Genomic DNA, 230,686 nt, shown 5'->3' on the forward strand with positions numbered 1-230,686 from the left:
TTCGTACGTCTTTCTGAAGCCTGTACGTGACGCCACCCAGCGAGCGGCTCCGTGAATAAAAATAGGCTGCAGCTTCCTTTGCGAACATATTCGTAGTCTTCCCGCAGCACTTGTCCGGCCTTCATGGGTTGTGGAGGACGCGAATGATCGAGCAGTTGGATTGGCTGTTCATCCATACAAATAAGCGGTATTTCAGGGTCATACGGAAGGGCGTAGGTCTCTAGGACATCTTCCATCCGAGCGACGAACTCACTGCTTGACTTGGCAGGAATACACCATTGCTTTTTTAGGTGAGGCTTAAGTTTTGTTTTTTTAAAGTCGTCCGAATTGTTTCTCGTCCGACGGATTCCAAGATATTCAGTTCGATGACTCGACGGGTCAACAAACGAATCGTCCAACGAGCATATCCTTTGGGAGGCTCGGAACAGGCTAACGCAATAATTCGGGCTTCCACTTCACCCGTAATCGGGGAAGGGCGGGCTGGTTCAGCGCGGCGACGATACCTAAGTGTTTCCTGAAGCCCACGTGTACAGTAGTCCCTTACTGTATAAAAAACCGTCGCATTGCTCACTCCTGAACGACTCGCAATTTCAGTCTGCTTCGGGATAGCACCTTGATTTTCATCCGAAAGCAGCAGCACTAGACAGCGTCGCCGAATGCCAGGAGATGTTGAATCCTCATGAAGGAGCTGTTCGATCCATTCGCGTTCTTTCGGCTCAAGTCGAATCTCGTATTTTTTGTTCATTTGCTAGCCCTCCCATATTTTTCTTATAGAATGAGCGTAGAACTAAAATTAAATTAGGTCAAGGTACTAGTTATATCCCTGACTAATCACAGAAACTGTACTTTATTTGAAAACTTTTCTTCTGGTATGGCAGCTTCTTTGGTTAAAACAGCTTTCGCAATACTTTCAGAAGTGCAGGTCCACGATGGTAGCGGCCTGGAACGTCAAAGCTTGTGGATTGTTTGACAATGCTTTTCTGGTGCGTAAAGGTGTCATAGCTTGCGAATCCATGGTATTGCCCATTGCCACTCGGACCAATTCCACCAAAAGGGAGTTCTGGAGTAGACAAGTGCATTATCGTGTCATTAATACACCCTCCACCGAAAGGGATGTCATTTACGAATTGCTGTTCAATCGCTTTAGAGCCACTGAACAAGTAGGCTGCTAATGGCTGAGGGTGGTTGTTCACAAGCTCTTTTGCCTCAGCAAATGATGAGTAAGAGTAAATCGGCAAAACCGGACCGAAAATTTCTTCCTGCATGACTGGGCTCTCCCAGGATACATCTGTTAACAAGGTTGGTGCGAAATAGCGCTTTGTTCGATCATGTTCACCACCGTGCACGATGGTGCCATCATTCAAAAATGAAACCATACGATCAAAATGATGTTCATGAACAAGCATTGGGTATTCGTGGCCTTTTTTATGTGTATCTTTCATTTGCTTGTTCACGGCACTTTTTAGCTTTTGAAGGAATGTATCAAAAATGTCCTCATGGACGAGCGCGTAGTCAGGAGCAACGCAAGTTTGGCCTGCATTGATCAGTTTGCCCCACGCAATCCGCTTTGCTGCCTTGTCAAGGTCCGCATCTTTATGCACAATGGCAGGGCTTTTTCCGCCGAGCTCAAGCGTATGTGGCGTCAGCCGTTTGGCAGCTGCCTCCATCACTTTTTTGCCTATCGATGGACTTCCTGTGAAAAAGATATAATCAAAAGGCTCCGCTAGCAATGCTTCAGCAGTTTCACTTCGACCTTCAATTACAGCAACATGGCTTTCAGGAAACGTTTTTGAGATCAACCATTTCAAAACACTGGACGTCTGTGGTGCGAACTCCGATGGTTTAATGACAGCACAGTTCCCAGAGGCTAATGCCCCAATTAACGGTGCAATGGCCAACTGGAAGGGGTAGTTCCATGGAGCGATAATGAGAACCGTTCCATATGGCTCGCGATAAATGGTCGCTTTGCTTCCTGGAAGCAAGGTTTTTCCTTTGACTTTAACAGGCTTATCCCATTCCTTTAGATGCTCAAGCGTATAATCAATTTCTCTATATAAAATTCCGAGTTCCGTCATAAACGTTTCTGAGGGAGATTTATGAAGATCGGCAAACAGGGCGTTCATAATGGCATCTTCATTTTCAATGATGGCTTTCTTTAAAGCTTTTAGACTGTCTTTTCGTTCATCAAGCGAGCGCGTTCGGCAAGAGCGAAAATACGCTTTTTGCTGTGCTATTAATGAATGCATAACGATAATCACCTCAGCTTTATAGTGGGACACAATTCACGTCCATCTTTGTTCATACTATAGCAAGAGTGACCGTGGAGGAAAGTAATAAGCTAGCGTGCTCTTCACGAAACGCGGGTCAGATGGAAAGATAAATCCAGATCAGCCCAGCCAATACAAGACGATAGACCGCAAAAGGAGCCAGCTTTATGCGATGAATGATGGCCAAGAAAAAGCGAATTGCGACAAGTGAAAAGATAAAAGCAGCAACAAAACCAGTCGTCATAAAAGGCAGCGCTTCTAATGAAAAATAGGACCAGTTGTTTATAAGAGAAAGACCGCTCGCGCCAGCCAGGATGGGTACAGCCAGAATAAATGTGTAATCAGACGCTGCGCGATGGCTTAAGCCTACAAGGACGCCACCAGCAATAGACACTCCTGATCTTGAAAAACCCGGCCATAAAGCAAAGCATTGGAACAAGCCAATAAAAAAGGCTTGTCGATAGGTCATTTGATCAATGGTAACGGCGCCAGGTGAGAGTTTGCTGAAACGATCAGCGATTAAAAGAAGAATGCTTCCGAGCACCAAGCCTACAAGCACTGTGCGCACCTCAAATAGACGTTCATCAATGAGATCAACGAGGAAGTAGCCAAACAAAGCAATTGGGATGATGCCTACAATGACATGTCCAAGACGTAAGCGACCCTGTAATCGATGATCTGATTTAGGTGACAAAAAGAGAAGTTCTTTAAATCGATCTCTAAACACAATAATTACAGCAAGAATGGATCCGAGCTGTATGACAATTTTAAACGTATTAGCAACCTCTTTTGAGTACAATTCTTTTGAATGAAGCCATAGATCATCAACGAGAACCATATGTCCGGTGGAAGAGATGGGAGCAAACTCAGCAATGCCTTCTACGATCCCTAGAACAATGGCTACAAACATTTCCCACAACATTTCTGCTCGTCCCCCTTTTTCGTTAGTCTATGAACAATATGGTTGGGTAAGTCCAATCAAACACTCTAATTTTGAAAATGGGAAAAAGGAACGTCTCAGCTAGATATAAATTGACATAATGAACGCTCACATTGCTTTACCTGTTCACTTTTTTTCAATTCATATCGTCGTAAGTTTTGTCTTAATCCCTTGAGTTTTAGAGTGAATTTCACTATGATAAACAAGAATAGAATAAGATCAGATTTTATAAAATAGTCCAAAAAAAGGTGGAGGAAGCGATGAAAAAACGTGTTGCAATTATTGGGGCAGGGATGATTGCTAACGCACATATTCGTGCGTATGAGCAAGTAGGTGACATGGTAGAGATCGTTGCTATTGTCGATCTATATTTGGACAAAGCGAAAGCGCTTGCAGATTCTGCAAAGGACCAACCTGATGTATTTGCTGATGCTCAAGAAATTTTAGATCGAGAGGATATTGATATCGTTTCTGTCTGTACCCCTCCATACACTCACGCGCCGCTAGCCGTTGCTTTTCTAGACGCAGGCAAGCATGTCATTGTCGAAAAACCAATGGCAGCCTCCCTTGAAGAATGTGATCGCATGATTGAAGCCGCAGAACGTTCAGGAAAAAAGCTGTCAATCATCGCACAAAATCGTTTTCATGATCAGTGGTGGCATATGAAAGATGTGCTACAGGAGCAGTTGATTGGTGAACCGTTACATATTCAAGTGGATTCAGCATGGTGGCGTGGACACTCCTATTATGACCTTTGGTGGCGTGGGACTTGGGAAAAAGAAGGTGGCGGCTGTACGTTAAATCATGCTGTGCACCATATCGACATGCTGCAATGGTATATGGGGCTTCCAGAAGAAGTGACCGCAGTCACAGCAAACGTCGCCCATGACAATGCAGAGGTTGAAGACCTTTCTGTGGCCATTCTCTCATATAAAAAAGCTTTGGCAACGGTGACCAGCTCTGTTGTCCATCATGGTGAGGAGCAAAAAATCATCGTGCAAGGGGAGAAAGCCAAAGTTTCTGTGCCTTGGTCTGTAAAGGCCACTCTCTCTCAAGAAAATGGTTTTCCTAAAGCGAATCCAGAGCTAGAAGAAGAAATTTCATCTTTCTACAACGACCGTCCGTCTCTAGTACATACTGGACATGCTGGGCAAATATACAATGTGTTGCAGTCCATTGATGGAAACGAGTCACTGTTAGTGGATGGAAAGCAAGGTCGAAATACACTAGAATTAATCACAGCAATTTATAAATCTGCAACGACAAAGCAAGCGGTTCGCTTGCCTTTAGACCGAAATGATGACTTTTACACACGCGCTGGCTTATTAGCAGCTGTGCCACATTTTTATGAAAAAACGAATAGTGTTGATAATTTCTCAAAAGATGAACCCTCAACTGTGAGTGGGGAAACGAAGCAAAATCGTTGACGATTTTTTCTTCTCTCCATATATTAAAATAGTACTTATACTTTAATGAGAGAGATGGCAAACGATGAGAAAGATGAGAAGAAGGGTATGGATTCTTTGGGGAATTCTTGTCGTATTGATCGGTATAGCCATTGGTTTATCGATATATTTGAAACCCTATGAAGCAACAGCTGCAGCGTTGCAGGCAATGGAAGGCTCAGAGTCAGTGTCTGTTTTGGAAGAGGATCATTGGTATCATTTTGCACCTCAGTCAAAAAAAGATCTGTCTGTGTTGTTTTATCCAGGTGGTCTTGTTACGCCACAAAGCTATGCCCCACTTGGTTTGCAGCTAGCAGAAGAAGGCTACAGTGTGTTTGTGATGAAAATGCCACTGAATTTAGCGGTCTTGTCACCTAATCGAGCGGAGGACGTGATGAATGTATATCCTGACGAGTCGTTTGTCATTGGTGGCCACTCATTAGGTGGTGCAATGGCGGCTCGCTTTGCCCATGATCACGTCGATCAGCTCGCAGGCGTTATGCTATTAGCCTCCTATGCGGATGAGAGTGGGAGACTAGATACGACAGGATTACCGGTTTTAGCGATCACTGCCACCAATGATCAGGTGATGGATCACGACATGTTTGCCGCCAATCGTAAATTTCTTCCTGAGGATACGTTGTTTTATGAGGTAGAGGGAGGAAATCATAGCCAGTTTGGCAGTTATGGCCATCAGGACGGAGATGGGGAAGCGTCTATCAGTTCAAAAGAACAAACAGCCATTGTTGCTACAACCATTATAAGTTGGCTTGACAATATTTAATTGCATAGACGTTAGGACCATGGTAATCTAGTTATAATTCAAAAAGAAGGCGAGGGATGTATATGCGAAAATTAATCCAGAATGAAGTGAAACAACAGAATGATTTTTGCACAAGCACCCTCGCTCCGGTGTAGTACGATCCATTTTTTATAGCGAGGGAAGCTTGTGCACTTCATGCTTCCGCATCATTGAGAGCCTAAAGGACTCTTATCAGTCTGACAGACAAAGCGACGAGAACGTGTGGCGTTTGTCATCAGCCTGGGAAGCCTTGAGGGCTCTTTTTTGTGCTTCTATCTACTATAAAAAAGGAGTTTTACCATCTATGAAACTTAAAGACTTAGGCTTTCAATACGTAAATTCCGATGAATCTATCCAAGAAGGTCATCTTTTCGGGCGTGTGATTTTACCTCATAAACATATGTATCGTGTGCAAACAGAGCATGGTGTGTACGTGACCGAGCTAACAGGTACATTTCGTTTTGAAGCGACTGAGAATAGAGACTATCCAACCGTTGGGGACTGGGTTGAAGTGAATCCTTGGCCAAACGAGAAAAAGGGATCGATTGTACGGGTATTGCCTCGATGGAGCCAATTTTCACGTAAAGTGGCGGGGGCCGAGACTGAGGAACAGATTGTTGCAGCGAATATCAATACCGTCCTTCTCGTCATGTCGCTTAATCAGGATTTTAATATCAGTCGACTGGAACGTTACTTGTTGCTGGCTTGGGAGAGCGGTGCGACGCCAGTGATCGTCCTGTCAAAAGCAGACTTGTGTGACGATATTGAAACAAAGATACAGGACGTGGAACGTATGGCTTTAGGCGTCCGTATCATCGTAACGAGTCTGCAAAATAATCAAGGCATTGATGCCATTTTAGAACTGACGAAGGATCAGCAAACGTTGGCTTTGCTTGGTTCTTCAGGAGCAGGGAAATCATCACTCATTAATGCGTGCCTTGGCAAAGATGTGCAGGTGACCCAAGACATTAGGCAAGAGGACGCCCGAGGGAGGCACACCACTACTCACCGAGAGCTATTGATGCTTCCAACAGGAGGTATGCTTATTGATACACCAGGTATGCGAGAGTTGCAATTATGGCAGGCAGGGGAAGGGCTGGAGAAATCTTTTGCGGATATCAACGTCTTTGAAGAAAACTGTCAATTTAGAGATTGTACGCATACGAGTGAGCCTGGCTGTGCAGTTTTAAAAGCCATCAACGACGGACTACTTGAAGAAGAGCGTTTACGCCACTATGAAAAATATCAAAAGGAGCTAGCCTTCTTAGAAAGAAAGCAAGACAAACGTTTGCAGCAAAAGCAAACGGCAGAAAATAAAAAACGGGCAAAGTTTTTACGCAATCATAAAAAATAAAAGCCTAGCCGAGCCTCCTTTAAACGTCATAAAGAGAGGCTTTTTGCCTACTTTCTGTGGCATGTGATTACGCTACATTTTTATAGGACTATGTATGTGTTGTGCGGAAAATTTATAAGTCGAAAGAAATGCTTTTTATGTGCTGTTTAACGAGAATCTATGATTATTCCAGACACTTTTCGACGAAGAGTGACTTTTGTACCGACGATGATTTAGTTAAATTATGGCTTTTGTAACTATGAAAGGAACTAGGATAAATGTTACAATGGCGTGTGTATTCTGAAAAATCTAAATCTAGGAGGAAATTGATTGAGACAAAAGCAATGGATTCTGTTACTCGTCATTTTCATGTTAGTTGTTCCTCAAACTGTCTTAGGGAATATGGGGTCTTTGCCCGAAAAGGAATTTCGGGCAAAGCAAACGCCTACAAATCTTGACAGTGCTCAAGACCTAAAGAGCACAGCAGACGAGGACGGTAATGTTCGTATTATCGTAGAACTTGAGCAAGAACCTGCAATTGAAAACGCAACGTCAAAAGGGATTCGTTTCAAAGAAATGGAGCCCTCGACGCGGAGATCTCTTGTGGAAAGTAATTTAGCTGCTCAACAAGAGGTAAAGGAAGCGATTGTTTCTCAAACCGGCACCATCGAGGTGGAACAGCAATTTACAACAGTCGTCAATGGGTTTAGTGCGACGGTAAATGTTGAAGATATTGACGCTATTCAACAAACTACTGGCGTAAAAGAGGTACATAAAGTAAATGAATACAAACGACCTATCGCAACACCAGATATGGAATACAGCAAGGAGCTTGTCCAGGCACAACAAGCTTGGCGGGATTATGGCTACAAGGGTGAGGGCACAGTCATCGGAATTATTGATACAGGTATCGATCCATCCCATCGCGATATGGTTCTAGATGAAGGTGTTGAGCCGGCACTCACTGAGAGTGATCTTTTACTGGCGAAAAAAGAAGGCAATATTAACGGAAGCTTCTTTACTGAAAAAGTACCTTATGGATACAATTATTTTGATCAAAATCAACAAATTTTAGATATTGGCCCTGCTGCAAGCATGCACGGAATGCACGTTGCAGGCACTGCAGCTGCGAATGGAGATGAAGACGCAGGCGGCATTAAAGGAATTGCACCGAACGCACAATTGCTTGCACTGAAAGTTTTCTCCAATGATCCTGAATTTCCATCAACCTATGGGGATATTTACATTAAAGCGATTGATGATGCCATCCTTTTAGGAGCAGATGTCATCAATATGAGCCTAGGTTCAACGGCAGGGTTTGTTTCTGAAGAATCGCCAGAGCAACAGGCTTTAAATCGTGCAACAGAGAACGGTGTTTTCATGTCTGTGTCTGCTGGAAACTCTGCTCATTTTGGCAATGGCTTTTCGAATCCAATCCCATCAAATCCTGACATCGGGGTCGTTGGATCACCATCTGTAGGCTCCGCTGCAGTTTCTATTGCCTCAATTGAAAATACGTTTAATGATTATAAGGCGCTTCAGGTAGAGATTAATGGCGAGGCAAAGCTGTTCCCTTATCTAAATGCAGGAAACATCAAACCCTCTGACTTAACCGATAAAACATTTCAAATTGCCTATGCAGGACTAGGGACTGCTGAAGAAACAAGCAACGTCGATCTTCAAGGAAAGATCGCGCTCATTAAAAGAGGATCAATTTCTTTTGTAGAAAAAGCCTTAAACGCACAAGCTGCCGGAGCAACAGCAGTTGTGATATTCAATAACACCGACGGCTATGTAAGTATGGCGAATGACGCAGCCATTTCAGTGCCATTCGTATTCATGTCACAAAGCGATGGCGAAGAGCTCGTTGCGGCATTGCAAAATGAGGCTGGTTTACAAGGCACTTGGGTAGATGAAGAAGTCAAGGTGGCCAACCCATTTAGTGGGCACATGAGTGATTTTACTTCATGGGGCACACCGCTTACACTTGATTTCAAGCCTGAGATGACCGCACCTGGAGGAAACATTTATTCAACGCTTAACGACGACGAATATGGCATTAAGAGTGGGACATCCATGGCTGCTCCTCATGTCGCTGGTGGAGCGGCTCTTGTGTTTCAAAGATTAGCAGAAAAAGGTCTAGAAGGACAAGCGTTGGTCGATCGTGCCAAGCAATTGCTATTAAATACATCAAAGCCGGTGATAGACCAGGGCGTTGTGAATACAACATTCGACTGGGACATTCCTTATTCACCAAGGCGTCAAGGGGCAGGTCTGATGCAGCTTCATGCCGCGCTTGACACGCCAGTCACGGTTGTTTCTGCCGATACGGGTGAACCAGCAGTGGCGCTCAAGGAAATTAGTGACCAAGTATCGTTTGAACTTATCGCTACCAACCATAGCGATCAAGAGGTTCTGTATAATGCAGGAGCGAACATTCAAACCGATTTTGCTGCTTATGGCGAACTTGGCTATGAGCTGGACATTCTTGAAGCACAAGCATTAAGCAATACAACAATTACGATCAACGGTGGGCAGCAAGACATTTCGGTACCTGCAAATGGAGAGGTTCGCTTTACGGTAGAGATTGATCTATCGAATGCGACCGTTGTTGACCCTTCGCAAACGGGTGATTTTACCACGCCCATTGACCCAGATGACATTTTCACGAATGGCTATTTTGTCGAGGGGTTCGTAACGTTAACAGATACGGCAGATACTGCACCAGAACTTACAGTGCCTTATATGGGCTTCCATGGAGATTGGGATGCCGTTCCTATTTTTGATGGCACTGTGTATGATGAAACAAGCTTTTATGGACAAGCAGGTGCGGTGTATCTTTTAGGAGATGAATACTTGTACCTTGGGTTTGATCCAGCAGATCAAACAGTAAAACGAGAACGAATCGCTATCTCACCGAATGCGGACGGCATTCAAGAGGAATTAATTCCTGTCGTCTCGTTCCTTCGAAATGCGGAAGAGCTCGCTGTTCGTGTGCTTGACAAAAATGGTGAGGAACTACGAACGATACGTACAGAAAATAATATCCGCAAGCACTACTATGATGGGGGGCTTGGTCCGGCTTATCGTCTAGACCCAAACTGGGCATGGGATGGCACAGTAAAAAATGTCGTTGCAAAGGATGGACAATACATTTATGAAATCGCAGCACGTATTGATGAGGATGCAGAATGGCAAACGCTGCAATATCCAGTGTATGTCGATACTGTAGAACCATTGATCGAGGCAACGACTGTCGATGGAAATGTTCAGTACACTGTAACAGACGAGGGTAGCGGAGTTGCCTTGACGACCATCACGTATGAGAATTCTACTGAACCAACGGTGTTAGCTCCAACGGAAACCAGCGTTGCACTTCCAGACACTGTTCAGTCTGGAGAGGTCATTGTCATCACCGCAACGGATTTCGCGGGCAACAAGACAACCGCTGAACTAACAGTAGGCGAGGCAGATGGTACGATTCCATACGTGCATCTGTTAGAGCCACAAGCGTTGCAAGTATACAATGAAAACACGCTTCAAGTGAGTGGATATATTGAAGAAGAAGGCGAAATTGAAACCTTCACAATTGGCGAAGAAGAAATTGAGCTAACGCCAGATGGAGAAGGGCGTTACACCTTTGAAACAGACATTACCATTGAGGATGGGGTGCAATCATTAGTCGTTGCGGCGACAGACACAAGCGGCAACACGATTGATTTCCGCAGAAACTTCTTTGTAGATGCCACGGCGCCAGACATTACAATTAACGGTCTGCCTTCGAAGTATTATGTAGAGCATGGCACAGACGATCCGGTCATTGATGTCACAGTCAAAGACAATTTTGATCAAATCCGTTTTTATATCGATGGCGACGAGCGATTTGCACAGGGAATTAGCGAGCCATATAAAATGGAAGGCTTTGAAAAGACGTTCTCTGATATTGAACTCTCGTTGGTGGAGGGACGCAATGAATTTACGGTTGAAGTTGAGGATTTTGGCGGCAACAAAACCGTAAAAACCATTTCGATTTATTTACTTGCTGAAGGTGAGACACCGCCAGCACAAGGAGACACAACCAATCCTGACGATGGGGAGGAAGTGCCTTTGCCGCCGAAAGAGAAGCCGGAGCTTGGTCCTGTAAAGCCGGAGACTCCTAAGGACAAGCCTTCTCTTCCTGGGCCAGGACCTAAACAGCCGTCTTTAGAGACTGAAAAGCCCGAGCTCCCAGGTGCTGCGGCATAAGAAGAGTAGTGTAAATAACATTAAAGAAGAAACCACGATGGAATAATTCCTACGTGGTTTCTTCTTTCAGTCTGATAAATTAGTTATGACCTTGCCCCAGTTCTGCCGTTATTATTAGACAACGCGACTGAGAAAATGGGCTACAAATCGCTCACTATCTACATGAAGGCAAACATGTACAGAGCTTGCTTCGTCTTCTTCGCCAACCGTTTGGCCATAAGACTCGCCAGCTTCTCCAACGGTTACCTTCATCGGTACAGTTTGCACAAAGCTAGGATCAATGACAGTGCCGATAGCTAACGGATCATGAAGTGAACAGCCAATAATGCCAGGGTTGTTTTCTTTATAGGCATTAATATAGAACGTCACAATATCGGCCATAGAGGTGGCGGATGGTTGGTTACGTGAACGCCATTCATCACATTTGTCTTGAGGAAGCAACGTTTTCATCGTCACATCAAGTCCAACAAGGCGTATGTTTGCGCCTGATTGAAAGACAATGTTTGCGGCTTTCGGATCAGCATGAATGTTCGCTTCTGCAAGTGGTGTGATGTTGCCAGGATGACGAACGGCGCCCCCCATGACGACAATTTCCTTTACGTTCTTCACAAATTCAGGATCCGCTTTAATGGCTCGAGCGACATTACTCAAAGAACCAACAGGAACAAGCGTCAGCTCACCAGGATGTTCCTTTGTAATTCTTGATAAAAAGTCATGAGCAGACTCATTCTCTGCTTTTTTTTGCGACGTAGGTATGGTGACTTCACCGATGCCATTATGACCGTGAATCCAAGGTGCTCCTTCACGAGGCAATTGCCCATCGATTGTTTGATTAAGCCCTTCATAAACAGGGACGTGGCTTGCGTCAAAAAGCGCCAAAAGGTCTAGAGCATTTTTAGTCGTTACGTCCGTATGTGCATTTCCGAAACAAGTCGTTATCGCTGTCAGTTCAACCTCAGGAGAATGCAATGCATACGCAATTGCCATGGCATCATCAATGCCTGGATCACAATCCAAAATGATTTTTTCCATAAAAACACCTCTTTCTTAATTTTATTAACTCAACTTTCATAGAGCAAAATGCACTTTTAATGTTGACTGTGCCTGAGTTGAAGCAAGGTAAGAAAGATTTATTGACATGTTGAACATGTGTAAATAGAGAATCACGATTGCTTCGTCAAAATACTTCGCTTTCCGCGGGCACGGCTTCAGCTTCCTCGGAAAGCAAGCTTTCCTGCGGGATCTTCAGCTCGCGCTGTTACACCCTACGGGTACAAGTGCAACATCGACTCGAGAAGACCTCGTCGTGTTTTCTTTGCCGCAGGAGTCTGCGTAATTTCTTTATTTGTTCGGGTCTCGTATAACGAGTAAGAAAGCGTGTTAAAGCGTGATTGCTTACAAAACAAGATAAGTAAGTACATCTTTTCTGTAAAGTTACATCACCTAGTGCAATGTTGATGCAGCGGTGGACATATGTTTAGATAACTTGCGCAGAGCAAAAATCATCTACAACACTGGCTGAGCTTGAGTGGACGCGAAGTGATGTAGATCAATTGACCGAATGATGCCGGTGCTCGCAATCCTATATTTCTAAAAGGTCGTCTTTCAGTAATGAAACTGACATCTACTCCTTAATCACTAAAAGAGTCTTTTTTGAATTGTAATTAAATCATAAATGCGGACCATTAAAAGCAGCCACTAGCGAGACTCCAGCGAGACCCCACAGAGCGCGCACGCGATCGAGGAGGCGTAGCAGAAGCCAGGCGGCAAAAAAATCACGACGAAGTCTTTTTGAGTCGATGATGCACTTGTACCCTTTAGAGTGAAAGCGAGCGTATGGCAGCTTGTATAAAAAGCAACCACAATTTTGGATTTCAGGTTTACCCAGCTATATCTAAGCGTGTCTGACTAATGTCAGGTGCGAAAGATGAGTTAATAAGGAATGAATAAGCTAATGATAACGGCTGAAAGGAAAGATGCCAAGACGGAACCGTATAAAAGCTTCATACCAAATCCGGCAACGACATCGCCTTTTTCACTGTTCATCGCTTTTACTGCCCCAGTGACAATACCGATGGAGCTGAAGTTGGCAAAGCTAATGAGGTAGACAGTAAGGATTCCAATGGTACGTTCACTGACGACACCGTTATCAATCATGCCAAGCAAGGCTTCCTGAGCGACAAACTCGTTGGAAAGTATTTTGGTGGCCATAATGGTTCCAGCATTGACGAGATCTTGCGTAGGAAAACCGAGCAAGAAAGCAATTGGTGAAAAGACATAACCAAGGAACTCTTGAAAGCTAAGCGTGAAGATACCGGTGAAAATGGCATTGATAAAATTAATTAAGGCGACAAACCCGATGACCATGACACCAACTGTAACAGCAATTTTTCCTCCATCAAGAATACTGTCAGAAATCACTTGAAACAGGTTTTTCTTTTCCCCTTCATCCTCAACAACAATCAACTGGTCATCCTCATCTTCCACTTTATAAGGGTTAATGATGCACGAGATAATTAGCGCAGAGAAGATATTAAGCACCACCGCAATAACAACATACTGTGGAGGCAGCACAGCCATAAACGCAGCGATGATCGGCAAACTTACCGAAGAAACGGCAGAAGCACATAAAGTGTACAATCGTTGCTTTGGTAATGTTGGGAGCAACGGCTTAGCTGTCAAAAACACCTCTGACTGTCCAATAAACGCAGAAGCCACGGCAAAATAATTCTCAAGCTTCCCCATGCCTGTGATTTTACTGAGAACAAGGCCAACATATTTAATAATGAGTGGCAGGATTCGTGTATACGTTAGGATCCCAACTAAAACGGACACAAAAATAATTGGCATTAGGACATTAAACACAAACGCCATAGGATTGTTCACGTAAAGATCTCCGAAAATAAATTCTGTGCCCGTATTTGCAATTGCAATCATTTCAGCAAAACCAGCAGCGATAGCACTAATGATCTGAATACCTATATCTGTTTGCAACAGAATAAACGTGATCGCGAGTTGTAAGCCAAGTAAGATTAACACTGACTTATAACGTACTCCTTTGCGGTTGCTACTCCAAGCCCAAGCAAGTAAAAATACGGTAGCAAGACCGATAAAGAAAAATAAGACTTGCATTGATGAACCCCTCCTTAAAAATGTAAGCGATCTCTTTCTTTATTGAAGAAACAAAATAAAAAACGAAGCCTTATACTGAGTGCTCGTCCGCAGGACATAATATCATATTATCGAGCAATATGAAACCAATCTCGGCAAATGTCGACAAGGTTGTTTTTGTCAGTGTGAAGAGAAACGCAATAAAAAGCTATTTTGAATCGGCTAGATGCAACGATTAATCATAAAAATTGATGAGACATAAATTCCGACTGCTTCGTCAAAATACTTCGCTTTCCGCGGGCTCGGCTTCAGCTTCCTCGGAAAGCAAAAGCTTTCCTGCGGGATCTTCAGCTCGCGCTGTTCCCGCAGGAGTCTACGTATGTTGACTACGCTGATGTTTGTTTCTTCGTTTTTATTCATGTCACATTTTCATTAAAAGATGCCACTAGCGAGACTCCAGCGGCAAAGAAAACACAATGAGACGTACTCACGAATCGATGTTGCCCTTATACCTTTTATGGTGCGAAGAAATCCCGACGAAGCTTTTTGAGTCGATGATGCACTTGTGCCCTTCAGGAGCGTGTCTATCAAATAAAAGTGACGAAAGTTGAGTGAGTAAACATCAATAAACGATTCATTTGAATGGCATGAGGGATCCGCAGATCAAACTTTTTGAGTATAGGATGTACAATTAGCCAGAGCGAAATTCAAGAAAACTGCTTAGGTTTCTCCTTCATTTACAATTCTTTACGATTGTTTACGCAAACCTTACATCATGAAAGCGCATTTTTATGTACACTTTAAGCAAGTAGGCAAGCCGTTACATATAAATAGAACATTTAAGGGGAGATGTAGGTTGAAGGCAAAGCATTGGGTAGTAGCAGGAATTGCAGCCACGTTAACTTGGTTGCCAAGTCAAGGGCAAGCTGCGATAGAAAAAGTCTCGACGTATACAGGCGAATCAACGCCAGCATTTCAAGTTCAGCTTTCTGGGCGCTTTACAAGTGGTGCCGCTATCGATGAAAGCGGAACAGAAATCGTGGCATATGATCAAGCTAATGAACAAGCTTATTCAATCAATGGCGCAGAGAATGCGTTAGATATCATTGATTTGGCTCCTTTAAAGCAGGATGCATCTTTTCAAGAGCTTCCATTAAAAAAGAGGATTCCTATCAGTGACGTTTCTGAAGATCTTGGAGACGTGTCAGGCATTACGAGCGTAGCCCTGCATCCTGATGGAGACTATCTGGCAGTAGCAATCGTTGCTGAACCTAAGACAGATCCAGGGCATGTTGTTTTCCTAACGACGGATGGTGAGTTGCTTGCGACGGTAGGTGTAGGCTCTCTTCCAGATATGCTGACGTTTACTCATGATGGCTCAAAGCTTTTGGTAGCGAATGAAGGCGAACCAAATGATGCCTATGATGTAAATCCTGAGGGCTCCGTTAGCGTTGTCGATCTTAGTGAAGGCATCGATTCTTTGACAAATTCGTCAGTAAACGAAGTAACATTTGATCAAGTCGATATTGATGAGGACGTTCGTCAAGTGAATGCAGATGCCACTCGTGCGGAAGATCTTGAGCCAGAATACATTGTCGTAAGCGAGGACGATACGAAGGCTTATGTTGCGCTTCAGGAAAACAATGCAATTGCGACATTGGATCTTACGACAGCGTCCTTTACGAGCGTCAAGTCGCTAGGGTTTAAAGATCATTCAATTGCAGGCAATGGTATGGATGTAAACGATGAGGATGGAAAAATCAATATTCAGACAGTACCAGTGCTCGGGCAATATATGCCTGATGGGATCTCATTATTGGAGAGAAACGGGAAATCTTATATTCTGACACCGAACGAAGGGGATGCGCAAGATTATGAGGGGTTTTCTGAAGAAGTGCGTGTCGCCGACATTGCTGACCAATACGCATTAAACGCCGAGCATTTCGAAGGCTATACGCAAGAAGAGCTTGATGCACTTGTAGAAGATGGACTTTTCGACGATGACCAGCTCGGTCGACTAAAAACAACTACTTCTGCGCCGAAAAACGAGGATGGAAAATACGAAGCTGTGTATAGTTATGGCGCTCGTTCGTTCACTATTTTTGACGCAGAAACGATGGAACCTGTGTTTGATAGTGGCGATACGTTTGAGCAAGTGATTGCAAAAGACAATCCTGAAATGTTTAACACAACAAATTCAGAAAATGTCTTTGACGATCGTTCTGACGACAAAGGCCCTGAGCCAGAATCAGTAACTACGGGACAAATAGGTGACAAAACTTATGCGTTTGTTGGTTTGGAGCGTGAAGGAAGTATCGCTGTGTATGATGTCACCAACCCTGAAAAAGCAGCTTACGTAACGATGTTTAACAGTCGTGACTTTAGCGGCAGCGAGGTTGCCGGAGATGTTGCTCCTGAAGGCTTAGCCTTTGTGACTGCTGAAGAAAGCATCACTGGAGAACCAATGCTTCTCGTTGGAAACGAAGTATCGGGAACAATGTCAGTGTTTACGTTTGGAACTGGAAACCAAACAGATGCTGAAGGACAAACAACTCTTCAAATCATTCACTTTAACGATGTGCATGCACGTGTGTTTGATGAAGAAAATGGTGGCATGGGGTATGCAAAACTGAAAACCATCATTGATCAAAAAGAAGCGGAAAACGCAAATACGCTTGTACTTGATGCAGGGGATACATTGCATGGGACGACATTCGCAACGTTGATGAAGGGTGAAAGCATTGTTCAAGTGCTGAATGCCATTGGTGTCGATGCTATGGCCCCAGGAAACCATGACTTTAACTATGGAAATGATCATCTTCAAGCCTTACGTGGCATGATGGAGTTCCCTGTCCTCACGGCAAATGTAAAGGCAAGTGACGGCACGGATGTGTTCCAGCCTTATGAAATTCAAGAAATCGACGGGATTAAGGTAGGAATTTTCGGTCTTGCTACACCAGAAACAACATTTAAAACCCATCCAAACAACGTAAAAGGCTTAACGTTTGAAGACCCTGTTGTTGCTTCAAAACGTATGGTGCAAGAGCTTCAGGCGCAGGACGTTGATGTGATTATTGCGCTTGCCCATCTCGGCATGGATGAAGCGAGCAAAGATACGTCTACCAAGGTGGCACAAGAAGTGGCAGGCATTGACTTGATCGTTGATGGTCACAGTCATACAACATTAGAAACAGGCATGGACGCAGCAAATGGCACGTTAATTGTCAGCACTGGCGAGTATTTGAAAAATGTCGGTGTGGTCGAGTTAACCTTTGAAGGGGACGAGCTCGTTCAAAAAGACGCTGAGCTGATTTCAAAAGAAGACGCGGCAAATGTTGTGCCAAGCGAAGACATTGTGAGCGTCACTGATGAGATTACTGCCTCACAAGAAGTTATCCTCCAAGAAGAAGTGGGCACAACCGATGTTCGTCTTGATGGGGAGAGAGAGCAGGTTCGTGTTGGAGAGACGAATTTGGGCAACTTGATTACAGATGCTATGTTAGCAACAACTGGTGCAGAAATTGCATTAACAAATGGTGGCGGTATCCGTGCATCCATTGAAGCAGGCACGGTAACTAAAGGCGATGTCGTGACCGTCCTTCCATTCGGAAATTACATCGTTACAAAAGAAGTCACTGGAGAGCAGCTCGTAGCGGCACTTGAAAACGGCGTATCAGACTACCCAGAGCCAAAAGGGGCATTCCCTCACGTGGCAGGCATGACGTTTGCTATTGATCCAGCACAGCCAGCAGGTGCTCGTGTGCACTCTGTTGAAGTGGCAGGAGAGCCCTTGAAGCTTGATCAAACGTATATGCTTGCAACAAATGATTTTCTTGCGGCAGGTGGCGATGAATATACGAGCCTTAGTACGTCGCCAATTGCGAATGAATACGACGCATTAGATGAAGCACTGATCGCACATATGCAGGGGTTAGGTCAGGTGGCACCTGCGGTTGAAGGACGAATTACAGAAGCGGCAATGGTTCAAGCTCCTTCAGCACCAACGCAACCAACACCTGCGCCTTCGACCGGTGAAACCTATATCGTTCAGGCTGGCGACACTCTGTACGACATTGGTTTGAAACACGGCACGACTTGGCAAGCACTACAGCAGCTTAACCAATTAGCAAATCCTCATTGGATTCAAATTGGTCAAGTGATCGAATTGCCATAATGCTAGATGATAAAAGGCGCCGACGTGGCGCCTTTTTGTGCTTAATAAAAAGGATTTGCTAGCATGACTTCGTCGTTTATGGGGTCCGCAACATTTTAATTTCACACCCGCGTCGACTAAGAATCTCAAAACACCTTTACGCTTTTCTTAGCTCTCGCTTTATTTGCATACAGAATAAAGCAGCAACGATCCCGAGTATTACAATACACCCTCCGACCCAAGGTGTATGGGTGACTGTGCCTGTTGCATTGACAATAAAGCCTCCAAATCCCGCACCAATGGCAAACCCAATTTGCAGCACAGATGTATTTAAACTTAGTGCCAAATCAGGAGATTGAGGCGTTTGTTGTATAAAATAGGTTTGCAATGTTGGTGATGTCATCCATGCCGATCCAATCCAAATTGCTACCATAATGACAGCCGTGACAACTGTCGTGGTTATAACAGGCAATAATAGTAAAGCGAAAGCGTGGATGATCAAACTGGAATAAACGGTTTTCGCTATTCCCCATTGATCCGCTCCATATCCCCCTAAACGAGTACCAATCATGGAAAATAAGCCAAGCACAAACATTGTTATCGTAATTGCGGATGTCTCCATGTGGACGGTCTCCTGTAGAAATGGAACCAAGAACGTGAAAGCTGTGGAGTATCCTGCTCCCCAAAATAGAGTTATAAAATAACCGTTTACTATTTTACCGTTTCTAAAAACTGAAATTTGTTGTTTAAATGGCGTGGCCTCTTCACCTGGTAAAGAAGGAATCACGCGAGCAATGCCAATCATAATGAATAAACTGAGGACAGCTAACAAACCAAATGCCATTTGCCAGCTTAACCATCCGCTGATAACAACACCTAGAGGAACGCCAAGAACAAGTGAGGCGCTGACTCCTAACATGAATGTACCCATCGCATTTCCCAGCTTTTCTGATGGAACCAGCTTGGAAACGGCACTCATAGCAACCACCGTGTACACACCACCACTTATCCCCAAAAATACACGTGAGATCATTAGTACAGTAAAATTAGGGCTCCATAAGGACATCAGATTACCTAAGATAAAGAAGAATAAAGCGCCTAACATCACTTTTTTTCGATCAAACCGTGTGGTTAAAGTAATTACGATAGGTGCACCAATAGCGAAAGCGAGTGCGTATGCCGTCACCAGTTGTCCAGCAATGGCTATGGAAACTTGAAAATCTTGAGCGATCATATCAACCACACCATTAAGTATAAGTTCGGCTGTTACCGCTAAAAAAGCCCCCACTGTCAAAAGGTAAATACTCAAACGACTCATTTATACTTCCCTCCAATTTGTATAACGTTTTCGGTAAAAAAGTGTTTAATGTGCATGATCGCCCAATTCAACAAAACTGAATCAGTTACATTGGATATCAAAAAAAATATGTTGGTCGCACCAACTTTATGATTCCAATAAATTGTAATGTGTGATGGTTTCTGCTAATAAATTTGAAATCGAGTATTGATCTAACTGTTGTTTCATGGCAGTTTCACTCTCGTCATACATTTGCTTCAATGCAGGTTGTATTCCTTTACCAATAACACACTGACTGCTTGGTGTACTATGGTGCTGTTCGAAGAGAGGCTTCTGTATGATTGCATTGTACACATTTAGAAGCGTGATGGTATCTGGATTTTTTGAAAGCTTCCAGCCTGTATCGGTGCCGCCGTGTTTGACATTCACCAGATTTGCTTTCCTAAGTGAACCTAATATTCGCCGGATAAAAACCGGGCTAGTACCCACACTGAATGCAATCTGATCTGAGGTAACATATTCATCATTATTTGCTTTTCTATCTGCGAGAAAAGCTAATGCGTGTAGAGCGACAGTAAATCGACTTGCAACGGCCATGGGTATCCTCCTTTACAATAATACCATTTTAGTTACATTGATGTGTAAAGTCAAGGACTAAGGTATTTATTCGACTTCCAGCAAAGAACGCAATGCTTTGATGCAGCTCATCTTCGTTACAAGCCAATAGGCCCTTTTCGAATGGTTTACAAAGATTTACATAGACGATATACTTTTCTGAAAAAGGGAGCTGTTGCAGGTAATGGGGACTATTTTTAAAGCATTGAACTCAATGACAAGAGAGGAGCTGCTCCACGTATTATCTCTTCCCGAGAATAGGAAAAAGCGCGATATGTTTAATGACGAACATCGTCAAAGGATAGAGTTAGAGCAGCGCATTCGTTCAAGCACTTATATACATATCGCTTTTTCGTCAAGTGAGGCTGGTACTGTACGTGTTCGCTCTTCACAATTTACAGGGGGAAGGGCGGAACACGTTGTCATCAGCATCCCAGATGAGCCGCTTGAATTCGGTCCTCTTACTGAGCTATACACGTCAGAGGGACAAAAGCAGCGGGGACGCTGGTGCAAAACGTGGTTGGAAAACGATCAATACCCTTTTTATGCTTTTGGGCATCCGTCTGCTTGGCGATCTTTTTTTGAAAGCCTTGCTTTAATTACGGCAAAACAGACCGTCATTTTTTGGCTGAATGGCTCCAGTCATTCACAAACGGGTTTTCTTTGTGTCCAAGCGACTTTGGCGGACGATATTCCGGCTGCGACAGTGAAGCTTCATGAGAAGTTGAGCGAGGAAGATTTCAATCATAGACATGTGCTAGGCAGCAAAGAGCGCGCTAAGCTGCAGGAGCAATGGTCTACAATGCTCGCTTCAGAATCGACATTACGTGCGATGGTTCATGGGGAACTTCTGCCTGTGCCAGATACCTATTATGATGACCTACTTTTGCAATACATCAAGGAAGCTCCTCATGATGGTGAATGGGTTCGGATGGGTGATCTTCTAGGTGAGATTTATTCATCCCCAAACAACCCTATTTTGAGTTTTGCCTTTTTGTATCACAGAATCCGAGCGCTGGCGTATGAAGCAAAGCTAACTCTTCGCGGACTACCTTTTCAAGCAAGCTTCGGCCATGGAACCTCTTTAGAAATCGCTCTTCCACGACCCTATCGACGTGTGAATGTCGTATACGGGTTGATCATGAATGAAGTCAACGACATTCTGATGGTGAAAAATCGTGATCGCCAGGATTGGTCAATGCCTGGTGGTATGGTAGAAGACAAAGAGCCATTACAGGAGGCACTCGTCCGTGAGGTCAAAGAAGAAACAGGATTAATAGTGGACGTCGGCGCGTTGTGTTCCGTAAACGAAGCGTACTTAGACGATGGAACAGAACATTGCTTGTTTTTCACTTTCAATGCCAAAGTAAAAACCACAATTTCAAAACTAGCAACCGAACGTCCTCATGAAATTGAAGACGTATGCTGGATGCCCCTCCATGAAGCTGAACGCCATATGCCATATCACCCGTATGGATTGTCGTCCCTTATGGGCTCAGAAGCCACGTATCATCTACAAGCATAAAACTTATTCCTTTCTCGTTTCCTCAAACAACGACAGCAGCTTGTGAGGAATTTGTACGGTGGTCATATCTATGACCTCCGTCGCTCCTTGCTCTACTTCTTCTCGCTGTCTCATGTCCTGATGAATTCTCTCCATTTTGCGATCTAGCGCATTGACCTGATCAGCGGCTGATTTAAGCTCGTCCTTAAACGTGCTTGGAACGGCCTTATTAAATTTGTAGTAAAGCTTATGTTCCAAGCTTGCCCAAAAGTCCATCGCCACCGTACGGATCTGAACCTCGACACAAACATGCTCTGTTCTATCAGACATAAATACAGGAATTTCAAGCAGAAGGTGAAGGCTCTGATAACCGTTAGACTTTGGCTGTGAGATGTAATCCTTTGTCTCTATGAGTTTGACGTCTTTTTGATTTTGCAGCATGTCGCGAACGGCATAAATATCTGAAATGAAGGAGCATGTGATTCTGAGCCCTGCAATGTCATGGATATGTTGCTTTGCGTTCGCTAAGGAAAGATCAAGGTTTTTTCGGTGCATCTTTCTCAATAGACTTTCAGGAGACTTTAAACGCGATTTTGTATGTTCAATTGGATTGTGGTCATGAATGTATTGAAATTCTTCTTGGAGCACTTCAATTTTTGTATTCATTTGGTCAAGCGCAAATTTATACACCATTAGGAAACGTGTGACTTCCTCCTTCATTGCGGAGAATTTCTTGAGTTCTTTTGAGATGGGATTTTCCGTCATTGTTACATCCACTCCTAAGCTGCGATTTGTGCGTTAAATCAATTCTCTTATATTGTACGAAACTTTTAGAGCTGACGTTGCGTTGTTCACAAAATCAACATAGTTTCACATGATTTGAACGATTTACATAAAGACGAATTAATTGCTCATACTAACTAAAAACATCCAGGAAAGGAGGAGAAAAATGAGTGAAGTACATTCAGGAGCCGAAAAGACGATTGCCGCATTGCGAGCGCTTTGCCGCAATTCGTCAGATGTAGTATTTCGGCAGCTCCTCCTACAAAACGGACAGCTTATCCATATGACGTATTTGGCAGACGTCGTTGATACAACTCAGTTGGCGGAAGAAGTTATCCATCCGTTAAGAATGCTGCCTGATCGTACAGAATGGTTGACGATTGATACGATTACATTTGCTGTCGACAGTCCCCATGTAACAGAGCTGAAGAGCTTTAAACAGCTTACTGAGGCCTTGTTCTCAGGGAGTGCCATCCTCGTGTTTGATGGAGCAGTAAACGGTGTATCTGTTGGGATGAATCGTCCGCAGACACGCTCTCCAGAAGAACCGATAGCCGAATCGACGGTCCGCGGCAGCCGTGCTGGTTTTATCGAAAACATTGGAAAAAATGTTGCTTTTGTAAGGAATATTCTCCAAACGTCTGCCTTTAAAACGAAAATGCTAAAGATTGGTAAGCATACACAAACGAAGGTAAGTGTGGGCTATATTGAAGGCGTTGCAGCCGACACTTTAGTACAGGAAGTAGAGAAACGCCTTCGGCTAGTTAAGATTGCTGGGGTCATTGAGACCGGAGATCTTGAGGAGCACATTGAAGATAATCCGTATTCCATTTTCCCGCAAATGATTGCTACAGAGAGAGCAGATGTGGTGGCTTCGTCATTAATGGAAGGGAAAGTAGCCATTTTTGTCGATAACACACCTTTTGTGCTTGTTCTCCCTGGAACATTCATCAGTTTAATCCAATCTCCGGACGATTATTATCAGCGTTTTTATGCAGGATCCTTTATCCGTTTAATACGCTTTATTTTTATTTTTTTAGCTTTAACGCTTCCAGGCATCTACGTAGCGTTTGTGACATTCCACCAGGAGCTTGTACCTAGTCAACTACTGCTAACAATAGCCATTTCAAGAGAAACGATTCCTTTTCCAACGATTATCGAGCTACTCATTATGGATTTGACATTTGAAGGGTTACGAGAAGCTGGTTTGCGGCTGCCAAAGCAGATTGGTGCGGCCGTATCAATTGTTGGGGCACTCGTAATCGGGGAGGCGGCTGTGAATGCGGGTCTTGTCTCTCGTCCGATGGTGGTCGTGGTCGCTTTAACAGGCATTGCGTCTTTTATTATGCCACGATTTAATCTGTCAACGCCATTTCGTCTGTTACGTTTTCCACTTGCCATCTTGGCGGCATGCTTTGGTTTTATCGGTTTGCTTATGGGGCTCCTGCTCATTTTAACCCATATGTGTTCCCTTAGATCTTTTGGTGTTCCGTATATGGAGCCACTCGCTCCTTTTTTTCGCTCGAGACTGAAAGATACCCTCGTGCGTAAAAAAGAAGAAGAGAATCCAACCTGACAACGAGGTCATGCAAATGCAAAAAACCCTTCTTTCAAATGCGCAAGTGTTTTTACTGCTCTCAATGCTGGTGATAGCGACAATGGTGTTGCTTGGACCAACTACGGCAGGTGAACAAGCCAGCGCTGATATGTGGCTATCTCCAGTGTATTGTTTGCCAGTAGGATTTCTTGTCGGGAGCATCGCCTTGGGTCTCCATGGGATGTATCCTAAGCATACACCTGCGCAATATATGAGAAAAATTCTTGGTCCTTATGCAGGGTCATTTCTCATCGTATGTTATCTTCTTTTTTACATTCATTTCTCCGTGTTGGTGCTTCAGGAATTTACGATATTCTCAAGCAATGTCTTTCTAGTGAAGACACCAAATTATGTCATTATGGCTTTGATTTTGTTTACATCTGCTTATGCAGTTGCTAAGGGCATCGAAACCGTTGCACGCGTGACAATGCTTATTATACCGGTGTATTTGATCTTTTTCATACTCGGTAACATCTTTCTAATCCCTGACTTGGATATGGGCAATTTTTTCCCTGTACTTCCTGAGGGTCTAATGCCTTCGTTTAAAGGAAGTATCCCTTTGAGTGCTTGGTTTATGGAAGGTTTTTCAGTCGCATTTCTCCTTCCCTATATAAAGGAGCGCAAGGGGGTTTGGCGTAGCATGCTGGTCTCTTTTTCTGTGATGACTCTTGTTATTCTTTTTGTAAACCTCATTGTCGTCCTTCTCTTTGGATCGGTTTCGGCAAATTTTCCTTTCCCGCTGATGAGTGCATTTCGTTACGTGAGTGTAGGCAATTTCCTTGAGCACATGGAATCCATAGTCGTGGTGCTTTGGACGCTTGGCGTGTTTATTAAGCTGTCTATATTATTGTTTATTACGGTGAACCTGATGGCAGATCTTTTTCAAGTGAAACATGAGCCTGTTATCGTTTGGCCAATCGCTCTTTTCGTATTGAGTGTCGCCAATTGGGCCTTCCCAACTCTACCGATGGTAAGCGATTTTTATCGACTAGCTGTCGTATATTATTTCGGGATTATGCTGGTGCTCGTTCCATTGCTTCTTTATGGAATTGGGCGTGTAAGGAAGGTGCTAAAATGAAACGATCAAGCAACTTGTTGCTCATAGTTGGTTTACTCCTCCTTACAGGGTGTTGGGACAGCAAGGAATTGACACAGCTTGCCATTATTCAGGGGACTGGTATCGATGTGTCAGATGAAGGGGATATGCCCGTTAAAGTAACTCTTGGCGTTTTGAACCCCACTGGTCAAGGAATGAGCTCATCGCAAGCTAGCCCCGGATTTAAAATGAACCTCGTCCAAGGGCGAGGACGATCTATCGCAACGGCCATTGCGCATGCGAGATTAAGTGCGGGGAAAAATTTTTATTGGGGAAACAACGATTCGCTTATTTTTTCAGAGGAAGTAGCGAAAGAGGGCATTCTTGGACATATCGATTATTTCGGCAGGTTCCCTGAGGCAGTACTGCGACAGCATATTTTTACAACCTCTGGAAATGCGGAGGACTTTTTAAAGCTTTCAACGCAGACAGGAAAGCAAATCCCTAAACTGTTGAGAAATTATACGAGCTTAGGATTCAGCATTCGAACCAATTTGCTTGAACTTATAGGAATGGTTAATGATGCAGGGCATATTGCGATTGTTCCAAGAATCGGAATTCGTTCATTGGGTGAAGGCGATCCAGCGTTAGCATTAACAGGAATTTCTGTTTTAAAGAAAGGAAAGCTGCAAGCGACCATACCGCCAAAGCTTAGAGACGAACTTCTTTGGATGAGAGGAGAATTGAAGGAGACGGTCATCACCGTCCCCGTTCTTGATCAAAAAGCAACCTTCTCATTAATCATTACGGAAACACAAACAAAGCTCACACCAATTATAAAAAATGGGCGATTCATCATAAACGTACATGTGACAAATTGGGGAGAATACAACCAGAATGAGACGGATATGAAACCACTGGACATTCAGGACAATGAAAAAATGGAACAGCAAGCAAAATTGTATATCGGAAAACGGCTAAACGACATGATTCAGTATGCCCAGCAAGAGATTGGTCTTGATGTGTTTGGGTATGGTGAAAAATTTAATAATCGCTATCCGAAAGTCATGAAGCAGCTTGATCAAAAAGATGAGTGGGATACGGTGTTTAAGAACATTGAAATTCAAGTGAAGCAGGATTTGATCATTGAGCGGACAGGTCTGATTACAGAAATTTATCATCCGACGGAGGAAAAATAAATGCCATTGGGGTTCATTTTATTCATTTGGTTGATACAAATTGCTGTCGTTTATATTCCTGTTTTTGCAGTGATGAGAAAACAAAAACCGAGGCTAACGAACAGAAGCAGGGGGATGGTGGTAGGCTTATTGCTTATAACGACGCTACTTGGGGCAGTGACAATTGTCTGGCCAGAATTGCCAGGTCCAACGGATTTTATCAGCTGGGCGTTTCGAGGGTGGACATAGGCGGAAGAGGTATGATGAAAAGAAGTGATAGGCAATATATAATCATCGGCATAATCAGTTTTGGGATATTGTTGAATAGCCATTTAAGCGGTCATGCATTCAACTGTAAATTGAGTGCATGATCGCTTTTTTTGCGCCCCTCATTGAGAGTCACTCTTTAAGGCGTTTGTTCTAATTTGATTTAGTTGCTGTACATCAGGCATTGGTAAAGCCTTTTTTGTTACCTGATAGGTTTGTTTAAGTGCCAAAAGCCTGCGAACACTCTCATCAAGTCGTTCTTCTGTGACTTCTCCCTTTTTCACGGCTTGGAGAAGCTGCTTATATGACTCTTCAGCCGTGCTTTCGCCATGACAAATGAGGAGTAGGTCAGAACCTGCTTTAAATGCTAACAGAGCGGCATCTTTTGTAGAATAGTTGTCTTGAATGGCTCCCATGGTAAGGTCGTCAGTGACAATAACTCCTTCATACCCCATCTCATCCCGTAAAAGCTCTTGAATGGTAGCATAGGACAACGAGGACGGATACGTTTCATCAATTGCTGGAACAAGCAAGTGGGCAACCATGAGTGCAGGCAATTTTGCTTGGATCGCTTTCTTGAAAGGTATCAGTTCCAAGTTGGATAGCTGCTCCATCGATTTCTGAACGACAGGCAACTGCAGGTGAGAATCGACGGACGTATCTCCGTGACCAGGAAAATGCTTGCCAACAGAAATGACGTCAGCACTTTCGAGACCTTCAGCGAATGCCAATGCGTGTTCCGCTGCTTTCGTTGGGTTAGATTGAAATGAACGATCCCCGATTACAGGATTAGTAGGGTTGCTGTTCACATCTAAGATTGGAGCGAAATCTAAATCAATGCCCAATTGGAGGAGTGTTTGGCCAGTGGCTTCGCCGATAGCAGTGGTTTTCGATAAAGGGCTATTGCCAAGCTCAGCTGCCGAAGGAAAATCAATAATTTCATCAGGCAATCGACTGACTGGTCCTCCTTCTTCATCAGTGCCAATCACTAGGGGAACAGGGGAGGTACTGTTTTCCTTAAGGGCATTCGTTAATTGCGCAAGTTGGGGAACTGACGTTACGTTTCTTGAGAATAAGATGACGCCTCCAGCAGGAAACGATTTGAGCTGCTTCTCCATGGCGACATTGTAAGCAGTCCCATCGATACCGATCATAAAGACTTGGCCAACTTTTTCTTCGAGAGTCATCTCAGCCAATTGTTTTTCTATTTCAGATTGAAAAAAAGCAGGAGAGGGCATCGCGCGGTTCTCGGACGATGGCGAGGATATCAAAGGAGCGTTTTGCGCAGAACGAGTTGGGTTGTCGTTTCCACAGGCTGCAATCAGCAGGAGAAGTATACAGCAGAGGGAAAAGAGCGCTCCGTTTACGGAGCGCTTCATGTGTATGGTCATTATGCCCAATTTCCATCCTTAAAGATTGGAACGATGGTGCCGTCTTCTTTCTTCCCATCAATTTGAAGTTGAGCGGAGCCCATCATAAAATCGACATGAGTAAGACTAGTGTTTGCTCCGTTGGCTTTTAGCTCATCCTTCGTCATTTTGGTTCCACCCTCGATTGTAAAGGGATATGCTGTGCCTAGAGCAAGATGACAAGATGCATTCTCATCAAACAATGTATTGTAAAAGACAATATTTGATTGTGAAATAGGGGATTGATGAGGCACTAAAGCAACTTCACCGAGGTGACGCGCACCTTCATCTGTCTCTAAAAGCTCTTGTAATGTATCTAATCCATGTTCTGCCTTCACGTCGATCACTTTGCCGTTTTCAAATGTAAAGGAGAAGTTTTCAATAAGAGTGCCACCATAATGTAATGGTTTTGTGCTTGAAACAGTCCCGTTGACACCATCTCGCTTAGGCATTGTAAACACTTCTTCTGTCGGCATGTTTGGCATAAAAGCATGCCCTTTTTCATTCGTCGATGCTGCAGATAACCAACGGTGTCCCTTTGGAAGCTCTAACGTTAAGTCTGTGCCAGGGCCTTTATACAACAGAGCTTCAAACCGATGTTCATTTAAGAAGGCAGCCTTCTCCTGCAATTTCTCATTATGAGTAGCCCAAGCAGCTACAGGGTCGCTTTCATTAAGACGGTTCACTTGAAAAATTTGCTCCCATAGCTTGTCAATCGCTTCTGCTTCACCCATACCAGGGAAAACCTTTTCGGCCCACTCAGGTGTTGGTGCCGCCACAATAGACCAGCTGACAACATCGTTCATGCGGTAGTCAGTATATTTTTGCAGTGCAGTAGAGGATGCTTTGCGTGCACGTGCCACTTTTTTAGAATCGATCCCTTTAAGAAGCTCAGGATTTGGTGCGGCGATATTCATAAATGCTGCACCTTCCTCAGCCAATTGCTCGTAGGAACGCGCCTTCCAAACAGGAAATTCATCAAGTGCTTCATCTGGCGCATATTGAAGCCTCGTTAACACTAAGCCGTCGTCACTCCAGTCAACGTGCACATGCTTCGCCCCTGCAAGATAGGCTTGTTTAACAATTTCCCTCACAAATGGAATGACCTGCGTACTAGCATTCACAACTAACGTTTGCCCTTGTTGTATGTTGATCCCCGTTTTAACTGCTAGCTCCGCGTACTGAGTTAGTTTTTCTTGAGATATTGACATTGTATTTCTCCTTTCAAATCGCCTCTTACTCTTTATGTAAAGGCTCCTTATCCGTATAATATCACACTATCGAAAAAACTTGGCTTTCAATGTCCCTAGTTGAGCCCCCGCTTTCGTTTTACATGTACAACTAACAAAGGAGGTGAATTCGAATGGCACAAGCAGTATTAAAAGAGTCACAGCTGGAGCTGGTCATCGATGACGGCATTGATGAAAAAGGCGAAACGGTTTTTTCATCAAAGCGCTATAACTCAGTAAACCCTGAAGTTAGCGACGATGTCCTCTTTCAGGCAGGGCAATATCTGAGCTCCCTCACGTCTGAAGAGATCGTGTCTATCCAGCGGAACAATGATCTAGATTTGCTTCCAGACGCATAAAAAACACAATCTGGCAGAAAGGAGGGGTATCATGAGCAAGCAGCTCGAACTGAAATTTACGAACACAAGTGGCACGACGAATACGATCAGCATTGAAGAGCCTGTTGAGCCTGTTGATGCAGCAGCCATTCATGAGGCGATGACGTATTTCGTAACAAATGATGTATTTCACACATCAGGTGGTTCGTTTGTGGCGATAAAAGAAGCAAGAATTGTTGAACGAACTGTTGAAGAGATCGAACTTCCTTAAATGAATTTTCTGAGGGCATGCGCCGATTCAATTGGTGCATACCCTCAGACTGATGAGAAACGCTCGCTTTCGTTGTTGCTTTGTCTTGTCCGGTGCTCATTGCCCTTATGGCAACTCCGCGCCTGCCAAGCCTTCGCGCCTCGAAAGACAAACGTTTTCATTCAGCCTGAGGTTGTTTGATGAGAAACGCTCGCTTCCGTCGTTGCTTCGCCTTGTTCGGTGCTCATTGCCGGGTTGCAAATTAGAAACACCATTAATCATTTTCTTGATAAAGATATGTAGTATGCTCCCCGTCGGCAAAATAAATATCGAGAGATACCATGCTTGCTTGCCGAATTAAAAACACATTCATAATTTGATGGAGAGCTTCATCCTTCTCCATGGTATGTGTGATTCCGGTTGTGATAAATAGTGGCAAAAGCTGGTCGACAGCATCCTCGCCTATGAGCTTCGTATCCTTTCGTTGATCGTGAATTATCGCTTCATTTTTGTGCATATGATCATACATCACGCTGTATTTCTTGCCATTTTCAAACACAGCAGTTAGGTAAAAAGCAGTAAACGGTGAAGCACTTTGCTCTGAAAGATTTGGTTCTTTATTTACGGCATCATCGTTTTCAATGGAAGAAAAGGATATCTCTGAAGGAGTGGGTGAATCAATATCCTGTTCTTTAACCCCACAGGAAAGCAACAATAAAAGACAAACGCACCACTGAAAACGGAGAGATTTCATTCAGTGCACACCTACTTTTCTTATTACTCTTTCCAAAGAAACCACATTTTATGAGCAAAGGGACAGCGGGATCTTTTTCAATCCAAGAAACGTTTGCTATTTGTTCAGTTAACTCCCCAAACAGCTAGGGGAAGAGTCACACTAAAAGAGAAAAATCCCTCGCATAGCTCAGATAAGCGAGCATTGACCTATGCGCAACATGAAAGAGGGGTCAGCAAAATGAAATGCGATGACAATTCGCTATGGTGAGATTTTGTTAACAGAACTATTTTTTGCGTTAGAAATTATAGATCGGTATACCATTCTGTATTTTCTTTTGTAAATAAATTAAGAAAGCGCTTTGATATGTAGATATCAATAGAATAATATGTTATTTATTTGTAATTATGTAATTTAATTCACTTGGTTTTTTGTGTTTATATACCATTACGCCTTGTTGCTTCGGGAATCGAAAGTTTTGAAAACGTTTTATAAATTGACAATATAAATGGTTTTAGATAAAATAATAATTAGATATGAAAGCGTTTTCAAAAAATGCGATATACGAGGAGGATTTCATCATGAAGACGTTCCGTGTTGTCATGTGTTTGATTTCTTTAGTACTCCTATTAGCAGGTTGTGGTACTGCTTCCAGCCAGGCAGGTGAAAAGGAGCATATCACACTTTGGTACTGGAACAGGGGGCTAGACGATAGCCTCGTGGAACAGATTGAAACGCAGTTTCCGAATGTCGAGCTGGAAGCACAAAAGATTGGTGGGGATTTTCGAATCAAGCTACAGACAACGCTCGTTGGGAATTCAGGTGGGCCTGATATTGTAATGCTGAACGATTGGATAGCGCAATATTTACCATACAATGAACATTTCGCTAATTTGTATGATTATGGGGCAGAATCCATCCAAGATGACTACTTGGATTGGAAATGGAATCTAGCAGAAGTTAATGATGGCGAAAAGCTTATCGCCTTGCCAGTAGATACAGGACCAACGGCTCTCTTTTATCGAAAGGACTTATTTGAACAGGCGGGGCTGCCGACAGAACCCGAAGAGGTGGCGTCACAGTTACAAACCTGGGATCAGTATATTGAAGCAGGTAAAAAACTTAAGGAATCAACAGGCGTCTATATGGTGGATAGCATTCTATCAATCTACAGAATGGCGATTGCTCAAAGCCCAAAGAAGTTTTTTTCTGAAGACGATGAATATATTGGAGACCAAGACCATATGAAACAAATTTGGGATACGGCTGTTAAGGCAGCGGAGACCGGGATTGCACCAGGAATTCAGGATGGAACAACCGATTGGAATGCGGCTTATAACAATAGTCAAATTGCAACAGTTCCAAATGCAGTATGGGGCAAAAAGATTCTCGAGGATGCTGCTCCTAACACGAGTGGTCAATGGAGAGTTGCAGAAGCGCCCGGCGGAGCCGGAAACAGAGGGGGTTCATTTTTAAGTGTACTGGAGAGTTCAGAGCATAAGCAGACATCCTATGACATTATTGCATGGCTTATGTCACCTGAAAACCAAATAACCGCTTACCAAAACTACAATTTGTTTCCCTCTGCTATAGATGCGTTGGAAAGCAGTGAATTGTCTTCAGAGGAAGAATTTTATGGTGGGCAAAACACTACGAAAACCTTTGTTGATGTAGCTAAGGATGTACCAGAAACGTATTTTGGTGAATTTCACTCAATGGTGAACGGCATTTTTGAGGCTGAGCTTCGCTTGGTGGAAACACGTGGAAAAGACCCAGAACAGGCATGGAACGACATCCAAGTCCAAGTCAAACGCGAATTATCAAGACGTTAGGAGGGAGCAGACATAATGAAAAACGATACGGCAAGTGCGCCAAAGCAACTCGTTACCAATGAGGTATCAAAGTCTTCAAAGCTTTGGAAGGAAATCAGGAAAAACAAGATTCTCTACTTGTTCATTTCCCCTTTTTACATCCTTTTTCTTGCATTTGGGGTATTTCCCATACTGTATTCCATCTTTCTCTCATTTCAGTCGTGGAACGGCCTTGGTGACATTAAGTTCGTAGGGCTCGCTCAATTTCAATACATGCTTACTGAGCCTGTGTTTTGGACAGCTTTAGGGAACACATTCGCCATCTGGTTTATTTCCAGTGTGCCAATGCTGTTGTTCGCCATGATCATTGCTGTGATGCTTAACGTTCCGCTACTGAGATTTCGCGGAGTTTACCGCACGCTGTTTTTTGTGACAAATGTAACGTCAATCGTGGCCGTAGCAATTATCTTCCAGTCCATTTTTAATAATGAATACGGTCTATTGAATTATTTTATTTCATTGTTTGGTGTGGATCCAGTCGCATGGATCAATAACAGTACGCTTGTGAAATTTGTTTTAGGTTCGATGGTAGTTTGGAGGTTTACAGGCTACAATGCGATTATTTATCTCGCTGGACTGCAAAGTGTACCACAAGCCATGTATGAAGCTGCAAAGATTGATGGTGCGTCTCCCATTCAGACATTTTTCAAAATCACCATTCCTATTATGAAACCAGTGATCCTGTTCACGATTATCATGACCACCATTGGTTCAATGCAATTGTTTACAGAACCACAGATACTGTTAGGTGATGATGGAGGTATTGGAAGCAGTGGTCTTACTCTATCCCTTTATATGTACAATGAAGCTTTTTTACAAAGTCAGTTTGGATATGCTGCAGCCGTTTCATGGGCATTGTTTATTCTAATAGGTGGATTTTCATTGATTAACTGGAAATTCGTTAACCGGTTATAGAAAGGGGAAATTACAATGAGCTCTCTGCAATCAAAAATACTGCTTCATACAGGATTACTGATTGGTGTTTTTCTTTCTGTATTTCCGTTCTATTGGTTGGCGGTAATGTCGACCAGTAGTTCGAGTGAGATTCTTGCCTTTCCACCGAATTTATTTTTTGGCGACCAACTCATCATTAATGTGCAAAATGTCTTTGCAAGCATTAATTTCTTCCAAGCAACCGGGAATACGATATTCGTTGCTGTCATTACGACGGTAGGTACGCTGTTCTTTTGCTCTTTGGCTGGCTTTACATTTGCTAAATTTCAGTTTCCCGGAAAAACGTTTTTGTTTGTATCATTGCTTGCCACAATGATGATTCCATCCCAATTGAGTTTTGTTCCACAATTTCTTATCATGGCTTCAATTGGCTGGGTCAATACGTTTCAGGCACTTATCGTTCCTGGACTTGCAGGTGCGTTTGGGATCTTTTGGATCAAGCAGTATTGTGAGGAATCGGTGCCTGATGAACTAATGGATGCGGGGCGTTTAGATGGTTGTGGGCAGTTTCGTTTGTATTACCATGTGGCCTTGCCAATTCTCCGTCCTGCCATGGCTTTCCTTGGTATCTTCACATTTGTTGGCATTTGGAACGACTATCTCTGGCCACTTGTTGTATTAAATGACTCTAGTAAATTTACACTGCAAGTCATGCTCGCACAGTTAAATGGGATCTACAACACAGACTACGGCATGGTAATGGCAGGTACGCTATTAGCCACAATTCCACTCATCGCTCTTTTCGCTATCTTCAGCCGTCAGTTCATCTCAGGAATTGCTGATGGAGCGATTAAAGGATAATAAAACATTAAACAATCCGCAGACGTAATTAAAACGCTTGTATTATCTAGGAGTTAAAGCTTGAAAGGCGCGGAGTTGCCACATGGGCAATGAGCACCGCACAAGGCAAAACAACGAAGAAAGCGAGCGTTTCTCGAAAAACCCAAGGCGCAATGAAAACGTTTGTCTTTCGAGGCGCGAAGGCTTGGGAGGCGCGGAGTTGCCATAAGGGCAATGAGAACTGGACAAGGCAAAGCAACGAAGAAAGCGAGCGTTTCTCATAAGCCGTAGGCGCAATGAAAGCGTTTGTCTGTCGAGGCGCGAAGGCTTGGGAGGCGCGGAGTTGCCATAAGGGCAATGAGCACCGCACAAGGCAAAGCAACGAAGAAAGCGAGCGTTTCTCATAAGCCGTAGGCGCAATGAAAACGTTTGTCTGTCGAGGCGCGAAGGCTTGGGAGGCGCGGAGTTGCCACATGGGCAATGAGCACCGCACAAGGCAAAGCAACGAAGAAAGCGAGCGTTTCTCATAAGCCGAAAAACAGGATGCCGGTCGTGGCATCCTGTTTGTTGTGAAGCCGAGGGTTCGTCGCAGGTAAGGAAAATCAGCACGCTGTCTTTCACAGACACCCCCAGGATCGGCATTGCCGAATGGTCGTTAACACACGATGCGCATTCTCAGTGGGTAACAAACGCTTTTGAATTGTCCTTCACAGACACCCCTTTTCATGAGAGGATAAAGCATACGCTTTGCCTTCAATGTTGGGTCTGCTACGATTCGTTCCTCGCTTCCCCTATACTATGTGCATTTGGTGAAGTTTCTATACGTCAAATGGATGCGTAGTATCTACATTTGGAAGAGAATACCCAAGGGTAGTTAGTCAAATGATGAATAGTTTAGCTTTTCTATGGTAGGATGAGTAAAAGAAATGTAAGCAGAAAGGGACATACGATGGAGCCACTTTTAGCAATTCAATCATTAACCGGCGGGTATACGAACGCAAATGTATTAAAGAACATTTCATTTCAAGTGCAACGAGGTGAGATGGTCGCACTTATTGGATTAAACGGTGCAGGGAAGAGTACAACAATTAAACATATTATCGGGCTTATGGAAGCGAAAAAAGGAAATGTGTTAATTGCAGGAGATTCCTTTGCGCAAGCTCCTGAGGCGTATCGTAGTCATTTTACATACATCCCTGAAACCCCACAGCTTTATGATGAACTTACGTTGCAGGAACATTTAGATTTAACAGCCATGGCCTATAATCTTGAAAAAGCTGATGTTGAAAAAAGGCTCCCTCCGTTACTTGAAGAGTTTCGAATGGAGAAGCGCTTAGGTTGGTTTCCTAATCATTTTTCAAAGGGCATGAAACAAAAAGTAATGATTATGTGTGCGTTGCTTGTAGAACCAAACCTTTACATTGTTGACGAGCCATTTTTAGGCTTAGACCCTATCGGCATTCAATCCTTTCTAACGTTAATGGAAGAACGCAAGAATGCAGGGGCAGGTATCCTTATGTCGACACATATATTATCTACAGCCGAACGTTATTGTGATCGTTTTGTCATCCTTCATGATGGTGAGATTAAAGCTTTCGGTACATTAGATGAGTTGCGAAAGCAGCTGGAGCTGCCTGTGGCCACATTAGATGATATATATTTGCAGCTGACAAAGGATGCTGTTTCATGAATGACATTCAAACTCTTTGGAAAAGAAGGATTCGCGACACAGCAAAAGAACTGGCACGCTATGGAAAATATATCTTTAATGATCATTTTAAATTTGCTTTGTTGTTCGGAATAGGCGCAGCAGCTTATTATTATCAGCAATGGCTACAAACCATCCCAGCTGAATTTCCGGCTGTTTTCCTAATGGCAGTCATCGTGGCGCTTGCGCTTTCTTATAGTCCGGTGTACACATTCTTGAAGCAAGCAGACATTGTTTTTTTACTCCCATTAGAGACAAAGATGGGTCCCTATTTCTTTAAAAGTGGGGTTGTAAGCTTTGGACTTCAACTTTATGTGCTCGTCCTCATTTTTGCTGCGTGTGCCCCATTATATTTAGCAAACGGTGGCACAGGATCTATTCTGCTGGTGGCTATAGGTGCTGCCATTATTACGAAGATATGGAATCTCGCTTCAGAATGGGAGCTTTCTTATTATTTGGATGTGCGTATACGGATTGCTGAAAAGCTTGTGAGGTTCTCCTTAAATGTTGTGTTTATGTTTTTTATCTGTCAAGGGCAATGGCTTTTTGCAAGTATCATTGCTGTATTGATGGGCCTATTATACATGTACATGCGTAGCAGTCGACGCTACCGATCCTTAAAATGGGATTTGCTGATTCACAAAGAGCAGAAACGCATGACAATGTTTTATCGAATTGCCAATATGTTCACGGATGTTCCATCCATTCAAGATACGGCCAAACGACGCAAATATTTGGATTGGCTGATTGCAAAAATTCCTTTTCAACAGCAAGCAAGCTATCGGTTTTTGTTTTGGCGAACATTCCTGAGAACAGGAGATTATTTGGGGATTTATATGCGTTTGGTTTTGTTAGGAGCTGCTCTCGCATGGTGGGTCCCTTATTGGCCAGCTAAGTGCGTGACTGTTGTCCTTTTTATTTACTTTATTGGATTTCAGTTGAGTACACTGACACGCCATCATAGAGATAAAATATGGCTGCATTTATACCCCATCAATGAGCGTCAAAAAAACGTTGCTGTACTGTCACTCATTCGGCAGCTATTGTTCATTGCTGCTGTGTTTCTCCCTATCCCATTGTATTTCCAAGCGCCTTGGTGGCAAGGTGTGTTATCACTGGTTGTTGGTGTGGTATTTACGTCCCTCTACGTCAGCGTTTTTCTGAAAAAACGGATTGCAAAGGCGGCAGAGCTATAATTAGCTTAGCTGTGTCAAAAGGGTGAAGGGAAGGGATAAACGTGTCGATTGATAAAAGCTACGAAAAAGAGGTATACATTGACCTGAAGCAATGGGAGCTTGCCATGTTGCAAAAATCGACACGCTTTCAACGTGTCGCAAAGCTGACACAGACAAGGTTTAATGCGATTGTTCCTGAGAAAGTGCATCAGGCACTAACAGAGGCCGTTAAAGGCATTGTCGAGACATGCCTAGTTGGATCGAAGTGGACAACTAAGCCTAAAGAAACGGACGACTGGTCGTTACAAGAGAAAGATAAAAAGGCAGTCGACATCTTGCAATCCTATAAGCGAACAGCGGCCGTCGAAGGGGCAGGCACTGGTGCTGGAGGAATCTTCCTTGGCATGGCAGATTTCCCATTGTTGTTAGGAATAAAAATGAAATTTTTACATGAGCTTGCCTCTTGGTACGGGTTTGATACGCGACGTTACGATGAACGATTGTACATCTTACATCTTTTTGAGCTTCAGTTCTCAAGTGACACGAGGAGGAAGGAGCTTTATCCAATTGTGAAGAATTGGGATGATCACAAGGAACAGATAGCAGATACGGATTGGCAGGTGTTTCAACAGGAATATCGTGATTACATTGATTTAGTTAAGCTATTGCAATTAATGCCAGGAATTGGTGCCGTTGTTGGAGCTTACGCAAACTACAATCTTCTTGAGGACCTCGGGAAAACAGCGATAAACGGCTATCGTCTCCGAACAATGCATGCCAAAACCCCTTGAACAGTTCAAGGGGTTTTTTAAAAATCTGGACATGGCAAAACATATAAGCGACCAAAGTGTTCAATCGGGCGAATTGAAAGCGTTTGTCTTTCGAGGCGCGGTCAGGTAATAAACACCGGAGAGGGCAAAGCAACGAAGAAAGCGAGCGTTTCTCAAGAGCCTGACCCCTTAAATCGTATTTGGTTTGGGTCTCCCTTTCTCCCGTTGCTCCTGCTCCGGATGAATAAATAATGTGCAGCAGATTCCCACAAATGACATACCAGCAAGCGTAAAAAACAAGCTCTTTTGTGAGATCTCCATGAGAATAGCAGCTAAAGGTGGTGCAGCGGCGACCCCTATAAAACGAATAGACGAATAAACGGCGGTAATAATACCACGCTGTTCCTTCTCAATGCCTTCCGTAATGAGTGCATCTAGGCAAGGAAGTGCAGCGCCAATACCGATACCACTGATAAATAAAGCAGTCAGTAGTATATATAAACCTTGGACAAACGCAAGCACACTGACACCTGCTGTGAGGAGCAGAAGACCTACAAAGGTAACCCATTTCATGAGTGGTTTCGACTCTTTGATGTGTCGTCCTGCAAAATAAGACGCTGCACATAGCGCCATTAATGGAATGGCAAGAACAAAGCCTTTCTGGACACCAGCGATTTGATAGCGTTCTTCAAGAATGGTGGAAAGATAAAAAAGGACGCCAAAAATCACAAAAATACAGAGACCACCGATAAAGAAAACGGCTGTCAGCCATCGTCCTTCTCGTTTGAAAATGGCTTTTATGCTTTTAATATACTCTTTTAAAGGTGGCGGTGATTCGTTTGAAGGGGGGACCTTCACGAAAACCATCATGGCTATAATTGAGATGAGACAAAAAACAGGAAAAGCCCAGAAAGGGAAAAACCAAAAAACGGTAGCCAAAGCTGCGCCAAGTATCGGACTTAGCACTTTGCCAAACGTGTTCGATGTTTCTACAGTACCAAGACCACTTGAAACCTCTTCTTCGCTGTCAAACATATCACCTACGAGTGGTAGCACAATCGGCGCAGCTCCAGCTGCACCCACCCCTTGAAAAAAGCGACCTACTAAAATAATTGGAAAGGCAGCATCATGGAGCTTCCATGCGGCATAGCCAGAAATAATACCGCCAATACCAGCAATAATTAAGCTAGGAATGATGATTTTTTTTCTTCCCCATCGATCTGACATATAGCCTGCAACCGGTATGAGAAGAATCGCAACAATCGAATAGACCGTCAGAATGAGGCTTGATTGGAATGCTGTAATCCCAAGAGCCTTTTCCATAGTAGGAAGCACAGGAATTAACATTGAATTACCTAATGTCATGACAAGTGGAATTGAAGCAACTGCTGCTAAAGCCAACCCTTTTTTTGATTTCAAAGTAACGCCCTCATTCTTGTAAGTTGGCTTTAGTTTAAGCTGTCGCTTTATTTTTATACCAGGGCAGAGATGGCTTATTTTACTGCATGGGTTGAAAGGTAATCTAGAGCGGCACCAGTCAATGTTTTTGCAGCAATTAACAGCGCTTTTTCATTGAAATCAAAGCGAGGATGATGGTGAGGAAAGGGCTCATCAACGTTATCCGGTTGAGCTCCTGTAAAAAAGAATGCGCCTTCAACATGCTCTAAATAATAAGCAAAATCCTCAGCAGGCATCACTGGCACCATTTGTTCGGTGTGTGTCACTTCTGGCACCTTTTCAGCAGCCTTTTTAACGTATGTAGTGGCCACATCGTGGTTCACAACAGCAGGATAACTGCGTAGATAAGTGAGGTCAATATGCACGTTTGCGCTCCTCGCTACACCATCACAAATTCTTTTTGTCGCCTCTTCAACGGCATTACGTACAGTGGGTTGAAAGGTACGCACAGTTCCACTCATCGTTACACGGTCCGCAATGACATTGAAAGGGTTACGTGCCTCAAATGAACCGATTGATAAGACGGCTGCTTCTAGTGGATCGATGTTACGACTAACGACCGTTTGTAGCTGAAGAACAAGCTGAGAAGCTGCGACAATAGCATCTTTTGCATGGTGAGGCTGAGCTCCGTGGCCTCCTTTTCCCTGCACAACGATATCAAGTTTGTCGGCAGCGGCCATCATTGGCCCGGAGACATATTGGACGGTTCCAGTCGGTGTCAATGACCAAAGGTGAGTGCCAAAAATCATATCGACACCTTCGAGGCACCCATCGTCAATCATACTCTGTGCACCACCAGGATGAAGCTCTTCAGCATGTTGATGAATGAGGACAATCGTACCTTGAAGTTGAGCCTTATGAAGCCAAAAGCTTTCTGCGACGTGCAGCAATGTCGACGTATGACCATCGTGTCCACATGCATGGCACACACCATCAGTCACGGATGAATAGGGGGCCTTCTTTTCATCTTGAATAGGCAGGGCATCGAAATCTGCCCGTAAGGCGACTGTTTTCCCAGGAAGCTCACCTTTAATTGTGGCGACAATGCCATTCCCACCGACATTAGCTCGATAAGGGATCCCCAATGTTTCATACCATTGAGCAATGAATGCTGCCGTTTTTGTTTCGTGAAAGGAAAGTTCCGGATGCATGTGAAGATGTCTGCGCACTTTCACCATTGATGGAAGCTTGTTATCCAACGTTTGATATAATGCCGTTTTCATCTGAAAACCTCCTGTAGGATATTGTAGCATATCGTTTTTTGGCAAAGAAATCACGACCGCTTCGTCAAAATACTTCGCTTGCACCCTAAAGGGTATAAGGTCAACATCGATTCGCGAGTACCTCATCGTGTTTTCTTTTCACCCTACGGGTACAAGTGCAACATCGACTCGAGAAGACCTCGTCGTGTTTTCTTTGCCGCCGGGCACGGCTTCAGCTTCCTCGGAGTCTTGCTTTCCTGCGGGATCTTCAGCTCGCGCTGTTCCACCCTACGGGTACAAGTGCAACATCGACTCGAGAAGACCTCGTCGTGTTTTCTTTGCCGCCGGGCACGGCTTCAGCTTCCTCGGAGTCTTGCTTTCCTGCGGGATCTTCAGCTCGCGCTGTTCCACCCTAAAGGGTACAAGTGCAACATCGACTCAAAAAGACTTCGTCGTGTTTTCTTTGCCGCAGGAGTCTACGTATTTTAACTACGCTGATGTATATTTCTGCGTACATTGCTTTTTTTTCTTGGTCTCGAATAATGGAGAAAATGGAAAAGTGAGAGCTGATACCGCTTTTTTTTATAAAGAGATCTACGTTTAAGAACAACAAATTCGGGAATCCCTCTATACGAGTCAAAGCTATAAAAGGAGTGCATATTCATGGCAAAGGTTGCTGTTGTATTGACGAATGAATTTGAGGACAGTGAGTATACTGAACCGAAAAAAAGCTTTCAAGAAGCAGGTCACAAGCTTACCGTGATTAGTTCAGAAGCTGGTGAAACGCTAAAAGGTAAACAAGGGGAGTCCACTGAAACGTCAGGTCTTGGCATTGCAGACGCACGTTCTTCAGATTATGATGCGTTGTTAATCCCAGGTGGATTTTCTCCAGATATCCTGAGGAGCGATGACCGATTTGTCAGTTTCGTCAAGGACTTTATGTTTGCGGACAAGCCAGTGTTTGCGATTTGCCATGGGCCACAGTTGTTAATTACGGCTGAATCTCTTCAAGGCCGACGAGTCACAGGGTTTAAGTCTATTCAAATAGACCTTAAATATGCGGGAGCTACAGTGTATGACAAAGAAGTAGTGGTTTGTGGCGACCTCGTAACAAGCCGCCAGCCTGATGACATCCCTGCATTCAACAAAGCATCACTAGAAAAACTAACCTGAAGATTTGCATATGAATAAGCAGGAGATTGAACGCTTTTCATTGCGACTTTCCTTTTCTCTAGATGTTCATTGTTCGACTTCTTTACTCTTAAGCGACGGGACACTCACCTTTCGCTTTTTTGGTTTGCCATCTGACCTCGTCGTTAGATGGATTGTTTTTCCATGTTATTTTCTACTCTCAGACAAGGATTTTTTATTGAGAAAGAGAAGTAATCTAATGGCGATTATTAAATAAAGAGGTGTAGCAGAAGTTGAACATGCCTATAAAAATACCTAGAGAAGACAAGCGGATATTAATTGAGCAGCTTCGAGAAGAAATGACGAAGGAGGGGCAGGAGGATCCTGGTCCATTCGTTGTCGAACATTTGTTTGATTTTGTTGTGAAACAAACAGCTCCTTATATTTACAATATGGCGGTCCAAGACGCACGCATGGTGACAGAAGAAAAGTGCGATAGCCTCATTGAGGATCTGTACTCGCTTGAAAGACCATTGCTCCGACGTGAAGAGGAATGAAAAAATAAGTGTAGATAGCGATTCACCGCATAACGAGCAAGCAGCTCCCTGCAATACCTATTGGTGTTGAGAAGGGGGCGATTTTTTGTGTAACGCATGAATATAAACGCGACAAACACTGACTAATGAATGAATAAGGCTCCTGAGTTTTGTTTGACAAGGACTCGAAAAATGAAACTTTTTGTCTGTTTTAAACGTATATGATGTTCGAGGTAAGTTTATAAGAAAGACAACTTTCGTAGTGCTGAAATCACCTTTTAGTAGCTAAGCGGATTTTTACGCTCTAAATAACTAGTGCCCCATCAGGTAACGTAGATCTTATTTTATTCAGGATAAGTTATGGTTCTTGTTTTCGCACAAGATGCCTTTACCAAACGACATTCGTGTAAAAGGCACCAGGTGACCTACCTTGAAACATTGCACTTCCTTGCCTGATTTGGTTGCCACACGGCTTTTACCCTCTATACGAGACCGAGCCACAATAAACAATGTGCGCAGAAACAAACATCAGCGTAGTCAACATACGTAGACTCTAGTGGGATCAGCGCGAGCTGAAGATCCCCTCGGAAAGCAAGATTCCCAGGAAGCTGAAGCCGTGCCCCACAGATAGCGAAGTATGTGGACGGAGCGATCCATAACCATAAAGACCTCGTCATGTTTTCTTTACTGCTGGAGTCTCACTAGTGACCGCTTTTGGTGATTGTAAAGAACGAATGAAATGAGATAGACCTAGTTGGTTCAATTTCGACCATAACCAACGAAGGTAAACGAAGGTAGTGGAAAGGGCACTAGTGGTAAACGATAAGGTATTTTCGAATCGATGTTGACCTTTCGCCAATAAATTTCAGGTTTACCCAGTTATATCTAAGCGTGTCTGCCGAATGTAAGGTGCGAAAGATCAATTTATAACAAAAGACTCCGCATCGAATCAATCGAATGGGAGCCTCTTGTTTTATTCTTTTGGAAGATGATAGGTTTTTGTAAATGGCGCTTCAAACAAGCCGCCAGGTCCCTTTGCCATAAGGCTTTCATCTACAAGGGGAACACTATTGTATTGATAGCTTGTTTCTTTGTCCCAGATACTTACGACACAATACATATCTCCAGACTTAGGCTTGAGCAGCCGAATGCCTAGTAAGCCATTTCCTGTTTTTTGACCAAGATTTTTATGTCGTTGTTCAAAAATTGGTTGAGCATCCTCTGAAATTGGCAAATAACGCATTACGGCAAATTCGCCATGTAGTGTTCCTCCAGAGGCAAGTACCTCATATTTGCTCGCTTGAGAAAGTGAGTCTACTGGCGAAGAGCCTTCAACGATGAGCACAGCGGACGATCCAGACAAATATAGCTCTGAGTGATCAACTTCGTGGTGCTCCTGCCATTTTTTTAAAAATCCGTACGTTCCTTTTGAAATGGTCAACATGTGATATTCCTCCGTTTCAATCTAGCGTGACCCTCTTATTACATTACCCTGATTCAAGAAAAATTCTGCGTGTTGAGTCGAAATTCCTTTGTAGACGTTTCATATCAATTGAGAGAGCCTTCAGAAATGTTGCAATCTCTGTTGATTTTTTTGTCATTTCATGGTTTATTCGAGAGTGATCGTTTAAGGAGGTGTATTTTTTGCTGAAAAAACTTAGTACGGTCGTTGTCGCCATGATCTTTTTTATCTTTCTGGCCGTAAGTGGGTATTTATCAATAATATATGCTGGAGATTATGTCCTAGATGAAGAATTACTTGTTTTTGATGCTGCAAGTACGCTCGTGGATGAACGTGGGAATGAGTTAACCTCTCTCTATGTTGAAAATCGTGACCCAGTGACTGAGGATCAAATTCCTGACCATGTAAAGCAAGCTTTTATAGCGGTAGAAGACAGTCGCTTTTTAACACATCATGGCTTGGATATACGTGCAATTGGTCGTGCGTTGTATCGAGACTTGATGGCAGGGGCAATGGTAGAAGGTGGGAGCACAATCACGCAACAATTAGCGAAAAATGTCTTTTTAACGAATGATAAGACATGGCTTCGTAAATCAAAAGAGGCCGTTATTGCCATAAATTTAGAAAATCATTATACAAAGGATCAAATTTTAGAAATGTATTTAAATCGGATTTATTTTGGTCATGGGGCTTATGGTATTGGTGCAGCCGCAAAGACTTATTACAATAAGCCGGTTTCGCAATTAACCCTAGAGGAGGGGGCGATGTTGGCAGCCATACCAAAGGCTCCCTCTCATTATTCACCAATAGATGATAAAGAGGCTGCCTTAAACAGGCGGAATCTAATTCTTTCTCTAATGGCGGATCAAGGATTTATTTCTCATGAGGAGGCTGTTCGAAAAAAAGGTACGACACTTCATGCATCCCTGCACGAAATTGGTGAGCAGCCTGCGTTGTATACGTATATTGATCTTGTCATGAAGGATGCAGAAAAGCGTTATCAGCTAAGTCGAGAAGAAATTCTTACAGGAGGGTATACGATCAAGGTCCCCATCCAAATTGATTTGCAGAAAAAAGTATATCAAGCGTTCGAAGAAGGTGCTTTTTTTCCAGACCTACAAGGTGAAAAGAGTCAAGGTGCGTTCATTTTGCTTGATAATCAAACAGGCAAAGTGATTGCTGCTCAAGGTGGTCGTGGCTACGAGCCTGGTTCCTTTAATCGGCTGTATGCCAAACGTCAGCCCGGCTCAGTGATTAAACCACTTGCTGTGTATGGGCCAGCGCTTGATGCAGGCTACACACCTTATTCCGTGCTACAGGATCAGAAACAATCGTATGGCGCGTATTCACCGTCAAATTATAATGGCACCTACCAAGGGAAGGTATCAATGTACGACGCCTTACAGGAGTCTTTGAATGCGCCGGCCGTGTGGTTATTAGATCAGATTGGTCTTAATACGGGAAAACAACCTCTACTAGAGGCAGGGGCGCAGGTCAAAAATGATGGGCTCGCACTCGGTTTAGGCGGGACAGTAGAAGGAATGTCACCGATGCTTGTAGCGACGATGTTTAGGTCGTTTGCCAACGAAGGGGTGACGGCGACTCCAGTTGCCATTACTTCCATTCATACGCGTGACGGCGAATTGCTCGAACCGCGAAAGCAGAACGAACAAAAGAGACTATTCACACCTCAAACGGCATGGTATATGACACGAATGCTGGAAGGGGTTGTCAATGAAGGAACTGGCTCCGCCGGAGAGTATTCGGGAGCCCTTGCAGGAAAAACAGGGACGACACAATATGAAGCCATAGAAGGCGGAAATCGTGATATTTGGTTTGCAGGTTATACGCCAGAAATGACGGGTGTTGTCTGGATGGGGTATGATCGAACAACGGAAAAGTCTTATATTCAAGGGGGTAGTGATCTCGCGACTAAGTTAATGAAGTCTATCCTGCCTGAGGAGGAAGCTCTTGCCGCATTTACTAAACCACAGCAGGTAAAAGAACTGGCAAAGCCTGTAGACCTTCAACCTATCAATGATTTAACGATGCATAATGATTTTCATATTTTTGATTGGAACCGAAAAAGGCTAAGCTGGACGCCTCAGAGCGATAAACGCGTTGTCTATCGTATCTATGAGAAAACAAATGACTATCTTCAGCTGATAGGGCAAGTGACTGGTCAAGGATCGTATTCTATTTCAAGCGTCTCCGCTTTTTTTGAGGGCAGCTTTTATGTCGTGCCTTACAACCCACTGACTGAATTGGAAGGGACACCTTCGAATATTGTGCACATGTCCTGAGCCCATTATGGCGGTTGCTAAACGTTCTAATGGATGGCAGGAATTGTTCACTACCCCTAGACTGGCGAGCAAGCGAAATTGCAACGCATCTTGACATATTAGGAGGCACGGCCAATGAGTGAAAAGCATCATCCGTCGATCGTGGCAGAAGAACAAGCAAAGCTGGAGGAGATTTTGACTGAAATATCACAGCAGCATAAACGTCTCTATGAAGAGCTTGAGGCGTATCGATCCGACATCCAAATGGATCGTAAGCATTTCTGGGAGGGTCTCTCCATTGACAATACGAGCTGGGAGAGTAAGCTGGAAACATCGGTGGAAATTCGCTCGAAAGCCGTGGAATTAAAAGGGCTCGAGGATGAATACCATAAGCGGAAAAATGAATATCTTACACTTGAAAGACAGAAAAATACCCCCTATTTTTGTCGTGTCGACTTTCAATACGATCAATCACCTTCCATTGAGTCAATTTATATAGGGGCTGCCGCATTACGTGATGAGGAAGGCGATCTTCACATTTTTGATTGGCGTGCACCCATCTCAAACTTGTTCTACAACACCGTTTCTCTAGGAGAAGCTAGCTTTGAAGCTCCATCAGGAACAATTCATGGGAATGTCCATTTAAAGAGGCAGATGGAAATAAAGGATGGACAATTAAAGCGTGTATTTGACACGGATGTAACCGTTGGGGATTCCATGTTGGAACAAATGGCGAGTGATGCTACGGACACTAAGATGAAAACCATTGTTGCGACAATACAAAAGGAACAAAATGATATCATTCGTGACGATCTTAAGAAAACATTGCTCATCAATGGGGTCGCTGGGAGTGGGAAGACATCAATCGCCCTGCAAAGAGTGGCTTACCTTCTTTATACGTATAAAGATAAATTGTCGCATGCCGATTTTTTATTGCTGACACCAAACGGAGTGTTTCGAGATTATTTATCGAATGTATTGCCCCAGTTAGGGGAAGAAAATATTCGCCAACTGATGTTGTATGATGTAATGAGGCAGCTTGCCGGGCCTAAAGTACGTATTCAGCACCCGTATGATTACTTAGAGGACTTGCATTCGAAGAAAACAGCGCCTTCGAGAGTGGCCGACCGTAAAGCAGAGCTTGCCTTTATGAAGCTCATTGATCAATATATCAACAAATTGAATGATGAAGGGTTACGTTTTAAATCACTTTCGATCGAAACGAAGCTACTTTTTTCAGAAGAGCAGTTAAGGACGTTGTACTATGATGGAAAAGGAAAGATGCCGCACCATGAACGCATTCTTTTTCTAAAAAAGCAGCTGCTGAAAAAGCTTTCTGGAATGGAGGAAAGCGTACGTAAAAAACGTTATCAACGGTTAATTTCCAGTAACACGTATATTGGTGAGGAAGAGGAGCTACAGAAAAGAAGTCGACAGTCAGCAAAACGTTTATTTAAGCGCATTAACAAACAAGTAACCAATCTTGAGTTTCTTGATTTTTATCAAACCTATGTAGACCTATTTTCTAATCCAATGGAGGGTAACGACTGGGACGATATTTCCCGGGAAAGTACAGCCGAATTAAAAAATGGCTATATTCCTTTTGAAGACGCTGCTGCGTTTATTTATCTGAAGAATGCCTTACTTGATCGCCAATCTTTTCGTGAGCGACAATTAATGATTGATGAAATGCAGGATTATTCTCCTGCCCAGCTTTACATGCTGATTCATTATTTTCCGAGAGCCCAATTTACACTATTTGGTGATGTTCAGCAGGCAGTGTACAAGTATCCAGAGCAAGCGACGTCCTATGATCAATACAAACGGCTTTTAGGCGAAGATATCAACATTTCTGAGCTTCATAAAAGCTATCGATCAACAAAGCACATTGTTGATTTCGCGGCAAATCTTCTTCCTTCAGCAATCAAGATGGACGCAGTGGATCGCCCGGGAGAAATGCCAGAGATTCAACGATTTTCCTCCCGAGAAGAATGGAGGGATAAGATTGCAAGTACGCTTCAAGCGTGGAGCGATAGTAATGTCAGAAGGGTGGCCATTATTACAAAGCACGAGAAGCAAGCTTTGGAAGTGTATCAAGCGTTGAACACACATATTGACGTTGAATTGGTTTCGCGGCATTCTTCAGCGATGAACAAAAATGTGATTGTTATTCCGTCTTATATGAGCAAAGGTCTCGAGTTTGAAGGTGTGATTGTCGCTGATGCAGGTAAAGACTATTATAAAGGTGATGCCGACCAGCATTTGTTATACACAATGTGCACTCGCCCACTTCATCGATTGCTGCTTTTGCATCAAAGTGATATTGCTTTTCCAGTGTTTAAATAACTAAAAGAAAAAAGGTATTATGCCTGCCTTTTGCAAAGGCGTTCATTTGCTTGTGAACGCTTTTTTTTGATATAGTTATAAGGCTGAAAATTGATACGATCGGAAAGGTGACTATGGAACAAAAAAAGAAACGATTTTTATACAAATTATTAACACGATTAATACTTGTGCCAATTGGAGCTTTGATTGTTGCCATCGGGCTTGAAATTTTCTTAGTCCCGAATGAGATTATTGATGGCGGTATTACGGGTATCTCCATTATGCTTTCAAGTGTCACACCGCTCAGTCTAGGTATTTATTTGTTCCTTTTAAATCTTCCTTTTGTTTTTTTAGGCTACAAGCAAATTGGGAAAACCTTTGCTTTAACGACCTTGCTAGGCGTTACATGTTTAGCGATAAGCACCTTTGCCCTTCATGACGTTCCAGGGCTTATAGAGGATCAGCTCTTGTCATCTGTTTTTGGGGGGTTGCTTGTTGGAGTCGGTGTTGGGCTTGTGATTCGAAATGGTGGTTCAACGGATGGCACAGAAGTGCTTGCCGTCTTATTTACAAAAAAATCGCCGTTCTCAGTTGGAGAAATTGTGCTTTTCCTTAACTTCTTCATAATCGCTACCGCCGGATTTGTGTACAATTGGGAAAGTGCGCTGTACTCAATGATTGCTTACTTTATTGCCTATAAAATGATTGATGTTACAGTTGCCGGGATGGACGGATCAAAATCTGTTTGGATTATTTCTGATAAAGCACACGAGATTGGAAGTGCAATTAATGACCGTCTTGGTCGTGGTGTCACCTATCTACATGGAGAAGGCGCCTTTTCTGGAGACGATAAAAAGGTGATTTTTACCGTCATCACGCGTGTTGAGGAATCCAAGCTACATAGCATCGTCGAGGATATGGATGAGAATGCCTTTCTAGCCGTCGGAAACATTCAAGACGTCAAAGGTGGTCAGTTCAAAAAACGCGATATTCATTAAAAAAGAGCTGTTCTCAAGAGAACAGCTCTCAGCATGTGAAGGTCAAGAGAATGACCGTATAGATTATGCGAATACGATAGTGTCTTGGGGCGCAAAGTTTCCACAAGCGCAGCTGCTCTCTTTGTCTATGCGTTTGTTGCTACGCTTGGCGCCCAATTCGTTTCAATCCATTTAACAACTTCTACGATGGCGTGATCATCGTTCGCACAACAGCCATAAGGTGCGCATTGACGGATGGCGTCACAGGCGTTGGAGACGGCGAATCCCGCGCCAGCGGTTTTCAACATATCTTCGTCATTCATATTGTCACCGACTGCGGCTACTCGGTTCATTGGGATGTCGAGCATGGCCGCCAGCTTTTTTAACGCTCTACCTTTGGAGACGTTTGGAGGCAGGAGCTCGAAAAACATTTCATCCGAACGAACATAATGACCGACATCATCCGCTTCAGGTGCATTTTTTTCCATTTCGTCAATTTGTTTAGAATCATCTACGAAAATGACCTTTTGCCACGGGTGCGGCACGTCAGCAAAGGAATTGACACGTTTGCTAATAAAGGCTTCAACCGTTAGATGCTTCTCTATTAAAGGATGGCTGCGCACAATATGAAGAACACCCTGGCTGTACACCTCAGCGCCACAGGTAGGGTAAGCGTTTATATACGCCGTTGCTGTCGCTTCGGCTTCTGGTGACAATGCTTGTTCAAACACGACGCTTTGTTTGTGGAGATCGTATATCATGCCACCGTTGTAAAAAACACCGGGAGCATTAATGGCAAGGTCGGCTATGTATTGACCCGCTGATCGGGGAATACGTCCAGTTGCTAATGTGAAAGTGCCGCCATTCTCGGTGAAATAACGAATTGCGTCCTTGTTTTCCGTACTAATGGTTTTTGTTGTGCTGAGTAGGGTTCCATCCATATCAGAAACAAGCAAAATGCCTGAAAAACGTCCATTTGCCATACCGCTCACGTCCTTTCGATTCTCTGTGATGATCTCATGTTCCTTTAGTAAGATCAAGACTTTTTGACTCTTACCCTTGAACGGTAGCATGGATGGCTTCTTTCATTATATAATGAGTACGTTTCCATGATTCGCAAAATCGTCTATTCTATGACAATCCTTGCGGAACGATGTTTTTCCATCATTTTTTCGGTAGTATATGAAGTAATCGAATGTAGAAGAAGTCTTGAAAAACGCAGACTGAATGAAATTGTTGCCAACAGTCGTACCCAGGCTGAATGAAAACGTTTGGCTTTCGAGGCGCAAAGCTTTGGGAGGCGCGGAGTTGCCAAAAGGGCAATGAGCACCGGACAAGGCAAAGCAACAAAGAAAGCGAGCGTTTGTCATCAGCCTGATATAGAAGGAAAGGGGTTCATACCATGTCGTTGTCCAACGATACATTTTTGCGTGCCTGTAAGGGAGAAAAGACACCACACGTCCCAGTGTGGTTTATGAGACAAGCAGGGCGTTCACAGCCGGAATACAGAAAAATAAAAGAAACCCATTCGTTGTTTGACATTACAAAGGATCCAGAGTTGTGTGCCTATGTGACTAGGCTTCCGGTCGAGCAATACGGAGTGGATGCGGCGATTCTTTACAAAGACATTATGACTCCCTTTGCGGGCGTTGGTGTCGATGTTGATATAAAAACAGGAGTAGGTCCTGTGATTGATGACCCTATCCGAACGAGGGCGGATATTGAACGAATTGGTCAACTTGATGCTGAAGCGAGCATTCCCTATATTCTTGATACGATCCGATTGCTAAAAACGCAGCTTGACGTGCCATTGATCGGTTTTAGTGGAGCTCCATTTACACTTGCCAGCTATTTGATTGAAGGCCGTCCGTCAAAAAACTATCATCGAACAAAGGCAATGATGTACGCTGAGCCTGAACAGTGGCAACTTTTAATGAATAAGCTCGGTGACATGATTATTGCGTATGTAAAAGCACAAGTAGATGCTGGGGTCGACGCGATTCAGTTGTTTGACTCATGGGTTGGCGCGGTCAGTGTGGAGGATTATCGTATACACATTAAACCTGTAATGACACGGATTGTAACGGCTTGTAAATCGTTTGGTGTGCCTGTAACGATGTTTGGCGTGGGAGCGAGTCATCTTGCAGAGGAATGGCACTCCTTGCCAATTGATGTCGTTGGACTGGACTGGCGCTTAAGCGTGAACGAGGCAAGAGAGCGAGGTCTCCATAAAACCGTTATGGGCAACCTTGATCCATCCTTCCTCCTCGCCCCATGGCCTGTCATAGAAGCTCGTGCTAAAGCGATATTAGATCAAGGGCTACAAAGTGATCGGTTTATCTTTAATTTAGGGCACGGTGTATTTCCAGAAGTTTCGCCGGCGACACTAAAACAGCTGACAACATTTGTTCACACATACTCGAGAGAAGTGAAAGACAGAAGAGGTGAGGCTTAAAATGAGCAAACGTAAAGTCGGACTACTTGTCATGGCCTATGGGACGCCCTATGAAGAAAAAGATATTGAGGATTATTATACCCATATTCGAAGAGGCCGTGTGCCATCACCTGAAATGCTTGCTGATCTCACCGATCGCTATAAAGCGATTGGTGGCGTGTCACCACTCGCCCGAATTACCATCGAGCAAGGCGAAGCGCTTGCGAGGGAGCTGAATGAGCGGGATGACAGCAAGGAGTATATCCTTTACATAGGACTAAAGCATATTACTCCTTTTATAGAAGAAGCTGTTGATCAAATGAAAGCAGATGGGATTTCAGAAGCGGTCAGTATTGTCCTTGCGCCGCACTATTCGACGTTTTCGGTGAAATCCTATAATGGTCGGGCGAAGGAACATGCGGCTAAAATTGGCGGTCCTGTAATCAGTGCAGTGGAAAGTTGGTATGAAGAGCCTGCGTTTATTTCGTATTGGGTTCAAGCCATTAACGACGTCTATGCAACCATGAATGGCGAGGAAAGGGAACGTGCCGTTTTAATCGTATCTGCACACTCCTTACCAGAAAAAATTCTGCAAAACGGCGATCCATATCCTGAGCAATTACGGGCAACGGCAGTAGCCATCAAGGACCAGGCGGACATTGGAGACTACGCAATTGGTTGGCAAAGCGAAGGCAATACGCCAGATCCGTGGTTAGGTCCAGATGTCCAAGATTTAACACGCTCCCTGTATGCATCCGAGGGGTACCAAGCATTTGTTTACGCACCAGTCGGTTTTGTGGCCGACCATTTAGAAGTACTTTACGACAACGATTATGAATGCAAAGTTGTGACCGATGAGCTCGGGGTGTCCTATTATAGACCGCCTATGCCAAACGTCGACCAATTGTTTATCGAGGCCCTTGCCAATGCTTGCGAAAAGAAGATGTCGTAGAAGAAAAACGAGGTGAAACGACTGCAGCCTACACGTAAGAAGTGAAGGCGCAGCTAAAGGTATGTCAAAACACATCGTCGTCATAGGTGGAGGCATTACAGGATTGACAGCTGCTTACCGACTTGAACAAGCGGCACGTGAGTCCAATGGTCAATTAACCTATACCCTACTTGAAGGGTCGCCGCGTCTTGGTGGGAAAATTCGAACATTACGTAAGGATGGCTACATTATTGAGCGAGGTCCAGATTCCTTTCTTGAGCGGAAAACAAGCGCGGTTGAACTGTGTAAAGAACTTGGACTCGAGGATGAACTGGTGCGCAATGCGACGGGTCAATCGTATGTGCTAATTGATCAAACGCTGCATCCCATCCCAGAAGGTGCGGTGATGGGAATCCCGACCTCGTTTCGTCCATTTCTTATGTCAAAAATGTTTACGCCAGGTGCTAAACTCCGTGCTGGAGCGGATTTGTTTTTATCAAAAAGCAAAGGGAGCGAAGATCAGTCGGTCGGCTTTTTCTTCCGCCGCAGGTTCGGTAATCAAGTTGTCGATCATTTAATTGAACCTTTGCTTTCAGGTATTTATGGGGGGGACATTGATCGTTTAAGCCTGTTATCGGTGTTTCCTCAATTTTATAAAATCGAGCAGGAAAAACGCTCATTGATTCTAGGCCTCAAAAGCACGCAACCAACAACACCCAAAAAGAAAATTGGTCAGTTTCTCACCTTGAAAAGCGGTCTTGAAACATTGATCGAGACGCTCGCATCAGAGCTCGTCCACGGTGAAATTAGAACAGGCACTGCCGTGAAACAACTCCAACAAAAGTCATCGGGAGGTTTTACGGTCAATACGGAAAGCGGAACCTTAGACGCAGACGCAGTTCTTTTGGCACTGGATCACAAGCAGATTCCGAAACTATTAAAACATGAGCCTGTTGTCCAGTCGCTTGTCGATATGCCCTCCTCATCCGTAGCTACAGTGGCGATGGCCTTTCCGAAGGAAGCAGTGAGCGGCTTAAAGGATGGTACTGGGTTTGTTGTATCGAAGAAAAGCGATTACGACATCACCGCATGCACATGGACACAGAAAAAATGGCCGCATACGACTCCGGAAGGGCATGTGCTTTTGCGGGCATATGTGGGAAGACCAGGCAATGAAGCCATCATCGAGCAGTCAGATGATGCGATTGTCGGTATTGCGATGCAGGACCTCAAAAAAGTGATCAATATTAATGAGAAGCCAACCTTTTCTGTTGTTACTAGGTGGCACCAAGCCACGCCACAATATACAGTTGGCCATCAAAAACGCATTCATACCATTAAACAAACATTACAGCAAAACTACCCAGGCTTGCTGCTGGCTGGCTCTTCTTTTGAAGGCTTGGGTCTGCCAGATTGTATCAAACAGGCCAATGAGGCAGCACAAGAGCTGCTTAGCTTTATCGATTCGACAGCAACATCGACCATGGTCAAAAAATAGAAGCGAATAGAATTAAATCCCCCGATGGCATTTGCCCGTTGGGGGATTTGTTTTTAAGAATGAGCCAATTGCATGGATAGGAAATAGAGGGCTAAAAGAGCATCTCTCGGAAGAGCCAATCTTCCCAAACGAAGGCTCCACTGAACAGAGAATCACAATGAGGTATACCATTCAGCTTGGGAACGAAATAGTTTTGCATAATGCCCATTCTCCATTTCCGTTAATTCCGATGGCGACCCTTGCTCAACGATCATTCCGTTTTTTAAAACGATGATACGATTGGCTAGTGTAGTGACGCCCATGCGGTGAGAAATGAGAAGGACGGTTTTTTCTTGAGAAATTTTTTGAAAGTGCTTATACACCGCAACTTCTGCTTCAGGGTCTAGAGCAGCAGTAGGTTCATCTAACACGAGGACGTCTGAATTACGTAGATAAGCCCTAGCAATAGCGATTTTTTGCCATTGGCCTTGTGACAATTCGACCCCATCAAAATCCTTTCCGAGTAAGGTGTCATACGTATTTGGAAGGCTTTGAATGAATGAATTAGCCTCTGAAGCATGTGCTGTCTTTGATATTTGTTCCTCGATATCTATCTTTTCCATTTGCCCGACTGCAATGTTTTCTTTCACTGTCAGCGAGTAACGTTGGAAGTCTTGAAATAGAGCCGATATTCTTGCACGCAGATCTTTTGGATTCAGTTTTTCTGCATCCAATCCATTTATCAAAATACGACCATTTGTTGGTTTATAAAAGCCTAACAATAATTTTATAAGCGTTGTTTTTCCGGCCCCATTTTCACCAACGAGTGCGATGCGATCCCCAGCAGTAATGCGTAAGTTTATATGTTGGAGAACCGGTGCTTTTGAATGAGGGTACCAAAAAGAAACGTCTTCAAAAACAATCTCTTTTATGGGGCCCATACCGAGCACTAGCCCCGTGAAGTTTTCTGTTTGGAGGTCCATGAAATCAAAATATTCGTCCATGTATTTTAAGTCATTTACAACGAGAACGCCGCCCCATAAAAAGGACCTTGTTTGGCTTTGAAATTGAATGATGCCTGTGATTAAGGCAGTCAATGCCCCGATTGTTACACCACCGTTTACATGCGAGTCGACGATCATAAAAAGGGCAATGGCAAGCGTACAAACAAGGCCAATTGTACTGATGACATGATAGATAAATTCCTGATACGTATGCGAAAGGCGTTGCTTTCTCAACTTGCTGTTTAAGTAACGCCATCGCTGTAGAAGATACGCTCCTGTGTCAAACAATCGGAGCTCCGCAGCCGCCTCTTTCCCAGTGAGTAGATCGGCAAGGTAATCAAGCTTCCTTTCACCTTCTGTTTGCCGTCGTTGCAATATATATTTTGCATACAGTGGGATGATTCGTATGGAACAAAATAGTAGCGTACCAGCCCCTACGAGTATTGGAATTGTCCATGTCAACGTACTAAAATAAAACAGCAAAGAACCTAATGTTATGGTAGAAGTAAGCACTCTAAAAAGGAATGTCATTGTGGAATAAAAACGCTGGTCAATGCCAGCTTGGATTCTTTTCAGTTGATCATACAAAGCGTTTTCTTCAAATGAAATGAGGGGCAGAGATTGTGCTTTTTGAATAATATTCTGTTGCATGTTTTCTTTAATATGTTCATGGGCATTGTCTTGGAAAACAAGGCTATAACGTAAGACAATAATTTGCATTATTGAGAGGATAAAAAATGCCGATGCCCACACAAGTAAAGAAGCACTGAGATGTTTTGTTTCTAATAAAGTGACAATATCATCAATGAAATTCTGGAGAATCACTAGTTTAAGGAAAGGAAGCACGCCAACAATGAGTGTGAGAAATAGAGAGAAGATAGTTTCTTTTGGAGAAACGGTAAAGATGAATGTAATGAATTTCAAAAAACTTCTACTGCGTTGAAAAGTGCCTTCTTGGTCCTTAATCACTAGAATCCTGCCTCCTTTGTTGTGTACCAACTGGATTGCAGTTTATACAGCCGAGCATAAGCTCCATTCTGATGCATCAGCTTTTCATGACTTCCTTCTTCTAAGATCGTCCCATTGCTCAGAAAAATGATGCGATCCGCAAGTTGTGCAGACCCCAGTCTATGTGTGATAAACAAAACTGTTTTTTCCATGGCCATATCTCTGAGCCGATGATAGAGTTGAAATTCTGTTTTGGGATCAAGGGATGCTGCTGGTTCATCGAAGACGACGAAAGGTGAATCGCGAAAATTCGACCTGACTAAAGCGATCTTTTGCCACTGCCCTCCTGACAAGTCTTTTCCGTCACTAAATAGATGTCCTAACATTGTATTTAATCCTTGTTTAAGAAAGCGAATGTCTTGCAAAAAATCTGTTTCTTTAGCTGCTTGATACATTTTCTCATCATTATGAATGTCGGTGATTGAACCGATTCCAATGTTTTCTCGTACCGTTAAATGGTAACGCATATAGTTTTGAAATACGGCATTTGCATGTGGTTGCCAATCCGTTTCATTGAGCCGTAGACCATTCACGACGATTGTTCCGTACGTTGGCTCATAAAGGTTCAGAAACAACTTAGCAATTGTGCTTTTTCCTGCTCCATTTTCACCGACGACTGCAATGGTTTCACCCGAATGAATTGTCAGGTTAATGTGATGAATGGCTGGTTTCGTTTGTCCGGGATAAGTAAAGCTGACGTCTTTAAATTCAAGGATGGCATCAGCGATCCTAGGAGAAACTTTCTTTCGTGGCTTTTCGATGTCATTATGCTTTAAAAAATCGGGAAGGTACTGAAAATCATTGTAAAACCTTGAGATGTCATCGATATAAAAGGAGGTCATACGGACAATCTCTTCGAAACGGTTAAGGAGGTATAGCGTAGCCACCAATAAACCAATTGAAATGGTTCCGTAGACAGCAGAAAAAACAAGAGCTCCAATCACAACACCAATTAGAATTTCTACACCTAAGAAGGAAAGAAGAGTTTCGTTGGCAACTTTTTTCTTTGCCTTGTACATGTCGTCTATTTTTCGATGACTAATCGTTTTCCAACGATTTAGAAAAAAATTGCTTAGGCCAAACAAGCGTAATTCTGCTGCGGATTCTTTTTTCGTGGAAAGGTCTCGCCAATAGTTTAATTGACGTTGAAGAGGGGATTGCTGGTAATTCACTTGAATAAAAGCGTGATTGGCTTTTTTCAACGAGAGGGCGACAGGTGTCACGCCAATTAACAACAAAATGGCAGCATAGGCATGAATGTGTGCAACGGCAATGATAACAACAATGAATTCAATGAAATGAATGGATAATCGGGCGACCGACTCAATCGTTGAACCAATATCTTTGTTGCTCGCCTGTTTGCTTCGCTCCAGTGAATCGTAATAATCAGCGCTGTCGAAGCCTATTAAATCAAGAGAACTCGCCTTCTCGTAACATCTTGTTTTTAAATATTCCCCAACGTTTTCATTGAGCTGACCTGCAATCAAAGGCTGTGCAGACATGGCAACCTCCTTAAGAAGCATAGAGCCTATCAAACATAGAAACCAAAAGAATAAGTGATGTTCAGTATCATGCAAGCCATTGATAAATTCGGTAATCGCCCATGCTTCTAAAGCAGTACATGAACCTGCCACTATCATGACAATAAAAAAGAAGAGCATAGACCTTTTGGAGGTTTTCCAAACGACTTCGAGAAGAAAGGAGAATACCGGGAGTGTTTTTTGGCATTGAATAGGAATGGAGTACGCTATTTTTCTCGTCATTAAAGTAAAGAATCGCATCGTTCAGCTCCTTTTCTTTAACAGCATTAACAATGAATTTATTTTATTATGAAATTTCGGATTAAAACACCCTTTTTTTTACAATTTTTTCATGGTATAATTAATATAAGGTAATATAGCAAAACGTATCTAATCGGACTTCTACGCTCTAAATCACTAGATGAATCCCCCTTATTAATTCAATTCACTTCATAAAAATGAGGTCATAAAGAAGCCACTAGAGAGACCCCAGCGGCAAGAAAACACGACGAGGTCTTTTCGAGTCGATGTTGCACTTGTACCCGTAGGGTGAAAAAAAAACACGATGAGGTCCTTTCGAGTCGATGATGCACTTGTGCCATTTATGGTGTAAAGAAATCAAGACCGCTGCGTCAAAACACTCCGCTTTCCGCGGGCACGGCTTCAGCTTCCTCGGAAAGCAAGCTTTCCTGCGGGATCTTCAGCTCGCGCTGTTCCCGCAGGAGTCTACGTATTTTGACTACGCTGATGGTTGTTTCTGCGTAAATGGTTTTTATTTTTATTGGTCTCGTATAACTGAGAAAAAAGCGTGTTAAGGCGTGTTGCTTACCAATCAAGACAAGGAAGTGCATCCTTTCATGCAAAATTACATCATCTAGGGCAGTATTGATCCAGTGGTGGACTTTATGTTTAGCTAACTTGCTCATTGTGAAATCAGTGGATGCGAGGTGATATAGATCATTTGACTTCTTCAAAAAAACGCCTGCTGTATTCTGTAAATATAAAAGTGCTAAAGAAGGTCGTCTTTCAGTAACAATGCGGACTTCTAGACTTTAAATCACTAGATGAATCCCTTTTTGATTCGTGTCACATCATAAAATGAGTCCATCATTAAAAGCAACTACTAGAGAGACTCCAACGGCAAAGAAAACACGACGAGGTCTTTTCGAGTCGCTGCTGCGCTTGTGCCCTTTAGAGTGAAAGCGAGCGAATGGCAGCTTGTATAAAAAGCAACACCAACATTGAATTGCAGGCTTACCCGGTTATATCTAAGCGTGTCTGTTGAGCAACGAAAAAAGCATGGTCAACGGGGGACCATGCTTTCAGAATGTAGAATATACCTGGTTGAATGAAAACAGCCCGAAGGCTCGGTCCACTGCGATCGAGCTTTTCTAATGCAAGACACCGTGGACATCGCGGTATCTAGTAAGCAGTCGAATCCAGCTACGTGAAAAGAGGGCTAGAAAAATGACATTTGCACATGCGTGGGCGACGTCGAACCAGATGCTTTGCACATAGGTTAAGATGACCATTTCCCATGAGATGGTTTCTAAAAATGGAAGTAGCGTAACAACATTCATAAACCAGCCAAAGAGTAGACCGGTCACGGCACCATAGAAGCATAAGATCCACGTAGGCATTCGTCGTAGCCAGCCAGCGCCTGCTCCCATCAGCCCCCAAGCGAGCATCTGAAAGGGAGTCCAAAGGCCTTGACCTAAAAAAAGATTGGACGCACAGGCGGCCACAGCGCCGACAAGAAAGCCGGCACCAGATCCAAAAACAACGCCAGTGACGATAACGACAAATGAGGTGGCCTGCACAGAAGGGATCGCTGCAAATGGCAGGCGTGCGATGGCGGCTGTAGCTGAAAGTGTAGCAATGAGAATGAGTTCACGAGCGGTCAACTGCCGCTTTTCTAGACGAACAAGAAAAACCAAAAAGGCTGCGAGTAGGAGTACGACGGTTGCAATGGTGTACGTCTGAATGAGAACTAGGCAGATGCCACTGCCGAGCAGAAGGATAGCGATGCTGCGCAAAACTGTTGTCACTGCCATCGCTCCAACGCCTCCGACAATGTTAAACAGCCTGGCGCCATATCTCTTAAGGCACGGTGTATGGTTGTGCTATAGAGGGCGTTGCCGGTGAGAACTTCTTTAGGTGAACCATCCACTTGTAACGCCCGATCAAATAGCATACCGCAACGATTAGAGGCAACTGCTGCAAATTCAATATCGTGGGTGGTGAACAACAGCGCGGTTTGCGCTGGTAGTTCATTTTCCAAAAGCTCTAGAAGCCTTTGTTTAGCAATTGGATCAAGTCCCTTTGTTGGTTCATCCAGTAACAATATTTCAGGGCTTCGGGCAATAAGACAGGCGAGCGCAGCTTTCTGCATTTCTCCACCACTGACATCAAAGGGATGTCGGTCAAGAAGCTGTATAAGACCAAAACGTTCGGCAAATTCCGTAAGCATCGATGGCTCAGTCAATGCAGCTGTGAGTTCTTCACTAATCGTGTTTTCTGAAAAAAACAAAGCAGGTTGCTGAGGCAAATAGGCGATCTGTTTTGCATGCTCTGTACGGCGTTTTTTATATGGTTTTCCGTGCAAACGGAACCTTCCCGCTTGTGGTGTGTGAATGCCTGCGAGCAATTTTAAAAGCGTGGACTTGCCTGATCCATTGCTGCCGAACAACGCCATCCGGTCCCCAGCATGAAGTTGGAAGGAACAATCCCAAAGAATGGCCTCAGAGCCCGGATAATGAAAATCGATATGTTCAAAAGCCAAGACCGGTGTCTCACGTACAACTGCTGGTTCATTTGCTTCGGATTGAAAGGCTGGGCGCACTGTATGAAGCCACGACATTGTGGAGCGAACGTCCATGGGAGGGCTCGTTAAGTCTATAGCTGGCGCTTTTTCTAAATAGAGTCGGGTCACATCTGGACAAAACGATTTAAAGGGAGAAGAAGAGTCATTCGCTTGATGAACAAATTCAATCGGTTTTCCTTGAAAGACAAGCTGGCCATTATCCATCATCCAAACCGTGTCGACCAAAGGCAACATTTCCTGAAACCGATGCTCAGATAAAACAATAGTGGTCCCTAATTCGCGGTTAATCTGGACCAACACCGACAAAAATTGCTTGGCTGCTACCGGATCCAACTGAGAGGTTGGTTCATCGAGCAGTAATACGCGTGGTTGGAGCATAAGAGCAGAGGCGAGTGCCACCAACTGCTTTTGTCCACCTGACAAGGCGTCTACAGAGACATGGAGAAGGGAGTGAAGGTCAAGATAGTAGACGACCTCCATCATGCGTTTGCGGATAACATCGGACGCAATGCCAACATTTTCAAGCGTAAAAGCGAGCTCTTGTGAAACGGTTTCCATCACAAGCTGCCGATCGGGATCCTGAAACACCATGCCAATACTTTTGGCAATGTCACGTTTGGGAAGTGTCGTAACGTCAACTTCATCGATACATGCTTCTCCATGAACCTCACCAAACGGAACAAGAGAAGGGATCCACTGTCTGAGCAAGGTTGTTTTTCCAGAACCTGTTGGCCCGATGAGCAAAACAAACTCTCCTGAACGAACCTCTGTCGTTACGTCTTCAAGTGTTTTTTTAGCGCTATTGGCAAATTGAAAGCTTCGATTGCGTAATGAAATCAATGACGATGTCTCCTTTCAACAGCGAGTGGCCAGAGCGTATAGGCGATCCAACAAAACAAAGCAATACAATCGATAGGAGTAAGGACAATTGATTCAGCACGAGGGTACACCTGATAGCTGCCCCCACCAAACATGGACGTTACCAGTGAACACAAAAGCAGTACAAGGCTTCCAATGAGCCAGTTGCGATCACGCCATGTCCAACGAATGGGGCGATAGCTCGTCCGTGGTCCAGAGCCATACCCTCGAGCATTCATGGCGTCTGCTGAAAGTACTGATTTTTCCAGCACATATTGAAAAAAGACCGTTAGCAATTTCATATGATACACACGGCCTCTCGATTTAGCTGACGCTGATGGTTTGGTTTTTTGGACCCCATATAACGTAGAAAACTCACGCTGAAAGAGGGGGATCATTCTCAATGTCGTGATCACGAGCATTGCAAACACGGGTGAAAATCGGTGTGTCAGATCAAGCCACTTTCCTGGCGTCATGCTCTTACTGATAATGGCGAGCAGCAAGACGGTTATTAAAAAGGTTAGGCTCATCGACACACCGTACAACACAGCCTCAGCAGTGATCGCACGGTCACCAAGATAGATGAGCACATACGCCCCACGCTGAGACGTCAATGGGTTAAGCACAGCAATAAACAGTGCTGGCACGCTTGTCCAAATGAACAAGCTGAAGCCCTTTCGACCGTGAAAATAGAAAAAGAGCCAGGCGGTGCAAACTGCCCAGAAGAAGAGCAAAAGCGGGTGCCTGAGCACCACGAGGCCAAGCATACAGCCTACCATATGCAAAACAACAGGGATTCCATGAAGCCCGGCGTACCCGTCTGTTCTTATGGCGTAGGCGGAGGAAGTTCTGTTGTATACTCCCAAACAATCACATCCCCCTCAACAACGTCTGTTGCACCAGCACTTTTGTTTCCTGGCACGCCGTTTACTGTAAACATCCATCCACTTGCTGGCCCATGGTCAAATTCATAATACGACTGAATGCCTCGCACATAAACCAGCGCGCCTGCTCCGGAGGAATCGACAGGCAAACGCTCCTTTTTCGCAGATGTGACGAGAACATCAAATACCGAGTCCCCATCTTCAACAGGAATGGACGCGTTATTGAGCAACGGTCCATCTAGACCAATAATCGAAATGGATACCACTGATTTTTTTGGAGCTTCTTCCTTTACTGCTTGTTCTTTAGGCGGAGGAGTTGTACTCGCTGAAGGAGGAGAAGACTCAGCTGTTGGTTGGTCGCTCTCTGTCTTTGGTGCCTCTTTTTCTGAAGCTAATGAAGCCCCCTGAGTAGACGGTTTTTTTTCAGGTGTTTCTGGAGGATCTGTTTCAACTTCCTCATTTTGCGGGAGGTCGATTTCATCACCTGATTGCGATGAAATCTCAGCGTTATCAGCAAAACGTTCCTCAGCAATTCCTTTCCGTTCTTGTGCGAGCTCGTTTTTTTCAGCATGCTCTGACACAGACAAAGGAGATGGACTGCTACACGCGACAAGACCAATGAGAACAATGAGTGCACTTAGAAGTGAACGAGCGTTTGTATTGGATTTCATCCATTGGGCCTCCTTTCTCGATGTAAATGATAACTGATGTGTATAAAAAGGAGGACCGCCTAATGCCTGTCCCCCTGTTTTTTATGAGGCGTTCGCGTGACTGGATTCATTGAAGGTGTGGAGACGATCAAGAATAACAGCCGCCATCTCACGTGTGACGTTCTCTGAAGGTAGGAAAAGAGAGCCCGTGCCTTTGAAAATGCCAGCAGAGTGTAGGGCATACACGGCTGGTCTTGCTTCTGGCCAAATGGTTGTCTCATCGTTAAATGAACCGTCGACTTCTGTAGCAGGAAGCTGTAAAGCACGCGCAAGTATAAGGCTCAATTCCTGGCGTGTCACCTCTTCATTAGGGTGGAAATTCCCGTCCTCTTCACCTTTAATCCATCCAGCTTCATGGGCAGCATGGATGCTATCGGCGAAAGGCGATGAGGTTGTGACATCTGCAAATAAGGGAGTACTGTTGCTGGGTTTATGAGGCAAGTGTTGGATTAAAAGTTGAATCACCTCGGCGCGGGTCAATGACATATCAGGAAGAAATGCTCCAGTGACCTCTTGTGTACGCATCCATTCGTTTTCAATCGCCTTTTTTACAGATGCCTTTGCATAAGCATCTACCCATAGTTCATCAACGACCATCCCATCTAGTTGAATGGGTATCGTAGACGGCACGATGGATGGGAGTGAATCAGCTTGATAATCATCGATCTTTATGACATCGGCGCCATCGGTCACATTGTTCAACACAGCGATGCCATGCGCGTTTGTTGTCGCTGTTGCTCCGCCAAACGAAACAGTAACATCGGAAGCTGGAACGTATGTGATGGATGCGTTGTAGGATGAATCATACGTTGTGACGGCTTTTTCGACTGCAACAGCAATTGTTGATGGTCCAATGATTGTTGCCGATGCATCACTTGCTGGACCCACGCCAAAGCCACCGTAAAAGAAATGAATACCATCTCCCGCTTCAAGAAGCTCAGGTGCATTGGCAGCGGCACCCGGAAGGGAAGTTTTGCCGTCGCGTGTGATGGCAAACTGCCAGCCTGCATTCGCATCAATCGTTCCCGCTTCAAGGCCTGCAATACCTGAAAGATAAGGACCAAATTCAGTATCTTGAATCGTGAAGGGAATGTCATTTTGCTCCAACACTTTTTTTAATCCTTGTAGTGGTGTGCTCGCTTCGACATTTTCTGAAGCTAGTTGCTTTGCATTGGAACTGACTGTGAGCTTAATGTTTACGCTTTTTTCGTCAGGGGCTGTAGTCGTTGGTTCATCAGTGATTTGATTTCCTGACTCTGGTTGGTCCAAATTGTTACGTTTTTGCAGTAAATCATTGTATATTTGCCCTTTGCCTTCTTTTTGGTACGTCACATACGCAAGCAAGGCGTGAAACGCGTCCTTCGTTGCAAACGCATTGCTTTCTGTTTGTTCAGCGTTCCAATAAAAGCTGCCATCCTCTAAGGCATAGGATAGCAACGCATCAACGAGGGAGGTGCTCTTGTCATCTGTAAATGGTGTGGCATTGGCATCCATACCATTGGCACTGAGCGCGATGATGAGCTGCGCGATTGAGTTGCTGTTGTCTGGGATGGTTCCTTCGAAGGCGCTAGCGGCTTTATTGATTGCCATTTGAATGTCAGGGTGATCGGACGTATTGTAAGGAGCCAATGCCGTCATGGCCATTGTTGTCATATCTGGTTGGAACCCTGGCCACGTCCCATCCGTTTGTTGCATTTCCAACAACGTTGAGATGAGCCAATCACGCGTAACGGTGTCATCGGCGGTATACGATCCACTGTCTAGTGCGAGCAACGTCCACGCAGCTTCATTGGTTCCAGCAGAGAGAGAGCTTTTTTCCATAGACAAGAGCTGGTTGACGTAGTTTACATCAACAAACTGCTCAGCATTGACGCCTGCTGCGGAAAGGCCAACGATTGTCAGCGCCACGGATGTTGGTTTTTTCGGAAGCGCTCCTTCAGAAATCTTTGTATTGACGGTTTGTAAATAAGCTTCGTCAACGGGGAGCCCAGCATAGAGACGATGAATGCTACCCCAATCATCTGCAAGAAGTTCTGATTGTTGATAAAACGCTTTTGTTTTTTCCCATTGCTGCGTGATGACAGATGTTTCGGCAGCATAGGTGTTTGCAGGTACTACAGATGCGAAGAAAAGCACAAGCAGACATGCGATGGACCACTGTTTACCAGTTCGTCCTGTTTTTCGTGAGGTGTTCATCCCTCATCCCCCTTTTTTATCAAAAAAACTGACACGCGTAGTGTCAGCCTTGGTTTATCAGCCAGTCCTATCGTAGGATAGGTGCCCGCCAAGGTGATCTAGTACGCGTAGAACAACCGAGTGTCATGTATGTCTTGGGTATTCTGGCTTGGTCGTTCTTAAAGCGACCTTACAGTGGCGCGACCGCGTTGGTTTCTCACCAACTTCCCCCAAAAAAGCATGTTCAGTTTCATTTTTAACACTCTTATCCTACATGAAAAACAGGAGAGCGTCCAATGAAATTGAACCCAGGTGGGGGGTGAAAAAGGGTGTGTTTCGCCACCGCATCTAGTATGATCGAATCAGAGAGTGAGAGAGGTGGAAGCAAAATGAACAAACATCATGTCCATTTACTCGTTACCAGTGACGTGCACGGACAATACAGGGAGAACGGCTTGGCTAATTTGGACGCTGTCATTGCGAAGAAGAGAAAAGAAGACGGCTCAGTGTTCTTGATCGATAATGGGGATGTATTGCAAGGGACACCAGCCTTGGATTTTGCAGCGGATCAATCGGACATGCCTCACCCAGCAATCGCGGCGATGAATGCCATGCGTTATGACATGGCGGTCGTTGGCAATCATGAATTTAACTACGGATTTGCAATGCTAGAGCAGGCTGTGGAGGAATCCTCGTTCCCTTGGTTGTCTGCAAATTTGGTTCGTGAAACTAGTGGAGAGCCTTTGTTTGGTGAACCATATCGTCTTTTGGAAACGGAGCAAGGGATTCGCATTGCTGTGCTCGGGGTAACGACATTCCGAATTCCGTGGTGGGAACAACCAAGCCATATCGAAGGGATTCGGTTTGATGAGCCTGTTTCAACGGCAAAGACATGGGTGAAGCATATTCGTAACAAGCATGCGCCAGATGCAATGGTCATCTCGTATCATGGAGGCTTTGCCCAAGATTTACATAGTGGAGAGTGGCTAGAAGAGCACCGCGGCGAAAATCAGGGGATGGAGCTGCTGCAAATAGAAGGCATAGATGCGCTTATTACCGGTCATCAGCATCGCTCCATAACTGAGAATAACATAAAAGGGGTTACGGTGATTCAACCAGGCTCCCATGCAAAGCAGCTTGGAGAAATCGAGCTTGTGTTTGAGAAAAATAGTGATCGGTGGTCTATTGTCTCGAAGCAGGCAAAACTGCATTCGCCTGAAATGGAAGCTAGTCTAGCGGTTTTAGAAGCTACGCAAGCGCAAACAGATGCGTCAAAGAAATGGTTAGAGGAACGCATTGGAACGGCTGTGTCACATGACTTGGAAATCACAGACCCTTTGCAGTTGAAGCAGTCAGGCCATGCATATGTCGATTTGATCCATACTGTGCAAATGCAAGCGACTGGTGCGGAGATTTCTGTGACGTCTATGCTCAGCGAATCGTCGCCGGGATTTAAAGAAGAAATCACGATTGGTGACGTGTTGACGAATTATATGTTCCCCAACATGCTCGTCGTGGTGGAACTCACAGGTGAGGTCATCAAAGAAGCGATTGAACAATCAGTAAGCTACTTTGCGCTAGAAAAGGATGACATTCGCGTATCAAAACGATTTTTAGAGCCGAAACCCCAGCATTACAATTATGATTTTTGGGGTGGCATTGCCTACACCGTTTGTCTGGATCGGTCAGTTGGGGAGCGAGTTACGCATATCTCGCATCAAGGAAAGCCGCTTGACCCGAAGAGTGTTTACTCTGTGGCGATGAATCATTACCGCGCTGCTGGTGGAGGCATGTATCCTATGCTCACAAAAGGCAAGCTCGTTGATCAAGTACCGACCCGTATTTCACGATTGCTCATCGACTATATTAAAGAGACGGGGACGCTTCATGGAGAACGGACCCATGAGGGCATGATCTTAAAGAAAACATGCAATGAATAATCTTGTGTAGAAATGAATGAAGCACGAATCCTTCCTATTGTACCAAGGGGGTTCGTGCTTTTTGAAATTGAGTTATTAATAGAGACAACTTTCGCAGTGCAAAAATTACCTTAAACGCAGGCAGTGGCTGAGAAGAAGTAAGGTGAGAACGATCGATTGACATCTTGTGTGTATTGTAAACACGATGAGGTACATCTGAGTCCATGTTGCACTTGTGCTCTCTAGCGCTTCGTCAAAATACTTCGCTTGCATCCTAAAGGTATAAGGTCAACATCGATTCGCGAGTACCTCATCGTGTTTACTTTACCGCCTGGCACGGCTTCAGCTTCATCGGAAAGCAAGCTTTCCAATGGGATCTTCAGCTCGCGCTGTTCCCGCTGGAGTCTGCGTATTTTGACTACGCTGATGGTTGTTTCTGCGTAAAGTGTTTTAGTTCTTTCTTGGTCTTCCATTATGGAGAAAATGGAAAAGTGAATTAAGCTGTATTGCTTTAGCAAACAAGACAAGTAAGCGCATTGTCTCTTGCAGAATCATATTATCTGGTTCCCGAAGTTCAACTGTTTCTTAGTATTGAGGCAGCGGTAGAATTTAATGTTATTACAAATTCTGCAAGCGTATGGCAGCTTGTAGAATAAGCAACCTGAAAAATAAATTGCAGGTTTACCCAGCTATATCTAAGCATGTCTGCAGATTGTAAGGTGCGAAAGTTGAGTAATAAGAAAGAGGTAGTACTGTAGAAGCAAAAAGTATGAAGCGCCAGACTCTGCACTTAAATAAGGCAACCGTTATCATCCAGGCTGATTTTTTGAATGAAGTCTGCGCTATATCCTTGTCTACACTCTGAATCTGTGAAACGCAAAGCTTTTCCATCGTTTTATAGAGACCGCAATTCTAGTCAATTTTCTTTAGGAATGTGTCAATAGCGGTCATCCAATAAATCTGTATATTTAGTACAATGACATCATCAGATTAAAGAAGCTATCGTATTTATATTTAGTGAAAGCGTTTGCTTTTTAAGGTGAAATGCGATGTGAGAGAATGGAATAAGTTTCATCCGACGTAAAGCAACGAAGGAAACGAAAGCGATGCAACGACTAAAAGGAGTGTGAGCTTTTGGAAAATGTTAGAGTAGGAATTATCGGACTTGGCAATATGGGAACAAATCATGCTAAATATCTTTATCGCAAGGCAATCGATGGCGCGGTTCTTACGGCGATCTCTGACCACAATGAAGAACGATTGGCGTGGGCCGAAAAACAGTGGGGGGACAGCGTACAACGATTTCAGGATCCGCAACAGCTGATGGCATCAGGAGTGGTTGACGCAGTTCTTATTGCGACACCACATTATAGCCACACTGAATTAGCTATCAAAGCGTTTGAAAATCAACTCCATGTCATGGTCGAAAAACCTGCCGGAGTATACACAAAACAAGTGAAACAAATGAATGCTGCAGCAGCAAAAAGCAACACCGTGTTTGGCATCATGTACAACCAACGTACCAATCCGATATACCAGAAATTGCGCGACCTTGTGCAGTCTGGCGAGCTGGGAGAAATTAAACGTACCAATTGGATTATTACAGATTGGTACAGGCCCCAAAGTTATTATGATTCCGGCGGCTGGCGTGCGACTTGGGAAGGAGAAGGTGGCGGTGTTCTTTTGAACCAGGACCCCCATCAGCTTGACTTGTGGCAGTGGACAACAGGTCTTATGCCAAAAAGAGTGCGCGCCTTTTGTGGCTTTGGCAAATACCATTCGATTGAAGTGGAAGACGATGTAACCGCTTATGTGGAATATGAAAATGGGGCCACTGGCGTATTTGTGACCTCGACAGGTGAGGCACCAGGCACAAATCGCTATGAAATTTCTGCGAACAACGGAAAAGTCGTTATTGAGAATGGCAAACTAACATTTCATAGGCTCCGAACGCCAGAACGCGAATTTAACGCGACCTACAAAGGTGGTTTTGGAGCACCGGAATGCTGGGAAATTAATGTGCCTATTAGAGGAAATCATTCAGAACATCAAGGCATTACCCAGGATTGGATCAATGCCATACGTTCTGGCTCGCCATTGCTCGCGCCTGGAGAAGAAGGTATTCGAGGGCTTGAGATTTCAAATGCAATTCATCTTTCTAGTTGGCTTGACGATTGGGTAGATCTTCCGGTTGATGAAGATCTTTATTACAAAAAGTTGCAGGAAGCGATAGCGGCATCGACTTCAGATAAAGATCGATCTGCGTCTAAAACATTGGATGTTAAAGGTACGTATTAAAGGAGGAAACGACGTTGTCCAAAAATGATGGGATGAACTATGCACCAGAAGGAAAACCCGCTCCAGTTGTGAAGAAAAACGAATTTGTGTTTTCTGTCATTGGTTTGAATCATGGTCACATCTATGGCATGTGCAATGGATTGCTAGAGGCAGGTGCTACATTAAAGTCTGTGTATGATCCTGACGCTTCGTTAGTTGAGGGATTTAAGGAACGCTTCCCGAACGTCGAAGTGGTACAATCAGAAGACGCCATCTTGCAGGACAAGGATGTACAGCTTGTCGCCGGAGCAAAAATCACCTCTGAACGAGCAGCTCTTGGCATGCGTGTGATGGAGCATGGCAAGGACTATTTTACCGACAAGGCACCATTCACGACGCTTGAGCAACTGCAGCAAGCACGGGAGATGGTGAAAAAAACAGGCAAGAAATATGCGGTCTATTACAGTGAGCGTCTTCATGTTGAAAGCGCCATTCATGCAGGGCATCTTATTGACGACGGCGCGATTGGCCGTGTGATTCAGGTCATTGGGACAGGTCCGCACCGTTTAAATGCAGGAGGGCGCCCGGATTGGTTTTTTCAACATGAAAAATACGGTGGCATTCTTTGCGATATTGGCAGCCATCAAGTCGAACAGTTTTTGCATTTCTCTGGTGCAAAAGGTGGGAAGGTGCTTCACAGTAAGGTTGGCAATTACGCCAACCCAGAATACCCAGAGCTTGAGGATTTTGGTGATGCAACGCTTTTAGGAGACAATGGGGCAACGAACTATTTCAGAGTCGATTGGTTTACACCTGATGGGTTGTCCACATGGGGTGACGGTCGAACAATCATTCTTGGTGAAAAAGGAACGATTGAACTGCGAAAATATGTGGATATCGCCAGACAGAAATCAGGGAATCATCTCTACTTGGTCAATCAGGAGGGCGAATTCCATCTTGAGGTTGGGGGTCAGGTCGGCTTTCCATACTTTGGCGCACTCATCCTCGATGTGCTCAATCGAACAGAAAATGCCATGACGCAAGAGCATGCCTTCCTTGCAGCAGAGCTCTGTTTGCAAGCACAATCTCAAGCTATTCACATTCAGCGTGATCAACCTGTCAAGTTAGGCTAGACCTGATTCCGATAACGTATTCCAGATGTAAATACAGGCATTATCTTCGCCCCAGCCATTGCTCTTCGCTGAAGCATCAAAAGAAAAAACACTACTTATGCAAAAAACGATCCAGAGGTCATGTGGAACATAGACTTATGGATCGTTTTTTGTGCTACATACCTTGTCATTAAGGATAACGAACGATATTCTTGAAGAAGTAGATTGATTTACTAGAGTAGAGGGAGGAACAATAAATGATTGAGTTTGCAGAAATTCATCATGTCACTCTTGCAGTGACTGATATAAAAAAGGCAGCACAGTTCTATGAGAATGTTTTAGGAATGACGCCACGTACTGATCGACCAGATTTCGGCTTTCCTGGTGCCTGGTACTCTGTTGGTAACCAGCAGCTCCACTTAATCTCGGTAGACGACGCAAAAACCCTTCGTGGATCTGACGAGATTGACAGTCGGGATGGGCATCTTGCTTTGAAAGTAGTCTCGATTCCATCGTTATTAAAGAAGCTCGATGAAGCCGGTGTTCTATACCAAGATCGTCCGGATAATAAAACGCCTTGGCATCAAGTGTACGTCACTGATCCGAGTGGAAACGTGATTGAGTTTAATGCGCCGAGGTCATAGGCAGTAAAAGGAAGTGCAGATCGTGAAAGCATCTTGGCATGTCTACATCATTGTATTGGCGGCAACGTTATTTTGGGGCTTTAATGTCCCTGTGCTAAAAATCGTTGTCAGCTCGTTCGCCCCTTTGCCCATTAACGCACTCAGAATATTTGTAGCAGGGCTTATGCTCCTTGCGCTCTGTTTTTTTAGTGGGCAGCTGAGGCGCTTAAAGAAAAGTGAAGTGTTGTCTATTGTTGGAGCAGGTGTTGTCGGGATTATGGGTCACCACTTTTTTCTTGCTCTCGGATTGGCAAGCACAACAGGCATGAATAGTGGTCTGATTTTAGGACTTGTCCCTTTAGCAACGGCGTTAAGTGCGGCATTACTCTTGCGACAGACCTTCAATTTCATTCGTATTTTCGGAGTGTTGCTCGGTTTTTTCGGTGTCACAGCTGTGATTTTGTTTGGCAATGGTCATTTTACAGGACTCGTTCAAGGCGATATCTATATCCTGTTTGCGGTATTTGCGCAAGCCGTTGGTTTTATTTTCGTTTTTAAGGCTAGCAAGACGGTAGCGCCGCTCCTGCTTACAGCGTATTCCATTCTCATTGGTTCATTGGCGTTGCTATTGATTGCATTTGTAACCGAGCCGAGTGGATTTGCGACAATGACAACGGGAACGCCTGTCGAATGGGCGTGTTTTTTCTTGTCATCCATCTTTGCAACCGCACTAGGGCAATACATGTACAATCAGGCGATCCCGAAACTTGGCGCAGCGGAGACAGCGATTTTTACAAATTTCACACCATTTTTCGCACTGATCGGCTCCTGGCTGATTTTAGACGAGGCTGTCTCTTGGCGTCATTGGATTGGGTTCGTGGCGATAGTTATAGGCGTGTTTTTAGGTTCAGGCGCGTATGAGCAATGGAGAAAGACGAAGCGAAGCAAAGGAATGGACAAACGTGTAGCTTCATAATAAAAGGAGGGACCGAAGTGAAGGTAACGGTATTAGGAAAATGGGGCGCTTACCCAGAAGCAGATGGGGCAACAGCAGGTTATTTATACGAGCAAGATGGCTTTCATTTACTTGTGGATTGTGGCAGTGGTGTGCTCGCTCAGTTGCAAAAGTACATTAATGTAAACGACCTTGACGCAGTCGTTTTATCCCATACGCATCAGGATCATATGGCGGATATTGGCCCGTTGCATTACGCTAGCTTAATTCAACATAGTTTGGGGCATCGTGATACGGTGCTTCCAGTGTACACAGCACCAGTGGACGTTGAGAAAATTTCCAGCATTGCGGACACACCGTGGATGGATGTCATTGAATACAATCCTCAGAGTGAGCTCAACGTAGGTCCGTTTACAATGCTGTTTTCAGAAACTGAACACCCTGTTCCTTGTCAAGCAATACGACTCTCGGCTGGTGGCACAAACGTCGGTTACACAGCAGATACGTCTTGGCTAGACAAATGGCCGACATTCTTTAAAGGCGTAGATTTGCTCATTGCAGAGTGCAGCTTTTATGACGGACAAGACAGCAAAGTGGCTGGGCATTTAACAAGCACCGAATGTGGACAACTCGCCCGTGAGTGTGAGGCAGGGGAACTTATCCTAACCCACCTGCCTCATTTCGGGGAGCACGATACGTTGCTTGAAGAAGCGAAGGCACAGTTTGATGGACGTGTCCTACTTGCACAAACGGGCCAAGTGTGGGAGAAGTAGCTTAAATAAACACAATCTCGTGAGCGGAGGTTGCTCAAGGAGATTGTGTTTTTCGTTATGAGAAGAGTAGTCATCCATGTTATTTCCACAAGATAGAATCGTTTACACGCAAATGTTTGACCCACGTCTCTTCCTGAAGCTTTAGGAGTTCCTTTGTTGGTCCAGTGAGCACAAGACCATAAATCTGAACGCCGTTTTCATTCACGTAGGCGAGGGCATCCTCTGATGAGACGGCGAAATGATTCGTTAGGTTTTTCACAAGTCGTTGGTTGTTTGCGACAACGCGCAGCATTTCCTTAAAGATGTCAATGCGGACCTCTTCGTCTCCGTAGACTTCAATGCCTCTTGATGAGCTCGAAGAACCAGTACTCGAAAACCACCCTGTTTTTTCTTCTGTCATCGTCTCACTTTCAGGGGCAGGTAAATAATCTAAAATAAATGGGTCATCTGGAAATCCAATGGGTTCACTGCGAGAAAATTCATCGGTCTCACCAACATCGACGGCATACCATTGTGGATAGATGGTCTCCAAGGGCTCTAAGTGTTGAAAGACCTCGTCCAGTGACTTTGGTGCTGCCAACGTCACATAAACCTCAGACAAAGTACCTTCTGGCAAACGCTCAAGTGTACCCCAGTCTGATTCGACATTAGACACTGATGGGTCAAAAAATGTATTAATAGGCGCATGCTCTGTTCCATAAAAATCCAGTGAACCAATGCCCCATAAATCAAGTATGTTTTTAATATGAAAGGTACCGACATCTTCTTCATAGCTGCCAAATGATTTAACGAGCTGGCCGTCTAACGTTGCATTGAAATAAAATCCTGATGAAAAGCCTGAACTATTCATTCGTATGTTCGGGTATTGTGTTGCAAAAACGGATCTTGTTACATCTCTTTGGACTTCCTTGGAAAAGGCACCATAATAGATGGATGTGAGAATCGCAGACACCATAGTGATCAGCATGAACAGAGCAAACGCTGAAAAAGCATTTGAAAGTAAAGCACGCCATTTCCCTTTACGAACCGACTTGCTTAACTTGGCCTCCGATGAGTTTGATCGTGTTTTGCGTTCCTCTGGCGTTTGATTTTCAATGTGAGATTGATACGCCTCTAGCTTTTCTAATTCGTCTTCAAAGGCTTTTTCTTCCTCAGGAGATAACTCGCCCCGTTCATAAGCCTGCATCTTTTTTAACCATTCATCCTTCATGCTTAGCTCTCCATTTCCTTAGTTTTTGCCTGCCCCGAAACAATGCTGTTTTAAATAGAGGTAGGGACATGTCAAGAATTGCTGTGGCTTCCATATAAGAAAGCTCTTGAAAGTCAACAAGCAGCACCGCGTGTCTTTGCTGGTGGGGCAGCTGTTGAATTTCCTGCCTCAGCTCTTGAATCGTTTCGTTGTGCAAGATTTTTTCCTCCACACTTCTTGCACCAGAAGGGAGCATTGTTTCATCATGTAAGTGTTGAACGCGTGATTCTTTTCGTTGCATATCAATAAATGCCCTGTAGGCAACAGTGAGCAACCAAGCTTTAACCCTTTCACCTCGATAAGAAGGAAGATGGAGATATGCACGAAGGAAAGTTTCTTGGAGAATATCCTCTGCTTGGTGATGGTTTCTCGTCAAAACGAGCAAATAGTGATACACATCCTGGGCGTAATATGTAAAAATGTCTTCTGTTGTCTGTTTTTCCATAGCATCCTCCCTCCATCATAATAACGGATGAGAACAAAGAAAGTTTCAATCGATTTATTTTTTTATACGTGCATCTCGTTCGCAATGCAAAGATGATTTCATTCAATGAGAAATTCAATTCACCTGAAATAAAGGCGTTTTTATTGTCGAATTCTGTAGTAAAAAGTCAAGCGGGTATTTTTTTCATAATAAACACCGAAGTTTTTAAAAAAAGTACGCACAAGCCTTGTTTTTTTCCCAAGTATGCGATATGATGAGAGTGCTTATTTTTGTTCGTTGCTCGACCTGGCAGAACACAATGCGTTTTAGTCTTGATCAGTTTAACGGCAAGGATAGGGTATTACACAGGTGCGCAAAATGCGCGCGAGGAGGATTTTAAGATGGTAGAAGGTACAGTAAAATGGTTTAACGCAGAAAAAGGCTTTGGCTTCATCGAAGTTGAAGGTCAAGACGACGTATTTGTTCATTATTCTGCAATCACAGGCGAAGGCTTCAAAACGTTGGAAGAAGGACAATCTGTTGCTTTTGAAATCGTTGAAGGCGAACGCGGCAAACAAGCTGCAAACGTTGAAAAGAACTAAGCTACTTCAAATGTCCAAAGGCAGCCCGCTCATTAGAGCTGGGCTGCCTTTTTTGGTTTGCGTTGAATTTAATTTTCGTATCGTTGATCATCTTAAAAGAGCATTCTATTCTGAATTATAAGAATAAACAATACTCATTAAAGTCATTGTTTTCAAATATTGTTAGTTGGAGGTCTTCAATGAGCCATATTAGAGGCATTATTTTAGAAGGTTATTCACATGCAGGAAAAACATCTGTGTTGAAAGCTCTGAAGCTACTTCAAGCACAGGATGAATCATCCGAAAGAAGTATCGTTGTTCTTAGTGAACATTATTCCCAAGTGTTAAACAATGTTCATGGAGAATTTAACTGTTTAAATCGTGATGAACATCTTCATGTATTGAAGGACCGGGTTACCATGTTAAAACAGTTAAATGAATGGGCAACATATTTAGGCCCAGATGCATCAAAAGCATCTAGAGGAATATTCTTTATATTGGAAAGGTTTCATCTGAATCATAGGGTAGCATACCCATTAGTCGCTTCATCTGAAATTGAAAAAATTGAGAATGAATTGCTCCTTCTAGGGGCTCAATGTGTATTACTAACAGTTTCTTCAGAGAACATAGAACAAAGAATGCAAAGTCGAACACCTCACGAATGGAAGAACAAAACACGAGAAGAAATCAGAAAATCAGTCGATGAATTTACCCGCACTCAATCAGAACTTCATAAGCAATCTTCTTTATCTATCCTACCAACTATTGAAATAAATACTGATAATAAGGATTGGGCTGCATATGCAAACCAATTATTGAATGTATTGAGCTAACATCACTCTATGTAGATATCATGGAGCAATGACTCTTCGCAGATGATTTTTCCTTTTCCTCTCATTGATGAATGAAGTGGTTTCGAAGTGTATAAATGTGGCGTCCATCGGGAGAATATAGCAGATGATACCCTGTTCATTGTTCGCATCAAGTCTCTAAATTGGAGCAGGCAGTTGGTTAGATAATATAATTAAGTATTTGTAAAGACTTCCAATATGTGTTGTCTCATTTGAAAGGTTAAGCTATCTTAAATTAGGTAAGCTATTCTCCTGTCTAAATCTCTACCCTTTGTATTGCGTGGCGGACTTGGTTCGAGTGCATTTCTTCTTTAAACTAAAATTACATAATAAACAAATATGATTACTAAAAGGAGAACTGAAAATGTTTGCTGGACATTTTGGGATCGCTGCTGCTGCTAAAGCAAAAGCGCCGATGCTCCCTCTTTGGGTACTATTGGTTGCTACACAACTTATTGATATTATCTTTTTTCTTTTCTATGCTCTAGGTCTAGAATGGATGGAGACTACTGGATACGGTGGTGCGACCATTCATGCGTTCTATTCTCACTCGTTGATAGTGGCGCTTTTAGTTTCGTGGATTGCCGTGTTGATTGGGTCTAAAAAATGGGGAAGGGGAAATGGCTGGGTGCTAGGGGCGGTTGTATTTAGCCACTGGCTTTTAGATCTGCTAGTTCATCGACCTGATTTACCTCTGTTGCCTGGAAACATTGGGAATATGCCTTTGCTCGGATTTGGCCTCTGGAACATGCCAGTGATTAGCCTATGTGTGGAGGCACTTTTACTTTTAGGCGGTTGGTTCCTATATACACGTTACGTTTGGCGGGATGACAGTCGTTCAACACGTTTAAAGAGAGTGATGAAATCGACATGTATGGGTATATTCTTCGTGTGTATGTTGTTGATGGATACACTGTAGGCAGAATTCATCTCATAATAAGTCTGCGTAAAGAAGATTATCCAATGTTCTACAAAGCCGATAACTCACTTACTTTGAAATTATTTGATTCTATTGTAAAGGATGTATTTAACAATTCCAATCCAAAGTAACGTGAGCGGCTGCTTACTAACAAAATGGCTGGACGGAAACGCTTATGTTTCTCGTCCAACCTTTTTTATTTTTGGACTTATTGGACAGCCCGCATGTACGACTTACTCTGCATTTTTGGAGTCAAACGGACTTAATAGCGTGCGAATCTCTTGCATCTGCCTTTCACTCAAGGGACCAAATTTAATCGCCGATACGGTTTCGTTTAGTTGGGCCACCGATTTCAAGCCCGGGATCGTTGCTGATGAGAAATGAGGCAAAAATAAAAAGAACCTTGCGGAAATAAATACAAGCACGTATAATACATTATAAATCGTAATTATTACGATTTGAAGAAAGGAGTCCAATATGACCATTCCAGTAACTGTATTAAGTGGCTATTTAGGAGCAGGCAAAACGACGGTGTTAAATACTATTTTATCACAGCGCCATGGGAAGAAATTAGCTGTGATCGTGAACGATATGAGTGAAGTAAACGTCGATGCCGGACTTGTTGAAAAAGGTGGCTTCTCACGTACAGAAGAAAAGCTAGTGGAGTTATCCAATGGTTGCATCTGTTGTACGCTAAGGGAAGATTTGTTAATCGAAGTGGAACGGATTGCGAAGGCTGGTGGCATTGAGGGCATTGTCATTGAATCATCGGGGATTTCAGAGCCCATTCCTGTCGCACAAACATTTTCCTATATTGACGAAGAAACGGGAATTGATTTAACGACATTTTGTCATTTGGATACGATGGTCACGGTCGTTGATGCCTTCCGTTTTTGGAACGATTTCCAATCAGGTGAATCCTTGCTTGATCGGAAACAGCAAGTGGGTGAAGGCGACGAGCGTGAAATCAGCGATCTTCTCATTGATCAAATTGAATTTTGCGATGTGATGATTGTCAATAAAGCAGATCTCGTGAGCAAAAAACAACTCGGCTCTTTGATTGGAGTCTTGCAAAGGCTCCAGCCAGAAGCCAAAGTCATTGTCACCTCTCATGGAAAGGTGAATATCGATCACATCATCGGTACAAAACTTTTTGATTTTGAGAAAGCAAGCAGCGCAGCAGGATGGCTTCAGGAGCTCAATGATGGACATGCCAATCATACCCCTGAAACAGAGGAGTATGGGATCTCTTCTTTTGTTTACGAAAGGCGACATCCCTTTCATACAGGACGCTTGCACAATTTTTTAGACAATCATTTCCCTGAGACAATTGTTCGCTCAAAAGGCATTGTTTGGTGTGCCACGCACAACAACATCGCGATGCTTCTTTCACAAGCTGGTCAATCGACCACGATGGAGCCGATATCGTATTGGGTTGGTTCGCTTCCAAAAAAAGAGCAAATGCAACTCTTAGAAGAAAACCCAGAGATGAAAGCAGACTGGGATGAAACGCATGGTGATCGTCACACGAAGCTCGTGCTCATCGGGATCAACTACGACAAAGAAGCGGTAATCAATGCGCTTGATGAATGCTTGCTGACAGTCGAAGAGTATGCTGGTGAATGGTCAGTATTAGAAAATCCATTTCCAATTCTTGAGGAGGTTCATCAACATGGCTAAAAAATCAAAAATCGTTAAGCAACAAAAGCGAGCAGAACTGGTTGCGAAGTATGCAGATATTAGAAAGGAATTGATAGAAAAAGGAGACTATGAAGCTCTTCGAAATTTGCCGCGTGATTCATCACCTACGCGATCAAATAATCGTTGCCCGTTAACAGGCCGCCCCCGTGGATACATGCGAAAGTTTAATATGAGCCGTATCCGCTTTCGTGAGCTAGCTCATAAAGGACAGCTTCCTGGGGTGAAGAAAGCAAGCTGGTAGGATGAATTGGATAGTACCTCTGTAGTTTAGTTTTGTCTGCACTCTGAATCGCGCTCATCGACTTTGTCGGGGGCGTGATTTTTTTGTCATTGATGCGTCTTGCATAATGTTATGAAAATAAAAAGCGCATCTTTTCCGAACAATTACAATATAATATTTGTATTAATGCTATAATTGTTTATAGCATTTTAACTAGAAAGAGGTTTTATCATGAACCAAAAGTCGAGGAAACCGCTGTATCTACAAATTCAACATTATTATAAAAACGAAATTGCATTAGAGAATGTGAAGGAACATGAAATGATTCCACCAGAAAGAGAAATAATGGAGCATTTTAATGTCAGTCGGATAACGGTTGCAAATGCATTGGCTGGTCTTGCGAAAGATGGTTGGATTTATCGTGTGCCTGGAAAGGGGAGTTTTGTGCAAGAAGGGGCAAAGCAGCTTGCGGATTCGGATGATGTTGTTTCTCAGTCAGAACAAAAACAAGCAACGGAGCCAATCCTTTTCTCAGAGCCATCGAAACCTCGCCAATTGGTAGGACTCGTTATCCCTACGATTAGAGATTACTTTGCCCTACGGCTCGTTAATGGCATCTCAGAGATGATTGAAGAAGGCGGGTTTAATCTTGTCATTATGATGACGAATAACTCAAAGGATAAAGAGCGAGAGGCGATACGGGAGTTCGTCCGTTTGCAGGTCGCAGGACTGCTTATTTTTCCGGTTGATGCAGAAACGTATAATGACGACATTTTAGAGTTGAAAATGCAATCATTCCCGTTTGTACTGATTGATCGGTACTTGCCAGGTGTAGAAACAAACTACGTTGTTTCTGACAACATCTATGCTGCTCAAATCGCTGTATCGCATCTTTGGGATTTAAGGCATCAACAGATTGCCATCTGCTCTGATTCGGCGTTGCCGACAATCTCCGTGGAGGAGAGAGTAAAAGGGTATATGGACGCACTCAAAGAGAAAGGCGCTTTAATCAACCCAAGCTTTTTATTAACGGACTTAACTGTGGACTATGCCGCAGACATCAAAGCTTCACCACTGTATTCCATTATAGAACAACGCCAAGCGTCTGCTTATATCACGTTAAACGCTAGACTAGGCGTTCATATTGTTAGAGTGGCAAACGATCTTGGCTTAAGGGTGCCTGAGGATATATCTGTGTTGACCTTTGATGATCCTTCGGCAGGGGGAAGTGAAAACAGCATGTACACTCACATTTCGCAATCAGAAAGGTTGATGGGGAAACAGGCTGCCCAGATCTTACTGGATATTATGACGAAACCGCATAAAGCACACGCTGGCTATCAAATGAAGAGACTGCAACCTGAGCTAGTAGTCAGACAGAGTACTTCAGCATACAACTCATTCTAGTATTGTATGCATTAATTAAATTCAGATAGTTTTAATTATTTCTAATTGTGACATTGACATAACTGAATTATTTGCTATGATTAGATATATCAAAACAAAGAATTGCTGTTAAAAACACATACCATATTCTTCGGGGCATCCACGTACTGACACCGATAGGAATTATATATCCTGAAGGGCGTTGAGGAGGTGCAAATGTCGGTCTAAAAATGCTGTAAAGCTCAATGCTTATTTGCTTGCTTGAAAAAACCAATATCAGATTTACAAGGAGGAAACGATGGGGCGAAAACTTTTAGTCTTGTTAACTACCATTGTGGTTGTACTCTCATGTAGTTCGTTGTCAGTTCAGGCAACGGCGAATGTAAAATGGCCAAAGCATCAAGCATTGCCGACATTGAAGGAAGGCAAGCATCTAGATGTGATTGATCTGACCGCGTCAACAGGGGACGAAAAGTTACTGTTTACCACTCTCCAAGGCAATGTAAATAGAGAAAAAACAAGAATTTATATCATTGAGGAAGAGTATGAGGAGGGCAAAACGACTTGGTTAGACGATCTTGGCACGCCATATACGATGATTGAAGACAAATGGACGCTCTTTAAAAAATACAAGGATGACATTGCAGGACTAATCATTTACGATCCAGCGGTTAGGGATTCAATAAATGTAGCTACAACACTTGCTGGTTTAGAGGATGCAGTTGTCGTTGATCCGGTCCTTGCAGAAAAATTAAGTGAAAGCCCTTACAATTTTAAGGTTATAAAGGATTTAAGAGGACAATTTGAGGATCGACTCGATGCCTATCAATGGCAATACGAACAGCTTTGGCCAAAGGCTTCTCAACGGATGCTTGTTGGCTTAAGTCCAACCTCAAGCATAGACGTTCCTGATGGCAATTGGGATGATTTCGAGATTATTCTACAAGAAGAGGACCCTGTCAGAGACAGCTCTAACCAAGATACATATGAGCTGGATGTGAGTCGTTTTGTAGGAGACGATGGGTTGTTCCTAAGATTTCAGGATGCGTTTCCTTCAGAAGGATGGGGACCTGCCGTTCATCAGGTTGAAGTAAAGGCAGACGGTGAAGTGATCGCTTCTTTCGTGCCTGGGACACCTGAAGAAGAGGCCTTCTTATACGACCGTAATCAATCAAATGCAGATGATCGTTTCGGAGGGCATCGTTGGGCGGACGCTGGCGCTTATTTCGTCTATCAATTTCCTGTTCCTCCAGATGCGGATGAAGTCATCGTATCTGCTGAAATGTGGAACCAATTTAAAGTCTCTGCTTCCAACAGCAAGCCAGTCTCCTCTGAAGGGCAAGAGCCTTACGGTTATTTACGTGATTATGCAGTGGCCAATCGAGCAATGGTGTTTTGGCTTGATTCCAACATAGAAGAGGAAAAAGCATTGTTCGAGGCTATCTTGTCTGATGTTCAACCAAACACTCCTTATTTAGGCTGGTTTGGCAATGATGTCGCAGGTGAGTTTAGTTCAACAGAGCTTGTCTCAAGGTATGGTGTGTATGTCGTACCAGCTGACTGGTTCTCCAATATGACCGTTTTCTCAGCTGCAAAAAGCAAAGTGAAAAAACAAAAGTCACTTAAAGCGCCTGCGCTTGAAAACAAAATCTACTTAACATTTACGCTTGGTGAAGGAGATAATCTGCAATACAACCAACACCGATTGAGAGTGTTATGGGATGATCCAAACCGAGGAAGTGTGCCAATCAATTGGTCGATTTCACCTTTGCTGGTTGATGCGGCCCCATCAATGCTGCGTTTTTATCAAGATACAGCAACGAAAAATGACCTTTTGATTGCCGGGCCATCTGGTGCAGGCTACATCTATCCCACGCCTTGGCCAGATGAAACATTTCCTACTTATGCGAAGCAAACAGCTAAGTATATGAAAAAAACAGGGTTGGATATCATCTATGCACTTAATCGTGTCAATGAGGAAAATGTGCCGCTTTCTGAAGCAGAAGCACAGGATTATATCGATTATATTCAACCAAGGGGATTGTTCCTAAGCTGGGAAGGGCGTGCCGATACATCTGTATTGAATGAGAAACTTCCACAATCGATTTTGTATGGGGCTAGTAGTGTCGATCTTACGCAAGAAGCCATTGAAAAAGCAACGGCAGATTGGGATGAATCATCACCTCTTTTTATCTCAATGGGAATGTTGTCATGGTCCATTACCCCATCAGACATACAAGAGATTGTGGACTCTTTAGGCGCAGAGTATGAGGTGGTTCGTGGCGACCAATATTTCGATTTGATCAGAGAACATGAAGGGTTGCCAAGATATAAGTAATGATGAATTGCAGGTGGTCTGTGTCGAATGGATCACCTGTTTGTTTCAAAAACAAATTATTCAGCCGGAGGCGTTGAATCAATGGGAATGGAATCGAGGGAAAAGGAAAAAACAGGCTTCCAGGAATCTGCTCCCTTTCATGCAAGCTTTGACTTGCAAACCGATTTTGTGATGGTGTACGGCATTGATGATTCGTTGCCCCAACGTATTCAACAATGGAAAGCAAAAGGATACATTGTGCATCTTATGACAGGTGTTGCCTGGGGAGAATACCAGCGATATTTAAATGGTGATATTGATGGAAGGACGCATTGGGATGAAGCTCAGACAAATAGGCATGGTGATCCTATTTCTCATGGCGTAGATGTCCCGTATATGGTCCCAACGATTGCATTCTCCAATTTCCTTACAGAGAGAATTAAGGTAGCAATCGATGCAGGTGTAGAAGCGATCCACCTTGAAGAACCTGAGTTTTGGGTAGATGGAGGATACTCAGAGGCGTTTAAAAGAGAATGGCAAATCCACTATAAGGAGAAATGGCAGCCGCCTCACTCCTCAGTCGATGCTCAGTTTAAAGCTTCTCAATTAAAGGCCTATTTGTATACAAGAACTCTTGATCGATTATGCGATGAATTGAAAGCGTATGCCTTGATAGAATATGATCGTTTTTTGCGCTTTTATGTACCAACCCACAGCTTATTGAACTATACACAATGGAGAATTGTAAGCCCTGAATCCCGCCTTTTGGATGTCCCATCAGTCGATGGCTATATCGCTCAGGTTTGGACGGGAACAGCACGAACGCCAAATCTTTATGAGGGGCTGCGGAAAGAGCGCACCTTTGAAACGGCTTTTCTTGAGTATGGGGCAATGCAAGAACTCGTTCGTGGAACAGACCGTCAGCTGTGGTTTTTACATGATCCAATTGAAGACAATCCGCGTTATACGTGGTCAGATTACGAACAAAATTACAAAAAAACGGTTGTTGCTTCATTGCTACATCCTGCTGTTTCCTCTTATGAGGTGGCCCCTTGGCCGCGGAGAATTTTTCAAGGCACCTATCCGAAAGAAGCATTAGAAGGTAAGGAAAGTATTCCATCTGATTATGCCACAACGTTATTAATCGTGATGAATACCCTTAGAGACATGGATCAAGCTGACGTTACCATTCATGGGGGAATGGATCAGATTGGCGTCATTGTTTCAGATTCCATGATGTATCAAAGGGGTGAAATTGTTGCTGATCATACGAAAGTGTCCTCTAAATATGACGGGACAGGTGGAAATTCGCTTGATCAACGTCAAACAGACCAGTTGAATTTCTCGGAATTTTATGGGCTTGCGCTTCCTTTCTTGAAACGAGGGATGTGGATTCGACCTGTGCAGTTGGACCAAGTGCGTCGTCACCCGCATTATTTTGAAGATTATCGACTGCTCATCTTAAGCTATGAATTTCAGAAACCACAAACGCCTGACATGCACGCTGCTTTGGCCCGCTGGGTTCAAGAGGGAGGCGTCCTCGTTTATGTCGGTGATGACAAGGACCCCTATCATCAGATTAGCGCTTGGTGGAATAATGGCAAGAAAACCCATGCGTCACCGCGAGAGCATTTGTTTGAAGCACTTGGGTTAGCTACAAACAGTGATGAAGAAGGTGTGTTTACTGTTGGACGGGGTGCTGTAGGGTATATAAAGCAATCACCTGTATCCTGTGCCACTAACCAAGTAGATGCAGAACGGTTACGGACTGTAGCCAAAGAAGGATTCACTCGGTGCAACAAGGCGTTGCCTTGGAAGGAACAGCACTATTTTATGCTGCAAAGAGGCCCTTACAAAGTTGTCTCCGTGCTTGAGGAATCGGTTTCGTCAGCACCAGTCTTGATTCATGGGACATACGTTGATTTATTTGATGCAGCCCTTCCCATTATAAACAATCCTGACTATGCCATTGGAGAGGTCGCTTTTCTTTATGATGTGTATCATCGCAAAAATGAAAACGACGTAGAACTCATCGCAGCTTCATCAAGAGTAGAGAAACTAGAAGTACATCCGAAGGGCTTTATTATGGATGTTCGCGGGCCAGAGGACATCAAAGCAGTGGCGCGACTGTATTGCCCAATTGAGCCTACGCACGCAGACGTTATCATAGATGAAAAAACGAGTCCAATACCTTTTGAATGGGATCCAGCAACAAAAACGGTCCGACTGGCTTATGCACATCAGCCAAACGTGGAATTCACAAAAATAAGCGTTCGTTGGTAGTTTTTGTTTGAATATTGTGAAAGGAGTCGATTTATGAGAAATAATGCGAAAGCGACAACAACACCGCAGCCTCTTCCACACGTGTTAGTGAAGAAGAAATCGCTAAGAAAACGAATCTGGCAACATAGGGTGTTTTATCTTTTTCTTCTTCCGGGCGTTTTATGGTTTTTGATTTTTTCTTATGTCCCAATGTATGGCATTACGATCGCATTCAAAGAGTTCAATTTTGCGGATGGAATTATGGGAAGTCCTTGGGTAGGGCTAAAATACTTTGAGCAATTTTTTACGTACTATCAATCTGGTCAAATCATCCGCAATACGCTGATTATAAGTGCAATGAAGCTATTCATAGGATTCCCCATGCCAATTATTCTCGCCCTTCTATTAAATGAAGTGCGATTCACAGGTTTTAAACGAACGATCCAAACGATTTCTTATTTGCCTCATTTCATTTCCTGGGTTGTTGTCGTAACGTTGATGCAAAGACTTCTAACGCCTTATGGAGGTCCTGTCAATGAAGTGATTGCAACACTAGGCTTTGAGAAAATTACTTTTTTGGGCAATATTGATTACTTCTATCAAATGATTATTATGTCAGACATTTGGAAAGGGATTGGCTGGGGAGCCATCATTTATCTCGCAGCGATTGCCGGGGTGGATCAGCAGCAATATGAAGCAGCGAAAATAGATGGAGCAGGTCGGTTTAGACAAATATGGCATGTGACGTTGCCTTCCATTCGTGGTGTCATGGTCATCATGTTTATCCTCGCATGTGGAAACATCATGTCCGTTGGGTATGAGCAGCTATTGCTGTTAAACACGCCAGCCACAGCTTCCATTGGGACGGTATTAGACGTATATACCATCAAGGCGGGATTAGAAGAAGGGCGTTTTAGTTATGCAACAGCTGTCGGTCTTTTTCAGGCAACCATTGGTCTTATCCTGATCGTGACAGCAAACCAGATTAGTAGGAAAGTAAATGATACTTCCTTATGGTAGGAGGGGAGAATGAATGCGAAAAAAATGGTCCTTGTTCTCAGTGTTTAATTATCTTTTTTTAGCGCTATTCGCTTTTGGAACACTCTACCCTTTTGTTTATATTCTTGCCTATTCACTAAGTGATGGAGTTGAAGCGACAAAGAGCACGATATACTTTTGGCCAAAAAGCTTTACGCTCGAAAACTATAGACAAATTTTTCAAGATGCAACCTTTCTAGCAGCCTATCAAATTACCATTCTCAGAACGATTATTGGGACTATACTGCATGTCTTTTTGTGCGCATTATTTGCTTACGCGTTAACGAAAAAAAGCTTGCCTGGACGAACATTCTTTTCCATTTTCATTTTTGTGCCGATGCTTTTTAGCGGCGGCATGATTCCTACGTTTATTCTTTACCGACAGCTTGGTTTGATTGATTCTTTTTGGGTGTATGTTATACCGTTCCTTTATAATTTTTTTAATATTATTATAATGAGAACATTTTTTCAGCAACTCCCAGATTCATTGGAGGAATCAGCAAAGATGGACGGATGTGGTGACTTTCGAATTTTCGTGAGAATTATCTTGCCGTTATCTGTTCCAGTGCTTGCAACGATTGGATTGTTTATTGGTGTGTTCCATTGGAATGACTGGTTTACAGGCACATACTTTGTGACAAATAAAGACCTATTGCCCGTTCAGACATTATTGAATGAATTACTCACGCAATCACAGGCGTTAGCAAATGCAGCGAGAAATGCTTCACAGACAGGCTCTTCAGCAGGTCTGCAAACAACAGCTGCTACAACACCAGAATCTTTGCGAATGGCGACCTTAATGGTAGCGACAGTTCCTATTCTTTGTGTGTATCCATTTCTACAAAAGTATTTTGTGAAAGGAGTGATGATTGGGTCGGTCAAAGGGTAATTGTGGTCAAATGAAAAATAATAAAAAAGGGGATGAGGTTTTATGAAGAAATTGAACATGGTGTTCATTTCTTTCATCATTCTGCTTGCCGCCTGTCAGAATACTAGTGAGGATGCATCGGTAGGTGAAAATAATGAAGATGGCACAATTACGCTCAATGTACTGAACAACTGGAATGGGGGAACAGGACCTGACGATATAGTCAACAACCCAGTGGCTCAAAAAATTGCAGAGGAGACTGGTGTAGTCTTTAATTATGAATATCTCGTGGGAAGCGAAGTAGAAAAAATTACGCAAATCTTCGCAACAGGCTCCTTGCCCGACATTTATACCGGACCTGCTTGGGGCAATGAGAGTGAAATTTTATTGGATGCGGCGAATCAGGGCGAGTTATATGATCTGACCGACTATATAGAGGAGTATCCTAATTTACAGGCATTGGTGGCAGAGGAAAATATGTCTCCTAGCCTTCGGGATTCTATTTTTGCCCGTCAAGAAGGGGGGCAGTACATGCTTCATACGAGGTACCCAGCTGAAAAAGAAGACATCGGTAATTGGCTGTATGGGCTGTATGTCAATAAAGAGATTGCAGCGAGCGTTGGAACTGACCCACAATCCATTCACACACCAGAGCAGCTCTATGAGTTTTTGCAGTCCGTCAAAGAACAACAGCTTGAAATCAATGGAAACCCTATATTTCCCCTAGGGTCACTAAGCGGAGGATGGCCATTAGATATCATGTCTGAAATGTTTGTCCCAGTCGCGGGTGCATCTAGTTGGATGATTGATGACGATGGAGAAGCGACGTTAAATTTTATGACGGATGAGTATGAGGACTACATTCTGTATATGCGCCAATTGCTTGCAGAAGGGTTACTCGACCCCGAAGCGTACACGCAAACGGGTGCGATTGGCAACGAAAAGCTTATTCAAGGACGTTATGCGACCGTACCAAACCAATTTAATGGCCTTTGGTCAGACCTTGTAAAGGGAGGAATTGAGGATAAGTTTGTCCCGCTTGGACCGCTAAATGATTTTAGTGGGGATCCATACCGAACTGAGGTTAATGTAACGGGTTCAAATCTAATTGCCGTTCCTAAGACAGCATCGAAAGAAAAACTCGACGCTGCCATGCGCGTCATCAATTACTTGTCATCAGACGAAGGTTACCTCTTGTCAAATTATGGCATAGAGGGAGTGCATTACGATATGCAGGATGGAAAAGTGGTAGCGAAGGAAGAATGGGTAGAAAAACGAAAAGAGGATCCAGACGCCCTTAAAAATGAAGGGATCGGAGTCTACGAGAATCTATCTGGTCTTGACCGATCCGTTTCGTTAGCAGGTGGACCTTATGGTCATCAGTCTGACCCGAAATTTGAAGTAGAAAAAGAATTCGCGAGCATTATGACACCAGAAGGAATAACAGCCATAGAAGGCAAAGATCCAGGTATCGTAGTGAAGGAGCATCAGCACTTTGAACAGCTAGACCCTGTGTTCGCTACATTGGGAGATGTTGTCTTGCAAGCTATTCATGCCCCTTCTGAAGAAGACGCTAAGGCGATTATCGAAACCTCTCGTGAAGCCTTGCGACAAGCCGGCATTGAAGACGTCGCTGCTGAAATCACAAATCAAGCAAAAGCAGGGACCACATTTATAAGGTACCGTACGTCTAACTAAATCATATGTGCTGCTATTAAATGCTTCATAAGACCCTTGCTCACCATGAGCAAGGGCTTTTCACGTTTCCAGGTGAAAAATAACCAAAACATTTCAGCGAATCTTAAATTCTCTCTATCTTTCAGCTTTCACTCACGCTAGTATATAGTATAATGACTCTGTGCGTTTTTTAGCTGCGTCATGCAAATTAATTTAATGCGTCAAAGCGAATACGTACTACTGTAAAAAATAGGGGGAATCGACGTTGACAAAAAAAATATGGGGACTATTGTCCTTATGCGTCCTAATGCTCATGGTGGCTTGTGGACAAAATGGTGGGTCATCTGACACGCAAGAAGGTGCAGACAATGAGTCAAATGAAGCAGCACAAGGTGAAGGAGAAAGCTATACAGTTGGCGTTTCGCAGATTGTACAGCATCCATCTCTTGATGCAGCGACTGCAGGTTTCAAAAAAGCCATCGAGGAAGCTGGTTTGGATGTCACCTTTGATGAACAAAACGCCCAAGGGGATCAAAATAACATCAGAAATATTGTTAATAATTTTATTAGTGATGAGGCTGACTTAATCTTTGCAAACGCCACACCGATGGCACAAGGCGCTCTTGCAGCAACGCAAGACATTCCGATTGTGTTTACCTCTGTTACAGAACCAATTGGTGCAGACCTTGTCGCATCGCTTGAAGAGCCTGGCGGCAATGTGACGGGCACAACAGATCTAGCGCCTGATGCAGTGACGAAGTCGATTGATTTCATGGTGAATGAACTTGGTGTCAAAACAATTGGCATGGTGTACAACGCTGGTGAGCAAAACTCCGTGTATCAGGTCGATTTAGCGAAGCAAGCGGCTGAAGAGGCTGGAGCAACAATCGAAGAGGCCACAGTTGCGACGTCTGCTGATGTTAAAACAGCTGCAGAAAGTCTTGTTGGCTCTGTCGATGCGTTTTATGTTGTCACAGACAACACTGTTGTGTCAGCGTTGGAATCGGTCATCCTCGTTGCAGAAGAAAATAGTATCCCATTGTTTGTTGGTGAGCTTGATTCTGTAGAGCGTGGTGGGTTTGCAGGATTTGGTTTTTCATATGAGGACATCGGTTATGCAGCTGGAGAAATGGCTGTGCAGATCTTAAATGGTGAGGCGACTCCTGCTGAGCTTCCTGTACAAACACCACAAACGTTGACATTTGAAATCAATAAAGGCGCAGCGGAACGTATGGGTGTAGAGTGGAAAGATGAGTGGAATGAGCTTGCTGACAACATTATTGAGTAATGACATTACAGAAGGTACAAGAAAGGAGTGAGGCTTTATGCCAGTATGGTTTAGTGGATCATTGGAGTTGGGATTGCTTTATGGCATCATGGCACTTGGCGTATACCTCTCCTTTCGCGTGCTTGATTTCCCAGACCTGACTGTGGATGGTAGCTTTGTCACAGGAGGGGCAGTAGCAGCAATGTTGATTGTGAATGGGTACAATCCGTTTTTTGCAACGGTGTTGGCCTTAATTGCCGGTTTTCTAGTGGGCTGCATCACTGGGCTGTTGAATACGAAGGGGAATATTAATCCATTGCTTTCAGGGATTATTATGATGATTGCTTTGTATTCAATCAACCTTCGTATTATGCAGGGAGCATCGAATGTGACGATGTTGAATGATGAGACAGTGTTTGTCTCTTTTTCGGGTCTGTTAGGGGAAAACGATTGGAACATCATGATTTTGGCTCTTATTTGCGTGCTGATTGTTAAGCTACTCATTGACAGATTCCTCAAAACAGAATTTGGCTTAGCAATGAGAGCAACTGGGAACAATGCCAAAATGGTACAAAGCTTTTCGGCAAACACAACGGCTACGAAAATTTTAGGTCTTGGACTATCAAACGGAATGGTCGCTTTGTCAGGTGCGTTAATTGTTCAGTACAATAAGGTGAGCGATGTTAACATGGGCATCGGGATGATTGTCATCGGTCTTGCTTCCGTCATTATAGGGGAAGCGTTGTTTGGCAAGACAACCATTGCACGTGTGACCTTAAGTGTTATGTTAGGGGCTGTCGTATACCGTATTGTTGCCGCTCTTGCCTTGCGCGTGGATTTTATGGACAGCTCGGATATGAAGCTCATCACCGCTGTGATTGTCGTGCTTGCATTGATTGTTCCACAATGGCTAGCAGCTAGGAAAGACAAGGCTCGAAGGCAACGAAAAGCGAAACAGCTTGCGCAGGGAGGCGATTCGGTTGCTGCAACTCGAACAGATCTATAAAGTATTTAATGAAGGCACGCCTGATGAAAAAAAAGCGCTTGATCACATTCAGCTTTCCCTCAAGCCGGGTGATTTTGTCACAGTCATCGGGAGTAACGGGGCTGGGAAATCAACGCTCATGAACACCATTTCAGGAACGCTTGAGCCAGACGTTGGTTCGGTGACATTAGAAGGAAAGAATATCACAGGACTGCGTGAGCATCAGCGTGCACGGTGGATTGGTCGTGTTTTTCAGGACCCTATGGCCGGTACTGCTCCGGCAATGACGATTGAAGAAAATATGGCGATTGCTTACAATCGTACGACGACACGGTCGTTGTTTCGTTCAGGCATTACGAAAAAACGACGAGCAAACTTTAAGGAACAGCTTGAAATGCTCGGTCTCGGTCTAGAAAATCGTTTTAACGCAAAGGTCGGTCTTTTGTCTGGAGGGGAACGTCAAGCGCTCTCATTACTGATGGCAACTTTTACTTCTCCTTCACTGCTTTTGCTGGATGAGCACACGGCTGCTCTTGATCCGTCGCGAGCCGAAATTATTACAAAACTGACGAAAGAGATTGTCAATAAAACGCAGTTGACGACATTGATGGTCACGCACAATATGCAACAAGCGTTAGATCTCGGCAATCGCTTAATTATGATGGATAAGGGTCAAATTATTTTTGAAGCATCTGGAGAAGAAAAAGCAGCCTTAACGATTGAACAGCTATTGAAAGCATTTGCGGACATTCGTGGCGATCAAATGACGAATGATCGAGCTTTACTCGGTTAATCGCTGTGCCTGTAAGTCAATTATTTGACTACGGGCACAGTTTTTTTCTGTTTAAGTAGCACAATTTTGGCAGCGTAAAAACGACCCTTCAAAGCTAACTGTGCTTGTGTGGAGGCAAGATGAGATAGGTCTAGAAATATAATTTCATAACAACCCCTTTTGAGCCATGCCTGAGCAAGAAAAAAGAATCAAAAGCAGCCATTAGCGAGACTCCAACGGCAAAGAAAACACGGTGCGGTCCTTTCGACCGCTTCGTCAAAATACTCCGCTTTCCGCGGGCACGGCTTCAGCTTCCTCGGAAAGCAAGCTTTCCTCCGGGATCTTCAGCTCGCGCTGTTCCCGCAGGAGTCTACGTATTTGACTACGCTAATGTTTATTCTGCGTAAATTGTTTTATTTTTTATTGGTCTCATATAACAGAGAAAACGGAAAAGCGAGTTGTGCCGTGTTGCTTTAGCAAACAAGAAAAGAAAGCGCATTGATTCATGCAAAGTTAGATCACCTAGTGAAGTAACATTGATCTATGAACCACTTCAAAACAACGCCTGCTGTATTCAGTAAATAGGGATGGTGCCGGTGCTCACAATCCTGTATTTCTAAAAGGGAGCCTCTAAGTAACAAAACGGATCTCTACGCTCTAAATAACTAGTGGTAAAGGAATCACACCGCTTCTTCAAATCACCATAAATGGTATAAGGTAAACATCGATTCGAGAGTACCTCATCGTGTTTTCTTTGCCGTAGGAGTCTACGTATTTTGCCTACGCTGATGTTTGCTTCTGCGTAAATTGTTTTATTTTGTCTCGGTCTCGTATTACGAGTAAGAAAGCGTGTTAGGGCGTGATTGCTTACCAAACAAGACAAGTAAGTGTATCGTTTCATGCAAGTTGAATCATCTAGTGCAATATTGATGCAGCGGTGGACTTATGTTTAGATAACTTGCGCAGTGCAATAATTACCTTCAACATTAATAAATTGCAGGTGTACCCAGTGATATCTAAGTGTGTCTGCCAAATGTAAGGTGCGAACGTTTAATAAGTAAAATTCAGCTTCATGAAAAGCCTGTCTGTTTTCTTTTTGCTGGTGAGAGTTTACAATAAGAAAGAACAATATGTGTATGAAGGGAGGATGTCCAACGTGATCTTTTTGGACAATCTAGGAAATACTGATCCGAGGTATAATTTAGCAATGGAGGAGTATGCGTTAAAGCATTTACAGCTTGACGACGACTCTTATTTGCTGTTTTACATTAACGAGCCATCGATTATCATTGGCAAAAACCAAAATACGGTTGAGGAAATCAACACGACATATGTAGAGGATAACGACATTAAGGTCGTGCGCCGTTTGTCGGGTGGAGGGGCAGTCTACCACGATTTAGGGAACTTGAACTTCAGTTTTATCACGAAAGATGACGGCGAGAGCTTCCACAATTTTAAAAAATTCACTGAACCCGTTATCGAGGCTCTACGTGAATTTGGTGTGAATGCACAACTTAGTGGACGAAACGACATCGAGGCTGATGGGAAAAAAATCTCCGGCAATGCCATGTTTTCAACGCGCGGACGTATGTTTAGTCATGGGACATTAATGTTTGATTCAGAAATCGAAAATGTGGTCTCAGCGTTAAACGTCAAAATGGAAAAAATTCAATCCAAAGGCATAAAATCAATCCGAAGTCGTGTGACGAATATTTCCGATCTTATGGATCAAAAAATGGCCATTGAGGAATTTAAACAGGCACTCTTGCGATACATATTTAAAACAGCAGACGATATTCCAACGTATGAGTGGACTGAAGAAGATCTCGCAGGAATTGAAAAAATTTCGGAAGCACGATACCGCAATTGGGATTGGAATTATGGTCGATCGCCTAAATTTGATATCCAACACTCCCATCGTTTTCCTGTCGGGTCGATTGACCTTCGTTTGAATGTTGCCAAAGGTGTGATTGCAGACTGTAAAATTTTTGGTGATTTCTTTGGCGTCGGCGACATAACCGATATTGAACAAAGGCTTATCGGGGCAACTTACACGAAGGAAGGCGTTCGCCAAGCTCTGCAAGATGTTCAAATCCCTCATTACTTTGGAAACATCACTACAGAGGATCTTGTGCAGCTGATTTATTAAGCAAGACAACTTACGCAGAGCAAAAATCACCTTCAACGCTCCAATGTTCACAATCCTGTATTTCCTAAAATATCGTCTTTTAGTAACTAAGCGGATCTCTACGCTTTAAATCATTAGATGAGTCCCTTTTTAATTCATATGACATTATAAAATTAGGTCATCATTAAAGCAGCCACTAGCGAGACTCCAGCGGGAAAAGCGAGCTAAGCGAGACCCCGCAGCGCACGAAGTGCCGAGGAGGCTCGCAGTTCGCCCGCGGAAAGCGAGCGTATGGCAGCTTGTATAAAAAGCAACCACAACATTAGATTGTAGATTTACCCAGTGATATCTAAGCGTGTCTGCCAAATGAAAGATGCAAAAGTTGAGTTAAGCAAAACCAATAATCCCCACTTCATAACAGAACGTATATTCGTATATACTGTTCTAGAGGAGGGGAGAAGATGGTCCCGAGGTCAAATTACTTATCTTCTGAAGAAATTCAATGGATTGACGCTTACATCGACATTTATTATGCAAGGAAGGTCATAGAGAGGGATCAACTGGCCTTGATGTCTTTTCACGGCAAGGTCAAGTTTCCCCACTTGTACGAAACCTTGCAAAATGATATTTTACATCAATTGTCACGGTCTTCCTACGAGGTGAGGAAGCAGCTTCGGCTCCATCATATAACGCTTCATAAGTTGGAAGATCAAAGACTTTATAATGGAGCGAATCAGATCGGATTCCTCATACGATTTCGCGGGTATGAGAAGAAGCGTTTGCTTCATTCTGTTAGACTCAAACAACGGATTGAAAAGCGTTTGCTTGGCTTTTTTCATTGCCACAGAAAAGTGTCGGAACGTCTTTAGGAGGTGGCTTCGCTGAGCGTCTGGTACCAAAGGTTTTGTTGGGTCTATGTTGTGTACGCATTCGGAATTAGTGTTTATTTTTTGTTCTTTGCCTCTTTTACACCACCAGGCAAATATGATGGAACAGAAGCAGATCTTTTGGCTTTATTGGCACCAGGGGAATGGCAAGCGCATGAACAGCTCGCTAAAGTACGGTATTTAGTATATTTCCTTGTCACGCCGCTAAAATGGCTTATTTATGGTATGTTTTTATGGACTACATTTGGGATGGCAATGCAAGAAGCGCTGTTCAGAGGGGTACGGAGGCAGCTCAGACTTCCGGCCTATTTAGCCTTTATTTATGTTGTTGTTGACGTAGCGATGCTGCCGTTTTCCTACGTCCAATATCGCTTGGCTGTGCGCGAAGGGCTAAGCGTTCAATCGATTGGAGATTGGTTGCAGGATTGGCTAGTGTCTAGCCTTGTGCAAATTGTCCTCATTGGCTTTATAGCCATTCTCGTGTATAGCTTTATGAAAAAATTTCGACATTGGTGGCTGTGGATGTGGCTGCTTGCAGCTCCACTAGCATGTATGTATGTTATTTTACAGCCAATTGTCATCGAACCGCTTTTTTATGAAACAAAACCACTGGAAAACACAGAGACGGAACAGGATATTCTGGCCTTTGCTACTTCACAAGACATTGGAGTGAATCATCTTTATGAGGTGAATCGGTCTTCGACGAGTACAGCGTTAAATGCGTATGTCTATGGGATCGGTCACACGGCTCGTATCGTGATGTGGGATACGACGCTCTTGGCATTAGCGCCAGATGAAATTCTGTACATAACGGCTCATGAATTCGGGCACTTTGTTGAAAAACATTTTTATCTAGGGTTGGCAGGTAGTATTCTACTGATGCTACCGATGTTTTATTGCATTGATCAATTGCTCACGCACTTTGTCGTTCGATCGTCAAATGCACAGCCATTGAAGCTACCACAAACAAAAAGTGATGCACGGACACTCCCTTTTGTTTTGCTCGTATTAAGTGTGCTTTTGTTTCTGTCCTCCCCAATACAAAACGGGGTGTCAAGAGTTATGGAAGAACGAGCAGATGAGTACGCGTTAACACATGCGCCCGATCAACAGGCGGGAATACGTGCATACCAGGCAATTGGTTTACGAAACTATTCTGTCGCGTATCCACCTAACTGGGTGCAGTGGTGGCTGTCCAGTCATCCCCCAATCAGCGACCGCATTTATCAGATCGTTCAATCGGATGAAACGTAATCCCCTTCTTGTACGTAAGGTTTAGAAGATAGAAGGGTGAAATGCCTTGGCCAGCTTAAAATGAGGGAGGAGAAGCACTTATGGAGGAGATAGATCGGAAGCTTGTTGAGCTTACTGAAGAAAAGAGATTACAAACGAAGCGAGCGAAGCACTTAGCAAAAGTTTTACAAGAGCTCCAACTAGAAAAGGAGAAAGCAGCATCATTTAGAAGCCAACTTGAAGCGGAAGAAAAGGACGTACAACAGCTTGTTGGGTTTCATCCGTACAACGTGTTTTACAGCATGCTTGGTTCAAAACAGGAACGATTAAGAAAAGAGAAACAAGAGGTCGCGGCAATTAAGCTAAAATACGATGAAGCTGTTGCTTCAGTCGATGATCTTGAGAATGAGAAGGCAGAGCTCGAACAAAATCAAAGAACTTCACAATCAATTGAAATTGAGTACCAACAGCTATTGGCTCAAAAAGAAACGTTAGTAAAAGAAAAAAATACACAAATGTCTGTGGTGCTGAACGATTTATCAATAGAGTACGTGAAGCTAGAGGCTTTGTATAAAGACGTAAAGGAAGCAAGACTGGCAGGACAAAGAGTGAAGCATGCGTTGCAAGAAGCAATCTCTTCGTTCGATAGCGCAAAAGGTTGGGGAACGTTTGATATGTTTGGTGGCGGCGCGATCTCATCAATGATTAAGCATTCGCATATGAGTGAAGGGGAAGAAAAAATCCATAATGTGCAACATGCTTTGCGACGGTTTAAAAGAGAGTTAAATGATATCCAGCATGAATTCGATTTGACGCTAGAATCCAATGAATTTGTCCGTTTTGCTGATGTGTTTTTTGATGGTCTTATTGCAGACTGGATTATGCAGGACAAAATTCATAAGTCTTTAGATCATTTAAGAGAACAGCAACGTGAAGTAGAGAGAGTCCTTCGAATTGTTGAGGTACGGGAGCAGGAAATAGAGAAGCGAAAACAAGACGTGAGCTACGAGAAAAAACGCTTTATTTTAAATAGCTAGTCAGTCACAATGGATGTAGGCTGTACGTTGAGGTTTCTCGCAGATGGGGTGGCCCTTTGCTTGGAAAGGCTTGTGATACTGGGCACGAACCGTTGCCTGAAGATGAGGTTTAGGCTCTTTACCGGACCTTCGCATTGATGTACCCTCCTTTTTTGAGAATCGGCATTGCTTACAATAGCATACCCGCCAGGAACCAAATGTAATCGATTATACGTATATTTTACTTTGAAGGGACGAGACAATCTATGACGACATTGGAACATTCTATTGCACAATTGATTGAACGTGGGGCAGAGCTGCCTTTATTGCCGAAAAACACTTGGATGGAAGCGTTATCAGAGGACATCCTTGCTATGGATTCACGAGAGCTAGCCTCAGAGGATGCTCCAGAATGGGCGGCCGACGCCATGAAAAGCGCATTATTGCTTTGGAATGATGATTTGCATGCGTCCCATGACATTTCACAACAGCTAGAGGAATCCACAGGAAGCTTGCTTCATGGAATGATGCATCGTCGAGAAGGAGATTTTTCTAACGCGAGCTATTGGTATCAAGGCGTAGGGGACCATCCGATTTTTCCTGCGCTTTTAGAGAAAAGCAAAGCTGTGTACCCTGAGATATTTGCAGAGCAAACGACATGGAACGCTCCTCAGTTTATACAGCTCGTCAATCAGGCGACATCTGAAAAAGATGCGGTACTTATCGCCACTTGTCAACGTGTGCAGCAAATTGAGATGCATCTGATCGTTGATTACATTGCTTCATTAAGCGTTTCATGAAAAAAGCCCGATCAAGCATTTGCTTGATCGGGCTGTTACGTTTATATAAAGTGTTGTCAAGATCTTTAATACATTGACGTCATCAATTTTTGATACTCTTTTGAATACGTCATGAACTGTTCTTTATCATTTTTATCGAGTGCTTCATCAATCCTGGCCTGTAAGAACTGAATCCGCGCTTTCGCTAGCGCTTCATCAAGAACCATATCAATGTACAAGTCAAGGACAAAGGATTTGACATTCTTGCTGTTGGACGTTGCGGAAGCATTCATCTTTTCAGTAGAAGAATATTCATTGTTCATATCAGTCACCCCTGATCCCTTTTTTTTATTATAGTGACTTTAGAAGACCTTCGCAAGGTTTTTTTATTAATTCAGAAAAAATCATGAAAGGAAAAATAACGTAAAACCGATAACTGTACCAACGACTCCCCAAATGACAAACGGCATGATGGCATGAAATGAAAACAAGAGGAGCAGTCCTCCAACAAATAAAAACGTTCGAAACAAAACCATATGAGTACGAGAGATGAACATGAGACAGAAAAAGAATCCGAGAGCAATTAAACAAAGCATCCAATCGATGACGTAAAGCATTGTGGTCTCGAACAAAAGCTGAAGCCAACGTGTGAAGGAAAGAAAGCCACAGAGCGCAAAAACGACAGATAGCAAGCCATTTTTATAGCGAAAAAGCCCGATGCAGGCGAACGCAGAAAAAATGGAAAGCACGAGTAGCGGCCATGGAAAGAGGATGACAGACGAAAAAAAGAGTAACAAACTTCCGGTGACGATTAAAGCAATAGAAGCTAATATGCGTTCAATATACATCCGTTTCATGCAAGCTCCCCCATCAAGACAGGCTTTTTATCATATATAGAAAAAAAGGACAGGAGATATCACAGAAATCTTTTCTAGACAAAATTATCCAAAAACGATACGATAGGTATAAGGTCGGAGGGGATGATGAAAGGAGAAAGCCAGTGAATCACGTATATGATCAAACGCTATATAAAATAGGCCGTGAGACAGTTGCTTTATTTCCTGAACAATTAAAAAATGGTGATGTAGGAACGCGTGTATTGGAAACAAATCGGGATTATTTACTGAATATTAAGCCTTTGCAAATGGTAAAGAAAAGCTGTGAATATTATGGATCTAGTTTGCGTGGTAGACAAGATGCAACAAAAGCGTTGTCTGGAATTACGTACAAGCCTCCCATAGTTTTATCCACCACAATTCAAATCTTCTTGTTTCCTACATCGTCGCCTACGTCGGGCAGATGCGGTTGGATTTCATACCAACATGCAGAGCGCATGGGGCGCTCCGCACAAGGCGTGTTTGTTCGGTTGAACGAGGATGAGCAGTGGTTTGTTGATATGTCAGCGGCCAGTTTGGAGACGCAGCTCTATCGAACGGCATTCTTGCATCAGACAATTATGAGTCGCGTCGGTTAGTCCTCCTGTTCAATGTATCGACGATCCTTCATGAACAATCTCCAAAAAAGATAAAAGCCAGGAACAAGCACAATAAACCCGACAATATATGTCGCGAAAAGCGCTTTGAACGTACTAGGTGTCGTAAACCCTGAAGCAATCGTTACATGTGGATAGATCATATAAGGTAAATGTGCACGTCCATACGCATAGCTGGCAAATAAATACTGAAATATAGTAAAGATTACAGCAAGACGAGGCTTCCAGATTCTTCCCGGACGGTTTTTCATAAAAATCAGTAAGACGTAACCGAGAATAAAGCAGAGTAGCGAGGCGAATAGCCACGGTTTAAATGTCACTAGCTCACTATATAACCAAGAAGCCTCCGACCGAATGCTTCCAAAAATAGCGAGGGCAGCCAAGAGCGAAAAGGGACCAGTAATGAGGGCGTTTTTTCGATAAAGTCTATACGCTTCAGAGGATTTTGCTACATTTGAATAATCCGCTAACAACAGTGCAGATAAAAACAAAGTTGACAAGACGGCAAATACAATAAACGAATACACGCTAGCACTTGTGAAGATGCGTTCGGCAATTAAATAGGATTGATTTGCCGATTGACCTATAAACCTACCATGTGTGATGGGCAGGACAACAATGAGCAATGCTGGAATACATAATCCCGAAATACCCGATATAATCGCAAGCCCTTGTTGGTGCCTGGGATGAACTGAAGACGAGAACACAAGGAAGGCACTGCGAATAGCGAGCAAGAGGACAATAAGACTACCCGGGATTAGAAGAACTGTGCCAAGTGCAAAGCTTGCCCCAGGGAAAAAGCTGAATAACGCTACAACGATCATCACGATAAACACATTTGTTACTTTCCATGATGGGGAAAGATAACGATTTGCAATCGTCGTTGCTCTCGATTGTCCCTTTCCTTTGTATAACATGGAATAAAACCCTGAACCAAAGTCAATGGTTGCCGCGACTGAATACACGACAACAAACCCCCAAAGCAAAGTAATTGCAATCAATTCATTCATGCGTTCTTTCCTCCTTTATCAATAAAGGTTCCAATGGGTTACGTTTAAAATAGTGATGCAGGACAATAATGACAGTGACGACGAGGACAATATAAATACATAAAAATGCAACAAACATTGTGGGTAGACCGCTTGATGTTGTCACTGCCTCACTCGTTTTCATCATGCGATAAATGACCCAAGGCTGGCGTCCAGAACAGGCAAAAATCCATCCTGTTTCAATACCAATTAAGGCGATTGGACCTGATGCGACAAACCCTACAAGCATCCAACGAGGGAGCTGCTTCTTACGTATAAAGAGATAAAAAGCAGCTAATAGTGCCCAGAACAACAAAAAACCACCAGCAAAAACCATTGTATTAAATAGCGTATGAGAGAACAGCGGTGGCCACCATTCTTCGGGAAAATCGTTTAACCCCAGCACTTCTTCATCAAAGCTGTTATTTGCGAGAAAAGAGAGTGCCCACGGGATCTCAATCCCAAACTTGACTTCCTGTGTTTCGCGGTCAGTAAAGCCACCAATCGTCAAAGGTGCATATGTCGTTGTGTCAAAAAGTCCTTCAGCAGCAGCCAGCTTTTCTGGCTGGTAATGGTGTAGGTGCTGAGCTGATTCATGCCCATTCAAGGAAGTGAGCAGAGCAAAAACCCCTCCAGTAATGACCGCCATTCGTAAAGCTTTACGATGAAATTGCTTTGTGCGTTCTTTTGGTGATTTTTTTAAAAGCTTATAGGAGGCAATCATTGCAATAAAAAAGGCGCCTGTCATAATGGCAGTTAAGGCGACATGAACGGCCGTAACAGCGAAGCTTGGATTGAAAAACGCTTTCCAAGGATCGACAGCCAAGATCTCGCCATTGGCAATCGTAAAGCCGGCAGGTGTTCCTTCAAACGCATGGACATTCGTTATCAACACGGCCGACGCGAGCGCGCCAATACAAACGAAAAAGAGGGATAAGATTCGCAACCACGGCGATAGGCGATCCGCGGCATACACATAAATAGACATGAACAAGGCCTCAAGGAAGAAAGCAAAAACTTCAATTTGGAAGGGTAAAGAGATTACCTTTCCCACAACCTCCATAAATCCTGGCCATAACAAGGCGAGTTGAACGCCTGCAATTGTGCCAGTGGGAATGCCAACACCGAGAATAACAGCAAAGCCTCTTGTCCATCGGTCTGCCATTAACGCATAATCAGGATGCTTTGTCTTTTGAAACAACAGTTCGGAAATTAAAATCATGACAGGCAAGCCGACACCTAGAGTAGCAAAAATGATGTGTACACCCATCGTCATACCAAATAATGAACGTGCAATTACGAGGTCATCCATACGAACCTGCTTTCTCCAGAGCACCAATGCAAAAACGTATTCGGTACTACAATGGTTTTTCAGTGATGACGTTATCTTTTGAAGGAAAGACAACCATTATGCGTAAACTGTGTGAAAATATCATCTGGCTAGGAAATCCGAATTTGTTGTAGTACACTAGTAATGCAAATCGTTTTGACGGTGGTTAGGAGACGCAGATTGTATGGAAGAATGGATCACGCAATTAAATGAGTGGGTATCATCAGGAAATGTAGAAGATATTGTTCAAGAATATCGCTCATACGGCTTTTTATTGGGGTTTTTCCTTCCTTTTATTGAAGCGTTTCTCCCTTTTTTGCCCGCCGTGCTTTTTGGCATTGCCAACGCTCAGGCATTTGGTCTTATTCCAGGTTTTTTATTATCATGGGCGGGGGCAGTGGCAGGATCTTTTTGTGTTTTTATTATCGTACGATATATTGGAGATGCTCGGTTTTTACGTGTGCTTAGGGAACAAAAACAGATTAAGCGTATGACGTTATGGGTGAAAAAACGTGGATTTGGTCCGCTTTTTCTCCTGCTTTGTTTCCCGTTTTCTCCATCCTCAGTGATCAATGTCGTTGCTGCGCTTTCAAGAGTGAATATCTATCAATTTTTGCTTGCGCTTATGTTAGGTAAAGCAGTAATGTACTTTTTAATTTCATATGTGGGTCATGATTTTAGGGAGTTGATTCAGGAACCATTAAAGACGGTTGTCGTTCTAATCGTTATCGGCCTTCTTTGGTGGGTTGGGAAACGAGCGGAAAAGCGCATGCAAAGCAATGTACGTGGTCTATAAAGTTTGTTTGTTTGGAAGGGAGAAATAGAGAAGGTATGGCAAATGAGCCCTTAGAAAATGAAGAAGCAGACAAAGAAAAGAAAAAAAGTGGATGGTTCGACTGGGTAAAAACGATAGGGATTGCGCTGATTGCTGCAATTATCATTCGAACCTTCTTGTTTTCAAGCTATGCTGTAGATGGAAGTTCGATGGAAACAACGCTGCATGACGGCGACCTGTTAATCATTAATAAAATTGGTTACACGGTCGGTGATATTGATCGCTTTGATGTCGTGGTTTTTCACTTTAATGAGCAAGATGATTACGTGAAAAGAGTCATTGGACTTCCTGGAGATCATGTCGTCTATAAGGACGACCAGCTTTTCATCAATGATGAACCATATGACGAACCTTATCTTGAAGGCATCAGGGCACAGTCACTTGGGAAGTTGATGGGCGATCTCGATCAAACCGTTCCTCCAGGCAGTTTGTTTGTACTTGGAGACAACCGGCGAGGGAGTTCGGACAGCAGACATTTTGGCTTCGTCCCGATAGAACATGTTGTCGGTCAGGTTAGTTTGCGATTTTGGCCTTTAAATGATTTTGATTTTAATTTCTATTCATAAGAGACATAGCCTTGAGCTCTCCATAGGAGGGTCTAAGGCTTTTTCATCTTTTGAAAACCCCTGGCTATGCCGGGGGTTCCAGAAAGCTTATAGCGTGGTATTAAAAAAACCTCACTTCATGATAGGATAAAGTTGGTTTCCCGACCACTTTATCTCACCATAGAAGGAGGAATGCCCTGTGAAGGACATGAACAGTCTAGCACACACGACATGGAATTGTAAGTATCACATAGTGTTTGCACCAAAGTACAGAAGACAAATAATTTATGGGAAATATAAACAGAGTATCGGACAAATTATAAGAGATCTATGTGAGCGTAAAAGCGTCAAAATTCATGAAGCAAATGCTTGCCGGGATCATGTTCATATGATGGTAAGTATCCCACCAAAGTTAAGTGTTTCCCAATTTATGGGCTACTTAAAAGGGAAAAGCAGTCTAATGATATTTGATCGTCATGCGAATTTAAAGTATCGATATGGAAATCGAAAGTTCTGGTGTCGAGGCTTCTATGTGGATACCGTGTGAAGAAATAAAAAACAAATCCAAGAGTATATAAGGAATCAGCTAAAAGAAGACCATATGAGCGATCAATTGACATTATTTGAAGAGCATGACCCATTTACGGGAAAGAACAACCGGAAGAAATAAAGAAATTCTTTAGAATTGGTGAGTGAATGTGGTGCAAGAGGGAAACCCATTCAGCGGGCCTTTAAGGCCTAGGCCGGTAACAAAGGCTTTCAGCCGCAGAGCAAACCACCAGTTCACACTGGTGGTTTTGATTTTGTGGAAATTAAAAGGGTTTTGTAGCAGCTACTAATGAGACTACAGTTGCAAAGAAAACACGACGAGGTCTTTTCGGGTCGATGTTGCACTTGTGCCCGTATGGTGAAAGAGAGTGTATGGCAGCTTGTATAAAAAGCAACTCCAACAATGAATTTCAGGTTCCCCCAGTTATATCTAAGCGTGTCTGCCAAATGTAAGCTGCGAAAGTTGAGTTATTTCACTCCGCATTAAAAGTGGATAACCGTTTATCAAGGAGGGCAATGACGGTTTCTCATAAAGTTAATGAATCCATATATCTTCGTTGACAGAGGACAAGGAAAGCGATAAAATGAAATCGATTACATATACCCAATTGCATAAGAAATCTCAAGTGTTTGAACGATATGGAAAGGATGTTGATTTAGTTGGCAATCGAAAAATTACGTGTTGGTATTGTAGGAAGTGGCGGTATAGCACAAGCGGCACATATTCCGAATTATCAAAAACTAGAAGATGACGTAGTGTTGGCAGCTGTAAGCGACGTTGCCATTGAACGTGCAGAAGAAGTGAAAGAAAAGTTTGGCTTTGAAGAGGCGTATAGTGATTATGAAGAAATGTTTGCTAAAGCCAATCTAGATGTCGTTTCTGTATGTACACCAAACAAATTTCATGCACCGATCGCTATTGCGGCCTTGCGTGCAGGGCTTCATGTTCTTTGTGAAAAACCACCAGCGATGACTGTTAAAGAAGCAGAACAAATGAAGGCAGCTGCTGAGGAAGCAGGCAAATTGCTTGCCTTCGGTTTTCACTTCCGTATGCAGCCACAGACGCAGCTGCTAAAAAAATATATAACAAATGGCGATTTTGGACGCGTATACGCAGGGAACGCTATTGCCCTTCGCCGTCGTGGTATTCCTGGCTGGGGTGTGTTTACGAATAAAGAATTGCAAGGTGGTGGCCCGTTAATTGATATCGGTGTTCATATGCTCGATACAGCGCTTTATTTGATGGGATATCCTGAGCCATCTGTTGTCATGGGTGCGACGTATAGTGAAATTGGTTCACGTCAAGGGCCTGGTTTACTTGGTCAATGGGACTGGGAAAACTTCACTGTTGAGGATATGGCGCGTGGTATGATTCGCTTTAAAGATGGTGCTTCACTCGTTGTCGATAGTTCGTTTGCGGCAAATGTTGAGCAGCGTGAAGTGATGAATGTTAAATTAATGGGTGCACATGGTGGCGCAGACCTCTTCCCATTAAAAATTTATCAGGAAAAGCATGGGGCGTTGACAGATACATCACCTGCTTATTTAGATTCTCTCAATCCATATGAGCGCCAAATTAAGCTTTATGTAGAGAGCGTGAAAAACGGCAAGCTATCTGCTGAGCTATGTTCACCTGAACAAGGTCTTATTGTTCAAAAAATCATTAATGGTCTTTATCAATCCGATGAAACAGGAGTGCCTGTTCAATTATAGGGAGGTTGTTTACATGAGCATTCGACTTACCATTTGGAATGAATTCAGACATGAGAAAGATAATCAAAAAGTAAAAGACATTTACCCAGAAGGTATTCATGAAGCCTTAGCTTCCTATTTCAGAAAGTGCGATGACATTGAAGTTCACACGGCAACACTCGACGAGCCGGAGCATGGCTTAACAGAAGACGTCCTTGCAAATACAGATGTATTAATTTGGTGGGGGCACAGGGCTCACGATGATGTTGAAGACGAAATTGCTCAAAGAGTTCGCCGACGTGTCAATGAAGGCATGGGGCTAGTTGCTCTGCACTCAGCTCACTTTTCAAAGCCGTTTATTTCTCTGATGGGAACGACCTGCAATTTAAAGTGGCGTGAGGCAAACGACACTGAACGTCTCTGGGTTACAGACCCGTCGCATCCGATAGCTAAAGGGGTCGGCGATTATATCGAAATCGAAGCAGAGGAAATGTACGGCGAGTTTTTCGATATTCCAAAGCCCGATAGTGTCGTGTTTACAAGCTGGTTTAGCGGTGGAGAAGTGTTCCGAAGCGGCTGTACGTTTACGAGAGGCAATGGGCGAATTTTTTATTTCCGGCCGGGTCACGAAACATACCCGACGTACTATAACGAACAAGTCCTTCATGTCATTAAAAATGGTGTTCAATGGGTCGCACCTACAGAGATTAAGGATCTTAACTTTGGGAACGCAAAACCAATTGAAAAGCTTTGAAGACAAAAAGAACCGGTGGAGAAACGTCCACACGGTTCTTTTTATTGTCAGTATGTATTTTCATGTGCTTAAAAAGGTGCCAAAAGATGATCGTCACTTCAAAACGAAGTACCTGGAGAGTAAAATCATGCATCAGAATCGTCACGTTTTGCTTTCGTTTTGTTAAAGTTTTTGCTTTTTTTAGTGTCTTTGTGAAGTAGTTTGTTAAAAAAGTTAACGGAAAATTAACTTCCTTATCGAAAATGAGTCTAAAAGCATGAAAATCACGTATCGTTCTATATTAAGAACACTTTAAGTAAATGGATGTATTTATAATACATAGAAATAATGAGTATTTCGGAGTAAATCCTATTTATTATCGTTATTTTGAACTTATATGAGCAAATATAGCATTTTTCAATAAAAAAAGCCAGTAATATACTAGGGTTGTGATGTTCGTTATTGAGAACAACAACGACGAACGCTATAACAATGAGCTTACATAGGAAAAGAAAAGGAGGGAGGGCTATTCGAAAGAAACGTAGAGCAGCGCACGGTTCTCGAAAACGAATACATTTAAAAGTTCTCGTCGTCGGTTTATGTCTGAGTCAAATGACTTTGAGCATGGTAATTTCAGAAATTGATGGAACGAGAGCAAGTTTTAACACGAAGACGGATTTATCTGCGAGTGTCCATGTTAAATGGGAGGTTAAACCTGCGTGGGAGCTGAATATAATTGATGCATCCGCAGATTATACCAATCAACAAATTGTGTTTACCATTAAGAATATATCAAAGTTAAACATGCATGGACCTACAGTATATGCCATCCTTGATGGTAAGAAAGCAGTGCAAAAGTCAGGTGTTAGTCCCATTCGAGCTGGAGATACACAGAAGATTGCCTTCTCACCTAATAAAAGTGCAACATATACAATTCGTGTATTTCAGCGTTCAGATTTTCCCGGAGAACCTTCTGTAACAGCATCAGTCACATACAACCATGAACTCGCCATGCTAAGTGCTACAACAAATTGGTCTGAAGCCGTCTTCCAAGCGCTTGAGGAAGGTCGTATAACGATGGACCAGCTTGAAAGAGCCAAAGACACGCCGAGCATTATTGAGGCGTATCTGGATGGGAAACTGTCCAAGAAATGGTGGGACGAGTGGAGCAAAGGCTCTGTGTTGTCTGAGGAGATCGAAGCGTTGCTCTCTGGTGCTTTGACCGAAAAGCAGCTACAGCAATGGATGGACAACGCTCTCCCTGCGGAACTAAGGAAGCAGCTGCAAGGCGTAGAACTCTCTGAGAGAATGCGTCAAGCAATTGAAGCTGGAAAGATCACATCTGATCAACTGAAAAAGTTTCTATCTGGTGAATTGTCAGAAGATGAAATGTTTGCACCAACTCCAGCAGAAGAGGCGCTGCAAACGGATGAATGGTTAGCTCAACTTGTGACAAGAGGCTATTCCGAAGAGCGTCTTCGATCAGCATTGGCTAATGGAACGTTAACTCGTAGCGACATTGAGAATTTTGTTAATGAGATTACGACAAAAGAAGAGTTTGAGCAGAAGTTGCCGCAGGTGGAGACCCCTCCACCAAACGTAGTTCTGCCAGGTGAAGGGTTACCAGAACAGCAGCTTCCGGATGAATTACCACCAGGTGACGATATCCCTCCGGCTCAGTTGCCTCCAGGTGAGGGAACAGAACAACCTCCAGTGACAGAGACACCTACAGAAGAGGCAGCTCAACCTCCAATAGACGAGACGGATGAATTACCACCAACAAATAATCCGCCGACGGCTATAAACGAGGGTGAGGGTACTGATTCACCACCGGAAGAAGGGGATGCTGAACCTGTCGAAGTATCGCCTCCAGTTCAAGAGGAACAACCTGTTGAGAATGCAGATAACTCGTCAGATTCAGCGACAGCGCCTGAGACGAAAAGTCCTGAAGAAAAATCAGAATCGACTGATTCCTCGGATGAGCTTAGCTCTGATGTGAAAGAGCCTAACGATTCTTCAAAAGAGTCAGATCAATCTGATCGATCTTCAGCAAGCCAATCGCTTAAAAAGACTGAGGCCATCAAAGAAGAAGACACATCTGCAAAAGTAGAAGACTCTGAGGTTGCAGCTGATTGAACGAGAGGAGAATGATAACATGTGGAAGCAAATAATAAAAGGCGCAGGTAACGTATTGTTTTACGCGTCCATTATCACAGTCGCAGTTCTGTTTATTATCACGAAAGCAGGTGGAGGAGAACCGGCCATTTTAGGTCATCACCTAAAGGTCGTGTTATCTGGGTCTATGGAACCTGCCTTCAAAACAGGATCAGTAATTGCAGTAAAGCCTGTGACGGAAACACAAACCTATCAAGCCGGTGATGTAATTACATTCACGAACAAAGACAGTGAATTAGTCACTCACAGAATTGAAAGCATTTCCTCTCCAGGCGTATTTGTCACAAAAGGGGACAACAACGATGCTATCGATCGCGAGCCCGTTCGCCAGGAGAACATTAATGCTGTGTACAGCGGCATTACGATTCCATGGCTAGGGTATGTGATCACCTTCATGCAATCACAGTGGGGACCAATCATGCTACTGATCCTCCCAGGTGTTGTGCTTTTAGGTCATGCGGTGATTACAGCTTGGATGGCAGTACGCGAACTCGAACGTAAAGTTCAAACAAAACAAACAAAAAACCAAACCGAAACGGTTCAGGAGGAAAAACAATGGGTCTAAAACGTAAACTAGCAACCAGTGTTATGTCAGCAAGCTTAGGATTGTCACTTGTAGGTGGAGGAACTTGGGCAGCGTTTAACGATGTGGAAAACATCGAAAACACGTTTGCGGCAGGTACATTGGATTTAGCTGTCATCACGAAAGATAAGTCAAATTCCGTCTTCAAGCTTTTAAACATGAAGCCGGGTGATAGCAAAACGGCTGAGTTTGAGCTCAAAAACGATGGTTCACTTGCCATTAAAGAAGTGTTGCTTGACATCACTGTCCCCGAGGATGGCTTTAAAAATGGGGAAAACGAATACGTTAATGAGCATGGCGGCGAAGAAAACGAAGCGATAGACTTCTTAGAGCAATTCCAAGTTGAAATTTTGCGAATTGATGAAGAGACAGGCTATGACTTTACCTTAATTGAAGAGAAGGATGGTGTCACACTTGCAGATTTTGCAAAGAAAGACCTTCCTGCCGAAATTGAGACAGTCGATGGCGCTATTAACTTGGCACCAATTCACACAGAACGACCTGAGTATACGGGACTCCCTGTCAATCCATTAGACGATGAGGTCGTCAAAATTAAAATTGTCTTCGTTGAAGATGACACAATTGATGATTCAGTTCCAGGTGAATATCTTCAAAATAGATACCAAGGGGACGAAATCGAATTAAACTTTGGCTTAGAAGCAACACAGTGGGGCGGCCTTGATATTCAAGATGGCGATGTAGCTGAAAATGGAACAATTGAAAGAAATAAAAACGCAAACTCTGAAACACCTAAAGAATAATTAATGAATGGATTAGAGGGGGATAAGACGTGAAGAAACCATGCTTTGCTTTAATGCTCGCGCTTTTCCTCTTGGTCCCCCAGTTTACAGCTGCTGCCCTTCAGGAAGTAGACATTGGTCTACTTCCTGAACAGCGGCTTTATTTTTTAAAAAACCTTAAGCCAGGGGACACAGCAGTAAAAACGTTAAAGGTAAACAATCAGGGAAGGCGTGCCTTTACGTATCAGGCCTATGCAGAATACCCTGAAAACCTTGAAGGAGCGTCTAATTCCTTCTATCGCCAACTTGAAATTACGGTTGTGGATGATTCTGAACGCGTTTTATACACTGGGGCATTGGCAGAGTTTGATCACTTTAGGAGAGCCAGGAGTTTAAGAGCTGGGTCTTCAGAAGAATTGACATTCAAGGTGCATTTTCCGTGGGAGTCTGGGAACGAATTTCAAGGGAAAAAAACAGGTGTGAATCTGACCTTTTATGCTGAAGGATTCGATCCCGACAATCCTGACAACCCGGATGACCCAGACGATCCTGACAGGCCAGATGATCCGGACGATCCGAATGACCCGGATGATCCCGACAGACCAGATAATCCGGACGACCCAAATGACACAGATACTCCCGAAAATCCAGATAATCCGACCGACCCAAATGACCCAAATGACCCAAATGATCCGGATGAGGATGATCAAGGAGCGCCACCCCCTCCTGATTCGGGGCAACCATCAGATCCAAACGATCCAATTCCAAACGATAATGAGTCACCAGGAAGTCCACAAGAAAATAGCCCACCTGGGGAGGCTGAGCTTGTTCCGATTCTTCCGCAAACTGGGGAACGAGACCCATTAATGATGACAGTGCTAGGCATCACCCTTCTCTTTTTAGGAGGTCTTGCCGCTTTATGGCATCGTTATATGACACTTAAAGAAAAACGAACAGATAGCCAATGAAGACTTTCATCCTCTGGCTATCTGTTCTCTTTATGGTAAGTGGTGTCGTGTGTCTTTTCTATCAGCCCTGGCTTGGATGGCAGCTTGAGAAGGAGCAATCCTATCTATTAAACGAACTGAATTCAAATCGTGTTCAAGAAAATCAGCAATTGACAGAGGTGTTTAATCGAGGAGAAACGAAGCCTCATTCTCATCGTTTAAACGGTCCAATTGCAGAGTTGCAAATTCCCTCCATCGATGCGCTAATGCCCGTTGTCAATGGCACATCCGCTGAAGAGCTGCAGCATGCCGCAGGTCGTATGGAGTCGACGGCGATGCTTGGCTCTCAGGGAAATACAGCTCTTGCGGCTCATCGTAGCTTTACTGATGGTGCGCTGTTTAGCCGTTTGGATGAAGTGAAGCTCGGTGATTCGGTCATCATAACGACTCAACAGGACGTTCTAACATATGTAGTTTATGCAGCGTACACCGTCCAACCCGACGATGTCTATGTATTGCAGTCATCTGAAATGCATCATGAGATTACTTTAATCACATGTGAACCTATGAAAAACCCTACGCATCGACTTATTGTGAAAGCGGCATTAGAGCGCAGGGAAGTTATTGATTCTCACGTTGCCGCCAGCGCTGATAAGCAATAAAATCTTTGAATTGGTCTTTGGTTACGCCAGAATCCATCGCCTCTTTGGCAAGTTGAAGCCACCCTGCGTCTAATACTTCCTCTTCGTCCGCGTCTGTAAGGAAGTGGCTTACATGGACATTAAGCTCACTGGCTAATTTCGTCAGCACATCAAGTGAGGGGTTTTGTTGTAAGCCTCTTTCAATTGAACTTAAATAAGATTTTGCAACGGTGGCTCGACTCGCAAGTTCAGAGAGGGATAGATTCCTTAATAAACGCAACCGTTTTATCTCCGCACCTATCATGGGCTTCACCTCTGTAGCCAATATATCACATAGATGAATGATTTGTGTCCATAAAATATTAAGAACTCCTTAATTTGACGATTGAGCATTACTTCTGCTTCAGAAACCTCGCAATTTCTTCTTTACTAATGCCTGCACCTCTCGCTTCAATCATAAGCAGAACCCACTCTTTATCCACTTTTTTGTTACCCAATGGTTGCTTCGGACGAGCTGTCTTGCGATGGTTTGCCAAAGAAACCACATCCTCCCCTGTGTATTTTTTACAATTGATATATATGATGGAATCAAACCTTATATGAAAACGACTACCCGTTGATTTATTTGAGATATACAAGAGTCAATGCTTCACGGTTATCTGCGTGTCCTATGTGAGGAAGGTATTATCTTCACACCTATAAGAAAGTTATCGCATTCAACGCATTAAAAGTGAACGACTTCTATTGGAAGCCGATCATAACTTATCATAATTGAGCGCTTCTCATTATCAAAAACGTACGTAATCGTTTCAATCAAATGAGCAAATTCAAGTGGAAAGGATGTTCATATGCTCTTGATTTAAAGTGTCTCAATTATATCGAAATCTGAACTGGAAAAACGAAATGACCTTCTTTTTTAAGCAGTTTCCAGCAGAGTTAAGAGATACTTAAATGGTTTTGGGACTAATGGCGCATAACTTTGAAACGTCGTGTTTTTGATTAAGCCATTTTAAATGGATTCTTTAAACTTCTAATTCCTCTTTTACAGATCAATCAACTACGATACGCTTTGACACTGGAAATAATTCCTCATTTCAGCGTATATCAAGTACGCCCAACCCATGGATGGTATACTAGTAGGAACAGCTTTGAAAGGGGAGGAATCATGTCTTTACGACTAGTTCTAGGGCGTTCAGGGACAGGGAAATCGACCATGTTGTATCAAGAAATCCAACAGAGGTTAAGCAACAACCCGAGAGAACGCCTCTTGTTTATTGTTCCAGACCAAATGACTCACCAAACTGAGCTTGCTCTGATCTCCTCGCCTGAGCAAACCGGTATTCTTGGTGCGGAAGTAGTAAGTTTTTCAAGGCTAGCGTTACGTGTATTGCAAGAGACAGAGGGTGGCGCATTATCCTTTATTTCAAAGACGGGCATACATATGCTGTTACGAAAATATGTCGAGGAGTACAAAGAAGAGTTGACCCTCTACGCTTCTTCGGTTTCAAAGCCAGGTTTTATTGAGGAAATGCATGATTTTATCCAAGAACTAAAACGTTATGAATGGGATGCAGATTCCTTTCAACAAATAGAAGGTAGGTTTGATCAAAGCCTTTCCGACGAGTGGCAAGGTCAACACGTGCTTGAACAAAAGCTTCATGATGTCGCCTTGATTTACAAAGGCGTAGAGAATGCATTGCAAAATCACTTTACAGACGCGGAGGATTTACTGCAGCTTCTGATTGAACAAATTCCGCATGCCTCCTCCTTACAAGGACTTCACATATATGTTGATGGCTTTCATGAGTACACACCTCTCGAGCTTTCAGTACTGAATGCGTTGATGCACTCAGCAGCACGTGTGACAGTCACTTTTACGCTTGATCGTTTTCCTGAAAAACTGCCCGAGGAAACAGCTTTGTTTCGTAAAACCCATACAGCTGCCTTTCAAATGCTAGAACGGGCAAAGCTCGAAGGGATTTCTGTAGAGCCTTACGTCATATGTTCAAATCCCGTTCGTTTTGCGGCAGAGGGACTTCGTCAACTGGAGGCGTTTTTTGGCGTGCAGCCGATTCCAAAAAGAATCAATAACGCTCCTGTAACGATTCAAGGTGCAGTGCACCGCCGAGCTGAAGTAGAAGCAGCTGCTAGGCGAATTACGGCGTTAGTTCGTGATGAAGGGTATATGCTGAATGATATCGCCGTCTTTGTTCGAAATATGGATGCCTATGGTCACCTCATCCAAAGAACCTTTTCACAAATGGAGATCAGTTTTTTTATGGATCAGAAAAAGACCATGCTGTCTCATCCACTAGTTGAGCTTGTACGGTCAGCATTGGATGTTGTGCTTGGTGCATGGCGCTATGAACCAGTGTTCCGTTGCGTGAAAACAGGGCTAGTTGCACAAGCGAATGAGCGACTTTCATTCGACGAGTTGGAAAACCACGTCCTGGCGTACGGTATTTACGGGGCAAAGCGATGGGGAGAGACGTGGTCGTATCGAAGGTATGGAGACGACGCGGCAAAACAAACCGACAATGAAAAAGAAAAAGAGGCACGCATTAATGCGGCTAGAGAACGTATTTATGAGCCATTCTCTGTTCTTGAAAACAGGCTGAAGCGTGCTAAAACGGTGCGCGAAAAGTGTACGGCGATGTTTTTATTTCTTGAGCAACTAGGCATTGATGAAAAACTACAAGAGATGGAGGCTGCCGAGGAAGCCCAAGGAGAAATAGAACGAGCAACGGAGCATCGGCAAGCGTGGCAAGCGATATTAAATCTTTTTGATCAATTTGTGGATACATCTGGGGAAGAGGAACTTTCATTTGCCGTTTTTAAACAGGTCGTTATTAGTGGCTTGGAGAGCTTACAGTTTTCACTTGTTCCCCCAGCGGTGGACCAAGTGATTGTGGCAACGATGGAGCAATCAAGGGTATTCGGTGTCAAAGCGGCCTTTGTCTTAGGCGTGAACGATGGCCAGTTGCCAGCTGTTCCGTCAGAAGGAGGCCTTTTGAGTGAAGAAGAGAGAGAAAAGCTCTCTGACAGTGGCTTCTCGCTAGCTACGACAGCGCGACAAAGGCTATTGGACGAGACTTTCGTGGCTTATATGGCATTTACGAAGGCAGCAGAGGAGCTCTACATTAGCTATGCTTTAGCGGATGAGGAAGGACGGACATTACAGCCTTCACCATGGGTGGCACGGCTAGCTGACATCTTCCCAGATCGCGCGATAGCACAGCTGCTCGTTTCTGAGCCATCGGAGGATGCTTACGATGCACAGGAGGCGTATTTGGTGCATCCTCGCCGCACCTTGTCCCTATTAGCGTCTCAATTTTCGGCAGCAAAGCGTGGGTACGCCCTTCATGATGCATGGTGGGCAGCATATAACCTATTTGTGACTGATCCTAAATGGGAAATGTTTGCTCGCATGATCTTAAAGAGCCTTTTCTATGAAAACAAGGCAACGTCTCTTTCAACAGAGATGAGCAAGGAAATGTATGGCGATACAATTCAAACAAGTGTGTCACGAATGGAGTCCTTTCAGTCGTGTGCTTTTGCCCATTACGCTCGGTATGGGCTCAAGCTTCGTGAACGCTCTGTGTTTCGCTTAGGTGCTCCAGATATCGGTGAGCTGTTTCACGCCGCCATCAAATACATGACGGAGGACATTACGAACAATCACAAAACTTGGAGAGACATTTCCAGCGATGACTGTGGGCCACTTGCTGAACGTGCAATAGATCAACTGGCACCGCTCATCCAAAAGGAGATTTTGTTCAGTACGAACAGGCATGCATATATCTTAAAAAAGCTGAAGGATATCGTTGCGAGAACAGCGTCTGTGCTTCATCAGCAAAGTCTGCAAAGTGGGTTTACCCCTGTGGCAATGGAAGTTGGCTTTGGTGCAAATGAAACCTTACCTTCGCCTGTGTTTACATTGGAAAATGGTGTGCGCATGGAGTTGGTCGGACGTATTGATCAAGTGGACATCTCTCAGAACACCGAAGGACCGTTTATTCGAATTATTGACTATAAGTCAAGTGCTCGCGACTTAAGTCTAGCAGAAATCTACTATGGACTGTCGTTGCAGATGCTTGTCTATCTCGATGTCGTTTTGAATGAAGCTGAAACATGGCTTGGGAAAGAGGTATCTCCAGCAGGGATGCTATACTTTCATATTCATAACCCGCTTATCAAAGCGTCCGCTGAGGATGATAACGAAGCGATTGAACAGAGGATTATTGAACAATTTCGCATGAAAGGCTACATGCTGGCGAATGCAAACGTTGCTGCTGACATGGACCAATCAGTTGAAGGGATGGGGAAATCGACCATTGCACCGTATAAACTGAAGAAGGATGGCCAATTTGATGCATACTCCTCGGTCCTTGCGAAGGACGACATCTCTCTTTTACGAGACTATTCCAGAGGATTAATGAGAAAAATCGGCTTGGACATTACGTCGGGGGAAACGGATATCGCCCCATACATGTATAAAGGTCGGATGCCTTGTGAGTATTGTGATTTCAAAACGGTCTGTCAGTTCGATGAATCGTTTGCCGCCAATCAAATACGACTTTTGAAACCACAAAAAGACAACGACATAATGGCAGTCATTGAAGAATCTATGACAAGTGAGGAGGAAGACGAATGAACACAACACCTCCAGAGGGAACCCATTGGACTGAGGATCAATGGAAAGCCATTGCCACAGAGAAGTCTTCGCTGCTCGTCGCAGCCGCAGCTGGATCTGGAAAAACAGCTGTTCTGGTCGAACGTATTATTCAAAAGGTAACGCGCAGAGAAAATCCAGTGGATGTGGATCGGCTGTTGGTTTGCACGTTTACAAATGCTGCAGCGGCAGAAATGCGGAATCGTGTAAGTGAGGCGCTTGAAAAAGCACTGGCGAAAGAACCGGGCTCATTGCATTTACGCAGACAGCTGTCCTTGCTCAATCGTGCGTCTATTTCAACGTTGCACTCCTATTGTATGAAACTCGTAAAACAGTACCATTACCTGACCGACATTGATCCTGCTTTTCGCATCGGCGACACTGCAGAGCTTGACCTTATACAAGACGAAGTAATTGAAGATGTACTTGAAGAGGAATATGGGAAAGAGAACAATCTAGCCTTTTTTGAGGTCATGGATCGATATACAACGGATCGGAGCGACACTGATGTAGCGGTGCAAATCAAACGAATGTATGATTTTTCACGTTCACATCCATGGCCAAGCGCTTGGCTGAATGAGCTAGTTCAGACCTTCGAGAGAGAATCTGTAGCAACGATTGATGAGTCCGTCTATGGGAACATTCTCCTCGAAAGCGTTAAAACACAAGCTGAAGGTTGGAAAACGATGCTGTCTCAAGCCTTGCAATTGGCAAAGGAGCCAGGGGGTCCAGCTGGGTATGCACCTCACCTAGAAGATGAGGTGGCTCAGGTTGAACACGTGCTATCTTCGTTAAGAGATTCATGGACGACAGCTGCACAGGCTTGCGATGAAATGGCATTTAAAAAGCTTCCAGCCATTCGAAAAACGGATCTTATTGACGATGAGTTGAAGCAAAAGACAACGGAGCTTCGTGATCGGGTTAAAAAAGAATGGAAGCTTGTACAGGAGCGGTATTTTGCACGCTCAGCAGATTCATATATGAAGGATTTTATGACACTAACGCCAATGGTCAGAGAGCTCGTTCGTCTCGTAAACGCCTTTGAGGAAAGCTATGAAGCGCAAAAAAAAGAGCGAGGCATTGTTGACTTCTCTGATCTGGAGCATGCGGCATTGCACATCTTGAGAGCGCCAGCATCAACGCCTGACTTGGTCATTCCCTCAGAAGCAGCTGAGGCGGCAAAACAATATTACGAAGAAATTATGGTCGATGAGTACCAAGACACAAACCTCGTTCAAGAAGCGATCGTTGGTCTTTTGGCGAATGAAACAAATCAATTCATGGTAGGCGATGTGAAGCAATCCATTTATGGCTTTCGCCTCGCTGAACCTGCCTTATTTACCGATAAATACCGCCGTTTTGGTGACAATGACGGTGGCGTAAAGGTCGATTTATCAATGAATTTTCGTAGCCGTCAGGACGTCTTATTTGCGGCCAATCACTTGTTTAAACAGGTGATGGATGAAAAGGTGGCAAAGATTGCTTACGATGATGCGGCGGCTCTTGTTCCCGGTCTGCAGGGGGCTTATACGCCGACGGAGCATTTCACCCCTGAATTGCTGATCGTTGACCAATCAGGCGAATCAGTTGGAGAGGACGAAGGCTCAACGGAGGAGCTCGATAAAGCCGTTGTTGAGGCAAGGCTCATGGCTCAGAAAATCAAAGAGTGGGTGAGCCAGCCTGAACAGTATGCGATCTTTGATAAGCATACGGGACAGACACGTGGCCCACAATACCGCGATATTGTCATTCTATTGCGTTCCATGCCTTGGGCGTCTGCCATTATGGATACCTTTCGTAAAGAAGGCATTCCAGTTTACGCGGAGCTTGCAAGTGGATACTTTCAAGCGACAGAGGTGGCCGTCACACTTTCATTGCTCAAGGTGATTGACAATCCGTTTCAGGACATCCCACTGGCGTCCGTTTTGCGTTCACCGATCGTTGGTCTGGATGAAGAACAATTAGCGCTGATACGTGTGGCAAACAAACGAGGGTCCTATTTTGAAGCGTTGTGTGCCTACGAACAAGTAGGAGAAGACTTCTCTTTAAGAACAACGTGTCAGCTTTTTCTCACGCGTTTGAACAGGTGGAGAGAGAAGGCAAGACGAGCACCGGTCGCGGAGTTAATTCAGCAAGTGTATGAGGTGAGCGGTTATCTCGACTATGTAGGCGGATTGCCAGGAGGAAAGCAGAGACAAGCCAATTTGCAAGCATTGCTTGACCGTGCTCGGCAATATGAGGAGACATCGTTTCGCGGTCTGTTCCGCTTTATGCGCTTTATTGAACGTATGCAGGATCGTGGCGATGATTTGGGAGCTGCCCGCGCCCTTGGTGAACAGGAGGATGTTGTCCGAATCATGACCATTCACAAGAGCAAAGGGTTAGAGTTTCCATTTGTCCTTTTAGCTGGCTTAGGGCGAAAATTCAACACGAAGGATTTGTCAGCAAAAATGTTGCTACACCAGCATCTTGGTTTTGGGAGCCCAATGATTAATCCAGTGGCACGCTTTCAGTACACGACATTGCCCCAGCTGGCAATCAGAGAGCAATTGCAGCAAGAAATGATTGCCGAAGAAATGCGTGTGCTGTATGTAGCGATGACACGTGCAAGAGAAAAGCTTTGTATGGTTGGTACAGTGGCGAATGCTGAGAAAAAGTTAAACGTGTATAACATGCAAGCTGAGTCGGCAATGGGTCCATTATTAAGTGAATTCGTTCGATCAAATGCCGCCTCCTACCTTGATTGGCTCATCCCAGCATTTCTTCGCCACCCGGCAATCGAATTAGATGTCGCCTCGTCCCAACGCCTGACATCACAAGGCTCGTTTCATATGGAGGTCGTGCCTTTGGAGAAAGCCGCGATCACTTCTGGAGAGGAAGCTGTTAAGCTTAGCCTCGATCCCGTGAAACATGGGGAAATACGACCTGTTGACGATGAACTCTATGAACGCGTATCAGCGAGATTACGCTGGCGTTACCCAAATGAACAACTGACAAAGGTGAAGTCTAAGCAAACCGTCACTGAGCTAAAGCGAAAAATGGATACTGTCGAAGCACAGCTTATTGACTATAGACCAGCAGTGAAATCTGCGCGCTCTTCGCCGATGGAAAGGCCGTTGTTTATGCAGGAAACGAAAAAAACGCTGACGCCAGCGGAACGAGGTACCGTTTTGCATACGGTCATGCAACGTTTGGACTGGAGCGAAATACATTCAGAGGATGACGTAGAGGAAGGGCTAGAGCGTCTTGTCATGATGGACCAATTAACAGTAGAACAACGGCAAAGCATAGAGGCAGCTGATATCTATACGTTTCTCAACCAACCGATAGGGCAACAAATTCGTCACGCAGATGCAGTGTATAAAGAAGTGCCTTTCACGTTTTCTGTCCCGTCTTCTAAGCTCTATTCCGTCACTGGAGATGCACCGGTTCTAATTCAAGGCATGATTGACCTTATCTTTGAGGATGCGACGGGTCTTTACATCCTTGATTATAAGACGGACCGCATTTCGGAGCGTTACAACAGCGTGGATGAAGGTCTTGAAGTGTTGAGAAAGACGTATGTATCGCAGCTCCAAATGTACGCCTATGCGGTAGAACAAATATGGAAAACGCCTGTGAAACGAGCGTACCTCTATGTTATGGACGTGCATCGGGTGGTTGAAATTTCTCCAGCTACTTCAATAGAGGCGCTATTCGCAGGCATGGGAGAGGAGGCAACGACATGAGACTATTGCACACAGCGGATTGGCATTTAGGCAAATCGCTCGAAGGCCGTGATCGATTTGCGGAACAGGAATCGTTTTTAGAAGAACTCATTCAGATTGCCGAAGACCAAAAAGTAGATGCCATTGTAATGGCAGGCGATGTATTTGATTCGGTCAATCCGCCAGCACACGCGGAACGTTTGTTTTACGATTATGCACAAAGGATGGCCTCATCCGAGCGTCCGCTGTTTGTCATTGCGGGGAACCATGACCATCCAGAGCGCTTGAGCGCAGCTGAAGTCATGGCCAAATCGAGCAACATTCATATTTGGGGAGCGCCTGTCCCTGAAGTGCGAACCGTAGCTGTTGGACGCGACCGTGAGCTCCTTCAGCTCGCCGTTCTTCCTTATCCGTCTGAATCACGTTTAAAAGCCTCCTTAACTGATGAGTTGAATGAGAAAGATCTTCAGCTCGCTTACGATCAAAAGCTTGGTGTACTGTTTGATTCTCTCAACGACCAATTCAGGTCAGATTGTGTCAGAATCGCAACGAGTCATGTGTTTGCTATTGGAGGAACAGCAGAAGGCGTGGAGCGTCCCATCGAGGTTGGCGGCGCTTATACGATCGGAAGTCATCAATTTCCTATAAACGCTCAGTACGTTGCCCTCGGCCACCTCCATCGGGCACAGACGTTAAAAGGAAACGTTCCGATTCGTTATGCAGGGTCGCCGCTTGCCTACAGCTTTTCTGAAAGTCAGCACGCCAAGTCTGTCACGATAATCGAGGCAACACCGGATAAGGCTGCCACTTGGGAAGAGGTGTATGTGAACAGCGGGCGTCCACTCGTTCGCTGGGAGGCAGATGAGGGGTTGTCACAAGTATTCAAATGGTTGGATGAAGGCAAAGATGCGGATGCATGGATTGATTTAAAGCTGTTTACGAATGAAGCGCTCAGCATGGAAACCATTCATCAACTCAGAAAGGCACATGAAGGTATTGTACATATTCAGCCAATTTTTCCTGAACAGCAGGCAGCCAAGCAGCAAGCAAATCGCGCCTCTCTTCCTATAGATGATATGTTTCATGCGTTTTACCGGAAACAGACGGGTGGTGCAGAAGTAACTGAGGATGTCCTTGCTCTGTTTTTAGAGCTTGTTGGAGAAACAGAGGAGGTGAACGAGCGTGAAACCAGTCTCACTGGAAATTGAAGGGTTGAATAGCTTTCGAGAAAAACAGGTCATTTCCTTTACTGGCTTATGCCAGGGCGGTGTGTTTGGCATTTTTGGTCCGACAGGAAGTGGAAAGTCGACCATCCTTGACGCTATAACACTGGCTCTTTATGGCAAAGTGGAGCGTGCTGAGAAAAACACCCAAGGCATTATGAATCAGCAAAAGGACGAGCTACGCGTTGCCCTCACCTTCTCATTAGAAAACGAGCAAAACATCACAACCTATCGTGTCGAACGGAAGCTTAAGCGGACGGGTGACATCAGTATGCAAACCGTTGTTTGTCGCTTTCTTGATGTAACGAATGAACCGATAGTGCTTGATGATAAAACCAATGAAGTCAATCGCAGTGTTCAACAATTGCTTGGTTTGTCCATTGAGGATTTTACGAGAGCTGTCGTGTTGCCCCAAGGCAAGTTTGCAGAATTCCTTTCATTAAAAGGCACGGATCGGCGCCAGATGCTACAACGCTTGTTTCAGCTTGAGAAGTATGGAGACCAGCTTTCGGCAAGGTTGAAGGACCGCAAAAACAATGCGCAAGGCAAAAGTGATCAATTGCATGCCGAAAAAGAAGGCATAGGAGATGCTTCAAAGCATGCTGTCGATGAAGCCAAACATGCTCAAGACATGGCAAAAAAAGAAGAAGCAACAACAAGCAAGCAAAAGGAGACCGCCCAAACTGCTTTTGAAGAGGCTAAAAAAATACGGCAGTGGCAGGACGAAGAAACAAGCGTAAAGCAGCTTCAGTTCGCATTACAGGAGAAGAGACCTCAAATGGAAGCTGCGCAAGAAGCCATCGTTCGTTCAGAAGCTGCACAACAGCTTATGCCAGCTTTGGAAACGCTAAAAGAGGCTCGTTCACAGCGTACGAAGTCAGAAGAAGCGTACAAGCGTGCAAACGAAAAAGAACGTGTCTTTGAGCAACGTGCAACGAAGGCAGCAGAAGCTTACGAACAAGTACGAGTCGAAAGAGAGACGTTGTTGCCATCGTTGTTAGAACGAAGATCAACACTTGAACATTCAAGACAAACAGAACAACGTTTGACGGCAGCCCAATGTGAAGTAGAAGAGCAAAAATCGCAGTTGAAAAACTATAGTACGAAGCAAGACGAATTACAGAAAAAAGAGACGGATGAGAACGCCCGTTTAGCCAAAGGGAAGGCACGACAGGAAGAGCTGCACCGTGAGCTTCAATCCATTAAAGCATCCATCCCTTCCAAAGAGATCATTCAAAAAGCGAGCACACTTTACCCGCGTGTCGAGCAGCAACAACGTCTTCTTGGTCGAGCGGTAAAGGAAGTGGAGGTGGCGGTCGCCAAGCTAAAGACGGGCGAAAGGAAACGCCAATCCCATACCCATCAAAAAACAGACATGCGAAAAAAACTACAGGTTAAGAATGAGCAGTTGTTCGCTTTATACGAGCACGTCAAGCGAGAAGAACGTCACGTACATCAGCTTTTAGAGCGGGCACTAAACGAACAAAAGAGGCAAACGGCAATGGATGAAGAGGCGCGTGCAGACGCTTTTGCGTACGAGCTCGCCCAGAAGCTTCACGAAGGACAACCTTGTCTCGTATGTGGGTCAACGCATCATCCTGACCGACATTCAACTAAGCCCACAGCGGTACTTCTTAACGAACAGGATCCGTACATAGAAGTGGTCGCTCAGCTGCATCGTTTACATGACCAAACGATTTCCTTGGGCGACGACCTTCAACTGCTGGCTGATAAACTCGTTTCATTTCAAGCAAAAGGCGATGCTCCAGATGAGGTGAGCGAACAAGATGAACAGTACGGACCAGACTTTCAGGAATTTCACAATGCCGCTCAAGTTGCAGAACAAACGACACGTCTCCAACAAACAGTTTCTCAGGCGAGAAAAGATGTCCAACACAGTCAAACGGAGGCAGAGCAATTGCTTACCTCTTACCGTGAAACTAGCACAGCTGAAACGTATGCAATGGAGAATGAAGAGCAGCTAGCACAGGTCGTTCATGATCGAGGTCTAGAACAGGAATCAGAGGAAAAGGCACTCTTTGAACTGCAAACGGAGTGGGAGACATCCTGCGGGACTTGGTGTGCACTAGAAGAGTATAAACAACAAAGGGAAACGTATGAGGCGGCTATTGAGAAGATCGAAGACACCACGAATCGACTAGAACAAAGTGTGACGTATTTGCAAACGTGGGAGAAGAATATTGTCTCTTTCGGTCATGAAAATGAGCAGTTAACGCTACGCGTGCAGCATTGCAATCAAGCCTTATCGGCGTCGCAAGCAACAGTTACTGAGGCTAAAGCCTCCTTAGAAGAAGTACTACAAGGGGAAGCCTCGATTGAGCAAGCGCTTGAACGAGTCCAAGAAACCATCGATAAAGGGAAGCAGCAACTGGAAGAAAAAGCGAAGGAATCACAAGCCATGGAAGCTGATTTTAGAGCATCGCAGCAACAACGTAAAAGTGATGAAGATTGGCTCCAACGTTCAAAACGCACAGAAGAACAAGCAGCAGACGTGTTCAATAAGGCGCTTCAAGACAGCCTTTTTGCGGATGAACAGCAAGTGCTCGCGTCTATGTTGGATCAAAAAATGACGAATCAATACAAGCAACAGTGGGAAGCCTTCAAAGAAGAACTAAAGCATACGAGCAATCAAGTGAAGACACTCGAAGAAAAACTAGAGAACAAACGGATAAATGATGCACAATGGCAGTCTGTGCGTGAGCAGACGGAAACTGCACATCAGCAGTGGCGCGAGGCCGTCGAGCGACTCGGCTATCACCAGCAACATGTGCAGTCCTTGCAGGAGAAGCATCTGCGATATAGCCTCATTGAAAAGGAGCAAACCCTCCTGCAAGACGATCTCGAGCGGATGCAGCTCCTAGAAAAAGTTCTTAAAGGCAACAGCTTTGTTGAGTTTATGGCAGAAGAGCAGTTAATGGCTGTGTGCTATGATGCTTCAGAAAAGCTACGTAAGCTTACGAAAGGGCGTTATGCGGTAGAGGTAGATTCTCAAGGGGGCTTTGTCATCCGAGACGATTTGAATGGCGGCAGCCGTCGACCAGTGCAATCTTTGTCTGGAGGGGAGACGTTTATGACGTCGTTGTCCTTGGCACTTGCTCTATCGACACAGATCCAGCTTCGTGGACAGTACCCTCTACAGTTTTTCTTTCTTGATGAAGGTTTTGGGACACTTGATCAAAGCGTGCTCGACACCGTTGTATCTGCTTTAGAAGAACTTCACGGTGGTGTCTTGTCCATCGGTTTAATTAGTCATGTGCCCGCTCTGCAGGAACGACTTGTGAATAAACTCTATGTTCATCCGCCAACGGTTCAAGGCAAAGGCAGTCAGATCGAGATGTTAGAGGTTTAAGGAGGCAAGCGTATGGCACAATGTGAGCTGTGTGGCCGTCATGACATCGTGACGACCTTGCATCATTTAACACCAAAAGAAAAGGGTGGTACTCATGGCGCTACTGCCGCACTTTGCCGCCCTTGCCATAAACAAGTACATGCGCTATTTACAAATGAAGAGCTCGCCAAACATTATTACAGTATTGAGTTGCTTCAGACGGAAGAACGGTTGCATAAATTCATTCGATGGATACGCAAGCAACCAGGAGACCGAATGCCAGCCATCAAAACGGCCAATCGCAGAAAGAAGAAAAAAAGATAAATCGAGAGCAGGTCAAAATTGACGATGCCTATAAAAAGCGATCTATCTAACGTAGCTGTCATTATCATTCATGAATTCTTTTTTGTTCTAGATGGCAAACTGACCAATAAGGAGCTCTAACGTAAGGCACTGCAAAACGCATACTATTTCTGTAAAGAGTACTTCGTTTCATGCAGTGTTCTATCACATGGTGCCCGAGGAATACAAAACCTCAGAGATGAAGTGGTAACACCAAACGAATAGTAAAGCAAAACGGATAAAGCAGCCACCTCGGAGGAGGAAATGGACTGCTTTATTCATACTAAGGATTGATTTTTAAGTTCGAAGTGCTTGTTTGCCAAAAGCAAGACTTTTGCAGGTCCTCTAACGCGGAGGTCTTTTTCTCTTTGAAAGATACATTTTCTATCTGTTCTCATCATTCGAGACAGATGACAGACTAGTGCCCTTCCACGAATTTATTTTGGTAACGGTTTCTCATTTCATTCGTTCTTAATAATAAACCAAAAACGGCTACTAGTGAGACTCCAGCGGGAAAGCGAGCCAAGCGAGACCCCACAGAGCGTGAACACGCTCGAGGAGGCGCAGCAGAAGCCCGGCGGCAAAGAAATCACGACGAAGTTTTGAGTCGATGATGCACTTGTACCCTTTAGGGTGAAAGCGAACGTATAGCCGTTTGCCTATAGAGAATGTTTTCAAAATGTTAATTTGTAAGAGGATAAGCACAACACTTCATTCTACATAAAATAAGATCTATGTTACCTGAATGTCCACTAGTTAAAGTTGGCGACGTTCACATTTAAGAACAGGTTAGCATTTCTTTTCATACGGTATTTTCCGATGGGTGAAGGTTGTAGCCTATGCATTGGCTACATTGTTTTGATCAGCCACATCAGGGTCAATCGTGCTTACAATGGAAAACAATGAATTTTGGATTGTAAAATCTCCGGTCACATTGGATGCTGCCCCGCTTGATGATTTTGATGAATGCTTTGGTGATACATAGAACGTATCGCCAAAGATAACCCCACTGCCCCCACCGACCGTTGTGATTTTTATGGCACCGATAATCGCTGGCAAAAGAATCAGTCCTCCTTTATTGTCATAGCTTATGCAGTATTAACTCGATGGTGGAACCGAAGGGACTGAAAGAAGGTGACGAACGTTCTTAATTCGGCTGTCTAGCCCAACTCGGCCCGTAGACCCTATATGAAAAACGGATGAAGCACCAATCCCTAAAATATTTATATGCTTTACGGCAATGTAGGGGGACATATTCATTTGCTTCATTTCAACTTGATGAGAGAGCTGTGACCATGGCGTCGAGCGTGTGAAAACAGAATCTTTAAAGTCGCCTTCATTACCAAGAAACAGACTTTCTTCGCGTAAAACGGCGTACACCTTTGAAGTCCCTTGGATTCGGCTAGAGTCGCCGACTTGGAACACACTGCTGGATGTCACTGTATGAACACGTGTGGAAGTGATCACCGACGTTCTTGGGGATATCATCTTGTTGTAAGAGGTACGAACGGGCCAATAATTAATGATTCGGGTGGCGTGTCAAACATGGAAGACAATGCAATCACCTCAGCATCGCCTACGAGCAGTAGAGAAGATGCGGATACGGACGTCACGTCAATCTGGCAAGTGCTTAACTCGTAGTTTACTACTTGAAACGTCATTCCTCTTCATCCTCCTTTTGTTTTGGTAAATGCCGTAAAAACAAGTCGAATGCGGAGCGAACATCACGCCTCACGCGCTCATTGACCTCTTCTAGAAGCTGCTCATCTGACAACTCGGCTTGTTCAGCTTGCAACTGATGAATGTAGTATTCAATTCGCGTTGGCATCTGAGCGGATACGTCTTGAATCATATGACGTGTAATCTCGGGATCATCAGCAATACCAAGCTTTTGTCTAAGGTCGGCAATGATGGATGGACCATCCTTTTTTAGCATATCAATCGTTTGTTGGTGTATCGCTTGGTGCTGTTTATAGGGTTCCGTTGATTGCGATGCCTGTAGTGGCTGCCTTTGGCGATAGGGATCTGGAGAAGACACGTCCAAATCTTCAAAGTCCTGTGGTGAAATTCCAATGGAAAGTGCTCCTGAAAGTGTTTCGATTTTCAATTGGTCAAATTTATATTCAATTTTATCAATATGAGTGGTTGGTGTTTTTTGAAGTTGCTCAATCGATGATTGAAGCTCTTCTATTTGCCTCTTCATTCTGTGAATGTCTTTCGTATTTTGAAACTGTTGCGCCTCTAACTGTTGCATTCGTTGCATCCATGGTAACTGCTGCATAGCTTCCTCCTTTAAGCCGCATATAGTATGATTAGGTTGGTGGTCTAAGAGGAACAGATACTGGGGGGACAACAGGTTCTTCTGCTGGAAGTGGAGCGGGTTCAGTAAACCCACCACTGTTGTAAAGGTTACTTAGCGGCTGGATTTGACCTGAACTGCCGATTTGAAAGACAGATGAATTACTAATTCCGGCGATGCGGATTGTATGAATAACAATGGTCTGGTTAATATAAAACTTCATCTAGACCACTCCTTTAAAAGTCCTTTACAAATTTCCGATCATTGCCTGATCGACAGCATCCTGATCATACGTATTGGTTGCACTAAGGTAGCTAGATACAGTCAAGCCGTTTCCCGTGTTGAACGAACCGGCGCCGGCAAACGTTTTGCTGACACTTTTTGGTGAAATGGAAAAAACATCGCCGACATGGAAGACACCGGCTTCCCCGATGGACAAGACTTTAATGGCCCCTACAATGGCTGGCATCATGTCCTCCTTACTTTCAAAAACAAGTTGACTAGAGTATATTCAAAGAAATTCAAAATATGATTAGCGTGTTTTACTAACAAGCTACAGAACAAAGGAGAAGAAATAACAATGAAATGGATGCAGGGAGAAATTGAAAACACACTTTTTGTAGGCCTTGTACTAGAAAATGGAAAAATATTAGATGTTGGCAGAGGTACATATGCACTTCTACCAGAATCACATCTACCAATGACAATGCTTCAATGTTTGGAAGAACATGAAAACGCGATAGAGGTTGCAGAAAAGCTGTTGTCATACGATGAGCAAACACTCAGGTTTTACACGTATGCACCTGAGGATGTGAAGTGGCATGCACCTATCATAAGCCCTTACAAACATGTGTTATGTATTGGGAAGAACTACGCGGAGCATGCAAAAGAAATGGCAGTTGGGGCTACACCTCCTGACGCTCCAGTCGTTTTTACAAAAGCTCCGGATGCGGTGATCGGGCCGCATGATGCCATTCCTTCTCATAAAGGAACAACCTCCGAGCTTGATTACGAAGGTGAGCTTGCTTTAGTGATCGGAAAAGGCGGTCGCAATATCGCGAAAAAGGATGCTTTCGACCACATCTTCGGATATACGATTGTGAACGATGTTACGGCTAGGGATTTACAAAAAAAGCATATGCAATTTTACTTAGGAAAAAGCCTTGATGGCACCTGTCCAATGGGTCCTTATATCGTATCCAAAGGGGCAGTCACTGACATTGAGAAGGTGACAATTAAGACAACGGTCAATAATGAAGTAAGACAACAGGGAGTTTTATCTGACCTGCTTTTTGATATTCCAACATTAATTGAAACGTTGTCGGAGGGAAGAACACTTCGTCCAGGCGATGTTATCGCTACTGGAACGCCCGCGGGTGTTGGAAAGGCGATGAAGCCACCCGTCTTTTTGAAGAATGGCGATGTGGTGACTATCACTGTTGAAGGCATAGGGCAATTGTCTAATGTGGTAAGAGACGAAGTTTAATAATGGGCACTAGAGTGGAATAGACATACAAACCTATTGAAGGAGTCGGTATGATGCAGACATCCCTTTTTATAAACGGAGGTTGGCTAGAGGATACGGCAGACAAGCTCACGATTACAAATCCTGCTACAGGCGATGTTATTGCTACTGTAGCAAGTGCTAGTGAAAAGGAAACACAGCTTGCGGTTGATGCGGCATTCAACGCTCTAAATGATTGGTCCAAACGCCCTGCAAAGGAACGTAGCGTGTTGTTGAAAAAGCTCTATCATAAAATGCTGGAAGAGCAAGATGAGATGGCTCATCTGATGACGAAAGAAATGGGGAAACCATTAGAAGAAGCGAAGGGCGAGGTGGCCTATGCCGCATCCTTTGTAGAATGGTTTGCTGAAGAAGGACGACGGGTTTATGGTCGGAGCATCCCAGGGGGAGCAGAGGACCAACGCTTTCAGGTTATTAAGCAGCCCGTCGGTGTGGTTGCTGCGATTACACCTTGGAACTTTCCGGCAGCAATGATTACGCGTAAGCTTGCACCAGCGCTTGCCGCAGGCTGTACGATTGTCATTAAGCCCCCTAGCGCAACGCCACTTACAGCATTAATGTTGGCGAAGCAATGCCAGGAGGTTGGTATCCCTAACGGAGTCGTTAACATTGTCCCTGCCTCTTCAAAGGCTTTTTCTAACGTCATTATGAAGAGTGACAAGGTGCGGAAGATTACGTTCACTGGATCAACAGAAGTTGGAAAAATGTTAATGAAGCAAGCGGCAGACACGATGAAAAATCTATCGTTAGAGCTTGGTGGTCATGCGCCGTTGCTCGTATTTGATGATGCGGATGTGACGAGGGCTGTCGACCAAGCTGTCGCTTCGAAATTCCGGAATGCTGGTCAGACTTGTATCTGTGCCAACAGAATCTATGTGCAGGCAGGCGTTTACGACGAATTTGTTGATCAGTTCGTGAAAAAGGTCGCCACATTGTCTCTAGGAAACGGCTTAGAAGGAAATGATATTGGCCCACTAATCGACAAAGACGGCTTCGAGAAGGTTGTTGATCAAGTGAACGATGCCAAGGAAAAAGGTGCTGTGGTTAGCACAGGTGGTGAAGGGTATCAGGATGGTGGCTATTATTATATGCCAACGGTTCTGACGAATGTGGATGAATCGATGGCGATCATGCACGATGAAACGTTTGGTCCTGTAGCACCAATTCGTAAATTTGAGGAAGAAGACGAAGCCATTCGCTTAGCCAATGAAACACCATTTGGTTTGGCAGCCTACTTTTTTACGAAGGATGTCTCACGCGGAACAAGAGTAGCAGAGCAGCTGGAGTATGGCATTGTAGGCTGGAACTCAGGAGCACCTTCTGCCGCAGAGGCGCCATTTGGTGGAATGAAAGAAAGTGGCATTGGGCGCGAAGGTGGCATGGAAGGAATCGAAGCGTATCTAGAGACAAAATACATTTCGCTTAAGCTATAATTCCTAACACTCAGGAGGTGAACGCAGACCAATCATCAGCGGTCTGCATATCCATGGACTTAAAAATGAAAAACCAACATGCACTAGTGATGGCATCGAGCTCAGGGTTAGGAAAAGCCATTGCAATGACATTGGCAGAAGAAGGCGCACACGTCTTTCTAACAAGCAGAGATCAAGAAAGGTTGTCTGCTGCTGTTGCAGAAGTCCGTACGGTCGCACAAGGTAAGGTGTCTTCCATAGTATGTGATGTCACAAAACCAGAAGACATCGAAGCTGCTGTACAGGCGGTTATTGACCAATATGGGACGATTGATATCCTCGTCAACAATGCAGGTGGGCCGCCACCAGGGCACTTTATTGATATGGATGATACCCAATGGCAGCAAGCGTTTGACCTGAATTTGATGAGCTTTATTCGTACAATGAAAGCGTGTTTGCCTCACATGACAGCCAATCGATACGGACGAATCGTTACTATTGCCTCTTCATCAGTAAAGCAGCCAATTGACGGATTAATTTTATCAAACACCTTTCGTACAGCTGTGATGGGGCTGTCAAAAAGCCTCGCATCCGAATATGGCGAATACAATATACTTATTAATACACTAGGTCCGGGACGGATTGAAACGGATCGTTTAAAATCATTGGAGCATGCCATGGCTGATAAACAAGCAGTTTCTGTCGATGACATCCAGCAACTTCATAAAGCAACCATTCCAGTTGGAAGATACGGTCAGCCTGAGGAATTTGCCGCAACAGCAGCGTTTCTTTGTTCAGCAAGAAACAGCTATGTCACTGGACAAACCTTTTTAGTTGATGGTGGTATGGTTAAGGCGTTATAAAACCACATAGTGTATAGGTAGGACCAGTAGGCTGTTCAAAAGTCACAAAATGACTTTTGGCGGCTTTTTTGTTTGGTAGCTTTTTTGCGAAAGCCAATGTTTACTCTTTAAAGAAGCCACGATAGTGAAAACAATACTCACAGATCACACTCACATTTACTGCTTTGGACAAACATTCTTGCCTAGTTTTTTACATAGACTACTATAAATGCTTGTAGAAGGCATAAAACATTAAGGCAAAGGATGATATAGATGTGTGGAATCAGTGGATGGTCAGATTGGCGACGAGATATCACTCAGGAGCAAAAAATCACTGAAGCCATGACGAATACATTAACGAAACGTGGGCCAGATGCTAGCGGCGTGTGGAGCAAAGGGCATATTAGTTTTGGGCATCGACGCCTTTCTGTTGTTGATTTGTCTGGTGGTGCGCAACCGATGCATAAGGTTTCCGGTGACCACACGTACACTATGATTTACAATGGAGAGCTGTACAACACTGAAGATCTACGCAAGGAACTTGTAGCTCGTGGACACACTTTTCGTTCCCATTCAGATACAGAGGTGCTCTTGACAGCTTATATTGAATGGAAGGAAGCGTGTCTTGATCGCTTGAACGGTATATTTGCTTTTGCCATATGGGATGAGGAGAACGACCATTTATTTTGTGCAAGGGATCGTTTAGGAGTGAAGCCGTTTTTCTACGTGCATCAGGACGCACAGCTCATTTTTGCATCGGAGATCAAAGCGTTGCTTGCCCATCCATCTGTTGCAGCTGTCGCCGATTTGCACACATTGCATGAAGTGTTGGCGTTAGGTCCTTCGAGAACACCAGGGAGTGGTGTGTTCCGCGACATCAATGAGTTAAGACCAGCGCATTATGCGATTTGGACGAAGGAAGGTTTAAAGGTCAAGCGGTACTGGAATGTGGTGAGTAAGTCTCATTTTGAAGACGTTCATGAAACGTCGCGACATGTACGGTCCTTGTTTGTTGATGCTGTTGAAAGGCAACTTGTGTCGGATGTACCCCTTGCGACCTTTCTGTCAGGGGGCTTGGATTCATCAAGCATCACAGCCATTGCAGCCAATCATTATAAAGCGAACAACGCGCCTCCGCTGCATACGTTTTCGGTCGATTATGAGGACAATGAATCGTTTTTTACAGCCGATACGTATCAACCAAATAGCGATGGATTTTGGATTCAACAAATGACAGAGGCTTTTGGGACGGTTCACCATCGCTGTGTGATTAAGAATGACACCTTAGCAGATCTATTGAAGGAAGCCGTCGAAGTACGCGACCTGCCTGGCATGGCGGATATTGATTCCTCCTTGCTATGGTTCTGTAAGGAAATCAAAAAGGAAGCGACCGTCGGGCTGTCAGGGGAATGTGCAGATGAGATTTTTGGCGGATACCCGTGGTTTCACAGACCATCTGGAGAAGGCACGTTCCCTTGGATGCATTCCCTTGCGCTTAGAGAATCCCTTCTAAACGCCTCTCTCCGCAAGCATATGGACCTAAGCGCCTACGTGCAACAACGCTACATGGAAACAGTGAATGAAACCCCGCGGCTTGAAGGGGAGAAGAACGAGGAGACACAACGTCGCCAATTGTTTTACGTCAATATGCTCTGGTTTATGACAACATTGTTAGACCGGAAAGATCGAATGAGTATGGGTGCAAGTCTTGAAGTGCGCGTCCCTTTTGCTGATCATCGGCTCGTTGAATATGTGTGGAACATTCCCTGGGAAATGAAAATGTACGGCAATCAGGAAAAAGGCATTTTACGAAAAGCATTGGAGGGACTTCTTCCGAATGATGTGCTATATCGTAAAAAGAGTCCGTATCCTAAAACCCATCATCCCGCTTATACGAATGCCATGCAGGATTGGATTCGAACCATTTGTAAAGATCCAAATGCGCCATTATTTGAGATTTTGGATAAGAATGCAGTCCAAAAGCTTGTTGAACAGGACCCATCCGCACATAAAGTGCCTTGGTTTGGTCAGCTCATGAAAGGCCCCCAGCTACTAGCTCATCTCGGTCAAATAAATCATTGGTTGGATCATTACCAAGTACGAATTTCCGTATAATAGCAATGCATCATTGACGTATCGACAATTCAAACTATACGAAGAACCGGGCGAGCTGCGCGGTTTTTTCGTTTACCACTGCGGCAAAATACTTCGCTTGTATCTTAAAGGGCGCAAGTGCAACATCGACTCGAAAAGACCTCATCGTGTTTTCTTTACCGCTTGGCACGATTCTTGCTCGCGCTATTCCCGAAAGACTATAAGTATTTTGTCTACGTAGATTATTTTTGTGTGGAGTGTTTTTATTTTGTCCCGGTATATTGGGATATACCTACATTTTAATTAAGGGCTAAGTTTCCTTACATTTACACTGACCTAATTAATAAGTCACAAGCAGAAAAGCAGCCACTAGCGAGACTCCACAGAGCGCGCACGCGATCGAGGAGGCGCAGCAGAAGCCCGCGGAAAGCGAGCGTATGGAAGCTTGTATAAAAAGAGACCCAAACAATATCTTGAAGGTTTACCCAGTAATATTTTAGCGTTTCTCCTAAATGTAGATTCGAAATACATTATCATAAGCAAAGCAAGCAACTCGTTTCTACAGATTTGAGCTTTTCAAAAGCGAAATGTAGGGAAAGGATAAGGAAGTAAGTGTAATAGATAGAAATTAAATATGTGCTTTTGCACACATTAAATTTTGTAAATGAAGCCTAAATTTCGTATGATAGATTTAGAGTGATAAGGGAGGCGTACACTAAGTGTCGAAACATATCGTTATTGTTGGCGCAGGTCCAGGGGGACTAGCGTGCGGCATGCAGCTCGCAGCTGCAGGAATGAAGGTCTCAATTTATGAGAAACAGCCTTATGTTGGCGGGCGAAACGCCTCCCTAACAATAGGCGACTATACTTTCGACTTAGGACCGACTTTTTTAAGTATGCCTTCTATCGTGAAAGAGCTTTTCCAAGCAGCGGACAAAAGAATGGAAGATTACCTTTGGCTTATTGAGCTCGACCCTCTGTACCGTTTGGTGTTCCAAGATGAGTCAATTGTCATGTATCGTGATAAGCAAAAAATGAAAGCGGCAATGCAGGCGTTTTCGCCAAGAGACGTCAATGGCTATGAGGAATTTATGAACGCCGTAAGAAAAAAATGGTATGCCCTCTTGCCGGTATTGCAAAACAAGCACGACTCCTTTCTGGATTATGGGCGTTTTCGATTCCTAAAAGCCCTCCCGCATCTATCGATTGGGAAAAGCGTCCACGATGTCCTTTCGGATTATTTTCATGATGAACGCGTGAAGACGGCGTTTTCCTTTCAGTCGAAATATCTTGGTATGTCCCCTTGGGAATGTCCAGGCGCTTTTTCCATTCTGTCTTTTATGGAGCATGAATTTGGTATTTTCCACCCTGTAGGTGGTGTAAACCAATTGTCGAAAGCGATGGCTACCGTTATTGAAGATCTTGGTGGGCATATTTACACAGGCTGTGGCGTGCAGACTGTGAAGACAGAAAACGGTGTAGCAAAAGGTGTTGTACTAGAGGATGGGACCTTCATCGGTGCGGATGATGTTGTCATTAATGCAGATTTTGGCCATGCGATGGAATCCCTATTTGAACCGGGTGTTGTGAAAAAATATACACCGAAGGCATTGGAAAAGAAGAAGTGGTCGTGTTCAACCTTTATGATCTATCTCGGACTGGACAAGTTGTTTCCGAGCGAGCATCATACGATTCTTTTTGCCAAGGATTATAAAAAAAATGTCGAAGAAATTACAAAAACATATGTATTGTCTGAAGAGCCGTCCATTTATATTCAAAATCCATCCGTGACAGATTCGACGCTCGCTCCAGACGGTCATTCGGCAATGTATATCCTTGCCCCAGTGCCAAACAATATCAGTGACATTGACTGGGAAAATGAAGCTCCACGCTACCGAGACCTTGTGTTGGATGAGTTGGAAAAGCAGGAAGCATTTACAGGTATACGCGAGCATATTGTCGTCGAGAAGGTGCTATCTCCGTTGGATTGGGAGCAGAAACATTACGTGTATAAAGGAGCTACATTTAATTTAGGGCATCAACTCTCACAAATGATGTTTTTTCGCCCTCATAACCGCTTTGAAGAGGTGCAGCACGTGTGGCTCACTGGTGGAGGCACGCACCCGGGAAGTGGTTTGCCTACCATTTTGGAGTCTGCTCGAATTACCGCAAAAGCTATACGAAGTCAATATAAGAAAGAGATGGTGGGAGCTTCATGAGCATCGCCATAATCGGAAGCGGCATAGGAAGCTTAACGACTGCGCTTCTTTTATCAAAAGAAAACATCTCAATAGATATTTACGAAGCGAGCGATCGTGTTGGTGGTCGATTGCGGTCATTGGAACAAGGGGACTATCGGATTGATGCAGGACCCACGATCGTGTTGCTTCCTGAAATGCTTCTCTCCATTCTTGAAGAAGGCGGGCTTTCACTTAAAGAAATAGAGCTTTTGCCATGTGATCCGCTGTACGATATCCATTTTTCAGATGGCACGACCTTTACAAAATACAGTGATCTCGGAAAACAGCAGCAAGAGCTGATGAAGACATTTCCTGAAGATGCGGCCTCGTTTGATCGGTTTATGACAGACATGGAGGAGCAATATCAATTCGGGAAAAAAATGTTCCTCGAACGCTCATTTTCAGGTGCAAAGGACGCCCTTCGTCCGCAAATTCTGCATGCGTTTTGGAAATTAAAGGCGTATCAAACGGTTCGTCAGCGTATGAAGAAGTATTTTACAAACCCAAAGCTTATTGATGCGTACAGCCTGCAAACCTTATACGTTGGCGGGAATCCTGCTCAATCCCCTGCGTTGTACTCGTTAATCCCTTACAGTGAGCATGCACATGGGATCTATTATGTTAAAGGGGGTTACGCACGGTTGGCATCTATCTTAGAGAAAGAGTTAAAGAAACGTGGCGTTCGCTTTTTCACATCGACTCGCGTGACAAACATTCTCCATGATGAGCAACAGATTCGAGGTGTTCGCGTAGAGGAAGAGGATCGCTTGTATGATACCGTGATTTATAATGGAGACCTTCCTGCAATGCAAGACCTCGTTTCTATGGGAAATATGAAGAAGAAGAGCCGATCTCCAAAATCATATGTGCCATCATCCGGTTGTTTTTTACTTTATTACGGGTTGGAGAAAACGCTTGAAGCCCCAATTCATCAATTTTTTATGCCTGACCATTTTTTATTACACATGCAAGAGGTGTTTACAAACAAGCGATTACCAACGGACCCCTCCTTTTATACATTTTATCCGTCAGCAATCGATGATACATTAGCCCCTAAAGGGCACAGTGTGCTCTACGTCCTTGTCCCTGTACCATCCAGCGACGCTGTTGACTGGAGCAGGGAAACGGACGCGTTTGTCGAACAAATAGAGCAAGAGCTTGAAAGACGTGCTTTTCCCGGCTTTAAAGAGGCTGTTGTCTGGAGACAGATTCATACGCCCGCAGACGCTAAAATAGAAGGCTTGTATGAGGGTGGAAGCTTTGGTATAGCACCAATGCTAAAGCAATCGGGCATGTTTCGTCCGCAAATGAAGCCATTGCCCATTCACGGTCTATATGCAGTTGGCGCGTCGATCCATCCAGGTGGGGGGATTCCCATTGTCATGCAAGGGGCCAAGCTGTTGGCCGATCATATAAAAACGACGGATGCTGTTCGCAGACCATTAAACGCATAGGGGAGGAATTGTACATGAATCATGTCGATCAGGCATACCTTTCATGCAGAGACCTAATGATGGCTCATTCTAAAACATTCTATAAAGCCTTTTCATTGCTTCCTCCACGTCAAAAGAAAGCGGTATGGGCGGTATATGCTTTCTGCCGTTATGCAGATGATCTCGTTGACGAAGCAGGAAAATACCCCGAAACTCTAGATATGTTTGAGGAAAAGCTGGAAGGTTTTTTGCAGGGGAAGGCGCAAGAAGGATTTATTTGGACAGCACTCGCAGACGTCTTTTCACAGTTTGACATGGATCCACAGCCTTTCAGAGATATGATCATTGGCCAACGAATGGATGTGGTCGGTACAAGCTATAGCACACTCGAAGCTGTGGAAGAGTATGCCTATTATGTGGCAGGGTCTGTTGGACTGATGTTACTGCCCCTCATTGCGCCTGACACGAAGCATCTCCTGCAGGAGGACGCTGTAAAGCTAGGGAATGCGATGCAGCTGACGAATATATTGCGAGACGTCGGTGAGGATTATGAGAGAAACCGAATGTACTTGCCTCATTCTTTGTTAAAAGAGCATCATGTCGATGTCCATATGCTCTCACTCTCGCATGTTCCGACAGAAGGCTTCAAACAGGTGTGGGAGATCATTGCTCAGCGTGCTGAAACGCTCTATGATGAAGCCTTGTCGACAATCACGTTGTACCCGATGTACTCGCGCACACCGATTAAAGGGGCTGCCTATATGTATCGAGCCATTCTGACTAAAATCCGCAAAAACAAGTATCAGGTGTTCACAGAGCGACACTACGTGACTGTCGAAGAAAAGCAACACATCCTTTCACAATTGTAGCCCTCAAAAAAACGAAGCCCCTGTGCTCCGTTTTTTTGTTTGTCTACAGAGCTAGCAATCGCTTTGCCACATTCATTCCAGATAAAATAACCATCGGCGAGCCACCACCTGGGAAGGTAGAGCCACCAGCGAAATACAAATTTGAAATATCCTTTGCCTGATTAAATGGCTTAAAAAAAGCATCTCGTTTTCGGTTTGATGCCATGCCATATATGGCGCCTCGATACGCACCAACCATGCTTTGAAGGTCCTTTGGCGTAATCAGCTTTTCTGTTTCAATCCTTCCGGACAGTGGCACACCTTTCATTTCTAAGCCTTTATAGACCTTTTCTTTATAGCGTTGCAGCTCTGTGTCGGAAGGCGAGCTTGAAGAAAGCGCCGGGGCATTGATGAGCATAAATAAGTTGTCCCCTTGAGCGGTTCTGCTTGGGTCGGTCTTGCTGGAGGCACTTATGTACACCGTTGGTTCCTTCGGATAGCGCTGATTGATAAACAGGTCCTTAAATTCATTTTCATAGTGCCTCGGAAAGAATACGTTATGGTGCAGAAGTTGGTCGTTTGGCTTGGTTGTCCCAACGAGACAGACGAGGGCGGAGATAGACGGTTCAAAAGCTTTGGCTTTCGCATTAGAGAAGGCTGGTCTTGCGCCTTCACTGACAAGGCTGGGAAATGCCTCAAGCAAGTCTGCACTTAAAATGAAGTGCGTCCCCTCAATCTGTTTCCCCGTAGATGTCCGCACAGCGGAAGCTCTACCATTCGTGATGATCAGCTCCTGAACCTCGGTTTCCATGACAATATGGACCCCTAACTCTCGTGCCAAACGTTCATATCCTGAAGCAATGGATGTGTTGCCACCTTCCGCGTAATACACCCCTTCAACCAGCTCAAGATACGCAATTAGCGCAAACGTAGCAGGCGTTTTGTAAGGAGAGGAGCCAATGTAAGTTGCGTACCGATTAAACGTATTGGCAACGTTGGGATTTTTAAAGTATCGCGCGGTTAGAGTAGAAAGACTTTCTGTTGGTCTGACCTTGGCAAAAGCTTTACCTATCGATGGAGAAAGCATGTCCTTCCAAGAAAAAAAGACATGGCTAAAAAATGCCTCCTTTGAGAGCTGATACAGTCGTGTTGCCTCTTGTAGAAATGATTGATAGTGCGCAGCTCCAAATGGATCAAGGTGCTCTAGCTGAGCTTCCATGGACGACACGGATGTTGTAAAGTCCAAAGAACGACCATCAGGCAGGATATTTCTCGTATGGGTTGGGATATTAATCAGCTTGAAATAATCGCTTGCCGCTCTGCCTGTCTGTGTAATAACTCGTTCAAAAACATCAGGCATCGTTATGGTGTTTGGCCCATAATCAAACGAATAGTCTCCTAGTTGATAGCCTTTCATCTTGCCGCCGAGGTAATTGTTTTTTTCAATAAGCACGACTTGCGCGCCACCGTGCTGAAGCGTAATCGCAGCGACCAATCCAGCAAGACCACCACCAATAATAACAACATCCGTTTTCATGAATAACGCCTTCCTTTCCACTCATAGCCTTGGTGGCGTATCGTCCTGACCATAGATGTCAGGAGAATAGCGATGAAGGCGGTCGCAGCAAAAGGCATAAGCAAAAAGTTTCCATTCCATTGTTTCATTTGCATATCAACAGTCCATCGCTGAAACCAGACGAGGACGAGAGCTGTCATTGCCAGACGAAACTCAACAACTCCTAAAAAAGCCGAAGCAACCATAGCTAGTGGAACGATATACAAATAGCCGTACACGACACATAATAAGAGGGCGAGCGGGTAAGATCTACCGATGCCAGGAAAGCTGTTTTTCATAAAACCGTTCCAAACGTCCAGATTACGCTCATACATCAGGCACTTAACCTCTGCCACGATGTTTGCTAGCACGACCCGATGCCCCGCCTCCTTTATTTTCCTTGCCAAATGAACGTCTTCAACAAGTGAATTCTTTACGGCTTCATGCCCTCCTGAGCTTTTGTAGCTTGCACGTTCAAAAAGCATAAACGCTCCATGAGCTGCTGTGAAAGCTGGTTTATTTGAGAAATTAGCCATTAAGAGAGGGAGATGGAACAAGACAAGAAAGTGCTGCATTGGCACAAGCAGTCGACTGAGCATAACCGGTGTAGGGCAATAAGGGAACCCTGTTAGAAGCCCTGCTTTTTTTTGCGTCAGCCGAGTGAGCGCACGCTGCACCGTTTCCGGATGCAGCCGAATGTCCGCATCTATGTAAAGATAATATTTCCCATTTGCTAGCAGTGAAAGCTGGTGACAGGCAAATACTTTTCCCACCCATCCATTTGGCTTTGGTACTCCTTTTCGTATTGAAAAGCGTTCATCATCGCGAATCGCCTCTGTTAGGAGAGATAGCGTCTCGTCATCCGACTGATCATCCAAGAAGATGACTTCAAGATTCCAATACGTTAATCGTTTTAGATTCGTTACTAGGGCTCCCACTTGATGAGCTTCATTCCTTACTGGAATAAGGATGGAGACGAGGGAGGGAATAGGGTGCTCATGTGCTTTGGTTTTTAACCGTGGCATGAAAAGGCTATTGATGACTGTCCACAAACAACTAGCGGCCAGTACCCATAAAAGAATATGGAGCATTGCACAACCCTCCCATTTTTAGAGTAACACGTCAAAAGAGGCGTAAGATCGTTGTAAAACGTCGGTTCTGAGGCTATTTAACTGCTCAGTCAATGCATTTTCAAAGTAGAGTGATCGTTGTTTTCTATTTAGATGCTCCCAATCCTTTATTGGAAGATGCGCTGAGATATCAATAAACAATCCAGGTTTTTTACGATGAATATAGCTGTAATAAAAGGCAATTGAATAAATGGTTGGTGGTGTATGCAAGCCTTGGCATTGACTTAAATAGGATAGTCCTGGTTCAAAAAGGAGGGGGCGAGTGTCCTGATGATATTCATCCCCTTGAGGGAATAACCACACGGTGTGCTGATCCTGTAAACGTGCTTCGGCGTAATGCAAAGATCGCATGATGTCGCGCTGACTAGATTTATCAACGGAAAAGGCGCCTATCCATGAAAAGTAAGGATGTTGCTTTAAACCTTTTTCATGCATCATCATGTAAACATCTTTTCGTAGCAATGAACGGCTGAGATAAAAACAAACGAGCCCATCCCACCAGTTTGAATGATTGGAGAAGAGAAGCATAGGCCCAGTAACGTTACGTTTGCTCTCTCCGCGGACATACACTGCGGAAAAATGCTGCTTAAGCATGGCATGAACGATATGGGAAAACAACCATTCAAACGCTGGTTGACGTTTGGCGGGGATCATAGCATTTCACCCTTCCGACCACGGATATAAAGGACGACCCATAGCGCTGTGATCATTATCGTTATATACGCTGCTCCTTCAACACCTTCCTGCACAGCAAGCATTGAGAAAAGGGCAACGATAAGTGCATACAGCCAGATCATTCGTTCCTCCCACCAAACGTTCGCCGGCTTGACAGGAATCATGAAAAGATTTTTTAGGAGGTGAAGAACGAAAGATAGCACAGCCCAGCCAATAAAGTTTTGTGTAGGAATGCCAAAGTATGGTCCGCTCTTCTCCCATGTCCAGTATTCGCGTGCTGCAGCAACGGGGTCTAGAATTAAATCCATCGTCACGGCAATGACCATTCCAGTTAGTGCAGCCAGTAGGGGGAAAAGCAAGCGGTTGGATGTCATGCGTGCGAGAATGCGTGTCGTAAACGCGTGTGAGGTTGCCATGACCATTACCCAAGCAAAGCCTATGCCAACAGGAACGCCTAGAACCTCAGGTCCAAACGCTCCATGGTAAATATACGAACCAAAGAGGATCCCATAATGCACACCAAGTGCCTCGCAACCCATGGTCGCGAGAAAGACAAATAGCCCATAGAGCACGCCAGGTCGTCCAAAGGCGACGAAAAAGTAAATGCCCCCGACAAGTCCAGCGAGCAGCAAAAAGACACCGTTGCTCCAATTCATCCAAGCTGGCAAAAGGTCAAAGCCCAACAAAAAGCCGCCACAAATATACCAGATGATAAATAAATAATAGACATGTTCTTTATGTATCGAAACCTTCATTCTACCTACGTCCCCTCAACAAACAATAAACGTTTTTCCCTGTATGTTCAGTATACTAATACACTACAGAAAACCAAAAGATTAAGCGCACGTAATAACAATTTCTTGCGCTACAGATCAGGTGGATTCGCGTGCCAGTTCGGTATTGCTATCTCGAAAAAAAGTACTCTGTTACTACAAAAAAACGCTAGAGGAAATTCTCTAGCGCTCCATTATAAGAAACAAAACTAAACACTCAGCCTGAAGAGGATCGAACAGAGCCATAATGCACTAGTAGAGGCAAGAAATTCCTTAACCCAAGATGTAATTAGAAAATCAATACAACCGACTCCGAAATGTTACTTAGAATTTCAGAGTCCGTTCGGATATTTCCAGTCTCGTTTGACATGCGATTGGATCACTAATGTCGAATGTGAAATACTAAAATATTTTAAGCACTATTATCATAATCAACAAAAAAGCAACCACTAGCGAGACCCCGCAGTGCGCGTGAATACGCGCCAAGGAGGCTCGCAGTTCGCCCGCGGAAAGCGAGCGTATGGTAGCTTGTATAAAAAGTAACACAAACACTATTTTGCAGTTTGATCAATTGAACAAATTGAATGAAATATTTTGTCCCATATTCTCTACTCATATGTTAATGAACATTAAAGTAACGGGCTTGGGGGTGACTGAACACTATGGCCGTAACACTTGCTTCCGGCTCCATCATAAACCCTTCAGTAAGATGGATACCGATTTTTTCAGGAGATAGCAATTTAAACAGCTTCTCCTGATCCTCTAAGTTCGGACAAGCAGGGTAGCCAAAAGAAAACCGCTGCCCTTGATATTTGGCGGAAAACAAATCGCGTATACCTAGGTCTACAGGGTCCGGAAATCCCCATTGATCCCGCAGCAACTGATGAAGACGTTCTGCGAAGCCTTCAGCTAGTTCTAAGGCTACGGATTGGAGCGCATGACTCTTAAAGTATTCGCCTGCTTCTTTATACGCCTGCGAGCGTTCTCGAACACCGCTGCCTGCCGTGACTGCCATCAACGCGACGTAGTCCATAACACCTTCAGAAGCAGGGCGGACATAATCGGCAAGACAGAGAAACGGTGGTTTTTCCTGTCGAGGAAAATCAAACGTATTGATGACTGTTGTCTGATCAGCAGGGTCATAGATAAGGAGAGTGTTCCCATCCGATTGGGCAGGGAAGAAACGGTACAACCCTGCTGCTTTGATTGTTTCCTCAATGGCCGCTTCGTGCATGACCTCTTGAACCTTTTCCTTTAAGTCAAGCGTGCGTTGATCTTGGCTTTCCAGCAGTTTATCTACACGCCCTTTTAGGCCGAGATGATGACCGAGGAGCATTTGCCAGTTCACATAAGGCATCAAGTGATCGGTCGGGACTTCTTTCAGAACATGCTGGTCCGTGTCTTGAGGAATAAATACAGGGGCCTGATCAAGTCCTGGAGCTTCCTGTGTCGATCGCTCAGCTCGTTTTTCTAAGACAGCCGCTGGGGTAGGCTGTGCTGCTTTTTCGCGAGCTACCTCCAACTCTGCCTTTATTTTTGTGCGTTCTTCCGGTTTTTGCAAACGATTGGCGATCGACAGACCATTCATGGCATCCTTTGCGTAGAGCACAAGTCCATCGTATTCATTCGAAATTTTTGTGTTGGTGAATTTTCTCGACAGCGCGGCTCCGCCAACGAGGATCGGTAAGTCAATTCCAGATTGCTTTAAATCCTGAGCTGTGATCACCATCTGTTGGGCAGATTTGACGAGGAGCCCAGATAGTCCAATCATATCAGGATGCTCTTTTTGAACGGCTTGAATGAGCGTCTCTGGCGTTACCTTAATGCCTAAATCCACTACGTCAAACCCATTGTTGGTTAGAATAATATCAACAAGGTTTTTCCCGATATCATGCACATCGCCTTTGACGGTCGCCAAAAGAATTTTTGCTTTTTTCTCTTGCTTACCGCCATTCGCTTCCATATGAGGCTCTAGAAACGCAACGGCGGATTTCATCGCTTCAGCACTCTGAAGAACCTCAGCGACAATGAGCTGATTGTCGTTGAACAGACGACCAACCTCCGCCATACCTGTCATTAAAGGTCCATTAATGATAGCGAGAGGAGTCTCATATTCATTTAACGCAAGTCCTAAATCATCGGTAAGGCCATCCTTCGTGCCTTCAACAATATAGTATTGCAACCGTTCATCAAGACTCATATGCTCGGTTGGCTTGGCTTGTACCTTCTTTTTCCCGCGATATTTCTCTGTAAATGCGGCCAACGTTGCGTCTGTTGTTTCATAAAGCAGCTTGTCGGCAAGTGCGATTTCCTCTTTTGGGATTGAAGCGTAGCGCTCAAGCTTTTCGGTGTTTACGATGGCATAATCAAGGCCTGCTTGTGTGCAATGATACAAATACACAGCATTCAGTACTTCTCTGCCAACAGGGGGCAAACCAAAAGAAACATTGGAGATGCCGAGAATCGTCAGGCACTCTGGTAAAGCTTCCTTAATCATGCGGATGCCCTCAATGGTGGCTTCCGCTGAGCCAATATACTGTTCGTCACCTGTACCGATCGGGAAGACGAGTGGATCGAAAATGATATCACTCGAGCGCAGTCCATATTTTTCGACGAGCAGATCATGGGAGCGCATCGCAATTTCCAGCTTGCGTTCAGCCGTGACGGCCATGCCTGTTTCATCAATCGTTCCTACGACAACAGCAGCACCATATTCTTTGACAATCGGAATCACGGCTTCAAAACGCTCTTCACCATCTTCTAGATTGATCGAATTAATAATGGCTTTCCCTTGCGAGTAACGGAGTGCTTTTTCAATGACCAGTTCATCTGTGGAATCAATGACAAGGGGAACCTTCACCTTCTTCACCGCATGATAAAGGAATTTCTCCATATCCTCCAATTCTTCGCGGTCAGGGTCAGCAAGGCACACATCAATGACATGGGCGCCACCTTTCACCTGAGCACGGGCAATTTCTGCTGCATCCTCATAGGCGCCTTCAGCAATTAAACGTTTGAACTTTCGGGACCCAATGACATTTGTTCGTTCGCCGACCATTAATGGTCTCATCGTATCATCATAGATAAGGGGGTCAATGCCAGATACCATATGCTGTGGAGAACGTTCAGGGATTAATCGCGGAGCATAGTGCTGCATTTCATTCGCAATGGCTGCGATGTGGTCAGGTGTTGTTCCACAACAGCCGCCGGCAACATTTAGCCATCCTTTTTCCGCAAAGGCCCCAAGCTTTTTGGCAATCGACTCAGGGGATTCATGATAGTTTCCTTCCTCATCAGGCAACCCTGCATTTGGGTAACAGCTGACAGCTGAAGCCGCTAAAGAGGAGAGAGACCGGACGTGATCTCTCATAAATTCTGGTCCAGTTGCACAGTTGAGTCCAACCGCCGTAGGATTCATATGCTCTAGTGAGAGATAAAAGGCTTCAATGGTCTGCCCTGCCAATGTCGTTCCCATCGGTTCGATCGTTCCTGACACAAAAAGTGGAAGGCTAACGCCTGTTTTTTCAAAGGCCGACTTCATCCCAACATAGGCCGCTTTGACGTTCAACATATCCTGACTCGTTTCAAGGAGAATAAGATCGACCCGTCCAGCAATCAAACCTTCCACTTGTTCCTGGTAGCAATCCACAAGATGCTCGAAGGTGGTTCCACCAGTCACAGATAATGTTTTCGTCGTTGGACCTAATGCGCCTGCAACAAATCGTTGGTGATCCGAGGTTGAATACTTTTGTGCGGCAGTGACAGCTAGTTCAGCGGCCACCTTATTAATATTGAACGCATGAGTACCAAGGTCGTAATCATCAAGGACAATCGATGTTGCTCCAAAGGTATTCGTCGCAATAATGTCAGCACCAGCCGCCAAATAGCCTTCATGAATGGCTGTAATGGCTTCTGGTTTCGTTAAGTTCAAGTATTCATTGCAACCATCATATTCCTCACCGCCAAAATCTTCAGGAGACAGATCGGCGTTTTGGATCATCGTTCCCATCGCGCCATCAAGAATGAGGATGCGTTTTTGCATTTCGTTTGCGATCGTTGTTGTCATTGATAAATTCCTCCCGCTGTCTATCATTGAAGAAAAGGCGTAACTGGTTGTTGTTTCTTTTGCGTTTGTTCGTGAATATAATGAACGAGCTCAATCGACCATTCGTATTTTAAAAATGGTGTAATCACATAAATGCCAGGGAAATAATCTAGAGCGACATCAATGAGCTGCTTCGCCATCGCAATGCCTTCGCGTCTTGCAGCAGCAGGATCATCTTTCGTTGCAGCCATGATGGCTCGCGTACTGTCTGTTAACTTAATGCCAGGCACTTCATGATGCAAAAACTCTGCATTTCGATGCCCTGTGAGTGGCATAATGCCGATATAGAGTGGAGCGTCTAACGTCTTTATTGCTTCAGCAACATCAATGAGCTGCTCTTCACTGTACACGGGCTGAGAAATAAAATAATCAGCGCCATTCGCGACTTTTTTCTCGAGGCGTTTTACCGCTTTATCAAGGTATTTAACGTTCGGATTAAAGGCACCTGCGATAGAGAACTGTGTTTTTTCTTTTAGTGGTTTGCCAGAGTGAGAATAGCCATTGTTAAACTGCTTCATAAGCTTGATCAGCTCAAAGCTTTGTAGATCATATACGGAGCTTGCCCCTGGAAAATCGCCGATTTTAGTCGGATCGCCAGTCACCGCAAGGATTTCATGAATGCCAGCCGTGTGAAGCCCCATTAGGTGGGACTGCAAGCCAATTAAATTTCGGTCCCGACAGGACAAATGAACAAGTGGATTAATATTGTATTTGGTTTTAAGAATGGTCGCAATAGCTGTATTGCAAACACGTGGTGAGGCAAGAGAGTTGTCTGCAATTGTAATCGCATCAACGCCGGCTTCTTGTAACAATGCAGCGCCTTTAAAATAATCCTCAACAACCAAATGTTTAGGAGGATCAAGCTCAACAATAACGGATGTGCGTGTTTTCATTTGGACGTGCAAAGGTTCGATTCCAAGCGGTTGTGAAACCACCTCGATGACATCGTGAGGGGCCAGAGGGACCTGTTTTTCTGTCAACGGTGTTAACGGTCTGACCGCAGCAGCCATAGCGGCAATATGAGCGGGGGTTGTTCCACAGCAACCGCCAATGACACGCGCACCTTGGTCTCGCAATGAGCGTGCACATTCGCCAAAATAATCAGCATGTGCCTTGAAAAATAATCGTCCATCCTGTACATCAGGCAAACCAGCATTTGGCGCAGCAGAGATATATGCATCTTCCATTAGAGGTACGTAGCGGAGAGCTTCAATTGTATGGTAAGGTCCAAGGCGACAGTTAATGCCTACAATATCGGCTCCTAACGACTCTAATGTAAGAAATGCGGCTGTTAAAGGCGTTCCGTTTTGCGTCCGACCAGCTTCTTGAAGAGCAAGTTGAGCGATAATTGGAACGTCCGTAGCTTCTCTAGCGATCTTGAGAACAGTGTGCAACTCTTCTTCATCATAATAGGTCTCCAATAAAATTGCATCTACGCCATTGTCTAAGAAGACCTGAAGTTGTTCGCGAAAAGAGGCTTCAATCTCTTCGAGTGTCGTTTCTGTCCGTGTGACCCCACGAATGCCTCCGATCGTCCCTGCCACATAGGCGTCAGTTCCTTCAGTTGCGGCTTTTGCAAGCTCGACGGCTTTCGCGTTTATGTCTATTACTTTGTCAGCAAGCTGATGTTTTGCTAGCTTAATCGCGTTTGCTGCATACGTATTGGTTTTGATCAGATCAGCGCCAGCATCAACATAAGATTTATGGACTTCAGTAATGATCGTTGGCTGGGTGAGATTAACTTCTTCAAAGCAGGATTGGACCTGATACGTATCGTAAAGGTACGTGCCCATTGCGCCATCCATAATGACGAAATCGTTTTCTAGTTTCGTTCGAAGTGTCATCGTAACGCCTCCTCTTGATGGGTTGCAGCAACGTGCAGTGCTTGGTCAACGTCATGAATAAGATCCTCTGCATCTTCAATCCCAACCGAAAAGCGAAGCAGTCGGTTGCACACGCCATAGGCTGTACGAATCTCTTCAGGGATGTCCATATGCGTTTGCGTAGCGGGATACGTAATAAAACTTTCGACGCCGCCAAGGCTTTCGGCAAAGCAGATCAGCTTCAATGCCTTGAGAAAATGAGGAACGAGTGCCTCAGAGGTCAACCGAAAAGAGAGCATGCCGCCTCTGTTTGCGTACAAAACGTCATCCACTAAGTCATGCTGCTCCAGAAAAGCAGCGAGTGCCGTGGCATTCGTTGTATGCTGTCTCATCCTTAGAGGCAACGTTTTCATGCCGCGCATAAGGAGCCATGAGTCAAAGGGGGACAATACCGCTCCAGCTGCGTTTTGATAAGTCGCAAGTTTTTCCCCAAGTGCAACGTCCTTCGTAGTCAATAACCCGGCAAGCACATCATTGTGACCTCCCAAGTATTTTGTTGCAGAATGAATCACAATATCCGCACCAATCTCATGAGGGCGTTGAAGGTAAGGCGTTAAAAACGTATTGTCCACAATCAGGAGAAGGTCATGGTCCTTGGCAAGCTTGCCTAAGGCATCTAAATCCGATTCATGCATGAGTGGGTTCGTTGGCGTTTCAATGAACAATGCTTTCGTTTTGCTCGTAATCGCTTTTTCAACGTCCTCAATGATGTGCGTATGAACATAGGAGAAGGTGAGGCCATTCGTTTGGCCATACACGTCAAAAAGACGGTATGTTCCTCCGTATAAGTCCTGCGATACGATTAGTTCATCACCGGAAGAAAACATCGTCATCACAGCATTTACTGCTGCCATGCCAGAAGAAAAGGCAAGCCCTTTTACGCCACCCTCCAGTGTCGCAATCGCTTCTTCAAGCACGTGACGTGTTGGATTTTTTGTGCGTGTATAATCATATCCAGTCGATTCTCCAATGCCGTTGTGACGAAATGCTGTAGATAGATAAATGGCAGGAGAGACCGTACCTGTTTCTGTGTCTGTACGATTTCCAATTTGTGCGAATAAAGTGTCAATACGCTGTTCTGTCATCCTCTAAAACCCTCCTTGTGTATGAAAAAAACTCCCTCACGAAAAGAAGGAGTTTTTTTCAAAAATCCTTCTTCTCATCTTGCAAGCATATGCTTGCTGGACTTAGCACCGTACCCACTTAGAGGCTGGTTGCTGAGGTTTCGACGGGCCATGTCCCTTAACCTCTCTTGATAAGAAAAAGAATGAAACGATTTAGTTGTTAGCCATAACTTTACACGACAGCTATCGAAAATGCAACGTTTTTTCAGTAACGCGTTTACCCGTTAATAACTGCTCCACCATTTAAATGCAATACTTGCCCTGTCATATACGATGAATCTTCACAGGCAAGAAACACATAGGAAGGCGCTAACTCTTCAGGTTGACCAGCACGTTTCATAGGCGTATTTGCTCCAAATTTCGCCACATCCTCTGCTTTAAACGTAGCTGGGATGAGGGGCGTCCAAATCGGACCAGGTGCCACACCATTTACACGAATGCCACGATCAATGAGCTGCTGCGAAAGCGATCTTGTGAATGATGTAATCGCGCCTTTTGTGGCGGAATAATCGATAAGGTTTTTGCTCCCTTTGTATGCTGTAATCGAAGTCGTATTGATGATTACGCTACCGGGTGACAGATGGGGAAGGGCGGCATGAGTAAAATAAAAGAAGGAAAAGATATTCGTCGCAAAGGTTTGTCTCATCTGTTCATTTGTAATGTCCTCGAAACGCTCCTGTGGGTGCTGCTCGGCCGCATTGTTCACGAGAATATCCAACGCACCAAATGCTTCAATTGTTTTTGAAACGGCAGCCGAGGCAAATTGTTCATCACTGACATCCCCAGGAATCAGAAGACATTCTCCACCATACTCTTCAATCTCGCGTTGAACTTCTTGGGCATCCTCATGCTCATTGAGATAGACGATGGCTACATGAGCACCTTCTTTCGCATAAGCGATTGCTGTAGCTTTGCCTATTCCACTGTCACCACCAGTAATAAGGGCGTTTTTCCCTTCAAGCTTTCCAGCAGGAAGGTATTCAGGGTTGTTCGTATACGGGCGAGGTATCATCTCTGATTCGTTGCCGGGTTGTTTGGATTGTGCTTGAGCTGGCTGACCTTTAGGGTACTCATTGGATCTCATTTTTTTTCCTCCTTTGAACTATGCTTGTCTTCTATAAGTAGTCTTACCTTTTTTCTTCACGATAAAAACAAAAAAACACGCATCAGATCATAGTTTTTCCGATCTGTTACGTGTTTTTACAACTTTCGCAGTGCAAAAATTACCTTTAATGTTGGCTGTGTCTTAGTGGAAACAAGGTGAGATAGATTGATTGACATCTTGTGTATTCGGGAGATTAAAATTTCTAGCTCACAATACTGTAGTTTCTAAAAGATCGTTTTACACTTGTGTCCTTTTGGGTGTTAGAATACACGACACCGCTGCGTCAAAATACTTCGCTTTCACCCTACGGGTACAAGTGCAACATCGACTCGAGAAGACCTCGTCGTGTTTTCTATGCCGCCGGGCACGGCTTCAGCTTCCTCGGAGTCTTGCTTTCCTGCGGGATCTTCAGCTCGAGCTGTACCCGCAGGAGTCTACGTATTTTGACTACGCTAATGTTTATTCTGCATAAAAAGCAATCCCAACCCTTAATTGAAGGTTTATCCAGCTTTATCTAAGTTTGTCTGTCAAAATCCTATTTATTCAGGGGGGTATACACCAAGATATTCTTCCAACGTTATGTCTTGCTCGAACATCGCTAGCGCAGGCTCTTTACCAACATAGCGAAGATGCCACGGCTCGTATTGGTATTCTGTAATTGCCTGTGTATCCTTCTGATAACGAATAATAAAACCAAAGCGATGGGCATTTTCTTCTAGCCAAATACCCTCAGGTTTTTCTCCCAGCTCTTCAACTAAGGCATTTCCAACTGAAGCTGCGGACACATCCATGGCAAGGCCCGTTTGATGTTCACTTTCCCCAGGGTAGGCGCTAACCGTATTCGCTTTTTCTTCGCTGCCGTAGCGTGTGACGTTGCTTGCAAAAATAGCTTCTTGACGATCATAGGAACGATATCCAGAGATCGCAAACAGTTCAATTCCATCTGCTTCTGCGGCCGCAAACAACTCTTCAAGCGCAGAAGCGGCGACTTGGCGGAGAAGCCGTTTTGGCAACTGCTCTGTAAAAGGAAAGTCTACATTAGGTTCAACTAGATCATTTGGTACATAAGGAGCAGGCAAGCTGTATGTTTTGTTTGCAAGCGCAAGAATGCTGCTCGGGTCTTTTAACACATTATCTGCTGTGGCATCTGTTTCAGGATTGAATGAATGGGGGTTTACATTCGCTTGTGCTGTGTCGCTTTGATCGGGAGTATCCTTATCTCCTTCATCCGCTTCAGGAGGGATTGTTCCAGCGTCAACAGTTTCATTTTGAGCGGTTTGATGATCCTCAGAATCGGCTGCTTCAGCCGTATTGGATGACGGCGCTTTTTCTTCAATTTGAGTCGTTTCATTTAATGGGGTGTTGTTGTCTGTCACAGAGCATGCTGTGGCTCCTAAAAGGACAAATATAAACAAAGTTATGAGTGCACTATACCGCAATATTTGTGTTTTTAAAAACACGCTGAACACCAGCTTTCATTAAAATTGAATAGGACAGTTTTGTTTTCACAAAATGTAAATAGCTATCATTTTTTCGACATTAGGTTTTTATTTTAAGGGGTGGATACGCTCGTTAGCTGTGTGCTATGACATTGACTTTGTTTGCTCTTTGGCGTCCTTCGTTTTTGCCTTTCGTTTTTGCTTTTTCTTAACGAAAATCTGAGTGACATTCGTCAAGGTAGTGACGAGCAATGCATGAATGCATACACCTAAAATCGTTAGAATGACGGCTGTGGCTTTTCCAATAAAAGAGGCTGGATCAACGTCCTGATTTCCAAAGAGGAAAAGTGTTCCAATGGACCATGTAAACGCTTCGGGATAACTTTTTACAATTGGTTCATAATAGTAGAATGGAAGCGTAGAAACGAATACAAGCAGGAGGCTACTTGAAACGAGGGTTCTCCTTTTTGTGTTTTTCATAGTCGAAATCAACGGATTTGAGAAACGTTTTGTCATTGTTTTCAATCGCATCACTCGGAAAAGGCGAGCCAGTTTTGCCGATTGGTACAACGCATCCAAAGGGATTAAGGCGACAAGATCAAATGGATTGGAACGTATAAACAACCACTTATCCTTTGCATACCAAAGACGTACAACATAATCGACAAAAAAAACACTCCACGTTCCCCATATGATAGAGGCTTGCCAAGGCCATTCGTACCAAATCGTTCCAACAGATAAGATAATACAGCAAAACATTAGCCATTCATATAATCTTAGCCACAGCATAAACGTCATCCTTCATTACTTTTTCTAGAAAGTAGCAGGCAAGTTTCTTCATTGAAAAAGCGCCTTCATAAGGGAAGACGCTGCTCCGATCAATCTGAGAGCTGGTTTGTAAAAAACAATGCAATCGTTCCAGGTCCTGCATGCGAGCCGATTGCAGCTCCAATGGTATTAATATAGAAAGAGCTCGTTCCAAAGCGTTCTTGAATGTCACGCTTGAACGCCTCAGCCTCATCAGGAGCGTCTCCGTGACTAATAAAGACCGTTTGCTTCTCAAGCTGTTGTCCCTGATCTTCCATAAGCTGCAGCATACGTTGCCGTCTTTTATTATTGCCGCGTGTTTTTTCAAGTGGGACGAGCTTTCCCTCGTCGACATGGAGGATCGGTTTTATATGCAATAATCCGCCCATAAATGCCGCGACCTTGCTTACACGACCACCACGCTCTAAGTACACGAGATCATCGACTGTGAAAATATGAACGATTGTTTCAGCAAAGTCCGTTATGTTCTTTATTAGCTCTTGATAGGAAAGTCCTTTGTCTCGCCATTGCACGGCCTGATAGACAAGTCGTCCAAGACCAAGAGAAACACACTTTGAGTCGATGATGGTTAGTTCAAAATCAGGATGTTCCTCAAGCACTTGCTTCCGAATGAGCTCGGCGGTTTGATACGTCCCAGATAGTCCAGATGAAAGCGCAATATAAATTGCAGGTTGTTTTTGCTCTGCCAATGCTGTGAAGGTAGCTAAGAAGGTGTCAGGACCGATTTGGGCAGTTTTAGGTACTGTTTTGTCGTTACGCATTGTTTCGTACACTTCTTTTGGTGAAATATCCTTATGCTCTTCGTATTCTTTTCCGTCCAAAATGACTGCAAGAGATAACATAAGGACATCATGCTCTTCACACCATTTAGGCGTCATGTCACATGCACTATCGGTTAAGATCGTCGTCAATTGAACTCCACCCCCTTTTTTATTTTAACGAATCGCAAACTCACATTTCTTTACAAGTGTATCAAACCTTTAAAATAATTCAATTCTTTGCTGTTCGTATTAAAGTTTTTTTGTGGTTGCTTCCGTGCATTCGTGCTCCTATAATGAAACATGGTTTATGATTTTCACTAAGAAAAGAGGCTGCTTTAATGGTCATGAATGAAATAAAAAAAATAATCGTTATTATGTTTGGTGCTTTTTTGAATGCAGTCGCCTTAAACGTTTTTCTGATCCCAGCTAATGTGTATGCAAGTGGGTTCACCGGAGCGGCGCAGCTAATTGCCACCATTCTTGAAAACCCGGGGCTAACAGGACTGATCGTATTCATTCTTAACATTCCTGTGACCATTCTAGGTTGGATGAAAGTAGGCAAACTCTTTACGATTTATAGTTTTTTGTCCGTCCTAATGCTAACTTTATTCCTTGATATTATTCCAATTCTACCGCAAACTGAAGATACCCTGTTGTACGCTGTTTTTGGTGGGGTTTGCTCAGCAGTCGGGGTCGGATTAACGTTAAAGTTTGGCGCATCTACTGGTGGAATGGATATTATTGCAATGGTTCTTTCAAGGATGAAGGATCGACCTGTTGGTACATATTTTTTTATGCTCAACTCAATTATCATCGCTACAGCAGGCATTTACTTTGATCCTGAAAAGGCATTGTACACTCTCGTCGCCTTGTATGCGACAACGCGGGTTATTGATGTCATTCATACGAGACATGAAAAATTAACAGCGATGATTGTGTCCAGTAAATCCGAAGAACTAGAAGCAGCCATTCATGCAAAGCTGGTTAGGGGCATTACAACAGTGCCTGCCAGAGGCGCTTTTTCCAAACAAAAAAAGGACATGCTCATCATGGTGATTACACGTTATGAACTTTATGATTTGGAGCAAACCATTCGGGAAGTTGATCCACATGCATTTACAAACGTTGTCCAAACAGCAGGGGTTTATGGGTTTTTCCGCAAAGAATAGAGCTTAGCTCGTAGGAAAGTGAAACAAATCGTAAGCCACCTTCGTCTAGAAGGTGAAAGGATTTTCAAGGAGGGTATGACGATGAAATTCAACTGGTTTACAATGGTAATGTTGGCCGCATTGTTGTCGCTTGGCGCATGTTCTACATCAGAGCCAGCCAACACAACGGACCAAGAGACAAATGGAGAGTCTGAAGAAGAAGGTACTACTGACGGTGAGACAAGTGGGGCTGACAGCGAAGCAGATGCGACGCAAACCGATCAGCTTTCATTATCTGCTGAGCCGGACGTTTGGGAAAACGGGGCCGATTTGACGCTGATTTTAGATAATTCGTCTGATGAAGACATCACGTTAGAAAACAGCTCCGAGCAACTCGTTCAATTTGTAGTGAAAAACGATGCTGGGGAAGAAGTGTACGATTCCAGTGCGGACGGTACATTTAGTCAAGCAACTGGTAGCACAACGATTGCAGCAGGAAGTGATTTTCGTTGGACCCCATTTTGGGATCTCACATCAGAAGGCTCTAGAGTTCCAGCAGGCACCTATACGCTTGAAGCAACTATAGTTGCCGATACGCTTGAAGAAGGTGGTCTAACCGTAACGCAAGAATTTGACGTTGCTGAAGCTGACGAAAGCGTCTTTCGCGATGTCAGTGTTGAAGGTGAAGCTGGGACGTATACAGTCGAAGGTGAAGTAAACGTAGCTAGTGGCCCTTTTTCTTATTCAATTGAAGATGGTCATAATGTATTTGTAGAAAACGGTGAGTTCCCAGCTGTTGAGGGAAGTGAAGGTTGGACATCCTTTAGCCTTCCGATTGACATTTCAGATGAAGAGCTCCCCTCAAATGGCTCAGTAATGCTTGTGCTGAGAAATGACCAAGGGAAAGAACAAGGCGTCCGCTTAGAGCAATTTACTCAGCAATAAGAGACAATTGACTACGATTATAAAGCTTGAGCCTCCACACGTTGTGGAGGCTCATTTAGATTTTTTGAACAAGCTAGAGACTTAATGGCATTATTTTCTAGGTGCGGAATTCTGGTAGCGTGGAATAGCTATAAGGGCAATGAGCAAAGGACAAGGCAAAGCAACGAAGAAAGCAAGCATTTGTCATCAGCTTGAACAAAAAAGCTGAACGTGATTTCACCCACGTTCAGCTTCTGTTTCCTATTTAGAACTTTTTAATATTAAACGCCGTATGTAGCAAACACATCAAGCACGGCTGGTTCTAGTGTATCCCAGCTTGCTGCGTCAACTTTGTTTACAGAAACAAAATCTCCATACGCCATAATGCTGTCGACGCCTTCTAAAGCAAGAATTTGCTTTAGCAAAGGGTGAGAGATGTCATCCCCTGCTTTTCCGTGAGTGCTTTTGGCACCTTCGAATAACTGCTCCTCTGCAGTAAATTTCACTGCATTCGGGTTAGGTGTATATTGTGCTGTTGCTTTCATTGTTTACTCCTCCTTACAGTATCTCATTGAATTCATCATAACATGGCTTCTCTGAGCTGAACAGCAGAAAGAATGACCAAACTTTCTTGACCGTTTAGTGCAGAAAAACTTAGATAGATAAGAGTTAGGCTAAAAAGTGTAATGAAATGATCGCCACCGAACAAGATAAAGCAATGAAGAAATTGAGCGTACTTCTCAACATATGTTCAGGCTGAATGAAAACGCTTGTCTTATCTAAGTGCAAAGTCTTGGCAGGCGCAGAGTTGCCATTACGGCAATGAGCACCGAGCAAGGCAAAGCAACAACGAAAGTGAGCGTTTGTCATCAGCCTGAACGCTTAGACAGTAGCCTATGCTCAAATAGCGTTAAAGGTCAGCTTTTTGCTCAGCTTCACTAAACGTACTGCGGTACGGAAAACGCAGATCATGCTGTTTCACGGACTGTGTTCCTTGCTGAGTAAATCGTTTGGACTTGCTTTTTCGACCCATCCAAATCGCCTCCTGCAATGAGCATACGTTAAACGCAGTAGTAGTTTAACACGCAACAGTCCAGTTCAATCATCATGTCGAGTCGTATTTGTAGGAGTAAAAGGGAATAAACGGAAATGTTTAATGAGGAGAAGGGAGGGTAATCTAATTGTAAGACTTCACAACGAACAAACAAAGGAGATGACTTACAATGAAACGCAAACGTATAATGATGTCTTCCATTGCCGTCGGGGCAGCAGGAGCCGCAGCTGCTTCAGTTATGGTACTTAAAGACCGTGACAAACGAGAGAGGCTCTTCTCGACCTACACAGACTGGAAACAAAAAGTAACGGATAAATTTAATTCGAATAATTCGCTCCCTGTTGACAAAGCGGGCATACCAGATCCTCAAGACGAGGCAGATAATAAAATGGTTTCAGAAGGCGCTCAGTTTGGCGTACAATATTACAATGAACACAAACAAGAACCAAAATAAAAACGCCCAATCCGGGCGTTTTTATTTTGAAGGTTTCATGCGGTGACAACTCTGGAACTCTCAATAGAATTAAATGGGTACGATGATTGTGGAACCATAATTCGTTCTAAGTCATCAATTTGTTTTTGGAGGCTGGCAAGGATTGCAAATGATTGCTCATCACTACAGGCTTGGGGAACATTTTTAATCACAATACGATTCCCGGTATAATGGTATACGTGAACATCAGGCAACATCCTTCAACTCCTCATCCATTCGTTGTTACTCATACTTATTCAAACTTTGTAGACGAATTCCTTTGGGATTCTTTGTAGAATATTGAGTTGTTTTGTTGTGGAAAAGTCGAAATTTGTCGAATGAGCTTTGCGGTTTTCATTAAACGCCACCAAAGGTATAATACATAGAAGAAAGGAGTGAAACAAAATGGATGAAGCAATGAAAGAATATATTATGGGCGCTCTTGAGAATGTTATCGATCCTGAGCTTGGTATCGATATTGTCAACCTTGGATTAATCTATGATGTTGACCTTGAGGACGATGGCCATCTTATTGTAACGATGACATTAACGGCGATGGGATGCCCACTCGCTGGTGTAATTGAGAGTGAAGTGAAAAATGCAGTTGCTGCGCTACCTGAAGTGGAATCCGTCGATGTAAATATTGTTTGGAGTCCGCCATGGGGAAAGGACAAAATGTCCCGAATGGCTAAAATAGCATTAGGTGTCCCTGATTGATAAAGGTCAAAAAACATTGCCGAGCATTATCGGCAATGTTTTTTTTGAAAAAATGAGTGTTCTATTCAAAGAATACTCCTACATTTAAATTGTAATCAAATCATAAATGTGGATCTTTAAAAACAGCCTCCGGCGGCAAAGAAAACACGATGAGGTTAGGACAGCCAGCTTTGAAGTTGATTTCGCAATGCGCAAGTTATCTAAACATAAGTGCACTGCTGCATCACTGCACTAGAAGATCCAACTTGCATGAAGCGATACAATTCCTTGTCTTGTTTGGGTGCGACACGCCTTAATACGTTTCTTACTCGTTATAAGAGACCGGGATAAAAATAAAAAAATTTACGCAGAAACAAACATCAGCGTAGTCAAAATGCGTAGACTCCTGCGGGAACAGCGCGAGCTGAAGATCCCCTCGGAAAGCAAGATTCCAAGGAAGCTGAAGCCGTGCCAGGCGGTAAAGTAAACACGATGAGGTACTCGCGAATCGATGTTGACCTTATACCATTTATGGTGCAAGCGGAGTGTTTTGACGAAGCGGTCGTGATTGCAATAAGCGCAACATCGATTCGCGAGGTGATATTGATCAATTGACCTCTCCCAAACAACGCCTGCCGTATTCAGTAAATAGGAATGGTGCCGGAGCTCACAACCCTGTATTTCTGAAATTCTAAAAGGTCGTCTTTCCGTAACGAAGCTGACTTCGAGGTGCTAAATCACTAGATGAGCCCTTTTTTAGTTCTTATCACATCATAAAAAAAGAGTTCTTCATTTGTTTACTGCTTATTTAAAACCCGTATTTCCATGGCGATTCGACCGAATTATTTATAATAGCGTACTCCGTTAAAATACCTTAACGTTTTTTCGGATAAATATTAAGGTTAATGAATAAAAAAACATAAAAAGGCTTGAAACATTGCATAACTCCTGTATAATTACAACTACATTGTTAGAAATGATACGGAACGCTCCACAAGAAATTTTATAAAAGAAACAGATAGAGAAAATAGAATAGAAATAGACACAAAAAAATAATCTTCAAATGGGATGTACACGGAGGAGAGGCTGAAATGAACGTAGGTATTGTCGGAGCAACGGGGTATGGTGGTGCGGAGTTAATTCGTTTAATCAACCACCATCCATATGCAACAGTGAGTGCAGTGTATTCAACGACACAAGATGGTGCAGCGTTAAGTGAGAGTTACCCACATATGCTTGATATGAATTCGCTTGTGTTGCAGGCATTTGATGCAAAGCATGCCGGGGCCACTTGCGATGTAGTATTTCTTGCGACACCACCAGGCGTATCATCAAAGCTGTCCCCGTCATTGTTAGCAGAAAACGTAAAAGTCATTGATTTGTCAGGGGATTTGCGATTGAAGAATCCCGATGATTATGAGGTGTGGTATAAAAAGAAACCAGCTGATGAATCTTTGCTCAGCGAAGCCGTTTACGGTCTTACAGAATGGACAGGTGAAGCGGTCAAAAAGGCGAGGTTAATTGCCAATCCAGGCTGTTATCCAACGGCTGTGTTGCTTGGGTTGTTGCCGCTCTTAAAAGCAGGTCTCATTGAACCAGACTCATTATTAATTGATGCAAAGTCTGGGACGTCAGGCGCAGGACGAAGTGCGTCTGCCATTGCCCATTTTCCTGAGATGAACGACAACTTTAAGATATATAAAGTCAACCAACACCAGCATACTCCTGAAATTGAACAAATGCTTTCAACGGTGACGGATAAGCTAACCCCAATCACGTTTAGTACACATCTTGTGCCGATGACACGGGGGATAATGGCGACGATGTACGGGAAACTCACCGTTGGAACGCAGGCAGAAGATCTTCGTGCAGCCTATGAACAATCGTATCATTCTGCCCCTTTTGTTCGTCTTCGGCCTGAAGGGCAATTTCCGTCGACGAAAGAAGTCTATGGGTCTAACTTTTGCGATATTGGCTTCACTTTAGACCAGCGAACCAATCGCGTGACGATTGTCTCAGTCATTGACAATTTGGTCAAAGGTGCAGCAGGGCAAGCGATCCATAATCTTAACGTACTCGCAGGATTTGAAGAAACAGCCGGGCTTCAAATGGTGCCCGTATATCCATAGAATTGACTTGGTCTGGTTAGACCAGAGGGAAGGGACTTAGACGCATGTTGACATCACATAAAGCACCAGAATATCAGAAGGCTGGAGACATCACTTCACCTAAAGGGTTTGCTGCGGCAGGTTTACACGCAGGATTAAAATACAAACGTAATGATCTCGGGGTTATTTATTCAGAAACGCCTGCCTCTAGTGCAGCTGTATATACATTAAATCATTTTCAGGCGGCGCCATTAAAGGTGACGAAAAACAGCATTGAAGAAGAAGGCAAGCTGCAAGCGATCGTCGTAAACTCTGCTTTTGCAAACGCGTGTACAGGCAAGCAGGGAGATGACGACGCCTTTGCGATGAGAAAGCACATGGCCCAGCATTTAAGCATTCCAGAGCATTACGTCGCTGTGGCTTCAACTGGTGTCATTGGGGAATACCTGCCGTTGGATAAAATTAAAACAGGCATTGACCGCCTCGCGCCAAAACCTACGTTAGAGGCTGCTGATGATTTTAATCGCGCGATCCTGACGACCGATCTCATTGTGAAAAAAACTTGCTGGACAATGGAAATTGACCAAAAAGAAGTAACGATTGCTGGCGCAGCTAAAGGCTCAGGAATGATTCACCCCAATATGGCGACGATGCTTTCCTTTGTGACAACCGACGCGAACATCTCTCCACAAGCATTGCACCAAGCTTTGCGAGAAGTGACGGATAAAACGTTCAATCGCATTACAGTGGATGGCGAAACGTCCACAAACGATATGGTGTTGGTGATGGCAAACGGTCATGCAGAAAATGACGAGCTTACACAAGATCATCCAGAGTGGGAAACATTTGTTGAAGGTCTCAGACAGACATCTGAGGATCTCGCTAAAATGATTGCACGTGATGGTGAGGGCGCAACAAAGCTCATTGAAGTGCAGGTGGATGGGGCAGAGTCAGAGCAAGAAGCAGGCGAGGTTGCCAAAAAAATAGTTGGATCTGATCTTGTCAAAACAGCGGTGTATGGCGCAGATGCCAACTGGGGACGTATTATCCAAGCGATTGGGCATAGCAATGCAAAGGTAGATCCTGATGCCGTTGATATTTGGATCGGGCCATTCCAGGTGTTGAAGGAAAGCCGTCCCCTCCCTTTTTCTGAGGAAGCAGCGACAGAGTACTTAAAATCAGAGCAGGTCACAATTAAAGTAGATCTTAATGTTGGTCATGCCAATGCAAAAGCATGGGGCTGTGATCTAACGTATGACTATATAAAAATTAATGCCAGTTACCGAACGTAACCGGTGAAGGGACGAAGGAAACGATGACACGACCAATCGTTGTTTTAAAATGTGGTGGGAGTACCCTGGAGCAATTATCAGATTCGTTTTTTGAAGGGCTTCGTGCGTTGCAGGAACAAGGCAAGCAGCCTGTCATCGTGCATGGAGGCGGACCTGATATTCAGTCGATGCTGCAACAGCTTGATATCAAAACGGAATTTCATGATGGGCTTCGGAAAACAACAGAGCCTGTCATGAACGTCGTGGAGATGGTGCTCGCTGGAAGTGTGAACAAACGATTGGTCACTCGTTTACGATCTTTTGGTGTTGATGCAGCTGGGCTTTCTGGCTGTGATGGTGGTTTGCTTGAGTGCAAGCCGATCAGCTTAGAAACGTTAGGTCTCGTCGGTGAAGTGACACATGTGACAACAAATGTGCTAGAGGCATTATTTTTGAAAGGCATAGTCCCAGTCATCGCACCTATTGGAGTTGACAAAGAAGGCGTTCATTACAATATAAATGCCGACACAGCTGCCGCTGCTGTAGCCAATGCCTTGCATGCTGAGCAGCTCATGTTTGTCACAGATGTCCCTGGGATTTTAAAAGACGATAAGCTTATTCAAGAGTTGAGCATTAGTGAATGCGAAGCTCTGATTAGTGATGGAACCATTTACGGGGGAATGTTACCAAAGGTTAGAGCTGCTTTAGCAACATTAAATGATCGTTTGCAGCAAGTAGCGATTGTGAACGGAGCAATGAAACAGAACAACGGATGCATTCGAGGAACGACAATTAAACGCTCACTGGAGGTCGTGTAGATGTCATATTTATTTTCAACGTACGGAAAATGGGAAATTGAGTTTGAATCAGCGCGAGGCGTGAAGGTGACAGATACAAATGGTCATTCTTACATTGATCTGACCTCTGGACTTGGAGTTGTCAATCTAGGACATTGTCATCCTAAAGTGACCTCTGCCGTACAGCACCAATTAGAAAAATATTGGCACACCTCAAATTTGTTTCAAAGCTCCTTACAAGAACAGGTAGCAAAACAATTGACAGAACAGACGAATCTTGATCTAGCCTTTTTTTGCAATTCAGGAGCAGAGGCGATTGAAGGGGCATTAAAACTCGCTAGAAAATTTACAGGGCGCAGCAAAGTGGTTACGTTGCAAAAATCTTTCCATGGTCGAACGTTTGGGGCGATGGCAGCAACTGGGCAAGACAAAATCAAGCAAGGCTACGGCGATATGCTTCCTGAATTTGTGCATGTTCCACTGAATGATGGCAACGCCCTTGAAAAAGCGGTCGACACAGAAACGGCTGCTGTTCTAATTGAGGTCATTCAAGGAGAAAGTGGTATTCACCAAGCGGATAAAGCGTTTTTGCAACAAATTCAAACGGTTTGTGAAGCAAATGGCGCGCTCTTTATTATTGATGAAATTCAAACAGGTATTGGCCGAACGGGGAAATTATTTGCCTATCAGCATGACGAGCTTGATCCGGACATCATTACTGTAGCGAAAGGCTTAAGCAATGGTTTGCCTGTTGGCGCGATCCTTGGAAAAAGCGAATTAGCTCAAGCGTTCACGCCAGGGAGTCATGGGACAACATTTGGTGGCAACCCAGTGTCTATGGCTGCCGCACACGCCGTATTGAAAGAAATCAACCAACCTGCCTTTTTGCAGGAGGTTCAGCAAAAAGGCGATATGATCCTTTCAAAGCTTCATGATGGTCTAAAAGACATGAGCATCGTGAAGGAAATTCGTGGCAAAGGATTAATGATTGGCATTGAGCTTACTATTCCTGCCGCACCGATTTTGCTCGAGCTCCAAACAAAGGGCGTGCTTGCTGTATCCGCTGGTGAAAACGTCGTTCGCTTATTGCCGCCACTAGTGATTTCAAACGAAGATCTATCGGCAGCATTGGATGTCCTTATTCAAACAGTTGAAGAAACGCACGTCCACTCGACGGCACCAACATCATGAATAGTCAGAACGTAAATGAGGTGGAACGAATGAAAGGTTACTTGCATTTAGCCAACGAGGAAACTTATGAGGGCATTTGGATCGATGGCGCGAAGGCTGTCCATGGAGAAGTCGTCTTTTTTACAGGAATGACAGGCTATCAAGAGGTGATTACAGACCCCTCTTTCCGTGGACAAATCGTTGTGTTTACGTACCCACTTATCGGCAACTACGGTGTCAATGAGGTTGATATGGAAAGCGATGATATTCAAGTCAACGGGGTTGTTATTAGCGAAATGAGTGCAGAAGGTCATCATTACGAGAGTGTAAAATCATTTCAGCAATGGCTCGTTGAAAAAAATATTCCTGTGCTTTTAGGTGCAGACACGAGAGACATTGTGAAAGCCATCCGTTCGGAAGGGATGATGGGGGGACAGCTTTCGCCAGCTCCGACACCTCACTGGGAAGGCTATCTTACGATTGAAGAACAGGAGCTTGTCCAAGAGGCCTCTGTTTCATCTCAAGAACTCTATCCAGGTCAAGGAGACCACGTCGTTCTCGTTGATTTTGGGTATAAGCATTCAATTCGTAAACAGCTTCAGGAGCTTGGTTGCAAGGTGACAGTTGTTCCTTACAATATCGCTCTTGATGAGCTTAAGCAGCTTCAACCAGATGGCGTCGTCTTTTCAAATGGCCCGGGGGATCCTGAACAGATGCACCCATATTTGCCAACGATGAAACAGCTATCGTTAACTTACCCAACGCTTGCGATTTGCCTTGGACATCAATTAATGGCGTTGGCCCACGGAGGCACGACGAGCAAATTGAAATTTGGTCATCGTGGAGCCAACCAGCCTGTATTTGATAAAAAACTAAACAAAGTGTTTATGACATCGCAAAATCACAGCTTTGTTGTAGACGAAGACAGCATGCAAAATTCTGCCTTTGAGATGCGTTTTCACAATGTGAATGACGGCTCTGCAGAAGGTATGGTGCACCAGAACAAGCCAATATTGTCTGTACAGTTTCATCCAGAAGCGAAGCCAGGACCTGAGGACAGCAGATGGATGTTCGCAGAGTTTCTGAAAATGATGGACGCAGTAAGAGGAGAGAAAGTCTATGCCTAAGGATCCAAGCATTAAAAGTGTTCTCGTCATCGGCTCTGGGCCCATTGTCATTGGGCAGGCAGCGGAATTTGACTATGCTGGCACACAAGCGTGCTTAGCACTAAAGGAAGAAGGCGTACGCGTCATCCTTGTGAACAATAACCCAGCAACGATTATGACAGATGAAGCGCATGCGGAGGCCGTTTATTTTGAACCATTAACGGTTGAGAGCATTGAAGAGATTATCAAAAAGGAACAACCAGATGGCCTTCTGGCGACACTTGGTGGTCAGACTGGTTTAAATTTAGCTTTCGCACTTAACAAAGCGGGCATTTTGGACAAATATGGCGTTCGGCTTTTAGGAACACCGATTGAATCCATTCAGCAAGGAGAAGATCGTGAGGCATTCCGATCGTTGATGCATGAGTTAAATGAGCCAGTACCCGAGAGTGAGATTGTTTCAACGGTGGAAGGCGCGATGGCATTTGCAGCACGTGTAGGCTATCCAATTATCGTACGACCTGCGTATACGTTAGGTGGGTCTGGTGGCGGCATTGCCGATACAGAAGTGGAGTATCAACAAATTGTATCTGGAGGTCTCCATGCGAGTCCTATCACACAATGTCTTGTCGAAAAAAGCATTGCCGGATGTAAGGAAGTTGAATATGAGGTCATGCGTGACGCCAACGGGACATGCATCACGATCTGTAATATGGAAAACATTGATCCAGTTGGTGTGCACACGGGCGATTCAATTGTTACGGCTCCTTCACAAACACTAACCGATAGCGAATACCATATGTTGCGTACGGCAAGCATTAAAATCATTGATGCACTTGGCATTATCGGCGGCTGTAACATTCAGTTTGCACTGGATCCACACAGCAAGCAATATTATTTAATTGAGGTCAATCCCCGAGTTAGCCGCTCCTCTGCACTTGCCTCAAAAGCGACGGGGTACCCAATTGCCCGCATAGCTACAAAACTGAGCTTAGGCTATGCATTACACGAGTTAAAAAACCCAGTAACAGGTCATACGTATGCAAGCTTTGAGCCTGCGCTTGATTATGTCGTTGTAAAATTTCCTTGCTGGCCATTTGATAAATTTGATAAAGCAAATCGATCTCTAGGCACGCAGATGAAGGCCACTGGTGAGGTCATGGCCATCGAAAGAAACCTTGAAGCGGGCATTCATAAAGCCATCCGTTCTCTTGAAATGGAGACAGATGGAATACGCTTAAAAAGCTTATGCTCATGGACGGATGATGCCTTATGGTCTATTGTCAAAAAGGCGAATGATCGCCGTTTTTTTGCGATTATAGAGCTGCTGTATCGTCAAGTATCTGTTGAAACGATTGGAAAAGAAACGCAAATTGACAGCTTTTATTTGCGTGCTTTTGAGCGGATCGTCGAGAAGGAGCATCAAGCACGGGCAACATCGCTTGAGGACATTAGCAATGAATTCCTTCTTCAACTTAAAGTATACGGACAGGCCGACGCTTGGCTTGCAAATATATGGTCGACAACTCCTGCTTGTGTAGCTGAAAAACGTAAGCAAGCTGATATTCGGCCTTCTTACAAAATGGTGGATACATGTGCGGCTGAATTTGAAGCTGTTACCCCTTACTTTTATTCCACTTGGCGTGGGAATACAGAGGTTACTGTCACAGAAAAGAAAAAGGTCATTATTTTAGGATCTGGGCCTATCCGCATCGGACAGGGCATTGAATTTGACTATAGTTCCGTGCATTGCGTTCTTGCCTTACAGAAGGCAGGCTATGAAACCATTATGATTAACAACAACCCTGAAACGGTGAGCACAGACTATGAGATGGCAGATAAGCTATATTTCGAGCCGCTTACGGTGGAGGATGTTGTCAATATAGCCGAAGCTGAAAATGCGTCTGACGTCATTGTGCAATTCGGTGGTCAAACGTCTATTCGTTTAGTTGAAGGGCTCGAAGAAGCAGGATTGCATATCCTTGGAACGAGTCAAGACGTCATTGATATGTTTGAGGATCGTGATCGATTTTATCAATACGTGCAATCAATAAACGTGCCTCATATTCCTGGGGAGATCGCACAAAGTGGTGAAGATCTCATCAGACTCGCACAACAGTTTGGCTATCCTGTGCTCGTACGACCGTCCTATGTGATTGGTGGGAAAGGCATGCATATTTTTAATGAAGTAGAAAGACTTGAGTCCTTTATAGAAGAAAATGCAGACGTTTTAGGGTTTCCTCTTCTTATTGATTCTTACGTTCCTGGAAAGGAAGCAGAGGTGGACCTCATTACGGATGGTGAACGAGTGCTTATACCAGCGATTTTTGAACACATTGAAAAAGCTGGTGTCCACTCTGGAGATAGCATGGCTACGCTCCCTCCTTTAACCCTTTCAGATAATGTGAAGCAATTGATTGCGACCTACGCTGAAAAAATTGCGCTCAATGCTGATTTTAAAGGCGTGATGAACATTCAGTTCGTCATACAAGACGAGGCAGTCTACGTGCTTGAGGTCAATCCAAGAGCAAGCCGAACCGTACCGGTCATCAGTAAAGTCACCGGTGTTCATCTTCCACAGATGGCTGCACAGTTGCTCGTGGGTACCCGACTAGAACAGCTCACAGATCAGCAAGGCTTGTTACAGGAGAATTCATTTATCACCATTAAATTCCCTGTCTTTTCTACGATGAAGCTGGATGGTTTAGACCCACTCATTGGACCTGAAATGCAATCCACAGGCGAAGGTATTGCAGTGGCAGAAACTGCTGAAGTTGCTCTTTACAAAGCCTTCCATTGGCAAGAGGATGCAAAAGCTGCAAAGCGTCAAACCATTTTTATTGGTCATCTGCCTGAAGAAGTCAGAGCCTCCTATAAAGAGAAACTCATTAGCAAAGACATGGTACCCGTTGAGGAAAACTTTGCTCAATGGCTTGAACAAGATTCATCACTTGCTTATGTTGGCATTGACCCAGCACTTTCTTCCGAAAGAAAGCAAGCTTTAAAGCATAGATTGTTTATTTTTAGTCAGCTGAGCACGTTGGATGCCTTTCTCCTCGGCATACATTCTAAACAAGTGACTAGCCAATCCATCCAACAATGGCTAGGTGAAACTCAAAAGCATACGGCGGTGAAGCAATGACAATGCAACATAGTAAAGGTGTTTCTTTAGACGCAAAGGATTTTCTTACATTAAAAACGTTGACCCCTGAACAATTACAACAATTGATCGACCTAGGCATTCATCTAAAGCAACTCGTTCAAACGAACCAACCACACCCGTACTTAACGGGGAAAACATTGGCGATGATTTTCGAAAAGTCCTCAACTAGAACGAGAGTGTCCTTCGAGGTAGGCATGGCTCAGCTTGGTGGTCATGCGCTAAACCTAAGCAGTGACAATCTGCAAATGGGACGTGGGGAGACTGTCCAAGATACGGCAAAAGTGTTTAGTGAGTACGTAGATGCCATTATGATTCGAACATATAGCCATGCTATGGTTGAAGAGTTGGCGGCAAATGCGACCGTACCTGTGATTAATGGACTCACAGATGACTATCATCCGTGCCAAGTTCTTGCAGACCTTATGACGCTCGTGGAACTAAAAGGAAGTCTAATTGGAAAAAAACTAGCGTATGTAGGCGATGGGAATAATATGGCGCATTCATTAATGATCGGTTGTGCGAAAATGGGCATGACTTGTGCCATTGCCTCACCTGAAGGTTATATGCCTAAGGAAGAAATCGTACAAACGGCAAAAGGCATTGCTGGAGAAACAGGTGGTTCAATCATCATTACGAACGAACCAAGAGAAGCTGTTGAAGCGGCGGATGCTGTGTATACAGATGTATGGGCAAGCATGGGCTGGGAAAGTGAGCAGGCAGAGCGTGAAATTGCATTTAAGGACTTCCAAGTAAACGATGAGCTAGTGAAGTACGCTGCATCTGATTACACGTTCTTGCATTGCTTGCCTGCACATAGAGGCGAAGAAGTGACGGCTAGTGTCCTTGATGGGTCACATTCCTATGTATTTCAAGAGGCTGGAAACCGTCTCCACGCACAGAAAGCATTGTTGCTTTCATTGCTGCAATCGTCGTAGAAATATAGTTAAGGCTGCACTAAAGTCATAAAAATGACTTTTAGTGCAGCTTTTTTTTGCTGGTGCAATGGAAGTCACCAGCAACTAATGAGAAATATACGTGATTACATTCATGAAGTCGTTCATGAGCGTTACGATATTTACAGCTTTGGTCTTTTCTTAGGACAAATCACTTTTTTGGGGCAATTGAATACAATGCCCAGAAGGAGGGATGCAAAAATGACGAATCAGCAGCATGCTATGTACGCAAAATGTCATAAACGATTAAATCGACCTGTTCGTGTCATTATTATTGACGGTAGGCATTTTGAAGGGATCATCGTCCATGTAGACCAAGACCATGTTCACCTTGACCTAATCAATTTATCCACTGGAGGACAACATAGAGAGGATCAGGAGGAAGGGACAGACGAGAGACGTCCGCCTTTTGGGTACGGACCTGGCTTTGGTGGTCCTTGGTATGGCCCGGGATATGGTCCAGGTTATGGTCCAGGCTTCGGTCCGGGATATGGGTACGGACCAGGGTATGGTATTGGACGTCTCATTCTTCCATTAGCTGCACTAACTGCAGTATCGACTCTTCCATATTTTTGGTGACCAACCGAAGGCGGTTGGTTTTTTTGACGTCCATGATGACAATTCAAGTGTCATGAATTATGTTTCTGCTTTAAAGTGTTAACACAACTTTTGCAGTGTAAAAAAGACCTTCAAAGCGACCTGTGCTTGTTTGAAGGCAAGAAGATATAGGTCTATTGAAATATAATTTCATAACAATCCCTTTAGAGCCATACCTGTGCAAGAAAAAAAGAATCAAAAGCAGCCACTAGCGAGACTCCAACGGCAAAGAAAACACGACGAGGTACTCTCGAGTCGATGTTGCACTTGTACCCGTAGGGTGAAAAGAAAACACGATGAGGTCCTTTCGAGTTGAAGATGCGCTAGGGTGCACGGGAATGACGACCGCTCCGTCAACATACTTCGCTTTCTGTGGGGCACGGCTTCAGCTTCCTCGAAAAAGCATGGCTTTCCGAGGGGATCTTCAGCTCGCGCTGATCCAACTAGAGTCTACGTATGTTGACTGCGCTGATGTTCCTGCGTAAATTGTATTTATTTTTTCCCGGTCTCGTTTAACGAGTAAGAAATCTTGTTAAGGCGTGATTGCTTACCAAGACAGACAAGTAAGTGTATCGTTTCATGCAAAGTTATATCACCTAGTACAGTATTGATGCAGCGGTGGACGTATGTTTAAATAACTTGCGAAGTGCAGAAATCAACTTCAACACTGGCTGAGCTTGAGTGGACGCGAGGTGACATAAATCAATTGACCTCTCCGCCTCGTTATTATTCGCCCCCTTCTTTGTGCATACTAAAGCAAAAGGAGGGATTCTAATGGGACAAAGTCATCAGTTTTCGTCAGGAGATAAAGCACCAAACAACGGTATCTATGTGGAGATTGGCGAAACAGGTAGTACAGTGAACGCTCCTCAATCTGTAAAGCTTAATGCTGGGGAACGATTTCCAGATACAACTAATCAAAACCGTAAATGGACATACAAACGCAAGCCCTAATGCTCATACAAAAAAGCAACCAGACATGTTCCGGTTGCTTTTTTAATATAGTACGTAAATAAGACATCCTCCGATAAGAAGGAAACCAGCAAATAAACCAACAAGTTTTGAGTGCTGTTGTAAACGGATAATCAAAAAATAAAACACGCAACTCGCAATAAAAAAAATGATTTGCGGGAAAAGCGTATGTAATGCGGTGTCTTTCAAAACAATTTCGATAAGAAGATAGGACATCCAAGCGACACTATAGAAAATTCCAATACGAGAAAGCACTACAGAAACTGAAGAAGACAAAACCTTCATCCTTTTCTTGACTTAATGTTCCGTGTCTGCAACCTCAGAATCGCTTGTAGCTGCACCAATCAATAAAACGAGGACTGACATGAAAACGCCAGCAATCAAGCCATTGGATAACGTATAAGGAACTCCTGACATGTTTCCTACTACGAATACGAGCATTTGCGCCAGCAAAAATGACCAAATGATGGACCAAAAGTAATGCATCCGAATGTTCACCTCAATACGATGTACTGTGCGTTATTTCGTGAAAATGAGATATAACGCATGTTATGAATAGTCTATCATACCCTTTTAAAAAAGGGAACGCTGCACCTACGAAAGGCTTCAGAATGACAGAAAAAAACGATTTGTAAATGAGTGAACGTGGAATGTATTGAATGACTCTGGCTTGTGACTAAAGAAGACGGAGAGAGGGCCATGTATATCGATCGCTATTTCTTATTAGAGGATCAATGGAATGTGGTTCATGTGCCAGAGCAACCAAATGGCTATGCCATTCTGTTGATCGGTGACCTTAATCACTACGTTGAAAAGAATGCGAGTTTTTGGTGCAAGCATCCAGGACGGAATGAGCTTTTGCAGCATTTGCTTAAGCGTGGGTACACTATTTTTTATTCAAATTGCTATGGAGCACACTGGGGCAGTCCACAAGCGATACGCTTTCTTCAAAGGTTGATTTTTTATACGATGAAGCAGGAAATTTTGAACCCGCACCTTTATTTGCTGGCTGAAGGCATGGGTGGACTAGCGGCATTGAAGCTTGCTGCGGAAAGCCATGGCAAGATCAGATCAGTGGCTTTAATTAATCCTTGTATTTCGTTGAGGGCACACGCTCTTCGTGAAAAAGAAAACCGTCTGTTCTACAAACGACTTCTGAAAGAACTCTCAATCGCTTATGATGTGCTAGAAGTGGATGTTGAAAAGGCTGTTCTAGATAAACATGGGTTGGAGCATGTCGTCATGAATATACCGTGTCATATTTTTCAAGATGTGTCTCAGCAAAAATACCCGATTCATTTACATGCAAGACGGTATTATGATGTTTTACGAGCAAAAAATGGTGAAGCTAGCCTTACATTGTATCCAGGTGAAATGAACTGGGACAATACAGACACGCTACAACGTTTTTTTGACCAATACCAAAATCATTAATAAAAACGGGGGAATCGATTTGGCGACGATTATGTTGAGGGGTGCAGCGAGTTGGATAGGCTTTGTGCTTCTTCAGCAGTTAAGCTTAAGAGGAGATACGGTCATTACGGACGCGCTCTCGGGAGAAAAACAGGATTGGGTTGGTAGAAATGCGAACATTCAGATGATCAATGAGAATGAATGGGACTCACGACAATTAGCTGCCAAAGCAACGCTTCTGTTTTATTGTACAGACGATCGTAAGTTGCTTGATTTAGCATTTAGTAAAGCGGCAAATAAACAGATGCAAGTGATAGGAATATTGCATGAAAAGGAGTGGGTTCCTGACCTTGAAGAATATGCTTCACAATGGATTTGTCATCCGGATTTATATGGTCCTTGGCAGCCAGAAACACATCCTTTAAGTAAGCCCTTTTTGACAAAGAACAATTCTGAGGAAATACCTTATGCGCCTAGAACGTCGTCGATTATGTACATTAATGATGCCGTTCAATGGATTGTAGATCATGAAGAACGAGAGAGTCACATACAGCTTGTAAATCAACACAATCAGACTTGGAAAGAAAGCCTTCATTGTTCATTCATACAAGCAGAAGACACAAGGTTGGATGGATTTAAGAAAGTACAATTGCAGTCTCAAACGACACTAACAGAAGGCATTGAGGCGACAGAAAAATGGCTTCAATGGATAGCTAATCAAAGAAAGTAAATACAACATTTCTCGACAATTTCCCCAATTCTTTTTACATTTCGTAAAGATCACAGTAAAATGTAACGTAAGGAAGACTGAAGATAGGAGAGTGAGTTTATGCGATTCGCTCTTGCGATTGTTGCAGCCTGCTTGATCATCATACTTACGGGGTGTCAGACCTCGATGCAATCTTCTCTAAAAATAGGGTTACTTGTCCCCGGAACGATTACTGATCAAACCTGGGGAAACCAAGGCTATCAAGCGCTAATGCATTTACACGCAGACGAAAACGCAGAAGTATTTTATAAAGAGGGAATGTCTGAGAAAGAAGACGTCCTTAAGGCGTTAAAGGAATTTAAGCAAGAAGGGGTTTCTCTTGTTTTTGCACACGGAAGCGAGTACCATTCATTGCTTCAAGATACATATCAAACGTTTCCATCTATGCATTTTGTCACTTTTAATGGGTTTTCTGATGCTGAAAATGTCACAAACATTCAATTTAATTCTCATGCCATGGGGTTTTTTGCTGGCATGGTGGCAGCGGGGACATCAGAGACAAATAAAATCGGCGTTATTGCAGCCTATGACTGGCAGCCGGAAGTGAATGGCTTTTATGAAGGGGCTATCCTCCAAAATGAAATGGCCAACGTATTAGTTCGTTTTACGTATGATTGGGACGACACAACAAAGGCATTGACTATTTTGGATCGCATGATTGACGAAGGTGTAGATGTCGTTTACCCAGCTGGTGATTCATTTAGCGTACCGGTGATTGATCAAGTCAAAGAACAAAACCGTTACGCGATTGGGTACATCTCTGATCAAAGTGATTTAGGTGAAAGAACCGTTTTAACGAGCACGGAACAAAATTTGAAAAACGTGTACACGATGACTGTTCACATGTATAAAGAAGAGACGTTAGAAGCAGGAACGATTTCAGTTGGATTTGGAGAGGGCGCCATTGAGATGGGCCCATTTAGCCCAGAGGTACCCGACAGCTTGAAAGAAAAAGTACAAGCTGCCATTGTAAAATATAAGGACACTGGGGTATTGCCGAAAGATAAATAAGGCGAGAGCTTCCGAAGCGAACAAATGTTTATTTCGGTTGTGTTAACCGCTTCACTCCTAGCGCAAAGCCGAGTAAGGCGCGGAGTTGCCACACGGCAATGAGCACCGGACAAGGCGAAGCAACGAAGAAAGCGAGCGGTTCTCATCCAAGAAAGTACAGGCGGAATGAAACCACTTGTCTTATCAAAGCGCAAAGCCGAGTGAGGCGCGGAGTTGCCACACGGCAAGAGCACCGAACAAGGCGAAGCAACAAAGAAAGCGAGCGGTTTTCATCCGCCTGAGAGGGTTATTTTTTAAACAGTGATAGCAAAGGCGAAATCTGTTTTACTACAGGACCAATTTGGTTCACCGTTTTCATGACCTGATCCATTTGGTTCAAATAATCTCCCATGTTTTTTTTAGGCGGCTCCTGTTGTGGGTAGGAATTTGGCTGGGGTGGTTGTTGATAATGATTAGGTGGTCTCCAATGTTGAGGTCTTTGTTGGCCATACCAGTATTGATTCGGATTTTGGCTCTGCCAAGGTGGCGTGCGCCGGTCATTTCGTCGCATGATATCGTATCCTTTCTTTTAGTAAAAATACCAGAGCAAAACAACACTTATCTTTAGTAGTAAGGTATGCGAATGGATTTAGGAAGTCACGGCAGTTGCCTGTAGAAAATGGTGAAGAAGAGTGGACAAATCGGACAATGTACTCTATGATTAGGACCAGCTACTAATTACAGATAATGATATGGTTCCATTTTGGTTGAGGAAGGAAGGAGACGGAAATGAATACTGGTATTTTAGGTATTGGAAAATATTTACCAGAACGTGTGTTAACAAATAGTGACCTTGAGAAGATCGTTGAAACGTCTGATGAATGGATCGTGTCAAGAACGGGGATTAAAGAAAGACGTATTGCTTCCGAAGAGGAAACCACAGCCCAAATGGGTGCCAATGCGGCATTGAAAGCCCTTTCTGAAGCCAATTTATCTGCTGATGATATTGATATGATTCTCGTGGCAACGGTCACACCAGACCGTAATTTTCCATCTTGCGCATGCGACATTCAAGAAATTATTGGTGCCAAGCGTGCTGTGTGTATGGACATTAGTGCAGCCTGTTCCGGCTTTATGTATGGGATGGTCACGGCACAGCAGTTCATTTCTAATGGTGTATATAAACATATTCTCCTCGTAGGTTCAGAAAAACTCTCGCGCATTACCGATTGGACGGATCGAAACACTTGTGTCCTTTTTGGTGACGGTGCTGGCGCTGCTGTTCTTGGAGAGGTTCCTGAAGATCGCGGCATTTTATCGTTTGAGCTTGGCTCAGATGGGTCAGGAGGCAAGCATCTTTACGAGGATAATGATAAAATCTTTATGAATGGTCGTGAAGTATTTAAATTTGCCGTTCGTCAAATGGGAGAATCAGCGTTATCAGCAATTGAAAAAGCTGGTTTACAAAAAGAAGATGTGGGCTTTCTTATTCCGCATCAAGCAAACATACGCATCATGGAAGCGTCTAGAGAGCGTCTTGAACTTCCACTAGAAAAAATGGCAACCACTGTGAGTAAATACGGGAATACCTCATCCTCCTCGATTCCAATTGCGCTTGCAGAGGAATGGGAGAATGGAAATATCCAGGATGGTGATGTCCTCGTATTAGTGGGATTTGGCGGAGGATTAACGTGGGGATCTGTCGCATTAAAATGGGGAAAATAACGTAAATAGATAAAGCGAGCATATGTGATCCGCTTTTCTAACCTTTTACATTGCAAAGGGGATAATAATCATGGAAAAAAAGCGAGTCGTTGTAACTGGCATGGGGGCACTTACGCCTCTCGGAAACAATGTGAAAGATACGTGGGAAGGTGTTGTGAAGGGCGAGTCAGGTATTGGCCTATCAACACGAGTCGACGCTGAACAATTTGCTGCGAAAGTCGCAGGAGAACTTAAAGACTTTGATTTGTCAGCGTATATGGATGCAAAAGAAGCACGTCGAATGGATCGTTTTACGCAATATGCTGTTGCCGCAGCAAAAATGGCTGTAGACGATGCGAATTTGACAATCGATGAATCTAACGCCGAACGTGTCGGTGTTTGGATTGGCTCAGGAATCGGCGGAATTGAAACCTTCGAGCAACAGTACGATTTGTTTAAGACGCGAGGTCCTAGACGCGTAAGTCCTTTTTTCATTCCGATGCTGATTCCGGATATGGGTGCTGGGCAAGTATCGATTATGTTAGGAGCCAAAGGCATTAATTCTTGTTCTGTGACGGCATGTGCGACTGGCGCAAATTCTATTGGGGATGCTATGAAAGTCATTGCTCGTGGTGATGCAGACGTTATGATCACTGGTGGTGCAGAAGCGCCATTAACGAATATGGCGTTCGCTGGATTTACTGCGAACAAAGCACTTTCATCCAATCCTGATCCAGAAACGGCATGCCGCCCATTTGATGCCGAGCGTGATGGCTTTGTGATGGGAGAAGGAGCAGGTATTCTTGTGCTTGAGTCACTTGAATCTGCCCAAAAACGAAACGCCCGAATTTACGCTGAAATTACGGGGTATGGGGCAACAGGGGATGCATACCACATTACCGCTCCTGCCCCTGGTGGAGAAGGCGCCGCGCGTGCGATGAGGCAAGCTTTGCAGGATGCAGGGCTTTCACCAGAAGAGGTTGATTATATTAATGCACACGGTACGAGCACAGGATTAAATGATAAATTTGAAAGCAACGCGATTAAGGAAGTATTCGGTGATTATGCGTACAAACTTCCAGTGTCCTCTACGAAATCAATGACAGGACATTTGCTCGGCGCAGCTGGTGGGATAGAATCTATATTTGCTATAAAGGCAATTACAGATTCGATTGTGCCTCCTACAATACACTACGAAAACAAAGATCCTGAATGCGATCTTGACTATGTACCAAACATTGCAAGAGCGCAATCGGTTCAATCGGTTGTTAGCAATTCGTTTGGCTTTGGCGGACATAATGTCGCCCTCGTCTTCCAAGCCTTCGTTTCTTAATCGTTTTATAAACAACGGCAGCGACCTAATACAGGGGCTGCCGTTGTTTTTTTGCGCAAATCATTTAACGTTTGCTACGGAGTTTAGTTTAGCGCGAGTCTCACTTTCCTAAGATGAAATGATGTTACGTATTTAAACACTGCTATGGCTTTTAGCACGTTGTTTGAAGTTAAAACGCCTCACTAGCCTTTCAAACAAAAAAAGCCCCCAGAATCGTTCTTGGGGGCGTTAAGAATGCTTATTGCGCAGCTTGCTCACTGCTTATGTCAGTTGTCGTTTGTTGCTCTTCTTGTTCCACATAGTCCGAGCTAAAGAAATGTTGCACGGTTTGTCGGTTCTGTTGCTCATCCATTTCAAGAACAGCGCCGATTCCGGGATGGCGTTCATTCCAATAAGAGTTTTCAACTGGGATCTGTAATGTTTGGATATCTTCAACAGGATTTTGTAAGAATTCTTTGACGTAGCCGAAGATGTCCCCTTGATTCATATTGGTTTTCGTGTACCCTTCAATTGTCCCAATGAGTTCTGGGAGTTTCAACAATCCATTTACCGAAAGTAGTTCATCCTTTACGGCTTGAATCACTTGCTGCTGACGTCTGACACGCCCGAAGTCGCCTTCTGAGTCATGACGGAAGCGTGCATAATGGAGAAGCTGCTCTCCATTTAACGTTTGCATCCCAGGCTGCAGATCGATATAGAGTCCTCCAGCGTTGTCGACATAGTGCATTCGTTTTTCGACATCAATTTCAATGCCGTTCTTTGCCAAGGAGTCGACGACGTCAGTAAATCCATTGAAATTGACAATGCTGTAATAGCCGACATCAATGCCGAAATTTTGCTGAATCGTTTGTCTCAGCAATTCAATTCCTCCAAAGACATACGCTGCATTGATTTTATTATATCCGTGCCCAGGAATATTCACGTAGGTGTCACGCATTATGGAAGCCAACTTTGCTGTGCCATTCTCTGGATCATACTGGGCGACCATAATCGTGTCTGTGCGAGAGGATTCCGCCTCTGCCGTATCAATCCCAAGCAGAAGAACATTAATCTTTTCATCTGGCGACTCAACGCCTTTAAAATCATCACTTTTGTCCTCGATTTCCTCAGACCAGTCGGGATTTTGTGCTTGGCTCTTGTTTTTTGCTTGTATATATTGATTCGACACGTATGCAATACAAATACAGAATAAAGTTAGAAAGATAAAGACCCCTAAATATACTTTTTTGCGCTTTTTCTTCTTCTTACGGATAATCCTTGTTTCCGCCATTACATCTCACCTTCTCATTAAAGTACAACAGTTTAAAGCTTTCTTGTCTCACAATTTTGGATCGAATAAAAAACATACAACAGAAATAGTGTATATTGTTGCTTATAACTCTGCAACCATAAAATTCGTGTCGCCTTGTAGAAAGGAGTCTGTCGATGGGGGTCATTTCTTCATTTCCTTGGTTGGAGGGAGTAGCAAAAAACACCAGCGCTCGACAAATTTCAACTTTGCTCGGTCATGAAAACGGGGGTATTTCGATAAATGATTTATATGCTGCCGGTTTACGTCCGCTTGATCAGATCTCGGAATCCTTTCTTACAAGCTGGATAGAAAAAGATCATGAAGCTTTTGTGAACATTTATTTTCAAGAGCTCTGTCTTCGCTGGGGTCAACAGGATTGTCCCCTATATGTTTTGCCTACGGATGAGAATAACGCAAGGCTACAAACACTTTTTCATGGAGGAACTGGACAATTTTATCCTTCTTGTCAGGCACTTTTTTTATTCTTGCCCACATCGATTTCAAAACAACACGTAAAGGCATTAATCGTACATGAATATCATCACTTTTGTCGATGGCATTATCAAACCTGTATAGAAGATACAGAAGCGCTGATTTGTTTGGAAAGAATGATGATGGAGGGTCTTGCAGAAGAAGCGGTACATCGAGAGGTAACAAATTATAAAGGTGCTCCATGGGCAAAGAATTTTATTAGAATCAATGCAGAAGAGATGCTAAGTCGTCTCACGCCATGGATTGGAAAACAAGCACACAGCATTCAGTGTGAGCAACTCATGTATGGCTCAAAACGAAATGGCCCCTATTTTGGCTATAACGCAGGTAGAATCATGGTGGAGACGTATTATCAAGTACACGAATGGAATGTGCAGCAGAGCTTCAAAATACAAGCAAAAACGATTTTTGATTGGTTTAAGTAAATCGAATTGCGCACCTTACATTTTGTAGGCACACTTAAATATAACTGTATAACCCTGAAATCCATTGTTGGGTTGCTTTTTATACAAGCTGCCATACGGCTCGCTTTCACCCTAAAGGGTACAAGTGCATCATCGACTCAAAAAGACTTCGTCGTGATTTCTTTGCCGCCCGGCTTCTGCTGCGCCTCCTCGATCGCTTGCGCGCTCTGTGGGGTCTCGCTTAGCTCGCTTTTACACCCTACGGGTACAAGTGCAACATCGATTCGAAAGGACCTCATCGTGTTTTCTTTGCCGCTGGAGTCTCGCTAGTGACTGCTTTTAATTATGCACTCTTTTTTATGTTTGATCACAATTAAAAAGACTCTTTTAGTAATTAAGGCGGTAGAAGTCAGCTTCATTACTGAAAGACGATCTTTTAGAAATATAAGATTATGAGCACCAGCACCATTCTATTTACTGAATACAGCAGGCGTGATTTTTAAGAAGTCCATTGATCTATGTCACCTCGCGTCCACTCAAGCACAGCCGGCGTTGAAGTTGATTTTTCACTGCGCAAGTTATCTAAACATACGTCCACCGCTGAATAAATGCTGTACAAGGTGATGTAACTTTGCATGGAACGATGCACCTCCTTGTCTTAGGTAAGCAATCACGCTTTAACACGCTTTCATACTCGTTATACGAGACCGGGACAAAATAAAAACAATTTTCGAAGAAACAAACATCAGCGTAGTCAACATACGTAGACTCCTGCGGGAACAGCGCGAGCTGAAGATCCCGGAGGAAAGCTTTAGCTTTCCGAGGAAGCTGAAGCCGTGCCCGCGGAAAGCGAAGTATTTTGACGTAGCGGTGATTTCTTTGCATCTTAAAGGGCACAAGCGCAACATCGATTCGAAATTACCTCGTCGTGTTTTCTTTGCCGCCGGAGTCTCGCTATTGGCAGCTTAATTAATAAAGAAGCAATCGATCTATTTCAACTTGTTCCCACTCAGTCACGCAAACTTTGAAGGTAATTTTTGCTCTGATAAAGTTGGCTAAGTACAGAAGACGATAATGTTTTTCTTATGGACATTACCATGACGTTTGCCAAGCTTTCATTGGAAGATATGCTATCAAAGTAATTTGAAGAACACCGTAAATAAAGGATTTTTTTAGCAAAAAAGCTTTTATTTACTCATTTACCTGTGCTATTATAGATGAAACTTTTTGAAAAATGGGAATCGGTAATCACTTAAAGACATTATACCATTATATAATTCTTTTCAGACTAATGGATATGTAGAGGTGTTATTTTATGACAAATAAACAGAATCTTCAAAAGGAATCATATTTACTGAAAGTAGATTCACTCCGTACAGCATTTACGGTGAATGGCGATTTTCATGACGCTGTTGCTGACGTAAGTTTTACCATTAAGCCAAAGCAGGTTTTGGGGGTCGTAGGTGAATCAGGGTGTGGCAAAAGTGTCATGGCGTTGTCGATCATGCAGCTTCTACCTAAAGACATTAAAACAAAAATGCATGGTGACATTTTATTTAATGATGCGGATCTTTCAAAGCACACAGACAAGCAGATGAACGCAATTCGTGGGAAAGATATTTCAATGATATTTCAGGAGCCGATGACGTCGTTGAATCCCGTTTTTACAATTGGAAGTCAAGTTCAAGAAGTGCTCTTAAATCATGAGGGCTTGACGAAAGCAGAAGCACGGTTGCGTAGTATTGCCCTTTTACGGGATGTTGGTATTTCAAGGCCGGACAAGATTATTTATGACTACCCTCATCAGCTATCTGGCGGAATGAGGCAACGCGTCATGATTGCTATGGCGATTGCTTGTAAACCAAAGTTGTTGATTGCAGATGAACCTACAACGGCTCTCGATGTAACGGTTCAAGCACAAATTCTTGAGCTTATTCAGGGCATTCAAGAAGAAAACAACATGGCCGTATTGATGATTACACATGATCTTGGTGTTGTAGCTGAAATTTGTCATGAAGTCATCGTTATGTATGCCGGAAAGATTGTCGAGACTGCCAACGTGGTGGAACTATTCCGTCGCCCAAAGCACCCCTACACGAAGCTGTTAATGTCAGCAATACCAAAGATGGACGAGGAGCAGGAAGTGCTTGCGACAATTGAGGGGGTCGTCCCTTCAATTGATCAAATGCCTAGCGTCGGCTGCCGTTTTGTGAATCGTTGCCCACAAGCAATGAAGGAATGCGCTGAAATTACGCCAGAGCTTGCTTCTCATGACAACGATCATTTTGTTCGCTGCCTCCTCTACAAGGAAAGCTATCCGAAAGGAGACGATTTTGCCCATGTCAGTCAACAAGAAGAAGCCCCCACTACTTGAAGTCAATCAACTACGAACCTACTATCCCATAAAGGGTGGGTTTATGCAGCGGACGAAAAACTATGTCAAAGCCGTGGATAACGTATCTTTTTCTTTGAATGAGGGTGAAACGCTTGGTCTTGTAGGTGAGTCCGGTTGTGGAAAATCAACAGCAGGGCGCACGATTTTACGATTGCTTCAGCCAACGAGTGGTTCGATTACATTTGCAGGCAAAGACATTACATCGATCAAAGGTGATTCGTTACGAAAGCAAAGGCGTGACATGCAGATGGTCTTTCAGGATCCTTACGCCTCGTTAAACCCGAACATGAACGTTGGGAGAATTGTCGGCGAACCACTTCAAAATTATGAAAGAACGTCAGAAAAATCAGTGAAGCTAGAGGTGGAAACGCTCCTGGAAAAGGTAGGTCTGCCCACTTCGGCGTATGACAAATACCCCCATCAATTCTCAGGTGGGCAGCGGCAAAGAATCGGCATTGCTCGCGCGCTTGTGCTTCGACCGAAGCTCATCATCGCAGACGAACCTGTCTCAGCTCTCGATGTGTCTGTGCAATCGCAAGTACTGAATTTATTGAAAAGCCTGCAAAAGGATTTCGATCTCACCTTCCTGTTCATCGCTCATGACCTCAGCGTAGTAAAGCATATGAGCGACACGATAGGCGTAATGTACTTAGGAAAGCTTGTGGAACATGCGGACAAACATAGCTTGTACAAAGAACCACTACATCCGTATACGAAAGCGCTAGTGTCAGCCATACCAGAACCTAATCCCGAAAGGAAAAAAGACCGAATTGTGTTGACAGGGGATGTGCCAAGCCCTGTAGATCCGCCATCAGGCTGTTTCTTTCATCCGCGCTGTCCGCATATGATGGAGGTGTGCAAAACGAGTGAGCCGGCATTAAAGGAGGTGAGAACTGGACATAAGGTCGCGTGTCATTTGTACAACGACGGGCAACCGTCGATTCAAATAAACTTTAATTAAAGGGGGAATGGACGATGAAGGGGAAAAAAGTATGGTTGCTGATGCTCGTCTTTGCATTGGTGATGGTGTTGGCTGCTTGTAATGGGGGAAGTACGGATAACGCAGCAACGGACGAAACACCAGTGGATGGTGAGGACGAGGGCGGTGACGAGGAGGCAACTACAGCCCCACCAGAAAACAATGTCGTAACAATGGCAATTGATACGAACTTTGGCGGCATTTTTGAGCCGGCATTTTATTCAAATGCCGTGGATGCGGATGTGATCGAATTTATGCATGACTCTTTGTTTGCCTATGATGAAAACATTCAATTCCAACCGTATATCGCCTCGTGGGAGACAGAGGATGAGCTCACTTACACATTTACCCTTGAGGATGGCATTACGTGGCATAATGGCGACCCATTAATCGCTGCCGATTGGGCGTATGCGCTTGAAACCATTGCCCATCCGGATTATTCAGGTGTCCGTTACAGCAATGTTAGCCATATTGTAGGGGCAGATGCCAAGCAAAGCGGTGAAGCCGAAACGATTTCAGGCATCGAAGTCGTTGATGACCTTACGTTGAAAGTGACGTTTAAAGAAAAGCTTGTTAACAATTTGCTGAATCTTTGGGATGCTCCAATGCCAAGCAAATATTATGAAGGCATTCCAGTTGCCGAGCTTCCAGATTCACCAAAGGTACGTCAGGAGCCCATCGGTTTTGGTCCATTTAAAGTAAAAGAAGTACGCGAGGGTGAGTATATTGAGTTTGAAAAATTTGAGGACTACTGGCAAGGAGCGCCTAAGCTAGATGGCGTTATCGTCAGAACGTACGACCCATCGGTCACGCAAGGAGCATTTGAAAATGGCGAGATTGATATTATGGGCATTCGCGCCGCCGATGCCAAGGCATTCTCTGGTATTGACCACTTAACGACAACAGAAGTTCAAGGCCTAAGCTATTCGTATGTAGGGTTTAAACTTGGTCACTTTGATGAGGAGCTTGGACGCGCGGTGATGGATCGTCCTAAATTTGAGGACCTAGAGCTGCGAACAGCCATGTACCATGCCATTAATCGGCCGGCTCTTTTAGAAGCGTTTTTGGACAATGGTGGCTCGGTAACAAATTCAGTTGTTCCTGCAACGCATTGGATCGCTGCAGAGCCTGATCAATTAACCCAATATGATTACAATCCAGAGAAAGCAATGCAAATTCTGGATGATGCAGGCTATGTCGACGTAGATGGCGATGGCTTACGTGAAAACCCAGAAGGACAGCCGCTTCAAATCAATTTTGACCATTATGATGGACCTGCCAACTTTGAGGGGCGTGCTATGGCACTCATACAGTCGTGGCAAGATATCGGCTTGAATGTCGAGCTGAATGGGAGCTTGAAAGAGGTTAATTTGTACTATGAGCTTGTTGAAAATGATGACGAGCAAATCGATGTGTATTTTGGTGGCTGGTCCGTTGGAGCGGATCCGGACCCATCGGGAATTTGGCGTTCAGATGTTGCCTTTAACTACCCACGCTGGTACAGCGAGGAATCTGATGCGTTGCTTGCGGAGGCGTTAAAAACGTTTGATGAAGAAGAACGAAAAGAGATTTATGTCGAATGGCAGCAGCTTGTAAATGAAGAATTGCCGCTTTTGCCTCTATGGACAAACAACGATTATTATGCACAAAACAATCGTTTGCAAGGCGTGACCTATGATTGGAGCGGGGCTTTTGATGACGCCCATTTATGGTCAGTTCAGTAATGTCTGATGCAAGGAAACGGCAGAACGCCGTTTCCTTGTTCTACAGAAAGGGGAGGGAGCACATGAAATGATTATTTATATCCTGCGACGAATTGCCATCATCATTCCTATGATTATTTTATTGTCCATCGTCGTTTTTTGCCTTGCCAAGATGATGCCAGGTGATGCGCTCGGGGGAGAAATTGATCCGACGATTACAGATGCTGCGTACATTGAGGAAATGCGTGAAAAGCTAGGATACAATGACCCTTGGCATATTCAGTATGGTCGTTGGGTTAGTGATGTTGTCCAAGGCGATTTTGGACGTTCAGTCATCTACAAACGTCCAGCGATTGATTTAATTGTATCAAGGATTCCAAACACTTTGTTTCTTGCTATTAGTGCAATGATTATCACGTGGACGTTTGCGCTTGTCATGGGAATGACCTCTGGCAGAAGACCGTATACGATTGTTGATAATACGATTAGTACATTTAACTATTTAGGATTAGCGATTCCGTCATACATTTTGGCTCTTTTTGCAATTTATTTTTTATCTTTTAATTTAGGTTGGTTTCCATCTACGGGGTCTGTCTCTGTCGGATTAGAGCCAGGTTCATGGGCGTTTGTTCAGAGTCGACTATACCATGTCATTTTGCCGGCGTTATGTTTAGGGGCTTTTTCAGCTGCGACTTATACACAGTTTTTGCGAAATGACATAATTGAAAATGGCCGTAAAGATTTTGTGCGAACAGCACGTGCGAAAGGAACATCGGAAGCAAATATTTACCGAAAGCATATTTTCCGTAATTCGCTCATCCCGCTTGTCACACTGTTTGGTTTTGAGATTGGCTCATTGATTGGTGGGGCTATTATTACTGAATCGATCTTTACATATCCAGGTATTGGTCAGCTTTTTCTTGAGTCAATTACACGACGTGATTATACGGTAGTGATGGCTCTTACACTCATTTTGTCATTGTTTACACTAGTAGGAAGCTTAATCGCAGATATATTGTATGGGTTAATTGACCCGAGAATTCGACTTGAATAGGAGGTCGGCAGTATGAATGAACAAACCCCGTTGGCGAATCAGGAACCTATGCTGCAGCCTATTGCAGTAAGAAGCATGTCGCCATGGGCGGTTGCCCGACGGAAATTTTTGCGAAATAAGCTTGCGATGGCAGGACTTCTGTTTCTTGTCACTCTAACCCTATTGTGTACGATATGGCCAATGTTTACTTCGCAGGACCTTGTGCGAATTAACTATTTGCAAATGGATCAGCCGCCATCTGCAGAACATTGGCTCGGAACAGATGCGAACGGTAGAGACGTATTTGTCAGTACGCTAAAGGCAGGTCAAACGTCATTGCTCATTGGCTATTCTTGTATGATTATTATCATCTTAATCGGCACTATTGTTGGTGCAGTTGCTGGGTTTTTTGCAGGCAAAATTGATGCCTTGCTTATGCGGTTCACTGATTTTGTGATGATTTTTCCCTTTCTTGTCTTTGTCATCGTCTTAAATGCCATCTTTATTGGATGGGGATTAACAAGTGGTCCGTGGGTCTTAATCTTAGTCATCTCTCTCTTGTCATGGGGTGGTGTGGCGAGGCTTGTACGAGGAAAGGTCCTCTCTGAAAAAGAAAATGAATATATTTCAGCTGCTGTTTCAATTGGGACTCGTCCGGCTGGTGTCATTCGCAAGCACCTTTTACCGAATGTCGCCTCTGTCATTATTGTGCAGGCGACTTTATTGATGGCGACCACCATTGTCGCAGAGTCTGGTTTAACGTTTATTGGCTTTGGTGTACCGTCCAATGTGCTCACGTGGGGGAATATGATGTCTGCTGCTCGTGAGTCTGAAGTGTTGCGTGAGCAATTGTGGGTGTGGGGACCTTCGGCTTTTTGTGTCGTCGCGACGTTAATCTCAATTAATTTCGTCGGCGAAGGGTTTAAGGATGCTTTAAATCCAAAATCCTCTCGATAAAAAGAAATTTATAGCAAAAAAAGAATAAAATTGGGCGTCCCTGACGATACTGTTTTCTACAATCTTACAGTAAAGGTGGGGGCGCATTTGCTTTACTTACATGATGTTTGGGTGAACTGGTTTGAAGGTGAAGAGAATGGGTACAACGTGTGTGCTTTCCATGAATGGCGCAAGGAAGACGCGATAGAAGTGCTTGATCAAACACCTGTTTTATTCGTTGAGCACGTCGTGTTTGAGCGGATTGAAAACGAGCTGCTGCCATTGCCAAAGCAATTGTTACAGGATGTGTACAATAAGAGCTATATGCGAAAAAATCATGAACGGAAAGCATTGGAGTACTGTTTTATCGTCACAGATGGCATGAATATCCTTGCTGTCAACACGATAGGGTACGATATTCCTGTTCGCAAGAGTCGAATTATTCCTCGTCAAGAACAACTCGTCTATGACATGGTGGCGTCGAAAACCCCAACAATATACAATTGGGCAAACGTAGAGCTTGAACCTGCAAAAGAATATCATTTGTATTCACCTGCGCCTTCTGAGATGAGAGGTCTGACAAGGAAGGAAAGGCAATTAAAGCAGGTGCTATACATGGCAATGGATCATTTGAAGTCAAATGCCAATGACGCCGAAATGCGATACTGGTGCACGGAATGGGACCCTGATCATTATATGATCATTCAGCGTTTTTCATTTGATCAAGCGTGGGAATGGATGTTTGAGGGAATTCGCAAAGGGTGGAGTGCTCATCATGGGCAAGTGGGGGCGTCGCTTATTCGTGGGCAATCCTATTTAGAGAAGCTGTGGGAGCTGGAGGAAGTCAGCAAAGTCAATTAAGGATATAGCCCGTAGTTTTTTAGGGCTAGCATAGGCGGGCGAACCGGTAATACGATTCGGTCGCTTCTTTTGATTGAGACAACTTCGTAAGTCAATAATAGGGAGGGGGCTAAGCATTTCCGCCAACCCCCTAAGGCATTCCTGACTATCGGGTAAACCCGATAGCTTTTTCAACTTTGCGCAGCATCTTTCGTGCGACTTTATTCGCCCGTTCAGCTCCTTCATCAAGTATACGGTCGAGTTCAGTGCTGGCAACGAGCTCGTCGTGACGATCACGGATCGGACCAATCGTTGCGACAACGGCTTCTGCAACGTCGTTTTTAAAATCACCATACCCTTTGTTAGCGTATGCAGCTTCAATTTCCGCAATCGATTGTTTTGTACATGTACGTAAAATGGTCATAAGGTTTGAAACCCCTGGTTTTTCTTCCTTATTGAATACAACAACACCTTCAGAGTCTGTGACAGCACTTTTAATTTTTTTGCGGATTTGCGCATCTGTATCGAGCATCGACACGTATGCTTTTGGGTTCACATCAGACTTGCTCATTTTTTTCTCAGGATGCTGCAAGCTCATAATACGAGCTCCTTCTTTGGCAATTTGCACCTCAGGTATAGTGAAAATTTCATTAAATCGCTTGTTAAATCGTTCTGCCAAAGTGCGAGTGAGCTCTAAATGCTGCTTTTGATCGTCGCCAACCGGCACGATATCTGTTCCATACAGTAAAATATCTGCAGCCATTAGTGGAGGATATGTTAACAACGCTGAGGAGACCGATTCGGCACCTGCTGATTTATCCTTGTACTGTGTCATTCGTTCAAGCTCACCGATTGTGCTGATACACTGCAAAACCCATGCGAGCTGAGCATGTGCAGGCACTTCTGATTGCACAAACACAGTGGATTTGTTTGGGTCAATGCCAAGAGCGATATACAAAGCAGCTAGAGATCGTGTGTTGCGCTTCAGTTCAGCTTTGTCCTGGGGAACGGTGATGGCATGTTGGTTAACAACGCAATAAAAGCAATGACTGTCGTCCGTTTGCATTTCTGGAAAGTATTGCAGTGCACCGATATAGTTGCCTAGCGTTGGAATACCACTCGGTTGAACACCTGAAAAAATAGTTTTCATACGTTTCTCCTCCTTAAAATAAAAAAAAGCCCAACTTTCCCTTAGGAAAAGGGACGATTGGACCGTGGTGCCACCCTAGTTTCTCTGTGAACATGCATACAGAGCTTTGTTGGTTTTATAACCTGCCGCGGTAACGTGCGGAAGCCGTCAGAGCCTACTTAAACAAAATTACATTCGTTTGGTCTGAATGCTCAGAAGCCCATTCGACAAGAGGTAATACCCATTCTCAGCAATCCATGGGCTCTCTGAAAATACCGTCCTTGCGTACTTTTCTTCATCATCACATCATTATTTTTCATAGTATAATTTCTATTGAAAAAAAATGCAACGAACGGACATAAAAATCTTTGCCGAATTTTGGGGGAATTCGCCGATTTATCCTTTTTTAAAACCGGCAAACGTCTTATAATAAAGACATATGAGGAATGAAGGAGTTTTAAATTTATGAAGAAGTGGTTTTATTGTTTCATCGTTGGATTGCTTTTCGTCATCCCGTTTGGAAAGGAGGCGCAAGCAAACACGATCGCTCACGTCACTAGAGAACTTGCTGTCGCACCATTGCCCTTGCCGGAGCATATGCCTCGATTTACATACGATTCTGGTTATGATTTTACTTATCCTGATGCGGTCCGTGGGATATATGTGACTGGTTATTCGGCTGGTGGTGCCCGGTTTGATTCATTAGTGAATTTGATGGATACAACAGATTTAAACGCGATGGTAATTGATATTAAAGATGACCATGGGTACATTACATTTAAGCTCCCTGAAGATCACCCAGACGCGAAATACAGTCGTAATTTTATTGGTGATCCGGAAGCGATGATGAAAACGCTGGAAGAGCATGAAATTTATCCAATTGCTCGTATCGTCGTCTTTAAGGACACTGTATGGGGGATGGACAACCCAGACGTCAGTTTTACTCAAAATGGACAGGTATGGACAAATGGTTCAGGCGATGCGTTTGTCAATCCATTCATGAAAGAGGTTTGGGAAAGGAACGTCAAAATTGCTGAAGAAGCAGCAAAAATGGGCTTTCAAGAAATTCAATTTGATTATGTTCGCTTCCCAGAAGGGTTCGAGACAAGGGAAGATGAGCTGCAATACGATCATGGAACGTATGTAAAAGAGGGAACCGACAATGTTCAAAAACGAGTATCGGCAGTGACTGATTTTGTGAAGTATGCACGTGAGGAAATGAAGCCGTATGATGTGGACGTGTCGGTTGATATCTTTGGCTATTCAGCGACGCTCCCAGCAGCACCAGGTATTGGCCAAAACTTCTCGAAAATCTCAGCGAATGTGGACGTCATTTCTTCCATGATCTATCCAAGTCATTGGACGAGCTATTTTGGCATAGCAAAGCCGGATCTTGAACCATACAATTTGGTGGATGCTTATGCGCAAGTTGAAAATAAAAAGTTAGCCGAACTAGAAGACCCACCAACGTCAAGACCTTGGATTCAGGACTTTACGGCCAGTTGGTTAGGCAGTGGAAACTATTTGACGTATGGCAAAGCAGAAGTCGAAGCGCAAATTAAGGCGCTTTATGACAATGGCATTGAAGAATATCTCTTATGGAATGCGTCAAACCGCTATTCAGAGAATGCTGATTTTACTCCTGGTCGATAAACCGGAACAGTCTATAATGTCAGGTCACATATAAAAAACCGAACAACTAAAAAATGTCACTTGGCATTTTTTGGGGCTGTTCGGATTTTTTTTGGAGGCAAATTGGGTTCCTTGAGTAAAAGAGGAAAGCTTACGTTTTTATAAAGACAACTTCCGCAATTCATCATGAAAAGCTGCCAATAGCGAGACTCCTGGCGGCAAAGAAAACACGACGAGGTCCTTTCGAGTCGATGTTGCACTTGTACCCGTAGGGTGAAAAGAAATCAAGACCGCTTCGTCAAAACACTCCGCTTTCCGCGGGCACGGCTTCAGCTTCCTCGGAAAGCAAGCTTTCCTGCGGGATCTTCAGCTCGCGCTGTTCCCGCAGGAGTCTACGTATGTTGACTACGCTGATGTTTGTTTCTGCGTAAATTTTTTTATTTTCTTCAGGTCTCGTATAACGAGTAAGAAGTAGTATTAAGCCATGTTGCTTTTTAAACAAGCCAAGTATGTGCATCATTCCATGCCAAAGTTACATCACCTAGTGCAGTATTGATGCAGCGGTGGACTTATGTTTAGATAACTTTCGCAGTGCGAAATCAACTTTAACGCGGGCCGTGCTTGAGTGAGCGTGGGAAACGTGTCTGAATAGATGCATTTCAAAGGATAGTTCCCATTAAAGTTGTTGAATTAAGCCAATCGGAAAAGATCGTGTGAGAGGCCTGTATTTGCGCTTTTCAGGCATGCGACGGGGAAAAAGAGGGTATGGTAAACTGTATACATTGAACGAAGGAGAGGGTAGAAGCCTATGAATTGGTACGAAAAATTAAGTGAATACTTCCCGATTGAAGAAATGAAGTCACAGGAGCATATGGAAACATTACTTCGTGAAAAGAGTGACATTTATCACAAAGAAGAAGGACCAAACCACGTCATGATGTATGTGGAAACGCCTGATTTTTGCTTTATTGACTATTTGTTTGTTTCTAAAGCTGCTCGAGGTGAAGGTCTAGGTCATCAGCTGTTGGAGAATATGAAAGTGAAAAATAAACCAATCATTTTAGAGGTCGAACCAATCGACTACGATGATTCAGATACGGAAAAGCGACTTCGTTTCTATAAACGGGAAGGGTTTACCCATGCGAAATCTATTGGGTACAAGAGAAAATCATTAGCCACAAATAAGTACAATGAGCTTGAAATTCTTTTTTGGTCTCCAGACAATGCGTCTGAGCACTCCATCTTTAATCAGATGAAGCATACGTATGAAATGATTCACACGTATAAGGATGAGGAATTTTACGGGAAATCGTATGAACCCGTTGATACGGTATTAAAGTACGAAAACAAATAGCATGTGATACGGTCCTTCTTTAATAAGAGAAGGGCTTTTCTCATGTAATCAAAGATATTCTCAATAAGAGGCTTACATGAATCACGCTTGAATGGACAAACTAAGCCAAATCGACGATCTTTTTATTTTTCTTGAGTAGGAATGTTTTAGTAAAGCTGATTAAGGGAACACCGAAAATAGTTAAGAAAAATGCTGTAGAATGTCGATTGTTCAGGCAGACAGAGATCATAAATAAATTTCTTGACTTTTTTATGAAACATCTGTTCTTTTGATCTATTTTGATGTATAATGAAATTAGTCAGTAATAGTTAATTTAAAGTGAAAATCGCTTCAAAATAAAGTTTGAAACCGACCTAAGGGAGTGACGAAGGCCTATGGTAATGTTATTTACATCACCGAGTTGTACGTCTTGTCGAAAAGCAAGAGCTTGGCTTGAGGAGCATGAAATTCCTTTTGAAGAACGAAATATTTTTTCAGATCCGTTAAGTGTGGATGAAATTAAACATATTTTACGGATGACAGAGGATGGGACAGATGAAATTATATCTACTCGTTCAAAAGTATTTCAAAAATTAAATGTGAATGTGGAGTCTCTTCCACTACAAGAACTGTTTGAACTTATGAGTGAACACCCAGGCTTGCTACGTCGTCCGATCATCATGGACGAAAAACGATTGCAAGTTGGTTATAATGAAGACGAAATTCGCCGCTTCTTGCCTCGTAAAGTTCGAACATATCAGCTTCAGGAAGCACAACGTCTTGTGAATTAAATAGTAAAGAATTGTAGCCTCGAACGCTTATATGCGCTCGAGGCTTGCTTTTTCATTATTTACTGCTATTTGACATTAAGCTTTACAGACCTGCTATACATGAAAGATGCGACCAATGCCGCACATGCAAACAGCCAAGGGGCGAACCCATAAATGCTGTGGCTATGAGTGAGATACGTGAGGACCATATGGTCGTGAATGATCATATGACCAGACGTGTACCCTAATAAGGCAGTACCGCCAAATACGAGCCAAGGGTGCCTTTCAAGTAAATAAAGGATCACTCGGCTGCCCGCAACCATAATTGGAATGGACACAAGCAAGCCTACGATCACCTGCCAAAACGCTGTAGAGGCCCCAGCTACGGCAATGACATTATCGAATCCCATTGTGAAATCTGCAATAAGAATCGTGCGGACGGCACTGCCTAATGTTTTCGTTGCTTTAATACCGTGGCTGTCAGAGTTGCTAGCTAACGAAATGGCAACCCACATGAGGAATAATCCTCCAATTAATTGAATGTAAGGGATTTGTAGGAGGAACACTGCTACGATTGTTAGGGCAATTCTAGACACAACTGCCATGATTGTCCCGAAAAGAATCGCTTTTTTTTGCTGATGCTCTGGCAATCCACGACAAGCCAAAGCGATGAGAACGGCATTGTCTCCGCCTAAGATGATATCTAAACCGATAATAATAAGGATTGGCCAAAGCCATTCGAATTCCATTATTGTGCCTCCTGTCGTTAACGCCTGTCCAGAACAAAACCAAGACAAGGGTCCTTTTTTTTTACAGCATAGGTTTTTTGTTTTCATTCTTATGCGTTTTGTCATACAATGAGAAGAAGAAGTTGGCCAAACCCTTTTTAAATAGGTCAATTTTGGTGGTGGAACACGAAAACCACAAACAACTGGCCCTTCGAGAAAAGAAAATGCAAACGGAAGGGAGAGAAAAAGATGGAGATCGAGAGAATCAACGAACACACTGTGAAGTTTTTTGTATCTTACGTGGATATTGAAGACCGTGGCTTCGAACGCGAAGAGATTTGGTATAGTCGTGAACGAAGTGAAGAGCTATTTTGGGATATGATGGATGAAGTTTATCATAAGGAAAAGTTCTCTATGGAGGGTCCGCTATGGATTCAGGTTCAAGCAATGGAGGCTGGGTTGGAAGTGATTGTGACCAAGGCTCAATTTTCAAAGGATGGAGAAAAGCTTGAGCTCCCTTTAAATGATGATAACCACATTGATATTCCAGTGGATGATGCCATGAGCGAAATGGTCGATACACCAACGTCTTCAACATCTACTGAAGCTAAAGATGAGGACACACTTGATTTTGTCATTCGTTTTAATGACTTGGAAGACGCGATTCAATTGTCCCATCGGTTTCAATTCCCGACCCTTCATAATGAACTTTATTCGTATGACAACAACTATTACTTGTATGTCATGTTTAACGACGATGACGAAGAAGAAGTACAAGACAATAGCTTAAGTCTTCTTTTAGAATATGGGACAGACTCAAGAGTTTCTGTTCATCGCTTGCAGGAATACGGCAATCGATTGTTTACAGAGAATGCCCTGAATCAGCTTAAAACCTACTTTCAATAATGTCGAGTCAAAAAGCACTGCCAAGCATACGGCAGTGCTTTTTGTACTGTTGTAGTGGAAAAGGGAGAACCTCACCAGTTCGATTGTACGGAAGGTTGATTCGAAAAGGTCTTGAACGAAATATACGCACGTAAAATACGAATAGCAGTCATTAGCGATACTCCCCACAAAGCGCGGCTGGCGATAGAGCAAGCATAGCTTGGTCTTGATGATACATCTATAAAAGTTCATGTAAAGTGTAGAAAAAGGGGGAATCTCAACATCCATGTCGAAATGGAAAGAAAGTCTATGAAGAAACGAGGGAGTAGGAAATGCTCACTGCAGTGAACGAAGAGGGCCAAATCGTGCAACTTGCAGGACAGCCACTTGACCGAATAGAGAAACGGCTATACTATTGCCCGGCATGTGCTGAACCGGTCATCCCAAAGTGTGGGTCTGAAAAGATTTGGCACTTTGCTCACAAAGCAAACGGTATATGCCCACAAGGTGGAGAGACGGCCTATCATCTTTTAGGAAAAAAGAGACTTTACGACTGGCTAACCTCACAAGGGGTTGACGCAAAAATAGAATATTACCTAAGTGAACTTCAACAAAGGCCAGACATTTATTTTGTAAGAAATCAAAAAGCCTACGTACTTGAATTCCAATGCGCAACGGTACCAATTGATACAATACTTGCACGTACAAAAGTGTACAAACAACACGATATACACGTTCTATGGATTCTAGGGCACAAAAGAGTTCATGCGCAAAAGCCTCCATTCCACCGTCTTCAACAATTCGACTGGTCGTTCGCACCACCCGAAGATCATCCCAACAATCTCCTCACCTTTTGTCCACATTCAAATATGTTCACCGAATTTCACTCCATCTGTCCCGTCACCAAAACAAAAATAATTGCTCAAACAACCACCTATGCTGCACAGCAATTCAGTGTATATCGCGCTTTACACGCTACAAAAAAACGTAGTCCCCTCCAACTCACTCCATATTGGCTTACGGCGAAAAAAAGTTGGCGCTCTGCAGCTTATTGGCAATCAGCTTATAAGCAGGGCCTTCCCCGTAAATACTATGAAGCCACGGGAACTTCAATCTCCCTCGTCCCAGGGTTTATCGGCATACCTAGCAAGGGAAGTGAGGCATTCGCACATTCCGTTTGGGACTGGCAATGCATTGTATTTGTGACGTTCCTCTATCCCTATATGCTTAGTCGTAAGCCCATAAAATCGGAAGCGGTTAAGCAATGGTTGACGCAGGCAATTGAACAGAAGCTGCTTGTCGTGAGACCATGCATATACTGTGAAAGAGATCCATTTGAAGCTATACAATCCTACATAGAGCAGTTGGTGCATCTTGAGGTTTGTCAAAAAAAAGCCAATGCATACGTATTTTTAAATGCTCTAACGATGCCTCGTATGATAGATGAAGCCTTACGTGAAGATGAAAAAATGCTGAGTGTGTTGCAAAAGAGCAAAAAAGCGCACCAAGGGAGGAGTTTTCAGTGGATATAAAGAATTGATTGAAGAACGCACTGTTGTGTTTACTTTTTGAGGAGGGATTGTTTATGAGTGGAAAGACGTCATCATTGCCAACGAGGAGTGAAATTCCTGAGGAGCTTACGTGGCGCTTAGAGGATATTTTTTCAACAGACCAAGAATGGGAAGCTTCATTTGCACATATTAAAGAGAGTTATACCGGAATGAAAGCCTTTCAAGGAACGCTTGAAGAGAGTGCTGAACAGCTTTATAAGGCGTTGCAGTTTCAGAATGAACTTACACAAAAAATGGGCAAGTTGTATGTGTATTCTCATCTGAAAAATGATCAGGATACTTCGAATTCAACGTATCAAGGCATGAATGACCGAGCAAAAGCTTTGTATGCGGAAATCGGTAGTGCCTTTTCGTTTATGACACCAGAGCTGCTTTCCATTTCAGAAGAGAAGCTTAAAGAGATGATCTCTACGTATGAGCCCCTCCAGCAATACAAGCATGCGTTAGAGGACATTAATCGCCATCGCCCCCATGTGCTCTCCTCTGAGGAAGAGGCGCTGCTCGCAAAAGCATCAGAAGTCTTTAGCTCATCTAGCAACATTTATTCAATGATGACAAATGCCGATTTGCAGTTTGCCAGCATTGAGGACGAAGATGGAAATGAGATTGATGTAAGCAATGGGCGCTACATACGGTTTATGGAGAGCGAAGACCGCCGTGTTCGTCAGGATGCCTTCAAGGTCATGTACGATACGTATGGCACGTATAAGAATACGTTTGCCAGCACCCTCAGTGGTGCGGTCAAGGCTGACAATTACAAAGCGTCTGTTCACCATTATAAAACCGCTCGTGAGGCTGCCCTACATGGAAACAATATTCCTGAAGAGGTGTATGATAATTTAATTGCTTCCGTGCACAAGCATTTGCCTTTGCTGCATCGTTATATTGCATTGCGGAAAAAAATATTACAACTCGACGAGCTACACATGTACGATATGTATGTTTCGCTTATCGATGAGGTCGATATGAAGATTCCTTACGAAGAAGCGAAGGGCCTTGTGCTGGAAGGACTAAAGCCGCTCGGTGAGGACTATCAGGCCATATTGAAAAAGGCGTATTCAGACCGCTGGATTGATGTGCCTGAAAATAAAGGGAAGCGCAGTGGTGCCTATTCCTCTGGAACATATGGCACAAACCCTTACATTTTGATGAATTGGCAAGACAACGTCAATACCGTTTTTACGTTAGCGCATGAGCTAGGTCATTCACTTCACAGCTATTATTCAGAGAAAACACAGCCATATCAATACAGTGGCTACAGCATCTTTGTGGCAGAAGTGGCTTCCACGTGCAATGAAGCCTTACTAAATGATTATCTATTGAAAACAACGGAAGACAAAAAGAAGCGCTTATATCTTTTGAATCATTATTTGGAAGGGTTTAGAGGCACGTTATTCCGCCAAACGATGTTTGCCGAATTTGAACATCTCATTCATGAGAAATCACGTGAGGGTGAAGCCTTGACAGCTGACTTTCTCACGAAGGAATATTATGAGCTCAATAAGCGGTATTTTGGGGATGGCGTACATTTAGACGAAGAAATTGGTCATGAATGGAGTCGGATCCCTCACTTTTACTATAACTATTACGTCTATCAATACGCGACTGGCTATAGTGCAGCGACCTCCTTGTCAAAGCAAATCCTTGAAGAAGGGGATCAGGCTGTAGAGAGATACTTAACGTTCTTGCAATCTGGAAGTAGTGATTATCCAATTGAAGTGCTTAAAAAAGCAGGTGTTGATATGACGACTTCAAAACCAGTTGACGATGCGCTGTCCGTTTTTGAGGAACGATTGAATGAATTTGAAGCTTTGTTGAACGAACTATAAAAAAGTAAGCTTCAGGCTGATGACAAACGCTCGCTTTCTTTGTTGCTTTGCCTTATCCGGTGCTCATTGCCCATTTGGCAACTCCGCGCCTCCCAAGTCTTTGCGCTTAGATAAGACAAGCGTTTTCATTCAGCCTGCGTTTTTCAATGGTATTTTTGAATTGACGTTATTTAAAAAGTAAGCCGTCCAAAAAAACTGGACGGCTTACTTTTTTTTAACCTTTAGAAGAGGGATGGACTGGATCGATGAAACGAGAGCGAAAACGGTGAGAAATAATAGAATAACTGCGAGAATCAATGGGAATTGTCCAAGCAATCCAACCAAAAAAAGTCCAAAGGCAACAAGCAGTAAAAGGACTTCGCCTAATAGTAACCATTTCATACTCTGCACCTCGCAACTAATCGTTCTTGCATGTACAGAAACTATATGAAGGAGGGATTAGGCATATGCTATTCTTACGTAGCTACTGTCGAATTTTTATAGCGCCAAAAGTACCCGTGCTTTACAGGGACACATTCAACAATTCCTTGCAGCTTCAGCTTTTTCATCCATTTTTCAGCTTCTTCCGTCGTCAAATTATAGACCGTAGCTATTTCAGCTGTTGATACGAATGGGAAGGTGTGAAGAAAGGTTCTGATTTCTGGTAACTCTGCTTGAAGCGGCGTATATCCAAGCATTTCTTCAATAATGCCGACATACACTTCATACGCATACGTCCCAGATATTTTTAAGCCTTCCTCTTCTAAATGTTGACTGAAGAAAACAAGCGTTGGTGTTTCAGTAACTTCCATTTCAGCATTCATTTTAAGATCAAACTCAACAGCCTTGACCGCAGCGGAATTGGAAAGATCACGTTTGAATTCATCTACATCGAGATTAACCTTTGATGCAATATCGAGCAGAACATGTTTTTTAGAGACATTTTGTTTTTCGAGAAAAAGGACTTCCTGTAGCCTTCGAAGGAAACGGAACCCAGCCGTTTGCCCTTGCAATTCTGCTGCCTTTATCGCAATTGGCAAATAATAAGGGGCCAAAATCGGATCCTCAAGCCACAAATCGCCATCGCAGCTCATTCCTGACAAGCAGCCTGCACGCTCCCAGGACTTGGCAAGGTCTGGGTATTTCTTTTTTGTGCATTCAACAATCTTAGGGAACTGTCCGCCAATGACATGACGAAATCGAAAATAGGACCCATAATGCACCATCAATTTTTTCATTACTGGTTCAAGTCCCCAGCAACATGTGCTTAAAGGATCAATGAACATGTAAATCTCCAATGGTTTGGACTGTCGATATGCATCCTCTTGACAGAGGTCCCTGGAAATATTCATATCCATCTTCGTTCCTCCTTACTCACGATCTTGAGGTGTATTAATCATATGCTGAGCGGTGTGCTTCAAGCGTTCAAACAACATCCGTTTTTCATGCTCGTCGGCCTCTGTTTCGGACAAAGCCAACTGCATGCATTCTAACCAAGCTTGAGCCCGACTCGGTGTAATTTGAAAAGGCAAATGGCGTGCGCGTAAGCGAGGATGTCCATGCTCTTCTGTATAAAGCGACGGACCTCCAAGAAATTGAGTCATAAATTGGACTTGTTTTCGTCGTGTTTCAGTCAAATCCTCTGGAAAAATAGGAGATAGCTCTGGATGTGAAGAAACCCGTTGATAGAATTTTTCAACTAGATCCTTTACAACGTTTTCTCCGCCTATCATGTCGTAGGGGCTTGGTTGTTTTGTCATAATTTTTCCTCCCACAGGCTGATGAGAACCGCTCGCTTTCATTGTTGCATCGCCTTGTTTGGTGCTCATTGCCTGAATGGCAACTGTGCGCCTCTCAAGCCTTCGCGCATCGAAAAACAAGTGCTGCCCAAGAGACGATGTTGTTTAATCTGTGAAGCTGTAAGTCTATTTTAGCAACGCAAAGGAAGATTGCGCAAATGTTGTGATCGCAGAAGCAATTTAATCAGTACGTTTTAGGTGAACAAGCGAGCAATCTTATTCAATGTTTCTCGTTTTGGAATGTTGTGCATCCTTAGTATGTCAAGGAAAGCTTGTTCCCCGGCAGTCACTGAAGTGGCCTCAATTTCAAGCTCATAATCTTCCTTTTGCCCATAAAAGCTATGGTCCAAAAAAAGCGTGAAATGAGACATCTCTCGAATAGAGCGACGCGTCATTAATGTTCCAATATGCTTCACATTCAACGTCTTCCTGCCTATCAATGACAAAGATGGCTGCATAGCTTCTGGAGTTTTACAATGGCCATCCGTCAAGATCTGTTGAGCATGCTTCACTTCCAAAGGTTGGTGGGTTTCCAAAAGTCCTTCTCCAGACGGATGAGGCTGTTTTAAAGTTAACGTGTATTGCCCACCTTTTTCACGGATACGTAAAGCTGCATGAGAGGAACGAAGTAGAAAGTCCGACGTATCAAAATAGTGGTTGGTCTGCTGGATAAAATCATCATGCTGAAACTGATAATACCTATAAAGACGTTGAAATTCATCTTCGTTCAGCAGGTTTTTCCACTCTAATTCTTGTTCTTGGTGCAATACTTTCAGCTCCTTCACGCGAGACTATTTGAAAGTGTACCATATTCGTTATGAAAACACAGTGTTGATGCTTGCAGAACGCCTTTATCGTTTTTAAGCGAATGGGCATTTATGATAAAATAAGAAGTGGAAGAAGCTGACGGCTATCGTAGGTAAATATGACTACGGAAAGTCTGATTCGATCAACAGGGGGGCTACTATGGAGAATTGGGAGGCATTTCTTGCGCCTTATGAACAAGCCATAGAAGAGTTAAAGGTAAAACTAAAAGGAATGCGTAAGCTGTTTGAAGTTGATCGACAGCACTCGCCAATAGAGTTTGTGACCGGAAGAGTTAAGCCGATTCCAAGCATTCTTGATAAGGCGAGAAGAAAAAATGTTCCTTTTCATCAAATCGGTGAAGGGATTCAGGATATCGCTGGTCTTCGCATGATGTGTCAGTTCGTTGATGACATTACGAGTGTCGTAGAACTTTTGCGGGAGCGCAATGACTTTGACATCGTTGAAGAGCGCGATTATATTGCCAACAAAAAGGAAAGTGGATATCGGTCGTATCACCTTGTTCTACGATACCCAGTTCAAACAGTCGAAGGAGAAAAGAAACTACTTGTTGAGATTCAAATTCGTACACTGGCAATGAACTTTTGGGCAACGGTGGAGCATTCATTAAATTACAAATACAAAGGACAACTTCCTTCGGGGATTGAGATGCGGATTCAACGGGCTGCTGAAGCCGCTTTCCGATTAGATGAAGAAATGTCGAAAATCCGTGGAGAAATTCAAGAAGCCCACCAAGTATTTTTACGTAAGCTTGAAAAAAACAACCCATCAACTGACAAAAGCAGGTGAGCACATGAACTTTACAATAACTTCAAAAGGCGACGAAACGTCCGATGCTTTATGTGAAAAGATGAAAACCTATCTTATCGATTTTGGGCTAGTGTGGAACGAAGAAAAACCTGAGCTCGTCATTTCTGTAGGTGGAGATGGGACGTTGCTGTCAAACTTCCATCGCTATAGGAACCGACTGTCAACCACTGCTTTTATTGGTGTTCACACAGGACACTTAGGGTTTTATGCGGATTGGACCCCACAAGAGGTGGAAAAGCTCGTCATTGATATCGCCAAAACACCTTTTGATATTGTCGAATACCCATTGCTTGAAGTTATGGTTTCATACATAAATGGTGATTCAGATTCGAGATATTTGGCGTTAAATGAGTGTACAGTGAAAGCCACAGAAGGATCTCTTGTCATGGATGTACTTATTAAAAATGATCATTTTGAGACGTTTCGTGGGGATGGGTTGTGCATCTCAACGCCATCAGGCAGCACGGCTTATAATAAAGCGCTTGGAGGCGCTATTGTTCATCCCTCGCTTGAAGCGATTCAGCTGGCTGAAATGGCGTCGATCAACAATCGCGTGTTCCGAACAGTTGGGTCACCACTCATTTTACCGAAGCACCACACGTGTCTGTTGATTCCGGTGAACGACGTTAATTTTACAGTTACTATTGATCACCTTACCCTTTTGCATAAAGATGTAAAATCAATCCGCTGTAAGGTCGCAAGTGAGAAAGTTCGTTTTGCTCGGTACCGATCTTTCCCATTTTGGTCACGTGTCAAAGAATCTTTTGTAGGGGATAAATCTTAATGGAATACGCACGAACATTTGAATGGCGAATTACAGCAGCAGCTGAAGGAATGAAAATTAAAGACTATCTACAGGAGTCACAGACATTTTCCTCAAGAACGTATCGTGCGGTGAAAAAGGAAGGGCAAATGCTCGTCAATGGGGTATCTAAAAAAGGGTATGATGTGCTAAGCGAGAATGATTCGTTACAAGTCTCCCTTCCTGAAGAAGTGACGGGCTCACATATCGTACCAATGTCGTTTGCTCTTTCGGTATTATATGAAGATGAAGATGTCATAGTCATTGATAAGCCTCCAGGCGTTCCTTCCCTTCCTCCGCAAAGTGGAGACCCTTTGAACATTGCCAGTGCATTGCTGGCTCATTATCAAACGAATGGTGAACGTACAGCTATTCATCTTGTCAACCGTTTGGACCGCGATACGTCTGGTGCGATGATGGCCGCCAAGCATAAGCATGCTCACCACATACTTAGCCAGCAACAACAAGATAAAACGATGAGACGCGCCTATACTGCGATTCTTGAAGGGTGTATCCAACCAGAAGCTGGAACGATTGATCAGCCGATTGGAATGTCGCCAGGGAGCAAAGTCGCTCGTGCTGTCATCGAAGACGGAAAAAAGGCAGTGACGCATTATACGACCGAACGAATAGGTCGTGTTAATAAAAAGAGCCAGGTTCATGTGACGCTCGAAACTGGGAGGACTCATCAAATTCGCGTCCATATGGCGTGGCTAGGTTACCCTGTTATGGGCGACACGCTTTATGGAGCAGAAAGTGCCCACATTGGTCGACAAGCCCTTCATTGCAGACAGATGATGTTTTCTCATCCATTGGATGGGCGTTCGATAGAAATTGATTGTCCACTCCATGAGGATATGGACCTTCTCATTTGATTACATAAAAAGAACTGCCTAGTGTCATGAAAAATGACGAAGGCAGTTCTTTTTTGTGAGATAAGTGGACACCTCAAGCACAAGAAACGAAAAGATCGCTTCTTAGCCTGAGAATATGAGAACGACATGTCTCAATTATCTCTTCCTGAATCAAACATAAATGTTTTGGTGCGTGAGCGGACGTTTAATACGATGCCAATAGCAATCATATACGTCAGTAAGGAACTGCCTCCGTAGCTAATAAATGGCAAAGGAATACCGGTAATCGGTAATACCTGAATGGTCATGCCAATGTTTTGAAACACTTGAAAGCTAATCATGCCAATCACACCGACGCAAAGATAGCTTCCGAAGGGGTCGTGAGATTCAATCGCAATGTGGATCATTCGGTAGATGAGCATAAAGAACAATGAGATCACAATGCTGCCACCAACAAAGCCAAATTGAGATGCAATCACAGAAAAAATAAAGTCAGTATGTGGCTCTGGCACTTCAACGGTCAATTGGTTCAAACCTACGCCATCAAGTCGTCCTGAACCAATGGCGAGAAGAGACTTGACTAAGTGAAAACCTTCGTCACTGGCATAATCGTTTGGGGCAAGCCACCCATAGAAGCGGTTAATCTGATACTCTGCTAGTATGTGCGATCCAAAAAAAACAGGGAACGTAAAATAGATAAAAACAAGCGTAGCAACCCCTAAAACTGCTAATGAGGCAAGTAAGAGAAGCAGACGCCAACGAATACCAGACACAAGAAGCACTGACCCAAGGATGGCTAAAAACACAAGCCCTGTTCCTAGGTCCGGTTGTTCCATAATAAGGATAAAAGGAAGGATCGTTGCCAAACCAAGTTTTGCTAACAGCCAAATGTCATCTTGTATTCGCTTCTCCAATCTTTTACTATGGTGATCGGATACTAATTTTGCAAGTACGATGATGAGAAAAACTTTCATTAGCTCTGATGGTTGAAAACTTCCTCCTGGAACAGAGTACCAGCTTGTGGCGTTGTTGCGAGTTTCGATCACAGAAGCTGGAAAGTTGAGGAAAAGGCCGATGAGCAGAATCATACCAAATCCATAAAGTATCCAACTAAAGTTTCTAAAGCGATCAAAATCAATGAGCATGGTGAAGACAACAGCGATCCCGCCAATGCAATACCAAACGCCTTGCTTCAATGCGAAATGCAGTCCTTTTAATTTTTCGGGCAGAATAATTTCAGATGTTTGTATGGCAACCAAACTCGTGATCGCCAGCAAAAACAAAAGAAAGAGCAATGGTGCATCAAGCTGTTGTAGTGGGGTCTTATCTCTTTCCATAATGATGTGTTCCTTTCAATTCAAATGAATGCCGACCATATTATTCTACAAAACTTATGGCTTTTTGACAAAGGCAGATGCAAGGAGGTACGTAAACATGACAGAGTCCGTTCAAGTGGACCTATTCGTAGAGGAGTTAAATGAGCAGCTCCGCAACGGAACGATCGAATCGTTTCGAAAAAAATATCTTTCTCTTCATTCGTTTGAACAAGCCCAGGTGATGGAACAGCTAGATGATGAAGAGCGATTAGTGTTGTATAGCTTTCTATCTCCCGAGGAAATGGCAATGGTTTTTGAGAATATTGATGAGGACCGCCAGCAAACATATCTTGCGGAAATGCACCCAGTGTATGCGTCAACGATGCTTGGCGATATGTATGTGGATGATGCGGTCGATGTGCTTTCCGAGCTTGAGCCAGCTGAAGTGGCAGGCTATCTAAATCTTATGCCCGAAAAGGCATCGGAGGATATCAAAGAGCTTCTTCATTATGAAGAAAAAACAGCAGGGAGCTTGATGACGACAGAATATGTCGCTGTTCGGGTCGGGCAAACAGTGCTAGAAGCGATGGCGGTGCTTAAACAGAAAGCCCCCGATGCGGAAACCATTTATTATGTGTATGTGCTGAACGACATGCAAAAGCTCCTTGGTGTCCTCTCCTTACGTAGCTTGATCGTAAGCGCGGATGATACATTGGTTGATGACATTTTAAATGCACGTGTGCTTTCAGTAGGCGTTGGAGATGACCAGGAGGACGTAGCTAAACGCTTCAAAGATTACGATTTATTGGCCGTTCCGGTCGTTGATGTTCAACATAGGCTTTTAGGGATTATTACAGTTGATGATATCGTCGATGTGATTGAAGAGGAAGCCTCCGATGATTATGCAAAACTTGCAGCTGCTGGAGATGCGCGAACAGCGGAGCGAAGCTCTTGGGAATCTGCAAAAAAACGACTGCCTTGGCTAGTCATCCTTCTGTTTCTCGGTATGTTAACGGCAACACTCATTGGACAGTTTGAGACCACCTTAGATAAAGTGGCTGTCTTGGCCATTTTTATCCCGATGATTGCAGGGATGGCAGGAAATACAGGCACACAAGCGCTTGCTGTTGCTGTTCGGAAACTAGCAACAGGAGAGGCTGGAGAGGAATCGACAGGCAAGCTTATTGTTCGTGAAGCGGGCACAGGAATTATTACTGGGAGTGTTTGTGGTGTGCTCATTTTTGCAATCGTGTCAATCTGGCAAGGGAATATGGCGTTAGGTCTTCTTGTCGGTTCATCCATTTTCATTACGTTAATAGCCGCTACACTAGCTGGCGCACTCGTCCCACTGTTGATGCATCGTTTAAAGATTGACCCTGCTGTGGCATCTGGTCCATTTATTACGACCATTAATGACCTTCTCAGCATCCTGATCTATTTCGGCGCTGCCCAATTGTTTCTCAGCTATTTGCTTAAATAACTCAACTTTCTCATCTTACATGTGGCAGAAACGCTTAGATATAAATGTGTAAACCTAAAATTCATTGTTTTTTATACAAGCTCGCCATATGCTTGCTTTCACCCTATGGTACAAGCGCAATATCGATTCGAAAAAGCCTTATTGTGTTTCTTTGCAGCATGAGTTTCGCTAGTTGCTGCTTTTGATTTGTTAAAGCTCTTTAAATACGCAGCCATTGCTCACAAAAAATTTGTTGTAATTCCAGCTAATTTCATGTGTTGAAGGATTCTTAGCCTTTGAAATGAAGCTTCATTTCTTTTGGAAGTGTAAGGTAGTGGACGTTGGTATCTTCACTTTACTAAACAAGGCTGGTGTTTTGGCTAAATTTTCTTGTTTGCTAATGCAACACTGTTCAACTCGCTTTTCTATTTTCTCCGTAATATGAGACCGAGACAAAATAAAAACAATTTACGCAGAAACAACCATCAGCGTAGTCAACATACGTAGACTCCTGCGGGAACAGCGCGAGCTGAAGATCCCGCAGGTAAGCCGCTTTTGCTTTCCGAGGAAGCTGAAGCCGTGCCCGCGGAACGCGAAGTATTTTGACGTAGCGTTCTTGAGTTCATTGCACCATAAAGGGCACAGTGGCAACACCGACTCGAGAAGACTCTCGTCGTGATTTCTTTGCAGCATGAGTTTTCGCTAGTGGCGCTTTCACTTGCCTGAATACAAGAGGTCAATCGATCTAAATCACCTTGTTTTCACTCAGGCACAGCCAGCGTTGAAGGTGATTTGCACACTACAAAAGTTGTCTAAGTAAACATCGACAAAATGGTTAGGTGAGCAAAATTACACTAGCGTATGTCACACGTTATACCGACTAGACCACGGATTAAATTCCGTCAAATTCGTAATCATTGCAGATTATTGATTGAATGGCGCATCCAATGTATTATTTTGTACTTTAAATTATGCTATACTATGCCAAGAGAAAGAATAGCTAGGAGGACAAGAGCATGACATTGTCATTAAAAGGACGTACGTACGTTGTAATGGGTGTAGCAAATCAACGAAGCATTGCTTGGGGCATCGCTCGTTCATTGCATGAAGCAGGCGCAAAGCTTGTGTTCACATATGCTACAGAACGTTTAAAGAAAAGCGTTGAGGATTTAGCATTAACGATTGATGAAGCCCCTGTGACTGTGGCATGTGATGTCACAAAGGACGACGAAGTAGAAGCTGCATTTAAAGAAATTCATGAAAAAGCAGGAAAAATTAGTGGGATTGCCCATTGTATTGCATTTGCAAACAAGGATGATCTACGAGGAGCGTTTGTAGACACAACGAGAGATGGTTTTTTACTTGCTCACGACATTAGTGCCTATTCGCTTACGATTGTAGCAAGAGCTGCTAAGCCCTATTTCACAGAAGAGGCAAGCATTGCCACAATGACGTATCTTGGCGGTGAGCGCGTTGTAGCCAATTATAATGTTATGGGTGTCGCCAAGGCTGCTCTTGATGCAAGTGTGAAATATTTGGCAGCTGACCTTGGGAAGGAAGGCATTCGAGTGAATGCCATTTCCGCTGGCCCAATTCGTACGCTTTCAGCAAAAGGGATTGGCGATTTTAATTCCATTCTTAAAGAGATTGAAGAACGCTCTCCGCTTCGTCGGACGGTTACACAAGAAGAGGTTGGCGATGCGGCACTCTTCCTGCTAAGCCCAATGGCAAGAGGGATCACCGGCGAAATATTGCATGTTGATGGTGGGTTTAATATTCTAGGAAGCTAACATAAAAAGGGTTGTTCTAAAGTCAGATACATGACGTTTAGAGCTGCCTTTTTCTTTTGATTTTTTGCTCCAGTTCCAGAGCAATGCTTTATCCTTTTCCATGCAATCATTGAGGATCTACTGGGCACATTCTCTAGGCGAGATGCATACGATAAACCATCGACGAATAGAAAGGTGTGTTCCGTATGCAAACAACTGTTAAAAAGCCTTTATTGTACATTGTCCAGCCTGATTTCCCTATTTCTACTGAAGGGATGCAAGAAAAAGCGAGCTCAAAAACCGGAACGGCAACGTTGCCAACGGAGCAAGACAATGAGCAATCAACAGTAGCGCCAGACCTAAAGACGACGGCAACTACCGGAGAGTCAAAGCCTGATGTAGAAGCAGAAGAAAAGAAACCTTATCAAAAAGAGCGTAGTCGAAAAGGGCAATTCAAGTCATTATCAGGCCAAGAAAAGCTAGAATTTCTCAATCGATTGCCTTCCGTTTCAAAGCCTATGTGTGAAATTACAACGGCAGAAGACACTTTCAAAGGTCATGTATATGCGCTAACCGCTAACGAAGTATCCATCAGGAAGAGTACAGGAGAGGCGAATACAGTTGCTTTAGATTCCATTCTAGATGTGAAAATACTTGGTTTTTAACAGTTTCTAAGTGGCAAAGCTTCTTTCCAGCGTAAGCTGTGGAGAGGCTTTTTTATATTCTTTTAGACAGTTGGTTCATGAGATGGTCTTTTCGCTGATATAAGCCATCGGTTTAAGCGTATGTATATTGCACTTGAAGATGACATTGAACGGAAATACGGGGAGGAACCTCAACGACGTGATTTGGTTTACCCTCGTCAAAGTTATTGAGCTGAACCAATAAAAAAAGAAAGCGAGTGAACATCATCCGATGATCACCGCCTTCTTTCATTGCCTTCATTTCTCACCTTTTATTTACGATGGTGGTGAGATGATGATTCACATGAGCTTGAGCTTTCATCACGGCAATCGTGGTGATGATGACGGCTGCTCAACAAGCGAGGATCGAGGCATTGGATGGCGCAGAAGCAGCTTAAGTCTACCTCGATACAAAAATCTGTTTTCACTAGACGGGTGACGTCACACAGTTCATCCTCGTCAGTAACCGAGATTGGTTCAAAGCGGTCAAACGGACGAAGCAATTGCAGCGTGGCACAGTCTCTGTGAAAATCTCTAATGCGGAAGAATGGCGTTTGGAAGCATGGTCCTTCTTGAAAGCCACCTACGTTTCCAGTGGCAACAAATAAGTTTTTGCCTCCTTTGCCGTACAATACAAAAGGAATCGTGTCTCCTAATGTTTGAACAGGTGAAAGCAAGTTGCTGAAGCAGCTTGACGAGCACTCATCTTCAACGGCGTCTTGTATGTCCTTTATGTTGCGTAAAGCATCAGTTACACAGTTTCCATCAAACCGATCGGTATTGTCTTTGCATCCCATTGATTTACACTCCTTCTCTTTTGAAAACTTCAAGGCGTTTTGCTCACTAACTAGAATATAAACAAGAGGGGAAAATGGTGATTGGATTTTAGAGATTTGTTGAAAATGGGCTTGAAGTAATAAAATCTTGGACAAGAAAAAGGCAGCTCTTAAGCTGCCGAAATGACGATATGCCGATCAACCTATGACTAACTGTGGCGATAGGCATTGAATCGCACAGAAACACTCTAGATCCACTTCTATGCACACATCTGTTTTCTCAAGTGCACACAGATGACGGTCACAAGGTGAGTGTAAGTCATCAATTTGCTCGCCATTCTTTTTAAGCGGTCGAAGCAAAGATAATGTGGCACAGTGTCCCTTTACTTTTTCCACACGGAAAAAGATGGTTGAGAAGCATCTATCCGGACCTACTAGTCCGCCAATATTTCCAAAGGACTTTAATGCATTAAAGTCCCCCTTGCCCAAAAGAATAAAGGGTACTGTGTCTCCGAGTGTAGCTTTAGGGGATAAAAGATTGCAGAAACAGCTGGAAGAGCAATTGTCTTCAACGGCTTCCTGCATGTCGTGGATGGATCTGACCGCATCGACCACACATTGTTTGTGTGATGGACTTTCCATTTTCTTACCACAGCCCATAGTGGTATACACCTCACTTAACGGAATTGACATTTCTGTCTCTATTACACTATGTAAGTTCGGTCATTCTGTGTGGGTGCGGAGATTTGTCAATCCTTTTTGGCTGTATTGAACGACACTTTCTTTGAGACAATGAAAACATAAAAAGCCCACTCGTTTTATAGGTCAAGGGCATACACTACGTAGGAGTCTAGAAAAATGTAGGAGGGGATTAAACGTGTCTGAAGAACATAAAAGGAAGAAGGTCATCTCTGCGGATAAGGTGATCATTAAGGCAGATCAAGTCATTATAGTTGATGAAGGGCGTAAGAATCATCACGACAAAGACATTAATGAGGAATCCAGCGAAAACAAAAAGCATCACCGTCCACAACGTCGTCCGTTTTTTTAATACCTGAAGGACAGTTAGTTTCGCTTAAAAAAAAAAGACTGATGAGAAACATTCGCTTTCTTTGTTGCAAAATCTTGTCTGGTGCTTATTGCCCCTATGGCAACTCTGCGCCAGCCAAGGCTATGCCTAATAAATCTATTTTCATTCAGGATTTGATTTTATTCGATTCTTCATTTGGTTTTGTTATCTTCTTAAGAAAACTTTCGTAGTGCAAAAATCAGCTTCAATGATGGCTGTGCCTGAGTAGAAGCAAGGCGATTGACACCATGTGCATTCAAGAATCTAAAGGTGTCAATGCTCACAATCCTGTATTTTCTAAAAGATCTCTTTTGAATAACTAAGCGGATCTTTACGCTCTAAATAACTAGCGGCAAAGAAATCGCGCCGAAGTCTTTTTGAGTCGATGATGCACTTATGCCCTTTAGAGTGAAAAGAAATCACGATGAGGTACTTTCGAATCGATGTAGCAATGACGACCACTGCGTCAAAATACTTCGCTTTCCGCGGGCACGGCTTCAGCTTCCTCGGAGTCTTGCTTTCCTGCGGGATCTTCAGCTTCGCGCTGTTCCCGCAGGAGTCTACGTATGTTGACTACGCTGATGGTTGTTTCTGCGTAAATTGTTTATAATTTGTCTCGGTCTCGTATAGCAGTGAAAACGGAAAAGCGACTTGTGCCGTATTGTATTAGCAAACAAGAAAAAAGCGCATTGATTTATGCAGAATTATATCACCTGATGTCAGAAGATTATCTGCTTCGCAGGATTAATGCAGCGGTGGATTTTTCTGTTTTTGCAAATTCTTTCCGGTCTGTCGGATGAGAGATTCAGGACGATCAAGTGAACCTTGCGTATAAATGGAACAGATTGAATTTGAGTTAAGTGCAGGCCGATCATGGAACACATGAACGCAGGGATGAAACGATTTCACGTAATGCATACACTGAAGTACATGGGGCATTTCCTATACATGCATACTTGCGTTTGAGGTAAACACCAAACACATGATAAAGCTAATAGAGAAAAAGCAGTCCACCCTCGAATGAGGATAAACTGCTTTCTTCTTACCAAAATCAATTTTTTGCTGCGCAGATACCTTCTTCAACGCTCGCAGATCGCCCGCGGCAAAGAAATCACGACAAGGCCTTATCGAGTCGATGATGCACTTGTGCCCTTAGGGTGAAAGAGAGCGAATGGCAGCTTGTATAAAAACCAATTACAAAATTGATTTCCAGGTTTACCTATCTATATCTAAGTGTGTCTGCCAAATGTAAGGTGCGAAATTTGTCTTCTTAAACCTCTGATCTAGGTACTGGCATGTTTCATAGGTGCCGAAAAGCGGGAATATACTTAGTAAACAAAGGAAGAGGTGGTGAATCAATGTGGATTTCCCCTGTCCCAACCTATCAGTATCAGACGTATGCGGAGCGAATTCTTCCGGAGAAATGGCAGCCAAGGGAGCCGAGAGTGGAACGTGTCACCTTAATGACGAAGTCTATGGATACAGACAGCAATCGTCGTTTTGTTCATAGCAATTCAGACGTCGCCAAGGCAGTGCCATCCTTACAAAATTGGGAACGTGAAGAAACTGGTATAGGCAGGCATTTTGACCAATTCGCTTAACGCTTTTTTCTTACAACTTTTTTAACATCGTCACATGAGGCATGTTTGCTTCCATGAAAGGTTCTGAGACGGCTTCGTAGCCAAGCTTTTCATAAAACGGGAGCGCATGCGATTGCGCATTTAATTGAACCGCACTGAGCTGATTAAGCGTAGCCAATTTTTCAATGGCATGCATAAGATGCTTCCCAATGCCGTAACCTCGATGCGTGCTTAATACGCATAAACGCTCGACTTTGCCCACATTGTTTGTTGTTTCCCTAAAACGAACGGCTCCGACAGCTTGACCTTCCAAATAACAAACTGCGTGAAGAGCGACTGCATCGAACGCATCCATCTCTAGGGACCGAGGCACGTTTTGTTCTTCAATAAATACAAGCTCTCTGACACGGTGTGCATCGTCTCGAATGGAGTCATTTGCCGCCCATTTAACAATCATCGGCACGCAAGCCTTTGCTGGTTAAATGATAGGTTTCCGCAACCGTCCATGAACCGTTCTCAAGCTGGTAACAAAGATGAAAACGATCAATCGTTTCATTATAATCAAAAGAGGTCATTTTCAATCTCTCAAACACATCAAACAGCTCGTCATCTGACATGTCTTGACCTATCGTGATGTGCGGAACAAACGCATAATCCTCATCTCTGTGCAACGTGCCATCATTCAGCTCGTCATGCAAAGCATTGATTTTGTCTGATCTTTCAATTTTAAAATAGACAACATTGTTTACTGGGTGAAATGTGCCTACTCTAGAAACCTTCATTTCAAAAGGCTCGTGTTTGTTTGCCACCTCAGTAATCTGCTTGTGTAGTTGATCAAAATCTTTTTCGTCTAACTCAAATACAGGCTTTAATGTGACGTGTGGTGGGATATGTGAATAACGAGTGTCGTACCTCATCCTGTAAGAATTTGCTTTGTCCTGAAGTGTTTTTGAGGGGAAAGCAACAATGCCGAAGCGCACGATAATTCCTCCTATCCAATCGTTTCTTGCTCCATTATAGCAAATGATGACTAAGAAACGAATGCTGACATACATCTTTAAGAATCTAATCCATAGGCAAAAATAGCCAACGTTGGTATACTCAGATGAGAAAGGGAGGAGATTTTTTTAATGCCAGTCAATAAACGAGTGCATAGCAAGGTTGTCGCGCAGGCGGCGAAGGATCTCTTGATTGAACGAGGCGTCACAATAAAGGATGTTGCGGATATTGTGTATCAGATGCAAGCTCCATACAATGTGAATTTATCGTTTGATGAGTGTATAGAGAGTGTTGAAGCGGTTTTGGAGAAACGTGAAATTCAACACGCATTGCTTGTGGGAATCGAATTAGATAAGCTCGCTGAGAAAAAAATGCTTTCAGAACCACTTCAGTCCATTGTGGAAAGTGATGAAGGGTTATTCGGAGTAGATGAAACGATTGGTTTTGGAGCGGTGTTTGGTTATGGAAGTATTGCCGTGACAACCTACGGCCACCTGGACAAACAGAAAATAGGCATTATTCGGGAGCTTGATACAAAGCAGGAGCATGGGGTCCATACGTTCCTTGATGACTTAGTCGCCAGTGTTGCAGCTAACGCGTCAAGCAGATTGGCCCATCGATTAAGGGATCGGGAGGAAGATTTAGAGGAAGAAGAAATTCAGAAGCGTGATCATGAAGAGCGAATTAGTTAGGTGCCAGACAAAACGCCAACGAACCTCATCTTTGAAAAGAGTGGTCTAATGCCGCATGTCGAAAAGGTGATCAAGAGGTTTGGATGATGCGTTTAGTCGAATTCAAAGCATGCAAAAGAGCACTTTGTTTTTGCAAACAAAGTGCTCTTTCCGATGAGGCGTAAGGGAATTGAACCCCCGACCCCTTGCCTGTCAAGCAAGTGCTCTCCCGCTGAGCTAACGCCTCACGATATAGGAATCAATCTGTCGGGCTCTTCCAGCTAAAGTAGACGATCATGCTGGCGTTGTTTCGACAAGTAATATCATACAATGGAGGGTCCAAAGGTGTCAATACAAAATGCGCATTTTTTACTGATTTGATGGTGGAAATGTCATTTGTGCATGGCATTTGCAGGACAAGCAAATTCATTCAATACTTGCACTTCCCTTATGTTAACTTTTCAACAGTATGACGTTATAATTCATTACATAAATAAGTAGCCGTTTGTTTACATTGTCAGACTTTCTGACAATGTAGTAGCCTTTTTATCAAACTCTTCGTTATACTTACAAAAAGCCTGAGAATGGAGGAATGAGGATTTGGATACAGAGCCTACCTCTTATCGAGATCGAAAAGTGATTTCAATCGGTACCGTGAGTGAACTAACAGGTCTTTCGGAGAGGCAAATCCGCTATTACGAGGAACGGAAGCTCGTATTCCCAGACCGAACAAAGCGAGGGTTTCGTAAGTACTCCTTTGACGATGTGGAACGATTGATGGACATTGCAGACAAGATTGAGGATGGCGTTCAGACTTTTGAAATTCGTCAGGAAATGATTCGTAAGAAAAAAGCCGAAACAAAAGAAAATGTGCGTGAGAACATGTTGAGAGGTCAATTGAACGCCCATTTTAATCTCAGAAAATAAAGGATTGAAAGCTCTGTTGCCTATGCTGCAGGGTTTTTTATGATTTTGTCGGCATCATCGCTTCTAGCATAGCAATCATGAGCCGATCAAGGCGGTCATTCACGACTGTAGGGTCAAGTGTCGAAGTGACTTTATTGTACGTTGCAATTAACGCTTCTGATGGTTCAAAAAAGAGTTGCTCATCATCGGACTCATTGTACAAAACGATAAGTGCATCTAAACCAACGTTTAATGAGTCAATCGCCTTGCTAAGCTGTACCTGTTCCGTTTCGGTTAGCTTCATTGAAAAGAACCCCCTTTTCAAGAAGTGTGCGGAGCAGCTAGCGAAAATATACAAATGAACAATCGATAGATCATTCCTATTTGTTTTGGTAAAATGAATGCAGACTGTATTGCATTTGGGAAGGATGAGAGTGATGAAGGTTGCAGCAGGGATTGACATCGGGGGTACAAAAACAGCGATTGGGCTAGTGAATGAAAACGGTGTATTAATTGGCAAGAAGGTTATTCCAACGGATCTCAGCCTACCACCATACGAGATGATTGATCGCATGGCGGAAGAATTAAAACTGTTGTTACAGCAGTGTAGCATAACAGAAGATGGTTGTGCTGGCATTGGTATTGGTGCACCAGGGCCACTTAATTCGAAAGAAGGATCAGTGACATCGCCGCCAAATTTGCCTTCATGGAAAGGCATTCAAGTCACCAAACAATTGGAGAAACATTTTTCCATACCGATTTCGCTTGAGAACGATGCAAGTGCAGCAACATTAGCTGAAAAATGGGTTGGTGCAGCACAGGATGCGAATGATTTTATTTACATGACGATTTCTACGGGCATTGGTGCCGGAATCTTTGCAAATGGTCAGTTAATTACTGGGAAAAGTGGGAATGCTGGCGACATTGGGCATATGGTGATCGACCCCGCCTACGGTGCCCGTGAAGGCGAGTTGGAAGGTGGATTTGAGTATATAGCCTCTGGAACGGGAATCGCGAGGCATGCTTCAAAGCTTACAGGGGAGACGCTTACGGCGGCTGACGTGTTTGAACGAGCAAGGCAAGGTGATGCTCAGCTTCAAGCGTTTGTAGACACTATTTTTGAAAAAATTGGTGTAGGCTGTGTGTCATTAATTAACACGCTTGATCCTGAGAAAATTGTCATTGGTGGCGGGGTCACAAGAGTGGGTGCTCCTTTATTCGATGCTGTCCAAGCCTTTGTAAACGAACGTGCGCTTGGTCCATCAGGTCGCGAAACAACGATAGTCCCTTCAGGATTGGATCAAGATGCTGGTGTGATTGGGGCAGCTGCGATTGTGTTTTTAAACTGATTTTCCTTGGAAAAATACATAATGTTTGGAGGTGAATCTGCAAGCAACTTAACGAGGGATCTTATGCTTCCCTCGTTCAATGCATTTGCAGACAACCATGACCGATAGCAAACCGACACAAGAACATGCGATTCTTCTTGCTGGATATTTGCCACGAGCGGCAAAAGAGCTCGCAGAACAACTGCGTATAGAATTAAGAGAACGTTCACAATCTACAACCATTCATGCTTTTCCTCATTTGCCAAGCGAAGAATCACTATCTGATCTAATTTCTACACATGGGGAGTCGTCTTGGATCATTATTTATCATCCGGAAACAAAAGCGATGGAGTCCCTACACAACGCTTTTCATACTGTGTCACATAAAGTGATGATGCCGTATCCTTTGTTTTCAGCATTGAACGTGTCGCGAGAGTTGCCAGGTTATGCGGCTGCGCTCCAAGTTATTGTCGATGGGATTGAACGAACAGAGGATACAGCGTCCTCGTTAGTGTTGGACATTCCACGCTTGTTTCTAATTAAAACTCCTGTCACGGCAGCACAGGGTCTTGCTCAGAATGCAGCACTTGTTCTAGGTTGGCCGTATGCGGATAGGGAGAGCATTGAGGAACAAGGCATTGAACCGCTTGTGGAAACGCTTCAGCAGGTGTATAAACAGTCCACATATGCGTTTGTAATCATAGACGTTCAAACAGATGGAGATCAGCTTTTATCCATGATTAAACAAAAAATTGACGTGTCTGAAAGGTACCAGGAAATCGATGAAGCAATGTGCTTCGGCAGTCTTCCAACTCCATTAGAACGCGTTCGGCTCATTGAGATGGCTAAAGCGATTGTTGCTTGGATGTATGAGGAGTGTCAGAAACCGAAGTGGATTGATTGAATTTAGTACAGTGGGGTTTATAAAATGATTAAAGAACCGCTTTATTTACAAATATATAATGATATTTTGACGAAGATAAAAGAAGGCCATTACCAAAAAGGGGATCGTGTGCCTTCGGAGATTGAGCTTGCTGAGGAATTTAATGTGAGCCGCATCACCTCTAAACGTGCCTTAGATTTGCTCGCGCAGCACCAGGTCGTTCATCGAAAACGTGGCAAAGGGTCCTATGTGCTTCATGATGATCATCAGCTGCACGGTTTATATGAACCTCAGGACACAAGACCTGCTCGACGTAGAAAGATTGGGTTGGTCGTTCCTGGGATTGGTGCGACCTATGGATTAGAAACGATGAGACAGGTTGAGAAAGAAGTGCGCAAAAGGGGAGACTTGTTGCTGCTCTTAATGAACGACAATGACGTCGTTGAAGAAGCAAATGCTATTCGAAAAGCAGTTGAAGAGCAGGTGGATGGCCTGTTGATTACGCCTGTGAACGGGCAACATTACAATGAGCAAATTCTGCGCTTAAGCTTGGAGAATTTCCCGATCGTATTTATTGATCGACATTTGCCAGGGCTTCCGATTCCAGGGGTTTATACAGACAATTTTGAGGCGGCAAAGCTGGCCGTAAATTACTTTCTTGATAAAAAAATTGAACGTGTTGCCTATCTAACGCCAGTGACGGATGGGACAGCTTCTCTTGAGATGCGTTTAAAAGGCTTCAAAGCGGCTGTGCAGCAACGGCAGCTTTCGTCAACGCAAACGCCTGTCGTTGAAGGTTCCTTCTATAAAAACCCTCAGCTGTTGTTTTCTGCTTTGGATGGATTGGAAGTGGACGCTTATGTATCAAGCGAAAATGCGGTCGATGAATTGTTAACACAATGGATGAGAGCAAATCAAGTGAAGCTTCCTCATCTTTGTTTTGATTATACGGAGAAATCTGTTCGTTCTGGCAGACCAGCCGTGTCCTATATTCAGCAAGATGAAGTCGCTATGGCACGTAAATCTTCTGAGTTGTTATATCAACTTATTGAAGGAGAGGTTTTAGGGGAATTTCAATATTTATCGCCGTTCAAGCTGATATTAGGGGAATCCACTGGAATGATTGATTAAAAAAGTATAGAAAAATGACCTTGACTTGTTAAATGTTATACCTTATAGTCGAGGTGAAGTTGCTAAGTTTTACAAAAGTTCTGTGAGTACGTTAAAAACGGATCGCGAGGTATTCAGATGACAAAAAAATTAAGAATTGGGATTATTGGAAGCGGTGGCATTGCGGGAGCACATGTGAGGTCGTATAAAAAAATGGACGACGTTGATATTGTCGCAGTCGCAGATGTGATTGAGGGGAAAGCGGAAGAATTTATTGCTCAACACGGTTTGGAAAATGCGAAAGCGTTTACAGGGCATGAAAAGCTACTGGAAGAAGATCTTGACGGCGTAAGCATTTGTACACCTAACATTGCACATTATCAGACAACTATAGACGCCTTGCGTGCAGGGAAACATGTGCTCGTAGAAAAACCGATGAGCGTCACATTAGACCAAGCAGTCGAAATGGCGCAAGTTGAAAAAGAAACTGGCTTAATTTTGACGGTAGGATTCCAGCCTCGTTATGATCCGAACATGAAGGAACTCAAGCGAATTGTTCAGTCAGGTGAGCTTGGGAACGTGTATTATGTACAAACAGGTGGCGGAAGAAGACGTGGGATGCCAGGAGGCACATTCATCCGAAAGGACCTTGCAGGTGCTGGCGCATTAGCAGATATCGGTTGCTATTCATTAGATTTTGCTTTGAATGCAATTGGATATCCAAAGCCGGTCACAGTTTCTGCCTATTCTTCCAATCATTTTGGAACAAATCCGGCGTACCACTCACAAGCAGACCAGTTTGAAGTGGAGGACTTTGGTGTTGCTTTAATTCGTTTCGAGACAGGCCAAGTGTTGAATTTCAAAATTTCTTGGGCGATGCATATGGATAGTCTTGGACCAAGTTTATTCCTTGGTACGAATGCAGGTTTAAAAGTCCTCCCTGCCGGACAAGGTCCATGGAGCGGTGTATGGGATGGCGGCATCGGTTCAATGTCCCTTTTCCATGATACGCTTGGACACCATACAGAATCACCAATTCCAACCATTAACCATGGTCTTGATATTTTTTACGAAAAAGTTCGCGCATTTGCAGTTGCGATTATTGAAGGCACAGAAGCGCCGGTGTCAACAAAAGAAATTGTTCGAAACCAAGCAATTATTGACGGCATTTTACGTTCATCTGAAAAACAACGTGAAGTAGAGATCGAACTGCCCGAAGGAATGTAATCATCCTCTTGAAGAGACGCCACAAGAAGAAGGTCCTGTCCCTGTGTAATAGAATAGGACCTTCTTCGATGAAGAAACAATGGTATAGGACAACTTTGTGTACTTTCATTCAGAATTTTCCAATATAATGAACCGACACTTGGCCATTAAGCCAAGAATTTCGGATTTGAAATGGAGAGATGAGTTCATGACAGTTCGCTTAGGTGTATCAGGGGTTGGAGGCATATCTCATTTGCATTTTAGGCAATTGGCCGACATTGATGAGGTTACTGTTACGGCATTAAGTGACCCGAATGGCGCCAGTATTGCGAAAGCTATCAAACAATTTCCGGAGCTTGACAACGCTCAATGTTATAGCAGCTATGAAGACATGCTACAGACGGAGCAATTGGATGCGATCTTGCTGTGTTCGCCACATACACTCCACTTCTCCCAAGCCATGGCGGCTTTGGACGCAGGGTGCCATGTTCTTATTGAGAAACCAATGACATGTTCATCGGATGAAGCAGCCACACTTTGTAAGCAAGCAAAAGCCGTAGATAAGGTATTGCAAGTGTCATATCAGCGCCACTTTATGCCTATTTTTCAATATGTGAAAGAAGCTTTGACCGATGGAACCATTGGTGAGCTGACGTCTGTAAACGCTTCACTTTATCAGCATTGGATGGTAGGAACGCGAAATAGCTGGAGACAAACACCATCTCTCTCAGGTGGCGGCATGCTGATGGATTCAGGCAGCCATATAATTGATGTTCTTTTGTGGACAACAAATATGACACCTGGTACGATTCGTGCCCATATTAGTCAGCAAGGGTCGCCGGTGGAAATTGATTCGCACATTTCGCTTCAGTTTGAAGAAGGCCCTCTAGCCAACATCGCTGTGATCGGGCATGCTCCGATGTGGGATGAGCGCTTTGTGTTTTGCGGCACAAAAGGGGCAATTATTATCGATAATGACAAACTTACTTTACGTTTTCCTGGAAACGACCCGGTTGTTCCTGAGCTTCCAGAGCAGGTGACCAACCAAGATAAAAGTTTTATAGACGCTATCTTAGGCAAACATGATGTCGTTGTCCCAGGAGAATTTGCGGAGAAAGTGGTTACGCTTACAGAAGCGATTTATCAAGCAGCAGGATACGACCCAACTAACACAAAAGAGAAGGTGTAAAGAATGAATTTTGATATTGGTATGAGAATTTCACCGAACATTCGCGAGCTAGGCTACGAAAAAATGGCTGAGTGGGCAGCGTCTGTTGGTATCGATGTGATTGACCTCCCTGATCTAAATGAGGAGATAAAAGCAGCTTTAGACCAAGCAGGCGTGAAGCCGGGTTCAATTGATGGCAAGTATTTGCTTGGCCCTAGTCCTTTTTTAGGCAGTGATGAAGGAAAAATTTCAGAGGCATTAAAAGAGCTTGATGAATCCTTTGCGCGATTTTCGGCAAACGGTGCATCTGTTATCTTTATGTGCTTGATGCCTCCAAACAATTCGCAGACGCGAAAAGAGAGCTTCGCCCATTTTGAAAACTCGTTTTATAAAGTGACTGAGCTGGCTGAGAAGCATAATGTGTACCTAGCTATGGAAGGGTATCCTGGGTCAGCGCCAGCTTATCCAACTCTAGGGTGTACACCTGAGACGATGCGCGCGATGTTCAAAGCAGCTCCTTCAAAGCATTTTGGTTTGAATTATGATCCTTCCCATTTAGTAAGACTAGGAATTGATCATCTACGAGTGCTCGAGGAGTTTAGTGATCGCATCGTTTATTGTCATGGCAAAGATACCGAACTCCTTCCTGAGGAGCAATATTTGCATGGACATCTTCCGGCTACCTTTGGCTCTTCCTATGATTTCTCTGAAGGTTCTTGGCGCTACACAATTCCTGGTGAAGGGATCATTCAATGGGATCGCATTGCTGTTCGATTAGAAAAAGCGGGTTACAAGCGTGCGGTCAGCATTGAACTTGAAGACCATCGCTATTGGGGAACGCTTGAAAATGAACAGCAAGGAATTGTCAAAGCACGAAATCATCTTGCTCGTTACCTGAAATAAGTTATCATTCTACGGAGACTTTCATGGGTCTCCGTAGAGCTATTGCTAGTGCCCTTTCTACTAATTTAGTTGGTCAAGATCAAAAATGAACCAACAAGGTCTTTCTCATTTGATCCACGCTTTATCATAAAGTAAAAGCGCCTACTAGTGAGACTTCTGCAGAAAAAGAAAACACGACCGCTTCGTCAAAATACTTCGCTTTCTGCGGGGCACGGCTTCAGCTTCCTCGGAAAGCAGACTTTCCGAGGGGATCTTCAGCTCGCGCTAATCCCGCTAGAGTCTACGTATTTTGACTTCGCTGGGGCTTGCTTCTGCACATATTGTTTTTATTGTGTCTCGGTCTCGTATAGCGGGTGAAAAGCCGTGTTGCAACCAAATAGGCAAGTAAGTACATTGTTTCAAGTTAGATCACCTAGTGCCTTTTACACGAAATTACCAAAAGCGGCTACTAGTGAGTGAACAAGCACCACAGTTCTTTAAATGAAATAAGATCTTCGTTACCTGAAAAGGTTCTAGTCCTCTTTGAAAACGCTTGCGCGCAACGGATTTGTCTGATAAAATGCAAATGAATTCTTCTCATATTCAGAAATGTGAACGTTCACAGTCTCCACCATAAAGTTTAGCTGTTGTAGAAAAGGGGGGAGAGCCACGAATGAAGGTCACGGTCAATGATGTGGCCAAAGAAGCTGGTGTATCAAGGACGACCGTATCTCGTGTCGTTACTGGAAGTGGCCCTGTGAGCGAAAACACGAAAAGAAGAGTGCACCAGGCGCTAGAAAGTCTAGGGTATATTCCAAATCTAATTGCACGTGGGTTAAAAACAAGTACCCAGTTTATTGGCGTCATTTCACATGACATGAGAAACCCTTACTTCATCGAGGTGATGGCAGGTATTGAGTCTGTGCTTCGCCAAGCAGGTCGCACGATGGTGCATGTGAATTCTAATGACGATCTTGCCTTAGAGGAACGAAATATTTACCAGCTTCTTTCCACACGTGTTGAAGGCATGTTGCTCCTGAGCAATTTGGCTCAGGAAGGACACCCAATGATCGAAACAGCAAAAAAGCAAGTACCTATTGTCGTCGTAGAAGGGTCCATTCAAGGGGTGCCAGCTGTAAATACAGATAACGCCAAAGGCACACGCCTTGCGTTGGAGCACCTATGGGAGTTAGGCCATCGTGACATTGGATATTGCAGCTTGAACAATGATATTTATGCGTGGCGCTCTCGTTTTAAAGCCTATTGTGAGTTTATGGAGGAACAGCATGCTTACAACGAAGACTATGTCTTTATTGGTGAAGACTATATTGATCAGTTGAGTTACTATCATCATGTGAAACAACTGCCTTCTGCTTTGTTTGCAATGAATGATAGCAATGCACTCAATGTTTACAGCTGGTGTCGCGATAAACAAATTCGCATTCCTGAGGATCTTTCCATTGTGGGCTTTGATGACCTTCCTGTATCTTCTATTATTGATCCCCCGTTGACCACGGTTTCACAGCCTGTCAAAGAAATAGGGGAACTCGCAGCACACACCTTGCTCGCTGTTCTAAACGCAGGACAGGAGAAACCTCAAAAAAACGTACATATTGTCCCAGAATTAAAAGTTAGAGGGTCTGTTAAACGCTTAAATGAACATAATGAATTGGAGGAATAATAATGAGTTATTTTAATCGTCAGCCTATTCAATTTGAAGGTCCTGGTACAAACAATCCTTTTGCATTTCGTCATTATCAACCGGATGCAGTTGTCGGAGGAAAAACGATGGAGGAACAGCTTCGTTTTTCAATGGCATACTGGCACACACTTGTAGCGGACGGTTCAGATCCGTTTGGTAGAGGAAATATGTTACGTCCATGGAATCATTTGCAAGGGCTTGACTTGGCAAAAGCACGCTTGGAAGGCGCCTTTGAGCTGATGGAGATTTTGAATCTTCCCTTCTTTTGCTTTCATGATGTCGACATTGCGCCTGAAGGTGAGACGCTTGCCGATTTCTTTAAAAATGTAGACACGATCGTCGATGAAATGAAAGGCTATATGGCTTCCTCTGGTCGCAAGCTTCTTTGGAATACGGCGAACATGTTCTCTAATCCTCGCTACGTTCACGGAGCTGCAACATCGAACCATGCCGACGTGTTTGCTACTGCTGCGGCACAGGTAAAGAATGGCCTTGATATCGCAAAAGAATTAGGCGCTGAAAACTATGTGTTCTGGGGCGGACGTGAAGGCTACGAGACGTTACTTAACACAAACCTTGAGTTAGAGCAGGACAATTTCGCTCGCTTCCTACACATGGCCTCGGATTATGCAAAGAAGATTGGTTTTGATGGTCAGCTGCTTATTGAACCGAAACCAAAAGAGCCGACGACTCACCAATACGACACAGATGCTGCGACGACCATTTCCTTCTTGCGAAAGTATGACCTGCATAATCGTTTCCGACTTAACCTGGAAGCGAACCACGCAACACTTGCAGGGCACACGTTCGAGCACGAGTTACGTACGGCACGTATTCAAGGCATGCTCGGCTCTGTTGATGCGAATCAGGGAGATACATTAATTGGCTGGGACACCGATGAATTCCCAACCGATATTTATTCAACGACATTAGCGATGTATGAAATTCTGAAAAATGGTGGTCTTGGGAAAGGTGGTTTGAACTTTGATGCCAAGGTTCGTAGAGGCTCCTTCCACGCTGAAGATCTAATTTCAGCACATGTTGCTGGCATGGATACATTTGCTTGGGGCTTGAAAGCTGCTCACGCGTTAATTGAAGAAAAAGTGTTTGAAAACTTGATTGAAGACCGTTATCGCTCCTTCACGACTGGAATCGGAAAAGAGATTGTGGACGGAAAAGCAACCCTCGATTCACTTCACGCTCACGCGTTGACCATTGGTGACATTGAGAATCTATCAGGTGGGCAAGAGTCGTTAAAGGCTAAAATTCAGGACGTCATTTACGCCGTCCGTTAAAAATGGAGGGATCGCGTGAGCTACGTTGCTGGCATTGATTTAGGAACGAGTGCAGTAAAAGTACTACTTGTCGATAAACATGGTAATGTCAAAGGGGAGGCCTCAAGCCCACTTGATATGCATGTCGCTGCTGGTGGAGTGCGTGAGCAGAACCCAGATCAGTGGGTGGACGCCACAATTGAAGCCTTGAAGAAAATTGTCGAAAGTGTTCCAGAAGCTGCGACAAGCATCGAGGGCATGAGCTTCTCGGGTCAGATGCATGGCCTCGTGCTCCTCGATGAAAAACGACAGGTGCTTCGTCCGGCGATGCTTTGGAATGATACCCGAACGTCGGCTGAATGCGAGTTAATTCGGACGACGCTTGGTGAGGAGCTGTATACGTACACAAAAAATCCAGCACTCGAAGGTTTTACGTTACCGAAACTGCTTTGGGTCAAGGCGCATGAGCCAGACCTTTTCTCAAAGGCAACATCGTTTGTATTGCCGAAGGATTATTTGCGCTACCGTCTGACTGGTGCGCTTCACATGGAGCCATCTGATGCTGCGGGTACATTATTGTTCCATCCTGCAAAGAAAGCCTGGAGCCATGAGATGTGCCATGCTCTGGACATTCCAGTATCCATGTGCCCTGAAATCGTGCTGTCGACAGACGAGGTGGGCACATTGGTTCGTGATGTAGCAACCCAAATTGGGGTGTCGAACGACATCAAGGTGTTTGCAGGCGGAGCCGATAATGCATGTGGGGCGCTTGGAGCGGGCATTATTGCACCAGGCGAAACGCTGTGTAGTATCGGGACCTCTGGGGTCATCCTCTCTTATGAAGAACAAGATATCGATGTCGATGGTGGTGTTCACTTTTTTAATCACGCCAAAGACAATGTGTTTTATACAATGGGTGTGACGCTTGCTGCTGGGTATAGTCTGCAATGGGCGAAGGATCAATTAGCGCCGAACGAATCCTTCGAAGCATTGCTCGATGGGATTGAAACCATCCCACCAGGAAGCCGCGGATTGTTATTTACACCATTTCTAAATGGGGAGCGGACCCCTTACTCAGACGCCTCTATTCGGGCTAGCTGGATTGGTATGGATGCGGAGCACACGCGTGTCCACCTTGCCAAAGCAGTGATGGAAGGCATTACATTCTCCCTGAATGAATCTTTGCAGCTATTCCGTCAAGCAGGAAAAACGATCAATACCGTCGTTTCAATTGGCGGCGGAGCAAAAAATCCTGCGTGGCTCCAAATGCAAGCAGATATTTTTAATGCCACCGTCGTATCACTTGAAAATGAACAAGGACCAAGTCTCGGTGCGGCGATTATTGCAGCAGCTGGCTGTGGTTGGGCACCATCAATCGACATGGTTGTTAAAAAGTTTGTCAGAAGAAAGCAGGAATTCCACCCTGTGAAAGAGAATGTTGAAACGTATCAAAACATTTTCCAACTGTATCAACAAGTGTATAAGCAAACGGCAGAAATGTGTGAATCTCTGGCTGTTTATCGAGGATAAACGTATCTGTCAAAAGTTTGTGACCGCAAAAAGAACATTGGAAAACGATTTCAATAATTGAGGTGAATCGACAATGACCAACCAGAAAGAATTGCGTATTGGCATGGTGGGGTACAGCTTTATGGGCCGTGCTCATACTCAAGCCTATCGTGACGTATCGTATTATTTTAAACCTGAATTAAAGCCTGTTCTGAAGGCGATTTCAGGAAGAAACGAAGCCAATGTGAAAGCAGCCGCTGAACAATTGGGCTTTGAAAGCATTGAAACGGATTGGAAGAAGCTCATTGAGAGAGATGACATTGATCTCATTGATATTGTTACTCCAAACAACTCTCATGCAGAAATTGCCATCGCAGCAGCGAAAGCTGGCAAGCACGTCATTTGTGAAAAACCTTTGTCAATGTCAGTTGAAGAGGCAAAGGAAATGAAGCAGGCTGTCGAAGAAGCTGGTGTCATTCATATGATTTGCCATAACTATCGCTTCTCGCCAGCAGTGCAATATGCCAAACAGCTCATCTCGGAAGGAAAACTCGGCAAAATCCATCATTTCCGAGGTGTTTATCTGCAGGACTGGCTACTTGATCCGAAGACACCAATGACTTGGAGAATGAAAAAGGCGGTTACTGGATATGGCACGCATGGTGACATTGCGGCACACAGCATCGACCTTGCTCGCTTTCTTGTCGGGGAAATCACAGATGTTGCAGGGATGTTAAAAACGTTCGTTAACGAACGTCCAGTGGCTGGCACTGAAAATGAGACCGACACGGTTGATGTTGATGATGCGTCGGCCTTTATCACTCAGTTCGAAAATGGAGCAATGGGCGTTTTTGAAGCAAGTCGTTTTGCTGGTGGAAATCGCAATGGAAATCGCTTTGAGATTAACGGGGAAAAAGGCTCCATCAAATGGGACCTTGAAAATCTTAACAATCTCCATGTGTATTTTCATGATGATGAGCCTGGACTGCAAGGCTTTCGCCTAATCAACTGTACGGAGTCTGAGCATCCCTATGCAGGTGCCTATTGGCCATCAGGGCACATTCTCGGGTACGAGCATACGTTCATTAACCTTGTGCATGACCTTATTGAAGGCATTAGCACTGGCAAAAATCCGACGCCTAATTTCAATGATGGTGTTGAAAATCAAAAGGTACTTGAAGCCGTTGCCGAAGCTTCTGAAAAGAAAAGCTGGGTACAGATTCCTCATAACTGAATGTAAAAGGTGGGTACATCAATGAATACTAAAAATGTAAAGGTTGGCGTCATTGGTTGTGGCGTCATCAGCAATATTTACTTGGATAATAGTAAAAAATTCGATGGATTTGATATCGTTGCTTGCGCGGACCTTGACCTTGATCGTGCAAAAGACGTTGCAGAAAAACATGACATTCGTGCACTGTCTGTAGACGAATTGCTAGCAGACAACGAAGTGGAGCTTGTTCTGAATCTGACCATTCCTGCGGCGCATGCAGAAATTGCTTTGGCAGCCCTTGAAAATGGCAAACATGTCTACGGCGAAAAGCCACTTGCCGTGACAAGAGAAGATGCAAAAAAGATTCTGGATAAAGCGAAGGAAACGAACCTAAAAGTAGGAAGCGCGCCGGATACATTTCTAGGCGGCGGACTGCAAACTTGTCGAAAATTAATTGATGATGGATGGATTGGGCGCCCAATAGGTGCGACAGCATTTATGATGTCCTCAGGACCAGAAAGCTGGCATCCTCATCCTGAATTTTTCTATAAAACAGGTGGAGGCCCAATGTTCGATATGGGTCCTTACTACTTAACGGCCTTTGTCAATTTATTAGGTGCAGTCAAAAAAGTCACAAGCATCACGACAAAAGCGCACGAAGAACGTTTGATTACGAGTCAGCCTAAATCAGGAACGTTTATGCCAGTAGAATTACCGACAACGATCTTTGGCTTATTAGAGTTTGATTCAGGGGTTGTTGGGTCGATTTTGACAAGCTTCGACATTGCAGGAGGCTCTTCATTGCCTCGCATTGAAGTGTATGGAACAGAAGGTACATTGATTGTCCCTGATCCAAACACATTTGGCGGTCCAATTAAAATAAAGCGTTCAGGGAGCAGCGAATGGTCTGAGGTCCCGTTGTCCCACGGCTTTGCGGACAACTCCCGTGGCATAGGGCTTGCTGATATGGCACTATCGATTTCTAGTGAGCGTCCTCACCGAGCAAACGGTGATTTGGCATATCATGTGCTCGATTTGATGCACAGCTTTCATGATTCATCTGACGAAGGCAAGCATATCGACATTACAAGTAAGGTGGAGCGTCCAGAAGCGTTTCCTGCTGCACTTGAATGGGCAAACCTTCGCCTAAAGCTCTCCTAAGAAAGAACAAACACACGCATCTTTCAGATGCGTGTGTTTGTATAGACATAATTAAATCAATGGAAAAAAGAAGTTAACAAGCAGAATGAAAACGCTTGTCTTATCTAGGCGCAAAGTTTTGGGAGGCGCGGAGTTGCCAAAAGGGCAATGAGCACCGGACAAAGCAAAGCAACAAAGAAAGCGAGCGTTTGTCAACAGTCGTACCCAGGCTGCATGAAAACGTTTGTCTTATCTAAGCGCAAAGCTTTGGGAGGCGCGGAGTTGCCAAAAGGGCAATGAGCACCGGACAAAGCAAAGCAACGAAGAAAGCAAGCGTTTGTCATCAGCCTGCAAGGCGCGTATCTGATGAAAGGTACGCGCCTTTCTGTATATTTCAGAATAGTGAATAATTGGAAAGGGGAATAGAGATGAATGATCGAACATTCTGGCTTAATACGATGCAGCAAATGGCGACTCCTGTATTAACGGCGTTGTCTGCTGGTGAACTTAAAGCAAAAATGCCGATTGAAACCAGTGGTCAAGACCGAGGGAAATATACCCATCTTGAAGCTGTAGGAAGATTATTGGCAGGTATGGCTCCCTGGCTTGAAACGCCTCATAAGGGGGAGGAAGAACAGTTGCGCGTTCGCTGTTTGAAGGATTGGCGTGAGGGCATTGACGCCATAACGTCACCTGACCACCCGGATTACGTGAATTTTACCGAGGGTCTCCAGCCGATTGTTGATACGGCCTTTCTCGCCCAAGCTGTCTTACGGGCGCCAACCTTGTTTTCTGATTTGCCACCGAGGACCAGGAAACAACTCGCAGACGCTTTTATATCAACAAGAGACCGTAAGCCTGTGGCGAGCAACTGGCTTTTATTTGCGGCGTGCACAGAAGCTGCCATTTCTGTGCTTGGTGAGACATGGGATCCGATGCGTGTAGATTATGCGCTCAGACAGCATGAGCAATGGTATCTAGGGGACGGTTATTATGGCGATGGACCTAAACTGCACATGGATTATTACAATAGCTTTGTCATCCTTCCAATGCTTTACGACATCCTACACGCCGTACCATTAATTGACGGTACTTGGAAGACAATGAAAGTAGATGTCCAAAAAAGGCTTGGACGTCACGCTGAATTACAAGAACGAATGATCTCACCTGAAGGCACGTACCCAGCAGTCGGTCGTTCATTGGCTTATCGTTTTGGATGCCTACAAGCGCTGGCCATGGCTGTGCTCCATAAGGAACTTCCACCACACTTGAGTGAAGGTCAAGTTCGTGCTGCGATGACCGCTGTATTGAAACGACAAATGCATGCCAATAGAACGTATGACGCTGATGGTTGGTTAACCATTGGTTTCGTTGGGCATCAACCATCTATTGGAGAAGGATACATATCAACAGGTAGTCTTTATCTTGCATCTGTAGGGCTCTTACCGCTCGGTTTATCGGCAGACGATGCGTTTTGGACAACTACGGAAAAACGATGGACCTCAGTCAAAGTATGGAATGGTGATGATTTCGCTTGTGATCATGCTCTAGATTAAATACTGGTCGAACGTCCTATAGTGGATTGTCTTACAGAGGCATAACGGCGAAACAAAACGATTGCTATGCTCCCAATGACGGAACTCAATCCCATTATAAAGTAAAGAACAGAGGGTGAGAATGTTTCAATGACAAACCCGCCGCCGAGAGAACCAATCATCCCGGAGAGTCCAAAGAAAACAGTAATAAATAATAAATGACCAGAACCTTGTAAGTGAGCGGGAACGAGTTTTGTAATAAATTGAAACGCACAGATGTAGAACACACCAAAGGTTACGCCATGTAAGCATTGCAATGCAATGAGATGAAGCGGATCACTAAGAAATGACAATAGAATCCAGCGAAGGGAAAACAGGAGACTGGCTCCAAGAATCCATGTTAGCTCGCTCAAGCGATGCATCCATAAATGACTTGTTGCATACACCAACGCTTCCGAAAGCACAGCAATAAACCATGCCCAGCCAATAAACGATTCGTCGCCACCCAGTGCTTTCACATATATGCCGAGATATGTATCATTTGTTCGATGTGGAATCGTTACCAAAGTGACAACGAGTAAAAACAGCCAAAATGTAGGAATACCTAACTGTTTGCTCGCTGAAAGCAATGTAAGTGGTGTTTTTACTTGCTTCACATCTGAGATTTTCATAGAAAATAACATCGCAATCAAAATATACCCTAGCAATAAATAGACCAATGTTTCGACACCAGCCAACTGTAGTATCTCTCCACCAATTAATGCAGTAATGGCAAACCCGAGCGACCCGAACGTTCGAATACTGCCAAACGAGATACCTTCCTTGTGAGCCGTTTTCACAGCGAGACTATCAGAGAGACCGCCAATAGGAGACATGAAAAAGAAGAAAAGAGCGGTGCTCCCGATTAAGATATAAAAGGTATCGGTTTGGAAGAGCACAACAGTGCCGATAAACAAACAAAATAAGCAAAAAAGCAAAATGTATTTTACCGTGGATAACTTATCGCTGAGATATCCCCAAAAGGGCTGTGAGAGAATGGAGACAAATGGACCGACGGCCATAAGAATCCCAATCTGAGTACCATCGAGCGAAGACGCTTGAAAATAGATAGGCAAAAAGCTTGTGATAAGCGTAGCAACAGAATGAAAGAAAAATAAAAACACACGAAGCATATACACTTGATTAGAGAAAAAAGGGCTCATCAAAATGGATCAGATGCAGCACCATTGCTGCATATCCTCCTTCAATATGTGTTGCGCTTTTTATGACAGCGGTTTAATCATACGAAGAAGGAATGAAATGGTCAATAGGGTAGCCATAAACATTTAAGACTATTTGCAGTGAGTTGTGAGCCATATTTCATATGTTCCGCAATCGAAAAAAAGCGTCCATCATCATACCCATGGACGCTTTTTTTCTATGGAAATAACGAGTCAGCTCCATCAATAAATATTTCCGTCCCAGACAAGTGGGAGGCTTTTTCAGAGCAAAGAAACGAGACCAAGTCTGCTACTTTTTGTGCAGGAGCTGCTCCTTCATGTAATACATGCCGACCGTTAGGATACTCTGTTGGGATGGCGACTTCTTTAAGCTGTGAAGAGTGGGCATGTGTGTTTTCCCCAATGTTTGTGGCGATGGCTCCTGGACAGATGGCGTTCGCTCTAATTCCAAAGCGGCCAAGCTCAACCGCTGCCATTTTCATAAAAGCTATTTGAGCAGCTTTAGCGCTACTGTATAGTGAAGCTCCGAAGTTACTGAAAGTTCGGGTGCCATTGACAGAACTAGTGTAAATGAGCACTCCTTTCGTTTCTTTGAGGTGTGGAACTGTATGCTTGGTTATTAGAAAAGCACTTTTATGATTGACTCCCATTGTTGAGTCCCAGTCTTCTTCCTTGAGGTGTTCAATAGGGGCAAATGTCCCATTGATGCCTGCATTTGAGAAGACGACATCAATTTGACCAAAATGAGAAACAACTTGATCCACCGCTTTTTTAACGTCCTCCTCCTTTGAAACGTTCGCTTCAAGAGCGATCGAAGAAACCCCTTTGTCAGTAAGCTGCTGTTGGACGACGGTTAACCGCTCTTTTTGGATATCTAGAAGTGCAATTTGATAGCCTTCTCTGCCTAATGTAAAAGCAGAAGCTTTCCCTATTCCTGATGCGCCCCCTGTGATTACCGCTGTTTTTTGCATGACAAAATCTCCTTCTTCAGTTTATTCAAACAATACCTTGTTTTTAGGATGAATGCACTTTTGAAGTCTTGTTTTCCATTCAAAAACTCATCCCTCTTCATTTCAGTTGGTGTTTATTTTAGTGCATAACCAAGCAATGAAGGTTTGTTACGTTTTAGATGTTTAGCCTATTGACAACAAAACTTGGCAAGTGTATCATTGGTTTTGACAACAAAACTTGGCAGTTATGAAGGAGGGATTTTCATATGACAGCTTGTCGAGAAGTAGTTGGGAAAACAAGGTTAAGTAAGCTTTCATAATTTCTAAACCTTGCATTCTTGTATTATCAGTTCCGCTCCATGAATGGAGACTGTCATCATGTGAATGATTGAGACATCCAAAAGCAGCTATTGGTATTCTGTAGTTTTTGAAGATAAATGATGGATGGCAGATGGTTATTCGAAAGTGTAAAAGTGCATTTTTTTGTAATAAGTAAAAGTTCACCTTATGGATGAAGGTCGGGAGTTTGGTTGATAGGATCCCCGAGGGTTATTGGACATTTTTTTGATTTTGTAAGTCGAATGTGAATAGTTCACTCACCTACACTATTGAAAGGAGTTTTACCATGTCTGAAATAAAAACGAATGAAACAGTTAACGAACTTGAGTCTCGCAAAAATATCACAAGACCGGGATGGCCTGAAATTGGAATGATGGTGCTAGGGTTTCTGCTTGTCATGGTGGCGACAGTTCCATTTATCACGATGTTCACAGAGCCGGGAACCCCAATGAATGGTGTATTGCTAGCTGCATTATCCGGTCTTGCTGGATTGGGTGCCTTTTATGCAGCTTACCTCTTACGCATCCGTTCGGGTGCTTCATTTGGCCTGAAACGAGTGTCCAAGCGCTGGATCTTGATTAGTGTTGGATTAGGGGTTGTTGTTTTTATACTAGGTCGCCTTGCTGTCATTGTCATGTATGAGTTAGGTATTGGGAATTTCGATTTGCAAGCCTCCTACAGAGCTGCTTCTACGGCAGGGACACTCTATTTGATTGTTCATATGCTGATGATCGCTGTTCTGACGCCCCTTGGTGAAGAATTTGCTTTCCGTGGCGTACTCACGAACGCTTTGCTTCGCTACGGTCCTTGGGTTAGTATCTTCGGAAGTGCGATAATTTTCGCCACTGCTCATGGAATAACTGTGGCATGGCCGCTAGCCTTTTTCTGTGGTATCGCCAGTGGTTATACGTTCTATCGGACACGGTCAGTCTGGCCAGGTGTCGTTATCCATGCGGTAACCAACGGCTTAGGAACACTCACTGGGGTTATTTTCACCATGTTTTTTAGTTAAAGTGTAGCATCTCTACACTCCTAATACTGTCTGTTTATACGTTTAGGAACCCACCCCATACATCATGTAAATGACATGGGGTGGTTTTTTTTAGCACATCGTCACAACGAGTAGAATAGATCGCAACAACGCAAATGCAGTGTTATTGAATATTAATTTGCCCATATGAAATCAACATAATTGTGGTGAATCACCTAGTCAAAGGAAAACATTCATTTTTTTTCATATGAATTTCGTAAGTATCGCAAGAAAAACAATAAGTGAACCGAAATACTAATGGAGGGAGTTGGCTTTACTGGTAGACGTTCGGTGATATGATAAACAAATGTATGAGGGAGGTTTTGCGAGAGACTTTTATTGTTCTACATAGTCACTTGCTCAAATGAAGGACAAGGCATTGTACAAAAAATAGAAAGCAATGTCTTCTTAATGTTTAATTTCGCAGGGAGAAGGAGAAAATCAGTTTATGAGAAAATTATTAACAGGTGCTTTAATTGCCAGCTTAAGTGTATCCGTTGTCACTCCAAAAGTATCTGCTGATGAACGAAGCAATCAAGCATATACCCAAAAAGAATTAGAAGAAGAAATGACACCGGTTTTTATGGAGATGGAGATCAACGGAAATGAAGCCATCTTGGATTATGAGGTATACAATCTTAATGGGCGAACGATGATGCCATTACGGGCAATGTCAGAGCTGTTCGGTTGGAAAGTAGCATGGGATCAAGATTCGTATACAGCGACGATCCAAAATCAGGAGCATGTCATGAGCATCGAGCCTGGAGAGTATGAAGCCTATTTTGATGGCGTACAGGAATCGATTGATACGCCTGCGGTCATTTATAAAGACCGCACCTTTATTCCTTTGCGGAAGGCAGCAGAATGGTTCGCGTTCACGATCGGATGGGAAAAGGAAAACTACAAGATCACGTTGACGACAAACGAAACAGAGGAAGAAGCGACGGAGGAGAAGCCTCCAGAACATGAGTTTAGACGCTTTAAGGGACTCCCAGTTTTACCGCGAGTGGAAGCGCCTGTACGCCGAGCTGTCTATGTAGAGAACGCTGAATTTGTCGATCAGCGCAGAATGTTTGTCAGTGACAATCCTGAGGTGCTCTCGCATATGACCGTTCGCGGTGAAAATGGTGTTCTCTGGGAAGATGAGATTAACACTACAGAGAAACGGACACAAGAGTACCGCATTTTTGGTTACCATCTTAACCGGATCGCACAGGATGTGTATATCGGCATCACGATAGAAAACCATTCTACAGAAAATAGCCTATACATTAGTGAATTAAAAGGAACAACCCAAATTGGGCGCATGCAGAACCCCATGTATGATGTCGGGCTTCCACTTGCAGTCGATGCAATGACTGGAAACATGAGAAAGCTGCCGCAGCAAGACAACATGATTGGACCGGGTGAAAGTGTCACGTTAGACAGATTTAGACTGGACCCAGATCA

Annotated in this window: 196 protein-coding genes, 1 tRNA gene, 2 pseudogenes, 2 riboswitches and 1 other annotated feature (1 of these 202 cut by a window edge); of the genes and pseudogenes, 129 read left to right on the forward strand and 70 right to left on the reverse strand. The window is 43.9% G+C overall.

The features are described from left to right. The 4 genes and pseudogenes from EV213_RS20960 to EV213_RS02305 all read right to left on the reverse strand — a co-directional run. A pseudogene (locus EV213_RS20960) lies at window positions 1-236 on the reverse strand (IS630 family transposase); the annotation flags it as partial. Between the two features lie 50 nt (window positions 237-286). After that, window positions 287-745 carry a helix-turn-helix domain-containing protein gene (locus EV213_RS02295; RefSeq protein ID WP_133578878.1) on the reverse strand — a complete coding sequence of 153 codons (459 nt, stop codon included), beginning with the start codon at window positions 743-745 and terminating at the stop codon, window positions 287-289. Between the two features lie 142 nt (window positions 746-887). Beyond that, complete coding sequence (locus EV213_RS02300; RefSeq protein ID WP_133578879.1) at window positions 888-2,246, reverse strand: aldehyde dehydrogenase; 1,359 nt, start codon at window positions 2,244-2,246, stop codon at window positions 888-890. A gap of 118 nt (window positions 2,247-2,364) precedes the next feature. Next, window positions 2,365-3,189, reverse strand: a complete 825-nt coding sequence (locus tag EV213_RS02305) for an undecaprenyl-diphosphate phosphatase (RefSeq protein ID WP_133578880.1) — start codon at window positions 3,187-3,189, stop codon at window positions 2,365-2,367. A 251-nt stretch (window positions 3,190-3,440) separates the two neighbouring features. Here EV213_RS02305 and EV213_RS02310 point away from each other — a divergent pair, with 251 nt between their 5' ends. The 4 genes from EV213_RS02310 (at window position 3,441) to EV213_RS02325 (ending at window position 11,032) form a co-directional block, all read left to right on the forward strand. Next, a complete protein-coding gene (locus EV213_RS02310) occupies window positions 3,441-4,634 on the forward strand; it encodes a Gfo/Idh/MocA family protein (RefSeq protein WP_279512746.1) in 1,194 nt (397 codons plus the stop codon). Between the two features lie 64 nt (window positions 4,635-4,698). Continuing rightward, the gene (locus tag EV213_RS02315; RefSeq protein WP_133578882.1) at window positions 4,699-5,436 is read left to right on the forward strand and encodes an alpha/beta hydrolase; all 738 of its coding nucleotides are present in this window, start codon (window positions 4,699-4,701) and stop codon (window positions 5,434-5,436) included. 322 nt (window positions 5,437-5,758) lie between these two features. Beyond that, window positions 5,759-6,808 carry a ribosome small subunit-dependent GTPase A gene (rsgA, locus tag EV213_RS02320; protein WP_133578883.1) on the forward strand — a complete coding sequence of 350 codons (1,050 nt, stop codon included), beginning with the start codon at window positions 5,759-5,761 and terminating at the stop codon, window positions 6,806-6,808. A gap of 309 nt (window positions 6,809-7,117) precedes the next feature. Continuing rightward, window positions 7,118-11,032, forward strand: coding sequence for a S8 family serine peptidase (locus tag EV213_RS02325; RefSeq protein WP_133578884.1), 3,915 nt, complete (start codon window positions 7,118-7,120; stop codon window positions 11,030-11,032). Window positions 11,033-11,146: 114 nt separating this feature from the next. On the opposite strand, the gene EV213_RS02330 is transcribed toward EV213_RS02325, so the two are convergent. Next, window positions 11,147-12,064, reverse strand: coding sequence for a nucleoside hydrolase (locus tag EV213_RS02330; protein WP_133578885.1), 918 nt, complete (start codon window positions 12,062-12,064; stop codon window positions 11,147-11,149). A 900-nt stretch (window positions 12,065-12,964) separates the two neighbouring features. Beyond that, entirely contained in the window at window positions 12,965-14,164 is a 1,200-nt protein-coding gene (locus EV213_RS02335; protein ID WP_133578886.1) for a NupC/NupG family nucleoside CNT transporter, read from the reverse strand. 835 nt (window positions 14,165-14,999) lie between these two features. Here EV213_RS02335 and EV213_RS20630 point away from each other — a divergent pair. Further along, the gene (locus EV213_RS20630; RefSeq protein ID WP_166639130.1) at window positions 15,000-18,317 is read left to right on the forward strand and encodes a choice-of-anchor I family protein; all 3,318 of its coding nucleotides are present in this window, start codon (window positions 15,000-15,002) and stop codon (window positions 18,315-18,317) included. A gap of 136 nt (window positions 18,318-18,453) precedes the next feature. Here EV213_RS20630 and EV213_RS02345 read toward each other — a convergent pair whose 3' ends face one another. Together EV213_RS02345 and EV213_RS02350 are read right to left on the reverse strand one after the other, a co-directional pair. Continuing rightward, entirely contained in the window at window positions 18,454-19,614 is a 1,161-nt protein-coding gene (locus tag EV213_RS02345; protein ID WP_133578887.1) for an MFS transporter, read from the reverse strand. Window positions 19,615-19,740: 126 nt separating this feature from the next. Next, on the reverse strand, window positions 19,741-20,190 hold the full coding sequence (locus EV213_RS02350; RefSeq protein WP_133578888.1) for an Rrf2 family transcriptional regulator: 450 nt from the start codon (window positions 20,188-20,190) through the stop codon (window positions 19,741-19,743). A 202-nt stretch (window positions 20,191-20,392) separates the two neighbouring features. Between EV213_RS02350 and EV213_RS02355 the strand changes: the two genes are divergently transcribed. Next, window positions 20,393-21,733 (forward strand): NUDIX domain-containing protein, encoded by a 1,341-nt coding sequence (locus EV213_RS02355; RefSeq protein ID WP_133578889.1) that lies wholly within the window; start codon window positions 20,393-20,395, stop codon window positions 21,731-21,733. Between the two features lie 3 nt (window positions 21,734-21,736). Here the strand turns inward: EV213_RS02355 and EV213_RS02360 are convergent, their stop codons facing one another. Continuing rightward, on the reverse strand, window positions 21,737-22,477 hold the full coding sequence (locus EV213_RS02360; protein WP_133578890.1) for a GTP pyrophosphokinase: 741 nt from the start codon (window positions 22,475-22,477) through the stop codon (window positions 21,737-21,739). Between the two features lie 184 nt (window positions 22,478-22,661). Between EV213_RS02360 and EV213_RS02365 the strand changes: the two genes are divergently transcribed. The 4 genes from EV213_RS02365 to EV213_RS02380 are packed head-to-tail and all read left to right on the forward strand — an operon-like array spanning window position 22,662 to window position 26,555. Next, a complete protein-coding gene (locus tag EV213_RS02365) occupies window positions 22,662-24,071 on the forward strand; it encodes a spore germination protein (RefSeq protein ID WP_133578891.1) in 1,410 nt (469 codons plus the stop codon). Between the two features lie 16 nt (window positions 24,072-24,087). Beyond that, window positions 24,088-25,170 carry a GerAB/ArcD/ProY family transporter gene (locus tag EV213_RS02370; protein WP_166639131.1) on the forward strand — a complete coding sequence of 361 codons (1,083 nt, stop codon included), beginning with the start codon at window positions 24,088-24,090 and terminating at the stop codon, window positions 25,168-25,170. Beyond that, the gene (locus EV213_RS02375; protein ID WP_133578893.1) at window positions 25,167-26,327 is read left to right on the forward strand and encodes a Ger(x)C family spore germination protein; all 1,161 of its coding nucleotides are present in this window, start codon (window positions 25,167-25,169) and stop codon (window positions 26,325-26,327) included. Before EV213_RS02370 ends, EV213_RS02375 begins: the two co-directional genes overlap by 4 nt. Next, window positions 26,328-26,555: a hypothetical protein gene (locus tag EV213_RS02380; protein WP_133578894.1), complete on the forward strand. Its 228-nt coding sequence runs from the start codon at window positions 26,328-26,330 to the stop codon at window positions 26,553-26,555. Window positions 26,556-26,695: 140 nt separating this feature from the next. Here EV213_RS02380 and nagZ read toward each other — a convergent pair whose 3' ends face one another. Then, a complete protein-coding gene (nagZ, locus tag EV213_RS02385; protein WP_133578895.1) occupies window positions 26,696-27,964 on the reverse strand; it encodes a beta-N-acetylhexosaminidase in 1,269 nt (422 codons plus the stop codon). Next, window positions 27,964-29,193 (reverse strand): aminopeptidase, encoded by a 1,230-nt coding sequence (locus EV213_RS02390; RefSeq protein ID WP_133578896.1) that lies wholly within the window; start codon window positions 29,191-29,193, stop codon window positions 27,964-27,966. The genes nagZ and EV213_RS02390 overlap by 1 nt, the downstream gene beginning before the upstream one ends. Window positions 29,194-29,345: 152 nt before the next feature. Here EV213_RS02390 and EV213_RS02395 point away from each other — a divergent pair, with 152 nt between their 5' ends. Next, window positions 29,346-29,570 carry a DUF1659 domain-containing protein gene (locus EV213_RS02395; RefSeq protein WP_133578897.1) on the forward strand — a complete coding sequence of 75 codons (225 nt, stop codon included), beginning with the start codon at window positions 29,346-29,348 and terminating at the stop codon, window positions 29,568-29,570. A gap of 31 nt (window positions 29,571-29,601) precedes the next feature. Further along, window positions 29,602-29,820, forward strand: coding sequence for a DUF2922 domain-containing protein (locus EV213_RS02400; RefSeq protein WP_133578898.1), 219 nt, complete (start codon window positions 29,602-29,604; stop codon window positions 29,818-29,820). A gap of 253 nt (window positions 29,821-30,073) precedes the next feature. Here EV213_RS02400 and EV213_RS02405 read toward each other — a convergent pair whose 3' ends face one another. After that, entirely contained in the window at window positions 30,074-30,553 is a 480-nt protein-coding gene (locus tag EV213_RS02405; protein ID WP_133578899.1) for a YusW family protein, read from the reverse strand. A 560-nt stretch (window positions 30,554-31,113) separates the two neighbouring features. On the opposite strand from EV213_RS02405, the gene EV213_RS02410 reads away from it, so the two are divergent. The 6 genes from EV213_RS02410 (at window position 31,114) to EV213_RS02435 (ending at window position 37,811) form a co-directional block, all read left to right on the forward strand. Then, window positions 31,114-32,364 (forward strand): ABC transporter substrate-binding protein, encoded by a 1,251-nt coding sequence (locus EV213_RS02410; RefSeq protein ID WP_133578900.1) that lies wholly within the window; start codon window positions 31,114-31,116, stop codon window positions 32,362-32,364. A 15-nt stretch (window positions 32,365-32,379) separates the two neighbouring features. Continuing rightward, window positions 32,380-33,318 (forward strand): carbohydrate ABC transporter permease, encoded by a 939-nt coding sequence (locus EV213_RS02415; protein ID WP_133578901.1) that lies wholly within the window; start codon window positions 32,380-32,382, stop codon window positions 33,316-33,318. A gap of 15 nt (window positions 33,319-33,333) precedes the next feature. After that, complete coding sequence (locus tag EV213_RS02420) at window positions 33,334-34,158, forward strand: carbohydrate ABC transporter permease (protein ID WP_133578902.1); 825 nt, start codon at window positions 33,334-33,336, stop codon at window positions 34,156-34,158. A gap of 928 nt (window positions 34,159-35,086) precedes the next feature. Next, the gene (locus EV213_RS02425; RefSeq protein ID WP_133578903.1) at window positions 35,087-35,827 is read left to right on the forward strand and encodes an ABC transporter ATP-binding protein; all 741 of its coding nucleotides are present in this window, start codon (window positions 35,087-35,089) and stop codon (window positions 35,825-35,827) included. Next, window positions 35,824-37,041 carry an ABC transporter permease gene (locus EV213_RS02430; protein WP_133578904.1) on the forward strand — a complete coding sequence of 406 codons (1,218 nt, stop codon included), beginning with the start codon at window positions 35,824-35,826 and terminating at the stop codon, window positions 37,039-37,041. Before EV213_RS02425 ends, EV213_RS02430 begins: the two co-directional genes overlap by 4 nt. Window positions 37,042-37,082: 41 nt before the next feature. After that, window positions 37,083-37,811, forward strand: a complete 729-nt coding sequence (locus tag EV213_RS02435) for an EcsC family protein (protein WP_279512743.1) — start codon at window positions 37,083-37,085, stop codon at window positions 37,809-37,811. Window positions 37,812-37,979: 168 nt separating this feature from the next. On the opposite strand, the gene EV213_RS02440 is transcribed toward EV213_RS02435, so the two are convergent. Further along, entirely contained in the window at window positions 37,980-39,266 is a 1,287-nt protein-coding gene (locus EV213_RS02440; RefSeq protein WP_341770321.1) for an MFS transporter, read from the reverse strand. A gap of 17 nt (window positions 39,267-39,283) precedes the next feature. Beyond that, the gene (locus tag EV213_RS02445; protein WP_133578905.1) at window positions 39,284-40,471 is read right to left on the reverse strand and encodes an amidohydrolase; all 1,188 of its coding nucleotides are present in this window, start codon (window positions 40,469-40,471) and stop codon (window positions 39,284-39,286) included. Window positions 40,472-41,113: 642 nt separating this feature from the next. Here EV213_RS02445 and EV213_RS02450 point away from each other — a divergent pair. Both EV213_RS02450 and EV213_RS02455 read left to right on the forward strand, forming a co-directional pair. Next, complete coding sequence (locus tag EV213_RS02450) at window positions 41,114-41,623, forward strand: type 1 glutamine amidotransferase domain-containing protein (protein ID WP_133578906.1); 510 nt, start codon at window positions 41,114-41,116, stop codon at window positions 41,621-41,623. A gap of 257 nt (window positions 41,624-41,880) precedes the next feature. Then, window positions 41,881-42,138 carry a DUF2164 family protein gene (locus tag EV213_RS02455; RefSeq protein ID WP_133578907.1) on the forward strand — a complete coding sequence of 86 codons (258 nt, stop codon included), beginning with the start codon at window positions 41,881-41,883 and terminating at the stop codon, window positions 42,136-42,138. Between the two features lie 952 nt (window positions 42,139-43,090). Here the strand turns inward: EV213_RS02455 and EV213_RS02460 are convergent. Then, window positions 43,091-43,561 carry an antibiotic biosynthesis monooxygenase family protein gene (locus tag EV213_RS02460; RefSeq protein ID WP_133578908.1) on the reverse strand — a complete coding sequence of 157 codons (471 nt, stop codon included), beginning with the start codon at window positions 43,559-43,561 and terminating at the stop codon, window positions 43,091-43,093. A 233-nt stretch (window positions 43,562-43,794) separates the two neighbouring features. Here EV213_RS02460 and EV213_RS02465 point away from each other — a divergent pair, with 233 nt between their 5' ends. The 3 genes from EV213_RS02465 to EV213_RS02475 all read left to right on the forward strand — a co-directional run bounded on the left by EV213_RS02465 (window position 43,795) and on the right by EV213_RS02475 (window position 49,184). Beyond that, entirely contained in the window at window positions 43,795-45,882 is a 2,088-nt protein-coding gene (locus EV213_RS02465) for a transglycosylase domain-containing protein (RefSeq protein WP_133579280.1), read from the forward strand. Window positions 45,883-45,996: 114 nt separating this feature from the next. Then, the gene (helD, locus tag EV213_RS02470; RefSeq protein ID WP_133578909.1) at window positions 45,997-48,207 is read left to right on the forward strand and encodes an RNA polymerase recycling motor HelD; all 2,211 of its coding nucleotides are present in this window, start codon (window positions 45,997-45,999) and stop codon (window positions 48,205-48,207) included. Window positions 48,208-48,320: 113 nt separating this feature from the next. Further along, on the forward strand, window positions 48,321-49,184 hold the full coding sequence (locus tag EV213_RS02475; protein WP_133578910.1) for a YitT family protein: 864 nt from the start codon (window positions 48,321-48,323) through the stop codon (window positions 49,182-49,184). Window positions 49,185-49,309: 125 nt separating this feature from the next. On the opposite strand, the gene EV213_RS02480 is transcribed toward EV213_RS02475, so the two are convergent. Then, a complete protein-coding gene (locus tag EV213_RS02480) occupies window positions 49,310-50,146 on the reverse strand; it encodes a Cof-type HAD-IIB family hydrolase (protein WP_166639132.1) in 837 nt (278 codons plus the stop codon). A gap of 419 nt (window positions 50,147-50,565) precedes the next feature. Between EV213_RS02480 and hemE the strand changes: the two genes are divergently transcribed. The 3 genes from hemE (at window position 50,566) to hemY (ending at window position 54,026) form a co-directional block, all read left to right on the forward strand. After that, window positions 50,566-51,618, forward strand: a complete 1,053-nt coding sequence (gene hemE / locus EV213_RS02485) for a uroporphyrinogen decarboxylase (protein WP_133578912.1) — start codon at window positions 50,566-50,568, stop codon at window positions 51,616-51,618. Between the two features lies 1 nt (window position 51,619). Then, window positions 51,620-52,549 (forward strand): ferrochelatase, encoded by a 930-nt coding sequence (hemH, locus tag EV213_RS02490; protein WP_133578913.1) that lies wholly within the window; start codon window positions 51,620-51,622, stop codon window positions 52,547-52,549. Between the two features lie 61 nt (window positions 52,550-52,610). Then, window positions 52,611-54,026 carry a protoporphyrinogen oxidase gene (gene hemY / locus EV213_RS02495; protein ID WP_133578914.1) on the forward strand — a complete coding sequence of 472 codons (1,416 nt, stop codon included), beginning with the start codon at window positions 52,611-52,613 and terminating at the stop codon, window positions 54,024-54,026. Window positions 54,027-54,178: 152 nt separating this feature from the next. Here the strand turns inward: hemY and EV213_RS02500 are convergent, their stop codons facing one another. The 8 genes from EV213_RS02500 to EV213_RS02535 all read right to left on the reverse strand — a co-directional run bounded on the left by EV213_RS02500 (window position 54,179) and on the right by EV213_RS02535 (window position 65,009). Beyond that, the gene (locus EV213_RS02500; RefSeq protein ID WP_133578915.1) at window positions 54,179-55,978 is read right to left on the reverse strand and encodes an ABC transporter ATP-binding protein; all 1,800 of its coding nucleotides are present in this window, start codon (window positions 55,976-55,978) and stop codon (window positions 54,179-54,181) included. Beyond that, complete coding sequence (locus EV213_RS02505; RefSeq protein WP_133578916.1) at window positions 55,978-57,798, reverse strand: ABC transporter ATP-binding protein; 1,821 nt, start codon at window positions 57,796-57,798, stop codon at window positions 55,978-55,980. The genes EV213_RS02500 and EV213_RS02505 overlap by 1 nt, the downstream gene beginning before the upstream one ends. 371 nt (window positions 57,799-58,169) lie before the next feature. After that, window positions 58,170-58,511, reverse strand: a complete 342-nt coding sequence (locus EV213_RS02510) for a hypothetical protein (RefSeq protein ID WP_133578917.1) — start codon at window positions 58,509-58,511, stop codon at window positions 58,170-58,172. A gap of 417 nt (window positions 58,512-58,928) precedes the next feature. Then, window positions 58,929-59,591, reverse strand: coding sequence for an ECF transporter S component family protein (locus EV213_RS02515; RefSeq protein WP_133578918.1), 663 nt, complete (start codon window positions 59,589-59,591; stop codon window positions 58,929-58,931). Then, on the reverse strand, window positions 59,582-61,201 hold the full coding sequence (locus EV213_RS02520; RefSeq protein ID WP_133578919.1) for an ABC transporter ATP-binding protein: 1,620 nt from the start codon (window positions 61,199-61,201) through the stop codon (window positions 59,582-59,584). Before EV213_RS02520 ends, EV213_RS02515 begins: the two co-directional genes overlap by 10 nt. Beyond that, the gene (locus tag EV213_RS02525) at window positions 61,198-62,085 is read right to left on the reverse strand and encodes an energy-coupling factor transporter transmembrane component T (protein ID WP_133578920.1); all 888 of its coding nucleotides are present in this window, start codon (window positions 62,083-62,085) and stop codon (window positions 61,198-61,200) included. Before EV213_RS02525 ends, EV213_RS02520 begins: the two co-directional genes overlap by 4 nt. After that, complete coding sequence (locus EV213_RS02530; protein ID WP_133578921.1) at window positions 62,046-62,774, reverse strand: DUF4430 domain-containing protein; 729 nt, start codon at window positions 62,772-62,774, stop codon at window positions 62,046-62,048. Before EV213_RS02530 ends, EV213_RS02525 begins: the two co-directional genes overlap by 40 nt. An 81-nt stretch (window positions 62,775-62,855) precedes the next feature. Further along, complete coding sequence (locus EV213_RS02535) at window positions 62,856-65,009, reverse strand: S-layer homology domain-containing protein (protein ID WP_133578922.1); 2,154 nt, start codon at window positions 65,007-65,009, stop codon at window positions 62,856-62,858. A 136-nt stretch (window positions 65,010-65,145) separates the two neighbouring features. After that, a riboswitch (cobalamin riboswitch) is annotated at window positions 65,146-65,219 on the reverse strand. A gap of 158 nt (window positions 65,220-65,377) precedes the next feature. Here EV213_RS02535 and EV213_RS02540 point away from each other — a divergent pair. The 6 genes from EV213_RS02540 to EV213_RS02565 all read left to right on the forward strand — a co-directional run bounded on the left by EV213_RS02540 (window position 65,378) and on the right by EV213_RS02565 (window position 72,647). Beyond that, on the forward strand, window positions 65,378-66,928 hold the full coding sequence (locus tag EV213_RS02540; protein WP_166639133.1) for a bifunctional metallophosphatase/5'-nucleotidase: 1,551 nt from the start codon (window positions 65,378-65,380) through the stop codon (window positions 66,926-66,928). Between the two features lie 1,113 nt (window positions 66,929-68,041). Next, the gene (locus tag EV213_RS02545) at window positions 68,042-69,205 is read left to right on the forward strand and encodes a Gfo/Idh/MocA family protein (protein ID WP_133578924.1); all 1,164 of its coding nucleotides are present in this window, start codon (window positions 68,042-68,044) and stop codon (window positions 69,203-69,205) included. A gap of 14 nt (window positions 69,206-69,219) precedes the next feature. Next, window positions 69,220-70,317, forward strand: a complete 1,098-nt coding sequence (locus EV213_RS02550; RefSeq protein ID WP_133578925.1) for a Gfo/Idh/MocA family protein — start codon at window positions 69,220-69,222, stop codon at window positions 70,315-70,317. Between the two features lie 236 nt (window positions 70,318-70,553). Continuing rightward, window positions 70,554-70,940, forward strand: coding sequence for a VOC family protein (locus tag EV213_RS02555; RefSeq protein ID WP_133578926.1), 387 nt, complete (start codon window positions 70,554-70,556; stop codon window positions 70,938-70,940). A 22-nt stretch (window positions 70,941-70,962) separates the two neighbouring features. Then, on the forward strand, window positions 70,963-71,895 hold the full coding sequence (locus EV213_RS02560; RefSeq protein ID WP_166639134.1) for a DMT family transporter: 933 nt from the start codon (window positions 70,963-70,965) through the stop codon (window positions 71,893-71,895). 17 nt (window positions 71,896-71,912) lie between these two features. Continuing rightward, the gene (locus EV213_RS02565) at window positions 71,913-72,647 is read left to right on the forward strand and encodes an MBL fold metallo-hydrolase (RefSeq protein ID WP_133578928.1); all 735 of its coding nucleotides are present in this window, start codon (window positions 71,913-71,915) and stop codon (window positions 72,645-72,647) included. Window positions 72,648-72,726: 79 nt separating this feature from the next. Here EV213_RS02565 and EV213_RS02570 read toward each other — a convergent pair whose 3' ends face one another. Both EV213_RS02570 and EV213_RS02575 read right to left on the reverse strand, forming a co-directional pair. After that, window positions 72,727-73,857, reverse strand: coding sequence for an anti-sigma factor (locus tag EV213_RS02570; protein ID WP_133578929.1), 1,131 nt, complete (start codon window positions 73,855-73,857; stop codon window positions 72,727-72,729). Next, window positions 73,847-74,341: a sigma-70 family RNA polymerase sigma factor gene (locus tag EV213_RS02575; RefSeq protein WP_133578930.1), complete on the reverse strand. Its 495-nt coding sequence runs from the start codon at window positions 74,339-74,341 to the stop codon at window positions 73,847-73,849. The genes EV213_RS02570 and EV213_RS02575 overlap by 11 nt, the downstream gene beginning before the upstream one ends. A 380-nt stretch (window positions 74,342-74,721) precedes the next feature. Here EV213_RS02575 and EV213_RS02580 point away from each other — a divergent pair, with 380 nt between their 5' ends. From EV213_RS02580 to EV213_RS02670, 19 genes are all read left to right on the forward strand, one after another. Then, the gene (locus tag EV213_RS02580; RefSeq protein ID WP_133578931.1) at window positions 74,722-74,922 is read left to right on the forward strand and encodes a cold-shock protein; all 201 of its coding nucleotides are present in this window, start codon (window positions 74,722-74,724) and stop codon (window positions 74,920-74,922) included. A 179-nt stretch (window positions 74,923-75,101) separates the two neighbouring features. Continuing rightward, entirely contained in the window at window positions 75,102-75,734 is a 633-nt protein-coding gene (locus tag EV213_RS02585) for a hypothetical protein (protein ID WP_133578932.1), read from the forward strand. 382 nt (window positions 75,735-76,116) lie between these two features. Beyond that, on the forward strand, window positions 76,117-76,671 hold the full coding sequence (locus tag EV213_RS02590; protein WP_133578933.1) for a permease: 555 nt from the start codon (window positions 76,117-76,119) through the stop codon (window positions 76,669-76,671). Window positions 76,672-77,148: 477 nt separating this feature from the next. Further along, window positions 77,149-78,351: a GTP-binding protein gene (locus tag EV213_RS02595; protein WP_133578934.1), complete on the forward strand. Its 1,203-nt coding sequence runs from the start codon at window positions 77,149-77,151 to the stop codon at window positions 78,349-78,351. Then, window positions 78,344-78,613, forward strand: a complete 270-nt coding sequence (rpsN, locus tag EV213_RS02600; RefSeq protein WP_133578935.1) for a 30S ribosomal protein S14 — start codon at window positions 78,344-78,346, stop codon at window positions 78,611-78,613. The genes EV213_RS02595 and rpsN overlap by 8 nt, the downstream gene beginning before the upstream one ends. 210 nt (window positions 78,614-78,823) lie before the next feature. Then, window positions 78,824-79,999: a substrate-binding domain-containing protein gene (locus EV213_RS02605; protein ID WP_133578936.1), complete on the forward strand. Its 1,176-nt coding sequence runs from the start codon at window positions 78,824-78,826 to the stop codon at window positions 79,997-79,999. Between the two features lie 277 nt (window positions 80,000-80,276). Then, complete coding sequence (locus EV213_RS02610) at window positions 80,277-82,316, forward strand: GxGYxYP domain-containing protein (protein WP_133578937.1); 2,040 nt, start codon at window positions 80,277-80,279, stop codon at window positions 82,314-82,316. Window positions 82,317-82,343: 27 nt separating this feature from the next. Further along, on the forward strand, window positions 82,344-84,578 hold the full coding sequence (locus tag EV213_RS02615; protein WP_243739967.1) for a hypothetical protein: 2,235 nt from the start codon (window positions 82,344-82,346) through the stop codon (window positions 84,576-84,578). A 33-nt stretch (window positions 84,579-84,611) separates the two neighbouring features. After that, window positions 84,612-85,577: an ABC transporter permease gene (locus EV213_RS02620; protein ID WP_133578938.1), complete on the forward strand. Its 966-nt coding sequence runs from the start codon at window positions 84,612-84,614 to the stop codon at window positions 85,575-85,577. Between the two features lie 13 nt (window positions 85,578-85,590). Further along, entirely contained in the window at window positions 85,591-86,484 is an 894-nt protein-coding gene (locus EV213_RS02625; protein WP_133578939.1) for a carbohydrate ABC transporter permease, read from the forward strand. Between the two features lie 42 nt (window positions 86,485-86,526). Then, window positions 86,527-88,161: a type 2 periplasmic-binding domain-containing protein gene (locus EV213_RS02630; RefSeq protein ID WP_133578940.1), complete on the forward strand. Its 1,635-nt coding sequence runs from the start codon at window positions 86,527-86,529 to the stop codon at window positions 88,159-88,161. A gap of 292 nt (window positions 88,162-88,453) precedes the next feature. Beyond that, window positions 88,454-89,428, forward strand: a complete 975-nt coding sequence (locus EV213_RS02635) for an ABC transporter substrate-binding protein (RefSeq protein ID WP_424923022.1) — start codon at window positions 88,454-88,456, stop codon at window positions 89,426-89,428. 37 nt (window positions 89,429-89,465) lie between these two features. Then, the gene (locus EV213_RS02640) at window positions 89,466-90,413 is read left to right on the forward strand and encodes an ABC transporter permease (RefSeq protein WP_133578941.1); all 948 of its coding nucleotides are present in this window, start codon (window positions 89,466-89,468) and stop codon (window positions 90,411-90,413) included. Next, a complete protein-coding gene (locus EV213_RS02645; protein WP_133578942.1) occupies window positions 90,388-91,185 on the forward strand; it encodes an ABC transporter ATP-binding protein in 798 nt (265 codons plus the stop codon). Before EV213_RS02640 ends, EV213_RS02645 begins: the two co-directional genes overlap by 26 nt. A gap of 1,135 nt (window positions 91,186-92,320) precedes the next feature. Continuing rightward, window positions 92,321-93,313 carry a lipoate--protein ligase gene (gene lplA / locus EV213_RS02650; protein ID WP_133578943.1) on the forward strand — a complete coding sequence of 331 codons (993 nt, stop codon included), beginning with the start codon at window positions 92,321-92,323 and terminating at the stop codon, window positions 93,311-93,313. Window positions 93,314-93,753: 440 nt separating this feature from the next. Next, window positions 93,754-94,161: a YhjD family protein gene (locus EV213_RS02655; protein ID WP_133578944.1), complete on the forward strand. Its 408-nt coding sequence runs from the start codon at window positions 93,754-93,756 to the stop codon at window positions 94,159-94,161. Between the two features lie 51 nt (window positions 94,162-94,212). Beyond that, window positions 94,213-95,433: a M48 family metalloprotease gene (locus EV213_RS02660; protein WP_133578945.1), complete on the forward strand. Its 1,221-nt coding sequence runs from the start codon at window positions 94,213-94,215 to the stop codon at window positions 95,431-95,433. 80 nt (window positions 95,434-95,513) lie between these two features. Further along, window positions 95,514-96,449 (forward strand): GumC domain-containing protein, encoded by a 936-nt coding sequence (locus EV213_RS02665; protein WP_133578946.1) that lies wholly within the window; start codon window positions 95,514-95,516, stop codon window positions 96,447-96,449. A 245-nt stretch (window positions 96,450-96,694) separates the two neighbouring features. Continuing rightward, entirely contained in the window at window positions 96,695-97,228 is a 534-nt protein-coding gene (locus EV213_RS02670) for a hypothetical protein (protein WP_133578947.1), read from the forward strand. A 65-nt stretch (window positions 97,229-97,293) separates the two neighbouring features. On the opposite strand, the gene EV213_RS02675 is transcribed toward EV213_RS02670, so the two are convergent. Beyond that, window positions 97,294-97,530, reverse strand: coding sequence for an IDEAL domain-containing protein (locus tag EV213_RS02675; protein WP_133578948.1), 237 nt, complete (start codon window positions 97,528-97,530; stop codon window positions 97,294-97,296). Window positions 97,531-97,611: 81 nt separating this feature from the next. Beyond that, window positions 97,612-98,064 carry a hypothetical protein gene (locus EV213_RS02680; RefSeq protein WP_133578949.1) on the reverse strand — a complete coding sequence of 151 codons (453 nt, stop codon included), beginning with the start codon at window positions 98,062-98,064 and terminating at the stop codon, window positions 97,612-97,614. Window positions 98,065-98,207: 143 nt separating this feature from the next. Between EV213_RS02680 and EV213_RS02685 the strand changes: the two genes are divergently transcribed. Next, window positions 98,208-98,681 (forward strand): competence protein ComK, encoded by a 474-nt coding sequence (locus EV213_RS02685; RefSeq protein WP_166639135.1) that lies wholly within the window; start codon window positions 98,208-98,210, stop codon window positions 98,679-98,681. Here EV213_RS02685 and EV213_RS02690 read toward each other — a convergent pair. Both EV213_RS02690 and EV213_RS02695 read right to left on the reverse strand, forming a co-directional pair. Then, a complete protein-coding gene (locus tag EV213_RS02690) occupies window positions 98,678-99,709 on the reverse strand; it encodes a cytochrome d ubiquinol oxidase subunit II (RefSeq protein WP_133578951.1) in 1,032 nt (343 codons plus the stop codon). The two genes, EV213_RS02685 and EV213_RS02690, sit on opposite strands and share 4 nt — an antisense overlap. Next, window positions 99,702-101,039 (reverse strand): cytochrome ubiquinol oxidase subunit I, encoded by a 1,338-nt coding sequence (locus EV213_RS02695; RefSeq protein WP_133578952.1) that lies wholly within the window; start codon window positions 101,037-101,039, stop codon window positions 99,702-99,704. The genes EV213_RS02690 and EV213_RS02695 overlap by 8 nt, the downstream gene beginning before the upstream one ends. 202 nt (window positions 101,040-101,241) lie before the next feature. Between EV213_RS02695 and EV213_RS02700 the strand changes: the two genes are divergently transcribed. The 10 genes and pseudogenes from EV213_RS02700 to EV213_RS02745 all read left to right on the forward strand — a co-directional run bounded on the left by EV213_RS02700 (window position 101,242) and on the right by EV213_RS02745 (window position 110,518). Further along, window positions 101,242-101,853, forward strand: coding sequence for a TVP38/TMEM64 family protein (locus EV213_RS02700; RefSeq protein ID WP_133578953.1), 612 nt, complete (start codon window positions 101,242-101,244; stop codon window positions 101,851-101,853). Between the two features lie 35 nt (window positions 101,854-101,888). Next, window positions 101,889-102,458 (forward strand): signal peptidase I, encoded by a 570-nt coding sequence (gene lepB, locus EV213_RS02705; protein ID WP_133578954.1) that lies wholly within the window; start codon window positions 101,889-101,891, stop codon window positions 102,456-102,458. A 187-nt stretch (window positions 102,459-102,645) separates the two neighbouring features. Then, a pseudogene (tnpA, locus tag EV213_RS02710) lies at window positions 102,646-103,107 on the forward strand (IS200/IS605 family transposase). Window positions 103,108-103,646: 539 nt separating this feature from the next. Beyond that, window positions 103,647-104,699, forward strand: coding sequence for a Gfo/Idh/MocA family protein (locus EV213_RS02715; RefSeq protein ID WP_133578955.1), 1,053 nt, complete (start codon window positions 103,647-103,649; stop codon window positions 104,697-104,699). A gap of 13 nt (window positions 104,700-104,712) precedes the next feature. Further along, complete coding sequence (locus tag EV213_RS02720) at window positions 104,713-105,432, forward strand: ThuA domain-containing protein (RefSeq protein WP_208112705.1); 720 nt, start codon at window positions 104,713-104,715, stop codon at window positions 105,430-105,432. Window positions 105,433-106,035: 603 nt separating this feature from the next. Beyond that, window positions 106,036-107,547 carry a hypothetical protein gene (locus tag EV213_RS02725; protein WP_208112706.1) on the forward strand — a complete coding sequence of 504 codons (1,512 nt, stop codon included), beginning with the start codon at window positions 106,036-106,038 and terminating at the stop codon, window positions 107,545-107,547. Window positions 107,548-107,566: 19 nt separating this feature from the next. Then, on the forward strand, window positions 107,567-108,151 hold the full coding sequence (gene sipW, locus EV213_RS02730) for a signal peptidase I SipW (protein ID WP_133578957.1): 585 nt from the start codon (window positions 107,567-107,569) through the stop codon (window positions 108,149-108,151). Continuing rightward, on the forward strand, window positions 108,142-108,930 hold the full coding sequence (locus tag EV213_RS02735; RefSeq protein ID WP_133578958.1) for a TasA family protein: 789 nt from the start codon (window positions 108,142-108,144) through the stop codon (window positions 108,928-108,930). The genes sipW and EV213_RS02735 overlap by 10 nt, the downstream gene beginning before the upstream one ends. Window positions 108,931-108,959: 29 nt before the next feature. Beyond that, window positions 108,960-109,877, forward strand: coding sequence for an LPXTG cell wall anchor domain-containing protein (locus EV213_RS02740; RefSeq protein WP_133578959.1), 918 nt, complete (start codon window positions 108,960-108,962; stop codon window positions 109,875-109,877). Continuing rightward, complete coding sequence (locus EV213_RS02745) at window positions 109,874-110,518, forward strand: class D sortase (protein ID WP_133578960.1); 645 nt, start codon at window positions 109,874-109,876, stop codon at window positions 110,516-110,518. The genes EV213_RS02740 and EV213_RS02745 overlap by 4 nt, the downstream gene beginning before the upstream one ends. Here the strand turns inward: EV213_RS02745 and EV213_RS02750 are convergent. Together EV213_RS02750 and EV213_RS02755 are read right to left on the reverse strand one after the other, a co-directional pair. Further along, window positions 110,478-110,801, reverse strand: a complete 324-nt coding sequence (locus EV213_RS02750; protein WP_133578961.1) for a helix-turn-helix domain-containing protein — start codon at window positions 110,799-110,801, stop codon at window positions 110,478-110,480. The two genes, EV213_RS02745 and EV213_RS02750, sit on opposite strands and share 41 nt — an antisense overlap. Before the next feature lie 88 nt (window positions 110,802-110,889). Then, window positions 110,890-111,033, reverse strand: coding sequence for an anti-repressor SinI family protein (locus EV213_RS02755; RefSeq protein WP_243739969.1), 144 nt, complete (start codon window positions 111,031-111,033; stop codon window positions 110,890-110,892). A gap of 629 nt (window positions 111,034-111,662) precedes the next feature. Between EV213_RS02755 and addB the strand changes: the two genes are divergently transcribed. From addB to EV213_RS02780, 5 genes are read left to right on the forward strand one after another with little or no spacing between them, the layout of a single operon-like run. After that, the gene (gene addB / locus EV213_RS02760) at window positions 111,663-115,151 is read left to right on the forward strand and encodes a helicase-exonuclease AddAB subunit AddB (RefSeq protein WP_133578962.1); all 3,489 of its coding nucleotides are present in this window, start codon (window positions 111,663-111,665) and stop codon (window positions 115,149-115,151) included. Continuing rightward, window positions 115,148-118,897, forward strand: a complete 3,750-nt coding sequence (gene addA, locus EV213_RS02765) for a helicase-exonuclease AddAB subunit AddA (protein ID WP_133578963.1) — start codon at window positions 115,148-115,150, stop codon at window positions 118,895-118,897. Before addB ends, addA begins: the two co-directional genes overlap by 4 nt. Then, on the forward strand, window positions 118,894-120,084 hold the full coding sequence (locus tag EV213_RS02770) for an exonuclease SbcCD subunit D (RefSeq protein WP_133578964.1): 1,191 nt from the start codon (window positions 118,894-118,896) through the stop codon (window positions 120,082-120,084). Before addA ends, EV213_RS02770 begins: the two co-directional genes overlap by 4 nt. Further along, a complete protein-coding gene (locus EV213_RS02775; RefSeq protein WP_133578965.1) occupies window positions 120,059-123,469 on the forward strand; it encodes an SbcC/MukB-like Walker B domain-containing protein in 3,411 nt (1,136 codons plus the stop codon). The genes EV213_RS02770 and EV213_RS02775 overlap by 26 nt, the downstream gene beginning before the upstream one ends. Before the next feature lie 12 nt (window positions 123,470-123,481). Then, the gene (locus EV213_RS02780) at window positions 123,482-123,772 is read left to right on the forward strand and encodes an HNH endonuclease (protein ID WP_133578966.1); all 291 of its coding nucleotides are present in this window, start codon (window positions 123,482-123,484) and stop codon (window positions 123,770-123,772) included. Window positions 123,773-124,627: 855 nt separating this feature from the next. On the opposite strand, the gene EV213_RS02785 is transcribed toward EV213_RS02780, so the two are convergent. The 6 genes from EV213_RS02785 to EV213_RS02810 are packed head-to-tail and all read right to left on the reverse strand — an operon-like array spanning window position 124,628 to window position 126,558. Beyond that, the gene (locus EV213_RS02785; protein ID WP_133578967.1) at window positions 124,628-124,849 is read right to left on the reverse strand and encodes a spore germination protein; all 222 of its coding nucleotides are present in this window, start codon (window positions 124,847-124,849) and stop codon (window positions 124,628-124,630) included. 39 nt (window positions 124,850-124,888) lie between these two features. Next, the gene (locus EV213_RS02790) at window positions 124,889-125,278 is read right to left on the reverse strand and encodes a spore germination protein GerPE (RefSeq protein ID WP_133578968.1); all 390 of its coding nucleotides are present in this window, start codon (window positions 125,276-125,278) and stop codon (window positions 124,889-124,891) included. Next, window positions 125,275-125,451: a spore gernimation protein GerPD gene (locus EV213_RS02795; RefSeq protein ID WP_133578969.1), complete on the reverse strand. Its 177-nt coding sequence runs from the start codon at window positions 125,449-125,451 to the stop codon at window positions 125,275-125,277. The genes EV213_RS02790 and EV213_RS02795 overlap by 4 nt, the downstream gene beginning before the upstream one ends. Beyond that, window positions 125,448-126,071 (reverse strand): spore germination protein GerPC, encoded by a 624-nt coding sequence (gene gerPC, locus EV213_RS02800; RefSeq protein WP_133578970.1) that lies wholly within the window; start codon window positions 126,069-126,071, stop codon window positions 125,448-125,450. The genes EV213_RS02795 and gerPC overlap by 4 nt, the downstream gene beginning before the upstream one ends. A gap of 31 nt (window positions 126,072-126,102) precedes the next feature. Next, window positions 126,103-126,312: a spore germination protein GerPB gene (locus tag EV213_RS02805; protein ID WP_133578971.1), complete on the reverse strand. Its 210-nt coding sequence runs from the start codon at window positions 126,310-126,312 to the stop codon at window positions 126,103-126,105. 24 nt (window positions 126,313-126,336) lie between these two features. After that, on the reverse strand, window positions 126,337-126,558 hold the full coding sequence (locus EV213_RS02810) for a spore germination protein (protein ID WP_133578972.1): 222 nt from the start codon (window positions 126,556-126,558) through the stop codon (window positions 126,337-126,339). A gap of 111 nt (window positions 126,559-126,669) precedes the next feature. On the opposite strand from EV213_RS02810, the gene EV213_RS02815 reads away from it, so the two are divergent. From EV213_RS02815 to EV213_RS02845, 7 genes are all read left to right on the forward strand, one after another. After that, window positions 126,670-127,575, forward strand: a complete 906-nt coding sequence (locus EV213_RS02815) for a fumarylacetoacetate hydrolase family protein (RefSeq protein ID WP_133578973.1) — start codon at window positions 126,670-126,672, stop codon at window positions 127,573-127,575. A 53-nt stretch (window positions 127,576-127,628) separates the two neighbouring features. Next, entirely contained in the window at window positions 127,629-129,047 is a 1,419-nt protein-coding gene (locus EV213_RS02820; RefSeq protein ID WP_133578974.1) for an NAD-dependent succinate-semialdehyde dehydrogenase, read from the forward strand. A 53-nt stretch (window positions 129,048-129,100) separates the two neighbouring features. Next, window positions 129,101-129,889 carry an SDR family oxidoreductase gene (locus tag EV213_RS02825; RefSeq protein WP_133578975.1) on the forward strand — a complete coding sequence of 263 codons (789 nt, stop codon included), beginning with the start codon at window positions 129,101-129,103 and terminating at the stop codon, window positions 129,887-129,889. A gap of 252 nt (window positions 129,890-130,141) precedes the next feature. Beyond that, a complete protein-coding gene (asnB, locus tag EV213_RS02830; RefSeq protein ID WP_133578976.1) occupies window positions 130,142-131,983 on the forward strand; it encodes an asparagine synthase (glutamine-hydrolyzing) in 1,842 nt (613 codons plus the stop codon). 698 nt (window positions 131,984-132,681) lie between these two features. Then, window positions 132,682-134,181, forward strand: coding sequence for a phytoene desaturase family protein (locus EV213_RS02835; RefSeq protein ID WP_133578977.1), 1,500 nt, complete (start codon window positions 132,682-132,684; stop codon window positions 134,179-134,181). After that, window positions 134,178-135,656: a phytoene desaturase family protein gene (locus tag EV213_RS02840; RefSeq protein WP_133578978.1), complete on the forward strand. Its 1,479-nt coding sequence runs from the start codon at window positions 134,178-134,180 to the stop codon at window positions 135,654-135,656. The genes EV213_RS02835 and EV213_RS02840 overlap by 4 nt, the downstream gene beginning before the upstream one ends. 14 nt (window positions 135,657-135,670) lie before the next feature. Continuing rightward, window positions 135,671-136,504 (forward strand): phytoene/squalene synthase family protein, encoded by an 834-nt coding sequence (locus tag EV213_RS02845; protein ID WP_133578979.1) that lies wholly within the window; start codon window positions 135,671-135,673, stop codon window positions 136,502-136,504. A 43-nt stretch (window positions 136,505-136,547) separates the two neighbouring features. Here EV213_RS02845 and EV213_RS02850 read toward each other — a convergent pair whose 3' ends face one another. The 11 genes from EV213_RS02850 to EV213_RS02900 form a co-directional block, all read right to left on the reverse strand. After that, a complete protein-coding gene (locus tag EV213_RS02850; RefSeq protein ID WP_133578980.1) occupies window positions 136,548-138,020 on the reverse strand; it encodes a phytoene desaturase family protein in 1,473 nt (490 codons plus the stop codon). Continuing rightward, on the reverse strand, window positions 138,017-139,129 hold the full coding sequence (locus EV213_RS02855; protein WP_243739970.1) for a glycosyltransferase family 2 protein: 1,113 nt from the start codon (window positions 139,127-139,129) through the stop codon (window positions 138,017-138,019). The genes EV213_RS02850 and EV213_RS02855 overlap by 4 nt, the downstream gene beginning before the upstream one ends. Before the next feature lie 18 nt (window positions 139,130-139,147). Further along, the gene (locus tag EV213_RS02860; RefSeq protein WP_133578981.1) at window positions 139,148-139,822 is read right to left on the reverse strand and encodes a lysophospholipid acyltransferase family protein; all 675 of its coding nucleotides are present in this window, start codon (window positions 139,820-139,822) and stop codon (window positions 139,148-139,150) included. Further along, window positions 139,819-140,598, reverse strand: coding sequence for a carotenoid biosynthesis protein (locus tag EV213_RS02865; RefSeq protein WP_133578982.1), 780 nt, complete (start codon window positions 140,596-140,598; stop codon window positions 139,819-139,821). Before EV213_RS02865 ends, EV213_RS02860 begins: the two co-directional genes overlap by 4 nt. Before the next feature lie 637 nt (window positions 140,599-141,235). Further along, window positions 141,236-144,682 carry a methionine synthase gene (gene metH, locus EV213_RS02870; protein WP_133578983.1) on the reverse strand — a complete coding sequence of 1,149 codons (3,447 nt, stop codon included), beginning with the start codon at window positions 144,680-144,682 and terminating at the stop codon, window positions 141,236-141,238. A 23-nt stretch (window positions 144,683-144,705) separates the two neighbouring features. Then, window positions 144,706-146,565: a bifunctional homocysteine S-methyltransferase/methylenetetrahydrofolate reductase gene (locus EV213_RS02875; RefSeq protein WP_133578984.1), complete on the reverse strand. Its 1,860-nt coding sequence runs from the start codon at window positions 146,563-146,565 to the stop codon at window positions 144,706-144,708. Next, complete coding sequence (locus EV213_RS02880; RefSeq protein ID WP_133578985.1) at window positions 146,562-147,689, reverse strand: methionine biosynthesis PLP-dependent protein; 1,128 nt, start codon at window positions 147,687-147,689, stop codon at window positions 146,562-146,564. Before EV213_RS02880 ends, EV213_RS02875 begins: the two co-directional genes overlap by 4 nt. 71 nt (window positions 147,690-147,760) lie before the next feature. Continuing rightward, window positions 147,761-147,866, reverse strand: a riboswitch (SAM riboswitch). A gap of 79 nt (window positions 147,867-147,945) precedes the next feature. Further along, window positions 147,946-148,812 (reverse strand): SDR family oxidoreductase, encoded by an 867-nt coding sequence (locus tag EV213_RS02885; protein ID WP_133578986.1) that lies wholly within the window; start codon window positions 148,810-148,812, stop codon window positions 147,946-147,948. Between the two features lie 560 nt (window positions 148,813-149,372). Continuing rightward, window positions 149,373-150,209, reverse strand: coding sequence for a M15 family metallopeptidase (locus EV213_RS02890; protein WP_133578987.1), 837 nt, complete (start codon window positions 150,207-150,209; stop codon window positions 149,373-149,375). 207 nt (window positions 150,210-150,416) lie between these two features. Next, window positions 150,417-151,061 (reverse strand): ion channel, encoded by a 645-nt coding sequence (locus tag EV213_RS02895; RefSeq protein ID WP_133578988.1) that lies wholly within the window; start codon window positions 151,059-151,061, stop codon window positions 150,417-150,419. An 89-nt stretch (window positions 151,062-151,150) separates the two neighbouring features. After that, window positions 151,151-152,011 (reverse strand): DegV family protein, encoded by an 861-nt coding sequence (locus EV213_RS02900; protein WP_243739971.1) that lies wholly within the window; start codon window positions 152,009-152,011, stop codon window positions 151,151-151,153. Between the two features lie 188 nt (window positions 152,012-152,199). On the opposite strand from EV213_RS02900, the gene EV213_RS02905 reads away from it, so the two are divergent. Next, the gene (locus EV213_RS02905; RefSeq protein WP_133578989.1) at window positions 152,200-153,030 is read left to right on the forward strand and encodes a YitT family protein; all 831 of its coding nucleotides are present in this window, start codon (window positions 152,200-152,202) and stop codon (window positions 153,028-153,030) included. An 81-nt stretch (window positions 153,031-153,111) separates the two neighbouring features. Beyond that, window positions 153,112-153,954 carry a BsuPI-related putative proteinase inhibitor gene (locus EV213_RS02910; RefSeq protein WP_166639137.1) on the forward strand — a complete coding sequence of 281 codons (843 nt, stop codon included), beginning with the start codon at window positions 153,112-153,114 and terminating at the stop codon, window positions 153,952-153,954. A 260-nt stretch (window positions 153,955-154,214) separates the two neighbouring features. Here EV213_RS02910 and EV213_RS02915 read toward each other — a convergent pair whose 3' ends face one another. Together EV213_RS02915 and EV213_RS21185 are read right to left on the reverse strand one after the other, a co-directional pair. Beyond that, a complete protein-coding gene (locus EV213_RS02915; protein WP_133578991.1) occupies window positions 154,215-154,478 on the reverse strand; it encodes a NifU N-terminal domain-containing protein in 264 nt (87 codons plus the stop codon). A 365-nt stretch (window positions 154,479-154,843) separates the two neighbouring features. Beyond that, the gene (locus EV213_RS21185) at window positions 154,844-154,966 is read right to left on the reverse strand and encodes a hypothetical protein (protein WP_279512744.1); all 123 of its coding nucleotides are present in this window, start codon (window positions 154,964-154,966) and stop codon (window positions 154,844-154,846) included. 190 nt (window positions 154,967-155,156) lie between these two features. Here EV213_RS21185 and EV213_RS02920 point away from each other — a divergent pair, with 190 nt between their 5' ends. After that, the gene (locus EV213_RS02920) at window positions 155,157-155,441 is read left to right on the forward strand and encodes a hypothetical protein (RefSeq protein ID WP_133578992.1); all 285 of its coding nucleotides are present in this window, start codon (window positions 155,157-155,159) and stop codon (window positions 155,439-155,441) included. A 35-nt stretch (window positions 155,442-155,476) separates the two neighbouring features. Here the strand turns inward: EV213_RS02920 and EV213_RS02925 are convergent, their stop codons facing one another. Then, window positions 155,477-155,677: a hypothetical protein gene (locus EV213_RS02925; protein ID WP_133578993.1), complete on the reverse strand. Its 201-nt coding sequence runs from the start codon at window positions 155,675-155,677 to the stop codon at window positions 155,477-155,479. 187 nt (window positions 155,678-155,864) lie between these two features. Between EV213_RS02925 and EV213_RS02930 the strand changes: the two genes are divergently transcribed. The 10 genes from EV213_RS02930 to EV213_RS02975 all read left to right on the forward strand — a co-directional run bounded on the left by EV213_RS02930 (window position 155,865) and on the right by EV213_RS02975 (window position 168,274). Then, window positions 155,865-156,176, forward strand: coding sequence for a metal-sulfur cluster assembly factor (locus EV213_RS02930; RefSeq protein WP_133578994.1), 312 nt, complete (start codon window positions 155,865-155,867; stop codon window positions 156,174-156,176). Between the two features lie 1,070 nt (window positions 156,177-157,246). Continuing rightward, window positions 157,247-158,284 (forward strand): N-acetyl-gamma-glutamyl-phosphate reductase, encoded by a 1,038-nt coding sequence (gene argC / locus EV213_RS02935; protein WP_133578995.1) that lies wholly within the window; start codon window positions 157,247-157,249, stop codon window positions 158,282-158,284. A 44-nt stretch (window positions 158,285-158,328) separates the two neighbouring features. Continuing rightward, entirely contained in the window at window positions 158,329-159,555 is a 1,227-nt protein-coding gene (argJ, locus tag EV213_RS02940; RefSeq protein ID WP_133578996.1) for a bifunctional ornithine acetyltransferase/N-acetylglutamate synthase, read from the forward strand. Window positions 159,556-159,578: 23 nt separating this feature from the next. After that, on the forward strand, window positions 159,579-160,352 hold the full coding sequence (argB, locus tag EV213_RS02945; protein ID WP_133578997.1) for an acetylglutamate kinase: 774 nt from the start codon (window positions 159,579-159,581) through the stop codon (window positions 160,350-160,352). Next, entirely contained in the window at window positions 160,353-161,522 is a 1,170-nt protein-coding gene (locus EV213_RS02950) for an acetylornithine transaminase (RefSeq protein WP_133578998.1), read from the forward strand. A 29-nt stretch (window positions 161,523-161,551) separates the two neighbouring features. After that, a complete protein-coding gene (locus tag EV213_RS02955) occupies window positions 161,552-162,628 on the forward strand; it encodes a carbamoyl phosphate synthase small subunit (protein ID WP_133578999.1) in 1,077 nt (358 codons plus the stop codon). Next, window positions 162,621-165,749: a carbamoyl phosphate synthase large subunit gene (locus tag EV213_RS02960; RefSeq protein ID WP_133579000.1), complete on the forward strand. Its 3,129-nt coding sequence runs from the start codon at window positions 162,621-162,623 to the stop codon at window positions 165,747-165,749. Before EV213_RS02955 ends, EV213_RS02960 begins: the two co-directional genes overlap by 8 nt. Beyond that, window positions 165,746-166,705: an ornithine carbamoyltransferase gene (argF, locus tag EV213_RS02965; RefSeq protein ID WP_133579001.1), complete on the forward strand. Its 960-nt coding sequence runs from the start codon at window positions 165,746-165,748 to the stop codon at window positions 166,703-166,705. The genes EV213_RS02960 and argF overlap by 4 nt, the downstream gene beginning before the upstream one ends. Before the next feature lie 219 nt (window positions 166,706-166,924). Further along, the gene (locus tag EV213_RS02970) at window positions 166,925-167,302 is read left to right on the forward strand and encodes an LSm family protein (RefSeq protein ID WP_133579002.1); all 378 of its coding nucleotides are present in this window, start codon (window positions 166,925-166,927) and stop codon (window positions 167,300-167,302) included. Window positions 167,303-168,088: 786 nt separating this feature from the next. Then, window positions 168,089-168,274: a YjzC family protein gene (locus tag EV213_RS02975; RefSeq protein ID WP_243739986.1), complete on the forward strand. Its 186-nt coding sequence runs from the start codon at window positions 168,089-168,091 to the stop codon at window positions 168,272-168,274. A 315-nt stretch (window positions 168,275-168,589) separates the two neighbouring features. Here the strand turns inward: EV213_RS02975 and EV213_RS02980 are convergent, their stop codons facing one another. After that, window positions 168,590-168,778 carry a YjzD family protein gene (locus tag EV213_RS02980; protein WP_133579004.1) on the reverse strand — a complete coding sequence of 63 codons (189 nt, stop codon included), beginning with the start codon at window positions 168,776-168,778 and terminating at the stop codon, window positions 168,590-168,592. Window positions 168,779-168,991: 213 nt separating this feature from the next. On the opposite strand from EV213_RS02980, the gene EV213_RS02985 reads away from it, so the two are divergent. From EV213_RS02985 to EV213_RS02995, 3 genes are all read left to right on the forward strand, one after another. Then, window positions 168,992-169,726 (forward strand): hypothetical protein, encoded by a 735-nt coding sequence (locus tag EV213_RS02985; RefSeq protein ID WP_133579005.1) that lies wholly within the window; start codon window positions 168,992-168,994, stop codon window positions 169,724-169,726. 19 nt (window positions 169,727-169,745) lie between these two features. Continuing rightward, complete coding sequence (locus tag EV213_RS02990; protein WP_133579006.1) at window positions 169,746-170,435, forward strand: hypothetical protein; 690 nt, start codon at window positions 169,746-169,748, stop codon at window positions 170,433-170,435. A gap of 99 nt (window positions 170,436-170,534) precedes the next feature. Continuing rightward, on the forward strand, window positions 170,535-171,485 hold the full coding sequence (locus EV213_RS02995; RefSeq protein WP_133579007.1) for a BMP family ABC transporter substrate-binding protein: 951 nt from the start codon (window positions 170,535-170,537) through the stop codon (window positions 171,483-171,485). 286 nt (window positions 171,486-171,771) lie between these two features. On the opposite strand, the gene EV213_RS03000 is transcribed toward EV213_RS02995, so the two are convergent. Then, window positions 171,772-172,035: a hypothetical protein gene (locus tag EV213_RS03000; RefSeq protein ID WP_133579008.1), complete on the reverse strand. Its 264-nt coding sequence runs from the start codon at window positions 172,033-172,035 to the stop codon at window positions 171,772-171,774. A 218-nt stretch (window positions 172,036-172,253) separates the two neighbouring features. Here EV213_RS03000 and EV213_RS03005 point away from each other — a divergent pair, with 218 nt between their 5' ends. Next, window positions 172,254-173,189 (forward strand): beta-ketoacyl-ACP synthase III, encoded by a 936-nt coding sequence (locus EV213_RS03005; RefSeq protein ID WP_133579009.1) that lies wholly within the window; start codon window positions 172,254-172,256, stop codon window positions 173,187-173,189. 70 nt (window positions 173,190-173,259) lie between these two features. Continuing rightward, window positions 173,260-174,501: a beta-ketoacyl-ACP synthase II gene (gene fabF, locus EV213_RS03010; RefSeq protein ID WP_133579010.1), complete on the forward strand. Its 1,242-nt coding sequence runs from the start codon at window positions 173,260-173,262 to the stop codon at window positions 174,499-174,501. 238 nt (window positions 174,502-174,739) lie between these two features. Here fabF and EV213_RS03015 read toward each other — a convergent pair whose 3' ends face one another. Further along, window positions 174,740-175,771 carry an LCP family protein gene (locus EV213_RS03015; RefSeq protein WP_133579011.1) on the reverse strand — a complete coding sequence of 344 codons (1,032 nt, stop codon included), beginning with the start codon at window positions 175,769-175,771 and terminating at the stop codon, window positions 174,740-174,742. Between the two features lie 155 nt (window positions 175,772-175,926). Between EV213_RS03015 and EV213_RS03020 the strand changes: the two genes are divergently transcribed. The 7 genes from EV213_RS03020 (at window position 175,927) to EV213_RS03050 (ending at window position 184,595) form a co-directional block, all read left to right on the forward strand. Continuing rightward, on the forward strand, window positions 175,927-176,709 hold the full coding sequence (locus EV213_RS03020) for a DUF2268 domain-containing putative Zn-dependent protease (RefSeq protein WP_133579012.1): 783 nt from the start codon (window positions 175,927-175,929) through the stop codon (window positions 176,707-176,709). A gap of 1,294 nt (window positions 176,710-178,003) precedes the next feature. Next, window positions 178,004-179,062, forward strand: coding sequence for an ABC transporter ATP-binding protein (locus EV213_RS03025; RefSeq protein ID WP_133579013.1), 1,059 nt, complete (start codon window positions 178,004-178,006; stop codon window positions 179,060-179,062). Beyond that, entirely contained in the window at window positions 179,028-180,044 is a 1,017-nt protein-coding gene (locus tag EV213_RS03030) for an ABC transporter ATP-binding protein (protein ID WP_133579014.1), read from the forward strand. The genes EV213_RS03025 and EV213_RS03030 overlap by 35 nt, the downstream gene beginning before the upstream one ends. 14 nt (window positions 180,045-180,058) lie before the next feature. After that, window positions 180,059-181,786, forward strand: a complete 1,728-nt coding sequence (gene opp4A / locus EV213_RS03035) for an oligopeptide ABC transporter substrate-binding protein (RefSeq protein WP_133579015.1) — start codon at window positions 180,059-180,061, stop codon at window positions 181,784-181,786. A gap of 67 nt (window positions 181,787-181,853) precedes the next feature. Continuing rightward, on the forward strand, window positions 181,854-182,819 hold the full coding sequence (opp4B, locus tag EV213_RS03040) for an oligopeptide ABC transporter permease (protein ID WP_133579016.1): 966 nt from the start codon (window positions 181,854-181,856) through the stop codon (window positions 182,817-182,819). A gap of 12 nt (window positions 182,820-182,831) precedes the next feature. After that, window positions 182,832-183,755, forward strand: a complete 924-nt coding sequence (gene opp4C, locus EV213_RS03045) for an oligopeptide ABC transporter permease (RefSeq protein ID WP_133579017.1) — start codon at window positions 182,832-182,834, stop codon at window positions 183,753-183,755. An 87-nt stretch (window positions 183,756-183,842) separates the two neighbouring features. After that, on the forward strand, window positions 183,843-184,595 hold the full coding sequence (locus EV213_RS03050; RefSeq protein ID WP_133579018.1) for a DUF3603 family protein: 753 nt from the start codon (window positions 183,843-183,845) through the stop codon (window positions 184,593-184,595). Window positions 184,596-184,740: 145 nt separating this feature from the next. Here the strand turns inward: EV213_RS03050 and trpS are convergent, their stop codons facing one another. Further along, a complete protein-coding gene (gene trpS / locus EV213_RS03055; protein ID WP_133579019.1) occupies window positions 184,741-185,724 on the reverse strand; it encodes a tryptophan--tRNA ligase in 984 nt (327 codons plus the stop codon). A 46-nt stretch (window positions 185,725-185,770) separates the two neighbouring features. After that, window positions 185,771-186,014, reverse strand: a binding site (T-box leader). Window positions 186,015-186,168: 154 nt separating this feature from the next. On the opposite strand from trpS, the gene EV213_RS03060 reads away from it, so the two are divergent. The 3 genes from EV213_RS03060 (at window position 186,169) to spxA (ending at window position 189,459) form a co-directional block, all read left to right on the forward strand. Next, entirely contained in the window at window positions 186,169-187,356 is a 1,188-nt protein-coding gene (locus EV213_RS03060; protein ID WP_133579020.1) for a putative glycoside hydrolase, read from the forward strand. A gap of 787 nt (window positions 187,357-188,143) precedes the next feature. Continuing rightward, the gene (locus EV213_RS03070) at window positions 188,144-188,689 is read left to right on the forward strand and encodes a GNAT family N-acetyltransferase (protein ID WP_133579022.1); all 546 of its coding nucleotides are present in this window, start codon (window positions 188,144-188,146) and stop codon (window positions 188,687-188,689) included. 374 nt (window positions 188,690-189,063) lie between these two features. Beyond that, entirely contained in the window at window positions 189,064-189,459 is a 396-nt protein-coding gene (gene spxA, locus EV213_RS03075; RefSeq protein ID WP_133579023.1) for a transcriptional regulator SpxA, read from the forward strand. Between the two features lie 65 nt (window positions 189,460-189,524). On the opposite strand, the gene EV213_RS03080 is transcribed toward spxA, so the two are convergent. After that, window positions 189,525-190,187 carry a TerC family protein gene (locus tag EV213_RS03080; protein WP_166639138.1) on the reverse strand — a complete coding sequence of 221 codons (663 nt, stop codon included), beginning with the start codon at window positions 190,185-190,187 and terminating at the stop codon, window positions 189,525-189,527. Window positions 190,188-190,415: 228 nt separating this feature from the next. On the opposite strand from EV213_RS03080, the gene mecA reads away from it, so the two are divergent. The 3 genes from mecA (at window position 190,416) to pepF (ending at window position 194,451) form a co-directional block, all read left to right on the forward strand. Then, window positions 190,416-191,072 (forward strand): adaptor protein MecA, encoded by a 657-nt coding sequence (gene mecA / locus EV213_RS03085; RefSeq protein WP_133579025.1) that lies wholly within the window; start codon window positions 190,416-190,418, stop codon window positions 191,070-191,072. Between the two features lie 311 nt (window positions 191,073-191,383). After that, window positions 191,384-192,583, forward strand: a complete 1,200-nt coding sequence (locus EV213_RS03090; RefSeq protein ID WP_133579026.1) for a competence protein CoiA — start codon at window positions 191,384-191,386, stop codon at window positions 192,581-192,583. 53 nt (window positions 192,584-192,636) lie between these two features. After that, the gene (pepF, locus tag EV213_RS03095; RefSeq protein ID WP_133579027.1) at window positions 192,637-194,451 is read left to right on the forward strand and encodes an oligoendopeptidase F; all 1,815 of its coding nucleotides are present in this window, start codon (window positions 192,637-192,639) and stop codon (window positions 194,449-194,451) included. 204 nt (window positions 194,452-194,655) lie between these two features. Here pepF and EV213_RS20635 read toward each other — a convergent pair whose 3' ends face one another. From EV213_RS20635 to EV213_RS03110, 4 genes are all read right to left on the reverse strand, one after another. Beyond that, complete coding sequence (locus EV213_RS20635; RefSeq protein WP_166639139.1) at window positions 194,656-194,832, reverse strand: hypothetical protein; 177 nt, start codon at window positions 194,830-194,832, stop codon at window positions 194,656-194,658. 74 nt (window positions 194,833-194,906) lie between these two features. Continuing rightward, window positions 194,907-195,788, reverse strand: a complete 882-nt coding sequence (locus tag EV213_RS03100) for a ClpXP adapter SpxH family protein (protein WP_243739972.1) — start codon at window positions 195,786-195,788, stop codon at window positions 194,907-194,909. A gap of 12 nt (window positions 195,789-195,800) precedes the next feature. Next, complete coding sequence (locus tag EV213_RS03105) at window positions 195,801-196,190, reverse strand: globin domain-containing protein (protein WP_133579028.1); 390 nt, start codon at window positions 196,188-196,190, stop codon at window positions 195,801-195,803. 233 nt (window positions 196,191-196,423) lie between these two features. After that, window positions 196,424-196,996, reverse strand: a complete 573-nt coding sequence (locus EV213_RS03110) for a CYTH domain-containing protein (protein WP_166639140.1) — start codon at window positions 196,994-196,996, stop codon at window positions 196,424-196,426. A gap of 199 nt (window positions 196,997-197,195) precedes the next feature. Between EV213_RS03110 and yjbM the strand changes: the two genes are divergently transcribed. Genes yjbM through EV213_RS03125 form a run of 3 tightly spaced genes read left to right on the forward strand, consistent with a single transcriptional unit; the run spans window position 197,196 to window position 199,541 of the window. After that, window positions 197,196-197,843 carry a GTP diphosphokinase gene (gene yjbM / locus EV213_RS03115; protein WP_133579030.1) on the forward strand — a complete coding sequence of 216 codons (648 nt, stop codon included), beginning with the start codon at window positions 197,196-197,198 and terminating at the stop codon, window positions 197,841-197,843. Between the two features lie 4 nt (window positions 197,844-197,847). Continuing rightward, window positions 197,848-198,648: an NAD kinase gene (locus EV213_RS03120; protein ID WP_243739973.1), complete on the forward strand. Its 801-nt coding sequence runs from the start codon at window positions 197,848-197,850 to the stop codon at window positions 198,646-198,648. Beyond that, window positions 198,648-199,541: an RluA family pseudouridine synthase gene (locus EV213_RS03125; RefSeq protein ID WP_133579032.1), complete on the forward strand. Its 894-nt coding sequence runs from the start codon at window positions 198,648-198,650 to the stop codon at window positions 199,539-199,541. The genes EV213_RS03120 and EV213_RS03125 overlap by 1 nt, the downstream gene beginning before the upstream one ends. Window positions 199,542-199,672: 131 nt before the next feature. Here EV213_RS03125 and EV213_RS03130 read toward each other — a convergent pair whose 3' ends face one another. Further along, window positions 199,673-200,857, reverse strand: a complete 1,185-nt coding sequence (locus EV213_RS03130; protein WP_133579033.1) for an FtsW/RodA/SpoVE family cell cycle protein — start codon at window positions 200,855-200,857, stop codon at window positions 199,673-199,675. 97 nt (window positions 200,858-200,954) lie between these two features. On the opposite strand from EV213_RS03130, the gene mgtE reads away from it, so the two are divergent. The 3 genes from mgtE to EV213_RS03145 all read left to right on the forward strand — a co-directional run bounded on the left by mgtE (window position 200,955) and on the right by EV213_RS03145 (window position 204,729). Then, entirely contained in the window at window positions 200,955-202,316 is a 1,362-nt protein-coding gene (mgtE, locus tag EV213_RS03135; RefSeq protein ID WP_133579034.1) for a magnesium transporter, read from the forward strand. Between the two features lie 995 nt (window positions 202,317-203,311). Then, window positions 203,312-204,085 (forward strand): enoyl-ACP reductase FabI, encoded by a 774-nt coding sequence (gene fabI, locus EV213_RS03140; protein ID WP_133579035.1) that lies wholly within the window; start codon window positions 203,312-203,314, stop codon window positions 204,083-204,085. A 185-nt stretch (window positions 204,086-204,270) separates the two neighbouring features. After that, window positions 204,271-204,729, forward strand: a complete 459-nt coding sequence (locus EV213_RS03145; protein WP_133579036.1) for a CotO family spore coat protein — start codon at window positions 204,271-204,273, stop codon at window positions 204,727-204,729. A 290-nt stretch (window positions 204,730-205,019) separates the two neighbouring features. Here EV213_RS03145 and EV213_RS03150 read toward each other — a convergent pair whose 3' ends face one another. Together EV213_RS03150 and EV213_RS03155 are read right to left on the reverse strand one after the other, a co-directional pair. Next, window positions 205,020-205,544 carry a CotY/CotZ family spore coat protein gene (locus tag EV213_RS03150; protein WP_133579037.1) on the reverse strand — a complete coding sequence of 175 codons (525 nt, stop codon included), beginning with the start codon at window positions 205,542-205,544 and terminating at the stop codon, window positions 205,020-205,022. Window positions 205,545-205,721: 177 nt separating this feature from the next. Then, entirely contained in the window at window positions 205,722-206,183 is a 462-nt protein-coding gene (locus tag EV213_RS03155; protein ID WP_133579038.1) for a CotY/CotZ family spore coat protein, read from the reverse strand. A gap of 217 nt (window positions 206,184-206,400) precedes the next feature. Here EV213_RS03155 and EV213_RS20640 point away from each other — a divergent pair, with 217 nt between their 5' ends. Further along, window positions 206,401-206,574 carry a hypothetical protein gene (locus EV213_RS20640; protein WP_166639141.1) on the forward strand — a complete coding sequence of 58 codons (174 nt, stop codon included), beginning with the start codon at window positions 206,401-206,403 and terminating at the stop codon, window positions 206,572-206,574. A gap of 1,376 nt (window positions 206,575-207,950) precedes the next feature. Then, complete coding sequence (locus tag EV213_RS03160) at window positions 207,951-208,193, forward strand: hypothetical protein (RefSeq protein WP_133579039.1); 243 nt, start codon at window positions 207,951-207,953, stop codon at window positions 208,191-208,193. Between the two features lie 10 nt (window positions 208,194-208,203). Here EV213_RS03160 and EV213_RS03165 read toward each other — a convergent pair whose 3' ends face one another. Together EV213_RS03165 and EV213_RS03170 are read right to left on the reverse strand one after the other, a co-directional pair. After that, window positions 208,204-208,629, reverse strand: a complete 426-nt coding sequence (locus EV213_RS03165; RefSeq protein ID WP_133579040.1) for a GNAT family N-acetyltransferase — start codon at window positions 208,627-208,629, stop codon at window positions 208,204-208,206. Next, window positions 208,619-209,152, reverse strand: a complete 534-nt coding sequence (locus EV213_RS03170) for a YjcG family protein (protein WP_133579041.1) — start codon at window positions 209,150-209,152, stop codon at window positions 208,619-208,621. Before EV213_RS03170 ends, EV213_RS03165 begins: the two co-directional genes overlap by 11 nt. 150 nt (window positions 209,153-209,302) lie before the next feature. On the opposite strand from EV213_RS03170, the gene EV213_RS03175 reads away from it, so the two are divergent. Then, window positions 209,303-209,863 (forward strand): phosphatidylglycerophosphatase A family protein, encoded by a 561-nt coding sequence (locus EV213_RS03175; RefSeq protein WP_133579042.1) that lies wholly within the window; start codon window positions 209,303-209,305, stop codon window positions 209,861-209,863. A 154-nt stretch (window positions 209,864-210,017) separates the two neighbouring features. Here EV213_RS03175 and EV213_RS03180 read toward each other — a convergent pair. Next, a tRNA-Val gene (locus EV213_RS03180) sits at window positions 210,018-210,089 on the reverse strand. A 353-nt stretch (window positions 210,090-210,442) separates the two neighbouring features. Here EV213_RS03180 and EV213_RS03185 point away from each other — a divergent pair. Beyond that, a complete protein-coding gene (locus EV213_RS03185; protein WP_133579043.1) occupies window positions 210,443-210,769 on the forward strand; it encodes a MerR family transcriptional regulator in 327 nt (108 codons plus the stop codon). Window positions 210,770-210,806: 37 nt separating this feature from the next. On the opposite strand, the gene EV213_RS20645 is transcribed toward EV213_RS03185, so the two are convergent. After that, the gene (locus EV213_RS20645) at window positions 210,807-211,052 is read right to left on the reverse strand and encodes a hypothetical protein (protein ID WP_166639142.1); all 246 of its coding nucleotides are present in this window, start codon (window positions 211,050-211,052) and stop codon (window positions 210,807-210,809) included. Between the two features lie 133 nt (window positions 211,053-211,185). On the opposite strand from EV213_RS20645, the gene EV213_RS03195 reads away from it, so the two are divergent. The 12 genes from EV213_RS03195 to EV213_RS03250 all read left to right on the forward strand — a co-directional run bounded on the left by EV213_RS03195 (window position 211,186) and on the right by EV213_RS03250 (window position 225,719). Then, complete coding sequence (locus EV213_RS03195) at window positions 211,186-212,097, forward strand: ROK family protein (RefSeq protein ID WP_133579045.1); 912 nt, start codon at window positions 211,186-211,188, stop codon at window positions 212,095-212,097. A gap of 97 nt (window positions 212,098-212,194) precedes the next feature. Next, complete coding sequence (locus EV213_RS03200; RefSeq protein WP_133579046.1) at window positions 212,195-212,980, forward strand: type I phosphoribosyltransferase; 786 nt, start codon at window positions 212,195-212,197, stop codon at window positions 212,978-212,980. Window positions 212,981-213,004: 24 nt separating this feature from the next. Beyond that, entirely contained in the window at window positions 213,005-214,090 is a 1,086-nt protein-coding gene (locus EV213_RS03205) for a GntR family transcriptional regulator (protein ID WP_133579047.1), read from the forward strand. A 117-nt stretch (window positions 214,091-214,207) separates the two neighbouring features. Then, entirely contained in the window at window positions 214,208-215,296 is a 1,089-nt protein-coding gene (locus EV213_RS03210; protein ID WP_133579048.1) for a Gfo/Idh/MocA family protein, read from the forward strand. Window positions 215,297-215,483: 187 nt separating this feature from the next. Continuing rightward, a complete protein-coding gene (locus EV213_RS03215) occupies window positions 215,484-216,464 on the forward strand; it encodes a Gfo/Idh/MocA family protein (protein WP_133579049.1) in 981 nt (326 codons plus the stop codon). Between the two features lie 3 nt (window positions 216,465-216,467). Next, window positions 216,468-217,346, forward strand: coding sequence for a sugar phosphate isomerase/epimerase family protein (locus tag EV213_RS03220; RefSeq protein ID WP_133579050.1), 879 nt, complete (start codon window positions 216,468-216,470; stop codon window positions 217,344-217,346). Between the two features lie 652 nt (window positions 217,347-217,998). After that, a complete protein-coding gene (locus EV213_RS03225) occupies window positions 217,999-219,006 on the forward strand; it encodes a LacI family DNA-binding transcriptional regulator (protein WP_133579051.1) in 1,008 nt (335 codons plus the stop codon). A gap of 2 nt (window positions 219,007-219,008) precedes the next feature. Further along, on the forward strand, window positions 219,009-220,322 hold the full coding sequence (gene xylA / locus EV213_RS03230; protein WP_133579052.1) for a xylose isomerase: 1,314 nt from the start codon (window positions 219,009-219,011) through the stop codon (window positions 220,320-220,322). Window positions 220,323-220,337: 15 nt separating this feature from the next. Next, window positions 220,338-221,831 (forward strand): xylulokinase, encoded by a 1,494-nt coding sequence (xylB, locus tag EV213_RS03235; RefSeq protein ID WP_133579053.1) that lies wholly within the window; start codon window positions 220,338-220,340, stop codon window positions 221,829-221,831. 73 nt (window positions 221,832-221,904) lie between these two features. Next, the gene (locus EV213_RS03240) at window positions 221,905-223,044 is read left to right on the forward strand and encodes a Gfo/Idh/MocA family protein (protein ID WP_133579054.1); all 1,140 of its coding nucleotides are present in this window, start codon (window positions 221,905-221,907) and stop codon (window positions 223,042-223,044) included. Between the two features lie 21 nt (window positions 223,045-223,065). Next, window positions 223,066-224,184, forward strand: coding sequence for a Gfo/Idh/MocA family protein (locus EV213_RS03245; RefSeq protein WP_133579055.1), 1,119 nt, complete (start codon window positions 223,066-223,068; stop codon window positions 224,182-224,184). A 407-nt stretch (window positions 224,185-224,591) separates the two neighbouring features. After that, the gene (locus tag EV213_RS03250) at window positions 224,592-225,719 is read left to right on the forward strand and encodes a DUF2264 domain-containing protein (protein WP_133579056.1); all 1,128 of its coding nucleotides are present in this window, start codon (window positions 224,592-224,594) and stop codon (window positions 225,717-225,719) included. Here the strand turns inward: EV213_RS03250 and EV213_RS03255 are convergent. Both EV213_RS03255 and EV213_RS03260 read right to left on the reverse strand, forming a co-directional pair. Beyond that, on the reverse strand, window positions 225,716-226,900 hold the full coding sequence (locus EV213_RS03255) for an MFS transporter (RefSeq protein ID WP_133579057.1): 1,185 nt from the start codon (window positions 226,898-226,900) through the stop codon (window positions 225,716-225,718). The genes EV213_RS03250 and EV213_RS03255 overlap by 4 nt on opposite strands. A gap of 215 nt (window positions 226,901-227,115) precedes the next feature. Beyond that, window positions 227,116-227,889 (reverse strand): SDR family oxidoreductase, encoded by a 774-nt coding sequence (locus EV213_RS03260; protein ID WP_133579058.1) that lies wholly within the window; start codon window positions 227,887-227,889, stop codon window positions 227,116-227,118. Window positions 227,890-228,493: 604 nt separating this feature from the next. Here EV213_RS03260 and EV213_RS03265 point away from each other — a divergent pair. Further along, on the forward strand, window positions 228,494-229,219 hold the full coding sequence (locus tag EV213_RS03265; protein WP_133579059.1) for a CPBP family intramembrane glutamic endopeptidase: 726 nt from the start codon (window positions 228,494-228,496) through the stop codon (window positions 229,217-229,219). Window positions 229,220-229,685: 466 nt separating this feature from the next. Then, window positions 229,686-230,686, forward strand: partial view of a copper amine oxidase N-terminal domain-containing protein gene (locus EV213_RS03270; protein ID WP_133579060.1) — the 5' portion only. 613 nt of this gene lie beyond the right edge of the window; only the first 1,001 of its 1,614 coding nucleotides appear in the window; the start codon lies at window positions 229,686-229,688; its stop codon lies off the right edge, out of view.

The organism is Aureibacillus halotolerans (assembly GCF_004363045.1).
Taxonomy (GTDB): Bacteria; Bacillota; Bacilli; order Bacillales; family DSM-28697; genus Aureibacillus; species Aureibacillus halotolerans.

What these genes read in the sequence shown, in the direction of transcription:
- EV213_RS02295 (WP_133578878.1), bottom strand. Translation starts at nt 745, where the DNA reads ATGAACAAAAAATACGAGATTCGACTTGAGCCGAAAGAACGCGAATGG.
- EV213_RS02300 (WP_133578879.1), bottom strand. Translation starts at nt 2,246, where the DNA reads ATGCATTCATTAATAGCACAGCAAAAAGCGTATTTTCGCTCTTGCCGA.
- EV213_RS02305 (WP_133578880.1), bottom strand. Translation starts at nt 3,189, where the DNA reads ATGTTGTGGGAAATGTTTGTAGCCATTGTTCTAGGGATCGTAGAAGGC.
- EV213_RS02315 (WP_133578882.1), top strand. Translation starts at nt 4,699, where the DNA reads ATGAGAAAGATGAGAAGAAGGGTATGGATTCTTTGGGGAATTCTTGTC.
- rsgA (WP_133578883.1), top strand. Translation starts at nt 5,759, where the DNA reads ATGAAACTTAAAGACTTAGGCTTTCAATACGTAAATTCCGATGAATCT.
- EV213_RS02330 (WP_133578885.1), bottom strand. Translation starts at nt 12,064, where the DNA reads ATGGAAAAAATCATTTTGGATTGTGATCCAGGCATTGATGATGCCATG.
- EV213_RS02335 (WP_133578886.1), bottom strand. Translation starts at nt 14,164, where the DNA reads ATGCAAGTCTTATTTTTCTTTATCGGTCTTGCTACCGTATTTTTACTT.
- EV213_RS02345 (WP_133578887.1), bottom strand. Translation starts at nt 19,614, where the DNA reads ATGAGTCGTTTGAGTATTTACCTTTTGACAGTGGGGGCTTTTTTAGCG.
- EV213_RS02350 (WP_133578888.1), bottom strand. Translation starts at nt 20,190, where the DNA reads ATGGCCGTTGCAAGTCGATTTACTGTCGCTCTACACGCATTAGCTTTT.
- EV213_RS02355 (WP_133578889.1), top strand. Translation starts at nt 20,393, where the DNA reads ATGGGGACTATTTTTAAAGCATTGAACTCAATGACAAGAGAGGAGCTG.
- EV213_RS02360 (WP_133578890.1), bottom strand. Translation starts at nt 22,477, where the DNA reads ATGACGGAAAATCCCATCTCAAAAGAACTCAAGAAATTCTCCGCAATG.
- EV213_RS02365 (WP_133578891.1), top strand. Translation starts at nt 22,662, where the DNA reads ATGAGTGAAGTACATTCAGGAGCCGAAAAGACGATTGCCGCATTGCGA.
- EV213_RS02370 (WP_166639131.1), top strand. Translation starts at nt 24,088, where the DNA reads ATGCAAAAAACCCTTCTTTCAAATGCGCAAGTGTTTTTACTGCTCTCA.
- EV213_RS02375 (WP_133578893.1), top strand. Translation starts at nt 25,167, where the DNA reads ATGAAACGATCAAGCAACTTGTTGCTCATAGTTGGTTTACTCCTCCTT.
- EV213_RS02380 (WP_133578894.1), top strand. Translation starts at nt 26,328, where the DNA reads ATGCCATTGGGGTTCATTTTATTCATTTGGTTGATACAAATTGCTGTC.
- nagZ (WP_133578895.1), bottom strand. Translation starts at nt 27,964, where the DNA reads ATGACCATACACATGAAGCGCTCCGTAAACGGAGCGCTCTTTTCCCTC.
- EV213_RS02390 (WP_133578896.1), bottom strand. Translation starts at nt 29,193, where the DNA reads ATGTCAATATCTCAAGAAAAACTAACTCAGTACGCGGAGCTAGCAGTT.
- EV213_RS02395 (WP_133578897.1), top strand. Translation starts at nt 29,346, where the DNA reads ATGGCACAAGCAGTATTAAAAGAGTCACAGCTGGAGCTGGTCATCGAT.
- EV213_RS02400 (WP_133578898.1), top strand. Translation starts at nt 29,602, where the DNA reads ATGAGCAAGCAGCTCGAACTGAAATTTACGAACACAAGTGGCACGACG.
- EV213_RS02405 (WP_133578899.1), bottom strand. Translation starts at nt 30,553, where the DNA reads ATGAAATCTCTCCGTTTTCAGTGGTGCGTTTGTCTTTTATTGTTGCTT.
- EV213_RS02410 (WP_133578900.1), top strand. Translation starts at nt 31,114, where the DNA reads ATGAAGACGTTCCGTGTTGTCATGTGTTTGATTTCTTTAGTACTCCTA.
- EV213_RS02415 (WP_133578901.1), top strand. Translation starts at nt 32,380, where the DNA reads ATGAAAAACGATACGGCAAGTGCGCCAAAGCAACTCGTTACCAATGAG.
- EV213_RS02420 (WP_133578902.1), top strand. Translation starts at nt 33,334, where the DNA reads ATGAGCTCTCTGCAATCAAAAATACTGCTTCATACAGGATTACTGATT.
- EV213_RS02425 (WP_133578903.1), top strand. Translation starts at nt 35,087, where the DNA reads ATGGAGCCACTTTTAGCAATTCAATCATTAACCGGCGGGTATACGAAC.
- EV213_RS02430 (WP_133578904.1), top strand. Translation starts at nt 35,824, where the DNA reads ATGAATGACATTCAAACTCTTTGGAAAAGAAGGATTCGCGACACAGCA.
- EV213_RS02445 (WP_133578905.1), bottom strand. Translation starts at nt 40,471, where the DNA reads ATGAAAACGGCATTATATCAAACGTTGGATAACAAGCTTCCATCAATG.
- EV213_RS02450 (WP_133578906.1), top strand. Translation starts at nt 41,114, where the DNA reads ATGGCAAAGGTTGCTGTTGTATTGACGAATGAATTTGAGGACAGTGAG.
- EV213_RS02455 (WP_133578907.1), top strand. Translation starts at nt 41,881, where the DNA reads ATGCCTATAAAAATACCTAGAGAAGACAAGCGGATATTAATTGAGCAG.
- EV213_RS02460 (WP_133578908.1), bottom strand. Translation starts at nt 43,561, where the DNA reads ATGTTGACCATTTCAAAAGGAACGTACGGATTTTTAAAAAAATGGCAG.
- EV213_RS02465 (WP_133579280.1), top strand. Translation starts at nt 43,795, where the DNA reads ATGATCTTTTTTATCTTTCTGGCCGTAAGTGGGTATTTATCAATAATA.
- helD (WP_133578909.1), top strand. Translation starts at nt 45,997, where the DNA reads ATGAGTGAAAAGCATCATCCGTCGATCGTGGCAGAAGAACAAGCAAAG.
- EV213_RS02475 (WP_133578910.1), top strand. Translation starts at nt 48,321, where the DNA reads ATGGAACAAAAAAAGAAACGATTTTTATACAAATTATTAACACGATTA.
- EV213_RS02480 (WP_166639132.1), bottom strand. Translation starts at nt 50,146, where the DNA reads ATGGCAAATGGACGTTTTTCAGGCATTTTGCTTGTTTCTGATATGGAT.
- hemE (WP_133578912.1), top strand. Translation starts at nt 50,566, where the DNA reads ATGTCGTTGTCCAACGATACATTTTTGCGTGCCTGTAAGGGAGAAAAG.
- hemH (WP_133578913.1), top strand. Translation starts at nt 51,620, where the DNA reads ATGAGCAAACGTAAAGTCGGACTACTTGTCATGGCCTATGGGACGCCC.
- hemY (WP_133578914.1), top strand. Translation starts at nt 52,611, where the DNA reads ATGTCAAAACACATCGTCGTCATAGGTGGAGGCATTACAGGATTGACA.
- EV213_RS02505 (WP_133578916.1), bottom strand. Translation starts at nt 57,798, where the DNA reads ATGCGATTCTTTACTTTAATGACGAGAAAAATAGCGTACTCCATTCCT.
- EV213_RS02515 (WP_133578918.1), bottom strand. Translation starts at nt 59,591, where the DNA reads ATGGCAGTGACAACAGTTTTGCGCAGCATCGCTATCCTTCTGCTCGGC.
- EV213_RS02530 (WP_133578921.1), bottom strand. Translation starts at nt 62,774, where the DNA reads ATGAAATCCAATACAAACGCTCGTTCACTTCTAAGTGCACTCATTGTT.
- EV213_RS02535 (WP_133578922.1), bottom strand. Translation starts at nt 65,009, where the DNA reads ATGAACACCTCACGAAAAACAGGACGAACTGGTAAACAGTGGTCCATC.
- EV213_RS02540 (WP_166639133.1), top strand. Translation starts at nt 65,378, where the DNA reads ATGAACAAACATCATGTCCATTTACTCGTTACCAGTGACGTGCACGGA.
- EV213_RS02555 (WP_133578926.1), top strand. Translation starts at nt 70,554, where the DNA reads ATGATTGAGTTTGCAGAAATTCATCATGTCACTCTTGCAGTGACTGAT.
- EV213_RS02570 (WP_133578929.1), bottom strand. Translation starts at nt 73,857, where the DNA reads ATGAAGGATGAATGGTTAAAAAAGATGCAGGCTTATGAACGGGGCGAG.
- EV213_RS02575 (WP_133578930.1), bottom strand. Translation starts at nt 74,341, where the DNA reads ATGGAAAAACAGACAACAGAAGACATTTTTACATATTACGCCCAGGAT.
- EV213_RS02580 (WP_133578931.1), top strand. Translation starts at nt 74,722, where the DNA reads ATGGTAGAAGGTACAGTAAAATGGTTTAACGCAGAAAAAGGCTTTGGC.
- EV213_RS02585 (WP_133578932.1), top strand. Translation starts at nt 75,102, where the DNA reads ATGAGCCATATTAGAGGCATTATTTTAGAAGGTTATTCACATGCAGGA.
- EV213_RS02590 (WP_133578933.1), top strand. Translation starts at nt 76,117, where the DNA reads ATGTTTGCTGGACATTTTGGGATCGCTGCTGCTGCTAAAGCAAAAGCG.
- EV213_RS02595 (WP_133578934.1), top strand. Translation starts at nt 77,149, where the DNA reads ATGACCATTCCAGTAACTGTATTAAGTGGCTATTTAGGAGCAGGCAAA.
- rpsN (WP_133578935.1), top strand. Translation starts at nt 78,344, where the DNA reads ATGGCTAAAAAATCAAAAATCGTTAAGCAACAAAAGCGAGCAGAACTG.
- EV213_RS02605 (WP_133578936.1), top strand. Translation starts at nt 78,824, where the DNA reads ATGAACCAAAAGTCGAGGAAACCGCTGTATCTACAAATTCAACATTAT.
- EV213_RS02610 (WP_133578937.1), top strand. Translation starts at nt 80,277, where the DNA reads ATGGGGCGAAAACTTTTAGTCTTGTTAACTACCATTGTGGTTGTACTC.
- EV213_RS02615 (WP_243739967.1), top strand. Translation starts at nt 82,344, where the DNA reads ATGGATCACCTGTTTGTTTCAAAAACAAATTATTCAGCCGGAGGCGTT.
- EV213_RS02620 (WP_133578938.1), top strand. Translation starts at nt 84,612, where the DNA reads ATGAGAAATAATGCGAAAGCGACAACAACACCGCAGCCTCTTCCACAC.
- EV213_RS02625 (WP_133578939.1), top strand. Translation starts at nt 85,591, where the DNA reads ATGCGAAAAAAATGGTCCTTGTTCTCAGTGTTTAATTATCTTTTTTTA.
- EV213_RS02630 (WP_133578940.1), top strand. Translation starts at nt 86,527, where the DNA reads ATGAAGAAATTGAACATGGTGTTCATTTCTTTCATCATTCTGCTTGCC.
- EV213_RS02635 (WP_424923022.1), top strand. Translation starts at nt 88,454, where the DNA reads ATGGTGGCTTGTGGACAAAATGGTGGGTCATCTGACACGCAAGAAGGT.
- EV213_RS02640 (WP_133578941.1), top strand. Translation starts at nt 89,466, where the DNA reads ATGCCAGTATGGTTTAGTGGATCATTGGAGTTGGGATTGCTTTATGGC.
- EV213_RS02655 (WP_133578944.1), top strand. Translation starts at nt 93,754, where the DNA reads ATGGTCCCGAGGTCAAATTACTTATCTTCTGAAGAAATTCAATGGATT.
- EV213_RS02665 (WP_133578946.1), top strand. Translation starts at nt 95,514, where the DNA reads ATGGAGGAGATAGATCGGAAGCTTGTTGAGCTTACTGAAGAAAAGAGA.
- EV213_RS02670 (WP_133578947.1), top strand. Translation starts at nt 96,695, where the DNA reads ATGACGACATTGGAACATTCTATTGCACAATTGATTGAACGTGGGGCA.
- EV213_RS02675 (WP_133578948.1), bottom strand. Translation starts at nt 97,530, where the DNA reads ATGAACAATGAATATTCTTCTACTGAAAAGATGAATGCTTCCGCAACG.
- EV213_RS02680 (WP_133578949.1), bottom strand. Translation starts at nt 98,064, where the DNA reads ATGAAACGGATGTATATTGAACGCATATTAGCTTCTATTGCTTTAATC.
- EV213_RS02690 (WP_133578951.1), bottom strand. Translation starts at nt 99,709, where the DNA reads ATGAATGAATTGATTGCAATTACTTTGCTTTGGGGGTTTGTTGTCGTG.
- EV213_RS02695 (WP_133578952.1), bottom strand. Translation starts at nt 101,039, where the DNA reads ATGGATGACCTCGTAATTGCACGTTCATTATTTGGTATGACGATGGGT.
- EV213_RS02700 (WP_133578953.1), top strand. Translation starts at nt 101,242, where the DNA reads ATGGAAGAATGGATCACGCAATTAAATGAGTGGGTATCATCAGGAAAT.
- lepB (WP_133578954.1), top strand. Translation starts at nt 101,889, where the DNA reads ATGGCAAATGAGCCCTTAGAAAATGAAGAAGCAGACAAAGAAAAGAAA.
- EV213_RS02720 (WP_208112705.1), top strand. Translation starts at nt 104,713, where the DNA reads ATGAGCATTCGACTTACCATTTGGAATGAATTCAGACATGAGAAAGAT.
- EV213_RS02725 (WP_208112706.1), top strand. Translation starts at nt 106,036, where the DNA reads ATGGTAATTTCAGAAATTGATGGAACGAGAGCAAGTTTTAACACGAAG.
- sipW (WP_133578957.1), top strand. Translation starts at nt 107,567, where the DNA reads ATGTGGAAGCAAATAATAAAAGGCGCAGGTAACGTATTGTTTTACGCG.
- EV213_RS02735 (WP_133578958.1), top strand. Translation starts at nt 108,142, where the DNA reads ATGGGTCTAAAACGTAAACTAGCAACCAGTGTTATGTCAGCAAGCTTA.
- EV213_RS02745 (WP_133578960.1), top strand. Translation starts at nt 109,874, where the DNA reads ATGAAGACTTTCATCCTCTGGCTATCTGTTCTCTTTATGGTAAGTGGT.
- EV213_RS02750 (WP_133578961.1), bottom strand. Translation starts at nt 110,801, where the DNA reads ATGATAGGTGCGGAGATAAAACGGTTGCGTTTATTAAGGAATCTATCC.
- addB (WP_133578962.1), top strand. Translation starts at nt 111,663, where the DNA reads ATGTCTTTACGACTAGTTCTAGGGCGTTCAGGGACAGGGAAATCGACC.
- addA (WP_133578963.1), top strand. Translation starts at nt 115,148, where the DNA reads ATGAACACAACACCTCCAGAGGGAACCCATTGGACTGAGGATCAATGG.
- EV213_RS02770 (WP_133578964.1), top strand. Translation starts at nt 118,894, where the DNA reads ATGAGACTATTGCACACAGCGGATTGGCATTTAGGCAAATCGCTCGAA.
- EV213_RS02780 (WP_133578966.1), top strand. Translation starts at nt 123,482, where the DNA reads ATGGCACAATGTGAGCTGTGTGGCCGTCATGACATCGTGACGACCTTG.
- EV213_RS02790 (WP_133578968.1), bottom strand. Translation starts at nt 125,278, where the DNA reads ATGATATCCCCAAGAACGTCGGTGATCACTTCCACACGTGTTCATACA.
- EV213_RS02795 (WP_133578969.1), bottom strand. Translation starts at nt 125,451, where the DNA reads ATGACGTTTCAAGTAGTAAACTACGAGTTAAGCACTTGCCAGATTGAC.
- gerPC (WP_133578970.1), bottom strand. Translation starts at nt 126,071, where the DNA reads ATGCAGCAGTTACCATGGATGCAACGAATGCAACAGTTAGAGGCGCAA.
- EV213_RS02805 (WP_133578971.1), bottom strand. Translation starts at nt 126,312, where the DNA reads ATGAAGTTTTATATTAACCAGACCATTGTTATTCATACAATCCGCATC.
- EV213_RS02810 (WP_133578972.1), bottom strand. Translation starts at nt 126,558, where the DNA reads ATGCCAGCCATTGTAGGGGCCATTAAAGTCTTGTCCATCGGGGAAGCC.
- EV213_RS02815 (WP_133578973.1), top strand. Translation starts at nt 126,670, where the DNA reads ATGAAATGGATGCAGGGAGAAATTGAAAACACACTTTTTGTAGGCCTT.
- EV213_RS02820 (WP_133578974.1), top strand. Translation starts at nt 127,629, where the DNA reads ATGCAGACATCCCTTTTTATAAACGGAGGTTGGCTAGAGGATACGGCA.
- EV213_RS02825 (WP_133578975.1), top strand. Translation starts at nt 129,101, where the DNA reads ATGGACTTAAAAATGAAAAACCAACATGCACTAGTGATGGCATCGAGC.
- asnB (WP_133578976.1), top strand. Translation starts at nt 130,142, where the DNA reads ATGTGTGGAATCAGTGGATGGTCAGATTGGCGACGAGATATCACTCAG.
- EV213_RS02840 (WP_133578978.1), top strand. Translation starts at nt 134,178, where the DNA reads ATGAGCATCGCCATAATCGGAAGCGGCATAGGAAGCTTAACGACTGCG.
- EV213_RS02845 (WP_133578979.1), top strand. Translation starts at nt 135,671, where the DNA reads ATGAATCATGTCGATCAGGCATACCTTTCATGCAGAGACCTAATGATG.
- EV213_RS02850 (WP_133578980.1), bottom strand. Translation starts at nt 138,020, where the DNA reads ATGAAAACGGATGTTGTTATTATTGGTGGTGGTCTTGCTGGATTGGTC.
- EV213_RS02855 (WP_243739970.1), bottom strand. Translation starts at nt 139,129, where the DNA reads ATGCTCCATATTCTTTTATGGGTACTGGCCGCTAGTTGTTTGTGGACA.
- EV213_RS02860 (WP_133578981.1), bottom strand. Translation starts at nt 139,822, where the DNA reads ATGATCCCCGCCAAACGTCAACCAGCGTTTGAATGGTTGTTTTCCCAT.
- EV213_RS02865 (WP_133578982.1), bottom strand. Translation starts at nt 140,598, where the DNA reads ATGAAGGTTTCGATACATAAAGAACATGTCTATTATTTATTTATCATC.
- metH (WP_133578983.1), bottom strand. Translation starts at nt 144,682, where the DNA reads ATGACAACAACGATCGCAAACGAAATGCAAAAACGCATCCTCATTCTT.
- EV213_RS02875 (WP_133578984.1), bottom strand. Translation starts at nt 146,565, where the DNA reads ATGACACTTCGAACGAAACTAGAAAACGATTTCGTCATTATGGATGGC.
- EV213_RS02880 (WP_133578985.1), bottom strand. Translation starts at nt 147,689, where the DNA reads ATGACAGAACAGCGTATTGACACTTTATTCGCACAAATTGGAAATCGT.
- EV213_RS02885 (WP_133578986.1), bottom strand. Translation starts at nt 148,812, where the DNA reads ATGAGATCCAATGAGTACCCTAAAGGTCAGCCAGCTCAAGCACAATCC.
- EV213_RS02895 (WP_133578988.1), bottom strand. Translation starts at nt 151,061, where the DNA reads ATGCTGTGGCTAAGATTATATGAATGGCTAATGTTTTGCTGTATTATC.
- EV213_RS02905 (WP_133578989.1), top strand. Translation starts at nt 152,200, where the DNA reads ATGGTCATGAATGAAATAAAAAAAATAATCGTTATTATGTTTGGTGCT.
- EV213_RS02910 (WP_166639137.1), top strand. Translation starts at nt 153,112, where the DNA reads ATGAAATTCAACTGGTTTACAATGGTAATGTTGGCCGCATTGTTGTCG.
- EV213_RS02915 (WP_133578991.1), bottom strand. Translation starts at nt 154,478, where the DNA reads ATGAAAGCAACAGCACAATATACACCTAACCCGAATGCAGTGAAATTT.
- EV213_RS21185 (WP_279512744.1), bottom strand. Translation starts at nt 154,966, where the DNA reads ATGGGTCGAAAAAGCAAGTCCAAACGATTTACTCAGCAAGGAACACAG.
- EV213_RS02920 (WP_133578992.1), top strand. Translation starts at nt 155,157, where the DNA reads ATGAAACGCAAACGTATAATGATGTCTTCCATTGCCGTCGGGGCAGCA.
- EV213_RS02925 (WP_133578993.1), bottom strand. Translation starts at nt 155,677, where the DNA reads ATGTTGCCTGATGTTCACGTATACCATTATACCGGGAATCGTATTGTG.
- EV213_RS02930 (WP_133578994.1), top strand. Translation starts at nt 155,865, where the DNA reads ATGGATGAAGCAATGAAAGAATATATTATGGGCGCTCTTGAGAATGTT.
- argC (WP_133578995.1), top strand. Translation starts at nt 157,247, where the DNA reads ATGAACGTAGGTATTGTCGGAGCAACGGGGTATGGTGGTGCGGAGTTA.
- argJ (WP_133578996.1), top strand. Translation starts at nt 158,329, where the DNA reads ATGTTGACATCACATAAAGCACCAGAATATCAGAAGGCTGGAGACATC.
- argB (WP_133578997.1), top strand. Translation starts at nt 159,579, where the DNA reads ATGACACGACCAATCGTTGTTTTAAAATGTGGTGGGAGTACCCTGGAG.
- EV213_RS02950 (WP_133578998.1), top strand. Translation starts at nt 160,353, where the DNA reads ATGTCATATTTATTTTCAACGTACGGAAAATGGGAAATTGAGTTTGAA.
- EV213_RS02955 (WP_133578999.1), top strand. Translation starts at nt 161,552, where the DNA reads ATGAAAGGTTACTTGCATTTAGCCAACGAGGAAACTTATGAGGGCATT.
- EV213_RS02960 (WP_133579000.1), top strand. Translation starts at nt 162,621, where the DNA reads ATGCCTAAGGATCCAAGCATTAAAAGTGTTCTCGTCATCGGCTCTGGG.
- argF (WP_133579001.1), top strand. Translation starts at nt 165,746, where the DNA reads ATGACAATGCAACATAGTAAAGGTGTTTCTTTAGACGCAAAGGATTTT.
- EV213_RS02970 (WP_133579002.1), top strand. Translation starts at nt 166,925, where the DNA reads ATGACGAATCAGCAGCATGCTATGTACGCAAAATGTCATAAACGATTA.
- EV213_RS02980 (WP_133579004.1), bottom strand. Translation starts at nt 168,778, where the DNA reads ATGCATTACTTTTGGTCCATCATTTGGTCATTTTTGCTGGCGCAAATG.
- EV213_RS02985 (WP_133579005.1), top strand. Translation starts at nt 168,992, where the DNA reads ATGTATATCGATCGCTATTTCTTATTAGAGGATCAATGGAATGTGGTT.
- EV213_RS02995 (WP_133579007.1), top strand. Translation starts at nt 170,535, where the DNA reads ATGCGATTCGCTCTTGCGATTGTTGCAGCCTGCTTGATCATCATACTT.
- EV213_RS03000 (WP_133579008.1), bottom strand. Translation starts at nt 172,035, where the DNA reads ATGCGACGAAATGACCGGCGCACGCCACCTTGGCAGAGCCAAAATCCG.
- EV213_RS03005 (WP_133579009.1), top strand. Translation starts at nt 172,254, where the DNA reads ATGAATACTGGTATTTTAGGTATTGGAAAATATTTACCAGAACGTGTG.
- fabF (WP_133579010.1), top strand. Translation starts at nt 173,260, where the DNA reads ATGGAAAAAAAGCGAGTCGTTGTAACTGGCATGGGGGCACTTACGCCT.
- EV213_RS03015 (WP_133579011.1), bottom strand. Translation starts at nt 175,771, where the DNA reads ATGGCGGAAACAAGGATTATCCGTAAGAAGAAGAAAAAGCGCAAAAAA.
- EV213_RS03020 (WP_133579012.1), top strand. Translation starts at nt 175,927, where the DNA reads ATGGGGGTCATTTCTTCATTTCCTTGGTTGGAGGGAGTAGCAAAAAAC.
- EV213_RS03025 (WP_133579013.1), top strand. Translation starts at nt 178,004, where the DNA reads ATGACAAATAAACAGAATCTTCAAAAGGAATCATATTTACTGAAAGTA.
- EV213_RS03030 (WP_133579014.1), top strand. Translation starts at nt 179,028, where the DNA reads ATGTCAGTCAACAAGAAGAAGCCCCCACTACTTGAAGTCAATCAACTA.
- opp4A (WP_133579015.1), top strand. Translation starts at nt 180,059, where the DNA reads ATGAAGGGGAAAAAAGTATGGTTGCTGATGCTCGTCTTTGCATTGGTG.
- opp4B (WP_133579016.1), top strand. Translation starts at nt 181,854, where the DNA reads ATGATTATTTATATCCTGCGACGAATTGCCATCATCATTCCTATGATT.
- opp4C (WP_133579017.1), top strand. Translation starts at nt 182,832, where the DNA reads ATGAATGAACAAACCCCGTTGGCGAATCAGGAACCTATGCTGCAGCCT.
- trpS (WP_133579019.1), bottom strand. Translation starts at nt 185,724, where the DNA reads ATGAAAACTATTTTTTCAGGTGTTCAACCGAGTGGTATTCCAACGCTA.
- EV213_RS03060 (WP_133579020.1), top strand. Translation starts at nt 186,169, where the DNA reads ATGAAGAAGTGGTTTTATTGTTTCATCGTTGGATTGCTTTTCGTCATC.
- EV213_RS03070 (WP_133579022.1), top strand. Translation starts at nt 188,144, where the DNA reads ATGAATTGGTACGAAAAATTAAGTGAATACTTCCCGATTGAAGAAATG.
- spxA (WP_133579023.1), top strand. Translation starts at nt 189,064, where the DNA reads ATGGTAATGTTATTTACATCACCGAGTTGTACGTCTTGTCGAAAAGCA.
- EV213_RS03080 (WP_166639138.1), bottom strand. Translation starts at nt 190,187, where the DNA reads ATGGAATTCGAATGGCTTTGGCCAATCCTTATTATTATCGGTTTAGAT.
- mecA (WP_133579025.1), top strand. Translation starts at nt 190,416, where the DNA reads ATGGAGATCGAGAGAATCAACGAACACACTGTGAAGTTTTTTGTATCT.
- EV213_RS03090 (WP_133579026.1), top strand. Translation starts at nt 191,384, where the DNA reads ATGCTCACTGCAGTGAACGAAGAGGGCCAAATCGTGCAACTTGCAGGA.
- pepF (WP_133579027.1), top strand. Translation starts at nt 192,637, where the DNA reads ATGAGTGGAAAGACGTCATCATTGCCAACGAGGAGTGAAATTCCTGAG.
- EV213_RS20635 (WP_166639139.1), bottom strand. Translation starts at nt 194,832, where the DNA reads ATGAAATGGTTACTATTAGGCGAAGTCCTTTTACTGCTTGTTGCCTTT.
- EV213_RS03100 (WP_243739972.1), bottom strand. Translation starts at nt 195,788, where the DNA reads ATGGATATGAATATTTCCAGGGACCTCTGTCAAGAGGATGCATATCGA.
- EV213_RS03105 (WP_133579028.1), bottom strand. Translation starts at nt 196,190, where the DNA reads ATGACAAAACAACCAAGCCCCTACGACATGATAGGCGGAGAAAACGTT.
- yjbM (WP_133579030.1), top strand. Translation starts at nt 197,196, where the DNA reads ATGGAGAATTGGGAGGCATTTCTTGCGCCTTATGAACAAGCCATAGAA.
- EV213_RS03120 (WP_243739973.1), top strand. Translation starts at nt 197,848, where the DNA reads ATGAACTTTACAATAACTTCAAAAGGCGACGAAACGTCCGATGCTTTA.
- EV213_RS03125 (WP_133579032.1), top strand. Translation starts at nt 198,648, where the DNA reads ATGGAATACGCACGAACATTTGAATGGCGAATTACAGCAGCAGCTGAA.
- EV213_RS03130 (WP_133579033.1), bottom strand. Translation starts at nt 200,857, where the DNA reads ATGGAAAGAGATAAGACCCCACTACAACAGCTTGATGCACCATTGCTC.
- mgtE (WP_133579034.1), top strand. Translation starts at nt 200,955, where the DNA reads ATGACAGAGTCCGTTCAAGTGGACCTATTCGTAGAGGAGTTAAATGAG.
- fabI (WP_133579035.1), top strand. Translation starts at nt 203,312, where the DNA reads ATGACATTGTCATTAAAAGGACGTACGTACGTTGTAATGGGTGTAGCA.
- EV213_RS03145 (WP_133579036.1), top strand. Translation starts at nt 204,271, where the DNA reads ATGCAAACAACTGTTAAAAAGCCTTTATTGTACATTGTCCAGCCTGAT.
- EV213_RS03150 (WP_133579037.1), bottom strand. Translation starts at nt 205,544, where the DNA reads ATGGGATGCAAAGACAATACCGATCGGTTTGATGGAAACTGTGTAACT.
- EV213_RS03155 (WP_133579038.1), bottom strand. Translation starts at nt 206,183, where the DNA reads ATGGGCTGTGGTAAGAAAATGGAAAGTCCATCACACAAACAATGTGTG.
- EV213_RS03160 (WP_133579039.1), top strand. Translation starts at nt 207,951, where the DNA reads ATGTGGATTTCCCCTGTCCCAACCTATCAGTATCAGACGTATGCGGAG.
- EV213_RS03165 (WP_133579040.1), bottom strand. Translation starts at nt 208,629, where the DNA reads ATGATTGTTAAATGGGCGGCAAATGACTCCATTCGAGACGATGCACAC.
- EV213_RS03175 (WP_133579042.1), top strand. Translation starts at nt 209,303, where the DNA reads ATGCCAGTCAATAAACGAGTGCATAGCAAGGTTGTCGCGCAGGCGGCG.
- EV213_RS20645 (WP_166639142.1), bottom strand. Translation starts at nt 211,052, where the DNA reads ATGAAGCTAACCGAAACGGAACAGGTACAGCTTAGCAAGGCGATTGAC.
- EV213_RS03195 (WP_133579045.1), top strand. Translation starts at nt 211,186, where the DNA reads ATGAAGGTTGCAGCAGGGATTGACATCGGGGGTACAAAAACAGCGATT.
- EV213_RS03200 (WP_133579046.1), top strand. Translation starts at nt 212,195, where the DNA reads ATGACCGATAGCAAACCGACACAAGAACATGCGATTCTTCTTGCTGGA.
- EV213_RS03205 (WP_133579047.1), top strand. Translation starts at nt 213,005, where the DNA reads ATGATTAAAGAACCGCTTTATTTACAAATATATAATGATATTTTGACG.
- EV213_RS03210 (WP_133579048.1), top strand. Translation starts at nt 214,208, where the DNA reads ATGACAAAAAAATTAAGAATTGGGATTATTGGAAGCGGTGGCATTGCG.
- EV213_RS03215 (WP_133579049.1), top strand. Translation starts at nt 215,484, where the DNA reads ATGACAGTTCGCTTAGGTGTATCAGGGGTTGGAGGCATATCTCATTTG.
- EV213_RS03220 (WP_133579050.1), top strand. Translation starts at nt 216,468, where the DNA reads ATGAATTTTGATATTGGTATGAGAATTTCACCGAACATTCGCGAGCTA.
- EV213_RS03225 (WP_133579051.1), top strand. Translation starts at nt 217,999, where the DNA reads ATGAAGGTCACGGTCAATGATGTGGCCAAAGAAGCTGGTGTATCAAGG.
- xylA (WP_133579052.1), top strand. Translation starts at nt 219,009, where the DNA reads ATGAGTTATTTTAATCGTCAGCCTATTCAATTTGAAGGTCCTGGTACA.
- EV213_RS03240 (WP_133579054.1), top strand. Translation starts at nt 221,905, where the DNA reads ATGACCAACCAGAAAGAATTGCGTATTGGCATGGTGGGGTACAGCTTT.
- EV213_RS03245 (WP_133579055.1), top strand. Translation starts at nt 223,066, where the DNA reads ATGAATACTAAAAATGTAAAGGTTGGCGTCATTGGTTGTGGCGTCATC.
- EV213_RS03250 (WP_133579056.1), top strand. Translation starts at nt 224,592, where the DNA reads ATGAATGATCGAACATTCTGGCTTAATACGATGCAGCAAATGGCGACT.
- EV213_RS03255 (WP_133579057.1), bottom strand. Translation starts at nt 226,900, where the DNA reads ATGAGCCCTTTTTTCTCTAATCAAGTGTATATGCTTCGTGTGTTTTTA.
- EV213_RS03260 (WP_133579058.1), bottom strand. Translation starts at nt 227,889, where the DNA reads ATGCAAAAAACAGCGGTAATCACAGGGGGCGCATCAGGAATAGGGAAA.
- EV213_RS03265 (WP_133579059.1), top strand. Translation starts at nt 228,494, where the DNA reads ATGTCTGAAATAAAAACGAATGAAACAGTTAACGAACTTGAGTCTCGC.